Genomic DNA, 230,686 nt, shown 5'->3' with positions numbered 1-230,686 from the left:
ATATAGAAATATCCCGCTTATTTTAATGAATCCCCTTCATTATTTTGATCGGATTTTCAGGAAATAACACATATGATCCGTGCCAACCTTACTTTATCCGATTACATGTGTATCGAAGAATACATTCTGAAGAAAGGTTTTGATTTATTTTGGAATAAGAAGTATATTTGGTTAATCGACAAAATCGGTTTTGCTTTTTTGTCAAACTATAACCAATTCATTTACGTCAACTAGCAAAATAAATTTGATGTGTATATGGGGATGAGCATTAGAGATCGTTTCGGTCGTAAGAAATTATTGCTGACAGGAGCAGTTGGAATGGTTTTCTTTTTATTATTATCAGCTTATGGACTAAAGGGTGCCCACGCCGATTATCTCTTATTTTTCATTATCGGTTTTATTGCTGCCTTTGCGTTATCGCAGGGAGCGCTGGAGGAAAAAAATAGGCTTTATGAAGACATTTATTAGACTTTTTATTATTATCCAATCTGTTATTTTACAGGGATGCAGTACACAGCATGGAAAAAACTGGGTAATGGGTGGATTTGAACGGCCTACTGGCATTAACCCCGTTATTGCACCGGACAGTAGCACCAGCTTCTACGATCCTCTTAGCCAAACGACCATCCGCTGGGAGGATAATGACACGTTTAATCCGGCGGCCGCTGTCATTGGAGACAGTGTCTATGTCATTTATCGCGCTGAAGATAAAACAGGAGTAAAAATCGGACATAGAACCTCCCGTCTAGGACTTGCCGCGAGCGGGGATGGGCTGCATTTTGAACGAAGCAAAACACCAATATTCTTTCCGGATAAGGATAGTCAACAGGCCAACGAATGGCCGGGGGGAACTGAAGATCCACGGATTGCCCAGGCTCAAGACGGAACCTTTGTCATGTTCTACACACAATGGAATCGCAAGGTTCCCCGATTAGGTGTAGCCACCTCCAGCGATCTAAGAAACTGGACAAAGCATGGACCTATTTTCCAAAAATCCAACAAGTTGCCCAACCTTGTTAACATGGCGCATAAGTCCGCATCTATTCTCACAAAATTGGTAGGAGATAGGCAGGTTATCACTCAGGTAAATGGTAAGTACTGGTTATATTGGGGCGAATACGGGGTGTATGGAGCTACATCAGACAATCTGATCGACTGGGAACCTGTAGTGGATAAAGATGGAAGGTTGCAGGCATTTATTTCGCCACGCGAGGGCTATTTTGACAGCTCTCTCACCGAATGTGGTCCACCCGCGATTTTGACAGCGAAAGGAATTCTACTCCTCTATAACGGCAAAAACCATGCATATAAAGGGGATCCAAGATTCAATAAAAACACCTATTCAGCAGGGCAGGTGCTCTTTGACAGGAAAGATCCCACCAAAGTATTAGCTCGTCTGGATACACCATTTCTACGTCCAATGGAAGCTTTTGAAAAGAGCGGACAATATGTCGATGGGACTGTATTTATCGAGGGCTTGGTATATTTTAAACAAAAATGGTTTCTATATTACGGCTGTGCTGATTCACGCGTCGGTGTAGCAGTTTTTGACCCGCAAAAGCCAGCTGTGCTAGATCCTTTACCTGATTGATGAAAATAGCATTTTTTACTTGTATTAACATCAACAGACACAAGCCCTATGCATCCCGTTTCCACAAGTTTTGAAACTGATGGCCCATTTAGGGGATGCCACAGGCGGTTATAAAACAACGAATGGCCTGAAACGCAAAAAAGGCAAACCATTTTACTGATCTGCCTTTTGGGTAAGTAATCGGGCTCGAACCGACGACCCCTAGAACCACAATCTAGTGCTCTAACCAACTGAGCTATACCTACCGTGATTTTGATGATACAAAAGTACAATTAAACCCTATTCCCTCCAAATAATTAAATGAAAAAAAACAGCGATTAAAGGCAACTAGGTGAAGGTTAGTTTATTAAATTTTAACAAAAAAAGAATGCAATAGTCAGCGGATGGAGATTTGGTATTTTTACTCATGATAATGTCCGTTTTTTGCTGAATATTTGAATAAAAAAGCGATTACCCGAATAGAGTAATCGCTTTTTTCTATTTAGACTATAGTCTTATTAGATCATCTCAACACTTCTTTTTACGAAAGACGTCAAGTCTGCACCTGATAAAAGACCTCTTGACAAGAGTGCTAAATCAAAAGCCTGTTTCGCCAATTTCGCACCTTCTTCGTCAGAAGCGGATAAAATCCGTTTGATCAAAGGGTGATTGCCATTAACCGTTACCTTGTAATTGTCAGGCAGTGAACCATAGAAGTTCATACCACCACCAGTTTTGGCCATATCTTTCATACGACGCATAAACTCATCGATAGTGACGGATACTGGCAAGTCAGCTTCACGGAGCGCATCCACCTCAACCTTCATATCTTGACGAGAAATCGCTTTTTCAAAAACCTCCAATGCTTTTTTGGATTCCTCTTCGGACAACGAAAGTTCTATTTTTTCGTCTTTTTGAATAAGCTTGTCGATTACATCTGCGTCTACACGTTTAAGCTGTACTTTTTCGCCACCCTTTTGCTCTAAATAAGAAGTAAAGTGCGTGTCAAGCGGGCCGTCGAGCACCAATACATCATAACCTTTGTTTAACGCTGTTTGGATAAAGCCATCTTGCTGAGCAGCATCGTGTGTATAGAGGTAAATGATATTACCATCTTTGTCGACTTGAATGTCTTTTACCTTTTCGTAATATTCTTTGATCGTAAAGCTTGCATTGCCTGTATTTTTCAAAAGACAGAAATCACTAGCTTTTTCTGCAAACTTCTCATCACTTAACATACCGTACTTGATAAAAAGGCCGATATCGTTCCATTTTTCTTCAAAACCTTTGCGGTCAGTTTTGAATATTTCATTTAATTTATCAGCAACTTTTTTGGTGATGTAACTATTGATCTTTTTGACATTACTATCAGCCTGCAAGAATGAGCGGGAGACATTCAATGGGATATCAGGTGAATCAATTACACCGTGCAGTAACATTAGGAATTCTGGTACAATATCTTTCACTTCATCAGTGATGAATACTTGTCGCGAATAAAGCTTGATTTTGTTACGTTGGATTTCAAGCTCATTTTTCACCTTGGGGAAGTAAAGTATACCAGTCAAATTAAATGGATAGTCTACATTAAGGTGGATCCAAAACAATGGCTCGTCCATCGAATAAGGATATAGTTCGCGATAGAAAGCTAAATAATCCTCATCTTTTAATTCAGAAGGAGACTTTGTCCATGCTGGATTTGTATTGTTGATTATATTATCAACTTCTACAGATTTATATTTTGGCTTGCCTTCCTCATCTTCACCATCTGCCTCAGAACTTGTCTTGGTACCGAAACGGATTGGAATAGGAAGGAACTTCGCATATTTGTCCAAGATATCCTGCAGACGTGCTTGGCTCAAAAACTCGGTCGACTCGTCATTGATGTGCAAAATGACATCTGTACCACGTGTTGTTCTAGTCCCTGTTGAAATTTCGTAAGAGGTACTACCGTCACAGGTCCAGTGCGCCGGCTCAGCTCCATCTTGGTAGGATAATGATTGAATTTCTACTGTATCTGCCACCATAAATGCAGAATAGAATCCTAATCCAAAGCGACCAATAATCTCGTTTGCATCGTTCGCTTCTTTGAATTTCTCCATAAATTCCGTTGCTCCCGAAAACGCAATCTGATTAATATATTTTTTGATTTCTTCGGCTGTCATACCGATACCATTATCCGAAATCGTAATGGTCTTGGCCGCTTCATCAAACTTGACGTCTACGATTAACTCACCTGTTTCGCCATTGTATTGCCCCAAAGAAGCCAAACGTTTAATCTTTTGGGAAGCATCAACTGCATTAGATACCAGTTCTCGCAAGAAAATCTCATTATCTGAGTATAAGAATTTTTTGATTACGGGAAATATGTTCTCCGTGTGGATTGAAATACTACCTTTTTCTGGATTCATAATTTTGTATGTTGCTATTTAATGTTATGATTTTGGTGATCCATGCACAATCAATGTTCCAAATACTGATAGTAGGACAGGATGGCAGAAATTCATTCATTTTGTCATAACGTTCAATATGCCCTCGTAATCGAAATTAAAACCTATGTCAAGATAGCGTAGACAGAAGAATAGTTCAATTTAACTCTGGGCTCTGTGGAAAATTGGCAACATGCGCATATTTAGGACCTAACCCAATAATGGCGTCCTTCCAGAGCAACTCGCCGTTTCCTTCAAAAATAATTTGATGATGGTATTTATTTTGAACCGCCCAGCTATTCTCATTGATTTCCTTGTCCAATTGACCGGTCGACCAACCTGAATAGCCGATGAAAAATTTAATTTCATCAGTTTTAATCTCATGCTGTTGAATGGCGCTAATAAGCTTTTCTTCGTCACCGCCAAAGTAAAGATTGGGAGCAACTTCTTCACCGCTTAATAAAAGATCGAATCGGCTATGTACAAAAAACAAGCTTTCTTGTGCTACAGGCCCGCCAAGATAAATTGGAAAAGTACATGTCGATATCGGCTCCAATAATTGACCAATCTGAACATTTGTCTTATTATTCAAGACAAAGCCCAAACTTCCTTCGCTGTTATGGTCACAGAGTAGTATGACGGACCTTAAGAACCGGGGATCCAGCATAAACGGTTCTGAGATCAATAAACTTCCTTTTTGTGGGTCTAATTCATTAAACATAGGACGTAAGATTAAGTATATGTCGAAATATATCCATTTTTTATTTAACATATGCGAGATCTGTGCCAAAAAAACGTTTTTGGTAATTTCTACTAAGTTTATAGAGAAAAAGCAATGATTTTAGTAAGTTTGTAAGAATATAGAAATAGGTTTATATGTCCATTCAACATAAAGATATTGCAGCGATCAGACAAGATTACGTTTTAGGTAACCTATCTGAATCGGATGTGGATTATGATCCCGTCCTTCAGTTCAAAAAATGGTTTGATGAGGCCATTCATAGTGAAGTCATTGAGCCCAATGCAATGGTACTGTCTACTGTATCATCCCAACATTTACCCTCCTCAAGGATTGTGTTGTTAAAAGATATTGCAGATGGGGGTTTGGTATTCTTCACAAATTACGAAAGCCGAAAAGGGGAAGATATGAAAGCCAATCCGCATGCAGCGCTCTTATTTTTCTGGCCCGAACTACAACGACAAATTCGTGTTGAGGGTGTAATTGAATTTGCCAATGAATCCAATTCGGATGAGTATTTTCAATCGCGCCCCAAAGCAAGTCGTATAGGTGCTTTGGCATCGCCGCAGAGCCGCGAAATTCCAAATAGAGATTTTTTGGAAAGTAGAGTAGAAGAGCTTCAGAAGCAATATACCGACGATGTACCCGTACCTCGTCCGGCACATTGGGGCGGCTATATCTTAAAACCCATCTATTTTGAATTTTGGCAGGGGCGCGCAAGCCGTCTTCATGACCGTATTGTCTATAAAAAAGTATCAGATTCTTGGAAAATCACGCGTCTAGCCCCATAATATGACATTTGAAGAAATTAAATCAAAACTAGTTTCCGCATTGGGGGGCTCAATAATACTGAAAGAAGAGGTCACTGGATTACAACCAGCTTTGTTTATTGCCTCGGAAGATCTACTACCTGTCTGTTCTTTTCTTCGAGATACGGAAGGACTTTATTTTGACTTTTTGAGCAATATAACGGCGGTAGATTACGAAGAGCACTTTACCATTGTTTACCATCTTAATTCCCTGCCTTATCAACATACACTTGTTTTGAAAGTGGAATTGGAGGCGAACCGGTCTTTGGACGAACTACCGGAGATTGCATCAGTAACATCCGTTTGGCGTACAGCAGATTGGCATGAAAGAGAAGCATTTGATCTGATGGGAATTTATTTTTCAGAACATCCTGACCTGCGACGAATCCTTTTACCCGATGATTGGGAGGGACATCCATTACGCAAAGATTATCAGGACGCTGAAAAATATCATGGTATTAACATTAATTGATCCCTATGGCGAATCCAAAATATAGAGAAGCATTAGCGCGTTATGAAAAACATTTAACGGAGATCTCGACACAAGAAATGGTGTTGAATATGGGACCGCAACACCCGTCGACACACGGGGTATTACGCTTGCAACTGATTACCGACGGCGAAATTGTGAAAGAGGTCGTTCCACATTTGGGATATCTGCATCGATGTTTCGACAAACATGCTGAATCATTAAACTATGGTAAAACAATTCCTTTCACCGATCGCCTGGATTATCTTGCATCGATGAATAATAGTCATGCGTTCGTCATGGGTGTAGAACGTATGCTGGGTTTGGATAGTAAGATTCCCAAAAGGGTAGAATATATCCGTGTATTGGTATGTGAACTGAACCGCATTGCATCACACCTTATTGCTATCGGTACATACGGCATTGATATCGGTGCAACAACTCCTTTTCTATGGTGTTTTAGAGACCGTGAGCATATCATGAACATGTTGGAATGGGTATCCGGTTCCCGCATGTTATATAACTATATATGGGTTGGCGGGCTTTTCTACGATTTACCCGTTGGCTTTGAAGCACGTTGTTCCGAATTTATAAGTTATTTTAAACCAAAACTGGTTGAGCTTGATGAGATATTAACGCAGAATCAGATATTTATATCCCGAACAGCTAATATAGGAGTCTTACCCGCTGACGTTGCGATCAATTATGGTGTTTCTGGCCCTATGCTGCGAGCCTCGGGTATTAAATGGGATTTGAGACGGATTGATGGGTATTCCGTTTATCCGGAAATAGACTTTGAGATCCCGGTGGGACAAGGAGCCATGGGCAGTATCGGAGATTGCTGGGACCGCTATAAGGTTAGGGTAGATGAAGTACGTGAATCTGTACGTATCGTTGAACAATGCCTTGAACGGTTACAAAAAGATTTTAAGCGTACCGCAGATTTTGATCCGCGTGCTTTGGTTCCCAAAAAAGTAAATTTGAAAGCACAAGATTACTATGTGCGTGCGGAGAACCCGAAAGGAGAACTTGGTTTTTATTTTGTAACGAAAGAAAAATCCGATATTCCCTTAAGAGTGAAATCAAGAGGACCAAGTTTCAACAATCTTTCTGTCATTTCCGAATTGGGAAAAGGGGTTTTAATTGCCGACCTCATTGCAATACTAGGGTCAATTGATATTGTCCTGGGCGAAGTTGATCGATGAAATTGCAGTATTATGCGTATTATCAAATGTTTTTGACAAAAACTGAGATATTGTATTGAAAATGTTGCATAAAAACGCATTAAAATTTGCATATATAAGCAATATTCACCATATTTGCAGTCTCATAATTTAAGTTTATAATTGGTTAATGAAAGCTCGTTACTCCCATAGTAACGGGCTTTTCTTTTTATCACTCGGCTATTTCATCGGCCAAATACTTTTATTTGTTAAAAGCAGGCGACATCAAGCTACGTTCCTTCAAAATATCCTTTTTGTAAGGATTTCATCGAAATTCTTAGCAGAGAATTTAGCTTAAATTGTTACCTTTACTGGTCTTAAATAAAAGAAAGTGGCGGAGAGTTTAGTTATTATTCCAACATATAATGAAAAGGAAAATATTGAAAAAATCATTCGTAAAGTTTTTTCCTTATCACATGCATTTGATATTCTGATTGTTGATGACGGATCGCCTGATGGAACGGCAGATATCGTAAAGCGTTTACAATTAATTGAATTTCAGGACCGTTTATTTATAGAGGAACGGAAAGGTAAATTAGGTCTGGGAACTGCTTATATCCATGGATTTAAATGGGGGCTCGCAAGGGAACATTATCAGTACATCTTTGAAATGGATGCGGATTTTAGTCACAACCCTGAAGATTTAGTCCGATTGAGACAAGCCTGCGTGGATGGTGCCGATATGAGTATCGGCTCCCGCTATATTAAAGGCGTAAATGTTGTCAACTGGCCTATGAGCAGGGTATTGATGTCATATTTTGCATCAGTATATGTCCGTTTTATTACCGGAATTAAAGTTCAGGATGCTACAGCTGGTTTTGTCTGTTTCACGCGGGAGGTACTGAAGACTATTCCTTTGGACAAGATTAAATTTGTTGGCTATGCTTTCCAAATTGAGATGAAATTTACGGCCATTCAATATGGATTTAATGTTGTGGAGGTGCCTATCATATTTACCGATAGGACCGAGGGCACATCTAAAATGAGTACAAGTATCTTCAAGGAAGCTTTTTTTGGTGTGATCCAGCTTAAACTGGGAAGTATCGGAAAAAGTTATAAGAGAAATTAATATTATTGGTCAATGAATGAGAATTTAGATCCAAACCCCGAACGTTTGAGCAATACCGATCGCGATATCGAACGGGCATTGCGCCCCCAGGCTTTTGAAGATTTTACGGGACAGGCAAAAATATTGGAGAATCTAAATATTTTTGTGAAAGCTGCGCGACTGCGCGGAGAAGCGTTGGATCATGTATTGTTGCATGGGCCTCCGGGACTAGGTAAAACAACACTATCCCACATCATCGCAAATGAAATGGGTGTAGGTATAAAAATCACCTCCGGCCCAGTCTTGGATAAGCCCGGAGACCTTGCCGGGCTGTTGACAAATCTGGAGGAGGGGGATGTGCTCTTTATCGATGAAATCCATCGTTTAAGCCCCTTGGTTGAGGAGTATCTCTATTCGGCAATGGAGGATTTCAAAATTGACATCATGCTGGAGACGGGACCAAATGCCCGCTCTGTTCAGATTTCATTGAATCCTTTTACCCTAATTGGTGCAACAACCCGTTCAGGCCTCCTGACAGCTCCGCTACGCGCACGGTTTGGCATCAATTCACGGCTTCAATATTATGATGCAAAATTATTGACCACGATCGTACTCCGTTCTGCACACATTCTGAATACGCCGATCTCTGACGAAGGAGCGTACGAAATTGCACGCAGGAGTAGGGGAACCCCACGGATTGCAAATGCTTTGTTACGCCGGACACGAGATTTTGCCCAGATCAAAGGAAATGGAAGCATTGATCAGGAAATAGCGAAATATGCACTTCATGCGCTTAATGTCGATGAAAATGGTTTAGATGAAATGGACAATAAAATCTTGACCACAATTATTGATAAATTCAAAGGTGGTCCGGTTGGTCTCAAAACTGTTGCCACTGCAGTAGGAGAAGATGAAGGTACAATAGAAGAGGTATATGAACCTTTTCTGATCCAGGAAGGTTACATCATGCGCACCTCCAGAGGACGTGAATGTACCGAAGCTGCATATAAGCACCTCGGCCGCACACATAATCCAAAAGGAAACACATTATTTTAATTACTAAGCTTAAAAATATCCTTCCAATCAGCTACTTTGAAGGATTCGCTTCGTGCGGCTCAGCAATGCGGGGCTTGGTTTTATCTTCTGAAAATAACTGATCTGAGCAAAAAGCTCCTCTTTTATCCATGTATGTTTCTTGCTCAGATTATTTAAAATATCCAAACAATTGACCAGCACAGCTACGGGACATTGTTGGTCAATCAGCCATTGAAAAGCATATTCAATAAGCGCTTCTTCAGTCTTTTTATCAAGATAGTAGCTTTTATTCTTTTTTGATGTTAAGTACATCAATATTTTACTATAACTCCTAAGGCAACTCCAGTTTTTTTGTTTTTTCAGATTCTCAAAGAATTGTGGCAACAACCCTTGAAGCAGGGCCGTGTCCTTTAAAACAATTGTCTCAAACACCCAGGCAGCACGAAAAGACAGTGTTTTATCCTTCTCCAGCGAAATGTTGAGCAAATCCTGAAGGCTAATACCAGCAAGCATATCCAAAGAAAAATCCGTTACCTCAAACGATCTTAAGGTAACGGACAAAAACTTTATTTTTTCATGATAGGTCATAAACCTGTTATTTTAGCGGCTTCTCTCGATTCATTTCGGTCATATCAACTTCGTTCATCTTGGAATCTCCCAAAAGGTATTGACTAAAATAATCACCCATCTTCCAGAAGAAATACTCTGTCATATCGCCGAATCCATGCCTTTGTCCCGGTAAGAGCAAGAAGTCGAACCGTTTATTTGCTTTGATCAATGCATCGACCATCCGAATTGAGTTTGCAGGATGCACATTGTTGTCAATATCGCCAGTAGCGATCAAGAGTCTTCCTTTTAGGTTTTTGGCTATTTCCGTATTTTTATTGATCTGATATGAAAACGTTGTATCACCTTTTGCCGAAACCTTTTCTGTTACACCATGGTGGCGTTCGCTCCACCAGCGGTTGTAGATCTGATTTTCGTGGTTGCCCGCTCCCGATACGGCAACTTTAAAAAAGTCGGGATAAACAAGCATTGCCGCTGTCGACATAAATCCGCCTCCGGAGTGCCCTGTAATGCCTACACGATTGATGTCAATAAACTTATAACGGTCTGCGAGTTGCTCTGCCGTCGCCTTTTTATCTTCCAATCCATAATCCCGCAGATTGCCATAACCATAGGTATGGTACCATTGTGAACGGGATGGATGTCCGCCGCGATTTCCAACAGTAACCACAATAAAGCCAAATTGGGCTAATCGGTCTATCCGGTCCATGCTCCGTCCAAAAGATTTATTGACAGCTTCTGTCTGCGGCCCCGGATAGACATATTCTACAATAGGGTAGGTTCTTGTACTATCAAAGTCAAAGGGTTTGTACATGACACCATAGAGATCTGTGGTACCGTCGCCAGCCTTTACTTTAAACGGCTCAGGGAATTTATAACCTGCAGCAAATAACAGCGACAAATCTGCTTTTTCAAGCGTCATAATCTTCTGTCCGTTGCCATTTAATAATACAGATTCGGGTGTTGTATTTACTCTTGAAGAATTGTTTACAAAATATTTGGACGATTCACTCATCTCGATCTGATGATCAAAATTACCCGGATTCAGCAGTTTAATTCCATTTCCGTTTAGATTGACACTATAATGGTGAAGGTAATAGGGATCCTCATTTTTCTCACGACCAGATGCAGTAAAAAATAAGGTCTGGGTGGTCGGATCTAACCCCGTAATTTCCTCACAGTGAAAGCTTCCCTTAGTAATTTGGTTTATAAATTTACCATTGGTGTCATAGCGATAATAATGACCCCACCCGTCTCTTTCGGACCAATGAACCAATTGTTTTCCATTTTCGAGCAATAGAGGCTTTTGAACATCCAGATATACATTGGAACGTTCCTGAATAATGGGATTTACTGTTCCGTTCACATTTACCTTTAACAGATCTATTCTTTTTAAATCACGGCTGGAACGGGAAATATAGAATTCTTCGTTATTACCCAGCCAGTAATTAATGTAGTAATCTTCTTTGTATGAATTTCTGTCTGGTGTTTTGGTCCAGCTGGAAATGGTCTGATTTTTAAAAGCTGCGATATTTATTCTGCGCGGAACCTTTGTTGCTGCCTCAAAGATATAGAATTCAGTCTCGGTTGAGTCAACCTCACCCGGCATCTGGTATTTATATGTCTCCAGGGTAGGTCGAGAAGAACCCACATTATTGATCACCCACAAAGGTCGCAACGATCTATTGTCTTTTCTTGTCAGCGTAAAATAGCGACCATCAGGTGACCAGCTTATCCATACACGTTTGCGTTTCGTTTCATTATCTTTATCCTTTTCGTCACCCGTAGTGGTACTATATTCATCGCCGCCCCAAGCATAGTATTGTACTCCGTCTTTTGTAATCTGGTGTTCGACAATAGTGCTATCTTTCTCATTTTTGACTGCTTTGAGATAATTGGCTTTGTCCATCCAATACAGATTAAAGTCTTTGGCAAAATACACCGTATTGGTATCCGGGGAGAAACTTGCCCAGGACAGGGGAGTTTTTACTTTCGTAGAATCACTAATTTCAGATACTATCTTTGATGCGAAATCATATTCCAAATAGAAGAGTTTCTTTTTTGTCGAATCGGATTTATTTTTAAGTTTTTCGATCTCATCTTTGGACTTTACAGTATCTTTCGTGCTCTGAATCTGAAATCTGATTTTTTTTTCATCTTTCGTAAATCTTAAACCCTGTAATTCTAGATGTTGGGCATCAACAGGATTTTTGACAATTTTAGTAATTTGAGCAGCGAGATGCTCACTATCAAAAAGAGTCTCTTTCTTTTTGAGTGCTGGGTTTACGATATACCAATTTTTCCCTTGTGGGCTGGCATAGTCATACCAAAAACGATCCGAAAAATTGATCCAGTTTGGCTTAATGGTCGTAGAGAAAATCATTTTCTTTAATTTCTCCGGCGAAAATTTGGCAGCCAACTGATAATTCGGTTTTACCGGAGGCTTTTCAATCTGTTGTGCAGCACCAAAGTAAGGCAATAGACTAGCTGCAAAGATAAAATAGAACTTATGCATCAAATAAATATAGATAATTGTGTAATCTTGGTTTTGGTCGCTAAAATATTCATTATTACACAGTCAAAAGAATGATTCGTGTAATAATCCTATGATGGATAGAAGTTTTCATTAAAGTTTACCAAAAAAAGTTCCTGCGTAGCCCGGGTAACACCAGTATATAGCCAGCGAAGAAATTCAAGATCCAACATTTCATCATTGAGATATCCCTGATCAACGAAAACAATGGGCCATTGTCCCCCTTGTGCTTTGTGACAAGTGATTGCGAAAGCAAATTTGATCTGCAATGCATTGTAATAAGGATCTTTCTTAATAACTTCAAGTCGATCCTTTTTATCCAGGATATCCGCATAATCCATCCCGATCTCTTCGTATAGGTTTTTCTGGCTTTCATACGAAAGGTTAGGTCCTTCTGTATAGAGACTGTCTAAAATAACGCGACAGGTGATGGGTTCTATTTCATCAAAATCCATAAATTCCAGCGTAACATCAGCAAACCTGTAACCATGCTGTTCGTGGATATTACTCACTTTCCTGACTTTGGCCATATCGCCGTTTGCAATAAAACCATCGCCCATGTTGTTTTCCTGTAGCCAAAAGTAATTGTTCTTTACCACCATGATATAGTCGCCGCCGGTCAACTCCTCATCCCTAAAAAGGATTCTGTTGCGAATGTTCTGATTATATAGGTTTGCCGAACGGTTTGAACGGCATATGATCATGGTGTTCTCTACACCATATTTATCATATGCATAATTTATACCTTCAATCAATCGTTCACCAGTCATACGATAAAGGTCTTTAAATCCTTTTGTTATGAACTTAGGAAACGGGAAATCAAGCTGTCCTTCCTCAGCGGATATAATCTCATTACGTATTTTAGTCGCATTGTACAATATGCCCGAATCCTGGGACTGCCTAACCACGGTAGTCAGTTCATAAGGATAGACACAGAGGTGAAATTCATGTTCGAGATAGCCGGGATTTAATGCCGGACTGTCCAGTAGACCAACAGGCGGCAATTGGGCAGTATCTCCCACAAAAAGCAAGCTACAATTCTTGCCGGATTGCACATAACGAATCAGATCATCCAAAAGACTTTTTGAAAACATATTTACCGCTTCATTGGAGATCATTGAAGCTTCGTCAACAATAAAAAGAGTATCTTCATGTAAATTTTCTGCAAGCGTAAAGTCCATTTGAAAAGAAATGGCAGACTTTTTCCGGTAAATCTTCTTGTGGATGGTTAAAGCTTTTCGTCCCGAATAGTAACTCATCACTTTAGCGGCCCTACCTGTCGGAGCGAGGAGTACGGACCGTTTCTTCAATGCAGGAAGCACTTTGACCAATGCAGCAATTAGTGTTGTTTTACCAGTACCGGCATAACCTTTGAGAACAAAACAGGACTGCCTGTCAAAAGCGAGCAGAAACTCTTCCAATAACTCGAATGCTTCCAGCTGCTGTGCAGTTGGTTGCCAGGGAAATTGTTGTATTAGCAGATTTTTGATGAACACGCCCAAAGTTATTTAAAAGGTTTGTCTTATCCTCTAGAAAAAGCTATTTTTGCTTTAACAAGTTTTTATTTTTACAATTCAGCGAATGAATTATATTTCAAAACAATTTAACATTCATTACTTACCTGAGTATAACCTTTTGGTAAAAGCTGGCTTCCAAAAAGATGTGTTAGCGGTAGTCGATAAGAAGTCAGTAGCACCGATATTGATCGAGTATCCCTCAGAGGAGCCAATTTTAGATGCAACAAGAATAATGAGTCTGCCGTTTCGATTCGTTCGGATTGTGATCCCACACCAGAGTTTTACATTTATACCCAAAGAGGTTTTTCAGAAGGATAATATTGCACAATACCTGCAATTTTTGTGCACTTCAGATCTTGAGAATACATTTATTTACTATTTAGATAACCTTGGTTTAGTAGCTTTATATCAGTTCGATAAACTTCTTTTAAATCGTTGGCGCAGATTATTTCCTGACGCTGTGATTCTTCCTGAATTTGCCGTTGTATTGGACCGTGCTCAGGAACGTATATCCATCAGAGGAACTGCGTTGGGATTACATTTTGTAGCTGACAACATGGTTGACTTTTATCTATTCAAGAATGGGGGTTTTCAGCTTTATAACAGTTTTGAAATTCATAACCTTGATGATATCAGCTATTACGTCTTGAATATATTGACACAGTTCAGTCTGGGTGATTCCATCGATAAGATTCTTCTTTCCGGTGAAGTTCCAAATGATTCTTATTATAAACGGATTGCATCCTATGCGGGTGACATCGAAGTCTTGGAGCTAAAAACAAAAGTGGTCTTGGCGGATCAAGAGATCGAAAGCAGCTTAACACCTTACAACATACTATTTGATTCAATATTATGCGAATAATAGGAGGTAGAATAGGTGGTTTAAGGCTGAACCCGCCGACCAATTTACCGGTCAGGCCGACCACAGATATTGCTAAGGAAGCATTGTTTAATATTTTGCAGAATCGTCTGGAATTTGATGGGCTCCATTGCCTTGATCTTTTCGCGGGCACTGGAAATATTAGTTTTGAACTAGCCTCGCGCGAAGTGAAACAGGTAGATTCTATTGACCTGCATTTTAAATGTGTACAATATATTACCGAGACTGCAAAAAAAATGAAACTTGAACAGATCAAAGCAAAGAAAGCAGATGTCTTTAAGTTTATTAGCAGCTGTAAAAATACGTATGACCTAATTTTCGCAGATCCACCTTACGATATTCCGAAACTGCCCCAATTGCCAAAATTGATCTTCGATCACAATCTATTGAATCACAACGGGCTTCTTATTGTAGAACATCCTTCTACAAGGCAGATGGAGGAACACCCGAATTTTATAGAAACCAGAAAATACGGTTATTCATCTTTTTCATTTTACACAAATCCTCAATAGTATGAAAATTGCTGTTTTTCCGGGCTCGTTTGACCCCTTTACTTCAGCTCATCAAGATCTGGTTGAAAGAGCCCTGCCACTATTTGATAAAATCATTATTGCAGTAGGTTATAATGCGAACAAAAAAGGCATGTTGGACCATGAGGAGCGTGTCAATTGCATACAGCATCTTTTTAAGGGTGCTCAAGCGATAGAAGTGGTAAAGTATAGTGGTCTGACCGTAGATTTCTGCCAGAAAGTCGGTGCGAAATTTATATTACGCGGTTTACGAAACACGGGAGATTTCGAGTTTGAAAATGCGATAGCTCAAAACAACCTGTTACTAAACCCCACGATCGAAAGCTATTTTTTGATGAGCAGATCCGGGAAGGCCCACATATCGTCAACTATCGTACGGGATATCTGGTTTAACGGGGGAGATGTTAGCGCAATGGTACCAACAGAGGTCCTTAGCCTATTGAACGAGAAGAGACCGGCAAACCTCTGATTGTTCTATTTACAACAATAAAACATAGAAAATATCCTGACAAAATAATATTTTGTCAGGATATTTTTTGCATTGAATTACAGAGGTTTAATACCCTAAATATAAAGAATTAATTCATAAAAAATCCAGTTATCAAACCTTTTACGGCCAAACTGACCAAATAATATTCTGAATAGGGCTTAATTTTATTTTAAAAACCTATATACCAACAAATTAAAACCAAACACGCATTAATTTTCTTCCCATGTGCTAGCTATATTTAGCAGGGACATTTCTTCAGTGGACAACTTTATTTTGGTCGCTTTAGTTAGTTCCTCAAGTTGTTGTAGGGAAGTGGCACTGACAATAGGTGCAGCGACTGAAGGTCGATGAAGAATCCACGCGAGTGCGATTGTTGACATAGCGACCTGTTGATTGTGGGCTACCTGGGCTAAGGCGTCCAGAATACGAAGTCCACGGTTATCAAACCGGCCTTTTAAGGCATCCGATCGCTTCACATCTTTAATATCCGCCACCGACCTATATTTTCCAGAAAGAAATCCGCTTGCAAGGGAATAGTAGGTGATTACACCCAAGTGATTTTCAACCGCGAGTTGCTCATAATCTTTCTCATATTTTGAACGGTCGTATAAATTATATTCGGGCTGGATGGCAATATAGGCAGGGAGACCATTCTTCTCCGCGACAACCAATGACTCCTTTAGGCGCTCAGGACTTAAATTAGACGCTCCGATCCATTTTATCTTACCAGCATGCACCAGTTGCTGATAAGCCTCCAAGGTTTCATCTATGGCCGTTGAAAGGTCATCGTGATGCGACTGATAGAGATCTATTGTATCTACTTTCAATCGCATAAGTGATTCGTCAACAGATTTGATAATATGTTCTTTTTTCAAATTGGGCTTGTCATTACCGGCATGACGTCCGCCCACCTTCGTCGCAATCTGAATTTTATCCCGCACATCCCGTTTACTGATCCATTTACCTATAATGGACTCGGACTCTGATCCAGTGTGGCCTGGTACCCAATGAGAGTAGTTATTGGATGTATCTATAAAACTAAAGCCCATATCGACGAACGCGTCCAAAAGAGCAAACGACTGTTGCTCATCTACAGTCCAGCCAAATACATTCCCGCCGAAAACGATCGGTTTGAATTCAATTTCACTATTTCCTAACTTTACCTTTTCCATGATTTGCCTAATATTTCCAGCTTAAAATTAAGAAAAAAATGCTAGTTAAGCCTTTGAAGCGGTATTACAAATAGTTTTATAAAAAATTTCTAATTCATTTTCAGGCAGTTTAGGAAAAGAAGTAGCAGATCGTTTGGAAAAATAAAAACTTTCCTTACTTTTGCATCATCCCAAACGGATATGCCCGGATGGCGGAATTGGTAGACGCGCTGGTCTCAAACACCAGTGGGAAACCGTGCCGGTTCGACTCCGGCTCCGGGTACAAAAAGGGTCTTAGCATTACACATGATAAGGCCCTTTTTAAGTAAAATGCCCTTTTGGGAACATAGAACCACTCCTTGACATGGGTGATTTAGTAAACAAGCCGAAAAATTTGTAGACATTTTGTAGACAAGAATTTCGGTCATAGATAAACCTATATCATCACCCAGACACATGTTCAAAATTTAGGATGAGTTTCAAAACCTCTGGACTAAGCGAAACAGCAATAACTAAGAAGAATAGGCAACAAAAAAACACCATAAGAGAAACCTTACGGTGTTACATGAATATATAGTTTGATTAGTTTCTCGCTATTACCATTTCTGGTTCTTCCTTGCCGCCATGACAAGTTTTACAGGAAATTGCTTTGGCCGGTGAGTTATCCCAACTACGATTGAAATATTTTTTGTTGATCTTTTGTGTCATCTTGATCATTGCCCGACCAATTTCCTTTTTGTGATTTTCATCACTTGCAAAATCCATCTTTTTGGGATCCTCTTTTGAAGGCGCATGACAAAATCCACATTTTACACCCAACGCGACGTTAAACTCTTTCATTGTCGCGATCAATTCGTCATGTGAGATATTTTTCGGTAAAACTTTTAAATTTGTAGGCTTGGGCTCTTCCTGAGGTTTTTCCTGCTGGAAGCTAAATCCACTCAAGGCGATGACTATGGCAAATACAGAAGCAATTGCTCCAATTTTCTGGATATGTTTCATTTCTCTTTTCCTTATGCTTGGCTAAATATAGTGATAAGGAAATACATTCCCAACGAAAAATGAAGTTATTATGACAATTTAGATTGATTATTATTTACGAATCCCGTCATCCACAATCCAGCGTTGACTATTTAATTGGTAGTTTATTTTAAGAGATTTGCCCTCTATGGTCACCTTTTTTAGTCCTGTTGTATCATTCGAGATCCAGGTGCTGTCATTATCCTTATTAAAGCGAACTCCCGTGATATTTGGCACCCCTGTAAAGAATTCAATTTTAAACGATTGGTTGCCGCCGTCAGGTAGAATGCGGATCAATCTATTTGACCGATCAACAGACAATGAATTGTCCTGAAATTGAACCCTGCCAATAAAACTTCCAGAAATACCGGCAGCCGCACCAGCATCAGGTGTTTCATTTTTTTTACATGAAACAATGGTAATAAAGCATAAAACGAGCGCGACTAAGAGTTTGAACGACTTCATGTGTATAAATTTTGGACTAAAATACGGTTTTTAGCTTAAAAACTCAATTGATAAAACCGGAAATGATATTGATAGTCAATGCCACCACGAATGTATTCAGTGCAAAGGATAGCAGACCGTGAAACAGCGCAACCCGTCTGATTTTCTTTGATGAGATGCCTACGTCGGATACCTGAAATGTACAACCCATGACAAATGAAAAATAGGCAAAGTCCATATAATCCGGCTTATCATCGCCCGGAAATTCTAGGCCACTTCCATTAGAATCATTTTCATAATATAAACGCGCATAATGGAATGTATATATAGTATGGACCAAACACCACGATGCAAGCATAGCAAACATACATATAATGATAATAAATGAATTATCAAGCTGTTTTTCCTTAGTCGATATAATGATCATTAGCACAGAGATAAAGCAACTAAGCGTAACCACTATTATAAATAGGGATACAAAAAGTTGGCTACCGTCTTCCTGCTGCGCTTTCTTGGCAATTGTGGTCACCGGCATGGTATAAAACGTATACCAGGAGACCAATATATAGGAAATACAAAAGCCAAGCCAACACAGAACCAAGCTTAACAAGGTCAAAGTTTCAATCGGGGAGAAGAGATATACAAGTGTAAAAACGCAAATTGCAATCAAAGCCCGATGAATGGACTTCATTTGATGCAGAACTATTTTTATTTTTTCCACGATCGCAAATTAACAATCAAACTGTTCATCTGCCTCGAAAACCAATGGTTTTCCACCATTAGAAAGAAACAAAAGCAGCGCTTCTTCCTCATAGTTCCCCGGATTGGAAAAGATAAAATCCAATTGCCCGTCACGATCTATATCCCCAACAAACTGTGTGGACATAAATACATGTTCATATTGATCCTTTTGAAACAATGTCATTTCATGCGTTCCTCCAAAGACGACATTGAGCTTATAATGAGCTACTTCATGAAATATCTTTTCATGCCCTTTTTCGTCAGTTTGTACTTCGGTCGATTTAATATCTCCCAACCCTTTCAGGATAATATGCTGTTTTCTGAAATTATATTCTACGGATTCCTTGGGCCATATCTCCGAATGTTTTATCTGCATATTCTCCAAGGCCCCCGGCTTTAAGCCCTTTATATTCAGAAACAAAAGCGAGTTTCTTTTAGACTCGACACTTTTAGAAGGGACCTGAGCACATTCGTCGTAACCATCTTTAATTTCATAATCCACTTTCTCTAAATAATATTTTCCCTCGCGCTCATAGAGATCAAACCAATCCTTATTCAATACAGCGGTGGGATCCTCTTTTTCCCAGATGCGATAACTGCGCACCAAAAAAATCTGCCCTTTTGAGCTATCGGCCGACGCAGATCTCAACAAGTCCGTACTGTCTTTTGACAATAAAGTCGAACTATCTTTCGTGGCAACTGAATCAATCGAGGTATCCTCCCTTTTTGTCATGGGACTATGACAAGCTTGGATGAGTAATAGCCCAAACAGTATGGTAAAAGCAGAATAGCTGTTCATATATTGTGAATTTTTATTTAAATATATAAAAATTCACAATATATAATCCCTAGGCCGCCTTAAGCAAGTGCTTCCTTAAGCAAGGAAAATGATCGCAGGCATTTTTCGTCGTCAAAAATATAGGAAGTAGCCATAATTTCATCGACTTTATGATCTTTGACAAATTTTTCTATTTCTGGGGCGATCTTGTTTTTATCCCCCACAAAAGCACAGGAGGCCATGCTCTGTACAGCTTGTTCAATGGCTGGAATTCCTTTATAAATTACTTCGTCTGTCGGCGGAGATAAGGGTCTCCTTGTGTTCGTTACAATACCAGCGAATAAATTAAAGAAGCTGGTAGACAAAAACTCGGCTTCTTCGGTAGTTTCTGAAGCGATAACATTGACACAGGAAATAAAATAAGGTTTATCCAACACCTCCGATGGCACAAAATTCTGATGATAGATCATACTTGCCGAGGCAAATTGGGCCGGAGCAAAGTGTGTCGCAAAAGCGTAGGGGAGCCCTAAACTGGCCGCTAAATAAGCGCTATCCGTACTAGATCCCAGAATATAAAGAGGGATTTCCAGCCCCTCACCGGGAAATGCACGCACTTTTGCATCATAATTATCTATGCTGAAATAACGTTGAAGATCTTTGACCTCCTGCGGAAACTGAAATGCAGTATTTAAGTTATTTCTTCGCAAGGCCATTGCAGTCAATTGATCAGTACCCGGTGCCCGACCTAAACCAAGATCAATTCGCCCCGGAAATAACGTTTCCAATGTACCAAATTGTTCCGCGATCACTAGGGGAGCGTGATTAGGCAACATGATACCGCCCGAACCCACTCTGATCCGGTCAGTATTCGAAGCAATATGTTGTATAAGTAGTGAGGTTGCCGAGCTTGCGATATATTCCATATTATGGTGTTCGGCAACCCAGATTCTTTTAAAATCCAGTTTTTCGATATGCTGGGCAACCTTTACACTGCGAGCGATGGCACTGGCTGCATTTTCTCCCTTTTTGACAGGAGCTAAATCTAATGCTGATAATACGATTTTATCCATACATTAAAATTACGGAGAAGAAACAGGACAATTGTAATCAAATTGTCTATTCTAGAATTCGCTGCGTATGTATGACAATAAGCTGATCATTCAGCACTGTTGTGAAGAAGCTGAAGGTGTCACCGGCGTCTTTAATCTTAAACTTCTTTTTGATCGCCTCTGTTTTTAACGGAAAATTCTTAGCGATAATATCAGCTATCAGCGGACTTTTCTTTTTCTTAAATTCTGTAAAAGATTCCACCTGCTTAATTACAAATACTTTCCCGGGAAAATCAGAGATTTTCTGATCGGAGGTATACAAATGGGTGCTTTTGTGTAATTTTTTTAACCCAAAACGACTGGCAATTGTTTTAAACGCTCCAGCTTTGGTCAGGGCCACATCAGGTTCGTAGAGATAGGATAGGGGGCCACTATAATCCACAAGGGTTGCACGTTCTTCTGTATAGGTGAAAGAGACTATCTGCTGTTGCTCTCTCAGCAGTCGGACAGCATGAATGACCGGTTCGCCTTCATAGCCTTTCTCTTGAATAAAAACAAGCTCTTTACAATCATTTTGCAAGGACACCACATATACATCCTTTACATGAACTAACATACTCAATGCCGAAGAAATATCCAATAATGGCGCGAGCTTGCTGATAATAACATCAGATCGTTCAAAAAAATCGTTTTGCAGTGCAACCAAATTGGGCTCACATTCGTCCAATAAAAACACCTTTTTATTTTGAACCCTGCGCGAAGGATCCAGATAGATATAATCAAAATGCTCCTGCGAACGGTTAAGTATGTAATCTACACCATCCGCCGCTACAACGCTGATATTTGTTGCGGACAATATTTTTGCATTATACGAAGAGATTTGCGCAAGATCGGGATTGAGCTCACATGAAATCACCTGCTTTGCCCGCATTGAAAAATAAAAGCTGTCAACACCAAAACCACTGGTTGCATCAATTAAATTTGTACCTTCCTGAATAAGCGAACTTTTAAATAATGCCGTTTTTTCAGAAGAACACTGTTCTAGGTTTAATTTAGCAGGAAAATAGACACCTGGAGTCGCTGCCCATAACGGAATTTTAGTCCTTGCTCGTTGTATACCATCGAGCTGTGCAGCCAGTTCAGAAGACGATATTCCTTCAAAAGGAGATTTCTTTAAAGCTATTTTGACAGGAGATTCATCCAGGTTTTTTTCCAAAAACAGCTGCACCTCCTTTTGAAGAATCAATCTATTCATTTATATTTTCTTAACGAGAAGCTGGCAAGTATATCTATCCTTTAATTCACTGATCACTTCCTTATCGACCAAAACGCGGTCGATCGTTTCCTGGTTATAATAACGTATCGTAATTAATTCAAGACCAGACTCGTGGGTAACTTTAAATCGTTGCTCAAGATCGTTAATTAAATCCACCAGGTTTTTACCGGTATCATCCACTGCGACGGTGAAATTGATCGCCGTATTGTGCATCATATTGATTTTGATGCGATGTTCATGAAACAGGTTAAAGATATCCCTGAGGTTATCTTCCACGATGAAAGAAAAATCCCGTGGCGAAATGGAAATAAAAATCTGATTTACTTTAAATATAAACGAAGGAACCGGTAATGTCTGATTTGTACTTCGAATTATCGTTCCTGGAGACTCCGGATCAACAAAAGAACGCACATTTAAGGCGATTTTTTTATTCTGCAACGGTTTGATCGTCTTCGGATGAATGACAGTCGCACCGTAATAGGTAAGTTCGATCGCATCCGTATACGATAGTTCGGGGATCAATTCGGTTTTTTCAAACCATTTGGGATCAGCATTGAGCACCCCCGGAACGTCTTTCCAGATTGTTACATTTTCAGCATTTAAACAAGACGCAAATATAGCTGCTGAATAATCGGAACCTTCACGGCCTAAAGTTGTTGTGAAATTCTCCGAGGTGGATCCCAGAAAACCCTGCGTGATGACAATATATTCGTCTAATATGGATGGAAGTTCAGCACGGATTTTCTCTTCTGTTTTGCTCCAGTCTACGACAGCCTCACGGTAGGTATTATCGGTCAATATATAATCACGAGCATCTATCCATTTAACTTTCTCCCCAATAAAGGCAACATAGGCAGCGACAATTTTCGTCGAAATCAATTCGCCCATAGACACAATCTGGTCAAACAGGTAATCGTAGGAGTCCTGCGGATCCTCTTCCAAAACCCATTCGATTTCGACGAAACAGTTGGCAATTTCATCGAATATAGGATGTTCACCTCCAGGAAATAGGTCCTGAAGAATTTGAAAATGAAATGCTTTGGCTTCTTCAAGGGTCTGAAACTGCAAGCCCGTATTATTATAATATTCTCTGGTCAATTTCTCCAGAAGGTTTGTTGTCTTACCCATGGCAGAAATAACGACCAACAAAGCTTCACCTTTGTATTTCGAAATAATCTTTGCTGAATTTCTGACACTTTCCGCATCCTTTACTGATGCACCTCCAAATTTAAAAACCTGCATTTATTTTATTGAGTTTAGTTGATTGCTAATTGATACTATTGATATAATGTAGTCCTTTTTCTGACATCAGATCTTTAAAAGTTGTGTAGGGAATACGCAGCTCTGTACCGCCTTCTGCGTAAGATTTAATTTCGTAGATATTATAATAAAATAATAATTCGTTTTTTTCAAATGTAAAATTATCCGCAAGCGAAAACTTACCATCTTCAAAAAAATATTTTCCATTTAAGGAATCATCCTTATGCAGTCCCTCTTGTTTACGAAAACACTGTTCGGCGATTGTGATAAACTTATCTTTATCTTCTTTGCGAATAATATCGTCAATTGTAATGGGACTATTAGACTGCCTATCAAAGTTTGAATATAAGGTTACATGGTCGCCATGAGCTCCGCCGGTATATTCCTCCTGTTTTGTTCGTATGGCGAGATACATGGGCGTATTTGCAACTACATCTACCTGAAGATCCCGGTTCCAGGTCGCAGTAGATTTACCATTGTTATCATCCACATATTCATTATAAGCATTTATAAAACGATGGGCGGCTTCTTCCATGCTGGTATCTCCTTCAAGATGAACAATAGATGAGACAAGATCATTGATTTTTGCTTCATCGAACACCGGATAGCTCGCCCGGAAATAAGTAGTATCCAATTGATCTTCTCCTTTTAGAAAATAATTACTGTGCTCATCAACCATTTTTTTGTGATAGGAGAGTGTATCCCCAGTCTGAGCTAAGGAAGGTGCTACACTTTTGTTTTGACATGAGTACAACAAACAGCCTAAAAATAAAATTTTCAAAAAAAGATAAAACCGCATTGAATTGATTGTTTCCCCTCTAATTTAATAAGTGATCGATACATTGATCCACTCCGGATCAAAATCAGCTTTATACCGCTCGTAGAATTTGATGGCAGATTTGTTCCAATCCAAAACTTGCCATACCATGCCATGGTAACCACATTCTTTACCATAGGCAAGCGTCCTGTCAAAAAGTTGCTTACCCATTCCCAGTCCACGCATTTTTTCGGTAACGATTAAATCTTCCAGGTAAAGTCTTCTTCCTTTCCAGGTGGAGTATCTGACGTAATATAATGAAATTCCAACAATTTCTTCACCAACTTCCGCTACAAATGCACCCCAAATAGGATTATCGCCAAACCCCGCTTCTTCAAACTCCGCGAGGGAAACCGTTACTTCATCCGGAGCTTTCTCATAGATCGCCAACTCTTTGATTAACTCAAGCATTTGTGGGCAATCAGACTTAATTGCTGCGCGTATAATTGGTTTAGTCATTGTTTTTATAATGTTTAATTACTCTTTTACCAAAGATTGTGCTTCCGATACGAACCATAGTTGATCCCTCTTCAATCGCCAATTTATAGTCCGATGACATACCCATCGAAAGTATGTTAAAATAATCATCTTTCCGGTAGAAGCTAGCTTTAATCCCATCAAATAACATCTTTAATTCGTAAAACTCGGCTTTGATCACCTTTTCATTGTCGGTATTGGATGCAATTCCCATCAGGCCACAAATTCGGATATTCTGTAGTTCCAGGAATTCTTCATCACGAAGAAGCTCGATCAACTCCGCATGGTCCAGACCGAATTTGGTATCCTCATCAGCGATATAAACTTGCAATAAACAATCAATAACACGATTGGCTTTTAACGCATGTTTATTAATTTCTTTTAATAGCTTTAAGGAATCTACGGAAGCAATCAAGCTAACGAATGAGGCAATATATTTCACCTTATTCGTCTGTAGATGGCCGATCATATGCCACTGAATATCTTTGGGTAAAAGCTCAGCTTTCTCAATTAATTCTTGAACATGATTTTCGCCAAAAATACGTTGTCCAGCCTCATAGGCTTCCATGATTTCTGAATTGGACTTTGTCTTTGAAACCGCTACAAGTTGAACGCCTTTAGCCTCAGTTTCCAATCTTAAAGCTTCTAAATTACTCGCAATACTCATTTCCGATATAGTTTGATGATGTAAAAAGTGCCAAATGTCGGTCCTTTTTGTAAATTTGTACAAAACTACGAAATGCTACGATTAATACTGAATCTACTTGCGGTGATTTTTTTATTTGGTTCCTGTGTCAGACCAGAAGAGAAGGATATTATCTCACAAAGCAAATTTGTAAATGCTTTGACAGAAATCCAATTGACAGATTCGTATCTCAATATTTTGCCCATTGATAGTGCACGCAAAGTGATGGTGCCTTTGTATCAGGTAACTTTTGACAAATACGGACTGGACTCCGTATCTTTAAAAAAAAACCTGAACTATTATGGTAAAGATGCTGAGATCATGTCGGCCATTTACAAGAAAGTGGAAGAAAATTTGACTAAGCAGAATAAGTTTTATACGGATATCGAACGTAAAAAGCAAGACTCTATCCGCACGCGGGATTCGATTATCAATGCGCGGATTCAGGATAGCACGAGCCGTATCATGCGACAACAGCAACAGTATCAGGAAAATATCGATGCGCTTATCCACTACAAACCAAGTAAGGAAAAATTCAGCTTTAAAGAGGCATCTTCACTGTTTAACAAAAATTTCCAGCAGAAAACAGGCATTAGTTTGGACAGCTATTTGATGAACCAACTTTCTACAGTCAGTTCAAATATTCCAGCCGGTTCAACAACACCTGCATCCTCAGGAAATCCTGCGTCCCCAGCGACAACACCTGGCATTTCAGCTAAGGACACAGCAACGTTACCAAAAAAAATGGAGCAAAGGCTTGAGAAACCTATCCTTACTCCACCACAGGTGTTAAAACCTGTGTCAAAACTTTAACCATCAAAGAATATAATTTTATGGTATATCCATTAAATGCGATAGATAAACTCGGTTTTTACGAGATAAAAGATAAAATAAAACAAAAGTGCCTGAGCGAGTCAGGACGCGAACTGGTTGAGAAAATTCAGCCACAAACTCGCTTTGATCAGATAGATCGTTTTTTGAGGCAGACGAGCGAATTTAAAGATCTCCTTGTCAACGATGGGGCATTTCCCGTCGAGAATTTTTTTCCTTTAAAATCCATTGTTGAAAAGGCTAGGGTCGAAGGTGCTTTTCTACTTGAAGAAGAGTTTTTTCGTGTCTTGTTGTCGTTGAAAACTGTTTACGCCATCATTCGATATTTTAACGAAAGAGAGGGGCTATATCCAAATTTGGAAGTGCTATTTGAGCATTTACCGATAGAGAAGGGAATCATCCGTGATATTGAAACAGTCATCGACGAGCGTGGAAAACTCAAAAATAATGCTTCCCGCCTGCTACTAGAGATCACCCAGCAAATACAACGTGCGGAACAAGATGCGCTCAAACGCATAAATAGTATTTTCAAAAATGCCCAGGACAGCGGTTGGACTGCGGATGGCAATTTGACCGTACGCGATGGGCGTCTATGTATCCCCATCTTGGCGGAGAACAAAAGAAAGCTCAAAGGATTGATCCACGACGAATCAGCAACAGGACAAACAGCTTATATTGAACCAGAAGAGGTATTCCAGCTTAACAATAAGATTAGAGATCTTGAATTTGAGCGCAGGCGGGAGGTTATCCGAATTCTTGTGGAACTCAAAGATAAAGTACGTCCACATCTCCCATTATTGCTGTCTTATCATGGTTTATTGACCAAGGTAGATTTTGTTAGAGCCAAAGCATTGTTTGCCCTGGATATTGAGGCCGAGATGCCGGAACTATCCAAAGAAGCGGAGATCAATCTCATCAATGCGCGCCACCCTTTACTCATACTTAACGAACACCACAAAGGCACCGTCGTTCCATTGAATATACAGATCGACCAGTTGCAACGTGTAATTGTTGTCTCCGGACCAAATGCCGGTGGTAAGTCAGTCTGTATGAAGACGGTAGGTTTGCTACAGATCATGGTACAATCGGGTTTATTGATCCCAGCTGAGCCAACGACGAAAGTAGGCGTATTTAAGCAGATATTTGCTGATATCGGTGACGATCAATCTATTGAAAGTGATCTCAGTACATATAGTGCGCACTTGTCGAAAATGAAATATTTTACGGAATTTGCCAATGGACGCACCTTGGTACTCATTGATGAATTCGGTACCGGAACAGATCCTTTATTTGGTGGACCTATTGCCGAAGCCGTGTTGGAATCGTTGAATAAAAAGCAGATTAGAGGTGTGGTGACCACCCACTACTCAAACTTAAAGGTGTTTGCGAGCAATACGACGGGTCTGGAGAACGCCTCCATGTTGTTCGATAACCGCGAGATGCGCCCCATGTATATTCTCCAGATCGGTAAGCCCGGTAGTTCTTATGCCTTCGAAATAGCACAGAAAATAGGATTGGGAAAAGATATTCTGGAGGCTGCCAAAGGGAAAATTGGTGTACAACAGAAAAAAGTAGATACCTTATTGATCGACCTCGAACGGGAAAAGAAAGAGGTGTTTGATACGAAAGTTGCCATCAATAAAAGGGAAAAAGAACTTGAATCTCTTAAATCGGAGTACCTGGAATTACAAAGTTATCTCGAGGAAAATAAAAGGGTAATACTGAAAAAGGCCAAAGAAGAGGCTCAGGAAATCATCAAGAACTCCAATAAATTAATCGAAAATACGGTTGCACAGATCAAGTCGGCGAAAGCTGATAAGGAGAAAACCCGTGAACTGCGCAGCAATCTGGATCAGGCTTTGAAAGCCGTTTTGCCAAAAGAACAGGCGGCGAAGCAAGTCATCAAAGAGAAAATAACGGAATCTTCCGAACTGACCGTAGGTGACTGGGTACAGATTATTGACAATGGAGCTGAAGCACAGGTTGTTGAAATAGCTAAAAACAACTTGATCCTTGCCATGGGAGAATTGCGCACAGTACAAAAGCGGAAGAATGTCCTTAAGCTCGAAGGACGGGAAAATAAGAAATCCGCTAAAAGTTTATCTAAATCATTGTCAGCTGGAACTGTTGCGGATTTTAATCCGGAAATAGACCTGAGAGGAATGCGTACCGAAGATGCATTGAATGAATTGGAGAAGGTACTGGATAGGGCTGTTATGGTAGGCTATCCTTCACTAAAAATTATCCACGGTAAAGGAGACGGTATTCTGCGAAAATTCATTCGGGATTACTTACGTAAATATAGTCATGTCAGCCGATTTGAAGACGAGCATCAAGATCGTGGTGGAGACGGAATAACTTACGCTTATTTATAACAAGAATATGGAACTCCATTTTTTCCAATTGGAGTTCCTCCGATATCGTTAAACAGAATTTAAGATGGAAAGCATTATTGATTTTTTGAGTAGTGAGCCTTTGCTAAATGCCATAACTTCAATTTTTTGCGGCAGTTTAATCGGTTTTGAACGTGAATACAGAAATAAATCAGCTGGATTCCGTACGGTGGTGCTGATCTGCTTTGGCTCTGCCATGTTTACGATTGTATCCTGTCTATTTATTGGCGATAGTACAGATCGTGTAGCAGCCAATATCGTTACCGGTATTGGCTTTATTGGAGCAGGAGTAATATTTAAGGGTAAATTGTCTGTAAGTGGTCTGACTACCGCTGCCGTTATATGGGCAACAGCTGGTATAGGTATGTTTGCTGGGTTAGGGAAATTAGTTTATGCTATTTCTTTTGCGATTTTTATGGTTATGATCCTTGCGCTTTTCCAACGCATTGAAATTTTCTTGGCACGTTATTATCTTATCCGTTCGCTACATATCAAATTTAGCTCAAATGAATTTTACCATTTGCATGAGTTTGAGCAATTAGCATTAGATTACAAAATTAAAACCACGCGTCGTGTAATTGAGAAAATCAATGGAAAATTGGAAGTAATGTACGATATATCTGGAAAAATAGCTGATTTAGACCGTTTTAATCAACAACTTGCTAGCACGCTTGTAATTGATGAGTTTTATTATAACAAATAAAACCCATCAATTTTACTGCATAAATAGCTTTTAGATTGCTTGATCTTTGCCACCAAAGGTGATCATCACCATACCTACAATGATAACAAACATACCGACAACTTGCAGCCAGCTCAGTGGACTTTTAAAGTAAAATGCCATTGCCAACTGAACCGTCAGAAAAGTCCCTCCTGAACATAATGCTATAACTATAGGTTGAGAGACATTCTTAAATAATTGAATGAGAAACCAACTTGCTGAAAGCAAAATAATATTCCCAACAATCAACGCAGCCCATTTATACTTGGGGTGAATACCACCCAGTTTAAATAGGATAGAGGAGACAATTTGGCAAGCCCAAAATGCCGCAAAATAAAGGTAGTTTAACATATTGTCGCTATTCGTATCTACTGTAAGCACCGTTAAAAGATTGACGCATTAAAGAGAACTGATCTATTACACTTTTAAGAAATTCCTCATCAAGCAATTCAAAAACACCATTTACGCCGCCTATGATGTCAACCTCTGCAATTTTATAGGATTGCTCCAGATTTCCTTGTTCAAATTTGATGATGAATTTTTGATTCATTCCAAAGATGGAAATCTTGCAATCAGGATGGGGGAGTTCCGCTATTAATCTCATGTAAATCTCTTTGTTTTAAAAATTACCATAAAAGTATAAAAAAACGCCCAAATGAAATACATTTGAGCGTTCAGGATTATGATATGATTAGAAAAAGGCTGATTATACAACTCCCTGGGCTTTCATAGCATTGGCTACTTTAATAAAGCCGCCAATATTGGCACCTTTTAAGTAGTTAACAAAATCACTTTCTTTGCCGTATTTAAGACAAGTCTCGTGAATGCTTTCCATAATTGTTTTCAGACGGCTATCAACTTCCTCGGTACCCCATTGTGTACGGATCGAGTTTTGGGACATTTCCAAACCACTGACAGCAACTCCACCTGCATTTGCTGCTTTTCCCGGAGCAAAACTAATTTTGGCATCTAAGAAAACCTTAATTGCTTCGGCCGTGGAAGGCATATTAGCACCTTCAGCGACACAAATGCAGCCATTCGCCACAAGTGTTTTCGCGTCAGACTCATCCAGTTCATTTTGTGTTGCACAGGGTAATGCGATATCACATTTAAACTGCCAAGGTTTTTGTCCCGGCAAAAACTGTGCATTTGGATAACGGGTAGGGTATTGATCTAAATTTCGTCCCAAAGTTGCTCCAAAAGCCATCTTCTCAGTATCAAAGCCATCTGGATCATGCAATGTGCCGAGGCTATTAGAGACAGTAATTACTTTTGCACCTAATTGCATTGCTTTTTCAACTGCATAAAATGCAACGTTACCAGCACCTGAAACTGTTGCTACTTTACCTTTTAAGGATTGTCCTTTATGTTTAAATATGCAGTCAACAAAGTATAACAGTCCATATCCGGTAGCTTCCGGACGAATATAGGAACCACCCCATAATTCACCTTTACCCGTTAAAACACCTGTAAAGTTATTCTGAAGACGCTTAAATTGTCCGAATAAAAAGCCAATTTCGCGTCCACCAACACCGATATCCCCAGCAGGAACATCTGTATCCGCACCTATATGACGATATAATTCCGTCATAAAGCTCTGGCAAAAACGCATGATTTCATTATCTGATTTACCTTTAGGATCAAAATCAGAACCGCCTTTACCACCACCGATCGGTAGGCCCGTTAAACTGTTTTTGAAAACTTGTTCAAAAGCAAGGAATTTCAAGATGCTCTGATTCACAGAAGGAGCGAAGCGGAGACCTCCTTTATATGGACCTATAGAACTATTCATTTGTACACGGTATCCACGGTTTACCTGCACCTGATGATTGTCATCTAACCAAGTTACACGAAAAGAAATAATACGTTCAGGTTCGGTAAGACGTTCAAGAATTTTTTGGTCGAAAAACTCAGGATGATTGTTGGTGATATAAGGAAATAAATCCTCTGTAACTTCTTTTACTGCTTGTAAGAATTCTGGTTCATTTGGATTGCGTTTCTCAACGCTCGCAATGAACTCGTTAAAATTTTTTGACATGTTTTAATTAGTAAAATTTCCCTTTGGCTGGCACTAATTTATGTATTTTTTAACAGAAAACCAATTTTTGTTAATTTTTTACAAATTTTGAGCAATTATAATGAAATTTCGAATTCTACAATATATAGGCTTATTTAGGTTGATTATAGCGAATTGTAGCCAAAATCAAATCATCCCTGTATTTTATTCGACATTTTGAATAAAAAGAAGAATCATTTTCGTTTTTATAATAGAACGGGCTAAACGTAATGATTTACGTAATTCTAGTCTTTATAAATTTTGATATTTATAAGGCTGTCGTGGATTAAGATTGCGATAGCCTAATGAGAATAGCACTAAGCTATTATATCATACATATTGTTGTGCAGAGGGGTGGATTTATAAATTGTTATTTAACATAATATAAATTATAACAATTATATGAATGGATGAAAACAGCGGCTTTTAAAACAATTATTGTAAATAAAAAAGGAATCCGGGCGTAATGCCCGGATTCCTCAATAAATATTTAGGTTGAATATTTACAGATAAAATTATTAATCAACAGCTTGAATCATCAGCGCGCCAACTGTTAGATTAGTCCGTGGATCAATCACGATCGCTTGCGAATTCGCGGCATTTTCTGCCTGCAAATCGAATACAAGATTTTCAGCAGATTTGATCGCGATCCGGCCAATATCATTGAGCTTGATCGTTTCGTCAAAGACTTTTTCCTGTGTATTGATGTCAAATTTATAAAGCACATCAACAATTTTTATTTTTGTCAATTTACTATGGCTCTGTAGCAAATAGATCTGTTCGGTATCCAGAGGTTTATTGTCAAACCAACATACATTTGCCTGTATATTGCGCTCAAATTTTGGTTGTTTTTCAACATTAGCAATCGTGTCGCCGCGACTAATGTCCACATCGTCTGTTAAATGAAGAATAACTGACTGTCCATTTTCTGCCCGATCAAGCTGCAGACCATTAAATTCTATGGCCTTGACAGTGCTGTATGTTTCTGAGGGATAAATAATTACCTGATCACCTACCGTAAGCCCCTCTCCTAACACTCTGCCTGCATATCCCCTATAATCATGGAGATCATCCGTTTGTGGCCTGACAACCCATTGTACCGGGAACCTCCAGTTCGCTGCCTGATTTTCGTGAATTTCAACATTTTCCAGGTAGTCCAACAATGATTCTCCTGAATACCAGAGCATACGCTCAGATTTATGAACAATATTGTCACCTTTTAATGCGGATACAGGGATAAAATCAACGTCCTGAAGCCCTAGATTGGCAGCCAATTGCTGATAGTCATTTTTGATTTGTTCAAAAACAGCAGCGCTATAATCCACCATATCCATTTTATTGACACACACCAATACCTGCTTCATTGCCAGTAATTTAGCAATAAATGAATGCCTTTTCGTTTGTTCAATCACGCCCTTCCTTGCATCTACCAAGATAATAATCAGCTCAGAATTAGACGCGCCTGTAACCATGTTTCGCGTGTATTGGATATGGCCCGGAGCATCTGCGATAATATATTTTCGCCGATCGGTCTGAAAATATTTGTAAGCAACATCGATGGTTATTCCTTGTTCGCGTTCTGCTTTTAATCCATCCGTTAATATCGCTAAATCTACTGTTCCATCATCATTTTTTCGATTGGCACGTTGTATCGCTTCCAATTGATCGTCCAAAATAGAATTGGTATCGTATAGCAATCGACCTATTAACGTACTCTTACCATCATCTACCGAACCAGCTGTTATAAATTTCAATATATTCATTGTTGTCAATATCAAGTATTAGATTTGAGGAATTAAAAATACCCCTGTTTTTTGCGTTCTTCCATTGCTGCCTCGGATACTTTGTCATCCATCCGGGCCCCACGTTCACTGACTGTTGATGCTTTGATTTCCGCAATGATATCATCCAAAGCAATTGCTGTGGAATCTACTGCTGCCGTACAGGTCATGTCACCCACGGTTCTGAAACGAACGGATTTAGTTTCGATAACATCATCCGCATCCATATTTAAAAATGGTGCGGCTGCCATTAATTGTCCGTTACGCGTAATTACCTCCCGTTCATGGCTAAAATAAATGGATGGCAATGCAATTTGTTCGCGTTTGATATAATTCCAGACATCGAGCTCAGTCCAATTTGAAATCGGAAATACCCGTACGTTCTCGCCTTTGTTTATCTTACCGTTGAAAATACTCCACAGCTCAGGTCTTTGCCTTTTTGGGTCCCATTGTCCAAACTCATCCCGCACGGAGAAAATACGTTCTTTTGCCCGTGCCTTCTCCTCATCTCGGCGTGCCCCTCCGATACATGCATCGAAACCGTGTTTCGAGATTGTCTCGAGTAAGGTGACAGTCTGAAGTGCATTACGACTTGCATTCTTTCCTTTTTGCTCAACGACTTTGCCCTGATCTATACTATCTTGCACATAGCCTACAATCAGCTTTTCTCCGATCTCTTCAATAAGGCTGTCACGGAAAGCAATAGTTTCCGGGAAATTGTGTCCGGTATCAATATGAACCAGAGGAAAGGGAAATTTACCCGGCCTAAAAGCTTTTTTTGCCAGATGAACCAATGTGATGGAATCTTTTCCGCCCGAGAATAATAATGCCGGTTTTTCAAACTGTCCGGCGACTTCTCTTAATATATATATTGCTTCCGCTTCTAAATGATCTAAATAGTCCATTCTTTGAAATAATAAATTTGATTTAATGAATTCGGGTTTACACTTTTTTAGGATTAAGATTTAACAGCATGTAAACCACATTCTTTTTTACTCTGATCTTCCCACCACCATCTTCCGGCCCGAAAATCTTCTCCTTCCTGAATAGCCCTTGTACAAGGTTGGCAACCAATGCTCGGAAATCCTTTATCATGTAAGACATTATAAGGAATATACTGTTCCTTGCAATACACTTTTACCTGTTCAAAGGTCCAGTCAAACAGCGGATGGATTTTTATGATATCATTTACTTCGTCATACTCCACAAAATCCATATCATGTCTATTGACCGATTGTTCAGACCGGATGCCGGTAATCCAAATTTTTTTTCCTTTGATAGCGCGCTGCAATGGTTCAATCTTCCTGATCCGACAACATTCTTTACGATTTTCAACAGATTCATAGAAAGAATTAGGTCCCTTTTTGCTGATAAAATCTTCCAGCAATGCTGTATCCGGTGTATATGTCTTGATATTCAGCTGATAACGTTCCAATGTACGACTCCACAAAGAGTACGTCTCTTTAAACAATCGGCCGGTATCTAAAGTGAAAATCTCGATGCCGATATTATTTTTGCCGATCCATTCGGTGATAATCTGATCTTCTATCCCAAAAGAAGTCGAAAAAACAACTTCTGAAGGATATAGTGACGCAATTGTCTGCAGCATCTCCGCCCCCTTTTTATCGCCGATAATTTCTTTAATTTCCTTAACGCTCATGACGTAATATATTTTTGGTATGTTCGTTCAGCTTCTTTACTTTAAATTCAAAGTCCCCTTTCAACTGTTCACGATATTCGCTCATCAGCGAAAGCGTTTCGTCAATTTCGTCCGGTAAAAGATCGTTGAGCAATTCCTTCACTCTTTTTGCAATCGTTGGTGATTTGCCGTTTGTGGAAATCGCAACTTTTAGATCGCCCTTAGTAACAATAGATCCCAAATAAAAGTCGCATAGATCTGGCTTATCCGCTGCATTGAAAAGTATATTGTGAAGTGAAGTTAGCTCACGAAGTTCATCATTCAGTTCCACATTATTCGTTGCCGCAATTACGAGTTGCTTGTTTTCGATATCTTGTGTTTCAAAAGGACGTATATGAAGTCGAATATGAGGATAATTGACGAGCAATTGTTCGAATTCAGGAACAATTTCCCTTGCGACGACAGTTAGGTTCAATCTCTCATCATTTGTTATCAATGCCTGGAATTTTTCCAACGCAACTTTTCCACCGCCGACCAATAAGGTCTCGATCTGATCCAGTTTAACGAATATGGGAAATAACTTATTCATCCTTATAATGCAAGTGCTTTTTCTTTAATCTGTTGAAATGACCTGTGTTTCGCTACCACTTCACCTATGATGATAATAGCAGGTACCCCGACTCTCTTTTCAGTAGATTCATCCAGGATATTGTCTATTGTGCCCAACACAACCTTTTCATTAGGCAATGAACCATTTTGAATCAAAGCGATAGGTAAATGATGAAGGTTTTTCTGTTGATAGATGGACACGATCTCCGCTAATTTTCCATATCCCATCAGGACGACCACAGTCGCATTGGATTCCGCAGCTAAGTATAGATCACTAGATAAACTGCCGTCAGATTTTGATCCGGTTATCACCCAAAAACTCTCGCTGATCCCCCTATAAGTCAGAGGAATCTGCTGTAACCCTGTTAGGCCAATTGCGGAGGAAATACCCGGTATGACCGCTGTTTCAATACCATACTGTGCCACATGATCGATCTCCTCACCACCGCGTCCGAAGACAAATGGGTCCCCTCCTTTCAAGCGCACCACATGCCCATAATTCAAGGCATAGTCAACCAATAGGCGATTAATTTCATCTTGAGAGGTTGAAAGCTGTTCGGCACGTTTTCCGACGTAAATTTTTATACAATCTGCTTTCGCATAGTCCAACAATTCATCATTGACAAGCGCGTCATACAAAATAACATCCGCTTTCTGGATTGCTTTGATCCCTTTGAGGCTAATCAAGTCTGGGTCTCCCGGCCCAGCGCCTACTAAAGTTACTTTTGCTTCTATCGACATTCCGTTCCCTCCTAAGCCAATACAGGCGTTAAATTTTTACGTTGATAAACCTCATTGATAAATTTTGTGGCCTCTTGCAGATAGCCGGTTGCAAAGCCCTCAGTAGGTTCATTTTTACTGATTTGTAAGACAAGCTCCGGAAATGACTGATCAAAGTTATATTCCCCGGACTCCACAAAATGTGTCTGGAATTCGTTGATCACTGTATTTTGCGTGCTTGCACTGATACCTTTATCTAATAGCAAGGCTTTCGCCGCCTGAACAAAGGCATTGTATGCATGATAGATAGCGTCTGCGAATTTTGCTTCCCCGAATGTCTCATTTGCCCATTGTAGTTTTTCCTCCGCCTCATAAATCAATGTTGCCACTAAATCAATCACCACCCCGGCACACTCACCCACACCTATCGCTGTTTGGAAAGTCCCCTCATGTCCCCAATCCACAAACTCATCTTCCGCAAGCGTCGTCAGATCCGATAGTGGTTTTAATAGATTGTAAAAATAATTTTTACCCTGTCTGTCGTAATACGCATGGAAATTCTCGGTCTCTTCAGCATTCTTTTTATAATCGTTCAATACGAATTCAACCACATGCAATACCCTTTTGGTCGGTACTTTGATAATTCGCTCGGCTACACGGCCTTCACCGTCGCCGATGGTACCGCCACCAAGCATAACCTGAGCAGCGGGAACTACCTTGCCCTCTGCTTTAACCGAGCTGCCATGGAAGCCAATATGCGCCAGCCCATGTTGACCGCAGGAATTCATACAACCGGATATCTTGATTTTCAAGTCTCTGTTGAAAACAAAATCCTGGTGAAATTCGGCTATATACGATTCGATGACCCGCGCCATTTCGGTACTGTTTGAAATACCAAGATTACAGGTGTCCGTTCCGGGACATGTGGTCACATCTGCAGTACTGTCAAAACCTACCTGTGCAAGATCCAATGATTTGAGCAATTGATAAATATGAGCTAGCGTCTTTTCGGTTGCATACTTCAGCAACAAACTTTGGTTTTGCGTTATCCGGATATCATCCGCAACAAGATCTTTTAAGCCAGCGACCAAGGACCGCGCTTTATCGGTACCGATATCCCCTGTAGAAACACGTACATAGACACCGTAATAACCTGCCTGCTTTTGTTCAAATGTATTCGTATTCTTCCATACCTGATAGTTTAAGTCTGTATCCAGATCAAGTACGGTAATTTGGCTGTCGTCCGGTGGCAGCGGTTGCTCAATTTTGGTTCGATCAATAGCGAAAGTTTTTACTTTTGTAGCAATCTTTTCCGCTTCGATCAGATTTAACACCTCTTCCAGGCCAAGTTTTTGAATAAGATATTTAAAACGGGCTTTATTTCGGTTGTTACGCTCGCCATATCGGTCGAACACTCTTAAGGTAGCCTCTATGTAAGGAATAAGCTCATCTTCCGGAAGAAATTCATTTGTTAACGATGCTAAAAATGGTTGCGACCCCAGTCCGCCGCCTAGCAGCACTTTGAAACCACGTACTTCCACACCATCCACATACTTCAATTTTGGAATAAAACCCAAGTCATGAATATACGAAAAAGCGGTATCCTCTTCACTTGCAGAAAAAGACATCTTGAATTTTCTGCCCATCTCCGCACAGACCGGATTACGTAGAAAATATTCAAACGTTGCCTGTGCATACGGTGAGACATCGAAAGGTTCTTTCGGATCAATACCCGAAGTTGGTGAAGCCGTTACATTACGAACAGTATTACCACAGGCCTCCCTTAAGGTAATATCATCCTCTGCCAATTTTGACCAAAGTTCTGGCGTACGATCCAGACTAACGTAATGGACCTGAATGTCCTGACGCGTGGTCAGGTGCAGGTTACGACTTGCATATTCATCAGATATTGCCGCTATTTTGATTAACTGTTTAAAAGTAACTTTTCCAAATGGAAGTTTGATACGAACCATTTGAACCCCTGGTTGTCTCTGTCCATATACTCCCCTGGCTAGACGCAATGACCTAAATTTTTCATCAGCGATCTTACCTTCGTGAAATAATCGAATCTTTTTTTCAAGTTCAATAATCTCCTTTTCCACGACTGGATTTTCTAATTCTGTACGGAAGCTTTGCATAAAACAAATAAAATCTATTGATTTAGTATTCTTTTCTCGAGTCAAATGTAAAAATATTTTTTTAATATTCTATAATATCTACCAAATTAATATATATTTGCCGTATAAAATTTAATATACTAAACCTGTAGACTAATGGGTGTAACGATAAAAAGATATTTTATAATTCTGTTTTTTAGCTTTATAACCGTATTTAAGATCACGTCCTGCGCACCAAAAGTAAAGAATGGATATAGTAAAGAGCGTGGATTTGAAGGCAATATTTCACTTTCAGGGGCCTTTGCACTCTACCCTTTGGCCGTAATCTGGAGTGAAGACTTCAAAAAAATTCATCCACATGTCCGTTTTAATATCTCTGCAGGCGGTGCAGGCAAAGGGATTGCCGACGTGTTAACAGGTATGGTAGACATTGGGCTGGTATCGCGGGATCTGCATCCACAAGAAGTCAAAAAAGGCGCAGTCCCTATTATTGTGGCCAAAGATGCTGTGATATGCACATTGAATCCTGCTAACCCGAATTATAAAGCATTACTGAAACGCGGCTTAACCCGGGAGGAACTTGCGGAGATTTTTGCCAGTCGAAAATTTAAGACATGGAATCAAATTGATCCACAATTTACTGCAGATCCGATTAATGTTTATGTACGTTCGGATGCCGCCGGAGCAGCAGAAACCTGGGCCAAATTTTTTGGACGTAAACAGGAAGACCTGCAAGGTGTTGGAATCTTTGGTGATCCCGGTATTGCCCAAGCTATTAAAGATGATAAGTTTGGCATTGGCTTCAACAATATCAACTACGTATATAATTTAAAGACAAACAAAGTGTTTGACCATATCGATGTACTGCCATTGGATTTAAATAAAAATGGACAGATTGAAGCCGACGAGCAATTCTATGGATCGCTGTCAGACCTGACCGGAGCTGTTGCAGCAGGCAAATATCCCGCGCCTCCCTCCCGCGATCTGACATTTGTCACACGCAATAAGACAGAGTCCCTGCTCCTGAAGGAATTCATCTCTTTTGTGCTGCAGAAACAGGCGCAGTCACAGTTGCTTGAAAATGGTTATGTACCATTGAGTGAAACACTGATCAATGACGAACTAAATAAGTTATAGCATGCTAAATACACGTCTAGTTAAAGATACCTTAGTAAAACGGTCCACATTTTTGTTACTGCTGATTTCGCTATCAGTTGTCGTTATTATTGCGGTCGGTTTAACTGTAAAATCCATTCCGCTATTTGAATACAGCAACATATTTCAGCTATTGACAGATAAAGTATGGGCACCTATGAAGGGCTCGTTCGGATTTCTGCCTTTTATTGCCGGTACACTCGCTGTTACATTGATATCGCTTGCCATCGCAATACCCCTGTGTATATTGACGGCAGTTTATCTGACTGAATACGCTTCCGATGCGCTAAAAAACATGATGCTTCCTCTTGTCAATATCTTGGCGGCCATACCACCGGTGTTATACGGTGTTTGGGGTGTATTATTTATCGTCCCGCTGATCCAGCTTTATATTGCTCCGATTTTTGGTGTGGTGACATCCGGTTATTCAGTATTAGCCGGTGGAATTGTATTGGCGGTCATGATTTTTCCGATCATGATTTCCATTATGGTGGAAGTGCTTCAAACGATTCCGTATGAATTAAAAGCCGCTTCTTTGTCTTTGGGAGCAACAAAATGGGACACCATAAAACATGTTATTCTCAAAAAGGCAAAACCCGGCATTATCGCCGCCATTGTCTTATCGACCTCACGGGCATTTGGAGAAACGATTGCAGTACTAATGGTTTGCGGGAATGTACCGAAGGTGCCTACATCCATATTTGATGCCGGTTACCCCATCCCCGCTTTAATCGCCAACAATTTTGGTGAGATGATGTCCATCCCTCTTTATGAGTCTGCTTTGATGTTTTCAGCGCTATTGCTATTTGTCATCATATTTATTTTCAATTTAATATCACGTCTGATATTGAGACGACTTGAAGGAGGTTTAGATGGATAACACCAAAAGAAGATTAATAAGTGAAAAGATCGCGAAGGGTTTCATGCATCTATCCGGAATCACGGTAACCGCTTCCCTGTTTTTTATTGTAGGTACGATTCTCTATAAGGGACTTCCCTATCTCAATTGGGAAATGGTCAGTCAGTTGCCCAAAGGCGGATTTTACATCGGCAAAGAAGGTGGAATCTTAAACGCCATATTAGGTTCACTCTATCTAGCAGGGGTAGCGACTGCGCTATCTGCTTTTATTGGTATTCCGATATCACTTTACCTGAATATTTATTTGGGTACAAAATCCAAAGTAACACAGTTTTCGAAGTTGTTGTTTGATGTGCTTTACGGGGTACCATCGATTGTGTATGGTGCTGTCGGCTTTGGTATTATGGTCTATTTTGGCATTAGAGCATCACTACTGGGCGGCATACTAACAGTCACGTTATTGACAATCCCTATTGTGGTACGTACAGTAGACGAGCTGATCAAAACGATTCCTGAAGATCTGAAAAATGTCACCCTTTCCTTGGGTACCACACGCTGGGAGCTTGCGAAAGTCATGTTGCGGAGTATTCGTGCCGGGTTATTGACTGCCATTCTATTAGCATTCGGAAGAGCAATAGGTGATGTCGCCGGCGTATTGTTAACAACGGGGTTCAGTGACAATTTGCCTAAATATATTGACGAACCAGCAGCAACACTTCCCTTGGCTATATTTTTTCAGTTAAGCAGTCCAATTCCTGAGGTACAGGGACGAGCATATGCTTCGGCCCTGGTTTTAACTATCATCATTTTAATTATCGTAGTATGCACGCATATCCTTCAATCGAAACAAAAGAATCGTCGTTAAACAGTCCTTTGACTGATCCTCACATTCAGATCAAGGATCTCAATGTATATATCGATGGGAGACATATTTTAAAGAATATTAATCTTGCCTTGCCGAACAATAGCGTAACCTCCATTATCGGACCTTCAGGCTGTGGCAAGACCACATTGCTGAAAACCCTGAATCGCCTGGTCGACGACACAAAAGGTGTTGAAATAACGGGATCTGTGCTTGTAAACGGTGAGGACATTTATGGCAAAAATGCCGAAGTAACGCATATCCGTAAAAAAATGGGGCTTTTATCCCAAAAACCTTACCCATTGCCGATGTCCATCTACGACAACGTAGCTTATGGGCCGCGTATACATGGCACGAAAAATAAAAAAGAACTGGACAAGATTGTCGAGACACAATTGCGCAATGTAGCCCTATGGGATGAGGTTAAGGACCGTTTGGGGCATTCCGCCGCCGGCCTTTCGATTGGACAGCAACAACGGCTCTGCTTAGCGCGGGGACTTGCTGTCGAACCCGAAATTATACTTGGTGATGAATCAACTTCCGCATTGGACCCGCTATCCACAGCAAAAATTGAAGAATTACTCATCGAACTAAAGCAGGATTACACCATTGTTCTGGTGACACACATTCTACGACAAGCCCGAAGAGTGTCTGATTATATCATTTTTGTTTATGGTGGTGAAATCCTTGAATTTGGTCCCACTGAACAAGTGCTGTTAAATCCACAGCATGAAATCACAAAACAATATGTAAAAGGTTTTATCTCCTGATAGATTACCTGCCGTTTATAAAAAAGCCGAAGATTCTATGTCTCATAAAATCCTCGGCTTTTATCTTTTATTGCAACTTCGCTATCTTAGATCAAATAAATCATCAACGCCCAATATTTTTTTAGATGTAAATCCTTCAGCATACTTAGCCTGGATGTAACGGCCAAATTCCCTTGCTCTGGCGGCGGTAGATTCCATAAAATCCGGATTGGAAATATACGTTTGTGGCTCGTCAGGATTGATATTTTCGCCTGTATAGAACTGTGTTTTATAGGCCAGGATTGATTTTTCCTTCAAAGCATAGTAGTCCGTAATATCAATGACTACATCGGGTTTGATGTAATAATCCTGCACAAATTGCAGCACTAGACGTGGACGGAAGGCTTCCTGGATATGATTATTTTGGTCTCTGGTTTCCACCTTTCTTAACCCCGAAAGGAAGCAGGCTTCATTCACAAGCTGCCCTGCTCTGCCATGATCCGGATGACGGTCAGTAATCGCGTTGGTAATAACGATTTCAGGCTGGTATTTCCTTACGGCACTTATAATGGCCATTTTTTCCTCGATGGCATTTTCAAAAAAACCGTCTCTCAAACCGAGATTTTCACGCGCTGCCAGTCCGAGAATCGCAGCTGCATCTTTTGCCTCTTGTGCTCTGGTCTCCGCAGTACCTCGTGTACCGAGTTCACCCCGAGTTAAGTCTACAATTCCTACTTTTTTTCCTTCGGCAACATATTTTGCCATTACTCCGCCTGCACCCAATTCTGCGTCATCGGGATGCACGGCAATGACAAGTAAATCTAGTTTTAGCATATTTATATCTTCTTTTTCGTTTATGGCTTCCAATATCAGCAAAATCGGTAAAATCAGTATGTTACAATTCACCACTCCATATTGCCGGCTTATGTTGAAGACAGCCGGCACATACAGGTCTTACTGGTATGAAACCGAGGCCAAAGGTAGGAAGTTTGTAGGTTACTCCTCCAAAAGTCGTTCGATATTACGACAAATTTTACCTGACAATGGCGAAGTCGTAGGATAATAGAAATCCACAACTTCCCCCTGCCTGTTGATCAAGTATTTATGAAAATTCCAGGAGGGCTTGCTATTTATATGTCCGTTTTCCGCCTTATTTGACAGGAAACTATACAATGCCGTCGTGTAGGTGCCGATGACATGGCTACGTTTGAAAACCGGAAAACTGACCTGCTGGTTTATTCTACAGAATGTCTCCAATGTACTGCCGGTCAGTGGTTCTTGATTCCGAAAGTTATTGGACGGAAAGGCCAGTACCTCAAATCCCCTTTCTTTATACTTTTGGTAGAGCTTTTCGAGCGATTTAAACTGTCTTGTGAATAGACACTGACTCGCTGTATTGACGACCAACAAAACCTTTCCTTCAAAATCTCCCAGAGATTTCATGGTTCCATTGAATTGCAAAGCATCAAAGTCATATATCGTTTTCATATTGTCTTAATTTAGGTATTACATAACGAACCCGATCCTAGTTAAAGTATCTTCGTGACTTATATATACTAGTATATATGGGGTCCTACATCACCGGTTTGGGCCTCGACCGTTCAAATTCACGGATGATATTTTCGATTTCGAAGTCCTCTTTTGGATCGTATGCTGATTTCAAATTATGCCCAAAAATTTTGGCGACTCCCTGATAAAAAAATGCGGAGATCCCACCTTTCATTTCCTTCACCATTTCATAGCTCGTATGTCCGGTATAGCGATCGATCAGCTTTATTAGGATTTTACCCTGGGAAATGGTCATATTTTTAATTTCCCTATTAAACATTTGCTTCACATCGTTTTCACATCTTTCCACCAGCGCTTCATGTTCTTTTTTATTGGATGTCATAGCCAGATCCCGATCCAGTTGATCGTATCTTTTTTGAGCATATATGGCATAAGGGAGCACTTTCAGTACATTTCTTCTGAAACGTAAATATTCCCTGCGGGCTTCCTCACTTGACCAGACTCTTTTCCTGACAATAACCACTTCAGGAATGGGAAACCAAGGCAAAATCTCACCCGAAGGCAGCGTTGTTGTCATATAATCAGTCACTGTCTCCTGGGCCCCTTCACCGTATAAAGGAAGGACCAGAGACTGAGCCTTTGCCACGCCTGACAAAGTCCCAAGAAGAAAAAACAAAACACATACTGTTGTCTTCATCTGAACGACTATATAACTCTTTTAATTTGTCAATGCTATTATATTTTGGTAAATTTATTACAAAATAAGTTAGCTTGATAATTGTATTCAAAATACATTAACTAAATTAAACAAAAATACTCAAAAAAACATCATTTACCTGCAACGTTTATGAAAGATTATGTGATTGATATTGAAGCAGAAAACAAAGAGATAAGAAAACGTTACCGTGCATTATTGCGTGCCTGTAAGCCTACTTTGCAGCGCGGGGACAAACAAGAGATTCGTAAAGCTTTTGATTTGGCCCTGGATAGCCACAAGGAGATGCGCCGCAAATCAGGAGAACCCTATATTTATCATCCGATTGCGGTAGCGCAGATTGCCGCCGAGGAAATTGGTTTAGGGACGACCTCCATTGTATGCGCTTTGCTCCATGATGTTGTTGAGGACACTAATGTAACCTTGGACGAAATTGAGGAAATGTTTGGAAAAAAAGTTCGTCGTATTATCGACGGATTGACAAAAATTTCCGGAATATTTGACCCCAATAGTTCGATGCAGGCTGAGAACTTTCGTAAAATGTTGCTCACGCTTGCCGATGACGTACGCGTTATCCTTATCAAATTGGCGGATAGGCTGCATAATATGCGGACGATGGAATTCATGGCAAGAGATAAGCAGTTGAAGATCGCCTCAGAGACCAGTTATCTTTATGCCCCCTTGGCGCATCGTTTGGGTTTGTATGCGATCAAATCCGAATTGGAAGACTTGTCCATGAAATTTACTGATCCGGATACCTATAAATTTATTGCGCGAAAACTGAATGAAAAGAAGGCAGAGCGGGAAAAATTCATAGGTGATTTTATCGGTCCTATTAAAGAAATTTTAGAAGAGCAGGGAGTTAAAGCCGCCGTATTTGGAAGACCCAAGTCGATTCATTCGATTTGGAACAAAATGCGCAAAAAGTCAATTCCATTTGAAGAAGTATATGACCTATTTGCTATTCGTATCGTTATTGACGCGGTGGATGAAAAGGAAAAAACCGAATGTTGGAAAGTATATTCCATCGTAACGGATCTATATCGTCCCAACCCGGACCGTTTACGCGATTGGATCTCTTCACCCAAAGGAAATGGCTACGAATCCTTGCATACAACGGTAATGGGCCCCAAGGGGCAATGGGTGGAAGTACAGATTCGGACCAGACGGATGAATGAAATTGCGGAAAAAGGATTTGCGGCACACTGGAAATACAAAGAATCCAATTCCGATTCAGGATTGGATCAATGGATCAAAAAGGTACGTGATGTACTCAGCAGTCCTGATCAGAATGCCATGGATTTTGTGGATGATTTCAAGATGAATCTGTTCTCGGATGAAATTTTTATTTTCACACCCAAAGGCACCTTAATCCAATTACCCAACAATGCAACTGCATTGGATTTTGCTTTTGAGATCCACTCCGATATTGGCGCAAGTTGTATCGGGGCCAAAGTAAACCATAAATTGGTTCCACTTAGCCACGTTCTACAAAATGGTGATCAAGTCGAGATTATCACCTCCAGCAAACAGTCGCCAAAAGAAGACTGGCTCAATTTTGTGGTTACCGCAAAAGCGAAATCAAAAATCAGATCTTCCCTCAAAGAAGAAAAACGACGGGTCGCAGAGGATGGAAAAGAGATTCTCGAGCGTAAATTGAAGTCTTTGAAAGTCACCTATAATACCGATAATATCAACAAAATTGCTAATTATCTGAAGTATCCAAGTTCCCAGGATCTCTTTTATAATGTGGCCAAAGGTATCGTTGATATCAAGCAATTGCGGGAGTACGTGGCCCATGAAAAAGCGGTTGAAATCAATGCAGGATCTTCTTCGGGCAATCAGTTCAACAGTCATATTGGCGGGTTGGTTGAAAAAATCAATAAAAAGGAGTTTGACACCATCCTGATCGGTGATGATATGCAAAAAGTTGACTATACCCTAGCGCCTTGTTGCAATCCAATTCCCGGTGATGACATTTTCGGTTTTCTGACGGTCAATGATGGCATCAAGATTCATCGCACCAGCTGCCCCAATGCCTCCAAATTGATGGCGAATTACGGGTACCGTATTTTGAAGGCACGCTGGGCATCGACGAAAGACTCTGCGTTCCTGACCGGCCTGCATATTGTGGGTATCGATGACGTCGGATTGGTCAATAAGCTTACTACGGTTATTTCCCAAGAGTTTGCGGTCAACATACGCTCCCTATCCATATCGAGTAACGATGGTATTTTTGACGGGAATATTATGGTATATGTCAATGATACACAACAATTGGAGAGCTTGATGAAAAACCTTAAACAAGTCCGGGGAATAACAGGAGTAAATCGGTATGAGTCCGAAAATTAATCAAATGAATATCACAATTTAGAAATACTATCAAATGTCAATCTAAATTGGTAAATTTGTACAAGAATATTTTTACTATGAATCAAGCTGAAAATTTTGCAACTGTAAAAAAAATCTTTGAAGCATACTTAGAAAATAAAAATCTAAGAAAAACTCCGGAGCGTTATGCTATCTTGGAAGAGATTTATTCACGTACTGATCACTTTGATGTTGAGTCTTTGTATATCCATATGAAGAACAAAAAATACCGTGTCAGCCGTGCTACAGTTTATAATACCCTCGAACTTTTGGTTTCTTGTGACTTGGTTACCAAACACCAGTTTGGCCGCAATATGGCTCAATTTGAAAAATCCTATGGCTTCAAGCAGCACGACCACGTGATTTGTATTGAATGCAATAAGGTTGTAGAATTTTGCGACCCACGTATCAACCAGATCCAAAGCCTCATGGGGGATTTATTGAAGTTTGACATCAAGCACCATTCTTTAAATTTATACGGTGTATGTCAAGATTGTCAAGAAAAAAATAAAAAAGAAGAAACCGTAGCTCAGGAAGCTATTTCAAATTAATCTTATATTTTTGTTAAATATAATAGTACATTTGTTCAGGAATGTTCAGGAGAAAAATTCCTGAACATTTTTATTTTTTTAATGAGTCTATTTTTATTAATAACATTTTAATTACTATACTTTAAAAGCTATGCAAGTTGATGTGCTTTTGGGCTTACAATGGGGTGACGAGGGTAAAGGTAAAATCGTAGACGTATTTTGTCCAAAATACGATTTAATCGCTCGTTTCCAAGGCGGCCCTAACGCCGGACACACGTTGGAATTTGATAACAAAAAATTCGTGCTCAACACAATTCCATCTGGTATCTTCAATGAAGGTACACTAAATCTTATTGGTAATGGTGTCGTTATCGATCCGATTATCCTAAAAAGAGAATTAGACAACCTTAAGACAGCTGGTTTTGATCCGGTGGGTAAAGGCAATTTGGTATTAGCACGCAAAGCACACCTTATTTTGCCGACACACCAATTATTGGATGCTGCTTCGGAATCGAAAATGGGCGCCGGCAAGATCGGATCTACATTGAAGGGTATCGGTCCGACCTATATGGACAAAACTGGTAGAAATGGCTTACGTGTAGGTGATACGACCCTTCCCGACTTTCAGGAGCGTTACCAAAAGTTGAAAGAAAAGCACTTGAACATTCTTTCTCACTATGGTGAAATTCCTGATTTCAGTGAAAAAGAGCAAGCATTCCTGGCTGCGATTGAATTCATTAAAACCATTCCGCATGTCGATTCAGAGCATTTGGTCAATCAATATCTGAAAGAAGGCAAACGCGTATTGGCTGAAGGTGCCCAAGGTACTCTTTTGGATGTCGATTTCGGTTCTTACCCTTTTGTGACTTCATCCAACACGACAACTGCTGGAGCTTGTACAGGTCTTGGTATCGCACCGAACAAAATCGGTAAAGTATACGGCATTTTTAAAGCCTATGCAACACGTGTGGGTGGAGGCCCCTTCCCTACTGAACTTCATGATGAGACAGGAGAAAAACTACGTCAATTGGGTCATGAATTCGGTGCTACAACGGGACGTGCACGCCGTACAGGATGGATTGATATTCCGGCACTGAAATATGCAATCATGCTCAATGGTGTAACGGACCTTATCATGATGAAAGCTGATGTATTGGATACTTTTGACAAGATCTACGCATGTACACATTATAACTACAATGGTGAAGTGATTGATTATATGCCGTACGAGATTATCACACATCAGGCAGAGCCAATCTTGGAAGAAATCCAAGGGTGGAAACAAGATTTGACAGGTATCACATCTGAGGCTGAGATTCCTGAGGCATTAAGTAACTATATTTCTTATTTGGAGAAAGCGCTCGAAGTTCCGATCACGATTTTATCAGTAGGTCCGGATCGTAAACAAACATTGGCTTTATCAAAGTAAAATATGCGGATCGAAAGTTTTGATCTTCTCGATTCTAAAGATAAATTTCATCAGAAAGCCCTGCACTGGTCGGGGCAATTTGATGAAATTTCTTTCTTTAATAGCAATGGGTCGCCAGACCAATGGGGAAGATTTGAGAGCATGCTGGCGGTGAAGGCCTTACATTCTTTTTGTGCAGATGAAAATGTACTCGATCAATTACAGCAATTCTTATTGCAACATCCGTGCGATGTTATTCCGGGATTTCTATCCTATGACCTCAAGAATGAGATTGAAGAATTACAGACCAGCACAACGGATAAGCTTGGCTTTCCATCAGCCTATTTTTTTGTCCCGGCGATTACGATAAGCATCAGCGGTATGCAGGTGCGCATCCAAGCCGACGATCCAGTTGCCGTGTATCAATCCATCTGTGAGACGACAGCTCCGCAAGCTAAAGCTGCACTAGATCTGCACGTACGCTCACGGTGGACAAAAGGAGAATACTTTGATGCCTTTGATAAAGTGCAGCAACATATCCAACGTGGTGACATATACGAGGTAAATCTCTGTCAGGAGTTCTTCGCAGAAAATGCAGATATTTCTCCGATTGAGGTCTATCTAAAATTGAATGCAGTTTCACCTACCCCATTCAGTAATTTTTTTAAAGTTGGACCTCATTTTATTATGAGCGCTTCTCCAGAGCGTTTTTTGACCAAGAGAAAAGGCCGTTTAATCTCTCAACCCATCAAAGGCACAGCTAAAAGAGGCATCACTGAGCACGAAGACCGGGATATTATCAATCGTATGCTCCAGTCGCAGAAAGAGATCGCCGAAAATGTAATGATCGTAGATCTTGTTCGTAATGATTTAACACGGAGCGCGCTTCCCGGAACAGTTGAAGCCACACGTCTATTTGAAATCCAGTCTTTTAAACAAGTACATCAGATGATATCTACAATCAGCTGCATACAGGATCCCAACGTGTCCAATATGGACGTCTTTAGACATACATTTCCTGCTGGCTCGATGACGGGGGCACCCAAAATTGCTGCCATGCGCATTTGTGATCAGATTGAAGGCTCCAAAAGAGGGATTTACGCAGGTTCGGTAGGCTATTTTGATACTATTCGTGATGAATTTGATTTTAACGTCGTCATCCGTTCCCTCCTGTACAATCAACGCGAAAAATACCTGTCCTTTCATACCGGCGGAGCCCTTACCAACCAAGCATTGGCGGAGCAAGAATATCAGGAATGTCTTTTAAAGGCTTCCGCAATCTTGCAGGCACTCAACAGCAAGTTGGAGCAATAAAACTATACTAAATTTATAGAGAATATTTTTTGCTTCAACTATTTTTTCGACCTTTGTCCTTTGACAATGCAGGTTCCCTATATCGACATACATACACATCGGCTTGATATGATACAGGACGGTTTCAACCGATCTGTTATAAATATAGCATTGAACCATAATGAGACTATCATTGACGGAGACTGCTCTATCGGCTTACATCCATGGTACATCAACAGCAATACGGAAAAAGTGTTAGAATTGATGCAAACAATGATACAAAGAACGAATGTTGTGGCAATAGGCGAATGCGGTCTGGACAAAAATAGCGCTATTCCTTTCGAAAAACAGCAACAGGTTTTTGAGCAACAGATTCTCTTGGCCATTGCTTTTCAGAAGCCGCTGATTATTCACTGTGTTCGTGCCTTTCAGGAAGTTTTGGCATCTTTGGTAAAAGCTAAATTTCATTTACCGGTTATCTTCCATGGCTATCGCAAGAATTGGACTTTGGCCAAACAGCTTATGGATAAAGGGTATTACCTTTCGATCGGTGTCCATTGTTTGGATGGCAGCCAGGACGAAGTCGTAAGAAATATCCCCCTTACACATTTATTTTTAGAAACAGATACCTATACAGCAACAGAAGTTGCCACCCTATATCAATATGTCGCCCGAGTCCGATCTATTCCAGTAGAGATGTTAAAGCAGGCATTATATCATAATTATAAGATTGTATTAAAAAAATGAAAGATTTAAGTTGGCTGTCACGCACCGAGGCACTGGTCGGTAGGACAGCTTTGGAAAAATTAGCGAATTCACACGTGATGGTTCTGGGCCTGGGCGGTGTGGGTTCCTTTGCGGCTGAATTTATCTGCCGTGCGGGGGTCGGTAAAATGACCATAATAGATGGTGATACTGTAGACCCCTCCAACAGAAATAGGCAGCTACCGGCTCTTGCAACGAACCATGGTGAAGCGAAAGCTGAAATCATGAGACAGCGCCTTTTAGCCATTAATCCAGAATTGGAATTGACCGTGATCCAAGACTTTATTATCCCTGAAAAAATTCCGGCTTTATTGGAAATGGCGCCCGACTATTGTGTGGAAGCCATCGATAGTATTACACCGAAGTTATTCTTCATCAGGCTGGCACTGGATGCAAAAATGCCATTTGTAAGTTCAATGGGTGCAGGTGGCAAAGTTGACCCGACAAAAATTGAGATCGCAGATATTAGCAAGTCTTATAATTGCAAACTGGCTCAACATATTCGTAAGAAGTTGCGTAAACATGGTATCCGTGAAGGTGTTAAAGTTGCCTTTTCAACTGAGCTTCCGGATAAAAGCTCCTTGCTATATACCGATGGGAGTAATTTTAAAAAGTCAGCCTACGGAACAATGTCCTATCTACCCGCAGCATTTGGAGGTGCCATTGCCTCAGTCGCTATTCGGGATTTGATGGAAAATGTTTAAATTAGGGGTAAATAAACATATGCACAATAGTAAAAGCTACCCATCTGTTGATGCGTAGCTTTTATATTTCCATTGAAATGCGAAAACTAACGACTGGTAACTCCTTTCATATCAACACCTTTAGGCTTAATATGTTCCAATCTTTTCTTTAGGGAATCCATTCGTGTTTTTTCAATATTACCTGTTACAATAATAATTCCTTCCTTTACCTGTGCTGTAATGGTCGGAAAATCTTCCAGTACCCGATTGACATCTCTAGTGATCGTGGAATCGACCGCTCCCTCAACTATTTCATGATATTTTTCACGCGCATCTTCAGGTTCAGGAAGATTGACCATGATATTATTGTGGATGGATTTAACATCTTCACCTCCCGCGGCCTTTGTTTTCTCTTCAACCACTTGCTTTAATGAATCCGATCCTAATTGCCCGTTCAATGTAACATTACCCTCTTCTACATCCACTGCTATGCCCTGGTTATCTATTAAAGCTTCTTCAATTTTTGACTTTAGCTTATCATCGGATTCTGGTGACCGGCAAGAGTGAACAAAAGGTAAAACACCGAATGAAAATATCAAAAGTAATCTGTTTAATTTCATCGTATCGTTTTATTTTCGTTCATAGTGAAAACAATTATGAAGGCATATTGTTTAGCTTTCTTCTTTTTCGGCAATTAATAAAGCTCCAATATGGTCTGATTTAATCTGTTAAACAGAAAACTCTCTCCTATTTTTCTACCAAGGAGCAACTGCCCTATAGGCGATGCCGCTGAAATGACAAAAACATTATTATCGCCGATTTTTATTGCACCAATACTTGTGGCGATAAAATAAAGTCCCACATTTGTTTTGACAAGGCTTCCCAATTTAACAAAATCAGTTTTATCACCCACCGCTGACGTAATATTCGTGAGCTGTAATAAATCTTTATTCGCCTCAACAAGCTGCCCTTGATACCGATTGATGTCTTGCTGGATCATTTCCCTTGAGGTTTCATACTTATCTCCGGCGCTACTTTTCGTATCATCATTACTCGAATCCCTAGCTGTTTCCAATGCCGATTCGATCATTGCGATCCGGTCATTTGTTCGCTCGAGGGCAACTTCCAAAATATTCTTTTTTATGTTTAAATAAGTATTTGTCATACTGAAAAATAAGAAATATGTTTTATTCAAAAAAATATAAAAACAATGCGCTTATGATCAATAGCATAGGAAAAATCGTTCTTAAAAAAAGCTGCTTGGTATTGCAATAACGCAAAAAATTACTACATTTGTGCACTGAAACACGGAAAGGTGTCAGAGTGGTCGAATGAGCAGTCCTGGAAAGACTGTATACGGGATGACTGTATCGAGGGTTCGAATCCCTCCCTTTCCGCCGAACGAAGAGCAACTGTAAAAAGTTGCTCTTTTGCGTTTAAAGGCACTTTTCTCTTCTTCATATGATATAAATTTTGATTAAATATACGGCTTTTGGCAGAGTTTTGACAGAGTTTAATTTTATTTTTAAAACTAAATGTTAATGAATATCAATCAGTTAAATTTTTAATGTGTATTTATTTTAAACAATGGATGTAGTACGGGCACTGTAATACTTCATGACGTCGTTAATCTATGGTTATCTTTTATGATTCATATGTGTCCTGAGAATATTAATCGAGATTAACAAACTATTTGTATATTTATGGTATTGCCATCGTATAAAAATTAACTTATTAAGAATTAAAACAAACTTCAATACCATAATACAAATGAATATATTTATTTCTCATTCTTCTAAAAACTCAAAATATGGACAAGCTATCGTAGATTTGCTAGTCTCAATAGGTGTTAGTAGTGATCAAATAATTTTCACTAGCAATGATGCATTTGGAATACCCTCAGGACAAAATATATTCAATTGGCTAAAAACTAAAATCACGGAAAAACCACACGTGATTTACTTATTATCCCCTGAATACTATAAAAGCATAGCATGCTTAAATGAAATGGGTGCCGCATGGATAGTCGAAAATGAACATACTATAATTTTTACTCCTGGATTTTCTCCTTCAAGCTCTGAATTTCAAAGTGGCGCACTTGACCCTAGAGAAATAGGATTTATGATTAATAATCATGATAGAATAACAGGTTTTGTCGAATCTTTAAGATTAAATTTTCCTATATCAAAACAAGCCATTTTTGTTAGCCAAAAGATAAGAGAATTTGTGAAGGAAATTGATCTGATCTCTTCCAGTAATCCTGTATCTAAAGAGAGCAGTCCAAATGAATCAAGAAAAGTGCTTAATGCTGGGAATCAAAGCTCAATAACTTTGAATTTAAATTCCAATCAGATAGAAAATTTGTCAAACTCAAGTTCCAGCCATTTAGATAAATTTCTTAAAGATTTACAAGAAGGTCGGCTGAAGAATGAAGAGATTCTAATTTTGCGTTATGCAATTGATACAGCGAGGTTCAATCTTGGGGTAGGTTGGAAAACCACTGGGGAGATTGAAAATATAAAAACTTGGGAGGACGTTAATTCTCTTAACTCAACTCTATCTAATAAATATGATGATCTAATGCGTCGTTTAGGGTTTAAAAAATTGACGGAGGTATCTGAATTGACGAGCAGTAATAATCCTAGAGAAGTTGTGTTCATTCATCCATTAATAGACGTATTATTAGATCCACCGCCTTTCCTAATTGAACAAATCGATAAAGTTTTGAGTGAAAACATACGAAGTTTACCAGTCTGGGATACGCCTGAACAAGAAGATTTACCATTTTAAACAAACGCCAGTAAATGGCCTTACATTTTAAATGTTTAAATTTTATAACCTTAAGAATCTGATTGTAACTCTCGAATTTCTAAGAGAGGTTTATTTTCTCAAATTCTTGAGAATAATCTGATTCTTCATATCCTGTTTTTTCTGCTCTTTTACTTGATCTTTAGACTTAATAGGATTATTAAATAAACATTTATAAATGTCATTGATCTGTTTATTCTGGTTAATAATAATCTCTTGCATAGTGGACATCATATTTTTCAAATCAGAAATCTCATTCCGCAATGCAGAGAGTTCTGATGATTGATCGATATGTTTGTTGTCCGTTCTCATTATAATTATGATACAATGATACGGGTGTTAAAAACCGACAGCTATTACTATTAATTTTTTATATCGCTGGGATCAATCTATATTCGCTCGCCGTCTGCGAGTTGAGCGAAGGTCGCTGAAGAGAAATGCGTTAGCATGATTCAGCGATATATACGAAGTATACGGAAACTGTTGGCGGTATTTTTGACAGCGTGGGACTTAGCCAAAGGCCATTTAAAAAATAGTGCCAACATTGGAGCCTGAGCGATCAGCAGGCGAGCCAAACTCTAAAAGCGGTTGGATTTTGAATGTGCATGAAATGCTTATTCAAAAGACAAAGGAGTTTTTATGACGTGGAGGGATTACTAAGGCATCAAGTATGACGAACTGCAACGCATTAAAAACGAATTTGGATGCAGTCCGATTTCGTTTTTAACTTGGTTTGGCATATCTTTATGCTAGTGATTCCGAAACGGAATGCCATATTTCCAACCTTTATATTAATTATGACTCAAGAGGAAATTAATCAGTTTAGACAAAAGGAATTTGAAGAACTTCTAGCCCGTACAAAAAATATTGAGGGATGGGCGGAGATTTTTGCAGAATCTGGAGCTAGAGACAATAAAAATACTGACGATAGAGTTGCCAAAAATATTTATGTTGAACATTTTTTAATGTCTTCAATAATGGAAGCTTTCATGTTTAGAGAGTCTCTCAACTTAAAGGAATTATATAAGATAGTATTAAGCTCTAAAGTGCCTGAATCTTTTATATGGGATATACCAATTGAAAAACTTAATTTGACTATAATAGAAATGATTAAGCTTGGTTATATGGAAACGTATCAAAAGGAGAAGACAATCGTGCCAATTTTTCAAATAACTGATTTAGGCTTTAAAGTCTTACAAGATAGAACTCTGCAAAACTTGGCTCTCACAAGTTTTTATAGTTATCAATCTCAAAAATTAAATGAGCGAGCGATTGATCTAAGTAAGCGAGCTGTTAATTTGAGTTTGGTAGCAATTTATATATCTGTTCTCTCCGTTATTGTTACGATAATATTAGCAATTGTCTTTACGCCTTCATGAAAGAAAGACTGGAAGCATTATATAATTTCACAATAATAATTGAATACTACTTAAATTTAGACATATATTATGATAAAAGAATTGATCGAAGATCTAACATTCGATAAAATAACAGTAACTCAAGCTTTAACAAGAGCAAAAATTATAGCTTATAAAGTAAAAAATAATGATTTTAAAGATTGGATCTACCATGAAATAAATGGGTATACAGATGGAACTTTACCTTCTTATAGAGTGATTAAATGCGAGGTTTTTGCCGATGTATATCATCCCTTTCGTGGAACAACAACTGTTCCTTTTGATGTAACAAATTTAGATAAAGACCTCAACTCTGAAATGTCATTCTATAAAATGAGAATAACTCAGAGTGTAGGAACTCTAGAATCAAATCTAAATGCATCGCAAGATCAGAATTTTGGATTCGAGCTTTTGCCACAAGGTTTAGTGACAACATTATCCCAAATGAGTGGTGCGGAAAATGAAATTACCGCTGTAAAAAGAAGAATTCAATTTAGTGAATTACGGCATATTTTGGAGTTAACCAAACAGAAACTACTGGATACTCTTTTAGAATTAAATGATGCATTCCCTGATTTTGAAAACTCGTTCTCAAAAGAAGGAAAAGATAGTGAGCAACGGGTTCAAACTATCATAAACCAAAATATTTATGGTAATAATACAAACTCAAATATTGGTATTGGTGAGAATATTGAGCAGAATTTTAATAGCACTAATACGTTTGAAAAACTCTCGAAAGAATTAAAGAATATTGGTGTTGAAGAAACTGACATTGGCGATTTAAAGAAGCTTATAGAAAATGAGCCTAAAGAGAACTTAAGTAAGAAGATATTAGGGTGGGTTGGAAAAATAGCAACTAAAGCTATAGAAAAGGGTGTTGAGCTCCAAGTTCCTTTGTTAATAGAAGTCGTGAATAGGTACATTTAAGCTGTAGCTTACAGAGTTCTTATTATGTATAAGCTATTAAATTTATTGTTCACATACAAAGGTTAAATTCTAATGAGTAAAGGAAAGCAATATGAGCTGTTAGTTGAGAGGCTATTTAAACAGCTTGCACCAAATGCTGAAATCAAACAGGATGATTACATTCTTGGTAAAAATTCAAATACTAAGAGGCAGATTGATGTATCTATCAGATTTCAGAATATGGGCATATCATATTTAACAATTATTCAAGCTAAAGATTATTCACGACCAGCGGATATAAAAGTAGTAGATGAGTTTAAATCTGTTATTGAAGATACGCTAGCTAATAAAGGAATATTAATTTGCAATAAAGGGTTTACAAAGAAAGCCAAGGAATATGGGAAAAAAGTCGGTATAGAACTACTTTCAATACATGAAGCTTCTGATAAGAATTGGCAGACTTTAGTATATATCAGAATTAAAAAGACCATTTATAAAATAAAACTTGATGCAGAGCTAGGGGTCGGCTGGTACAATAATACAGGTAAGACAGCGACATTACAACCTGATCATCCTCCGATCTTTTCCATTAACATGAAAGATCTATTTAGCACACCAGAATTATTCAGGCAAGAAGTGTTAAATAAGAATTTATGGGCTGAAATAATTAAAGGAGTAGACATCACTATTGATTTAAAGAAAATAAGTGCATATGTATTTATGCATGATCGGTTTCTTGATCCAATAGTTGGAAAGCTCACCTATAAGTATCTGAGAACAGAATCTAAAAATCTATTGGTGGAACCAGACAATTACTTATATCAGGTAGACCACATTACAGGAGAAGGCAAGTTACATAATCTGATATTAACACCAACGAAGTTTGATGAAATAGTTAATCCACATTTCAAGTCTGAGGAATACTTTGACCAAACTGAGCCACACTTCGAGTTCATAACCATTGAAATCATTAATAATGGATACTTTAGCTTTTATTTAAGTAATGTTCAATTCGAAATTGATGGGCCAAATTTACCAGACGACAACCCAAATATGCAACGAATCAACAGGTATTCTGAAATAGGAAATATGATTAAACAAGGGGTACTACGGAGCAATACATAATATTTAATAAATAAATACATGATCAATTGTAACTAAATCCCACTCACGAAACCCTCCAAATTTTCAGTGAGTGGGATGTTTAGATAGATGTAGGATGTGATTCTATTCTTGAAGCGAGGTCATTTTAATAGCTGTTGCACTGTTTTTCCTATAGGGTCATAAAGCTCTCCGTCGGTGAACTCGTAGTTTCCAGAGAATTTGTCGAGTGTCAATGATGCTTGATACATTTTATCGCCTGGTACATAAGAGTACCCATTATATACTCTTTTCTTGACACGGAAAACATATTCAACTTTGCACCCTAAATTATCTGATAAATGCCTAGAAATTCGTTCTATTATGTGAAATTGGTTTCTATCCAAGAACTCTATAGCTTTAAGTTCAGCTAGTTCAATATTACAATTGTCATGTTGCTTTTCAATCTGCTCTAGACGCTCTTTTTCTTCTTGCATTTGTATTAATCTTCGCTCATTGTTTGCTTTAGCAATTAATTGATTCCGAGATCGCTGATACCTAAAGTAAAAAAGTATACTAAGGATTACTAATCCCAATATTAGGTGCTGCAATCCATTAGTTTTCTGTTCGAAAATCAACACAACAATACCTCCAAAAGTCCATAGAAAACCAATGCACAAGGCAATTATCCCGATCCAATGTAATTCTTTGAGATCGATGTTTGAAACAATCTCCGAAAAGCCTATATTTTCCATTACTGCTTTTTATTTATAAAAGTTATCTAAAGCTGGCCCCCACACAATCTTAGAATTTGGGGTATAAAATAGTTGACCACTTCTTAATTCATACACGGGTTGACTAACTTCTGTATTTTCGTGATAGGTTTTGCCGTTATAGTCGGAGATAGTGAACTTCACTTTAAATTCCTTTCTTTCTTTAGATGATGTAAACATCGGATTCATATTGTTCAAGTAAAAGGTGATAGCTACTGCATTTTTAGGTATGTCAAAATATTTAGATTCCCCTTGACCTAAACTAAAAGAGCTTTCTTTAAAATGATTTTGATTCTCGTCCATAAAGGAAAATTCTCCGAGCACTTTTATGTCAAGGTTTTCGACCTTAACTCTAAGCTGTTTTTTTTCCATAATTTGTTGCTCCTGTTCCTTTTTACAGGAAACGATCGAAAGGCTAAGTACAATGATTAATAATGGGGCTAACCAAATAAATTTTTTCATAAAATCTAATAGAGTCTTGGAACCGATCTGTCCCTATTCGGTTGGTTAATAATAAAAAAGCGTGGGACGTAACCTAGAGCTGAATTGCTGAGAGAGGTACCTAGGAGAACCCTGCACAAACAAAACAGATAGGCACGTCCCACGCTAATATATAGCGTAGAACGTCACCTTATCCGCTCTTGTTGTGCAATTGAAAATTTCCTAGGTTTTCTCTTTCACAAGAACATTAAGCTAACGCTTTATTTCTTCAATATGTCTTTGTGCAAATATATTCAATAAACCGTTATCAATCCAGTAAAAACGAAAAGAATCCTTCACATCAAGCGGAAACCGCCAGTAGTTTCAAGCGAAGATGTTATGGATTCTCCTGTCTATTACGATCGTTTCAATAGAGCGTTTATCGTCAGCACAATGAACCCAATTGTAAATACGGCCAACATAACAATAAAGATAAATGACAATACAGCACTGATTACTTTTATAACGATCTGCATAGCAACAGCAAATGCTGTGATCGCTAATGCCCATCCAATTATAGATATTACCAGCGATCCAAATGATCTTGTAGTTTTCATAATCATATATTTTAAATGGTTAGAAGTCTCCGTTATCTTTCATACTGAGGTATGAATGTGAAGTGAGGATAATATGATCGCAAACTTCAATGTCCAGAACTTTGCCTGCTTCCAAAGCCTTATTCGTAACCAGACGGTCAGCCGAGCTTGGAATAAGTTTGCCTGATGGATGATTATGTGCTAAGATAATTTTGCTTGCAGAAGCTGTTAGTGCAATAGAGAAGATAACACGCATATCCACCATAACTGCGCCTTTCCCTCCCATTGCAATATTAACTATACCCAAAACATGATTAGCGTTGTTCAGGAGTATGATTTTAAACTCTTCCAAAAATTGCATTATTCCTGTGTCCCATTGCGATAATAGCAATTTATAGGCATCTGATGATTTTGTAATAATTGGTCGTTCTGAGAGCTTAAAATCGGGTAAATATTGGATTTTAATCTCTGATACTTTAAAGATTTCAAATGGTTTTTCCATGACATAAAAAGTTTGTTAATAAAATGAATCTGCTCAGGATAGTTGGAGGGGGATCGTTGATGGATAGGCTGTACTTTCCTGAATATATAGACCTAGGCACTATCAGAAATTCATATTTTAAAAAATTATATAATTTATTAAAATCAAAAATTTTCGGACAGAAAAGTCATTGCAATGTCACCGAAGGGTTTAAATTGAACTTGTCGGAGATTAGTTTTGATGACATTTCTATTGGTTAAAGATATATTTCATTAAATCAGTAGGTTACCCCGTGTGTGGGCTAAATTGCACTATCTAGAAGTGCTCCGTAGGAGCACTATGATCAAATAGATAAAGATGCGCGAGGATCGGGGAAATTTTAGGCAGTTATGGTAGTTTTTATAAATGTCGGGATATTTGGAGTACATCAACATGCGCTGATATTTTCTTTAAATTTGCATTTGTACTTTACAAAACTTTTACCATTTAAAAGAACGTCTCAAAAGTTGTTAAAAGGGTAATTGGCTTCACCTATTATTTTAGATGGGTAAAATTTGGCAAAATTTCAGACAGGTTTCCGATACAATATATTATATACCGAAAATCTGTCTGAAACTATTTGGGTTAAAATAGCTTCTCAAGTAGTAGATGCCCTTTTACCGACTTCCCATTTAGCCTTCTTTCTGTACGTCTGCTCATTACGAACAGCTTTTGCAAAAACTTCTTGTATTGAACCGTCGAAAATTTTAAATCATATTTTGATATAAGATACTCTGCAACACTTTTTAAATGCCCCTCGGAATAAAAGGTATTTAATTCTAAACTCAATTCAGCTTCTTTGTGCAAGTCAAAATTTGAATAAAAACCTTTAGTCTGCCTATGAAGCAATATTTCTCTTGATATCTTCGATTTGCTCGTGCCTATTTTAATTAGCTTATCTTTTCCCAGCAATTCATATGCTTGAATTATATCGGGATATTCCCTTTGTAGCTCGGCTTCGATTTCCTCCTTAAAAATGGTTATTGTTGAACTTTCTGCTTTCTCAATCGCTTTAACGACATCTTTAACAATATCATTGAACTTCTTTTTAAAGCGTGATAAATATCCATTTTTCTCATCAGAATGGAATGTAACGACCTTTGGATTGAAATAGTGATGCAACATGTTTTCCTTCTTGAATGCTTCAACCCAATTATTTACATAAGCATAAATTGCAGTGAGTTTATTCTTGTAACGAAAATTGTCAATCATATAGTGGTTTTCGATGTCCTCAGTCCTCATAAATTTATCATATGGTAGCGTCTGTAGAACCTCCGTGATCACATCTTGATCGGTTTCAAATATTGAAATATCTTTTCTGTCTTTTATAACGTTATAGGCATACTTGTTGAATTTGAGATATTCGTTAACCTCACATTCCGTTCTGTAGAAATTTCTATTTGTATGATTTGAAATACAGGTCAACGTTTTGAGATCGATATTCCGAAATCTTCCTTTGATCTGAACCACGTCAGTACTGGGATTAACCATAGTATGTGGAAATCGTAAAACGTCTGACAAAATAATTATATGTGGGGACTTCTTGACTTCAATATCAATAGCCGTATAGAATCGGGATGTAAGAAAGTTAATTTTATTTAACTTGTTAAAGTCCATTTCCGTGAAGATATGTTCCAAATGGGAAGTTCCTTTTTTTATCTTACCCCGTGAGGTGGATGAGCAGAAAATTGAATACCCACTCTTCAACTTCAATTTTTCGATGGCTGTTAAAATCCCTCGGACAGAGTCAAAGAAAACAAATATTGGAGCATCATCTTTAAGCGCTTTAATTTCATTGTACTTTTTTTTAAATGCCTGTACAGGATTATTTGTTGCGATAAGTTCCACGTCAACTGAAAAATCAAACTTTGGATTGATAATAATGTGCTCAAAATTATGTTTCACAAATCGTGGATCACTGGGCTCGATTGCCGTCGCCGATATTATCGCCTTATTTTCAAACGAGAAGAAATGCCACATAGGATCACTTATGCTTTTCCTATAGTGAGAATCCACTATCATCTTGTCACATTCGTCTATAAGCAGAAAATAGTCTTTATACATGTCAATGTCTAACAATTCCATAACATCAACGATCACATGAAACGATTCGGGTGTCGTCATCAACTTTTTAACTTTGATCTCATCATTCGTTAAATAATTTATGATCGTTTCCTTTCGTACTCTATTTTTGACGGCCATGATGTCAACCACACCCTTATGCGCTTTTACTTTCCCTAATATGGCGGGGACATTTGGCACAACAATAATTGCATTCCGAAATGCGTTTAATAATTCCATGGTCGTTGCGCCAATACCCGTTAAACCTTTGTCGATCAATTTGTCGCTCGGAATTTGAGCAAACAGGTCTTTTAGCCACTGGCCTTTATGTAGGTCAATGTATTTTTTTCTTAACATTTGTTTGATTTGATTTAGGGAAGGGAGATGGCGCCTTTCTCTCTTCCCTTGGTTAAAAATTACTTGGATGTCTCTGTAGTTACCTCGGATTTCGCAGATACTTTTTTACGACGACTAGTCGTATTTGCCAATATTGTATTACAGTGACTGAGTAGATCTTTGATGTTAAGGTCTATCTTACTGTTTGTATCATAGTAAACCGATATAAGTTTTTTTACCAATCCGATTGCAGGCATTTGCTGTCTTGTAGGCTTGATCCCTTCTCTTTTATGATAGATGATAAAATCAAAGTATTCATATCCCTGATCGCTTTGTGACATGTATTGTGAGATTTTAAAAGATCTATTCCCGTCACTGATAATTTCACAGAGACCTAACAGCTTGTTTTGACATGATATTGGCAACTTAGTGTACTCACGCAGAAATTGGCGTTGCTCATCTTTGTTTTTAAAGATATTGAGATGGGTTATAAGTTCTGTAGCCTGATTAGCTGATGTTTTAGCGTTCATTTTACCATTAGTTTTAACTGCCCTTCTTAAATTTCTATTTCGATCTACTGTAGTCGACCCTTGATCAATTGCTTTCATTTTTGTTGGTTTTTTTAAATTTGCCATTGTTTTAAATTTAATGACAACGACCTCTGTTTTCTGCAGCAAACAAAAAGCCCCTGTCTGTTTTATCAAACAAGGGCATTAACGCTCGTGGTTAAATAACTTCCCTTGTTTGTTGAGACAAAGAAAGCCAAATTGTGCACCAGCACTTTTTGCTATTTTTTTATTGAATCACTGGGAACTGATTAAGAGTGAGTAAAATTTTTAAGCAGCCCCTCTTTAGAAATAAGATTCATCCTATTGGGCAGAATTGGGGTATCAGTCCATTCGGGAAGCGAGTCCATATATTTAATTCGGCTATCCCTGTCCTTATGGCTATTAACGAGATCGAGGGAAATAAATCCAAACCAGCTCAATAACATATAGGCGAGCAATTGGCTTTCCCGCTCGTCCAGTTCTTTTTCATTGAATGTTAATTTTTCATCCTTGACGTATTGTCTAACGAGCTTGCTGATCAAACCCTTAAAAACAGCTTTCTTACTCGGCTGTTTCCCCTTTGTTTCTTTTTCCACTGAAGGACGGATTTTTTCGAACTCTTGATTTACAAATCTATAACTGATGGATTCGGCAGTAAGCGTTGTAAACTTCAACGAGTCTATGTAGGCATTGGGTATATGTAAGATATCATCCAACAGCTCATCTATAAGTATATCCGATATCTTTCTCATTATAGAAGGATCTTGTATCTCCACTTGATTTTCCTTTACTAAATAGCTTTTCATTTTTCCTTGCCCAATATCACGCTGATCGGTTTTGTCGATCGTGATTTTGTTGTTGTCAAATCCTTCCTCTCTAAATAGTAAGAGGTTCTTCAGATCCTTTAATAGGTCGTAAGCCCTTTTAAGAAAAATTTCATCGTGATCATTTGCTCCTTTGTCCGACATATTTTCTCCTACGTGGCGTGCAAAGTAGTATTGGTAGTCATGGATACAATACTGATAGACGATACCGGCCAAAGTTTGAACTGCAATTCGCTCGGTGCTGTTTAGGTTGTCAAGATTAATAATTTCTAATACCTGTGTAGGATTATTATCGCTGTCAAATTTGACAAATTGGTTCGTGACGATGTCCCTAAGGATACTTATCTGTGCATCGTTATCCTCGCTTATCCGTTCGACTTCTTCCATAAAGGTTGGGTAACTGTCTGGAGGTTTCTGTGAATTAAGGGCTTCTGATATCTTGTGGTATTTGTAAAGGATATTTTCAATGTACCCTAAGTTCATTTTGAATTGAGCAGGTGCATATCCGTCCTGTTGTGTATTATCTTTCATAAATTATGCGAAAGGGTGAGATACAATCTTGCCTAAATTATTACAAATTGGCTCACCCTATATTTTAAATGGTTGGTATTGGCTTTTTGGTTATGTCAACAAACTCTAACAGATCTTTTAGATATTTTTCTGTCTGTTCAATTGAGGCATGTCTATTTGCTTTCATTATTTCGGCAACTGTCCATCCTGATAAAGATTTCTTCACATTACTAAAGTGCTTGAAACTATATAAGGTGTAACCTTTTTTGTGTAAATCGAGTTTCTTTAAAATCGACATTAACCTTTTATATGGCCTATTTGGATGATAAGGAATAGTGCCATACAGTTGATCATCATTACAGAAAAGATGGTATTCACCATCTATATCACGAAATTGTTCTAATAATTTCTTAAATTCATCTGCTATATGTACGAAGCCATCTTTTTTATTCTTACTTATATATGATGGTACGAGAATTTGATTTTTGTCTAAATCATAATGTTTACGCTTCAATTGCATCAGTTCCCCTGGACGGATACATGTGTAATAAATTGATCTAGTAAATAATGCAAGCATCTTATCCTTATTTACGGCTTCCATTATTAGTTTGAAGTCCTCATCTGTGAATACTCTATGACTTTCTGTCTTAGGGACAAATTTAGTTTTGATTGACGCAAAATGATTTTCGCTTACATACTTTTCTAATTTTAAAAATTCATACAGCCCATAATAGATACCTTTGGCATTGTTGAATGTTTTTGGAGCCCACTTGTTTGAATTAGAAACTTCGTTCATAAACTTAATTATGTCATTGTCCTGTATATCACATACTTTCTTTTCATTGAAGTAATTTGATATGAAAGCGAGCTTAGAGGAATAAGATTGAATCGTTTTTTTTCGACTTCCTTTAATTTTATGATATTCAACGAAAGCATCTACCGCTTCAATCATAGATATGTTTACCACACTCCTACGAAGCTTTTCATTTCCAACCTCATCAAAAGGATTCCATCCTCCCTCCAACAGCTCCCGATACGTTTCGCAAAGCAACTGAGCGGCCTCCTCTTTGTCATTGGGATCTTTAATTCTGTTGATATCACCAGTAATGCGTTTTCTTTCCATTGAATTTGACGATGGATTGAACGCTTGAAAGCTAATGTACCATGTTTGTTTAGCTTGTTCCTTTTTTTTAGTACTTCCTTTGGGTACTTCGGTGATTTGCTTACCTCTTTTAATCTCGGGATTAGTATATTTGAATTCCATTTTCTCAAATATACCATCATTTTTTGAAAGTGGCAGAGTTTTGTCAGAGTTTGTCTTGTTTCTGTTTTCAAGTGTCTGATTTACAGTTTCATTTTTGATATGGGTTGCGAATCCCTCCCTTTCCGCCAAGACATAAAAAACGCAGTTTGGAGTGCATAAACAAAGATTGTGGCAGAATCGTGGCAAAACGATTAAACAACAGTCGGAAAACAGTGCTAACAGGGTCAAAAACAAAATAAGTTCGAATCCCCTCCTCTCTGCTAAGAAGAAAGCATAAAGCTTTCAAAATCGTCAAAAAAGCTTTAAAGCCTGTAATTTTTAAGAATTACAGGCTTTTTTTGTGGGTTTTGGAATCGCAAAATTTTCAAAAACACTCCTAATTTTTGTGGCAGATTTGTGGCAGTTTTACAAGTCAAAAAAAACTGCCACAAAAAGTGATTTAAAGCACTGTAAATCACATTAACGACTTGACCAAAGAGCAACATATTTCGAACTTTAACTTAATAAAATTTGGATTATGCTTGAAAACAGTTTTGGTGTAATGTTCTTCTTGAAAACACCTGAAAAAAAAGAAAGTTTAAGAGTAGTGTATTTAAGGATTACCGTTGATGGTAATAAAACTTGTCGGAAGATTTATTCTTCCGACATTTTTATTTCATATCTTGAAAGATTGAACGGGAGTTCAAAATTAAAGACTTCTCTTACAGTTAAAGAAAGTGAAACGATGTCTCTGAGTTCCACATCATAGTATTATTCTTTATATCCCCAAGACGACAAACCGTCTAAATATTCTTTGTACTTAGAGGAGTTTCTATGCAACATAAGAATTCTTAATTTTTTTTCATTCTTAGTAACGTTATTTTCGTCAATAATAAAATAAGTTACTGTATTTGATTTGTTTTTCAAGACTTGAACTGTTTTTTCAATATGATCTGTTTCTGGCTCTCCATTTTCATTAATTGTTATAGGGTGTTCTGGAGTATTTATGGTTTTATTATAAAAACTAGGTTTTGAATTCAGTTTTTTTGTTATATCAGCAATAACTTTAGTATTATTAGCTTGATTAAATAGCTCAATATCACACAACCAAACTTTTTTACTCTCTTTGAAATAAAAAATTTTGGCATCAGATTTATTAAAGTCTATTATATTTCCAGCTATTAGAACATTTATTTTCTTGTTTTTCGGAAAAAAATATTCTTCATAATCCATGTTTGTAGACCACTCATTCACTATTGGTAATAAGCCCGTTCCAATTAAAAAATCTTCGATGTTTTTTCCAAATTGAAGATCGATTAAATCTAAATCTTTTTTAGTAATCAAAGAATTTTTATTTTCATGATTTGGATGTTGGCTGTTTGCTTTGTTTAAAACTTTACTGTTATTATCATTTTTGTTTTGACAACTAATTAAGGTGAAGTTTAATACAATTAGACTTAAAATTACTATTTTCATTTGATAAATTGTTATTTTCTTTTATTTCTACACGAAACAAATAATTCACTCCAGCTTTTAACTCAACAATGATATTAGAAGCCAGATAAAAGTTCATTTCTTTACCATCCTTAACTATATTATAATTTACTTCTGCCTTACCCTCAACCTAGCTTTACTTGTAAATGCACTTTTAGATGGGTGCGTTATTCTGTAAATGTAGCAAATTATCATAATTTCCATAACCTTTAAAAAAGAGAAGGTGAGCCAGTCATATTATCTTATTCAGCATTTGGCTCCAAACCTATCCCAACTTTACGAAAATTTAAAAACTTTGAAAGCATCGTATTTCTTAAGTAAAAATTCGATAACGAAGTGAAATTGCTCTCCAAATGTCATTTGCAAGTTCCTCATCCTTACCGTGATCAAAGCACCACTTATTATTTTTTTTGATCATTTTCTGCACAGAACCATCAAGCAGAACGCTAATTTCCGTTTGATTCTTTTTAAGATCTGTTTTTAATAAAACAACCTGGTAATCCTTCGATTTGAAAGTAATTCGAAAAGTTTGTTTATCAAAAGGACTTTCCGATTTCCTATTATGTCATCCATACCTGTTCTGGGCCCCTACTATTTTTACTCAATACCTCCACACAAAATAGAAATATTTTTGAAACTATTCAATCAATTTTTCAAAATATCAGTACGTCAGATTAAGATATAATAGGTAAAACTATTCACGTAATAACCCTAAAACAAAAAAATGGCGCTTCGCTCAATATCTATGCTGAAAATTCTCAGCTATGCAAGAAGATGATTTGAGAGGACTCGCAAAAATAATGGCCTTTATGAGAGCCGTGAGCATCCTTTTGGTTTTGATGAATTTCTATTGGTTCTGCTATTCTATTTTTTATGAACTGGGATGGACACTTGAAGTTTTGGAAAGGATTTTAAAGAATTTTCAGAGAACATCCGGTCTTTTTAGTAACTCTTTATACAGTAAGCTGTTTGCATTGATCTTATTGGCGTTAAGTTGTCTTGGTACAAAGGGTGTTAAGAACGAGAAAATCAAATGGAAAAACATTAATACCTGCCTTGTATCAGGTTCATTACTTTACTTTCTAAATTTCCCTATTCTTAAAATTTCCAATTTACTATACATACTCACAACTTCTGTAGGCTTTATCCTGCTTATGGTTGCCGGTTTATGGATGAGCAGACTGCTTAAGAACAGATTAATGGATGATCCTTTCAATAATGAAAACGAAAGTTTTATGCAGGAAACCAGGCTTATCGAAAATGAGTTTTCGGTCAACCTTCCAACAAAATTTTACTATGATGAAAAATGGATTGATGGCTGGATTTCGGTAGTGAATGTATTTCGTGCATCCATGCTTTTGGGGACTCCCGGAAGTGGTAAAAGCTACGCCATTGTCAACAATTATATCAAGCAGCACATTGAGAAAGGCTTCTCCATGTACATCTATGATTTCAAGTTCGATGATCTTTCGCAGATCGCTTATAATCACCTCCTGCGGCACAGTGACAATTACAAGATTAAACCTAAAATATTGGAACCACCAATTTAACGGCACATGACAAGGGTTTGGCGTAATGGCGGGTTGAAGTGCAAAAAACGCTTTTTACGAAACGTAATCGAAACCCAGCGAATTGTAAATCGTTTGCCATTGAAGCATAAAATACCTTAATTTTAAAACGGTAGCAAACGGCAGTAAATAAGTAAAAACGACAAAGTTGCGCCAATCTGCAAGTTGTGCGTCACTATACCGACACCGCTTAGACCAAAATAACTAATTAGAAATTATGAATATAACAGAACTTATAAACTTAATCAAGCAGGACGAGAACTGCGAGGTCAGACCAGCGAACAAGGAAATTGCTTTACCGACAAATATTCCTGACGACTTAAAAGAATTTTACGAATTGACAGACGGAATTAAATTGTTTGAAAGCAAACCATACGGAATAACGATTGTAGGAAGAGAGGAGTTTATTCCGACAAATAAATACTTATACCCAAAAGATGATGTTATTTGGGAAGAGCTTGAAGGCGAAGTTTGTAATGGAATGGTATTTGATAGCAAAAGTTGATGAAATGAGCCAATATATCAGCATCGACTTGACAAACGAACGAAATGGACAATGTTATGACAGCTTCTACGAAACTCATTCATTACAAGGCGACTCTGCAATTGTTGCGAAAAATTTCACTGAACTATTGAAAAATTTATACGCAAATAAAGGAAAGCATTGGTATTGGCTACCAGAAGACTTCGAAAAATTAGGAGATGCTTATGACGAACCAATTATATAAAACCAAATTTCGGTGGACAAAAAAGCGAACGGCTAACAAGGGTTTTGCAATAGTAGGGCGAAACCAAAGTTCAACGGCAGTTTTTCAATTAAACTTTATTAATAAATTCAGTTTTTGTGCTTCGACTACTCCACCATCGCAAAGCCCCGAAACGTTAGCGGTAATGCTTGACCGACCGCAACCTGACTAACAATAACACAAAATGAAAACAGAAATTTTAGAAAAAATAAGACAACTTGGAGGAAATATTGACAACGTTAAAGGAAACTCATTAGCGGAAGATATTCTTTCCATAACTTTTGACACTGTACTTTATCAAAAACCAGAAGACACGCCTTGGCAAACAGCCGAACAAGCAGAACCAATTTATGGAATTGGGGCATTTATCAATGAGAACGAAGAACTATTTAACAGAGACAAACAAGCACTTTATGACAAAATTATAGAAAAATATTTTTGTTTGACAAAAGAAGGCTACGGACAAATATTTTGGCAACCGAGACTTTTTACACCTTTTAAAGAAGGAACAGACGACTTTGAAGAATGGAATATTGATTTCACCGACGAAGAAGAAACTGATTTAAGTGAAATAATAAAAGTAACTAACGACAAAACACCAGACTTTATTGAACTATTTTATAGTTATGGTTTTCCAGACAATTATTACATCTGTTTAACAGACCCAAACCCAGAAAACCCAACTCTCTTTGGAACTGACCACGAAGTATTTTTTAGAGAAGTAACTAACGAAGGAAATCTGGAAGATTTTATAAATACATTTATGACAAAAGACGAACTTTTAGAAATTGTGAAAAAACGAATTGAAAAATAGCACTACCGCCAACAAGGGTGTTGCATCAGGCGGGCTGAAGTGCAAAAAACGCTTTTTTTACGAAACGTAATCGAAACCCAGCGTTTGCCATTGAAACATAAAATACCTTAATTTTAAAACGGTAGCAAACGACAGTGAATAAATAAAAACGACAAAGTTGCGCCAATCTGCAAGTTACCCGTAACTTTATTGACCAACAACATTGAGTAACCAATATGACAACAAAAAAATACGCAGAAGAATTTTATAAGAAAACTAAAAGTATTCGCAACATAATGGTTGAGAAAATGTTTAGTGACTATGTTTTATATAGAAATGGGAAAAGAATTGGAGTTCTTTTTGACAATAAACTATTATTAATTTCAACAGAAAATTTAAAAAAAATATTTCCAAATGCAATTGAAGAGAAAACTTTCGATTGGGGCTATTACAAACTAATACAAATTGAATATAATGACAATTTTGAATTGTTAGAGAAAGCCATTATTACTACTTATGATGACTTATACTTTCAAAAAGACTTTGTAACTGACATTTCTTATCTTTTTAAAGTTAATAGAAGTTATCAAGACAGCATTATAAAAATATATAATTTACACATCACGTTTTTACGGTTTTGTTATGACAAAGGACTTCTGAAAATAAACCCACTTGATAAACAAGACAGAATATTGCATATGAACTTTTTAAATAACGACCTGACAGAAAGTGGAACAAAAATATTCTACGAATTATACAATAAATGGCTTGTTTACACAGACAAAAATGATGATAAAACAGACGAACGGATTATTAATACAAAAATGCTTGAAAAATATTATTTGGGTTTAAATGACAAAATGAAAATCTAACTAATAACAAAAAGCTGCAGGTAACAAGGGTTTTGCAATAGTGGGGCGGAACTGCAAAGCGCCGAACCGTTAGCTGCCATTATTGACAGAGAGCCTTGCGTTAGATGGACTGATGTTTAAGCGTGAGTATCCTGCGGAGTCCCACCCTAACGCCAAGCCAGAAATACAATCAGTACATTAAGCACAAAACACTCAAAAATATAATGACAGCGTTTAAAGAAATAAAACAACTTTTTGATATCACTGAAAATAACGGTTTTTCGGAAGATGAAATTTCTGTATTTAAAAATATTTGTACCAGCATTCCCAAAATGCTGTTTGATTATTACCTACAATTGGGGAAAATAAGAGAACTTAATCAAACCCAAGACAGACTTATTGAACCCGAAAAATTAAGGTTTTCTAAAAATAATGATTATCTGATTTTTTACGTCGAAAACCAATGGGCTTGTGTTTGGGGAATTGACAAAAATGACTTGCATCTCGACAATCCGCCAGTTTATATGAGCTACGAAGAACAGGAATGGAGTAAGGAAACCAATTCTTTAACTGATTTTTTAAAAGCAATGGCAAATCTGCAAGCAGTTTTTGCGCTTCAATTTAGCTCAGAAGAATTTACAAACATAAATAACGAAGAGCTTAAAATTATAGAAGAGAATTTTAAGAAAAGAGAATTTTCATTCTCAAAATGGATTGGTATCGACTTTTTCGGAAATCTCGAAAACGATGTAATTGCAATTCAGAAAAATGACAATTATTACGACTTAATTTATGCTTCAAACAACGAAGAGCAATTTAAAGAAATGAACAATATATTGAGCAAGCTTGGAAGGTAAAAAGCCTTACGGCGGACAAGTATTTTACGTAAGGCGGGTGAAACTGCAAAATTCAACAATAACTTGAAAATGTTAGGATGTGATACTTGTTACAGACTAAGTTCTTTTTCTTGTTTGTTACTGATTAAAGTATTTTCGTTGCAACTTGCACTCTTTTGCCTTGGAAAAGAGTAAATATCCGCCGTAACCTAAGTTCATCAAGAATAATAAACCAATTGGAATAAGCATTCGAGGTTTCCATATATTGTAAACTTTTATGTAAATCGAAGATTGTGTTTCAACTACGCCACCATCGCAAAACGCCGAAAATTTAGCCGCCCCAAGTTTTATACTTGATCCATAAAATACTAATACTTTCTCGGCCTTCCATAAAGGTAACTTTTTTCCGTTTCCTAAAATTGCTAGCATCTGATAAAAATTCAATCCAATAAAAAAACCGTCCCAAATTTTAGTATTGAGACAGCTTCTTTTTAATATATAGAAATCTTGGAATTGCAACAAAAAACTGGAGATTATTATTGCATTTTTTTAATCTTTAGCTTTTTTTTTCACTTTTTTGTCGAAAAGCAAAATATATAATAATTACACTAATAAACATTAAAATGGATGCTAGAAAAAATGGTGCTCCTGAAAATTGAAATGGTGCTTTATCATGAGTGAAATAATAAAATAAGTTTGTCATAATTGGAGGCCCCAAAATAGAAGTAGCGCTCACCAAACTTGACAATGCTCCCTGCAGTTCACCCTGTTCATTGGCAGGAACATTTTTACTGATTATTGATTGAAGTGCGGGCCCGCAGATTCCACCTAAGGAATAGGGAACGAGAAAAACAAACATCATCCATCCTTGATTAGTAAACGCAAAGAGCATTAAACCTAATGCATAAAATAGCAACCCAAAATATACACTTTTATGTTCTCCTAATTTTGGAGTTGTCCATCTAATTAGAATTCCCTGTACTAAGCCAAGCAATAAACCAAGAATACCAAGCGATAGACCTACAGTTCTTTCCGTCCAATTAAATTTATACATAGTAAAAAAATGCCAATTGCTTTGTACAGCGTGGAGGGCAACATAGACCAAAATTAAAGCAATGACGAGATTCGATATTTTTGACTGTTTTATCAAAAAATTAATTGCTCCAATAGGGTTTGCACGTTTCCAGTTAAATGACCGACGTTTATCTTTTTCTAAACTTTCTGGTAGTATAAACAGGCCGTAAAGAAAATTCACCATGCATAATATAGCAGCGAAATAAAAGGGAACTCTTGCTCCATAATGTCCAAGTAAACCACCTACTACCGGACCTATAATAAACCCTAATCCAAAAGCTGCGCCGATTAAGCCAAAATTTCTAGTTCTATCTTCATCGGTAGATATGTCAGCTATATATGCACTAGCTGTTGAAATACTAGCCCCAGTAAGACCGGCAATAATTCTTCCAAAAAACAACCACCCAATAGAAGGCGCTAGTGCTAATAGTACATAATCAATAGCAAATCCAAAAAGAGAAATTAAAATAACTGGGCGTCTTCCATACTTATCACTAAGATTACCAACTATAGGTGCAAATATAAATTGCGTAATAGCATAAGTGAAGCCAAGCCAACCTCCATATTTTGCCGCTTCGCTAAGGTCACTATTAATAAGTTCTCCAATGAGTTTAGGAACCACGGGAAGTATAATTCCCCAACCTGTAATATCTATCAACAACGTGATAAATATAAATCCAATAGCTGCTTTTTTACCTGTTTTTTTCATGTTGTAAAATTAAACAGAGATAAAATGCAAGTATTGACAATTTAATGGTGTTTACGTACAATCTGAAAGCTAATAATGTTCAGCTATCCGTAAATAGTTTAGAAATAAAGAATACAAATTATTATTCGTTTCTATAGGTTTTTGGTGACACTCCCACTATTCTTTTAAAATATCTGCAAAAGACACTTGTTTCTTCGAAATGAAGCTCATTGCTAATTTCTTTAATTGATAAATTAGAAGATTTCAATAGAGTTTTAGCATTTAGAATTGTGATATGATCAATCCACTGTAATACAGATTTTCCAGTTTTCTGTTTCAGGAAAGTGGAAAGATATTGTGGTGTTAAATGTAGCTTTTTAGCATAAAACACAACGCTTCTTTGTTGGTTAGCATGCTTTGAAATTAGTAGATAAAAATCATCTATAATCTCATGTGTCCGGTTTTTCACCAAGCTTTTGCTATTCGGTAAAGAAGAATATACTTCAGAAATCATACTAATTAGAACCATAACAAGATGTCGAAGCATTTCCGTTTTATTATGGCTAGGTTTTTTATTGTAGAAGTTCTGTATAAGCGTCAATAATTCATTTTGCAACTTTATTTCTTCAGGCTGAAGTCTGATAATTGGCTGCCATCTGATTTGGTTGTTCATTATAAACTCACGTAAAATTGGAAATGCTGTAATAAAATCTAAGGAAAGACCAATCGTTACAATTTTGGCATCTTCACTCAATGATTTTGTGTCGATCATCAATTGCGGCTGTAAAATAGCAATATCACCTGCGTTTATTTCATATTCTAAAAAATGAATCTGTGCTTTCATGGATCCTTGTATCAAGAATCCAAGCAATAAACCATCAAATAGACGGCTATTAGTTGTATATTTCTTTTTTGGATCATTTTGTTGATTGAGAATAACTATTCCTTCCGTCTTTTTTGAAGAATCAAGATTGTACAATTTATAGACATTCTCTAAAGTTATAAATAGAGCCATATGCAAATATCTAAAAAATGAAATCATATAATAAGTTAATAAGATGCTAAATCAGGAGTATAAGGAAAATTACCTCATTATCAGCAACATAAATCCAAAATACTTTCTATATCAGTAAAAAAAAGAGTTTGAATAACATACTGTCAAATTCACTAGACGGAATCCGGCGATTTGATTCAACGTTAGAAAAAGACTAAAAGCTGATAGTTGGCAAAAATTTTAGACCTACCCATGGTTTGCCCAGCACATCGAAACATTAAAAAACAGTAGCTTTTCAACTGAAGATGAACTAATAAATATATATCCAGTAAAGAAATTCTTATTTTTATTGCATACAAGAAATTGATCTACAATGATTTCTATGGATAAAATGAAAAATAACGCTCTTAACAAGCTTACCGATGCGGGTGGTATAGTATTTCTTGTACTATTCCCCCACCTGGTCCCCCTGCCGCTTTATTCTTATTCTATTGTTTGTCTGCTGATGATCTGGTTTCTTCTTCGGAAAAAAGGCAGGACTTTTCGCGATATAGGTCTTGCCAAGAGATCTTTTACAAGAAAAGCAATTCTGATCGGTATAATTTCAGCTGTGGTATGGGTGGGTTTTATGCAGTTTGTTTACATTCCATTGATAAAAAATCTCTTCGTTGTTCCAGACTATACAGAATATAACTTTATAAGGGGCAGTATGCAAAGATTAATAATGTACATTAGCATGGCATGGCTTGTAGGCGGGTTTTACGAAGAGATTGTATTTCGTGGCTTTATCCAATCCATATTCGAAAAAACGTTTTTCAAAAATTCAAGTATAGCCCTCAGTATTACTGCAACCAGCCTATTATTTGGCCTTTACCATTGGCAACAGGATATTTATGGGATAGTAGCAGCGACATTAGGAGGATTTTTCTGGGGATTTCTATTTAAGAATTTTGACAATAACCTTTGGATAGTTATTTTATCGCATGCAGTATTCGATTCCATTACCTTAGTGCTTATATATACCGGAACTTTGGGGAACCTTCTGTAGGTGGAAAACAAGTCAAAAGAAAGCCGCAAGCTTTGATGTTGATAAGCATTCGAGGTTTCCATATATTGTATAAAATCCATTCTTTTTAAATTTGCGAGGTAGTTAAATCAAATTTTTCTTTGAACGAAGTATAAAAATGAGACAGGTTTTCAAAGCCTAAATCCAGATAAAAATCGGCCGGTTTTTGCTTTTTATGTTTGATTAAATAATGAGCTTCATCCAGACGTTTTGCCAGCAACCATTGTTTTGGTGTTGTGTTAAATGTTTTGGAGAAGTCTCGCTTAAAGCCCGAAAGACTTCTACCGGTGAGCTTAGCAAAGGATTCCACCGAAACATTGAACATATAATTTTGGTTCATGAATTCTTCCAAATCCATTTTGTATGGCTCAGAAAAATCGAATAATATTTGTTTAAAATCAGGGTTGCTCTGTAGTAACAATTCTATCGCTTCCCTGATTTTTAAATCTGCTAATCTTGGTGTTGCTTCTTTTGTCTTATTGATATAAGGTGCTAATGAAATGAAATAATTTTGTAGAAAATCATCCGGTTCAAAAAACAATTTCTGTTTACCTGAATATTTTTTATCTACCACAACCTTATTTTCCAGAGCATATTGTTGTAGCGTTTCCTTGTCCAAGGTAATCGATAAAAACTGATATTTCCCCGATTTTGCAGGATACTTAATTGTCCTTATTAATTGGTTTTTCCGAACCAATGCAATTGTATTTTCTGGAATTATCGTATTTCCATCAGCGTGGAAAGCATGCGTTTCTCCCGATAGTTGAAACCCTAAAAAATGCTCGGGAATAAATTCTTCATTTCCTCTGTGTTTTTCAAAAACACAGGAATAAACCAACTTATCAAAAATGATTTCACGCTTTGCTTCCATACTACAAATATCTTAAATTTTAATTGATAACAACTGCCCCTGCATTTGCAATTTCTTTGTCTTGTTGCGGCGAACCACCCGAGGATGCGATAGCTCCGATAATATTGCCTTCCCTATTTTTGATGACAACACCACCTGCAATGGTCAATAATCCGTCATTTGAATTCAGCATTCCGTATCCGTGAATGTCTGCACCGGAAACGATTGTTCCCATTATTTCGCTGTCGACGCCAAACATTACGGCTGTTCTTGCTTTTTTCACCGCAAAATCAATTACACCGTAAACACTATCTAATCTTGCAAAAGAAATCAAATGTCCGCCTGCATCAACCACGGCAATACTTACTGGAATGTTTAATGTTTTTGCTTTTTCTATCGCAACGTTCAATGCTTTTGTTGCTTCCTTATAAGTGATGTTCATTTTATTTCTGTCTAATGATTACTGTTCTTTTTATCGTCAAATAGAGTTGACGGCAACCCGATATTCACAACCCGACTTGAGCGGAGCTCTTTTGTGGAGCAAAGCACAGATCTTTCGTCCGTGCTTTCCGGAATTTCATTTAGCTTTTTGCTGTCCAGGCGTCTGCCTGCAGTTGTTTTACAAAATCTTCGGTTTCTTTTGGATGTACATTTCTGAAGTTAGAATTCTCATCCAAAGCCACATCTACGATGCATTCGGCCATTGATTGAGGATCTAACTGGTTTGCCAAAGCTTCGGCTGTCCCGTCAAAAGCTGATGGAGGTGTGAAATTGGTTGATGGATTGTACCAACGTGAAATAGTGTCCACGCCACGGTCGTTGAAACCAGTTCCAAAAATACCGGGATTACAAGTTGCAATTTTGATGTTGAATGGTGCTAATTCTGTTTTCAAACCTTCGGCGATGGAACCCATTGCGTGTTTCGAAGCACAATATGCGGCAACGTAAGGAACCGTCCATAATTCGCCCATTGACGTTGTGAAAACAATTTTGCCAGGCCTTTTTTCGTCAATGAATTTCTTGATGAAACCTTGCGCCAATTGCAATCCACCGAAAACATTGACGTCAAACATCGAACGGATCAAATCTATGGGTTGCTCTGCAATTGGTCCGCCTTCCATAATTCCGGCGTTGCTGATTAAAATATCGATGTCGTATTTTTGGCTGACGTAAGCGATGTCTGCTGCATTGGTTACATCTAATTTATCCACGGTCAATTCTATTCCTTGCTCCTTGGCTTCTCTTATCAGGTCGCTCATTTGCGGGTAAACCTGTGCTGTTGCTATTACTTTGTGTCCTTTTTTTGCTAAATCAAATGCAGCAATTTTTCCAAATCCACTTGCAGCTCCTGTAATTAAAATTCTTTTGCTCATATTTTTATATTTAAAAGTTATAGAGCAAAGTTGAGCTAATTAGCTATAAAATTAATTGGTGAAAGGTCCAAATTTATATTGGCAGGAAGTTCATTAAAATAAATACAGCGAACGGGCGTTTGTTTCTTTTTTAAGTAGTATAAATGCATAACATGAAAATATAATCAGGGTAGTAAATAGTCCCGCCTTATAACATTCTACTTATTATAGCCTTTTAACACGTTTAAAAATTCTTTGAACCTTTTGAGCATCCTGCGATTGAAGTCGTTTTCCATTTGCGTCCCAAAGAACCGGTGTAGCATGCAAATAAAGTTTTTCATTTATTATTTGTAATTCAATCTCATCATTTTCATTTTGTACCGCCGGAATGAGCAGGAGTTTTCCCTTTATATTAGCCTTAAGTGTTTTTGCGGGAGCCATACCTGAACCTATATCGGTAAAAAGTGCATAATCCGTTCCCGGTTCAAAATGTATCTTGACGGTATTGGTCTGATACTTCGTTTTATACTGCCAGACACCTGCAAAGGCTAACTTTACGGATTCAGGAATGCTTTGCGCAAAGGAAAGTTGAACGGCAAGCAATAGAAGGATGATCTTTATAAGTATTTTCATGTTTGGTCATTTTTTAAATATCCATTCTGCACAGCGCCTCCTTCAACCTTTTTATAGTTTCTGGCGTTTCCAGGCACTCTATGGGGCTCAGGCCATCAAGAGCAGGAACTCTGCGATATACCCAATCCAAACTTTCTTCTCCCAAAAGTGCATATAACACTTTTGCAATATCGGTATGGTTATTCAATTTTTGTTCCAAAAGTTTTTGACTTTCAGAATACGTCCAGGAGGTCTCCGTTGCCAATTTCACAAGAGTATCCCAGCCCCTGCTTGCGCTACTGTCAAAATATTGTTCAAGTCTGTTCATTTTCTTGTTCATAATCTTTTCCTTTATTTTACATCTGCTTACCATTCTGCTTCATGATACCAAGGGTAAACACGGCATATACGATAGATATCTATTCCATTAAATTCAATTTCTACACTCCCCCAGTCTATTTTCATGATTTTCATTAGCGTGTTTTTTGTTTTTTTACTTTGGTCAGGGCATGCTGTGGAACATCTATTCCTTATTAAATAAAAATTCATAGTCAATGATGTTTTGGATGTAAACTTTTTCTTATCCTTTCTTAAAACCGATGCTGTTTATTTTATTATCCTCCAATATTTTTTTGAGCTGCCCGGACACAACAATTTTATTATTTTCTGCCGAACGGACGATATGATATTGGTAGCTATATTCCTCCAACGGACCTGTTTTTAGAACTGTTTTGGAGAATTTATAAGAGCCATCAACAGGATGTTTGCTGTAAACAGATTGATCAAGGTCGTAACAATCTACTTTATTGAATACGTTGAGTGCAAAATAACTGGTGTTTTTCTGCTCCTTATAGATAAATGCTGTTTCAAAAAGTTGCACATCGGTTTTACAATGCGCTTCAATAAGTTTTTTAAAACGTTCGCTGATCAAAATGCCGCCGCCCACGGTAGTCAGCACATCTAGTGTGATCAGGCTTTCATATGCGACTTCACTGTTTTCAGCATCTTCATAAATGAGACTTGTCCCTTCTGCATCTGCGATAAATTTACCGACAGCTAAATAAGAGCCGTTGATCTGGTTCGTTAAACTGTACTTAAACGGTAAATTTGGCTTGCTCTTTACCTCTAAAAAATAATTCATTGGTTATATCTTTTTATTTACGTTGCCGCACCCACTTGTTCAAATTCCAACCCTTTTATACCATTTACTTCAATCAGGGTCTTGAAGCCCTCAGTACAATAATAGAAAGTGATGAGCTTCTTATCTCTGAAAATCTGTAATTCTCCTATATGTGCTTTGATAAATTTGATATTGTTGCTTTTCAACATTTCCATTGATTGTTGATAATCCAGATTTGAAAAATCTATTGCTTCTACGATATCCAGTACATTAAAAAAGGAAAAGCCGGGTTCTCCCGATTCTATTATAATCGGCAATAACTCTATATTCATTTGGTTAAAGAGACTATCAAATTCATTCTTTATAAAAAGCATGTTCCCGTAGCTTCGAGCATCAAAATCTCTTTTCTTTGTTTGCTCACTGTTTTTTTCACTTTTTACGTCCGTAACATCTTCTAGCAGTTGAAACTCTGGAACCTTCCACATTCCGGCCAGGGTCTGACCTTTGAAATCCTTAAATTGATTGATGGTCACTTCATCCTTTGCAGAAATATTCTTATACGAATAGTCAGTTTGGATTTTATAGATATTCATTTCAATTGGTTCTTCTTTATTTATTTTTTTGTTTCTGTTTTTCTATTTATTGGGCATATCTGTTTTTGTAGATATCAGCAATTACCATGGGTTCATTTTTTTTTATAGTTTGCCCGTCGTTTTGCGTAAATTCAATAGAAGTATTATCCGAGATATATTTATGATTTTCAAATTTTGCGGGAAAATCAAAATCTGTGATACAGTTTATATCCAAATCGTTTTTCTTGCTATCCATTAGTTCTTTGGTAATTTTTTTGAATTCCTGGACAAGGTAACATGCAAACATATCGTACACAATTCTGGCATAATCTACAGGCGAAATATTTTCGTTGAATAGGGTTGAATTACATGCTATCTGAGTATCCTTATATTCCTTCCTATTATATTTTGCTATCCTAAATTTTGAATTATCCGAATGATAAGGGTTTTCCTGGTGGAATTTGTGTATTTCAGGGTTATAAATACCAAAAGCCAAGCAAAAATGATGCTTTCCTTTTTGTAAAACCCGGTTCGGCTGCAGTATCTCGGTATCTATAAATTGAAAAACATATTCACTAACCCGGTAATCAATTCGAGGCCTTTTGAACAACAGCTCGATATCCGGTTCAATAGATAGCGGTTTGTTAAAATGCCAAAGCCTGGAAATTGTAATTTCTCTTGTGTTTGTCATTGATCTTGTATATGTTAATTATTAAAATAATTCCCCTACTATCTTCATTTCCATCGCATTTAATATGTGTACTCACTTTTTCAAACCCTTTTAAACTGCAATCGAACCATAAATCCTTGAGAACATTCGCTTAAGTCTACCTTATTTTTGGTTGAAGGACATTTCTGAAATTTATTTTTGAATGATTTAAGATATTTCAAATAAATTGATATCATCCGAAAGTAAGTCGCTTTTTCCAGCATTTTCTAATTGCTTTTTTATTATCGTATAACGTTTATCATGCCTGTCCATTAATCGCATTTGGGCTTTTTTTAGTGTTTTGATTTTCGTTAGAACTTCGGAAAAAATTTTTGCAGGCACTTTATCTGCGCTTAGCAAGACAAATAAATATTCGATATTTGAGGTAATAAGTGTTTCGATTTCGTTCAGTTTGTGCATTGCGTTGATTTGTAATACCCTTAATTTTTTATTTTTACTAAAATCAGGTAACGCCGTTAATGCGAATTCATCTAAATATAGTTTTTTTAATCCTGTCGCATTTGAAATAAAATCAATGTTTTGAACTTTTTTTATTCCAGAAAGTTGCAAATACTCCACACTGTTAGATAATAACACCGGAAAATTTTCGCCCGCCTGACAATCACTAACAACTAATGTTTTTAATGAAATGCCATGTAAGACCGAAAAATCAATTTGTTGAAAATCGGATATGCTCAGTCCTTTTAAATTTTTTAGCCCATATAATGAAACTATTTCGGTGAATTTGCCTTGCAAATGGAGGTAATTTATATTAGGAAACTTTTCCAATAAACGCAGATCAGATTTTACATCCACATAAACGTACAACTCTGTTACCAACTCAACCATAGAAAATTCGGTGAAACTTTGTTGAGCTGCAATGGAGACACCTAGTTTCCCCACATTTTTCAGTTGCGATAATGTTTCAAAATCTTGTTTGGTATATGCATGATATTTATTGGATTTCTCAGGGTCTTGAAAAGGTAAGATAATGAGCTTTATATCGGGGCGTTTTGCGAACAATATTTTGTCTAAACTTTGTAAAAGTTTATCGCTGTTATCATTTAATCGAAAATAAAAAATTCCGTCTTTGTCAATTGCGTTGCGGGCGTGTGTTTCTGAATAGGATTTGCATAATTTTTCCCATTCCGAATAATTAATTATAGAAAGATATTTAGTTGCTTCCATTCTTTTTTTGCATAAAAGTTCAATTGAAAAATTACCGTCCCAAATTTTGCAAATCATCTCGCCTGACACACCCAAGCCCTCACCGAAGGTATTCCCTGTTGGCGGTATTTTTTTTATCTTTTATAATTCGGTTCTTCAAGTAAAATCGGTATCGGGTTAAGGAGTACCCACTTTGTTGCAAGTTGGCATAAATAATTAAGTTCGTCCGTTTCTGCATCTCCAGTTTTGCGAATGTCTTGTACAAGTGAAGTTAGTTTTTCAAGTTCTTCAACTGACAAAGCGTTATTTGAGGCTAAATGCACGAGAAATGCGTCCAGCATCTTTTTAAAATAAAGATTCCAGTTCCCACCACCATTTCTGTATATTTCATCTCTTACTTTTCCTGCAATTCGCACAACTTCTCCTTGCACTGTTTTGGCAGATCCTTTGGATGGAATTAAAAGTTCCCACAATTCTTCAAATTGTTTTTGCCAAGTAGTTCCACTTATAACAATTGGCGATACACCATCGTGCATAATGCGTTTTTTTACTGGCGGAACATTATATATTTCGTAAAGTTTGCTTAGCGCTTCGTCAGTTTCTTGCAGATAATCTTTGTTAAAATTTTCACGATGAAATTCAAAATTTTCTCCGATACGGGTAATGTTATCTTGCATTTTTTGAGTTATCGCTGCGTTTTTCAATAGGATATTCGATATTTCTACCAAATTTACGATGTCGATATTACTTGCACGGTTCAGCGCTCTTTCAAGAGGTGTCTCCCTATTTGCATTCAAAGCATTTGTATCAGCTCCGTATTCAATCAATTTTTTTACCGAAGTAACATTAAAACTACTTCCTGCTGCAAAATGCAAAGGTGTATCTCCATATTTATCAACTGCATTGATATTTGCCCCAAGTTCTAAAAGTATCGTAATCTTGCCACTTCGGGTCATTGCGTGTTGATGTAGTGCCGTACGTTCATAATAATCTACAGCCTCAATGTCTGCTCCGTTTTCTACCAGCCAACGAACTAGCTCGTCAGGAACATTGAAGAAACTAAGGGCAGTTGCTTTTCCATAACCGCCTCGTGCATCTAATTCACAGGTATCAAATACCTTTTTGAGATTGTCTATATTATTTTCGTTAATTAAATCGTCAAAATTTTTCGGAAGTGTTTTTTTCTTTTTTGCCATTTTGTTTCTCTTGGTTTTGGGGTTCAGTAAAATTGCTTACAACGTTGCAGGGTTTCTGCTCCGGCTCAAAATCGAGGCACACAAGCTGATATTATTACTAAAGTTCAATAGAAAAACTACTGTCGAACGTTGAAGTTTCACCCCCTATTGCAAAACCTTCGTTATCAGCAGTAGATTTCTCACTTTTTTATAATGCTGTTAATAAGGGTAGTTCATTTAAAAGTTTTTCTTTATTTCCATTTTCCAAATATCTTGGTAGAATATACAGTTTTTGCAATTTTTTAAGTGAACATAAAGCTGTGATGTCGTAATTCTTCTTTTCTACATTAAGTATAAAAGCAAGATATTTCAGGTTGGTCAGTTTTGATATTGGCTCCATACTTTTGACAGCTTGTCCCGTTCCGCTCATTTTTCCGTGGTCTAAATAAAGTTCTTCTAAATTCACGAGAGAAGATAATGGTTCTAAATCAGACATATTATTTATCTCGTGGATATACAACGTTTTAAGGTTCGTTAAACCTCTAAGAAAATTGATATTATCTACTTTCTTGATACTGGAAAGAATTAACACCTCGAGATTTTTCAAAGGTGTTAAGTCTGGAATTTCATTTTGTTTGTTTATGCTTATATGAAGATATTTTAAATTTGGCAATGTTGAAAATACACCCACTCGCTCATCGTCAATTTCTCCTAATATTATTGCTTCAATATTTTTATTTCCGTTTAACGAAGAAAGGTTTGTATACGTCAATTTGAACTTTTTCAAAGGCGTTGACATTTCCAAAATCTTTGTGTCAGGAGGAATTGTAGATAAGTCAAAAATTCCACTTACAGCTCCTTTGAAAACGCCAAGATGTGCATAGTCGGCAACTGGGCTTTTCTTTTCTAATAAATAATTATTCCAATTCATATGTTTTAGCGGTTTTTCAAAGTTGCAGTTACTCAAAGATTGGGCAACTTAGTTGTTTTTAATTATTTACTGTTGCTTGTTACGTCTTAAAATTAAGATATTTTATGGTTCAATGGCAAATCATTTACAATTCACCGGGTTTCGTTTATGATTCGTAAAAAACGTATTTTGGACTTCAGCCCACCTAATTGCAGAATCCTATTGGCAGTAGTTTCTTATCTTTTATAATTCTGTTTTTCAGGCAACTTACCAGAACAGATGTACATCACATTTGTATTATTTTTTTGGCAGCTCATTTATTTTACTTTATTTCATAAAAAATAACCCACAATTGAACGATCAAAGACGGAAGATGAGAGTCGTTATCACAGTAGACAGGCTAAGCCTGGAAATGCCTTTCTGCATCGTAAGCTCTCTTCGTCAGGTGAAACCAAACGAGTAGTAAAAAAGGAAGTTTTGACAAACCTAACAGCAAATATGACCATTACATCGCATGATATGATTAGCGAGAACTACCTGCGGCTTAACATTAGCTCGGGCGGCCTCTCCAGAGGTTCTATTGATTTTATTTCGGAAAAGATCAATTTCAATATTAGTGGTCGATCTTTTTTCAAAGGGATGACGGCTATAAACCAACTCGAATTGGAATATAGCGATGGAAAATTGATTTTTATATTTAAGAACAAAAAGAATTTAGAGTTCAATTGCAGTTTAAAAGAATTTGAAAAAGTAAATGCACATATTCAGACCCATGGATATCGTAAAACATATTAGAAAACATATAGATTAACAATAATCTTTTCCCTAAAGATGCTCAAAAAAAAACAATTAATCTAACTGATCAATTAGTTTTTGATTATGTAGGAATGACCTAATAAAGTCCTCCAATGAATCCGATATTACCGAATCTGTGTAATAAATCTTATTCTTCCCATTCTCATCATCCTTGTCAATAGCTAAATAAACACCTTCGTTTACTTCGAAAAAAAGAAGTTTTTCACCATGATACAAATCGTCATAAACCTCTAAATCTGGATCTGCTTCGAATTCATTCCGTTTTAAATTTACCTGAAATAAGGAAGTTGTATCTAACAATCTATTAATATCCCCTTTAGATTTGTGGAAAAAGCCATAACCGATCTGCATATAAAAATCTTTTAATTCGGTCGGTAATTCATATCCAAATTCAGCCTCCGCTATTTTAACATCATCTTCTGATAATGGGTAGAATATACTATCCAAATCATTACTTCGGGTTTCATTTTGGACCCTATACTCATTTACAAAAAAGAAATTACTCATATTGTAATTTATAAAATCTAATCTTTAAATTAAGATAAAATTAGAAATCGTCCGATGAAGCAATAGATCATAATTCAGGGCTTCGTCCACCTTATCATCACCTTACTACGCTATTACAATGATATTCATACTGTTGATTTTAGGACAAAATGTTAATAAACACACATCCAGATGCACGATATCTAAAAAATGATCACTATTTCCAATGGCGACTACATAGATGTCACTGTCAATCTCCGCTGTCAATGGTTACAAACGCCATGTCAAATCCCTATTTCACCCAATCTTTCCCACCGCCTGTGCTATCAAAGAAATATGCACTTTTAAATTTACTTTATCTAAATTTTCAGGTTTTTCAGTTCCCCCTAATCCCAAGGGCGGAACATAACCAAATGATTCCTCAAAATTTAGATCGCCTAATCTTTTTTTAGCCGGTATAAAATTTTTTCCAAGCAGGTCCGAATCAACATAAGATGAATCCGTCAAATCTTCAAAAAGATACTTTAATCCCGATTCTAACACTTGTGATGTCCCGTGTCGATAATCCAGCAGAACAGTATGGTTATTTTCCCAAATAATCAAATCTGACAAACCCGTTGCAAACATCACAATTGGATTTTGATATACTGGACTATAAGATTCGCTTAAAATTGCAGAAAATTCATCTGGGTTTACTGCTTTTAAATAACCACCCATAAATGATCCAAAACCATATTCTTTCCAAAAGGCAATAAGTCCTTCAGGTAATTGACTTTGATACTTATCGATGATTTCATCCGCAGGTTTTTCCTGAATGTTGTAATCAGGATACTGGTTAAAAAATTCTTCAAACATAAATTTCTTAAAATAATGATTCTGTGAACATTAATTTTTCCCTTAAATAAGGTTTCCTATGTCTCCACGCATAATTATTAACATTGCTAAGCAAAGTCGATAATTTCACCTGCTGCTTGACCTATGACCTCAATATAAGCTTTTATAATTAATTCGGGAATTTGTTCCTCTAAAAATACGTTTGCTAAAGAGCTCCAGTCATAACCGTTTCCTTCAAAGCCTTCCTCTTCCCGTAGCTGGAAAATTTCAATTTTATATTCTCCTACATTCAAACATACCGAAACTCTGAATTGCATTCACTTATGAACGCCTAAAATAGATTTGCCCGTTTCCATCAAGATGTAAATATTTATGTAGATACATCTACATGCACATGTGTAAAGGTGAACTTCCTGCTTTGATGAAAGCAATGGGAATCGAAAAATTGACTATTTTTAGTGGAGGAAATTCAACACCTATGGTACTGAATGATCTTGAAAATTTTGATTCATGGTAATACGCCTATTTATCCATAACCAATTATTTTTGTATTAGATCAGAGATAGTAATGTAAAGTACTGACTAAACTTGGAACATAAATTTATAAGGACTTCTATAGCTGGATAGCTCATTGTTTATGTCCCCGAATGTTTTCGGCTAATTTTTGCTGTGCCTTAGAAATAGATATAAGTGATATCATAATAGTATTTATCAATCAATAATGCCTATTACTAACATTATAGTAGTAGAAATATAATAAAATATTATTGCATTACCTCAATAGCGGACAACAATGTAACACCAGTCATTCCCATCGTTTCAGGATCACCCATCGAAAAGGAACATCCTTTTAAAATGGGGTACCTTCGATTGGTATTACTATATCATAAACAAGAAAGGTTGAGAAGGCTGTGGAAAAGATGAAGAAGGCCTATCACGAGAAACGGCCACGGGTAAACGGAAAAAATAAGAAAAAGCACCCGAAGGTGCTCTTTCATTTACTTTTTCCGTCTGGCCCATCTTCCGAGCAACTGGCTTGTCGCAAAACTGACCAGCGTTCCCAGAGCAGCGGTCACCAAGGTCTGCAGGATATCACCCAAAGATATACTCGCCCATAGCGAACATAACGTCCCGCCTACCGCTCCTATACGGATATCATTGATCTTCATCCTTCACTCCCCCTTCCCTGTCGCTCTTCTCCTTCTCGATCTCCCCTTTCTCATCCATGACAGATTCGATAATCCCCACACCAATGGCGAGGTATTTGATAATATTCAGTGCCTTGCCCGGCAATTTGACAGGGGCCAGCAGGATCACCTGCAAAGCCCGTCCGATTTTATTGATTACCTTTCTCATTTCTATTTTTTTATGTCAGTCAGATCCTCAAAACCCGATTTCCAGCCAGACTTCTCCTTGTTCCAGCAGTGCCAATACTTTTTTATAGAGGGCACGATAGGCGGCTTTAGATTCAAAGATTTCATATTCACCGCTTGTTTTGACATAGCGTTTCTCAAAACCAACCAAAAGGCAGCCCGAAGTATCCCCAAAATTGTTGCCGATATGGATATAGACATACGAATAGTCCGGGATCTCCGTGATCTCCAGCATTCCCCGATGTAGCTTGGGAAAATGCTTTTTATAACGTGAATTCATGCCACCATAGGTATTCAGCCTTATGGGATAGGTACCAGCCGGTATCGCCGTGCGCCCTTTGATCTTCTGGTCGCGAACGGCATCCTCCAGGCCATAACAGAAAAATTCCCCATTAATATAGACTTTGGAAAGCATGCTGTTGCTGGCCGCTTTAATCCGTCTGACTTTTATTATTGCTTTCATATTTACAGAAACATTATCATGTGTTACTAAACCCAGTTTAAACGATATGAACAGTAGTGGGGATCAGGGGCCAATCCATGGCTCCCGATCCATCTGACCACTAGCGTACCATCAGCGATACAGCTTCACACCAATCTCCGATCCCCTTTCCGTTACGCGCCCGCACGCGGACATAAACTTTTATGCCCGGATCAGCTATGGGCAGGTAATTGAGCCTGCTGGTAGTGGTGCGCATCAGTTCGCCCCATTCCGGTAATCCTGCCGCATCCAGCGAAGTTGCTATCTGATATTCATATTCCCAGGCATTACGCATCACATTGAAGGAAAAGCGTGTCTCGCCGCTCACCCGGCCATCCGTAACCTGCAGACCGCCCACGATTCCCGGATACCCCACCGCCTTTGGTACCGGCATCAGCTCAAAACCCGAACTCGCCAGGATCTGTTGATCGCCATTGGCAACGGTATTGACATAAAAGGCCATCTGCTTCATCAGTTCGAGCAGAAGATCACGTGCATTGTTTTTGGCCGCTATCTCCAGGGCACTCCCCCGCCGGCTTGCGATTTCATGCTTTTCCCTAAAATCATTTACCGCAGCACCATATGCCGTAAGCTCAGGCGCGGGTGTAGGGAAATGTGTGTTTCCAGTAATGAAGGATAATGTCCTTCCTGCGAGCGTCGCCAGTGAGTAATCGTCCCAGCGCGCATAATTCTGATAAACTTTTGCTTGTCTCATTTTAATAAAATTTAAAATCCATGTATCCTATTGTTCAGGAGGGCCCTTCCTGTAGGATGACACAAATTTTAGCCAACAAAAGAGCAATAGCCAACTAACAGGCAAGGGCTGGCAACAAAGTCATTTTCCACGCAAATTACACGCAAAAAACAGGCATTATATGATATTTGACGGCAATAATCGCCCTAGTCCGTTCCCTCAATTGCTGGCGTGATACCGCAGCGGGAAAAGGCCACAATGTTGTTTTTAGTTGCCCTGTCCAAAAGCAGGAATGAGATGCTTATGCTCCGCCCCCTGCGATAGCGCCACAGTACGGGGAGAAAGTAGCAGCCGACAATGTTATGCCATATGGAGATAGACAGCTGACTGGAGCAAAAGAACGTGATCATTTATACGCATAAACCATGCACAGGTAGTACATGCATGGCACAGTCCCCCCATGAAAGAGAGCGGCTTGACCGTGTAGAGCCATCCCGGACCGAAACGGTATCACGGGCCACTGCTGTGCTCCGGTCCGACATAATCGAGCTGTGCCCGGCCACTGCTGTCACAGCTGTTCTTTCCGCTGTCGTCCAGCGGTATCCGGCCGATTTATATCAACAGGCGGCTACCGTCGCTCAAAAACCTTTGTGTATATGCAGTGGAAGTATAGTTATTCCAAACAAGACGTGCTGCAGAAAGCAGCACGTCTATTCATTGTGAAGATATTGGCAATTATTATTGCAAGGGTGATAGGCTGGGTCCAAGTATCCTTATGTAACCTCCCCTGTGCTTGTTGTCATATGACAATAAGCACTTTTGATCCTATTGTCTGATCAAAATATATGGAGCCATTATACTGTCGGGCATCCACGGCGCAACTTATTAAATACTGTGTCATGGAGCCTCCGGCGTTTCGGCAGATTGAAATACCGCCAGCAATTACCGGTACCTCGCCAACCTGATTTCTTTGACATTTCTTTGCCCTAGACAGTTGATTGCGGTAACCGGAGCGCGCACAAAATTTTATATTTTCCCCTTAGGTACACTATACCATTTAATGGCCGCTTCGATCTCCTGCCGTATCAGCCGTATCCGGCCATTTTTCTCCAGCGAAGTCAGCTCAGCCCTGCTGCGCATATCGTCCACTTTCCAACGCGAGATATGGAGCATATGTGCAGCCTCCTTAATTGTTACCAATTCATCCGGGCGGTAGGCCTCCGGATCAGACCCCTTAAATCCGGTCTGCTGCTGCCCGTCCGGCGGATCGGAAGTCAGATCCGCGGGATTCGCGGCGACCATACAGTCCCGTATGTCATTGACCAAGCCGATAAGCTGGCTATTTTGCTTCAATAAAGTATGGATATAATGTTGGTGCTGTTCCATCAATTCGTTTATTTTTTCCATGAGCTGTAACATGGCAATTTCTTTATACCGGACACCGAAACGCATATCGATGGTATGATTGCTACACCTATCAGATTACTGTCCAGCATGTTAAAAAATCCGTTCTTTGCCTACGGCTAAATGTTGAACCGTTCCAGCAATCGAGATTCATCCATTTTACGCAGGTTGTTATAGTCCCAAAAACCAATAAAATTATCTTTCAGCCGGCGCGTCGATATCAGCCAGCCATCCAATTTAGAGCAGGTATAAACTTCTTCCAAAGATGTACGGTAAGGCGGACGCAGCTGCAGCAGCTTATTACCCTGTCTATTAGGTATGCCAATGAGCTCTTTTTTACAAAAAAGCATATTGACAAGAACGTTTTGACTTGTATTGACAAACCATGGATTGGCCAGCACCTTTAATTGCCCCTCTCCATTCAATAACATTTTCATCCCATTGACCAGTATCACAAAGTAAACACCTTCGGATTTTTGTACCAAAACAATATGGTACATACAGAGATCGCCCTCCAAATCTGGGAGATACTGCAAATAAGCCTGTTGGAAATACGTAAAGAGCACATCCACCGAGCGCTCCTGTCGCCATAGCTGCAAGACCTCACTTTCTCTTGATTCCAGCACCGACAATCTGGCGGAAAGTACTTCCTTTGTTCTCAGCAGTTCATCCCTTTCATTTCTCATCCGACGTTTGGCGGCAGAAAGATCTTCACAAGTTGTAGTCAGGCTACCGATCTGCCTCCTGAGCACACGCTGCTCCTCTTCGAGCACCCGGCTATTTTTAAATGTAAAGAGCGCATTTAAGGGATAGAAATACAGATAGCTGCAATAACTAATCAGCGGGATGGCAAAAAACCAAAAATCCGCTGCGAAGTAAGCCGAAGAAAACAGCGATTTCGCCGAAACCGCCGTAAACGTAAAGTAAAGTACCAGCAGATGGCACAGCCAAATGGGCAATGCCGTACAGCTGACAAAGAAGACGAGGCCAGTTCCATCCCGTTGTTTGACAAATCTATTTCCCGATGATCGCAGCCTGTGGCTGATCAGGGCAATAAAATACAGGTATAATACGGTCAGTGGAATTGTCGCAGCTATGGTGCCCGCCATAATGGGATCCCTTTCCAGCCGTGACATGGGGTAAGGCCAGGCGCTGCCCAGATTAACCATAAGTGCAAAAATAAATATTCCGATAAAATAGTAACAGTTAAACAGGCTAATCAACTTCCCCATAAGCGTGTTAAGTTAAAAAATTAATGACAAAGCAGCCCTAAGTTAACAAAAAACAGCATATAACGGTATCTTAAAAAATAATAATAACGCATGTTTAGCTTAAAAATAAATTTAGAATAAACTATTTTACAAGTTATTTCATTTTTTACTGAAACAAAATGTACACAACCAGGTACATTACCTATTTTACCTCATATACAGCTTGATTTGCGATAAAAATCTGTTTTAAATTTGTACAGCCGATAAACTGTCGCAGCAGCAGTTTACATTATAATAAAATAAATATACTTCCCTTACGACCCGGGTACACGGGTTATGGGACATCATTTACACTCAAATAAACAAACATGAAAAGCACATTTGACAATGCCGGTGTAGGCCAGTTTCAGTACAAGTTTTTGCTGTTACCGTTAAGCGCACGCGCTACCCTCATTCATTCCGTCCGGAGCAACTTTCCGCTGTTTTTGCTGGATAATTTTGAATTCAGTCCGAGTCAGCAAATGGAGATCCAAAATATGTCCGCTGCTTTTGCGAGCGAGGTTTCGGAAGGCATCGCCAATACCTGGGAGTCAGGACAAAGCGTTATTTTCCAGAAGGATGCCAAACCCGGAGAAGGCGAACATGTCAAGGATCGCGTTTACCACAACCCGAATTCACCCACCCAACGTCAGGCAGGGACAGCCTGGCTACCCGTATCCATTTATATCAGGTATCATTTGCCGTAGGTACCCTTAGCGAAATATTGGACCGAACCCGATCCCTTTCACTAATATTCCCATATAACCAATATAACCTATTATGCAATTATATTTTGAGATTATGGATCTTTCTCCAGCACTGACCAGGCACGCAGGTCCGGTCAGTGCTGGATCTGTCAAGCTTTCCGGCGCTCATTCCAGCCATTGGAAGAGCGGCGATGACTGGCTACAGCAAGAGATTTTAACTACCCTGACGGGGACGGTCTATTGTATACAGGCGCACATCAGCAGCCCCCTGACGGTGCGCGTAAAAGTCAACCATCCCTTTATCCAACTTTTCTATATGATTAAGGCACAATCTAGTATGATTTTACAACAGCATGGACAGCAGCAACAATACTCCATGCAGCCTGAGCGCGCGGTCTACATGTATGCGCCCCCTGCCGACTATACAGTCCATCTTGAAAGTGGCAGTTACCTGGTCTATGGTTTTTGTTTCGAGCCCGAGATCCTGTTTGGCCAGCACGCCGATATCCATCCCTTTTTTCAGCCTGTGCTCAAGGCACGGCGGGCCGTGTATCAGCATCTGGTCACGAGCATAGATTTCCGTGCGGAGAAAAATACCCGCGACAAGATCCTGGAGCTTCAGCAGAAATTGTCACTCGGCAAAGAAAGCTCCGCGTTCAATATCCTTATGACCTTGAAAGATCTCTTTGCACTGAGCATCAGAAAAATACAGATCGAATACGAGCACCATCAGGCAAGCCGACTACTGGTCGATCTGGCACGCAGTAATATCGAACAACATTATAGGGACAGCGATACCGGTATCAGCATAGACAGCATAGCTGACGCGCTCTGCCTTTCCAAATCACGCCTCAACAAGCTACATCGCCTGCATTACGGCTGCACGATCAGCCACTATTGCAAACAATGCCGGCTTGCAAAAGCCAAAGCCCTTTTGCAGCTTGGAGAAAAAATAGTCGCCGTGGCACTACTATGTAGTTTTAGGGACGAGACTTCCTTTCACAAATATTTCCTGCGTGAGACGGGAATGACTCCTGATGCTTACAGAAAAAGCCTGCTCTGAGCATCGATATGCAAAAAATTCATTTTGGACAGTCTTTTGGATCAAAATGGACAGCTTTTTCGTTTGATCCAGTCCTTAACTTTGGTATAAGATGATACGACGGATTATCAGGGGTTTTATTTTATGTTAGCGTCAATCATCATATCAGCAAGGGGTGAATTAAAATAACTATAGTATGCACAAACAGCAGCAACAGACAAATGGCAAAGGACAGGGTAATGGCGGAGGCTCGATGATGCGTCCGATCGTTGTGGACAGCGATCCGAAGTGTGGCGATCCAGCAAAGCTGCAGGAGCCTGCCGCCTGCCCTGCGGGGGATCCGTGGATCCTGCCGGATAGCTGTTGCGGCACAGGTCTGACCGTACGGCGGTACAGGCGTAAGTTTGCCGTATTCCCGCGTTGGCGGTAAGAGGAAAAATGGTCTGGCAAAATAAGGAGTCCCACCGCCAACACCAAAGAGTCCGCTAAGCGCGGACTCGGGGCCAATGTGGTATCTGTTTTACCAAGGTAGATACCGGCATTGTGATCAGTTCATAAATCTAAATTAGGAAATTTAAATCATACAATTATGGCGTGGTTTTCATTAAATCCAAGCGGTAACCCTACGATTCCTAACGACTATACAATTCAGGGAAGCCAACCTTCCTGTGCTGGAACAGATCAAATCTGTGCTGTGCAAGCTACACCGGATAGCAACAACAAGCCACAGTTAACAGATGCGTTGAAAAACGAAATGATCGTTGCATTGCACAACAGGACAGCTTCTACGAATGTAAGTCTGAAGGATTAGGGGCTAACGTCAGAGTTTATGCTCAAACGGAAAAAGGGGCGTCAAAAGCGCCCCTTTCTGATTTAATTCCTCTCTCTAAACTCCAGTACATCGATAAGACATTCTTCTTCGACTATTTTCAGTCCATAATATCCTAAAATTTGGTTTAAATCATTAAGTGAGCCAAATTCAGGCAAAATAATCTTATCCTTAATCTTGACTTGATCAATTGCTACGGGATATTTATCGGCAAGATCAAGTATAAATGCCAAAACGCCAGTTCCTTCGAGACTCTGTCCTACCAATTTTTCTCTTGAAGGTTTATATTTTCCTTTTATCACCCAAGCCATTCTCTTGCGTTTTGTCCATTTCACATCAATATTTAATAAATTATTAAGATCGTTCAGCACAATTTTTGCCTGTATACTATCATTTCGCTGATTCCGATCAAATCGTTCATAAGAAATCCCGTTTTTGGATAACCATACCTGCCCTGTGCCCGGACCACCAAAGTTTTTATATCGGTTAGAGTCCGAAACTGTCCACAACAATCGTTCAGGCTTCAATAAAAATTCAGGTTTTCGGATCTTACTCCATATAGCTGTATATGCCGCAAATATGGGCTGATTTATAAATGAAGAACTGTAATACCCGGTCAGGCTATCCAATTGATATTTATAGCTACTAGCTGGCCTTCCATCCTGAAAATGAGAATAGCGGATTATTGTGTTGTAAATTCCCGCAGAATCCAAAGACCTCATATCTGGTTTTTCATCAACGAAGTCATTCTTCAATGGTAGTTTAATATCCCCTTGTTGGTACAGGGATTGGACATTTTCTGCTGTAATAAAATCTGAATGGGTGATAGCACGCACCTTTTCTTTAAAAATCCATACGGCATGAGGAATGGAACGATGGGGAAAATAGCTTTTAAGCAGGGTATCGGCATATAATATAGGCAGGTCAATACGATGTTCTTTGATAAATGCATTTGTCTGCCAGAACTTCGATATTGTTTTTTGATCCTGCCAAGTTACTAGAATAATCTGCGTTTTATCGCTCATTTCGTTCTGCAATTTTTTTAATTTGGGTAGCGACGCAATACACGCTGTACAGTAGGTATCAAAAAAATCCAGTAGCACTACTTTATCCATATTTTTGAGATCAACATTTTTACCCATAATATTTTCCGGATTTATTAAATTAAAAATAGGAATGGGATCCCCTACTTTTAATTGTTTGTTCGAGGTGGTCGAATATGACGATTGCGCTTTTGCGCCAATACTGCTTATGCAATAAAAAACAGTAATTGTGATCATTAGATATATTTTGTTCATTATCTTGGATTTTGGGACATTCCTGAATAGTCAATCACCTTTTTAGGTATCTTGACCGCATATTTCAATGAGTTTGGTTCCAACTTATATGTTAAGTTGCTGATCGTTCGCGTTAAAGGCGTTTTAAAACGTTGATCAAGATTCAGCCGCTTGAGGTCAGCCCAGCGAAGCCCTTTGAATAGCAACTCCTTTCGTCGCTCCAAAAGAATTATTTGCAGCAGATTGTCGACATTGTTTTCAGTGACCGGAGAAAATTCGCCCTGTGACCAACGATTTTCCAGCAATTTGTTTAGCGACGACAGTGCTTCAGCTGTCTTACCTATTCTCACGGCAGATTCGGCATGTATCAGTAAATTTTCTACGGTCGTCAGGCCAACAAAAATTCCACCATCGCTACCATCGTATGATCCTTTGAATAAATAGCTATTGTTATTTTCAGAGGCTGCCTGAAAAAAGACACCTTTCCTCAGATCACCGGGTAAATATTTTTTGACCAAAATGCTGTCTACCCGACAATTCGTCTGACTGAGGATGGAAGCAAATGCCGTAGTTGCGGAAAAAAGAACTTCCCTATTAAACCGAGCAATAGGCTGTGAACTAGCCGGATCGAGTTCATTAAAGTCCATGATCAGACTATTCAGTCTCAGTGCCGAGTCAGAATAAGCATATGCGCGCATATAATCCTGCATATCCAAATAAACCCTAGCCAGACCTGCATATGCCGCAGCTTTTGCCGGCCGCCCCAATTTTGTTTCACTTATAGGTAAAAGGGCTGCTGCCTCTTTGTAATCTGCCACGATCTGTCCGTAAGTTTCTTCAAGCGTTGCTCTAAAGGAAGCTTGATCAAGATCTGGGTCAAGCCGCAGCGGTATACCCAAGGATCTGGTTGCCCCCTCTTCTGTAAAAGTTGCAGCATGAACTACCGCCAACTGATGAAAAGCAAACGCTCTAAAAAAATAAGCGCCACCTTTAACGCGCGCATAGGCTGCATCCTTAAATCTGCTATTATCCAGATTCTTCAAAATTTGCAGTACCTGGTTGGCCTGATAGATAACCTTATAAGTATTTTGCCACTGCACCACTGAAATAATATCATCATTGGACCAGATATAGACTTGCTTTTCATCTGGATCAGAAAGTGACTGCCAATTATTGGCGTCCACATAATAGTCGTCAGATGCAATGCTTCCCCATACCGGATAGGACATATTCATTGTAGTATAGTCATTCAGCAGCAGATCTGCATGCTCTAAAGTCTTGGGGACTGCCATTTTCTGATTTGGCTTTTTGTCCAGAAACTTGTTGCATGATATACAAAGCAACAGTAACATAAAAAATAACAGTTGAATATTTTTCATTGCTATATCTATTATTAAAAAATTTTAAAAACCACAATTTATACCAATGGAATACATCCGCGGAATCGGCATGTTGGTACCAAAGTCTGGGTCTATACCCCATTTATTAGCCCGCCATATTGTACAAATATTTTGGACGTAAGCATAGATCCGTGCACTTTTAACTGGCATTTTTCCCCTTTTTGGCAATTGCCAGCTAAATTGGATATCTTTCCATTTAACTTGGCTAGCCGAGCTGACCAGGGCCGAAGAAGCACGATAAAAATCGGATGAGAACAAGGCATTTGGATAATTAAATGCGGGGACATCAGTTTTGAGCTCGTCACCGGGATTCTGCCAGCGTAACGTATAATCCGCATGGCCTATACCCTGATCAATAAAAAATTGATTGTCGAATGAACGTCTTAAAAATTTATGTCCCAGTTGAAAACCGATGTTAAAGGATAGCTCAAATCCTTTTAGGGCGAAGGTATTCCGTAATGCTCCAAAATACAGAGGCATCCGGCTACCATGGTTGTCGACATCATCGATCTTGGTGTCGTACACGATAGCCGAGTAGTCTTTTGATATCTCACCGTTCACATATCCCCGTGGAGCACCGTTATCCGGATCAAGCCCAGCCCAACGGTATGTCAAGAGGCTATAGAGATCCATTCCTTCGATCGGAGTCATTACGGAAGCGCCTATACCGGCAACATAGTTGCGCGCTACGTTGTTGGCGATGTAGGATTTACTTACTTTTGTCCGGTTGTACGAAAATACCAGATTGGTCATCCAGCTAAATTGCGTACTTTTTACAGGTGTGGTATTCACCGTGATATCTACGCCACGTCCATCCAGGTTACTGCTATTAACCGTTAATGAACCAAATCCCGACGTTGGATCCACTTCGCTGGCGGCGATCAGATCTTTGGGCTTCTTAATATAGTACTCCACCGAACCTGACAGTCGGTTATCCAGAAGATTAAAGTCCGCACCAAAATTCCATACCCCTACCCGTTCCCATCGCAATCTGGGATTAGGGGGAGATTGAATACTTCCATAGTTCTGGTTGGTCACATAGTTTGGCGAGGTGGACAGATAAATAATCGGATAGGCTGCCACATTGTTATTTACATTCCCGTTATAACCATAAGTTGCACGGACTTTCAATAGCTGAAAGACCGAATTCTTCAGGAAAGACTCATTTGATAAAAGCCAGGAAGCGCCGACTGACCAAAAAGGCTGCCCTTTGTCATTGGATTTTACGCCGAACATATTGGAAGCATCTTTTCTCAGGCTTGCGCTCAATGTATACTTATCCTGATAGGAATAAGCCGCATTCGAAAAATAGGAAACATAACGGTTTTGGTATTTTTCAATCTGGCTAAAATCAATCAGGGTGGTTGATCCTGCTATCCCGTTCAGGTAAGGTACGCGTTTGCCATACTCCACAGACTGAAAAGTAAGTGACTCTGGATCATAGCCGTAAAAGATGGATGAAATCATATCACTTGACACTGTTCTGATCTCAGCACCTGCTATCGCGTCAAGGCGGTGCCTTTCTTCCCACTTCCCGCTCCAGCTCAGCTGAACACGCCCCTGTTCGGCCTTATTTGTACGATGCAGTTTGTTCAGATAATCACCTACCGGATAATAAAAGGTCACGCCATTTTTATCCCATGAAGTATGATAATTTAACCACTCCCGTTGTTGTACCGCCCCGATCCCACGCCATGTTTCCGTAGGTTGGTAAGCCCTTTGATAGGCGTACAGGGCATTTAATTTCAGTGACGGGAGCAATTCGTAAGCTGCAGCGATATTTGCAAAAGTTTCCCGCACGGTGGTATTCTGATGCGTCTGGCTGATTTCATCTAATGGATAATAGTGCCAGTCCAGTAATCTCCTGCCTGCTACCGTATCTCTGAATATCGGATTTAAAGCAATTGCATCGACCTCCAGCGCATTACCTGCATCATCTGCCAAGCGCATGTAAGGGTAGTTTCTGGCCATCATATTGTATCCCATCGGAATCGCGCTCTGTTTATTATGAGATTCCGTATAGGTCAGACCTATATCAACTGTAAGTTTTTTTACGGGATTAAATTGGGTATTGTTTTTAAGGGTAAACCTATCGTAAGAAGCAGTTACCAAGTTTTCCAGGTTCTTATCGTAGCCAAGGGAAAACATAGTATTCAGGTTTTCGCCGCCGCCCCGCATCTGTAGGCTATATTGCTGGCTGGCAGATGGCCTGTACATGTATTTCGAATAATCATACCTTGAATCAAAGCCCCTTAGTCTGTCGAGCTCCTTTTCGAGGTCTTGTTCGGTAATGCTATTTTCTTTAAACTTCTTCAGCAGTTGGATGACAGGGCTCATATTACCATTGTAGCGCTTGATGCGTGATGTCCAATATCCCTTATCAAACAGGAGCCTTTCCAGGTCTATGTAATCAGAGCTGTTCATCTGTCTCATATAGAAGAGATCAGGCTTCTCCCCAATGGTCAGGTTGGCGTTAAAATCAAGTTGTATAGGTTGGTTATATTTACCACGCTTGGTCGTGATTACGATAACACCATTCCCTGATTGCGCACCCCATATGGATGACGCGGCTGCATCTTTCAATACAGTTACATTTTCGATATCATTGGGATTGATATTCATAAAATTCCCATTGAGCAGGTCAAAATTATTAGGATATGGGATGCCGTCTATAACGACCAAGGGCCAGCTTTCTGAATTAAGTGTACTCAGTCCCCTGATATTGATATTAAGCAATCTCCCTTTATTTTCGGAAAAGAATTTCAAACCTGAGATACTCGGCACCACATCCTCCAGACGGCTCACAAAATCCGTGGATACCTTCCGGTTGAATAGTTTATTGTCCACGAACTCAAAGCTTCCCGTTGCCCTTTCCTTGGGGATCTTCTGATAGCCCGTGGAAACGACCTCCACTTCTTCCAGTTGATTCTCCAATGGCATCAATTTTACTGATAATGATACACCAACAGAATATGGCATCGTTAAGGGCTTATAACCGACACAGCTAAACTCGACACTTCCTTTAGAAGCTAATACGGGTACTGAGAAAGAGCCATCACTTTTGGTGGATGCTCTCCCCTTTTCATCTTCGATTCGAACCGATACGCCCTGTATCGGTTTACCATCCAGTACCGAAACCACTGTACCAGATACCGTTAAAGACCCATTGGCCCCGCTGTCCTTGCGGGGCGTCTGAGCCGATAAACTAAACATAGAAAACATAAAGACCACAAATAATGAAGCCTTTATATTCTTTAATGCCTTTGAGAGGCAAATAAAATCATTTAAAATATTAAGAGCCTGTTTACTGACAGCTCCCAATAAATAGGCAATACGCTCCCCGTTGCAAAATTTTTGCATGTTAAAAATGTGTTGTGCAAAGGCCATAACTATGGCTAGTGCTGATCCAACAATAAAGAATTAGCTTATCCGAAAAGCGCCGTCAAAACGGTTACTAGGCATTGATTAGGAATAATTATGGCGCTTCCTACCGGAATAAAAGACAAACCGACCCATAGCATACTATTGTATTACAATAAAAAGTAATGGTAAAAAGTTTGGACTCAATGAAAATTTGCTTAATTTTAAGGTGCAAGTTCAAATCAAGCTGTATCATTGACCAATATTACCTTTTTGTGCAATCATTAAAATGTATAGGTCGGTGACAGACATATAAAGAGGGAAATTAAACTGAACTAGGTTCAGCCGCCTTTTCATTTGTAAGAGAAGTCAACACCTCCCCTTTCTATGCTCTTTACAGCCTGTTTTCGATAAGTGCGCTCTATTCGGGCGCACGAAATATGTTCTTTAAAAGTGATTTGCGGGAATACCACGTCATGCGATCTCTGATCGAATGCGGATGATGGATGGTGTTTGTTCGTTTCGTTCTCATAATTGTTTTGGTTTTATGTGAACGATGCTACTCCTAGGATATATGTATGGCCAATAATGAATAAGGTGGCCTCACAACTCCAGAGCCAAGGGGACCAACCCTCCTATAAATTACTTTATAGTTACCATCTGAAGTTAACGTGAGAACCACCCTATAACTTTATGTAAAGGTATAAAACTTTTTTAAGCATAGGGCGATTTCACGGTCTCCTCATTGGTAATTTGGTCTTTTTGGCACGAGAAAACATCGTCAATCAAGGCAATATAGCCATGAATTTCAATCGCTAAACAAAGATAAACAATTAAATAGAGTTTACAAAATATTATAGTCTATATTATGAATATTGAGGAGAAATATAAAATTGAATTTGGGAAACAGATAGCCAAGTACTTAAAAAAATCAGGTTTGGACATTAATGATTTTGCCCGATTAATTAAATCCAATAAAGATAATGTGAATGATATTTTAAACGGAAAAGTTGGTCTCACGATTGGCAAAATGATAGCTATTGCAAATCTTTTTGGACAAGTGTATTATGATTTTGCAAATCCAAACTATCCAATTTCAGATAAAGAAGTACTTGTAAAAAATATAGAAGAGGTATTAAAAAGGAGAAAATCCATAGGAAAAAAGACTATTGATAAAGATAGACTCTTGGCAAACGAACTAGATCGTCTTATCTTGGAAGGTTATTTAAATAAGCCAACTACAGCGAAGCATCTCCATGCACAAATGGATAAGAAACTCACGAAAAAGAAGTTTACCGAAATCACGAGTCTACTTAGCAAATCTCCTCGTAACAAAATAATTGTTTCGCTTTTCGAAAAAAGTTCGCCAAAGATTTTTGTACATAGAGATTATGCTTCTGAATATGAGAAAATGACGAAGGAAGAGATCCTGGAATTAATTCGAAATAGCGAATTGGAAGAAGAAAAGAAATAAAGTTGTAATTGTACAAAGCTCTAGAAACGGCTAGGTTTTAAATGAGTGAAATTTTTTTGGTTTTAGATGTCGCTAGCTAGGGGAAGATTACAATTTGTCGTGTACTATATAAAATAATATGAATTTGATTCATGGTAATACGCCTATTTATCCATAACCAATTATTTTTGTATTAGATCAGAGATTGTAATGATTTAGATTAGCTTAAAAGGTCATTTTACAATAGTTAGGGTGTCTTTTTTCCAATTTTTTATTGTAAACTTAACAAAATGAATGATAATATAGATTTGAACTATCAAAAAGCTAATGAAACCGATAGTTTCAAGGCACATAATGACTTTCTGAATCAGCTCCTTCTTGATACCAGTAATGGAGGTATTGAAAAGCATTATCAATTGTTCCAAGACGCCCCGAATAAAGATCTAAAAAGAATTCTCGGAAAAGGTTTCTTAAAAAGAGGTGAAGCTGGTTTGAACTTTTTAAGTGAAAAACTTAAAAGTGAAAACGATACAACAAAAAAATCAAATGTAATTCATCTTCTAGGATTATCCGGTGCTAAGAAATATCTCAGCGATATAATTCCATATCTGGACAGTAACAATTATGACCTAAGATATAAGGCTATTATCACAATTGGATGGTTGGGAGATACAGACATGATAAATGTTTTACAAAGTCATTTTTTAACGGAAAAAGACCTGGATCTTAGATGTTTTCTGATCACTGCACTACGTCAGATATACTTCAGAATTCCAGCTTCCAAAGACATGATATTACCTTTCCTTTATGAAAAGTTAAAGTCAGAATCAAATGAACAGCTAATTGCTGTAATCATTGTTGTAATCCAGGACCTGACAAAAATTAAATATGGTCTGAAAGAAGACCCTAATTCAGGAGAGATTTCAGGAAACGTGGTTGGTTCGAAAAATAAAATTATTAAAAAACTTAATTTATTATGATTAGGACATTCTATTATGATTCAGCCTCAGACGAAGGATGGCGGATATTCCCGATCCACAGAAACGGGGCTCATTCCATAAAGAATGTGATTATGATCAATGTGTAGAATTAATTAAATCTGCTATTGATAAACCGAATTGGCAAATTCCAGATGGCTTTCATTTCGTAAGCTGGTAGTACATAGACTAGATATGTTCCACTATATTCAATTAGCTTTCTACAACAGGGAATTTAGCCAATCATTGGATTGATTTATATACCGTTGTTGACTGCTATTTCCAACAAAAGGTTAAATTAGAAGAAAAATAGGGCAACAAATGCAAAATAAGCAGAACGAAGCAATAGCTGAATTAAAAGAATGGGTTCAAAATCCAATATCCATTGAAGATTATACAACATATGGAGTGGCTAAAATAGAAGAAAAATTAAATGAAGTAAAAGTTCCCAAAAGTATTCTGAATGGATTTGAGTCACTTGACAACTGGTATACCAATCATTTTGTATACGAAATGTTAGTTGATGGAAAATCAGAATATAGGGAGACCGCAGCAGCCAATGGCTATCACATTTTGTTTTTAACAAATAAATTTGCTGAATTATACCCGGGTAACCCACCATCTTTGTCTTTTGACAGAGCCACTTACTGGCTTGCAAACTGTCTACTGCAAAATTGGTATAATGAGACCGAAATTCTTATTCGCATGATCAATAATGCTTTTTCAACAGATGTGTTGGAAGGAGGATGGGAAATAAAGTCTGCATCCTGGTTTATTGTTGAAATGGTAAATAGAGGATTTAATATTGAGTCTGATCTTTCGGGCTTTAATTACCCTGAAGATATGGGAGATTATCAAGCAGCAATAGAAAATTGGAATACAAATGATCTTCAATTGGTCGACCATATTGTTACTAAATTATGTGACTTTCATTTGGAAAACGCTACTTATGAGGACGAGGAAACTTCACCCGAGATCCAATTCGGAGATTCTGCGTGGTTTGTTTATGCTTTTGAAATCTTAACATGGTTGGCAGTAAGAAAGAAAATAGGATTAGAAAATCCCAAAGAATTCACGCACCCACTGATGCGCTTGAATATAAATCAACTCCAGAAGCTAAAGTTTGAATTTCCTGAAAGTGACCTATTTACTAAAGTACTGACTAAACTTGGCTACCTGTTATCAACGAACTGGGAAAATGGATCTTCCAGGAAATAAAGAACACGCTCCCAAAAAGTCAGATCGGTAAAGCAATGACGTATGCATATGCCCGTTGGGATGCCCTGTCAGCATATTTGTATGATGGAAATCTGCTCATTGATAATAATCAAATCGAAAATGCCATCAGACCTTGTTGTTTGGGACGCAAAAATTGGCTGTTCGCAGGAAGTCATGAGGCAGCACAGCGATCCGCAATGATCTACTCATTCTTCGCTATATGCAAAAAACATGAAGTAAATCCTTTTCAATGGTTAAAATACGTCTTACAGAATATAGCAACCATAAATCATAAAAATAAAAAGGATCTGTATCCGCAGAACTTCAAAAAATCAGCTAACCTGTAGTTCGTAGGACGGATACCAACAAAAAGCAAAAATTCATCATTAATAACATGAAAAATATAGAATTTAAAAAACAAACCGAAGTAAATTCCAAGTCAGCAAGAATTGGAGGCAAGTCTTTCATATCTAGCAACTTATGGCCAAAAGACGAAACCGGTAAATTTATGACTTTAGTTTTTTGTTTACCATCTGAGCTTGTATCGAGGATATTAGGTATAACTTTAGAAAATAATACTTTTTTTTCAGTTTTCAGCACATACAGTCAGGATAAAAGCTCATATTTTTTAGATAAGGTTATTTATAATACGATAGATGATGAAGAATTAGACATAATTAAAAACAATACAACTGTTATTTATCATACGAAAGAAAATAACGGCATCAATCTTTCAGAATACGAAATACCTCCTTATGAAATTACTGAAAGTGGAAATGAAGATGAAGAAACCTTTTGGGGTGGGCAAGCTAATTTTTTACAGGAGGAAATGAAATTTGAGGAGTATGATTTTTTTATGCAATTTTATGCAGGTAACTTCCCGGATGATTACAAGAACATACTTTTCTTAGCTGATGCAATCGGATATATTTTTATTAAAAAAAATATAAACATTAATGAATGCGGTGGTTTATATTTCGGACAATCAACTTAGAGTATGAATGAGCTACAATAATGAAATTTTAAGATTAGGAGGAATGCGCGAGCTATTCCCTGAACATTCTACTAAATTAGAAAACGAAGACATATCTAAAATAGAAACTATTGTTAATGGTAAAATACCTCAGGAAGTAAAGGATTTTCTTTTGAAATATGGAATCTGTGATTTTGAGGATGAAGTTGAATTTAAACCATATTCACCCACGGCAGAATATGTGTACTCTCCTGAATCTGAGCAACCAAATTTTTCTTTTAATGGTTCAATGCTGGGTGCTTTTTTCGCTCGTGATTCTGGAAGAGGGAATGCTTATGATATTTTTGAAAATATCAATACTTACAAAGAAAGAATTCCTAATAAATTTGTTCCACTCGGTGATGATGGAATGGGTAATCTGATACTTATATCACTTAATGATAATGGTAAGATTTATTTTTGGGATCATGAAGCAGAATGGGATATTGCGGATTATGAATGAGATTCTCTCGTGCGGGGCAGACCGAGCCAATGTGGATCTATTCCGGTGGTGACCATTAAAGCTGAATTGTAGGGCATTGAATGTAAATTTTAAATATTGATTGGATCAACTATACACTAATTGAATATGGAAAAGAGCTATGGCTTTGAAGTATCCTTGAACGGGAACAAAGTAACAAGAGCAGGTATCTCAAAAAAGAACTATGTGGTCAATTGCATTATTGACTCAGTCCATCGGAAAGATGACAGTGGGGGGTTATATATGCAGGTTAGCGGACTTGATAGTGATCTGGGTGTGCATGTCAATTGGTTCGGTGGGCAACTCAAAGTTGGTGATAAGATCTTAGTGGAAGTTATCGATGACGGCTTTGATGGACCGAATTCAACATATAAGCCATTCTCCGAAGAAGAAATCAGAGAACAAAAAATGAAACATTACCTTCAGCTGAAAGAAGAGCTGAAAGATTTTTTACAAGAGTGATCCAAATCTTAAATTATGGACGGGTAAGTAAATTATATTGATTATCAATTGCACGAGCTGAAAGTTGCAGACACGCAAATGTTTATCAAATTTTATGACTTACTTCGTATGTTATAAATTTACATTATAGCCTAATAAAAAAATCGTTTATGTATAAATTACTTTTAATCACTTTTCTTACCGTCTGTTGTCTAAATAGTAGTTCAGCACATTATCCTACTAACGCTGTAGCTAAGATACAAAATAGTTATTCTTATGCGTATATACGAGTAGAAGGAAAATTCCTATCAAAAAAACTAAAGGTGAAAGTTGATCTAGGAGATTCGGATGAGCAGATCGCGGATGGCGAAAAGCTGTCCGAAATATTGACCAATAAAAAATCTTATGCCGCCGTATTGAATTATATGTCGAAGATTGGATTTGAATTAGTCAATACTTTCGATTTAACGGATAACTATAATGGCTCAGGCGGAACTTCTGGTATTATTTACGTTATGAAAAAAGCTGAGGAGAATTAACGATCACTCTTGACATGCAACTTAGCAAACTTATTATTGCCGCAATTATAACTATAGCAGCTGGGCTATATAGTTATTGCTAACACAAAAGAAAAATCTGACTATACAAAATCAGAAGGGACAATCGAATATTTGGCATTAGAGTACGACCGCCATCCGCATAACAACCATGGCAAATACAGATATCTCAAAATAGATACCTACCCTTATGTATTTGAAATATACGAACCGAATAGTATCCAAACGGAGCACACAATTGACGACCTAAAAGTTGGAGACAAAATAGACATCTACTATTATGAGATCGCCGATACACATGAAATTGAGCTAAATAGATTTACACAGTTTATCGACAGTAATGGTTTGCCTTATTTTATTCGCAATGGGTTTATGAAAAATGCGGGTTATGTTGTTTCTGTTTTGGGTGTAGGGTTAGCCATCTTGGGATTGATATTAAAGAAAAAAGGAATTATTAAAAATTAAGATTTCGTTTTACAGTTTATAGAAATTCAGTACCGTCCTAAATAAATTTTAAGGCCATAAAAATCCCTATCTACTGTTGTTTCCATGCAGATTTTGTTGATACTTTCGGATTTGACCCTCCCTTTGCGTTTCAGAATAGGTTAAACTGTCCATTTTGATCGGGTGGTTTACCCGAAATAAATGGGTCATCGGCCCATTTCCACAAATCAATCTTCACAAAGATATTCAGCCTTATGAAATTCACCAGATTGGATAGGTTCCAGCTATATTTCGCCCGTTTTTGAATGTACTTGAAGAGTAGTATCCCGATCAGCGCTGTCCAGATCTGGATGTAAACGGCATTCTCAGAGGTGCCTACAAAACTGGAGACCTTCAACCGCTGCTTGAGGTGTTTAAAGAACGTCTCGATCTCCCAGCGCTCTTTGTAAAGTGCAGCTACCGTGGCCGCCTTCCATTGAAAATGATTGGTCAGGAACTCGTATTCCACATTTTTGATACTGTCCCAAACCCGGACAAGACGCATCTTCTTATTTCCGTACCGAGCTGCTGAGAGGCTATCCAAGGCAACAACTTGATCTTCAATTACCCCAGCTTCTTTCAGTTCATCGCTTTGCCAAGACTTCAATACCGTATATTTCATATTGGATTTGCTCCTTGTTACGAAAAAGCAGCCCTTGCTGTCCAAAACGTTCATCCAGGCGTAATCGACATAGCCCCGATCGACCACCAACACACATCCTTTGGGAAAGGATAGGGCCTTTGCCACTGTGGATTCATGTGTCTTGCCATCGGTAATATGCACGAAGCTGGGCATACAGCCATCGTAATCCAGTATCGTATGTAGTTTAATCGCACCTTTGGCACTTCGGAACCTTGCCCAATCAAACACCGAAAGGCAAAGCGGGATCACTGTGGCATCCATCAACAGCACTTTGCGTTTCAACATGCGCAGTTCTGAGCGAAGATGCGTCTGCTTCTGCCAGAGGATGTCCAATAACCGTACATAAAGGTCACGAAACAACACATGCTTACGATGCGCATTCATGTAGGATAGATTGGACTTACTGGGTACCCTGCTGATACCCATATGCTGCATATTGCCCGTCGTGCTCCGCAAGCCGTTGCTGATGTCTCTAACCGAATCTGCAGACGATAAATGGCAGAAAAGCATACTTACCAAATGTGTCCAGCTATTGATCCCTTTGTGGTGTTTGTCTGAATCATGCTTACGTACCAAAAAATTGAAACCATCGCGGTCGATAAGCGAGAGAATCTGAGAAAATACGTTTATATTTACCATGGTGGTGATTTGTTTTAGCGAACTAAATATAGCATTCCATGCTATATCATTCACCACCACTTTTTAAATCACGTTTAGGACGGTACTGATAGAAATTGTATTTTTGAAAATTGTGCCTTTACAACAAACGTTTGGATGGAAAAAGGTTGGGCGACTCGTTTGGATGAAGAGCACGGAGCTTTTTGGGCTGGACATTTAGAAAATGAATTTGTTCTTGAAGTTCACAAAAACTTTGATTTGTTTTTTGTTTATGGAGAAAATCAAGACGAACAAAGACAAACCAAACTTGACAATTGGAAAGATGTAAAACACTTCTTCAAAATGTATTTTAATTGCCGGTTTGAAAAACTAAAAAAAGAAATTGAGTTGTGACCGTTTACGTACAAAAATTGACCAATGGGTAGTAACTATTTACCAAAAACAGAAATTGAACTTGAAAATTGGATGAGCGAAAATTGTTTCAATTTCAACAGTTATTCAATAAACGGAAACAGTATTTATGAAGGTTTTGGAATTGACAAATCAGGTGGACTTTTTATTTGGTATTACGCGGAACGTGGAAAAAGAGATAACTTAAAATACTTCAATTCAGAAAATGAAATAGTAGAGTACGCTTTTAATCTAATTAAGTCTGATAAATGGGCAAAGAAACATTGTATTGGCTTTTCAATCGACGTAAATAAAATTACAGAACTAAAAAGCGAACTACAAAAAATGAATATAGAATTTTTTGAAGATAAAATACCTTATTACGGAGTAGACAGACCTGCATACAGAGTATTTGTAGTAGGTTGTGACATTCAAAAAACAGAATATTTAAAAGAAAAATATTATACAGAAAAATAAAACTGCCATTAACAAGGGGTTTGCAATAGTAAGACGAAACTGGAAAATTCAACGGCATGCTCGTCCTTGAAGCGATTGAAAACAGAGATTGTGCCGGAATTTGGGTGCATATGATCCAGATTATGCATGAGATGCTTGATATTCTAATGTGTAATAGCCACTACTTGATCTGACAGTTGGTTGTTTTTAAAAATTGTCAGATTGCCTATTCGAATATAGTAATGTTTCCGCAAAATCTATAGATTCAACTTATTGCTTATTTTCTTGCACCGGATAAGTAACAAGTTGATCTTCTTTTAGTGTTGTTTGAGGACTTTTTGCTTTGGTTTTTGTGCGATCTATATCTTCGATGGCTAAATAGAGCTGATATTCATGCTGGTCTCTTACCCCGCAGTATTCCGTTCCTCGATCTGTCAATATCCTTAACAACATTAAGTCATGTTTCTCGAAAAATGGTACGACCTGATCATTTAGCATATCTGCAGCAACTAATGCATTCTTACGATCATACAGCTTTGTAAAAGCGACTTTGGAATAGGTATCAATGAAAGTTTGCTGATATATATGTCCAACTCCCTTAATATTCCCGACATAGTATGTATCCTGAGCACCTAGATATCCGGGATGATGAGTTTCTATCTCCCCGTGTGCCTTTTTCTCTTCTTTAGCTCTTTCCAGAGCTACAACTCTTTAAAACCGCAAACTTAGTATTGTTACAGTTGTCTATTAGCCAACTTTATCACTTCTAAATTTAAGAATAATACTGAGGTAAAACGCAATAATCAAAGGTTTCGAACCAAGCAGCATTGCCATAATTTACTATTTTCTATCAAATTAACAATCTCTTTTAATGACAGTTGCAATAAAAAAATAAATATCATTGAGTATTCATAAATTTTTTTAAATTTGTTATGAATGAACATTCAGTTATGAAAATTATGGAGGGAGAGAAAGTAGAAAAAAAAACTAAGATTGTAGAGACAGCATTACGGTTATTTTCCGAACAAGGTCTCCAGCAGACATCAATGGCACAACTTTCAAAAGAATCGGGAGTTGCCGTAGGAACAATGTATTTACATTTTAAAAGTAAGGATGAATTAGTTGAAGGGTTATTTCTGCATATTCAAGAATCATTCGGTAAAGCAATTGATCTTTCTGACGCAGAGATGAAAGCCTCTTACAAGGATCGTTTTTTTATCTTAGGCAGAAAAGTACATCATTATTATGTAAACAATCCTACTCATTTTTTTGTTGTGAATACACTTAATTATTCACCATATATATCAAAAGAAATTACAGAATTGGGAAGAACACATTATCAGCAGTCTGTAGATATTATGGCAGAGGGACTTGAGAACGGATCATTTAAACCTATTAATATTATATTGTTAATCCGGTTTATTTATAATGCTGTAATTGCATTGGTTCAGGTACAGCTCAAGGATAATATTGAGGTTACAGAACATATGATAGACCAAAATATTGAAAGAATATGGAAAGCTATTTCGTAAAAAAAATTTAATACAAAAACTGAATGAATATTCATTTAAAAGTGGATATCATTAATTAATAATGATTTAAAAAAAATTAAAATGACAGCACAAGAAGCTTTTAATCAGTTAGACCCTAAGAAATGGGCAGAAACTTCAGTAGTGGAAAAACTACATCTACTGGAAGAAGTACAGAGTAACCTGAAAAAGTATGCAGACGATTTGGGCGCCTCTGATCAGAAAATGAAAAACACCCTTATGGGTGAAGACATTTACACACATGCCGAATCAGTATTTGCAACGGCAGTTGCATTAGCAGGAAATGTTTCGGCCTGCATCCACCTTTACGAATCTATTGCAAAGGGTGAAATGCCAAGACCGTTGCATATTACCAAAGTGGATGATGACACCTATGATGTACATGTATTCCCAATGGATGCCAAGGATAAAGTGCTAAACGGAACACAAAGCGGACATTTGCGTGTAAAAGGCACTCCGAAGCAGGTAAATCCTTTAGAAAAGCCAGCTGGGGTAACTGCCATTTTGGGAGCCGGAAATTACAGTTCATCAGTTGAAATGGTAAAAGCTCTTTTCTATGATAACAAAGCTGCTATCCACAAGCCGCATCATCTTAACCAAGAAACCGATATGATCTGGGAAAAGATTTTCCAGCCTGTTATCGATTTTGGAGCCCTGCGTTTTGTTTCAGCAGACCAGGGAAAGGAGCTTACAACAATTGAGGGTCTAACGGCTATTTACTTCACAGGCGGAACAGGTACGGCAAAAGCAATTATGAGCAATACCCGTACTCCCATGGTAGCAGAGTGCGGCGGAAATAACCCCTGCATTATAGTTCCCGGTGACAGACTCTGGACAAAAAAAGAAATGGAACATCAGGCCAATCAGATTGCTACAGTTGCCAAACTTAATGGGGGTGCTGTATGCGGCCGTCCGCAGACACTGGTTACTTCCAGACACTGGGAACAGAGAAATGAATTTTTAAATGCACTGAGAAAGGCTATTTCTGAAGATACTCCAGCTGCCGGTGCCTATTATCCGGGCACAGATAAAGCAGAGGAAGGTTTCAAGAAAGCCTATCCGAATGCAGAAATCTTAAAACCTGAAAACGGAAGATTCAAGCATGCAGATTTTATGCTCATTACAGACTGTGAAGAAGACAGTTATGCTACACAAAATGAAGCATTTTGCCAGATTATGAATGAAGTACCGTTAGATGTCCCGGCTAATGCCAAAGACTTTTTACCGAGAGCTACAGCATTCTGTAATGATAAGCTGCTGGGCTCATTGGGATGCATGCTTCTCATAGATGAAGACACTAAAAAAGCCCATCAGAATGAATTAGACACGGCAGTAACCCATCTGAAATATGGAGGGATAGCAGTAAATACTATTCCTGTAATTGTATTTTTAAGCCCATATCTGACTTGGGGAGGAAATGAGCAGGGTAAGGAAATGGTATCCGGTTCCGGTAATTTCGGAAATCTGTTGGGATTTGAGAACATTGAAAAATCAATTGTTTACGACAAATTTGTATCTCCGGGACATATGCTCCGTACCAATCAAAAGGCTTTTGACCATCTTGCTAAAAACATGGCGAGCTACTCTATGGATCCCACTTGGACGAACTTGGCAAAAATGGCTGGAACAGCCGTAATTGATGGTTTAAGAAAAAAAGATTTTTAAATTTTTATTGATATAATTATGAGAAAGACAATATTTATCACTGGATGCAGCAGTGGCATTGGACGCATTACTGCCAAACATTTCCAACAAAAAGGGTGGAATGTGGCTGCCACTGTCCGCTCTAATCCGGAACAAGATACAGAGCTTAACAGCTTAGATAATGTACAGGTCATAGCACTGGATGTTACTAAAGAAGATACCATTCAATCTGCAGTACAACAAGCCGTTGAGCGGTTCGGAAAAATTGATGTGCTCCTCAACAATGCAGGATATGGTTCCTATGGTATCCTGGAGGCTACACCTGAACAGGCAATGCGGATGCAGTTTGATGTCAATGTGATCGGTACCTTACTTGTGACCAAAAACATAATCCCGATCATGAGAAAACAGCAGGAAGGAATTATTATAAATATTTCTTCCATGGGTGGTAAAATTACCTTGCCTCTTGGCACCTTGTACCATGGTTCAAAATTTGCCGTGGAAGGACTCAGTGAAGCGCTATCTTTTGAACTTGAACCTATTGGAATCAAGGTAAAATTAATTGAGCCAGGAATGATCAACACTAATTTTGAGGATACCGTGATGAAGAACCTCAATATAGATCCATCACAGACTGAATATGCTCCATTTCTGGAAAAAGTAATGATTGCAATACAGCAGGCAGGAAGTGGAGCTTCAGAGGCAATTGTTGTGGCTGAAAAAATCTATGAAGCCGCTACCGACAACAAAAAACAAATGCGCTACATCGCAGGGGCTGATGCCGAAGAAATTATCGCAGCCCGTAAACAGTTGGATGATGACAGTTACTTATCCCTTATCAAACAAAACTGGGGTTTATAATATGGAATTTTTGCAGGAACTTAGTATATGGACAAAAGGTGATGCGCTGCAAGGCAAAATAATGGTAGGCATAGGACTTATTTTAGTGCTGTGCCTGCTATTTGGATTCAAATATGAAAATCCTTTATTAAAGGGGATGTTCATTCCTATTTGCCTGCTAACAGCGGCTTCTCTGGGGTATGGAAGTTTTCTTACCTATTCCAGAGCAAAACACCTCAATACGGTGACAGAACAATACCGGCATAACCCAAAAGAAACAGTAAAAATGGCCTTAGGTAAAGCTCAATCCGACCATAAAATTTACATTATTCTAAAAATTGTTTGGAGTGCTTTGCTCATTCTTTCTGTACTTATTTTTTTATTTACTGTAAAAGAATATTACAAAGGGCTTATTCTCGGATTATTCTGTTTATTCGTTGGATTTTTATTGATAGAGACATTTTTACACAGCCGATTAACCCATTGTTTTGAAAATGTTTCACGACTTGATAAGGTGAATTGAGAACTCTGTTATTGGCAAATAGCGTATGATAACGATTTCAAAAAATTTTCCAAAAGAATTAAAAATTCTATTTAACGCAAGATATTAAAAAAATAGCACAAGATTTTTAGGGGAAACATTCGATACATCTTAACAAATATTTCGTCATTTTGGTATTTATTTGTCCCTAAAATTTTTGATACAAATTTTAAGGTACAGTTGAGAAGGTGAATTATTTATTTTTCTATTATAATTGGTTTGGTTTCAGAATATTTGTAACTTTATTATCGTTATTAATAGTTGGAAAAAATTAAAACCCTATTTACCCCTCGTGGTGAATTAAATTACTGACAGTCAAGATTATTCACTTTTTGTATCGAAGAATATTCTATTACAGAATAAGAATCAATCAGTTTAAAAATGCTACAATTAAAAGAAAAGTTTAGCAAGATCGGTAATACAAAACCAAATCCGATTTATTTGTTTTTGTCATAGTACAAAGGTAAATAAAACTTTTTATTAGCAGAAATATTATTGTTGATGAAAAGGTTGTTTTTTAGTAAAATTTTACTTCTTTACGAAAAAGTTTATAATTTGATATTTCTAATAATTGCCATTTAAGAAAGCAGAATTTTTCCAACCCATAATCCAGTTGTCCGCTACCAACTGAAAGAGTTCATCGTTAGTTTTAGCTTTTAATGTTTCTAAACCTTCAGCAACATCTTTTAGTAACCAACCCTTACTATTTAATGTGAGCCATGCTTCCTTCAATTGGTTGTTTAATATATAATTTTCAAACAATTGTTTTTTATCTGTCTCCTTAATTAACCATTTTGGTGTATTAACCCTACTCTTTATAGTTTCATATGCAGATGGTGAAATTTCAAACAAGCATGAGTTTATAACTTGAGATTCATTAAGATTGTCATATGAAGAGGGAAAATCCCCCTTATATGTTCTCATATCTTTAATTATATTTAGGGGCAAATTATTTTTGAAATAAACTAATTCATCAAAATAATCCGTATTATCTCCATATTTATTAGAAAAATCATCCAATTCCTGGTATTCATTAAAATTTATTTTGCCAGCAAATTCAATTATTTCATCGGTAAGACCTTCATCAGACATAATCATTGGTAAAATCAGGTATACGGAGAGTTGTTTAAAATTAAATGCAGTTTCAACTATAGAACCATATTCTAAATCTAATTCCACAAAAGTATTTTTTCTGTCAATAAAAAAATGATTAATGATCCCTTTATACGATGCGCCGTAGCCCAAAAATAAAGGAATCAGACAAGGAGGATGCTGATACCAATATTGATCAACAGAATTATAATCGTCATGATATGGTATGGCTACCCTTTTAAAAATTAAATCTTGGAGATTTATATCTATATTTAGTTTATCTACAATTTTCTTTAACAATTCCATCGAATTATTCTGTTTTAATTTTATGCAAAATTTGAAAACTAGCTTCCATTTTTAAGGAGTTTTTGGGCATGGCTGTGGTGCGTCACTAATTCTTCCTTCTACAATTCTTGTCTCAAACGCCCCCTCTACCGCAGATACATCATCCTGTTTTCTGATACTTGAACATCTTTCACAGTTCTCGGCATACAGCGAAATTATATTTTCTTTTGCATCAAGATTAAAATTTAACATTTCACCAAACGCCTTTCCTTTTTCTCTGGAATAATGCTTCTATGCCAACTCCAAATACTATTGATACTACTGGACGAGAAATTGTTGAACAAGTCAAAATGGAATGCCCTCAGGGACTCATGTTCAATCCCCAAATTACCGCATGTGACTTTCCTTTTGAAATTACTGATGACTGGGTCTCTCCATTTTTTTGGTATATTCTATATAATGATGGCAGCGACGAATATTTACCTTATGCAAATGAGCTTGAGGAAGTTGTCGTTTACCCCCCAGATAACGGCCCTCCCAATACAGTTGGTGGCGGAGGAGGACTTCCCGTTCGACCTGGTAGGTAGATCAAGAAACACCAAATTATCCTTTAAAAAGGAAAAGGCTGCTTTTCACTCCCCTTTACCCTCTATCTAGAGCTTCTCGATCTCTTCGGCGGTAAGTTTGGTACAGCGTATAATCAATTCTAATGCAGCTCCCTCCTTTTTCAATTCCCGAGCAACCTCAATAGATTTCTTACGCTCCCCTTCTGCCAATCCCTTCTCCAATCCTTTTTCCATGCCCTTCTCCAATCCTTTTTCCATGCCCATCTCCATGCCTTTCTCCATTCCTTTCTCCATTCCTTTCTCCATTCCTTTCTCCATTCCTTTCTCCATGCCTTCTGCCAACCCCTTCTCCATGCCCTCTGCAATTTTACGTTCTTGCTCCTCAATCTGCCATTGACGAACAACCTCTGCATCCCATTTGCGCTTTAAACTGATGTCATACATAGCCTGATCCTCCTTTGATAACTTTGCGTAGCGTGCCAGACGAAAAAAACGTTGGAAAATCGAACTGTCCATGATCTTCGGTAGTTTCTTCAGCGTCGACAGATTCTTTAACATATAAAATACCATGTCAAGATCAGTTGACAACTCCGCTTCGCTTTTCACAAAATTAATCAATTGCAGGTAAATAAAACCAAATCCTTCGTAAAATATTTTTCCATCACCCCTGTCACACAGGCAAATATCGTGAAAATAACAGCCATCGTCCACGCCCTGCATCTTAAAATTGTCCATAACAACAATGGTATAAACCTCCGGAATGTCATACCCCCATCCTGCTCGGTTGCCCCGTGGCGCTTTCTCAGAAACTACATTGCACCCATAGTACAGCATACGCTTTTTAAAGTTCCTATGATTGCTCGTCTGCATCTCGATAATCACTTCTTCGCCGGTGGTGGTCTCTACGATAAGATCAAATATGACCGTTCCAGCCTCTTCACCACGCCCTATTCGTTCCGTATTGCGGTAGGTAAGGTCAACGATTTCTTTTCTCCCCTGAAAAATGATGTTCAGAAAATTCAGCAGATTCCGCTTGTCCCCAAACAGAATCTTGAAGCCAATATCAACCGTAGGATCGATAAACACGGGCTTATCCTGAAAATCAGGATGATTACTAAAATCCAAATTATCCATAATATTATTTAGTCTACTGGTTATATATAAGCAAATATAACAATTAAAACCTATAAATACTAAAATAATTAGCTAAAAACTCCTTTACCTGACCATTAAAGATATATCAAAGAAATGGACTATGCCTATTCTAAATTGGGGTTTGACAACGCAACAATTACATATTAAATTCGCAGATAGAATTAAGGCTTTCGGTGATGTGACAGTTCGCTTTACACTCCCAGTTCAGCCAAAAAAGCAGAATTACTAATGAAAGCCCTCTCAAATTCGCATTCTTTGGTTACTGCTTGGGATGGTACTACATTAGTGGGGCTCGGAAATGCCATTTCCGATGGGTATCTGGTGGTATATTATCCGCACCTACTTGTGCTCCCCTCCTATCAGAATTTCTACAAAAATAATCTCTCCATTGAAGACTAGAAACACTTTAAAACAACAAAATCCAATCGGACAAAGATTGGGCTGTGCTGCTGATAATCTATAGGATCACACAAAACTCTTTAAAATCGTCACATATTTCTCCATGTTGGTTAATCTTTCCAATGAACCAAATCATAAGGATAATACTGCTGATCTTTCAAACTACTATCATCTAAACCTAGAACTTTTACCAGCACGCCGCTCTCAAAACTCCAATATCCGGTATGAATATTCCATTTAGATTTATGTGCATCATACCATCCGGTGTCCGAATGTCCTTTATACCAATCTTTTTGTAAATAAGTTATTAAATGTTTTAAAGCTTCATCTTTATCGCTTTTAGCCAAATCAATTACTTCCGTAAGTGCTTTGTATGGTTTAGAAAATTTAAAACTTTTATGAACTGACCAGTTTTCCACTCTACTACCTATTAAAAAGTCAACTAGATAATCGTTAAGGTTTTCATTTTTAACACATTCTACAAGTTTAAAGAAATCTTTTTGTTCAATATTTAGCATAATTCCGATTGAAAGCATCCAAACCATCTGAACATAGCTACTGGCTTGCTCCCAATAATGTGTAAAATATTCTAGTGTTCTGATATATTCTTCTTTGATCTTAGATATGGCCTCACCTGCGGAATATGTGGCGACCATATTATCCACTGAGTATTTGCTTAAATTTTTATATGTTTCAGAGATTTCTTCTGTATCCTCCGAGCCATATCCTGATAGGTCCTCTAACTCCTCTTCGATATACTCATTTTGTCTAGTGATAATCTCCATAAAATTTTCTCTGGAGTTTAATTTGCCTCTTGTATTCATAAAATTACTCCCTAACGTAGTTTTTGACAATCTTTAAATTAAAATGGACAGATTGACGCTCTCACCATTGGGTGGCATTAAATAGGCTGCATCACCGATAAGGGTCATCAAATTTCCTTGATTAACTAATTCGCACATTTTCGTGCATGCAACCTCGGGATGGTCTATTTCGCCTTGAATGATTGCTGCTCCGGAATAAATTTCCTATAGTAAACAAATTGTTTTTCATTCTCTGCTTTTTTTCCAATAGGTTGCTGTTAAATCGAATTTTTTCGTACCCGAGTTAAATTTGTAATTCATCGTATTTCCTTTCAGACAATTTTGATGTTCTCGTTCTTTCAAATAACTTGAGTTGCTGATTACTATATTTGTAGTTTGGCTAAAATCGTATTCAAACCCAATTAAGCTGTCTTCTAATAAACCCTCGCATTCATCTTTGTCATTTATCAATAAGTTGGAAAAAAAGTTGTTGTCAAACAAATTCACAAAGTTAATTTCGCTTAATTGTCCGTCTTTATATTCAAATGCGTGTAAATCATTTCCGTCTCCTACAATATCGTCTGTTATTGCGATATAATTATTGGTTTTTATCTTATAAATTGCTAACGTCCAATATCCGTCCACAACTTGTATTCCTATCGTATTTGCTCCAATTAAAGAAAATTTTGAAAAATAAGGAGATGAGCTCAATGCAAAATCATTTTTCTGTATGAATTTCACAAATTTAATCCGTTCGCTCTCACTCCATTTCCAGCTTTCCATTGTATGTGTAGGCAGCTTTGTCAAAATATCAAGAAGATTTTTATGTTCAGAATATTTGATTTTTAACTTGTCTTTATTTTCAACACTTGTATCAATATCCGTGCTGCTTTTTTCAGCAGCTTTTGTTATTTGACTTGGTGTCTCTGTTGCTTTCTTCACCGTTCCGCTTCCGCAGCATTGAAGAAAAAAGACGGTTGTGAAAAGGAGTATTGTTAATTTTCTTATAGTTATTGATGTTGAACAGCAAAGCGATTCTCCTGAAAATAGTATGATTGGTTTTTTCATTAGTTTTACCTTTATAAATTTTTGCCCAACTCTTTAGAGATATTATCTTTAAATGATGCCCCCCCTCATTGGTTCAAGCAATATAATTAAAAAAATCATTAAGGGCAGTTGAATGATGTAAATGGCACAAGGAAGTATACCATCTAGAACTAGGTTATATCAGATGGGAATATCTGAATTTTGGCTCGACATCCAAGAATTGTTTGAAGTGAAAGCGTATACTAGTCACTTTTCCTGACCTGCCAGTGCATTGCTTTTCGCATTAGTTGTGTAAATTGCTCGTCTTATCTCTGGTGGATACTCAAAATAAGTGGAAATTCACCCAATAACGTAACGAAGACTCGTATGGATCTGGTGTACAATATAGAACTGAATCTGTTTTTTAGGATAAACAGATTCAATAGCTTCTGGAAAGCCTTTTAGTCCGTAAACACAGGCGACAAGAATATCTTCCACACCACGCTGTCTGAGCTCGCCTTTTTACCTTCTCTATTAATGCCCAGGATATTATAAACCGCACGGCTCTGAACAGAGCTGTTCTCTTACTTTAAAGTGTATACAGTCAAGGAAAATAAAGGGATAAATAGGCTCAAGGGACGGTTGCGCCACTCGGTCACAGCAGGAATAACCCTATCGACATACTCAGTATTTTCAGCCTTTACACTCCCTCTATCTAGAGCTTCTCGATCTCTTCGGCGGTAAGTTTGGTACAGCGTATAATCAATTCTAATGCAGCTCCCTCCTTTTTCAATTCCCGAGCAACCTCAATAGATTTCTTACGCTCCCCTTCTGCCAATCCCTTCTCCAATCCTTTTTCCATGCCCATCTCCATTCCTTTCTCCATTCCTTCTGCCAACCCCTTCTCCATGCCTTCTGCAATTTTACGTTCTTGCTCCTCAATCTGCCATTGACGAACAACCTCTGCATCCCATTTGCGCTTTAAACTGATGTCATACATAGCCTGATCCTCCTTTGATAACTTTGCGTAGCGTGCCAGACGAAAAAAACGTTGGAAAATTGAACTGTCCATGATCTTCGGTAGTTTCTTCAGCGTCGACAGATGCTTTAACATATAAAATACCATGTCAAGATCAGTTGACAACTCCGCTTCGCTTTTCACAAAATTAATCAATTGCAAGTAAATAAAACCAAATCCTTCGTATCATAAAACACCAAATTATCCTATAAAAAGGAAAAGGCCGCTTGGATAGTATCCAAGTAGCCTTAAAACCCTATATTGTAATATGCTTTATTTTCCTTTAGTATCCTTCTCCTCTGCCTCGATTTGCTTTACAAACTCTACAGTGACGTTCGCCAGTTCGGCTATATCCGAAATCGAAAACTTATCCAAAGACAACAGGTTTTTTATTACTTTGGCTTTCCCCTCTGCAATTCCCTTAGCCTTTCCTATAGCTTCACCTTGAGCTTTCCCCTGAACAATACCCTCGGCTTTCCCCTCAGCCATTGCTTTTTCGCGCGCTTTTCTCTGTACTGAAAATATGATGCAAGATTTATTTCCATGATAATTATTCTTCTCGCCATTCAATTCCGGGATACATTTCTCCTGTTAATAAGTAAAATTGCAGTATTTCTAAACCATCTTTATTATCAACAAGCAATGCCGTAGGGTACTCATCCCTTTGTCCATTTGTCAATATAAAGTCTTTCATTTCAATAGTTGTCCCTTTCGAATTATGCGTAGTGCACCCAGCATCGCCGTTGAATCGGAAATATATTGCAAATGAATGAGTTGAATTTCTCAATAATATAATTGTAGTTTCATCATGTCCGCTAAGAGTATATTCAACAAATTCGGTTTCATGAAATTGTGCAACTACAGTTTTCAATTCTACCAACGTAGTGACGAAAAACTCCTTTCCATTGGCAACCAAACTTAGCGCTGTGGGTGGATTTGGTAAAACTTCAATTCCATTGAAGACACTTGAAACATTTTCCATTTGTAATACAAAATTTTGGATAGCAATTTTTTCGTCCTCATTGTCAGTGGTGCCACTTATTGAAATCGCGTGGTCTGCTGTAGCGGAAACACTCAGATTACAAATATGAAATGAGCCCGAAATCTTATCGCTGATTTCTCGTGCTTGAAGAAAAGCCTGTCTGGATTTTATAATTTTTTCCTTAAGTTCATCAGGTAAATGGTTGAATTCTGTTGTATCCATAGTGTCAATATTATTTTTTCGCAATTTCTTTTAAAAAGGTTAGGAAGTTGTCTGCATATAATTCAAATTCCCACTCACCACTCCCGTGTATACTTGTATAAATTGGTGCATCATTTTCTGTTATTTCATTAATATCTATGCAATACGGGTCAGCTCCTGCGTCAGCAATTACAACAAAATTCTTTGGCCAATCGGCAATTGATTCGTTGGTTACCGGATTAAATGAATAGCCTTCCTGTCTATTTATCAGGTCAGAAGCTCCATACAAATGCAAACCTTGAAAGTATTTTTTGTTGTCAATGAATACGTTTAAAGGCGAGTAGTTTTTGAGGAACAACAAATAATTTTCCGGTAATTTCCATTTTTTCTCTATGTTTAAAATGTCGGTTTCGTCTGCAATAACGAGCCAGTTTGTCGGGTTTGATAAGTCTCGGTTTTTAGCTCTTTGTGCTTCGAGTTTTTTGTTAAGTTTTGAAGCAATTTTTTCAAGTTCTGTTTTTGGGTTTTCTAGCGAAATATGCGTTTTCGGTTCTGGATAGCCTCCACCGTCTTGAAAACCATTTTTCTGCCAGATCTCTATTTCTTCAATTCTTAAATCTGCTTCTTTCCAATATCCTGGATCTTTAGGTAGTTCTCGGTCAAAAGGTTGTTTGCTAAATAATGAGATACTTTTAATTGCTTTTGCACGGATTGAAGTATTAAAACTTTGGTTTTTTATAATTTCAATTAGTGCCGGAAATGATTTTTTGCCGCTGGTTTTTAATAGCCCGTCAATGCCCCAATACGTTAATTCAGGCTGAGTGATGCACCATTCGAAAAAGTCAGCGTAGTTAGCTTCATCTTCGTTTACAAGTTCTATAATATCAGTCAGTAGAAAATTTCGCCAATGCAAAATTTGTCCACTCCTTGCGTAATCTGTTAAGATATTCAAAACATATTCTCTGTCAGTTGATGAATATTTTTTCAATAATTTTTCTATCAGTTTGGAAAATTTACCCCCATCTGTTTCATCAACTATTTGTTGTCTTAATTTTTGTAAACTTTTGTCTGTCATAAAATTACTATCAAAGTTTGGGAAGTTTTTTATAAGTTGTAAATTATATCCGTCTCGTCGTCTTTAAAAATAATTTGTATAGGATTTTTTATTCAATCAAGTATATACAAAATAAAAATGATAATGTTATTATATTTACAATCCGCTGGGTTTCTTTTCAGATCCGTGCGTATTCAAATATTAAGCGTTATCGAGAAAATACCATATTCAAGGTGTAACTTTTCACTCAGATTAATCTTGCCCCAATGCCGATCAACTCCCTTCACCATGTATAATATTTCAAGGATACCAACATGTCCGATATTGATGATTTCACAGTTGTGGTTTTGCCCAATCTAATAGATATAATCAAAGGAACTTTCAACAAAAAGCTCAGGTAAATTGATCAGATGATGTAAACATTTGTCTACCATTTCAATATGTTAATAACTTTATGCCCAATATTTAATCATTGTTTCACAATAAAAATAATTTTATACGTTATCTTTAATGGTATAATAAAGAATCACATTTATCACATAAAATTTATAATAGAAAAAAATGGGAAAATTTGTAGTGAAAACAAGAAAAGATGGTGAGTTTCAGTTTAATTTAAAAGCAGGAAATGGTCAGGTAATTCTGAGTAGTGAGGGCTATAAAACCAAGGCAAATTGCTTAAATGGCGTTGAATCGGTAAAAAGAAATGCTCAGGACGATGATAAATTTGACAGAAAGACTTCGACAAATGGTAAACATTACTTCAATCTGAAAGCGACCAATGGTCAAGTTATCGGAACAAGTGAAATGTACGAAAGTGCAAGTGGAATGGAAAACGGAATTGAATCCGTAAAATCAAATGCACCCAATGCTACCATCGAAGATCTTGATTAAGATGTAAAACTTGATTTGCATAAGCAAATAATAAAAAGCCCGAAATTTACGCTCGGGCTTTTTTGTTTTAATTGGCAATGCCCTAAGTTTATTGAAAAATCAATATTTTAACATGCATTTAACGTTGTGGGATAGTGTTGATTCAAATATAAAACGTACCTTCACATCAGCCAATCACTTTAGATTGCAAATTAAATACGAGAAATATCTCCACCGTCAGAAATCACATGTCCCAGTCTGTTAAATTCGACAATGTTAATACATTGTTCTCCAAAGCGTTAAAGCAAAAAATCAATCATTATTTTAATAACTCGTTAAAGCAAAAAACCGGCAACCGAAGGATATTTTTGAAAGCCGCTATTCTTTTGACCACTTTTATCCTTTTATATATTCTCTTGGTCTTCGTTCCGCTTCATTGGAGCATTGCTGTCGTGCTATGCCTTATTTTCGGGGCCAACTTGGCTGCGATTGGCTTCAATATCATGCACGATGCCGGACATAATTCGTTTTCGGATAACAAACGTCTGAATACAGTATTGTCCTATACACTCAATCTCTTGGGCGGCAATATCTATTTTTGGAAACTCAAACATAATATCGCCCACCATACGTATACCAATATCGATGGTGAGGACCACGATATTGAAATTAAATTTATGCGTATCCACCATGATCAGAAGCTGAAAAAACACCACCGTTATCAACGGTTTTACTTTCCGCTGTTATATGGTATCTCCTATTTGGCCTGGATTTTTTATCAGGATTATGAGAAATATTTCCGCGGCCGCATGGGAAATCAAACCGAGCGTTTTCATTTTCCGGTCAGGGAACGTGTCATTTTTTGGCTCAGTAAGATTGTGCATTTCACGCTATTTGTGGTTCTTCCCATTATCTTTGTCGGTTGGCTTCCTACCCTCTTTGGCTTGTTGATCGCTGGCGTTGTCTGCGGAATGAGTCTGGCGACGGTATTTCAACTGGCTCACGTTGTTTCCGGAACTGAATTTAAGACAATCGAAGGGGCGCGTGTGGAAGAAGAATGGATGATTCATCAGATCCAGTCCACGGCCAATTTCGCTACAAGGAGTAAGATATTGACCTGGCTGCTCGGTGGACTTAACTTTCAGGTAGAGCATCATCTGTTTCCCAAAATAAGCCATGTGCATTATCCCGCGCTCAACCGTATCGTAAAACAAACTTGCAAGGAATATAAATTGCAATACAACGAATTCAGGACTTTTTGGGCAGCGTTTAGGTCGCATATCGGGGTTATTCATGCAATGTCAAAATAAACTTAGTCGAGTGATCCAATATTGTCCTGCATAGCAAAATTAAAAACTCCTTCTTCTCCACTCGTAATTTGTATCGGAAGAAGGAGCTTTAATGCGATATAAAGGCAGTAAATGAATTTATTCTGAAAATAAATCACAAAATATACTATATACCAATAATTTATACCTATACTTGTATCATAATCAGGTTCCGCCTTTGCTTTTCTGAAATCGTCAAGTATCCCTTTCCGCTCAGTTTTTGCATTTCCAGAAGCTAATTTTGTTTTCAAAATAATAGTGAAGTACCTTTTTGAACTTGCATAAACCCCAAGCCCATTAAATACAAAACATCATTTCTTGCAAACAAATGGATTATTTCTCGTTGTTGGGGCAGCATCCTTTATACAGCGTGTGTAAACAGAATAATTTAATACTAATATATAATACAATGCAAGAAGGAACAGTAAAATTCTTTAACCAGACAAAAGGTTTCGGTTTTATTACACCAGCTGATGGTGGTGAAGACATTTTCGTACATGTTACCGGTCTGATCAATGAAGTACGCGAAAATGATAGCGTAACATTTGATTTGGAAAACGGAAAAAAAGGCATTAATGCCACAAACGTACGTATCGCTTAATTAAGTAGAATAGTCAATCTGGGAGTTGCATGGCGCATCTTCTAAGGACGTGTAGCAGATATCTGCTACACGTTTTTTTTTGTCCATCGATTGCCTCCTATCTACGCCAGGTGTTTCAGATTCAAGCAATTTTTCTAAATGACTATCGGATGTCAGATTTTAGCGTATATTTTTTATTAAATTGGCATTAGAAAACTGATGAGCACGGACCAAGAAACATATCAAAGCTATAGGATACCCGTTCCGGAGGAATTTGAAACGGTATTTTCCCATTTTTACTTTGCAGCGAATACATCAAAAAACACTATTACAAAAACACTGTTACCATCATTTCAGACTATGATGGTGTTTAATTTCGGGACACCGGCCTTACTTATCTCCAAAGAAAAGGCTAAAATCAGCATTGGTAACTGCATTGTACTCGGCCCAGTTAAACAGGCCTTTTCTTACACTTTACTCCCCGGGACACAGCTATTGATCGCCAATTTCAAAGCTGATGCTTTTTATCGTTTTTTTGGTAGACCACACCTTTCCGGGCATCAGACCATGGATCCTGACGAGCTCCTGTTGGACAATTGCTTTCACTATTTATGGCAGCAGCTAAATGAAATCGACGATGTGGCAGAAAAAGTAAAGTTTATCTTAAATTTTTGTAAGCCTTACTTGAGGTCGCAGGATGATGTTGCTGCTCTACTTTTCCATTTTCAATACGGACCACTGAATCCTGTTAAATCTGTTGCTGAGCAAATCGGACACAGCGAAAGAAATATCCAGCTTATCCATAAAAAACATTTTGGATTCAGCGCAAAAGAATTGAGTCGATATGAGCGTTTTATCAAGGCGATTGGATTCATCCAACAGCTAGCCTCGTCAACAGAAAAGGTAAATTGGTTTGAAATAATCGAGGAATGTGGCTATTATGATCAAAGCCAGTTGATTCACGACTTCAAACATTTTATCAATACTTCACCTAAAAAATTTTTAAAATTTCAGCGGGATGTCTGCAGGGCATCTGATGGATAGACCTTTTCGTTTTCTTACAATTTTCCCGATTGCATTCCTGATAGATTTGTTCCATTCAATCAATTAAAAATAAAAAAATGAAACATCTCATCATCTATGCGCACCCAATTGACGGTAGCTTAAACGATCACTTTAAGCAAATTGTTAAAGACACCTTGCTACAAAATGGACAGGAAGTCATCGTAAGAGATCTCTATCAATTAAATTTTAATCCGGTATTGTCTCATGATGATATCAACGGCCAGCGCCGGGGAATTGTGGATCTGGACGTAAAAAGAGAGCAGGACTATATTATCTGGGCCGATGCCATTACTTTTATATATCCCATCTGGTGGACAGGTATGCCTGCCATTATGAAAGGATATATAGACCGTGTATTCAGTTATGGATTTGCCTACAGATATGATGCCGGTGTTCAGAAAGGCCTGCTGACCGGAAAATCCGCATACATTATCAATTCTCACGGTAAATCAATGATGGAATACCAAGAAACCGGGATGGACAAAGCCCTACAATTGACCTCTGATAACGGTATATATAGTTATTGTGGTCTTGAAATCAAGCGGCACTTTTTCTTTGATCGGGCTGACCGTGCAGACGATCATACGGTCAACGCATGGGGATCACAGCTCAGACAGGTCTATTTAGAAAATGAACTAGCTGTTTAAAATAAAAATCTACTGTACTGACTAAATCCGGGAAACAGTGTTGTTTCCCGGATTTTCCGGATTCTTAAGCTTGCATTGCTACACGTCCTTTCGTTTTTCTGAATTCTGTCAGGCTCATTACGTGTGTCTTTTTAAAGAATTTATTCAGATGGCTCTCATCTGAAAAACCAAATTCGGACACAATTTCATTGATCCGCATATCACTAAAAAGAAGTCTATGCTCGATCAATCTCATTTTATAATTTAATATATAATGCTGGATGGTTTCACCACATTGCTTTTTAAAGTAGCTGCCAAGATAACTTTCAGAGAAGCCAAATTTATGAGCGATTGAAGATACTTTTAACAATGCCGGATCATGGATATTTCCCTGAATATAATTAATAATGTCTAACACCCGCTTATCTGTATTGGATGCCACATGGGCTACTCTCATCTTTGAAATGTTCCTTGCCGCAATGACAATCAATGCATTCACATAATGTAAGGTCAGTTCTTCCTGAAAGAGGTCCGGATGATTGATGCCATGGAGAAGCGAGGAAACAATCGAATCAACCAGAATAACATCGGGTTTATTCTGTAAAATGCACCCGGACAAATAGGAAGCCCCATATAATAGACATTCCATCGAATTTATGCTATTCCACTTATAGTCTTTTACGTATCGCTCGCTGAACTTAACGAGCAAAAGTTCTGTATGTTCGATTACTTCCAAGTTATGCTGATCATTTGGTGTAAGGAGGATGAGACTACCTTTGCTGTATGAAGCGGTATTGTTGTTAATCTTAAGAAACCCTTCCCCACAAATGACATATATAATTTGAAAAAAGGAAAACTGGTTATCTTTTAAAGGACAGCTTACCACCTGATGGTATTCCACTTTGACCAATTGATCTATATTCTCTCTTCTCATAACGCAAAAATACCTATTTATCATTAATAAATACTGATTTTTTACAATATTTCTGTTCAAATTTGCTACATCAAAACTTTAGATAGCAATGAAAAAATCAATCTACGTCCTGGCACTGGGTGCATTTGGCATAATTACAACTGAATTTGGAATAGTTGGAATCCTTCCGACAATTAGCCGCGAGTTCGGTGTATCATTAGATACTGCCGGATGGTTACTCAGCGCTTTTGCGATAACGGTGGCGGTTTCGTCACCTTTTATCACTTCCTTCACGACCAAAATAAATCGGAAACTTCTCCTATGTCTGGTTATGAGTATATTTGTCCTTTCAAACTTAATCTCCGCATTTTCTTCAAATTTCACTATGCTGATGGTGGCCCGCATCCTGCCAGCCATATTACATCCGCTATTTTGGAATATCTCTATCGCTATTGCTTTTAAAAATAGCGGAGCAAAGGGTGTTTCTACAGTCATGTTGGGTCTCAGCTTAGCGACTGTCCTTGGAATCCCGTTGACAACCTATGCGGTAGATCTATTTAATAATTGGCAGGCTTCATTTTTCCTTAGCAGCGCGATCAGTCTAATTGCTTTTATAGGTCTGTTGGTTTTTATACCTTCTATTCCTGCAGACAATACAAAATCCACGCAAAATCAGATCGCGGTACTGAAAAGTCCTCTTTTGTGGCTCAACCTGATTTCAACCATTTGTACACTGGCGGCGATGTTTTCCAGTTATACCTATCTTACCGCCTATCTTGAACAAATTACTAAGATGGATGGTGCGCAGATCAGCATTATGTTGCTGTTCTTCGGTGGCATGGGAACGCTAGGAAATTGGCTGATGGGCCTGGCGTTAAACAGAAACGTGCTATTAACAGCGAGATTCTTTTTGGCTTCTTTAATCGCGGTACAGGTACTCGCTTACTACTTAGGCGGAATATTTGCCCCAATGGTCATTATAGTCTCTATCTGGGGAATGATTCATACGGGTGGATTTCTGGTTTCAAATATCCGGACAACTCAGTCGATTCCCCATCACGCTCTTGAATTTGTGAATAGCTTACTTACCTCATCCTTTAATATCGGAATTTCCCTGGGTGCTTTTCTCGGTGGGATAATAAGCGTCTACTATGGTGTACATTATGTTTTATGGGTAAGTATCTTGCTATTAGCGGTAACATTTGCGATGAGTTTTGTCACTTTCCCAAAAACGCAAACGGATGATGAGGAAAATATAGCAACAAAGCTTGCTCCATCGGTCTGTAAACAAGCTTAGGAAATCAGCTCGCATAATAAGCTTAAATAAAAATATCCCTTTTGCTGGGAAGGGATATTTTTATTTAAGTACCACCAGCTTCTTGATGTATCACTTCAAAGTTATTCTGAGCAACCGGCAAAAAGTGGCTTTATATACTATACAGTATAAATTTCCTTTTCATAACAATTAAATATTCCTTTTCGGAAAGAGACCGTTCCGACAAATTTATATCCTTTTTTAAGATACACGGTATTAGCCTGATTATTTAACGAGAAAGCATCAAAACGTATTGATTTATATTGATTTTCCAAAGCATATTGTTCGGCGTAACGAATCATTTGGCTCGAAATCCCTTTCCCTTGCGCCGAAGGCTTTACGTATAAACGATGAATTACAAGAAAAGGAACCGGGGTTTCCCAGCTCAGATCATTATATTCTTCATCGTGGCGCTCATTAAGTGCCATATATGCGAGTATCTGACCTTGATCGACATAAACAAATCCTTCTTTTCGCTCGATGTCAGCCGCAAGTGTATCCTTATTTGGATACTCCTGATCCCACTGATCAATACCTTGACTAGACATATGTGTTTTTACTTCTTCAAGAACATTGTCCGCTTGGATCAAGTTCGCCGCAGCTGCTCTTACAATCATTTTTTTCTTTAAAAATACTATTTTTCAGCTATAATCCCAATCATGACATCCTTTGCCCGAGAATAAAGGGGCTACCAAAAAGTGAAACTTTAACGCTGTAAGTTTTGTTAATATTTAGTGTATTATAATCAAATTAATGTTATATTTATGTTAATTCTCAAAACAACAATAAATTATGGTTAAGTCTGCAAAAATTCAATCTCCTAAAAAAGAATTAAAAAATAAAGTCATCACTCATTTACAAGATACTATTTCTTACTTACGTGATCATTTCAGCGAAAAGGAATTTAGCAACAGAATTGAAAAGGCTGCCAAATTATTGATTGAGGGTCTTAAAAATAAGACTTTGGCTAAAAATAACAGTACTGCAGCTAAGACGCAGCCTAAAGCTACGCCAAAGAAAACAGCAGCGGCACCGGCTGCTAAAACAACTGTAGCTGAAAACACTGTGGTCAAAGCGGCTCCGGTAGCAGCCAAAGTTGCCAGCACGTCAGCTGAGCCGCAGCCTAAAGCTACGCCAAAGAAAACAACAGCGGCACCGGCTAAAACTACCGCAGCTAAATCAACCGTAGCTGAAAACACTATAGCCAAAGCGGCTCCGGCAGCAGCCAAAGATTCCAGCACGCCAGCTAAGGCGCAGTCTAAAGCTACGCCAAAGAAAACAGCAGCGGCACCGGCTAAAACAACCGCAGCTGAAAACACTGTAGCCAAAGCGGCTCCGGCAGCAGCCAAAGATACCAGCACGCCAGCTAAGGCGCAGCCTAAAGCTACGCCAAAGAAAACAGCAGCAGCAGCGGTTAAAACACCCGCAGCTAAATCAACCGCAAAAAAAGTATAGCAACCAAAGTTGCTCAGAAAAACAGCCGCAGTACGGACTTATAGAACAAGATATGGCGCATTAAGGCACAATTCTAAAAATCGGATACAGTAGGTGTGATTTTTCATAATAATTCGAATGCTTATATACCCAATCCAATTGGGCCTTTCCGTCAGCTGCAAATTTTGGATTACCTGCTTTTTCTTTATCAAAGGCAGATTTTAAATCCTTATTTTCTTTCAAAAGTTTGGCTGCCGTATCTTCAAAAACATAGGCAGAGTAATATTCTTTTTGTCCAAGGATCGCATCAAAAAAATTCCAGTTGAAATAGGAATCCATCGCTTCGGGTTCCAGTGTCTCCATAAGATACTTTACGCCATCCTGATCCAGCGGAACCAAAAAGTCTCCGGCCCTGAACCTCACTTCCTTCATTTCCCTCAACACATCGGTATCATAATGGAGATAATGCCCTTCATAAGGTATAGAAGTCGTCTTGAAATCGTTGATTCGGTATTGTTCCACAACAATGGTAGAATCTCGTTCAATTGCATTCATTCTGATCTGATTGAGCTTCAATAAGTCAATAACTTTCCATTCGGATTGCGGGATTACATAATACTTCGGAATAGTAACTTCCTTGGTTGGAAGGTAGGTATTGTATAGCTTAACCTGTTTTGAGAATTTGGAATTTCGGTCGTACCACAATCTTTTTCCGGAGGAAACATCACTTGGTTTATATTTTGCCTCAAACCCTTTAAAATCAATATTTTCATATTTCGTCGTATCGAGTTTCCATGCAATGGAATATTTGCTTCCGATACTATACTGTTTTAAATTGTCCGCTCTCTTCTGTTGAATAACCTTATGATTTCGCTCAATAAAATCGAGTGTATTTAGCATATAATCATACGTTGCCTTTACACGCTCTTTATAGGGCTTCAACATATGTGTTTCGACCACCGTTCCAATGACGTTGAAAAGACTCGTATAACCTGTGGCATATCTGGGTGAATCCATAAAAACTGGGAAACCAAGATCTGGAACATCATTGTGAATATTGACATAGGGAACAGAAATAAATCCATTTTTTTCAAGATCCTTTAACAGTGTTTTTTGCATTTCGTCATTAAAATAGTCCCCTAAAACTCTCCCCAAGCGTTCCTTGTTGGTCGAGATATAAGTAAACGTATATTGATAATCTGCGCCATTGCTGACATGGTTGTCAATAAAAACATCTGGTTTTATCCATTGAAAAATCTGCTGAAAACTCCGCGAATTTTTCGTGTCTGTTTTGATAAAATCTCTATTGAGATCATAATTTCTTGCGTTTCCACGAAAGCCATATTCTTCGGGTCCATTTTGATTTGCTCTAGAAAACCCGTTGCGATTTAGCATTCCGCTGACGTTATAGCTGGCTATCGCAGCTATAATAACATGCTTAGGTGTTTTTATTCTGCCTGTTGCCAGATCTCTCATAAGCATCATGGTTGCATCAATTCCGTCGGGCTCCCCGGGGTGAATACCATTGTTAATAAACAGTACCGATTTATTTTCTCTTGCTTCCTCCGGGCTTTGTTGCGATGGATTGAATATAACAACATCGATCGGGGCCCGGTTGTCATCTTCTCCCTTTGTTTCATAACTGATTGCGGGAAATTGATTCGCCAATCCCTGATAGAATTTGCGCATTTCCGCAAAAGTCGTCGACTGATTACCATTACCTTTCTCGTACGGTGAAAGGTTTTGAGAATAGCCCGCACTTGAAATCAATAAAAAGAATAGAATTGGAAGTTTTTTCATAAGATCAATTTAATGTTCTAATTTAAAAAAAACTTACTAAAGTCGGTTTCTTTCGATCAGTGCCTGTACCAAAACTTTCTATGATGCACTCCCAAATGGGGATATCCACATTTCTACCCTCGAAAATTTTATTGGAGCTTTCGAGGGTAGATGAAACAGGGCTCATTTTGCCAAGAACTGTTCACTTATAGGGTTTTAACAAGAGAGAGATCTACACCTAAACCCTTGAGCGAAGCAAATGTTAGCTTGTCCATCATTGCCCCGTCGAAACGAATTGTTTGGAGTGTTTTATAATATCTGTTTGTTAAGACAGAACTAGATCGAAATGAGACATTTCTAAATGTCGCTCCCTGAAAAGAAGCACCTGTCAGCGCGACACGATCAAACATTACATCAATAAAGGTCTGTCCATCTAGGTTGATACCGCTCATGTCGCAGGATTTAAATGTCGTACCTTTAAAGGAACAATTTTCAAACACTGCTTTTCTAAGATCAATGGACGTGATCTTAACATTGATCAATGAAGCATCCGTAAAATTTGATTTGGTTAGCTCGGATGCATAGAACTCTGTATCCGTAAGAATAGTCTTATCAAAGCTGGTGTTTGTGAGATTGTTTGCGGAAAACTTGCAGCCTCGCAGATCGGTTTCCTTGAAATGTGCGCCGGATAGATCACTTCCTTTAAAGGTACTACCGTTGAGATCGGCATTCGAAAAATCGGCATTCCGTAAATCACTTCCCAGGAATTTGCGTCTGGGGGCATGAACACCGACAAAATCAGTTCCTGCTAAAGCGCTGCCGCTGAAATCAGTCAGTAGCGGTCGTTCCGTCCCAGTGGCTGGCTCCGAGTCGCTGGTCATTCCTGCTAAGCTACCCTCACCGTTGTAATCCGTAAGTTTTGGAAGCTCCCGGCCCCTCTCCTCCTGGGTACCGTCAGAAAAATAGTCCAGTCCCACAGCAAAAATATCGGCTAGCTGATTGATTGTCATAAAATCAGGGATCGATTCTCCTCGCTCCCATTTTCCGACGGCCTGCGGACTAATAAATAAAAGTCCTGCGAGTTGAGCCTGAGACATGTTTTGTGCTTTTCGGGCATTGGCAATTCTATTGCCCAATATCTTTACGTCCATAATTGTAATTCTGTTTATGTTTGACTCTGCAAAGATACACGGAGCCACGGCCAAATAGGATAAAATAACGGCTACTTCTAGTTGTTATTGCACTACTTATAGTTGCAATTATCAACCCATAGTTGTAAAGCAGCATATACTGCATGGGTTAAAGACAAATCGCTACTACTTCCTGACCTTTTTATCGGTAAGCGCAAATTCTTCCCATAACTTGTTAATTGCTATTTTTGACAACCTTTTTTTGTTTGATGCAATGAGAATACGATACCGAAATGTTACTGAATTGCCCTTTTCCAGTCTAAAATTCAGGACTTCATTTCCCTGGCTAAAAACTTTTTGTCCAAGTGGATTGGCGGCAAATAAGCCATAGCCCCGTGCATGCCAATAAGTCGGATAGCCGACATTGTCCGGATCGTCCATAATCACTATACTAATGGTATCTTTTCCCTTTTGTCCATAAAGCATACACCATTTTCCACGGGAGCCCCAGGCATCGTCTCCTGTTTTATCCTCACTGGTTAGGTATTGACCTGTAACATTATGCTCAGAATTGCCCTTAACTGTCGTCGCTGAACCGTGGATATCTGTAAACTGCCGTTCTTCTTTGGAAGGCAATTCCAGTTCGTGTGCGACACGTAGACCCAATAGCCCATCCTTGACATCGGCAAAAGATACCGCCTCCATCGCAGTAAATGTTGTTGTCCGGTCGATGATGCGAAGATTCGTTGTTGCCGTAAAAGTGAATGCGGTATGTTCTTTCAACAGCACATGTTTTTTGATGTCGCACCAATCTGCCCTGTATTTTATGACACCGGATGTCCCACTTTTAATTTCGGAGATGGCCGTTGTTTTGATCCAGCCATAGTTGTTTTTCTTAATTTCTGGTATGGCAGACGAATTATTCCAAAAATCAAGGCCATTGACACTTTCATAGTTCATCCACAAGCCGATATGATGTGGGTGATCTGTGGGTTCACCCGGACGTGGAGCCAGTGGAAACCCTCGGGTAATAACCTCGCCATTGGCAGCAAAAATCGGATACAATGTCGGTTTTTCCAAATTATCCGGATAGATAAATGCGGTAAAAGGGCTATCATCTGCCGTAACAATAATTTCCTTACGCGCGCTGTCTTGCCGAACAGTTATAAACTGTTTTTTTTGAGCGGAAACCAGGGGTATAATGACCGCTAACAATAGAATAAGTAAGAGTAGTTTTTTCATTTGTCGGATTGATCTGAATTAAATCTGGTTAATATTTGAATGCTTTCCCACCTGCAATCACTTCTTGTCGTTTGTCATCAAAAATAACCTTTTCTCCTGTCCTGTAGGCTGCATTTGCCATAATAACCGCAATTGAATGGTTGTACCCTGCTTCAATTGGCGCATTGGGTTCTTTACGATTACGGACGCATTCCATCCAATTGCGTATATGTGCCATTGTGACAACATCCCCGCCGGTATTCGCCGCCGTACCGACCCGGATATTATTCAAGGTGATATCCGGCAATAAATTTGCCTTCATTCCCATTGCACTAGCGTACGCTTCAGTCAGACCGCCCGTAGCCGATATTTTATTGGTATCCAAATTGAGCGTTCCGCCGTTGCTGTAATAAATTTCCTTCACCTCCTCTCCGTTCAGGACGCCTGAATTTGTCTGTCTGGATTTAAACAATACTTGAAATCCTTTAGTCAGATCGTCTAATGGACCGTAATCAAATACAGCAGTAAAGGTATCCGCATTTTCCCTACCATCTTTCCAAAGGTAATTCCCTCCATTTACTGCTACACTACGGGGGTGCGGGAGACCTGTAAACCAATGCACTGTATCAATCTGATGGCATAACCATTGTCCGGGAATACCAGATGAATAAGGCCAGAACAGTCGATATTCCAGATAATGTCTGGCATTGAAAGGCTCTTCCGCGCGATTGAGCAAAAATCGCTTCCAGTCGGTATCTTCTTCTCTTAGTTTGCCCACTAGATCAGGTCTACGCCATCGTCCCGGCTGATTGACGTTCCAGGTGAGTTCCACCATGACGATATCTCCAAATTTTCCGCTTTTAATAAAATCATTTGCGGCAAAGTAATTTAAACCGCTCCGACGTTGTGAACCGATCTGCACAATCTGTTTGCTATCCTTCACCGCCTTTAATACCGCACGGGCATCTTCCATTGTTTCGGCCAGTGGCTTTTCGACATAAGCATCTTTACCGGCCTTTACCGCTTCTATCGCATGTAGCGCATGCTGAAAATCGGAGGTCGAAACAAATACCGCGTCGACATCCTTGATATCGTACAAGGCCTCATTATTCAGGCAGGGTTTAATGGCATGTCCCAGCTTTTGTTTCCAGAAATCCACGCCTTCCTCCCGACGCAGCTTCCAGATATCGCTTACAGCAATAATATCAAAATTCAGCTCTTTATAGGCCGCAAGAAATGAGGGAGCATGTGCTCCTTTATGTCGATCTGAAAATCCAACCACCCCAATATTAATTCGGTCATTCGCGCCAATAATTCGTCGATAACTTGAAGCACTGAAGGCATGTGTTCCTGTATAGATACCTGCAGTCAACAGCCCAGCTTTTTTTATAAAATCTCTACGTGAATTAATCATTTTTTAAGTTTATCTAAGTTTAGTTACTTACTAAAAGAATATTTTTGATATTTTGTTTTCTTTTGACTACTTATTATCGGTTCAGCAGCAAACAAAAAGCATTTTTTGCGGCTAAAGATCTTTCATTAACATTGCCTCCATACTTCCGGAAAATATTTGCCTACATACAAGTTAACATCTTCCCGATGACTACGATAGCTGCTTCTTTTTTATTTCGGGTTTCTAACGACGGATATCTTTACACCTAAAATATTCGGCAATTCAATTATTTTATGTTAATATAATTTTAGTATTTAACAATATCTGTTTATATTTAACTAGCAATCGCGACAGCAATTAATTAAATGCCAAATGAAAAAAATAATTCAAGAAGGGGAACTAATCACGGTTGGAAGGATGCAAAAAGATCCTTTTATTATGGCTATGGAAGAAAAAACAGCTTGGAAAAAAGAGCTAAAACAGAAAATCCGTAGTTACCTCTTTGCCCGACAGCGACCTTTGATTTACCGGAAAAATGGACAGATGGTTGCTGAATATCAAGATGGAACAATTCAAAGCATCTAAATATGGCAACTATATATATCATAGCCGGCCCACCTAACATCGGTAAAAGTACCTTCGGACCAGACTTTGTTCCTGAGGGCATAAAAATCCTTGATCCCGATCTTATCGTGCAGCGTTATCGCGAGCTCGGCATCAGGAGTGGGTACAAACGATTTGAAAAAATGTTACAGCATGAACTTTCCGCCAACCGGGACTTTGCAATAGAACTCAATTTAGGATTGAGAAAACATTTCGACATGTTGAGAATGGTCAAAGCTTTTCATTCCGATAATAGAATAGAAATATTATTCTTCTACACGGATCATATCGATATTTGTTTGGCCCGGGCACAGGCTCGAAAAGATAACCAGGCCCACCGTAGTATGGAAACTATTGAAGATTTATACATTCGGGCCCTCCCACTGCTCAAACGAAATCTGGATATCTTTGATACGCTAAAGGGTGTGGACGTAAGAGAAAACTCCATAGAGCCTGAAATCATTTTTCATTATCAACAGTCCTCAGCCACTATCGAAGTCTCTAAAGAGCTACCGCGATGGGCAGGTTAATAAAATTAAAAAAATAGTTGTGCTCCAACTGAAAATTATCCTACCTTTGCAATCATCAGATGATATGACTATATGAAAACGGAACACATTGTAAGAAGATCTTTGGCTGAGGAAGTCGCTGCCGCGATTGAAGAAAAAATTAAACTGGGCAATTTCCCGATTGATTCGAAACTCCCCACTGAGCCGGAATTAATGAAACAGTTTGCGGTAGGAAGATCAACAATTCGTGAGGCCGTTAAATATTTAAGTCAATCTGGTTATCTGCATGTACAACAGGGGCTGGGCACTTTTATCAAGAGTGTGACCGGAAATCACGCGCTTGACGCAAAAATTGAAAAGGGTAATTTTAACGATATTTTTGAGGTAAGACATGTCCTGGAACTGAAAATTATTGAAAAAGCAGCAGTAAATCGAACAGAAAAAGGCCTAAAAGATATGAGCCTTGCACTTAAAAATAGAACAAAATATGCGACCGAAGGAAATCTTATTGCTTGTGTGGAAGCAGATATCGCTTTTCATAGCGCTATTGCTGAATCTTGCGGCAATAATATTCTGACAGCCTTATATAATACCTTATCGGCTCACGTGAATAAATTTTTCATGGAAATTTATAAGGATACCTCCCCTTTTCTCGCTTCACAGAAGCAGCATGAGGATTTAATGCAAGCAATTAAAGATAAAAATATCCAGCAGGCTCTTGCGGTGGCAAATCAAATTATCCAACAAAAATAATTTTCTTAACCCTTTGTCCTTTACGATCCCGACAATCAAATAATAATAAATCACGAAACAAAACATCAGATGACCTGATGTATTAATTTATGAAAACAGAATCTTTAAAAGCGGATGGTTCTTGGAATAGTTCCCAGACCGTCTACCCTATCTTATTTGCAATTAGCATTTCCCATTTGTTGAATGATCTTATTCAGTCGGTTATTCCGGCTGTTTATCCGTTACTAAAGTCTAATTATGCACTTAGTTTCACCCAAATTGGTATTATTACCTTAGTGTTTCAGCTGACAGCTTCCATTCTGCAGCCTTTTGTTGGACTTTATACCGACAAAAATCCCACACCAAGATCACTGGCTATTGGCATGTTGTTTTCCTTGGCTGGTTTACTTTGTATTGCCTTCGCCTCCAGTTTTATTTATATCCTGCTTTCAGTGAGCCTGATCGGGATGGGGTCCTCAATTTTTCACCCCGAGGCCTCCCGTGTTGCCCATTTGGCTTCCGGCGGCAAAAAGGGATTGGCGCAGTCAATCTTTCAGGTGGGCGGCAATGCCGGTGGTGCGATCGGGCCGCTTCTTGCCGCATTGATTGTTATCCCCTTTGGTCAACAATATATCGGTGTTTTTGGTGTATTGGCAATTTTAGCCATCTTAATCCTTACCTATGTGGGAAATTGGTATCAATTGCACCTTAGACCGAAATCTACGGTGGCGACACATGGCACTGCACAGATAAAGTCGAACTTTTCCAGATCCAAAATTATCTTTGCGCTGATTATCTTGCTGATTCTCATATTTTCAAAGTATTTCTACATGGCATCCATGACCAGCTACTTTACATTTTATCTGATCGATAAGTTTGGCATTAGTGTACAGGAATCTCAAATTTATCTTTTTGTTTTTCTGGCATCGGTGGCGGTCGGAACAATACTCGGCGGCCCACTGGGCGATCGTTATGGGCGCAAACTGATTATTTGGATTTCAATACTTGGTGCCGCACCTTTTACGTTGCTTTTACCATATGTGGGGCTGACCTTGACCATGCTACTGTCTGTTCTGATCGGACTGATTATATCCTCCGCTTTTTCCGCTATCCTGGTATACGCAACGGAATTGATTCCGGGCAAAGTAGGTATGATCGCAGGGCTCTTCTTTGGACTTGCCTTTGGAATGGGTGGAATAGGCTCTGCCCTTCTGGGATGGCTGGCCGATAAGACCTCCATTGAACATGTGTTCAATATCTGTGCTTACCTTCCCTTAATCGGTATTGCGACCGGGTTATTACCCAACATCGAACGTCATAAAAAGGCATAATAAAAACATCTCTCCGAAAATTTTCGGAGAGATGTTTTGTTTAGCGTTTTAGTATCCAGGATTCTGGATGAGTTTGGTATTCCGATTTATCTCGTCACGATGTAAGGACGTAAAATACATCTTGTCATCCCAATTTCTATTCTCGATTCCGGGATCAATATTACTAACAACGTATTTGTACGTATAACTGCTTGGATCGTATTTATACAGCGTTACTTTCTTGTTGTCCTTCAGTGTGCCGGTGATATTGATGATATTGGCTTTACGCCCAATCGTTTCGGCAGCTATCATCCAGCGTCTTGCATCAAAAAAACGATGTTCTTCATAAGCCAGCTCTATCCTGCGTTCATTGCGATAGCGGTTTTTAAGCGCGGCTCCTGTTTCTTCAATTGCAGGCATTCCCGCTCTAAACCGAATTTTATTTAACCAGGCTTTTGCTTCCGCCTCTTCCCCCAATTCAATACAGGCCTCCACGTAGTTTAGTACAGCTTCAGTATAACGTAACATTGGCCAAGGAACACGCTGTCTTGTATTCTGATCTTCCTGAGCAGGATCGGGATCAACAAACTTACGCATATAATACCCCGTTCTTGAGCCATTCCAATCCTCAACGGGGCTTTTTCTGGTGTCTAAACCAAAATGGGTGACTTTAGCGCCTTCCGCATTAATAATTTCATATTGACCAGTCTGGATCTGATTGCTAGGATCTCTTTTGGTCACATCTGCTGTTCTTGGTTTCCAATCTGCGCCATCGTATAAAATTGTGGCTTTCAGTCTCGGGTCACGATTTTGATAGGGAGCCGAAGCCATGGCAGCGTTTGACCAGTCAAACTTTTTACCGTCATTCGTCTCGTAATCATCTACTAACAATTGTATCGGGGTATTACCCGCCCAGTTATGGTATCCGTTGGGTCCGTTGTCACGTCCTACCCAGCCACCACGTTCGTCTTTTTCGTCAACAAAATAACGACCTAGGATCATATCCCTCGCTGCTCCAGCATCTGCCATTTTGCTTCCACCGCCGAGGGATAGGGCCATATAGTTTGCCGTACCTTCTTCGGCAGAAACTGCGGAGGTCAAATCCAGTTTATAGGCAAAATCGGCCCGGTTCAAAACAGCTTTCGCCGCTTCCTTTGCTCTTGTCCAACGTTCAGTCTGGCTGCCACTGGTATACATCAAATATTCTGGTTTTGTGTAAGCTTTTAAGAGTGCAGATTTGGCACCCGCCTTATTAGCGTCGTGGAGGTCACTCGCGGCATATAATAGCACGCGCGATTTTAATGCCAGCGCGGCGGTTTCACTCGCGCGTCCTTTAGCAGCCTTTGAATCTTTCAAAAGCAGGCTTGCGCTGTCCAGATCATTGACGATGGCATCAACACACTCGGCATAGCTATTTCTCGGCACCATATAATCTTTATCATTCAAGGTATAGATCTTATTATCTATCGGTACAGCACCATAAAAACGCAAAAGCTGTTGATAATAATATCCACGCAAAAAATAAGCCTCACCTAATAATTTATTCGCTTTTGCCTGATCAAACTTGGCCTGTTTCAAATTTGAGATTGCAATATTCGTGGCGCGAATACGCACATACATGCGTCCATATTCGTAGGTATCCATGATGTAACCTTGGTCTGCCGGATTGGAGCGTGCTTCAGTTACGGTATTAATGCCGCGATTTGGATGCGTGAATAATGCCTCGTCTGTCATGGAAGCCATTTCTTGTTCGTAAAAACCACCGACACCAAAACCATTGTATATTTCGACTACGAAAGCTTCAGACAGTCCAGCATCAGACCATACCAATTCATTGGGAACCTCACTCAGTGGCTTTGTATTCACAAAATCGTCATTACAGGACTGGAAACCAGCCGACAACACAAGCAAGAGCAGGGATATATTTGCAATTTTTTTCATTTTATTATCTAATTTATATTTCTGAGAATAAGTTTTCATAGGCCTTTCGTTATTTTGGGAACCCGCATATACAGCAGGAATCCCCTGTAGCCCCTTGTTTATTTTCATCTTCTTTAGCATTTAAAAGGATAACAACACGCCTGCATTAATTAATCTTGCCTGCGGATAATACTGTCCTAATGCATTTACCGCTTCTGGATCGTACATCTTAATTTTGCTCCAGGTGACTAAATTCATACCATTTGCATAGACACGCAATGATCCGATACCGATTTTATCGCAGATTGTCGAAGGAAGGTTATAACCCAATTCCACATTTTTTAGACGTAGATAATCCGTACTCCGCATCCAATAGGTATTGTTATACGAGTAATATTGATTACTGCGATCCGTTAGTCGTGGATATACGCTGCTCGGATTAGTTATGCTCCAACGCTTATCGTAGAATTCCTCAAGAAAATTACCGATGGAGCCCGATTCATCTGTACCAACACGAATCTCTCCACCTGTGGCGCCTTGGAATAAAACGGATAAATCAAAATCCTTATAGCTCAAGCTGAAATTGAATCCACCCTGAAATGTTGGGTCACTATTTTTGTCTCTTCTGACCTTATCATCCGGTGTAATTTTCCCATCACCATCATAGTCTTGATATTTCATATCACCTGGACGTAAAGTCTTTGTGATAGCACTGTAATCAAGTTTATTGGCGGCGATATCCTCCATATCCCGAAATACACCATCATAGATATAATAGATGTCTGTTTTGATCGGTTTTCCCGTGCTTTGTTGCCATGCTGGAGCACCAGGTGCCTCATCCCAGAAAATAATTTTATTCTTCGCATAGCCACCATTAACGCTTACAGTGTATCCAAGCTCGCCCGCCTTACCTTTATACCCCAGATTAAATTCCCAGCCTTTATTATCTACTTTACCAATGTTCTCCGCTGGCAGTGTCATACCAGTACTTTGTGGAACAGAAGCATTTTTCCGCCATAGAATAGAGTTTCTACGATTTTTGAAGATATCAAACTCAAAGTTCAACTTACCCTGTAGAAATTGGAAGTCGAAACCTAAGTTATAATTATTGGCAACCTCCCAAGTGACCATTTCATTTGGTACCCGGCTTTCAAAGAGTGTTTTAGCCAGTTTATCGTCCACAATATAGGTTCCAAATGAATAGGTTGAAAAGTATTGGTATTCTTGTAATTTATCTTCCCAATAAATATTATCATTACCCATTTGACCATAGGACGCACGGATTTTGAAGTAGTTGATGACAGGAATGTTTTCTTTCCAGAAGTTCTCTTCAGATACAACCCAACCGGCCATTGCCCCCGGGAAAAAGCCAAAACGTTCACTCTCTGGGAACATATAAGAGCCGTCATAACGCCAGAGAAACTCTGCAATATATTTACTTTTGTAATTATAGCCAAAACGACCAAAATAATTCAACCTTGCCCGCTTCCAAGCTGCTCCATCATTATTTTTTTCTTGTTCTCCCCCCGCAAAAAGGTAATCGATACTGTTCGATAAAAAGTACCGTCGATAGGCACTAAACTTGTCGTTGTCAATGGTTTCTCGGTTTACACCAGCGATGGCATTTACTTGATGGTCGCCAAATTTTCGGTCAAAACTTAAAATACCGCCTAACAAAATGTTGAGTTGATCCTCGTTGCTTTGATTGAGATTTGGGTCTGCTGGACCACGCCGACCGGCTTGCAACAGGGGTGTCTTGCCATCAGCTTCATAGCCTCCCGGCCAGGAATATAAAGTCCAGGGCGTCACCCATGTTTTTTGATTTTTCACATATTTGTCTACAGAAGCATTTAATGTTAATTTCAGGCCTTCAATCCATGGATTCGTAATATCTACCTGTCCATTTGTTTGGAAATAATAACGTTTATCCCGGTCATATCCAGTCGCATTTGTCGTAATAACCACCGGATTTTCGCCATTCTCGATATCTGGTCCTGGTTTTCCATTAGGCCAAATGGCGGGCTGTGTCGGATTTCCACGCATCAGCATCCGAAAGATCGTACCTGCACTTTTGGTTGGGAAATTGCGGTTTTCCTGCCTACCCAATACACCAAATTGTGTTTTAATATACTGACTTATATTCGCATCCAGATTAATTCTTAGATCATACTGCTTGTAACCGGTTGCAGAATTTTTGTAATAAGCATCTTGATTTTGGTATCCTAATGACAAAAGGTATTTTACGTCTTCCGTACCCCCATTAATTTGAAGATTATGACGTTGTTGAGGTGACCAATCTTTCAATGTGGATTTATACCAATCAGTATTGGGGTGCCCCCAAGGATCAGAACCATCTTTAAACTTTTGGATATCCTCAGGTTTAAAAGGTGCTCCCAAGACAGTACCATCCTTCTTGGTATAAGATCCCTTCCCGTTTAGGTCAGTTAATGCTGCTGACCATTCATCTACCGGAAGATTGTAAATTTCAAGTTCGTTGCGAATTTCAGCAAACTGTGTCGCATCGGTCAATTTGGGAATTACTGTCGGTTGGGAATATCCTTGATTAAAGGTATAAGAAAACTGTGGCTTGCCTGTCTTTCCACGGCGTGTTGTTACAAGAATAACGCCATTTGCAGCTCTTGCACCATAGATTGCGGCCGAAGCATCTTTTAAGACAGAGATATTCTCGATATCCCGAGGATTAAGTCGCTCAATTCCACCTTCACGAGCTGGAACACCATCAATAACGACGAGTGGGCTGCTATTCCCCAACGTATTTGTACCCCGAATCTTGATTGTGGATCCGTCATTTCCAGGCTCCGCACTACCGTTAGTAGCGATTACACCAGGGATTCTTCCAGTCATCGCGTTGGAGACATTTAATGCTGGGGACTGTGCAAGATCACTTCCTTTAACTGTAGCCACCGCACCAGTTACTGTTTCTTTCCGCTGTTTGCCATAACCGACCACAATGACTTCATCGAGACTTGACTGGGAATTTAGCAGTGTTACATCTATGGCTCTTCGTCCATTGACCACTTCATCCATCGTCTGTTTACCAACCATCCTAAAATTGACTGTCCCGTTAGCAGGAACCTTATCCAATTTGTAACGGCCTTCATTGTCGGTTTTGGTAACTAAATTCGTCCCATTGACCGATACAGTAACGCCCGAAATAGGCGATCCCGCCTCATCCCGTACGACACCAGTGACACTTAATTCCTGTTGGAAGAGATTTCCATAATGTGCAAAGCTTGCGGCGTCTACAGATTGAGGGCTTAGCGCTACCAAAGAGCACAACGAGCCAGTCCAAAACGCTCTCTTCCATTGATTTGAGAAATAATGGCAATTAATCATAAAAACTGTTTAATGGTTTAAATTGTATGTTTATTAGTTATTTATTTGCTTCTACAAGACTCTTGGTTTAGAATCTTATCAAAGGCGGTTTATAATTGAATTTTTAATGATATGAAAATACAAAAATAAATAAACAAAGCAAGTGTTATTTTCACACTATTGACAAAAATAAATATAAACAATTGTTTTATAGGTGATTAACTAAACAAACATCTGAAACTATCACTTTTTACCCTTTCAATGTTATAATGCCAAGAAAGCCCCAAACATTAAGAAATCCGCTAAAAAGTTATATCTGGAAGTCTTTAACAAAATATCGTCTTAATACATGCTATGATAATATTTTACTCAAAATAGAACTGTTATATTCTGAAAAATAACGGACTCTTGATTTTAATTATTATGGTGTCAGAATTATATGGAAATACGTGATTTTACGATAAAGAGTTTTTTATTTCATAATTTTAATGGTAATAGTAGCAATAATATAGAAATATACGTTTCCAAAACAAAATATCATAACAATGAATATTCAAATCAGACAGGAAAGCAAAGCCGATTATCAGTCAGTTTTTGAGCTCATTCAAAAAGCGTTTGAACATGAAGAATATAGTGACCATCAAGAGGAATTTCTCGTCGAAAGATTACGTCAGTCGAGCGGATTCATTCCGGAGCTTGCCTTAGTCGCGGAAATCCATGGTAAAATCGTTGGTTATATCTTACTGACAAAAATCAAAATTCGCAATGAAGCAGAGAAACGGGAATATCCTTCTCTTGCTTTGGCACCGATTGCGGTGTTGCCGGAGTTTCAAGGAAGGGGAATTGGCGGTAGATTAATCACGGAAGCGCATCGAATCGCTGCAGAACTTGATTTTGGATCCATTATCCTATTGGGCCATGCCAGTTATTATCCAAAGTTTGGTTATGTGAAAATGGCCGAATATGGGATTAACATGCCCTTTGAGGTTCCAAATGAAAATTGTATGCTCATTGAACTCCGTCAACATGCATTAGCCGGAGTACAAGGAACAGTCGTGTATCCAAAAGAATTCGGAATAGCCTAAAAATGGCCGACAGAATGTGCTCGCAATAATCGGCCATTTTATTTTAATATTTAATTGGATAATCTTGCATAAATTCAAACTGATACCCATCTTTTTTAAGTGCATCTATCAGGGCTGACAACTCCTGCTGTCCCTTTTTTGTCTGGAACATATCATCATGCATTAAAAACACCACATTATTCGGAACCATCGAACTCTTATTGTTCATAAAGTTATGGATATGGGATAATGTCGCTTGCTGAGGTTGAACAGGAACTCCTGTAATACTGTTCAAACGCCATTCTACATCCCAACCAAAAATACGATAACCATTTTTGTGAAGCATATCAGCCGTTGTGGAGCCATTCTTCAAATCTATCTTTCGGATATCATCATACATCCAGATATTTCTGCCCGGGAGTCTAACAATTTTATGCTTAAGATTAAGATCCTTTTCATTCTTTTCAAAATCAGCAAATGCCTTTTCCGCATTGTTATAAAATCTTGAATATTGATTATTGGCATGTGTATAGCTGTGGTTATAACAAGCAATCAAGGGATTATTTTTATATTTTTCAAGATCCCGCTTTCTACCTTTGCTCATATTGGCATGTTTGCCAATTAAAAATACGCTTACTTTTATATTTTTCTCTTTTGCCAGCGAATCAATGGCCGCACTTCCGATCAAAGGACCATCATCAAATGTCAGATAGATATGTTTCGGATGTGCATCAAAAGCTCTCCGCAACGAATCCTTCAGGTTACGCTTTTGTTGCTTCACAGGGATCGGATGCAAACTATCAACTGTAAAATGTAGCTGATTTCTTTGGAGAGAATCCCATTTGTTCAACAGAACGGGCACTTTTTCCTTGTGGATCAACTTTTCATTTAATGTATCCCTATCGACTTCTTTGCCACTGCCCAATACTTTATTTGAGAAATCTTTACATGACACTGAACCTAAGGTCACACTACCCATGAACAATGCAATCAACAACCATCTACACTTCATATCTATCCTAATAACTTAAGTGATTTTTTACGTTTCAAAAATACCATAAAAACCCACTCTAAAAGTATAATATTTCATAAATCCCTATTTTCCGTGATAATCAGCTACAAAAACGACAAAATTATTTGTCTTAAGGGTTTATTAACCCTATGATGGCACCGTCGAAAGATCGATCAGCTTTGATTTGGCAAAACGTTACTTCTTCTTAAAGATTAAAGCCCGGTTATATTCGAAATTCATTCGGGCAATGTTTAGCACAGAAATCCCCTGTGGACACTCAACCTCGCAAGCTTCTGTATTGGAACAGTGGCCAAAAGATTCGGCATCCATTTGCCTGACCATATTCAATACACGCTGACTTCTCTCTTCCTTTCCCTGCGGGAGCAAGGCCATGTGCGTAATCTTTGCTGAGGTAAACAGGGCTGCACTCCCATTTTTGCAAGTAGCGACACATGCACCACATCCGATACATGCTGCTGAATCGAAAGCTTCTTCAGCCAGCTCATGTGTAATAGGAATAACCGTAGCATCGGGCGCCTGTCCCGTATTGATGGACACAAACCCACCAAGAGAAATAATTCGGTCAAAAGCGGATCGATCCACTTTCAGGTCTTTTTTTACCGGAAATGCCGAGGAGCGAAAAGGCTCAATCACAATGGTGTCATTATCCTTGAACGAACGTAGATGCAACTGACAAGTCGTCGTATGTTTTAGCGGACCGTGTGCGATACCGTTAATCATTACACCACATTGGCCGCAGATCCCTTCCCTGCAGTCATGGTCAAATTCGACAGGTTCCTCCCCATTGACAATGAGCTTCTCATTCAATGTGTCCAGCATTTCAAGAAAAGACATATGCGGGTTAAGCCCCTGTAGCTCATAGGCTACTAACTTCCCTGCTGACTGATTATCTTTCTGCCGCCAAATTTTAAGATGTAGATCCATAATTGTTCATTTTATTTGTAGCTTCTTACTGTAGGTTGTATTTCTTCAAAAGTCAATGGTTCTTTGATCAGTTCGGGCTCCTCCCCGTCTCCTTTCCATGCCCAGGCGGATATGAATTGAAAATCAGCATCATTCCGCAATGCTTCTCCATCTGCTGTTTGGTATTCCTCTCTGAAATGGGCACCACAGGATTCTTTACGGGTCAAGGCATCGTAACACATTAATTCACCTATTTCAAAATAGTCTGCAACACGTCCGGCTTTCTCCAATTCGGTATTTAATGAATCTGGCTGACCACTGACCATGACATTATCATAAAATTCCTGTTTAAGCTTCCTGATTTCTGCTATTGCGTATTTAAGACCCTGTTCATTCCGGGCCAGACCACAATAGTCGTACAGCAGTTTGCCCAGTATCTTATGAAAATGATCAACGGTCTTATTTCCTTTAATCTGCAACAATTCTTCAATTTGTCTTTTAACGGCGAGTTCAGCCTTTTCAAATTCTATATGATCTGTAGCAATCTCTCCGGTGTGAATTTCATTCGATAAATAATTGGCGATCGTATAAGGTGCAATAAAATAACCGTCCACCGAGGCCTGAAGCAACGAATTTGCCCCTAGACGATTGGCGCCATGATCAGCAAAATTAGCCTCCCCCAGCGCAAAAAGCCCCGGCAAAGTCGTCATCAGTTCATAATCGACCCAGAGTCCACCCATCGAAAAATGGGCCGAGGGCGATATCATCATCGGTTCGGAATACGCGTCATAACCTGTTATCTTATGATACATATCAAAGAGATTACCATATTTTTCCGCAATTTTATCTTTACCCTGTTCCTTGATTGCTTTAGCAAAGTCAAGGTAAACCGCATTCTTTAAAGGACCTATTCCAAAGCCTGCATCAATCCGCTCCTTGGCAGCTCTCGATGATATATCCCTGGGAGCGAGATTGCCAAATGCAGGGTATCTACGCTCCAGATAATAATCTCTATCTTCTTCGGGAATATCATTTGGTTCTCTTTTTTCATCCAGTTTTAACGGCACCCAAATGCGTCCATCATTACGTAAGGATTCTGACATCAGAGTCAACTTGGATTGATAATCTCCCGATTGTGGCAAAGAAGTGGGGTGAACCTGAATCCAGCTCGGGGATGCCATCAATGCGCCCTTTTTATGTGCCCGCCAAATTGCCGATCCATTGCAGCCCATTGCGAGTGTGGATAAATAATAGATTTTACCGTATCCACCTGTGGCGAGTATAACCGCATGGGCAGCATGTCGTTCAATCACTCCGGTATCTAAATCACGAACAATAATACCGCGCGCCTTTCCGTCGATAACAACAACATCCAGCATTTCGTGGCGGGAAAAGAGCTGAACAGTCTTTTTACCGACCTGCCGCATCAATGCCTGATAGGCTCCCAATAGCAGCTGCTGTCCTGTCTGCCCCCGCGCATAGAATGTGCGGCTCACTTGAACCCCGCCAAAAGAGCGGTTGTTCAGATAGCCGCCATATTCTCGTCCAAAGGGAACACCCTGTGCCACGGCCTGGTCTATAAGATTCAGGGAGCATTCTGCCATTCGATAGACATTAGCTTCACGGGCACGAAAATCCCCTCCTTTTAACGTGTCCACAAACATTCGATAGACACTGTCACCGTCATTCTTATAATTTTTTGCGGCGTTGACTCCGCCCTGGGCGGCTACGGAATGGGCTCTTCGGGGACTATCCTGAAAACAGAATGACTTGACCCGGTAGCCCATTTCACCAAGAGATGCAGCGATCGAACTTCCCGCTAATCCCGTTCCCACAACAATGACATCCAATTTTTTCCGATTCGCCGGGTTTACCAGCTTTGCGGTTTTTTTATAGCGTGTCCATTTTTCTTCCAAAGGTCCCGCTGGTATTTTTGAGTTTAAAGTCATGTCTTCGCCTTTAGTTAACAGTAAAAAATATATAAATTGGCATCAATGCAAAACCAATGCTGATAATAATGGAATAGGTAATGCCAATGGCTTTAAACCAACGAACAAATTTTGGATGATACAGGCCCAGGGTCCGCACAGCGCTATGAATCCCATGGATAAGATGATAACATAGGGCCACCATTGATAAAACGTAGATAAGTACGTACCACCATTGTTGAAACACCGCAATAACCAATATATAGAGATCCTTATTTCCTTTTGCATCCAATGGTGGAGCGCCAAACTTATATACATACCAGAAGTTCTGGAAATGGATCACCAAAAAAATAAGAATAAGCGTGCCCAGAATCCCCATGTTCCGTGAGTACCATTTGCTCGCTCGTCCACGACTGTCTGACTGGTACGCTCCGCCCGTTTTCCTATTCTTTATCGTGATGACCAATCCGTCAATAGCGTGCAGTATAATACTCAAATAAAGCACATAGGAAACTATTTTTATCAGGATATTTCCCGACAAAAAATGTGAATAGGCATTAAATTGTAAATGCGCCTGCTCCCGGGGTAAAAATAATTGCAGGTTTCCCAAAAAATGGATCAGCAAAAAGAAGGCGAGAAATAACCCCGTTAAACACATCAGCATCTTCTTTGATAAGGTCGATAGCATAAGCTTTTTTCTTTAATAATAACCAATGACTTTCATCCATAATCCGCCTACACCCATATAGATAATAAGTAGGACGATCCCGATTTCCAGTCCACGCAACCACCAGGACTTGAGATCAACATAACCGCTACCAAAAAATACCGGTGCGGGCCCATGCCCGTAATGTGTTAATACGCCGTATATGGACCCGAGGAATCCAAGCATCATGGCCAATAACATGGGCGGAATACCTAATGATACCCCGACGCCTAACAAAGCCGCATACATTGCAGCGACATGAGCTGTAGCACTCGCAAAGATGTAATGGCTAAAGAAGTACACCAAAATAATTACCGGAAAAGCAATTTGCCAGCTCAGCCCTCCAATCTGTATCTTGATCAAATCACTAAACCAGCCGATAAATCCAAGTTCATTCAGCGAACTGGCCATCATCACCAAAACGGCAAACCAGACAATTGTATCCCAGGCACCTTTCTCCGCCTTTACATCCTCCCAGGTCAATACAGAAGTCAGCAAGAGCAAGGTCAGGCCGATAAATGCGGTTGTGGTCGCGTCAATAGATAGTGATCCGCCGAAAATCCAAAGTGCCAGAAGAATAAAAAATGCCAATAACATCAACCATTCATTTCTGGATATTGGTCCCATTTCCTTTAATTTTTCTGCGGCCATTTTGGGTGCATCGCCCGTCTTTTTTAGTTCCGGAGGATAAAGTTTATAGAGTACCAGTGGAACAACAAAAAAGGCCACAATTCCGGGAATAAATCCAGCAACAGCCCAGGACATCCAGGTAATGTCAATTCCAAGATTGGCGGCAAACTTTTGACACATGGGGTTACTCGCCGTTCCGGTTAAAAACATGGAGGATGCAATCAAATTCATGTAGTAGCTGTTCAATGTCAGATAGGAACCTAATTTTCGGTGCGTCTCAGGTTTGTCAGGTATAGAATCGAAGCTGATGGCCATGGATTTCATAATCGGATAGATGATGCCCCCACCTCTGGCCGTGTTGCTGGGTATCGCAGGTGCCAAACATACATCTGCCAACCCCAAACCATAAGCCAGTCCAAGCGAACTTTTTCCAAATACACGAATAAAAAGAAATGCGATACGATTCCCCAAACCCGTTTTGATAAAACCTCGCGCGATGAAAAAAGAAATTCCGATCAGCCAGATAACTTTGTCTCCAAAACCGGTCAGTGCTTTGGTAATCGATTTACCGGCATCTCCCGGTGCGAGTACTTGCGTCAGTGCCGTGAAAGCGATTGCCATCATGCACATGGTACCCATCGGCGCTGCCTTCAGAATGATACCGAGTATCGTCGCAGCAAATATGGCAAACAGGTGCCAAGCTTCAGGACTAACGCCCTTCGGCACTGGAATAAACCACAAAATGAGCGCAACAATAAAGGTGACGGCAACATTTTTGATACTAATTTCTTTCATAAGAATTGCGATTTAAAAGATTAGAATCTACTTTGTACTTGAACAATAAATAAATTTCTATTGTATTCATTGGTATTCGGAGTCTGCTTTTTATAGCGATCGAGCTGCAGACCGAGCTGTATCCGGGCACCGTAATTTTTTAAAAACTCCAGACCAAACATGGGTGTAAACGTCTGCCTTGCATTTGCATTTAATTTATAGTTTGGGTCAATATACTCGTAACGACAGGAAAGCTCAAATGCACTGAGATTGTAATAGTTAACTTCATACCTTAAATTCGGAAGGAAGTAGATGCCCCGAACGAGATAATCACTTAGCTTTGATGTCCGCGCTTCTTCATTCAGCGCATAATATAAGTTATGATTTATGGCCTGTTTCGCTTCCAGTTGCATATCCAGGTTCCATCGCTTTCCAAAATCCACATTCCCGCTCAGATCTACTCCTAGTGCATGAACCTGCTTTTTCATGACCTCACCAATCCCGCCATTTAACCCAAGATTGACTCCATATTTTTTTGAAAGACCGAATACCAGACGTGTTGAATATTGTTTTCCGTTGTCATTATCAGCGACTTGATTTTTACCGTTTCCATTGACAACGGAAAGGGAATAACTGAATGGCATATCTCCTAAATTAACTTCCCCTGTTGCGGCCATCCCGATCTGAAAACTTGCCCAGCCCAACTTGCCAAATTCAAGATATTGATTTGACCAATCCAAGGATTTAATAATATCTATCGGATAAGTTTCTTCAATGCCAAACCAAGGACGGAATTGACCGACTGTAATGGCCAGCTTAGGGCTAAAAGTATATTTTAGATAAGCGTTTTCAAGTACCTTAGTTTTTGGGTCGCTTTTAAAATCAGCCAGGTTGGCAAGCACAGCCACTTCAGTGCGCCTGCTGATCTGCGCACGCATCTGCACCCGCATATACTTCACCATAAAATTATTGTCTGTCCCTGTGCCATCGCTGTGATGAAGCCCATTGACATCAACATCTTTCGTTGTGCTCACAAGATACCGTGCCTGAAAAAGGCCTTTGATCTGCAATTTAGGATAGGTTACCTCTCCTTTGCTTTGCGGTACAGAATCTTTTTTTGCTGGTTCTACCGGCCCCGGCTCCTGCCCATTGACAGTTGTATGGAGCAATAAACATAAGACAGAAATTGGAATATAAAGTTTCCTCATATCTAAAATAATTATCTATTCACTGGTAGCCCAGCGCACTTTTCAATGTCAATAATGTATTATTAATTATTCTTGCTCTATTAACAGATGAAAGATTTAATGGTTTTAAATTTCTAATAAAATTTATAACTCAAAGAAAATGATTGCGAATTATATTGGGAATGGAGTAAATTCCCCGTTTTTATGTATTTTCACGGTGGACGTAAAATGGATGCTAAATTCCAAACCACGGTCAATATAACCTTAAAGATCTTCGTGAATTGTGGGAATCCGGTTGAATACATTTTAGATAAATTTTAGAATCAATAAATCATATGAAAGAACAATTAATCAGAAAATGCCGTATCTGTTTATTACTAATTATCTGTGGATTTTTAGTTCCTGTTTCCAAAGCCGCGGAGCGCGAGAAACCGGCAATGTTTTGGACCTGGCTTGATTATAATCCAAGCACAAATTTTGACTCCATCTGTCGGGAGATGAATTATTTGGGCATAGATGGGGTTATGCTAAATGCAGCAAGTCCTGATGAATATCGCGTTGCAATTCCTATTGCAAAAAAATATGGCATACAGGTAATTGCATGGTTGTGGACAATGAACCTGGAACATGATCGCGATAAAATTCTAAAAGAACATCCGGATTGGTTCAGTGTCAACAGAAATGGAAAGAGCCTAGCTGATACCACTGCCTATGTAGGTTATTATAAATTTCTTTCGCCCGTGGTACCGGAAGTGAAAGATTACATTAAACAAAAAATTCAGTCTTATTGTGAAGTTGAAGGTTTAGCAGGGATATCCATAGACTATAACCGCTATGTGGATGTTGTACTGCCGACGACGCTGTGGCCAAAGTATAATATCGTCCAAGATCGCGAGTATGCCGCATGGGACTATGGCTACCATCCAATTGCGATAGAAAAATTCAAAACGCAATACGGTTATGATCCAAGAGCTCAAAAAGACCCTTCAAAAGACTTAAAATGGAGGCAGTTTCGTTGCGATCAGATCACTGAAATGGCTAATATGATTGCGGATGTTGTACATGCAAACGGAAAGACAATGGCCGCCTCCCCTTTTCCTACTCCCAAAATGGCTTCAAGAATGGTTCGACAAGATTGGGGGAAATGGAATCTGGATCTTGTATTTCCTATGGTCTATAGTAACTTTTACACCGAAGATCCAAGCTTCATAAAAGATTGTACCCTCGAAAATGTGCGGGATAAAGCAAACCATACCACCCTTTATTGTGGTTTAATGGCTAAAAACAATGATGAAATGTTTGTCGATATGGATGAGGCATTGAACAATGGTGCCCAGGGTATCTCTATCTTTACCATACATAGTCTTCAGGATCCAAAAATTAAGGAGCGTTTCAGAGCCTATACAGCAGCAGCGAAATTAAAAAAAGAAAAAAATAATGGTACTTTATCTCGAATTGCGGGTAATAAAGTTGAAAACGATCCTTTCAAAAAAATCGGTATCATGAAATTGATCACGCAAAAAATTCAGGACATGGTAAAAGCTGAAAATCCGGCAGCCAGTCCCGTAGCATTGTCAAAATACAAACAGGTTGACAGCTACGATGTAACAAAAAAATATCTTGTGAAGGATAAGGTCAGCAAAAAGAATTTCTATGTCACGTTCTTCTTCTATGGCGACATTCTTTCAGGTTGGAATGTTGATCCTGCACCGACGAATAGCTAAAATAGGCTTACTTTCCTAACTTTGGGATTTCATAAAAAGATTGAAGACATGAATAAAACTTTTGGTTTGATAACAGCGCTTTTTGTCCTGAGCTATACCGGTGCGGCAGGCCCGTGCCTTGCGCAACGGACGGCGACTGAATCAACAGTACGGGATACGACAGCCTTAGATCAAGCAACTTTAAATACCATTCTCGAAAAGAACCGTCAAGGTTATAAACAAGGAAAAGTAGCAGATTACATACCCGAACTGGGCAAAGCAAATGCGCAATCCCTTGCACTTTCGGTTGTCAATAGCAATGGTACCATCGTCAGCGCAGGGGATATCCGGCAGAAATTTACAATCCAGAGTATATCGAAGATCATCGCACTGATGATTGCGGTCCGGGAAAATGGAGAAGCAACTATTTTTGATAAAATGGGCTATTTTGGTACAGATAAGCCTTTCAATCATTTTGGCAATCTGGAAACGATGGGAAAACCGCTTAATCCAATGATGAACGCAGGCGCCATACTGACCACGGCACTTATTAAAGGAAAAGGTGAGGAACCATTTGTTAAAATCCTTAATATGATCCGTTTCATCACAAACAATGAACATATTGATTATAGCCATGCGGTGTATAACTCAGAACGGGAAACGGGGCATCGCAATCGAGGCATGTTTTATATTATGCGAAACAATGGCTTAATTGATGGCGAAGGAGAAGAAAAACTCAATAACTATTTTAAACAATGTTCGATCGAAATCACCGTCGAAGATCTGGCCAAAATAGGTTATTTTTTTGCCAATCATTGCGTCCGTTATGATGGGAACAGACAATATCGCGACCCTAATCTATCCCAGCTAATTCAGTCACAGATGTTAATTGCCGTCATGTACGAATTTAGTGGTGAATATGCACGTACGGTTGGATTGCCTAGTAAATCCGGTGTCGGTGGCGGAATCACGGTCAGTGTCCCCGGTAAAATGGGAATAGGTGCCTTTAGTCCCGCTTTAGACCAGCATGGCAATTCGCTTGCAGGTTACCGCATGGTCCTTGATCTGGTAAAAGCCAGACAACTCAGTCTTTTTGATTAAAAGATTAACAACTGTTAATTAACGCTTTATAAAACCGAATTCCTATTTCACTTGTTTATTCCTCGGCCGACATAGCTATATGAAGGCTAAGGAATTATTAAATACCAAAAATTAAACCAATGGTCAGAACAGAAACAATAATCGCTGTGGAAAGTGTTCCAGCAAGTTCATCATTTTATCAGAAACTACTGGGCTGCAACAGCGCACATGGTGGCGAGACTTTTGAGATACTAACAGTCGATAACCATGTCATTTTATGCCTTCACAAATGGGGTGAACACGCACATCCTACACTACTCCAACCCAAAAATGCCGGAAATGGTCTCATCTTATTCTTTCGGGTAGCCAATCTCCAGGAGGTATTTGAAAATGCCACCAAACTCGATGCTACTTTCGAAAAGGAAATTCATTACAATGAAAACTCCCTAAAAAATCAGTTTATTCTTCGGGATCCGGACAACTATTACCTGATGATATCTGAATAAGAAGATTTATCCGTGAATAATTCTTATCGACTAAGGTGCTAAATGCGGCTTTGACTGGCTTTCTTAAACCAGTTTAAGTTTATTATTCAATCTTTCCTTCAACTTTGTCGTATAAAAATATAACACAATGACAGCACGATTAAATATTGCAAAAGTAGACGCCACAGCGTACAAAGCAATGATGGGTTTAGAAACCTATCTTGCTGACACTTTTTTAACTCCTATCCAAAAAGAGCTTATTAAGATAAGGGCATCTCAAATTAATGGATGTGCGTTTTGCCTGGATATGCATACAAAGGACGCGTTAAAGTATGGTGAAACTCCACAAAGGATATTTTTACTGAATGCTTGGCGCGAAACCGAATTATTTAATGCCGAAGAACAGGTCTTATTGGAGATGACAGAGGAAATCACATTAATTCACCAACAGGGCTTAACGGAGCAAACCTATCAGAAAGCAAAGCATCTTTTTGATGAAAAACAAATTGCACAAATCATCATCGCAATTACTACGATCAATGCCTGGAACAGAATCGGAATAAGCACACATTTAGAATTATTGAAATAACAAGCAAAACATCAGAATATGTCCAGTGTCAACATATGACGCTTAGATAAATCGCCCTATCCCCGGAATTGAATGAAACTATTTATGAATATAAATAAAGATTTTGATCAGGGGCTAAAAAAATCTGAAAAACGTTTTAAAATAGTTTAGAAAACATTGGCACAAAAAAAAGTAATTAGCGCACATTCAAATATATGCTAATTACTTTTTTCACTTTCCCTGAAAACAAACCGAATTAACGGCGGCTCATCAGAATACGCAAGATATACCAAAACAGCAACATAATCGAAGAAAATAGCTGCAATGCTGCTCCGACATATTGCTCATTGCCATAGTTATATTTTAGATTTTGTGTCTGGTATAAGATGCTGCCGGAAGCGATCAAAACCATGAATACAGAAAACCACAGCCCCAATTGAAATCCAAATATTGCACCGGCGACAATTGCACCTAAGGCCAGGAAGCCACCTATAACAAGGATATTTTTCAGAAAAGAAAAATCCTTATTTGACATAAAGGCCACTGCCGTCAATGCTGTAAACAGGGCAACAGTCATGATACTTGCCTGATACAGCATACTTGCGCCATCGGTCATCGCCGCAGCGATGTAAATCATCGGTAGGAAAATAATCGCCTCCAACACGATGTAGAATGCCAGCCCCATATACTGAGTCTGTCGGCTCTGGGCTAAGGTCCATCTCGAAGAAAGCGATGCTCCTAACCAGAAGCAACCAAGAAGAAATAACCAGATAAACTTTCCGCTGACCATCCAGACGATAAAATCATAAGGCACTAATTTTATCAACAGACTTTCTAAAACAATAAATGCCAAAATCGAAAGGGCAACATGAAGATATGTTTTTTTGTAAAAAACTCCTCTTTCAGCCTCATCATTAATAAGTAAATATTCTTGTGATTCCATAAAACAGATAAATATGATATATTAATATAAATTAAAAATAAGCATTAATTCTATTTTTGCAAGAAATAATTTTAGTGGTGAGAGCAAAAAAGAACCCCGCCTAGCGGGGTCCATTCAAACAAACAACTTATTTCCAGCCTCCTCCCAAATCTTTGTAGACATTGACAACAGCATTCAGCTGTTGCTTCTTAGTTTCTATTAATTCAAGTTTTGAATCCAGTACATCACGTTGTGTCATCAGCACTTCCATATAGTCGGCACGTGCCGATTTAAATAGATCACCTGAAACGGTAACCGAATTATTGAGTACCTCAACTTCTTTGGTCTTAAAATCATAACTCTTGCCAAGATTCTCGATATTGGAGAGTTGTGTGGATACTTCGAGATAGGCATTTAGAATCGTCTTCTCGTAGTTATAAACCGCCTGTATCTGTTTTGCATTTGCGGTATTGAATTCTGCTTTCAACCCATTTTTGTTCAACAGGGGCGCTGCCAGCTCACCTATAATATTGTACAACATGGATTCGGGCATTTTAAATAGATAGGACGGTTTAAAAGCTTGCAAGCCAAGAGCAGCCGATATCTCCAAAGACGGATAAAACTCTTTTCTTGCAATCTGCACATCCAATTTAGCAGCCGCCAATTCATATTCCGCCTCACGAATATCAGGTCTATTGCTCAACAATTGGCTCGGTATACCTGTTTGTACCCTGGCCGGTACCATATCCACGAAACTGCTTTTATCACGCTTTATCTCCTGTGGGAAACGTCCTAAAAGAAAATTGATCCGGTTTTCCGTTTCTTTAATCTGTTGTCGCGTCTCGAATTCCATGCCCTTGGTTTTCAATACCTCGGCCTGAAATTTCTGAACCGCAAGTTCCGTTACACGTGCCGCTTGCTTCTGTAGTTTGATTACTTCCAGCGCATTGTCCTGCACCTCGATATTTTGTTTGATGATCGTCAGTTGGTTATCTAACGCCAACAGTTCATAATAAGAGCGTGCAACCTCTGCAATAAGGCTGCTCAGCACAAAGTTTTTACCTTCGACTGTCGCAAGATAACGGTTCAATGCTGCCTGTTCGGAATCTTTTAGCTTCTTCCAGACGTCAATTTCCCAGCTTGCATAAGCTCCTATCGTTAAATCACCCAGTGGATCGGGCATTTCCTTGCCGGGGGCTATCTCCGTGCTGGCATCACCTGCCCCTTGGCTGGTATACCGGCCGACTTTTTCCACACCTCCACCGGCACGCAAACCTACACTTGGTTTCAATGCTCCTTTTCGCAATAAGATATCGTTTTTGGCGATTGCCAATTCCTGCAAGGTCACATTTAACTCCTGATTATTTTTTAATGCGGTGTCAATTAAGTTGACTAAATTGGGATCGCTAAAAAAATCGCGCCATTTCACGCTAGCCGAATTCGTTGTATCCGGTGCCAATGCTTCGACAAATTGCTGTGGCACCTGCTTATTTTCTTGAATCTGCGTCGCTTTAGGGACTTTACAGCCGGTCACCGCCGCTGATAACAGAACTCCTATCATCCAGTATTTATATTTTTGACTAGCCATTGTTATCAATTTCTTCTGTTAATGGATTTTCATCTTCATGTTTGATGAGCTTGCGTTTGGAAGCAATTGTTCCAAAAATAAAGTAAAGACCCGGTATGATAAGGATACCAAACACAGTTCCGAATAGCATACCTCCTGCTGCTGCCGTACCGATCGTCCGGTTACCGATCGCTCCCGGTCCGGAGGCCAACACCAATGGAATCAAGCCTGCAATAAATGCAAACGATGTCATTAAAATAGGTCTAAACCTTACTTTGGCACCCTCCAGTGCCGCTTCGATAATACTTAGCCCCTGCGCATGCCGCTGTGTGGCAAATTCAACGATTAAGACGGCATTCTTACCGAGTAAACCAATAAGCATAACCAAGGCTACCTGAGCGTAAATATTATTTTCCAGTCCCAGGACCTTCAATAAGAAAAATGCACCGAAAATACCAATTGGCAAGGAAAGCAATACCGCAAACGGCATGATAAAGCTTTCATACTGTGCCGATAAAATAAGGTAGACAAAGCCCAGACAGATCAAAAAGATATAAATGGCCTGGTTACCGCGCCCCACCTGGTCTTTGGAAATACCGGCCCAATCTATGCCATAGCCCTGTGGTAGCGTTTTAGCGGCGACTTCGTTGATTACCTGAATCGCTTCACCACTGCTATAACCCGGAGCAGCAGAACCCGAAATCTCGGAGGCCATGTACATATTATGCCGTGTGATCTCAGACAGTCCATATACCTTTTCCATATGCATAAATGCGGAGAAAGGTACCATCTCATCCTTGTCATTTTTCACATATAACTTCAAGATATCTTCAGGAAGAGCTCTATACTGGGGCAATGCCTGCACCATGACCTTATATTGTCGGTCATACTTAATAAAGTTGGTTTCGTAGTTACTGCCCACCAAGGTCGAGAGTGTATTCAGCGCATTATCAATCGTAACGCCTTTTAATTGAGCCATATCATTGTCAATATGGAGCATATACTGTGGAAAGCTCGCACTATAAAAGGTAAAAACAGAGGATAGCTCAGGTCGTTTGTTCAATTCCCGGACAAAATCTTTACTCACGGTCTCCATTTTCTTGTAGTCACCAGAGCCGGCTTTATCCAAAAGCCGCAATTCAAATCCTCCGGCGGCACCATAGCCCGGTACTGCTGGTGGCTGAAAAAATTCAATGGAAGCACCAGGAATATTTTTTGCGGCGTTTTCCAGCTGTTCGATAATTTCCTGTGAGGATTCCTTACGCTCCTCCCAGCTTTTTAAATTGATCAGACAGGTTCCGGTGTTGGCCCCGGTTCCCTCCGTTAATATCTCATAACCTGCCAGCGAAGAAACGGATTGTACGCCATCAATATCCTCCGCTTCCTTCTGCAAGGTTTGAGCGGCCAGATTTGTACGCTCTAAAGTCGATCCCGGCGGCGTTTGGATAATGGCGTAAATCATTCCCTGGTCTTCATTTGGAATAAAACCTGCCGGTACGGCATTGTTTAAAAAATAAGCCCCGATACAGAATCCGATCAACACCACAAAAGTAAAGAGACGCTTGTCGACAATGCCTTTCAGCAAGAAAACATATTTGTTTGACATTTTATCGAACAAGCGATTGAAGGAATCCAAAAATTTGTCCACAACGGATTTTTTGCGTGCCTTTCCATGGTTGTTCTTTAACATAATGGCACAGAGCGCAGGTGTCAGCGTCAGGGCCACCACGCCCGATAAGATGATAGAAGTCGCCATTGTAATGGAAAACTGGCGATAAAATATACCGACAGGCCCCGACATAAAGGCTACAGGTATAAATACTGCTGCCATCAAGAAGGTTATCGCTATGATCGCCCCACTGATTTCGTGCATTGCTTTCTTCGTCGCCTGATAAGCGGAAATATGCAATTCCTCCATCTTGGCGTGCACCGCCTCGATAACCACAATGGCATCATCAACCACAACGCCAATGGCCAATACAAGGGCAAACAAGGTAATCAGGTTGATTGTGATACCAAAAAATTGCATAAAAAGAAACGATCCCACTAAGGAAACCGGCACCGCAATGGTCGGAATCAATGTGGAACGCCAATCCCCCAGGAATAGGAAGACAACGATCGCTACCAAAATAAAGGCTTCAACTAGGGTATGAATAACCTTTTCCATGGAGGCGTCCAAAAATTTAGAGACATCATAACTGATCTCATAATCCAGTCCTTTTGGAAATGAGCTTTTCAGTTCTTTCATTTTGTCTTTAACATCCTGGATAACCTGAGAAGCATTACTGCCATAGGATTGTTTCAGCACGATTGCGGCGGAGGGTTTTCCATTTAAGGTTGAATAGATATCATACATTGCCGAACCGAATTTAATGTCCGCAACGTCCCTCAGGCGTAACATTTCACCGTTTGCATTTGTGCGGAGCACGATATTGCCATAGCCTTCTGTCGTGGTAAAACGTCCGGGATATTTCAGCACATATTCAAAAGATTGTGAAGTAATACCGGATGATTCCCCGGCTTTACCCGGAGACGCTTCCAAACTTTGCTCTGAGAGGGCTTTCATTACCTCCTCCGCTGAAATTTTATACGCTGTCATGCGATCAGGCTTCAACCAGATCCGCATGGCCAATTCCCGTGTTCCTAGAATATTTGCCACACCAACGCCGTCTACACGCCGCAGTTCCGAAACAATATTCATATCGGCATAATTGTACATAAAATTTCCATCGAGATCTTTATCCTTACTAAAGAGGTTGATATACATCAACATATTGGATTCTTCTCGTGTAATCTTTACTCCTTCACGGACAACAATGGGCGGAAGCTTATTGACAACAGAAGCGACGCGGTTTTGCACGTTCAAGGAAGCTTGATTTGGATCCGTGCCCAGATTGAACACCACCTGTATGCTGGCCTCACCGTCGTTACCGGCGTCTGAAGCCATATATTTCATTCCGGGAACACCATTTATGGCGCGTTCAAGCGGAATAATCACTGATTTGATCATCAATTCACCATTCGCCCCCGGATATTCTGCGGTAATATTTACTTTAGGTGGCGATATGGACGGAAACTGAGTTACCGGAAGTTGTACCATCGAAAGAATCCCCAGAAACACAATGATCAGTGATATGACAATCGAAAGGACAGGTCTATTTATAAAACGACTAAACATAGTAATTTAAGAGTATGGGGATTTATTCTGTTTTTAACTTCAAATTAGAAATGGCCTCTTTTGGCTGAACGAAACTATAGTTGATCTTTTCATCCTCTTTCACTTTCTGTATGCCATCCAGTAAGAATTTGTCGTCTTTTTGAAGTCCACTTGCAACCACATAAAGATCAGGAAGGGAATTACCTATGGTGATGTGGCGGGCCTTTAGTTTGCCGTCTTTGTCCACAACATACACGTATTTACGATCCTGCAATTCATAGGTTGCTTTTTGCGGTATAATCAATGCCTGCTTCAATGGGAAATTCATCACGACCTTCCCGCTTTCACCGTGTTTTAGTAAACGGCTGGGATTCGGGAAGCGGGCTCTAAACGCAATATTTCCTGTTTCACTGTCAAATTCACTCTCGATGGTTTCTACCACGCCATGCGCCGGAAGCAATTCATTATTGGCAAGCAACAATCCGACGTGGGTATCCCCCCGTTTACTGACATTCGTCTGATAATTAAGGTACTCTGGTTCCGAAACATTGAAGTAGACAAGCATCTGGCTATTGTCAGAAAGGCTCGTCAACAACTCCCCTTCATCCACCAGGCTTCCTAACTTTAATGGAATTCGGTCAATTGTACCATCGAACGGTGCTCTGATCTCCGTAAAAGAAAGGTGTAATTTAGCGATAGCTGCAGCGGCTTTTGCCTGTTCCAATTTAGCTTTGGCCATGGCCAGTTCATTCGGGGACACCACATTTTTATCCGCCAGGCTCTTGGTATTCTGTACTTCGATCTCGGCAACATTCACTTCGGCCATGGATTTTCTAAACTCTGCTTCATACATTTTGGGCATAATGCGGAACAGCAGTTGTCCTTTGTGTACAAACTGTCCTTCGTCCACAAAAATTTGTTCCAGATATCCCTTTTCCTGTGCGCGTAATTCGATATTACGGAAAGACTTAATCTGGGATACAAAATCTTTACGGATGGTTGTATCCATTTGTACCGGAGAAGTCACATTGAATTTTTCTTTCTCTTCTTTTTCTTCCTTTTTGGAAGTACACCCAATTTGGCATAATACGATAGCCAAATTAACGAGCATAAATACTCTTTTCATTTGTAAGCGTCTAATTAAAAATAAGTTTGATTGTTTGTTTGATATGGGAATTGAAACAACCTATCCTGAGCTTGTTGTAAGATGCAAAAACGGTAAAATCATTAACGGAGAAATGAAAATCCGATTGATACAGAAATAAAAAGAATAAGGCTAAGCTGTTTCGAGGGATTGGCTATTAAATTCTCCAGTTTTGTTGGAAAATATACCTTTGGGGATATAAATAAGCAACAAAATTGCAAAAAGGGATTTTCTTTGCAAACCGAAACACAAAAATGAAAAATACGACTGCACAAAGCAATAATGCGACAAAATCAGAAGCTGTTTGAAGATCTTTGGTTAATTGGAAATTCTCACTGTTAAATTCTTCAATGACGGGATTTTCATCGTGTACATTTCCTGCAATAAGGGGATCAATGCGGGAGGTCAGCGAAGTAATCTTGTCCTTTAAATTTGCCTCATTATGCTGATACATGAAACTGATCGCAGGACGGTCAGACTCGTTTAGCACAGCATGGCTATTACCGCTCCTAATTAATAGGAAGACTATAAAACATAGAATTGTAATAACCGCTTTCATTTGTGAGCAAATATACTAGCGCAGAAATAATTTTAATAAGGTTTAACACAATTTAACAAAAGGATTACAATCCGGCGATCTTACTCAAAAAAGTGAAAGCTGTGTACCTGTTTCATCAACCTTTGGAGGCTTTGCGCGACCAAAGACTGTCCGGCCATTGTATTTCCAGGAATTTCTGCGTTCTTCCTCTATTATCTGCTGAATATCAAACTGTGGCGTAAAATTATGCTCCGTTTCTAGAACGATCTGATGGAGTTTATTCATTGACTTTAATTTGTCGCTATTGCCCAGCTTTGACTTTTCAATACCTTTTTGTAAGATCTGAATACTTTGATCATAAATATCCAGGGGAACAGGAAAGGGATGTCCATCCTTTCCGCCGTGCGCAAAAAAGAAGCGTGCGGGATCGTTAAATCGCGCAGGAGCTCCATGGATTACCTCGCTGACAAGGGCCAGCGATTGTAAGGTGCGGGGGCCCATGCCTTTTAATAACAAAAGATCCTCAAAATTTTTAGGTTGATTTTCCCGTGCAACATATAACATTGCTCCTAACCTTTTGAGATCAACATCCGAAGCCCTAACATCATGATGAGAAGGCATCAGCAATCTTTTAAAGTCTACTAAGACATCTGAAGAATCCTCGTTGACGAGTGTCATGATACCTGTCCTGTTCGGAGCTGCTCCAGATGCTGTTAAATTTAAAATTATTCCCTGCGGACAACCTTTGATACCTGTATGTGGTTCCTCAATGAACGAACGGACGTTCTCCGAATGCCAATGGTAACGACGGGCAGTTCCATCATGATCGTGCATCCCCTGTTGTACCACGGCCCAATGACCGTTCTTAGCGACAATAAAATTATGCAGATACAACTGATAACCGTCTTGTATCGCCGTATTATCTACTTTTGCGACCAACTTGCTTGTCCGAACCAAGCTATTGCCATCCAAACCTGTTTTGTCCGCGAGGTAAAGTAGCTCTTGTGGTGTGTCTTTGGAGAATTTACCTTTACCGCCGCATATATAGAGACCAAATGCGTCCGCACAGGGATTAATGGCGCGTTTTAATGCGCCCATAACCGACGTGGTAATACCTGATGAATGCCAGTCCATACCCAGTACCGCACCAAAACTCTGGAACCAAAACGGATCTGCTAATCGCCTGAGCACCTCATCCTGCCCATAGTCCATCAGGATCACCTCTACAATGGACTTGCCTAATGTGCTCATCCGCTCATAGAGCCAGGCGGGCACCTTTCCATAGTGCAGCGGCAAGTCTGCTGTCCCTGAATGCTTCATAAATAAAACTAAATTTATTAGCACAAAGATAACTCTTTTCGTTTAGCAAACGAGATTTTCAAAAAAAATAGTTTAAAAATTGGCAAACTTCTTTTGCGCTGTATCCAGTGGGAGCCGTTACTTAATACATATGACCAAAAAAGACTCACAACATGCAGAATAAATAGTAAAAAATGGCTGGATATTGCCAAATTATCCAGCCATTTTCTATTTCAATATTGAATGTGTAGCTCCTGTCCGAATACGGCTATTCTGCGTTAATCCCGTATTAACGATTTACTTTCCAGTGAAAGCTGATAATAATCCAGCACGGAAAGATGGATCTTTTTCGGAAAATTCAATACCATGCTTATACGTATCTATATTAAAAAACAACTCCGCCGGTTCTGCTTTTTTATTCTCTAAAAAGAGTTTAAAACTATATGCGGTTTTCTTTGATAAATCAACATTCATTTTATTGGATGAGAAGACATTGGGCAATACTACGTCCTTTGTAAAGGCATCGCTAGTTGGCATTTGAAACAATTCACCCAAGGCTTTGACTAGATTATTGGATTGCGTACCTAGACTAGTGATTTTAATTTTCCCTTTGGTAAATCCGACGTCGTCACTTGGTTGCCCATCAATAATACCTGCGGGTATGAAATCAATAATTTCAAATTTCGCACCGACAGTATCCTGATTGTAAAGTGATTTCGTTGTATAAATACGGCTCGAATCCGTCTTTACTTCATCGGTGATACGCAAAAAGAAATTCTTTTTTTCAGGTCCGGGAGTGCCGTTCGTAAATTTTTCGATGCGCACCCGCTCAATGGTGTTTGCCGTTGCGGTATCACTTCCATCGTTTTTCTTCTGATTAGAATTTCCACAAGCAGCCAACATCAGCGTAGCTGTTGCGAGAATGGCTATAGATTGAATTTTGTACATGGTGATTTGTTTATTATCAGTAATCATTGAAATATTGCTCTTATAATATTACTATTATTACTGATAACAAACAACCATTGGCAATGTTTTTATTTTATTTCAATAAAGCATCGTATAAAATTTCAACGGGATGGAAGGATTTTCTGCCAGCACCATCCTTGATCTGATGCCGGCATGAGGTACCCGCTGCTGCGATTAAAGTTGTGGTATCCGTTTTACGTACAGCGGGTAATAAAACCAATTCCGCCACTTTCATCGAAACATCATAATGTTCGGCCTCATAGCCAAAGGATCCCGCCATACCACAGCAGCCCGACGGAATGACTTCAACGGAGTAATTTAACGGGAAAGACAAGACTTGCTGGGTAACGCCCACCAAATGAAAAGCCTTTTGGTAGCAATGCCCGTGCAATTTAATTTTTCTCTCATCGGCAGTAAACTGCTCCCGGTAGATACGACCGGCTTCAATTTCCGCTAAAAGAAACTCGTCAATCATAAGTGCATTTTTTGCTACCCGAAGTGCATCACTACGCAGATTTTCATCAACCAAACTTAGGTATTCGTCCCTGAATGTAATTATTCCAGATGGTTCAATACCTAACAACGGCGTGTCATCTGTGATCAGATCCTTTAGAAAACTGATGTTCTGGTTAGCAATTTTTTTTGCTTCTTTGACAAATCCTTTGGAGAGAAAAGTCCGCCCACTTTGCACATGTTTTGGAATAACCACCTCGTAACCCAAGGCCGTTAACAGTTTATAGGCCGTGATACCGATCTCAGCATCATTGTATTCGGTGAACTCATCAGAGAACAGATAGACACGGCGTTTAGCCTGTGGCTCGATCTTTTGTTTCCTGACCCATTGGCTTAATGTCGTTCCATTCACTGTAGGAAGTGAACGCTTTGGAGCAAATCCGACCGTTTTTTTAACCAAACCAGACAGAAAATCGTTCTTCACCACAAAATTGTAAAGTGGAGCGACCAGCGAACCCAGTTTTTGAGAATCGGTAAAATTAGCAATCAATTTCGTTCGGAAGCCAGCGCCGTGTTCATCGTAATAGTGCTGTAAAAATTCTGCTTTCATTTTAGCGACGTCCACACTCGACGGGCATTCTGTTCTACAGCCTTTGCAGCTCAAACATAGATCCATAACTTCCTTGATTTCCTCATGATCAAAGCGGTTTTTCTTTGTGGAATTGGTCAAAAATTGACGTAGCATATTTGCTCTGGCACGTGTTGTATCCTTCTCATCACGGGTCGCCATAAAAGAAGGACACATGGTGCCACCGGTAATTTCCGTTTTTCGACAATCGCCCGATCCCGAGCATTTTTCCGCCAGCCGGAGAATGGATTCATCTTTGGAAAAATCGAAATATGTCTTTATAGCCGTTCTATTCTTGTCGTTATCGTAGCGTAGATGGGCATCCATTGGCGGCGTGTTGACAATTTTATTGGCATTAAAAATCCCCAGTGGATCAAAAATGACTTTGACTTCTTCCAAAAGCTTATAGACCTTTTGGCCAAGTACCTTGCCTATAAACTCACCTCTTAAGCGCCCATCGCCATGTTCTCCGCTTAATGATCCATTGTACTTTAAAACGAGGTCACTTGTTTTTTCCAGTATGGAGCGGAAAGTACGTTTACCTTCTTCTGTTTTCAGATTAACAAAGGGTTCAATATGCAATTCACCTGCTCCGGCATGCGCGTAGTAGGATGCATGTACACCTTCCTCAATCAATAATTTTTGAATATCACTGACATATTCGGGCAGATCTTCCGGAGAAACAGCACAGTCTTCGATTAAATTTACAGGCTGACTGTCCCCGGGGAGATTACGGATAAGACCGAGCCCCGCTTTTCTGACATCCCAGACTAGATTTGTCTGCTCAATTCCAGTAATATAAGGATAAGCATAACCCAAGCCCCTTTCCATCAGCTCGGCTTTTAAAGCCATGGCTTTAGCCTCGGTCTCAGCCTCCGTATCGCCTCTAAATTCAACGATTAACAATGCCTGCGGATCGCCTTCTATAAAAAAACGATTATATTTATAAGTAGGATGACCAACCGTAAAATCCAGAATATACTTATCTACCAGCTCCGAAGCCTCAGGTCTATGGTTTAATGCGATCACATTGCCACGCATACATTCGACCATATCGGAGAAATGAATACACAATAAACCTAATTCTTTAGGCGGCAAATCCATCAAGCGTAGCTTTGCCTCTGTGACAATCGCCAGGGTGCCCTCAGAGCCGGCCAGAAGATTACACATATTAAATGGCTGGCTCCGATCACTTAGCATATCCAGCGCATAACCTGTATTTCGACGGGTTATTGAACGCTTGGGATAACCCGCCTCAATATCTGCCAGATTTTGAGGATCGGTCAATAAGTCATTCATGTGACGATAGATATCCCCCTCACGGTCTGTCTGTAACAGTTTTTTAAAGTAACTTTTCTCGTCCAGTGAAGCAAAGCTTATCTCGGATTTATCATCTAAAAGTACATTTGCAGCAATCAGGTTATGGCGGGTATCACCCCAGACAATAGAATGAAGGCCAGAAGAATTATTACCGATCATTCCTCCGACCATGGCCCGGCTGGCGGTAGAGGTTTCGGGACCAAACATCAACCCAAATGGTTTAAGGTAGCTGTTCAGATCATCACGGATGACACCAGGCTCCACACGCACCCATTTCTCTTCTACATTCAATTCGAGGATGCGGTTAAAATGACGGGACATATCCATGATGATACCATTTCCAACGACTTGTCCTGCCAACGATGTGCCAGCGGTGCGCGGAATTAAGGTGGTCCGGTTTGTCCCCGCAAAATCAATCAGATTCTTTACATCATTTATATCAGAAGGAATAGCCACTGCCAACGGCTTTTCCTGATATACCGAAGCGTCCGTGGAATAGGCAAGCAACATGGTTTGGTGTGATGCTTCTTCTGTATAATACAACTCCCCTTTCAGTCGAGTTGCCAATAAGGCTAATTGATTCTGATCTTTCACTGAATTTGCTTTTTTTAAATATAGAAAACAAATTTAGTTAAATTTCTCCTTTGGAAAAAGGAACAATTGCAAGAAACACACAATTCTTTCGGGAAAAACGCATAAAAACGCACACACTAAATGCAACAAACCTGAATTTTATTTCGCGCCTTCATCATTTGCTCGTATTTTTGCAACAGCAACACGATTTAATGAATTAACTTCTCTTTGTTATATGCGTAGTCTTATCCTTCGATACACATTACATTCAGATTTTATTATATATACAATACGGGTACTGACCGGATTTTTACTGGGCTATATTCTATTTGTATCCTTTCCGGAATACTCTGTTTCCTGGACCCTTATTTCAATTATCCTGGTCATATCCCCGCAGGAAAATGAATCAAAAAAAATTGCTATCGATCGTGCTAAATCAAATTTTATAGGCTCAGCTATTGGACTTAGTCTGTATTTCGTTCCTATCCCACAACTCTATGCGATGATTATTGGCATCCTTGCTTCACTGGTTATTTGTAAGGCACTGAATATTATGGCAGTGGCGCGCACCTCCATGGTCGCGCTGATTATCGTCTATTTACATGAGCAAGAAAGCCGCTCCTATTTTGCTGCACTGGACCGCTTTGGCTGCGTTTGCGTAGGGTGTTTGATTGGATTGGGCGTCATCCTATCTACCCGAAATATAATTATTAAATTAAGAAATCGGTATAATTGTTGAATGTAGCGGGCCACAGCACCTTCGCAATTCCTTTTTACCCAATAAATTAGATTCAACTCCAGCAACCCACCTTAACACCATATCGAATAAAATTCACAATACAAACCGAAATTACAGAACATTATTCATAATTAACATTGATATTTTGAATATTATACTTTTTTACTTACCTTTGCAGTCGAAATGACAAAAGTAGAATATAATTTAGATCAAGTAGATTACAAAATCCTTCGTCTGATGCAGGATAACGGGCGTATCAATAATGCTGATATCGCCAGGGAATTGGGTATGGCTCCTTCGGCAATACTGGAGCGAGTTAAAAAGCTTGAACAAAAAGACGTGATCTTAAAATACAGCGCCAAAATCAATCCTGCCGCTGTCGATCAAAAACTTTTATCATTTATTTTCATCAAAGCAAATGACATTATCGGTGAACAGCGCGTTGGCTTAGCCCTCGCTGAAATCCCGGAAGTACAGGAAGTACACGACATTGCTGGAGATGATGGTTATCTTATCAAAGTAAGAACCGCTGATTCGACAGGTTTAGTGGATTTAATGCGGAATACGTTAAGTAAAGTAGAAGGAATAATTTCCACCCGTACCACAATCGTATTGCAGACGGTAAAAGAAGATCAACAGGTTGTTATACCTGAATAATAGAAAGGAGGTTTCATTATGTTACAAGGACACAAAAAAGCGGCAAGCCCACTCATGGTTGTTGTTGCTTATTTTATAATTTACGTGGTATGGGGATCAACCTTTTTCTTTATAGAAAAAGCGTTGCATAGCTTTCCACCGTTTATATTAGGATCATTTCGGTTTGTCACCGCAAGTGCGATCTTGATGAGTTATTGTGCCATAAAAGGTTATAAGCTTTTTAATAAACGATCCATATTAGAAGCTGCCTTCGTCGGATTTTTACTCCTGTTTGTCGATATGGCCGGAGTCATCTGGGCCGAGCAATATGTTTCGGGCGGGGTGGCAGCGATAATCGCAGCAGCAGCAGCAATCTGGTTTATTTTACTCGACAAGCCCAAATGGAAGGAGAATTTTAGCAGCATGACAACAGTCGCCGGGGTTGTGCTCGGATTCATTGGAGTCGTTATGCTATTCGCCGAACAGATCATGGCATCCAATGACAATGCAAATGGAAAATTGAAGATCATTGCTTTATGCATTTTGGTATTGGGCTCCATTGCCTGGACAGTAGGTTCTTTGGCATCTAAATATTTCAAAAAATCGGAAGCGCAAGAAAAAGAAGACTTACATGTGATGGTCAAAACGGCCTGGCAGATGGTCACGGCAGGTGTTCTTTTTAATATCACGGCACTTTTTACGGGCGAGTATGCATCATTTGAATTAAACAGCGTCGCTCCTGTAGACTGGTTCAACTTAGGCTATTTGATCACATTTGGTTCTATCCTCGCATTTAGCTCTTACATCTGGCTTTTACAGGTACGCCCGGCAATGGAAGTAAGTACTTATGCCTATGTAAATCCGATCATTGCGTTAATATTAAGTCATTTTTTTACATCACATGCCGTCACCTCCTTACAGATTGTAGGTTTGGCCGTGATTTTGTTCTCTGTTTTACTGATGAATTGGAAAGCTTACCGCACCAAATTATCAGCTAAAAATAAAAACAAAAAGATCCTTCAAGGAAACACATTGGATACATTGGCGAAAAATAATGACCGTCAAACTCCCATAGATGATCTTCCGGAGGCAGAATTGGTTCACTAGGTTGTTATTTTTCTAATTATATGATAAAGCTTAACGTAGATTTATGTTAAGCTTTTATTGTTTTTATGTTTTTGGCAAAATTAGCGCATGAGGAATAAGATTTCTTCGTATTTAATTGGCTAACTTTGCCTCAATATTTGGTTAAACTAACTATAATGAATATATCAAAGCAAATTGCCTTTATTGGTAGTCTTGGAGTCGCTTCGCTTTTGATGGTCACCGGTTGCTCAAAGCAACTCCACCCTACACAGAAGGATTTCCAGCAATATCATATTAATAAGGAGGTACAAGCAGATCCTACTGTCGTTTCCATCTATGAGCCGTTCAAGCAAAAGATGGAAGCTGAAATGAACCGCGTTATCGGACACGCCGACAAGGCCCTCACGAAAGAAAAAACTCCCGAAACCTTAATGGGTAATTTCTTCTGTGAAGCATTATTATGGATGAGCGCACATTATGCCCATAATCCCGCGGATCTGGCCTTTGCAACCAAAGGGGGAATCCGTAACGATCTCAAGGCAGGAGATATCACCGTGGGGCATATTTTTGAAGTAATGCCCTTTGAAAATACATTGACGATTATCGAACTAAAAGGCAGCCAAATACGTCAGCTTGCAGATTATATCGCCACCACACATGGCCAGCCCATTGCAGGTATGACCTTAACGATAACAGGCAACAAGGTGCAGGACATCAAAATTAAAGGACAGCCCATCGATGACAACAAATTATACAAACTGGTCACCTATGATTACCTGGCCAATGGTGGTGATAACCTCGTGTTATTAACGCAATCGGTCTCCAGAACCAACTACCCCCAACGGATGCGTGAAGGTTTGATAGAATATGTAAGTGAATTAACAAAAGCAGGTAAACAAGTAAATGCGGAATTAGATGGAAGAATTAAAATCAATTAATCGGAGAACGTTTATCAAGCAAGCCGGTGGATTTTCCGCGGCACTTGCTTTGGGTTCATTACCTTTTCAGGCGGCGGCAGAACGTAAAAAGATCAAATTGACCATTTTACATACAAACGACGTACATAGCCGCATTGAGCCCTTTCCAATGGACGGTGGTAAGTACCAGGGACTGGGCGGTGTGGCCCGCCGCAGCACATTGATCAATAAAATCCGCAAGGAAGAAAAGAACCTTCTTTTGCTGGATGCCGGCGACATGTTTCAAGGAACACCATATTTTAACCTTTTTGGAGGTAAACTGGAATTGGGCCTCATGACGAAATTAGGATATGATGCCGGGACTTTTGGTAATCACGAGTTTGACAATGGTCTGGACGGGCTCGTCAAATACCTGGATCACGCCAAATTCCCTTTTCTGACCGCCAACTACGATTTTAAAGGCACGGTGCTCGAAGGAAGGACACAGGATTATACCATTTTCCATAAAGGTGGCATTAAAATAGGTGTATTTGGACTTGGTGTTGATATCGAAGGTCTGGTAGATCCCAATAATTATAAGGGCATGCGCTATCTGGATCCGATCCAAATCGCGAACAAAATGGTTAAAATCCTAAAGGAAAAACATAAGTGCGATCTTATAATCTGTCTTTCACACCTTGGATATCAATATGAGAATGATAAGGTTTCAGATCTGGTACTTGCCTCCAAAACATCAGATATTGATCTGATCATCGGCGGTCATACACATACTTTTTTAAACGAACCGACCTTGGTCACAAATTTAAAAGGAACGCAGACAGTGATCAACCAAGTGGGATTTGCAGGCATTAACCTCGGCCGAATTGATTTCATTATGGAACCCGGTTCAGGTAAAAAACAGATGATTGCAAGTACCTATCAGGTTAACCCGTCAATCGAAGAGTCACTATTGGCATAAACGTTATCAATTTATAATAGATGCCAAATTGACCAATCAATTTGGCATTTTTTTATCAAAATGAGTTATAGCTTTTATAAGCCCGGGCTGCTCCTCCTATCGGAATGACAACAAAGCGCTTATAAAAATCAACACCATCTAAAAAGCAAATTATTTGCATGAAAAAAATTATATCCATATACCTGGATTCTTTTAAAGGCCTTTCGCAGGCAGCCTGGCTTTTGGCCATTGTTATGTTGATCAATAGAATGGGTAGCATGGTCATCCCCTTCCTGGGACTTTACATGACGCAGGTACTTCATTTTGATATTAAGCAAGTCGGAATTGTCCTGATGAGCTATGGTATAGGTTCCGTATGCGGTTCCTATATCGGCGGATGGCTGACAGATCGGATCGGCAGTTTTAAGGTGCAATTCGGAAGCTTGGTATTGGCTTCACCCTTATTTCTATTAATCCCCTATTTTAAAGAAGTTCAATCCCTATCGGTCATGATCTTTACGCTAAGTCTGATTTTCGATGCATTTAGACCGGCGAATTCTGTTTCCGTGGCCAGTTATGCAAAGCCCGAAAATATAACCCGTGCCTTTTCACTAAACAGACTGGCTATCAACCTGGGCTTTTCAATTGGCCCCGCCGTTGCCGGTTTCCTCGCCACAATTTCGTTTAACTGGATTTTCTATGGGAACTCCTTTGCCGTGCTGTGTGCAGCAGTAATTTTCTTTATCTTTTTTAACAAAAGGCAAAAAAGAACGGATGTTAAAGCAAAAAAAGACGCTTTGGCACACAGCGAGGTGGCAAACCAAAGCCGCAACCCCTATACGGATGTTCCCTTTGTGCTATTTAATATCTTCTGCTGTATTTTTTCATTTTGTTTTTTCCAGTTAATTACAACCTTGCCGATATTCTATCGCGAAGTGCATCACCTTGATGACCATCAGATCGGATTCCTATTGGGCTGGAGTGGTTTTGTGATTGTTTTACTGGAGATGTTTGTTGTTCATGTCGCTGAAAAGAGATTTTCACTGATCAGCACCCTGGTGTTTGGTACATTTCTATGCGCCAGTTCATATGCCATGCTGAATTATATGGGCGGACTTGGCTGGTTATATTTCACCTTCTTTATTTTTGGTCTCGGTGAGATGCTAACATTGCCATTTATGGCTACTGTATCCGTTAACCGCTCTACCCCAAAAACACAAGGCGCATATATGGGTTTCAATTCCCTGGCATTTTCTGCGGCAAATATTTTTTCGCCACTGCTCGGGACATCTATTGTTGACTCCTTTGGTTTCACCACACTATGGTGGGCAACAGCGCTGACACTTTCCTTCACGGGACTTGGTTTCTACCTTGTCCTAAAATGGATGCGATAAACAGCAAGGGGGCATTTCATTTGAAATGCCCCCTTGTTTTATCAATAAGATCCGGAGATTTTCCTACCAGATCTTAATACGCCTGTCCATCGGGACAAACATCTTGTCACCCTCTTTCGTTTCCCACGCTGCATGGAACGCATCTAAATTGATAATCGGCGCAAAAGCCCGATATTGCGCAGGAGAATGTGGATCTGTTTTTACCTGATTCACAACAAACTCATCAGTTGTTTTTGTTCTCCAAATAGTAGCCCAAGAAAGGAAAAAACGTTGGTTTTGTGTAAATCCATCGATCAGACCGGGATTTCCTTTATCTTTTAAATAAAGCTGCAATGCATCGAAGGCAACAGAAGAACCGCCCAAATCACCAATATTCTCACCTAAGGTAAAACGACCGTTCACAAAAACTCCCGGAACTGGCTCATAGGCTTCAAATTGTTTCACAAGGGCATCTGCCGCTGCCTCAAATTTAGCCTTGTCGCCATCCGTCCACCAGTTATTCAAATTTCCGTTTCCATCGTATTTTGCTCCCTGGTCATCAAAACCGTGCGATAGTTCATGCCCTATGACGGCACCGATACCTCCAAAATTAACGGCTGCATCCGCTTTGTAATCATAGAAAGGAGGCTGAAGAATTGCGGCCGGGAATACAATTTCATTAAACAACGGACTGTAATAGGCATTGACTGTCTGTGGTGTCATGCCCCATTCAGATTTATCAACTGGTTTGTCCTGTTTCGCAAGGTTCTCGTAAAAAGACCACTTGCTGGATGATAAGACATTCTCGTAAAGCGAAGTACTAACATCAAGTTTGCTATAATCTTTCCATTTATCCGGATAACCGATCTTCACTTTAAACTTCGACAGTTTTTCAAGCGCCTTCACTTTTGTATCTGCGGACATCCATGTTAAACCATTGATATGTTGCCCAAATGCTTTTACAAGGTAGCTTACCAGTTCTTCAGCGTCAGCTTTCGCCTGTGGCGGAAAATTCTCCTTCACATAAAGCTTTCCCAAAAGTTCTCCGGCAATAGAATTCACGAACTCTACCCCCCGTTTATCCAGCGCACGCTGCTCCTTCTGCCCTTTCAGCTTACGCCCCCAGAAATCAAAAGAAAGATCATTTAATTCCTGTGTCGTATACGAAGCAGCGGTATTTAATACATGAAATGTTAATATATCTTTAATGACCGGAAGATTCGCCGGGTTGAAGATCTTATCTAAATTTTGGTAGTATTTCAGTTCAGGTACAATAACGGTATCCGCTTTAAATCCAACCTCACCCAGATATTTAGCAATATCAACATTTTTTACCATCTTCTTCAGATCAGCGACTGCCACCGGATTGTAGCGGCCGTTTGCGTCCCGCGACTGTTCGACCGTTTTTAGGTTAGCAGCCAATTCTTTTTCAAAAGCGACAATTTTAGGCCCTTTAAGATCTCTCGTGCGTTGACCTGACTTGGCATAAAGTGCTGAAATATAATTTGAATAGTCCTTTAAGGTCTCTTCATTTTTTTGGTCTTTTACCTGGTAATAAGAACGGCCTAAACCCAAACTTCCCCCACCCAGGTAAACTGTATTGACATTCGAATTTTTGAGATGTCCATAGACATATCCACCAAAGAAAGGATTGCCTCCTATAGGTGCAACCTCTACCAGATATTTATAAAGGTCATCAAAATTCTTTATCGCATTGATTTTTGTCAAATAGGGCTGAACAGGCGCCAAGCCAACTTTGTCACGGGTTTTCATGTCTACAAAAGATCTATACAGATCCCCGATCTTCTGGTTATCAGTTCCTTTTGGAAACTGGCCAGATAACGACTCTTGCAACACTTTTAGCGTGGCAATATCTGTATTCTCACGTAACTCATCAAAAGATCCCCAACGCGCTTTATCGGATGGTATCTTAACAGTTTTCATCCACTGACCATTTACAAAATTGTAGAAATCATCCTGCGGACGAACGGTTTTATCCATGTAGTCTACATTGATCGCATTATTTTGGGCATAACCGGCCAAAGAACCGCATGCCAGCAAAGCAGCTAACAGTATACTTCTCTTCATATGATATTTTAGTTTGTTATCTATCCACACAAACTTAAGAAAAGTTTTGCTATTGTTCGTTATACAGAACATAGTTTTGCGGATAACTAAAATAATATACATTTCATTATGTCTGCGTCTTGTTTCTCGTCGATTTACGGAGAAGAAGGAGGAAGACAATCAGAAACAGCGCCACACCGCCCAGCCAAATCCATGGATTGGCATACCATAAGGTGCCGTTTGCCTCTCTGAGCTTTTGATTTTCCTCAATTGGTACGTCCGCATATAGCGACACACAGAAAGAGAGCAGACAAAATAGTACAGACATTCTTTTCATACGACCTACTTTATATAGATAGAATGCTACGTCGACCTATTTTGTTTGCTTAGGCTAAAATTTGTGTTCAGTCCTTCTGTCTGATCTCTCCCAGGTGAACGACATCTTTTAAATCAAAAGGTGTCTCCTGGTAAACAAAATAGTTAAGCCAATTATTGAATAATAAGTTTGCATGACTCGTCCATCGTACCAAAGGTTGATTGTCAGGATTGTCATCGCGATAATAGTTCGCCGGCATACGTATGGTTTGGCCTTTTTCTAAATCTCTTTTATATTCTTCATCCAATGTAAAAGGTGCGTACTCGGAATGACCGGTCAGATAAAACTCACGTCCGCCACGGGAAGATGCGATTGCAATGCCAGCCTCGGGAGATTCAGAAAGAATTTCTACGCCGTTTTTTGTTAGCAAATCTTCTTTCTCGATAGTTGTATGCCGGCTATGCGGGATAAAAAACTCATCGTCAAATCCACGGAATAATGGATGTCTTTTGTCGAGCGCCGTATGTTTGAATACACCAAAAAGCTTTTCTTCCAAAGGTTTCTTCTCAACCTCATAGAAGTGGTATAACGCAGCCTGTGAAGCCCAACAGATATATAAGCTCGACGTTACATGCGTCCTCGCCCAATCAAAGATTGTCTGGATCTCATTCCAATAAGTCACCTCTTCAAATCGAACCATTTCCACAGGTGCTCCCGTGATGATCATACCGTCGTAAAAGTTCTCTTTCACTTCACTCAGGCTTTTATAAAACATCTCCAGGTGTTCCTCAGGTGTATTTTTGGACACGTGGGTTTCCAGTCGAAGAAACTCCATCTCCACTTGTAAAGGGTTATTGGAAAGTAAACGAATAAAATCGGTCTCCGTTGTGATCTTAAGCGGCATCAGATTAAGGACCAAAACACGTAATGGTCTAATATCCTGCTCATTTGCTCTCAGGTCACTCATGACAAAGATATTCTCCTTTTTTAAAAGTTCTATCGCAGGAAGGTTATTAGGAAGTTTGACTGGCATATATAAATTCTCCTTATACAATTAGCATGCAAAATTAGCAAGAAAATGGCAGAATAATAAATGAATCCGCAAATTTAAGTTTGCACCGAATGAGCAGATTCAATTACCTTCCAACTTATTCTTCACTTAATTGTTTTAAGGCCTTTCTAAACTTCACTGATCCGAAGTTCATCCCGCCAACATGCTTGTTGACCAATTTGCCCGCTTTATCCAGGATAATGGTGGTCGGTATACTTGTCGTACTCCATTCTTTTGGCAATGCCGAATTCAGTTGATAGACCGGAAGACTATACTTCCGCTTTTTTAGAAACTTCGCTGAAGATTTCAGATTACCATCAACGTCCACGGACAAAAAAACGATTTTGCTATTCCCCTGAAAATCCTTATACAGTTTGTCCAGAGAAGGCATTTCCGCCAGACAGGGTGAACACCATGTCGCCCAAAGATTGATCAGGACAACCTTGTCTTTGAGCTGATTTAACGAAACAACATTTCCCTTGCTGTCTTTAAAGCTAACCTCCGCATTCTTGTTTAACAGGACTGTTTTTTCCTTTTGTTCTCCGGGATGCGCATAACTGGACGCTGTGTGGACAAACGGTATAGAAAGCAATAAGCTAGCGGCAATCAATCTGAATGTATTTTTTATTTTCATCTTGTTTTCTCCAATAAAAGGACATTAACTTAAACGTCTGATCTGGCAAATGATTGTACCTTTCGTACAAAACAAATTAATATCAGCGTTCTCCAACGCAACGCTGGCTCCGGCTGATCCGCCAATTTTATCGTTCCGCGGATACCAAACGGTTTAAAAACCGTCTGATTAAAAGAATTAAATCTTGAGACTATACAATATAATCAACTAATAAACAAACATTTAATCCGAATAAAATATAGATCCGAGTTTTCCTGATCCGAACGGCTGCTTTTGTACAGTTCAACAACTGAAAGAAATAATATGTCTAAAAGTTATTACAAACAAATTTACGGATATGGTTATTATATAGTATATAATAAGTAAATCAATATGAGCAAGGAAAAATCAACTCAGGAAATCGAAATCGATGGAAGAGTGTATCAGTATAGCTCCTTAAGGGATCTACCAGAAGGTAATATTGAGCACCTCCCATTCAGTATCCGAATTCTTCTGGAAAATGTATTACGTAATCATGATGGATTTAGTATAACGGATGAACATGTCAGCACGTTGATCGGCTGGTCTCCACAACCCGTTGATAAAGATATTCCATTTAAGCCGGCACGCATTCTGATGCAGGATTTTACGGGCGTTCCTGCTGTTGTGGACATGGCTTCCTTAAGGGCTGAATTTATTCGACATGGCAAGGATGGACAGAAGATCAATCCGGCAATTCCGGTTGATCTGGTGATTGACCATTCCGTGCAGGTGGATTATTTTGGAACAGAATACTCCTACGACAAAAATGTCGAATTGGAATATGAGCGCAACCGGGAGCGTTATGAGCTTTTAAAATGGGCGCAAAAAGGTTTAAAAAATTTCACTGTCGTGCCACCGGGAATGGGAATCTGTCATCAGGTAAACTTGGAATACCTTGCCAAGGGTGTTATTGCCCGTGATAATTGGCTATTTCCGGACACCTTGGTGGGTACCGATTCACATACGCCGATGGTGAATGGTATCGGTGTTCTGGGCTGGGGTGTGGGTGGCATTGAAGCTGAAGCCGCCATGCTGGGACAACCCATCTTCTTCACCTGTCCGGAAGTAATCGGACTCAAACTTACAGGTAAAATTCCAGATATCTGTACCGCAACTGATATGGTTCTTTCGATTACAAAAATCTTACGCGATAAGGGAGTTGTCGGAAAATTTGTTGAGGTCTTCGGAGAAGGATTGGATACACTATCAGTGACAGACCGCGCCACCATATCCAATATGTCGCCCGAATTTGGCTGTACAGTCACCTATTTCCCCATAGATGACCGTACGCTGGAATATATGCACAGTACCAATCGAACTGAACAGGAAATTAAAATTGTCGAAGAATACTGTAAGCGCAATTTGCTCTGGCGCACGGGAAAGGAACAGATCTCCTACTCTTCGGTAGTGGAATTTGACCTAAACACACTAGAACCGACAGTCTCAGGCCCCAAGCGCCCACAAGACAAAATTTTGGTCAAGGATCTAAACCATAAGTTTTCACAGCTTTTAGATAGCGAACACCATAGGCAATATGTTCCAATGCCACAGCGTTCGGAATCAGCCTGGCTTGCAGATGGTGGATCAGGGACCGAATTTACTTTTGGGAAAGTTCCGGTTGAACATGCTTCTCCCCATGAAGTTATTTCAGAGTCCATACATGCCGTACGCATCAAACACAATCACAAGGAATATATTGTCAGCGACGGCAGTATTGCTATTGCCGCCATAACCAGTTGTACCAATACCTCTAATCCGACTGTGATGATCGGTGCGGGTCTATTGGCCAGAAATGCGATCGAACGAGGTTTGCACACAAAATCCTGGGTGAAGACCTCACTGGCCCCGGGTTCAAAAGTAGTAACCCAATATCTGGAAAGATCAGGCCTGAATGCAGATCTTGATGCACTAAGATTTCACACCGTAGGTTATGGTTGCACTTCCTGTATTGGAAACTCAGGACCACTCCCACCCCAAATTGCTGAAGCAGTGGAGAAAGGGGAATTGATTGTTGCCTCGGTACTGTCAGGAAATAGAAACTTTGAAGCACGTGTACATCCGCAGGTAAAAATGAACTTTTTGATGTCTCCAATGTTGGTTGTTGCCTATGCCCTTGTGGGTCGAGTGGATATCAATCTAATGGAAGAACCATTGGACTATGATCCAAATGGCCAACCGGTTTATTTAAAAGATATCTGGCCAAGCCGCGAAGAAATCACCAAAACAGTTAACGAATGCGTCAAACAATCTGATTTTCAGGAAGTATATGACGTTATTTTTGACGGATCTACGGACTGGCAAGATCTGGAAGTAAACCTTGACCAGAATTATCAATGGGACAATAACTCAACCTACATCAAAGAATCTCCTTTTTTTGAAAACTTACAGGCAGTTCCACAGCCGATCGAGGACATCAAAAATGCCCGAGTATTGCTTTATTTAGGGGACTCTGTTACAACCGACCATATATCGCCGGCAGGTTCTTTTAAGGAAGATACCGCAGCCGGAAAATACCTAAAAGCCCATCAGGTGAATAGAGAAGATTTCAACTCTTATGGTTCTAGACGTGGTAATCATGAAGTGATGATGCGTGGAACCTTTGCCAACGTGCGCATTAAAAACAAAATTACCGATCAGGAAGGTGGTTTCAGCCGGTATTTCCCAACAAATGAAGTAAAAACAGTCTATGATACAGCAATGGAATATCGCAAAACCAATACGCCGCTGATCGTTTTGGCCGGAAAAGAATACGGTTCAGGATCTTCCCGGGATTGGGCAGCCAAAGGCACATTTCTCCTTGGTGTACGGGCGGTGATTGCCGAAAGCTTTGAACGTATACATCGAAGCAATCTGGTGGGTATGGGAGTAGCACCGCTTGTCTTTATCAATGGAGAGAATGCCGAAAAGCTGGGACTTGACGGCACTGAAACCTATACCATCACTGGCCTGGCGAATGAGCTAACACCGCATAAAGTTTTAGATGTAAAAGCTGTTCACGAAAATGGAAAAACAATCACGTTTCAGGTCAGAGCAAGACTGGATTCGGCTATCGAAATCGAATACTTTAAAAATGACGGTATTTTACAGTATGTATTAAGGCAATATTTAAAAAACAATTAATTTGGTGCCTTGTTGACCAACATCAAATTTGCAAATAAAATGGGGCACGATATATCGCGCCCCTTTCACAACCTATATAAAAACCTACCAGAGTTCTATTTAGACAACTATTTCTCGCCAACACAAAAGGAAGCTTGGCGACTTGCCAAAGTTACATCCCATAATAAGGGATTTTTCTCCCTGAAGTCAGCCATTTTTGGCCTCGGGGCAATGTAAGGGATTAAATCGGTTATACTTCCATTATCAATGATAAAAGTGTATTTTCGTCTGCGGTCAATCCCGATATTTACGTAGACAGACAAATCATGGAAGAACTGGTAGAGCAGACTATTTCGAATGTAAACTTCAACAAAGAATTACAGCAAATTACAGAATTTTATAAATGCACATTTGAGTATTGCGATTTCCAAAATGCCGCAATGGCTGATCTGATGTTCACAAATTGTGAATTTAAATCCTGTAATTTATCCAATATAAAATTAAAAGGAACACAATTGGATCATGTCATTTTTCAGGACTGCAAGATGTTAGGTATCCAGTTCAACGAATGTAGTTCATTCTCTTTTCATATTGAAATGAAGAATACCACACTGGATTATGCTTCTTTTTTTGAACGTAATATGAAGAGATTCAAATTTGAACAGTGCTCATTGCAACATGTTGATTTTGAAAAAGCCAACCTCCAACAGGCCATCTTCAAAGATTGCAACTTCCTGAACGCACGGTTTGAGCAATGCAATCTGGAAGGCTGTGACTTTCGGACTTCGGTCCATATCCAAATGGATCCCGAAGCCAATCGGATGAAAAAGAGTAAATTCGAACCGGAGCAACTACCGGGTTTATTGGCAAAATATCAATTGTTGATCGACTGAGCGGAATTTTTGATATTGCGCGCGGCAAATGTCCTTAATCAGCAATCGGCTAAATAACGGATTTCAGGGATAAAAGAGCTTATCTTAAATCATCATATTTGCCTATCAATTTTAGGTAGATGAACCTATCATGCGTTTACAATGGCAACTATACCTTGTGCATACAAGCTCATGACCGTTTCCTCACCGCTAAAAGCAAATTATTCTGATGAAAAAAACATTCTTATCATTAGCAGTTTTGATGGCTGCCAGCACAGTATCTCTCGCACAGATCAATAAAGCGTTTAAAATCGATTATGCCATTGTGGTTACAAACGCTAACAGCGGTACCGAGCAGGAAGCTCCGGTCTCTTTGTATGAGGCTTATGTCAGTAATGACAAGATAAAAGTGGTCTCCTCAGCGGATGGACAGGAATCTATTTTTCTGGCTAAAAAGAATGAAGATAAGTCGACCATACTCTATCCGTCCTTATCGAAATACATCGTACACGAAGATGAAGCAACTTCCTTCTCGATCAAATTGGTTCCGGGCCAAACTAAAAATATCGCCGGTTACCCTTGTAAGTTGGCACAGATCGAACTTCCCAATATAGAAGATATCGAGGGCAATAGCACCTTATCCATCTGGTATAGTGAGAAACTGCCTGTTATCTATTGGGAGGGTTTTGATATTTTCAAAAAGATTCCCGGTGGCGTTTTACAGGTAACCACGCCGCTGGGCGTAGATATTGTGGCACAAAGTGTAGCGAACAGCCAACTGAACGACAACGATTTTATCGTTCCAGAAGATTATGATCAGGTAGATTCCATCTACGGCGAAGAACAGGAGGGTGAAGAAAACAATCAGATGGCCGAAAACCTATACCTATTTGAGGATAGTACTTCCGGTCTTATGGGCTTACAGGATGATGCACAACAAATCGTCGTGCCAGCACAGTATCATTACATTACACCATTTGTCGGTGAGGTAAGTGTTGTCCAGTTTAAAAATGAGAAATATGGTGCAATCAATCTTACGGGGAAAACCGTGATCCCTTTTCAATACGATTATTTAAGCTATGACGATAATTCGGAACAGTTTCTATTTGGAACAAATGAAAAATATGGTATTCTGGACAAGGCAGGTAAAGTACTTATCTCGGCCAATTATGATATGATTTCATTTATCAATGGTGGTTACGCTGTTTTTCAGCAAAATGAAAAATACGGAATCCTAAATCAGGCCGGAAAAATCGTTGTACCGGCAAGCTATAGCTTCATCTCGGAGAATAATGGCACACATTTCATTCGTGTCGAAAATGACAAATACAGCCTGGTTGACATAAAAACAAATAAGGTCCTAACGCCAGCCTATGATTTTATTTCAATAACCGAAGAACCAAATCTTTTCCTTTCGAGTAAAGATGGTAAGTACGGTTATTTGAATGGCCAGGGGAAAATTGCCATTCCTTTTATCTACAGCGGCGCAACTTCCTTCAGCGATGGTTTAGCATCGGTCACAAAAGAGGGATCCGATGATGTTATCCTAATCAATACAAAGGGTGAACAGGTCGAATTGGACGCCGCAGCCGAAGCAGTCGCAGAAGAAATCTAATTCATATACACTTTTTTCAAAAAATAAAGAGGCTGACTTGTTTTGAGACAGCCTCATCTATTAGCTATATCATAGTATGGTCTAATAGGACCTCAAACATACCTCGCTCGTAATCAGTCTTTTTCAAAGAATACATTATTATACTTGGGTGAATAAAATACCAAATAGAATCCCCATGCATTTCGATATATGGTCGGATCTGAATCAAGGATATGATGCGTCGGAAAGTCCATGTAGAGTTTTAAACGTGCGGAACGATAAGGGGTGATGGTTTCAATCTTTCCGCGATAGATCTTGGAAACCTTATTGGCCCTTAGGACCTTGAAATAAATTGAATCGTTGCTTTTTATTTCAAAAGTATACGTATTGTACTGCCAATCTGTTTGCTCTCCGGGAAATAAGTTGCGTTTGACATGGTATGTACCATAATAGTCTTCTTTTTTCAGGATCTTCGGAGCTGTGACCCACTGGATAAATAGGGATAACAGGCTAAGGAAAATGGCTCCAGCAATCATCGAGACGATTGCCTTTCCAACGAAGCGATTTCCTGTGAGAATGAAGTATAATATCAAAATCGCCAAAACCGGGGCAAAGATATATACAAAGACTAAGTTAGCTCCAAATCCCATATTGAAAAAATGCTATCATAGCGAAAGAAATTTAAATAGCTTTATTCTTTATCTGCTGTTTGAATCCGCTTCAAAAACTGAGCATTAATTACAATAACCCCATATCTACTAAATCCAGTACTGTATGTCTTTTATTGGCCAATTTATTCTTTAAACAGACTTCAATTATTTTTTTAACGCCATTTGAATAAGAATCATGTCCGAGGACCTTGGTTTCAATCTTAATTTCATCATTTTTATCTTTGATGACAATCCGGTGGTAGGCGTGCTTTTCTAAGTGGGCAACAGGGATATTGATCTTATAGGCTTGTGTTTTTGCGTCACGGATAGAGATAACGTGCTCGTGAGGGACATGTAAAGAATTGGCAAAATGATAGGCGGTACCCGGCTCAGTCGTTTTGGAGGATTGATGTGACTCCGTAATGGATATTTCATAGTCCTTGAAATTATGGCCAAATTGTTGGAGCATAAAAAGTGTTTTTAACAATAGTATGGACGTATTTGGGCAAATAACGAGCGGAAAAGCTGTCTCAAGCTTCTCGGTCGCCAGCCCCGTCGACAGTTCGATTAACACTGAGCCTGTGCGCGCACAAAAATCAAGACAATCTTTCAGTTCACGGCCCGATCCAGCATGTATAACGATAGATGGCGATGTCGTTGTATTGGACGCTTGCCATGGAAGAAGTTCGACAGTGGGAATGGAAAAATCAGCTTTCAGTATAGCGTTTGCCAGTTTTCCTGATCCAACTACAAATGCTTTTTTTTTATTCATATTGTTTGTTTTGTCAAAAACATCTGGTATCCTTTTGACTATAAATCGATAAAATAATACCAGATGTATTTGTAATGCGTAAAGGTTGTTCTTAAACCTAAGCTGATATACTGAATATTACACACAATTGATTCGACTACGGTCATAACATTGCTTAGCATTTTCATGTTGGGCTCGACCATCTCCGTCCAAGTAGGTCTGTCTTGATAAGTAACGCAATAAATGTGAATGACCGTATTCAAGTTACCTCTTTTTTTGAGACAGTCGGTTTATTTTTATGAACTATTTTTTCAGCAATTACGTCGCGCTTGCGATCTTCTTTTTGCCAAAAATTTTCTTACCAATCGTGAAAAGTAGCACTGCAATAATGCCGCCCCCAAGTCCAAACAAAAGTTCTTTGACTATCCCCGGAAAATCAGGCAAGGCATGATGAAGGAAATCAATGTAATGGGTAAAAATACCGCCCGAAACCAAAATTAGGGCAATGGTACCTACCACGGCCAACAATTTGATAATAAAAGGAAGGGCTAACACCAGTAGTTTACCCAAGCTGGCCAATGGTCCTTTTTCGTTCGCGCTTTTGATCAACTTATATCCAGCATCATCCATCCGAACAATTAATGCAACGATACCATACACGCCTACCGTAGCAAGAAGAGCAACTACACAAACGGTAATAATCTGCAAAGTCAGACCTTTATCCAGCACTGTTCCCAAGGCGATGATAACGATCTCCACAGAAAGGATAAAATCTGTTGTGATTGCCGCCTTGATCTTCGACTTTTCAGCTTCCATATCATTCTCTGCAATAACTTCTTCGGTGTTTGTTTCACCTTCATGGTGCTTCCGATGAAACAAATATTCGATAATCTTTTCAACCCCTTCGAAAGCCAGATAAAATCCGCCCAAAATCAAAATGTATTTGATAGCGATCGGAAAAAAGACGTTCAACAACAAAGCTATAGGGACGATAATCAGTTTATTGATGAGTGACCCTTTGGTAATCGCCCATAGGACAGGTAATTCCCGAGATGCCAAAAAACCTGTTGCTTTTTCCGCATTCACGGCCAAATCATCACCCAAGATTCCTGCTGTTTTTTTTGTCGCTATCTTGCTAGCAACCGCAACATCATCCATTAAAGCTGCAATATCATCTAAGATTGCAAATATTCCTGAAGCCATATTTTATTTAAAATTTGAACGTAAAAATATAAATTTAATTCAATTCGTAAATAAGTAATTTAACGGGATTGCCATAATCGCCTATAAACAGATCTATTTAATTGTGTATTTTAGATACAAATTATACCAAATATGAAAAAATCACTTTCAGCGACGGAGCATACCACATTATTAAACGTACTTAAGACCAGATTTGAGCATAATATGAAAAGGCACCAGCAACTCGTTTGGGAACCGGTACAGCGAAAAATCGAAGCAAACCCAGCCAAGGCCTGGAGTTTACAGCAAATGGAACTGAGCGGTGGTGAACCTGATGTTATTGGTCTGGATCCAGTCAGCAATGCTTATCTATTTGTCGATTGCGCTACAGAAAGCCCAAAAGGAAGAAGAAGTCTGTGCTTTGATCAAGCCGCACTGGATTCCCGAAAAGAAAATAAACCTGCCGACAGCGCAGTAGAAACAGCCAAACAAATGGGTGTCGAACTACTGACGGAAGAACAATATCGACAGCTGCAAACTTTGGGAGAATTTGATCTAAAAACATCAAGCTGGATACAGACCCCTGCCAACATCCGCCAACTCGGAGGTGCCCTATTTTGTGACCGGCGCTATAATCATGTGTTCACCTACCACAATGGCGCGATCTCTTATTATGCCGCGCGTGGATTTAGGGCTATACTACACCTTTAAATATCACGAATAAACAACCCGTTTAACATAATTTAAGCTAGAAATGAAAAAATCAATAATCGTATGGCTTAGTGTTTTCTGCATCTTTTTGTCCAGGTCAGTATCCGCACAAAGCCCCTTTCCCACCTTTCTCCAAGGCACCTGGAAAGTAGTGAATAAAGACAGCTACGAACACTGGAACCAGGTCAGCGACAGCGAATTAAAGGGCATATCCTATGCGATAAAAAATGGTCAGAAAATAATCAGTGAGTACTTAAAAATTAGAAAACTGGGCAATAAAGTCATCTATTCGGCACTAGTGATCGGTCAAAACAACGGAAAAGAAATAGATTTCGAATTAAGCTATAAGGACAGCACCTATTCGTTTAGCAATGTTGCCCACGATTTCCCCAAGCACATACGTTATACCAGACTTGAAGGCGATCGTCTGCACATCTCAGTTGAAGGAAAATCAGGAGAAGGACACACTTTTGATGTCCATAAAGTAATAAATGAGTTACCTAGCGAAAACACAAATTATGACGGGAGCTTAGCAAACAAACTTGGCGCAGACGACTATGGCATGAAAAGCTATATCTTTGTTTTATTAAAAACCGGCCAGAATAATACTACGGATAAACAACTTATTAACGAAAGTTTTAAAGGGCATATGGAAAATATCGCCCGTTTGGTAAAGAATGGCCAGTTGATCGTGGCAGGCCCATTTGGCAAAAATGACAGCAGTCTTCGGGGGCTATTTATTCTGAATAATATCGCTACAATTGAACAGGCAAAGGAGCTTCTACAAACAGATCCCACGATCAAAAATGGACTTCTGGAACCAATGTACTATACTTGGTATGGATCAGCAGCGTTAGCTGAGTACCTCCCTTTTTCGGAAAAGATATGGAAAAAAGCACATTAATTTAAAGCACCGGATAAAGTTTCGGTTGTATTTGATCGCCAACAATAATTTTTTATTTCAGTGATTCCTGATGACAGACAGTTGTCAGTTGGCGGATCTATTTTTGGAGAAAAGATAAAACGCATGAAAAACAGATCTATTCCTTCTTTTAATATTATTGGAATTGCAATCAGGACAAGCAATCAGGACAGTCAGGCCGCCAAAGATATTCCTGATCTCTGGGCTCGATTTTTTGAAAATGATATCATGAACCGGATTCCAAACAAAGTCTCCAATGCACTATATTGTGTTTATACGGAGTATGAAAAAGATCACACGCTACCTTACACCACTTTGTTGGGCTGCAAGGTTGCCCACCTCGATGATGTCCCGGATGACATGGACGGCATACGTATTGAGGAGAATGTCTACCATCATGTCGAAGTTGAAGGAAATCTGGAAGCGGGCATTGTTTACGACGCATGGCTGAATATCTGGGAAGCCGATCTTCCGCGTGCATTTTCAGCAGATTTTGAAGTTTATGGAGAAAACGCACAAAATCCCGAACAAGCTAAAGTTGATATTTTCATTGGGCTCCAATAAGCAAAATCACTGAATAACACCCACCGGGACAATAACAGCTCAATTTGTTAAACCCTGACAACATGAACGGCTCCGCCAACCAATGTAACAATAGGTATGTCGGAGCCGCCTTGCTTTTATTTTCGCCAAAATATCTTTTACCTTTGTGCCGATTTAAAGCAAAATAATATGCAGGCCACCACCACACTTCGCAGGAAAATTGTTCGATATAGCTACCTTAAATTAATGGGAAGTTCGGTTTTTGTGAGCGTGATCTGTTGCTTATTGGCCTATAGCCTCAAACATATCACGGGCTATGTTCAGGAAAGAATAGCGGAAAGCGTTGTACAACTGGATCACCGACTATTTATCATCTTGCCCAGCATCGGCATCACAGCAATATATTTTCTCCGGAAATATGCTTTTCAAAATAGAAAAAATAAAGGGATCAAGGAGATTTACACGACACTTGAAACACGGAAAGATCATCTGCCTTTTTTTAAAATACCATCCCATTATATCAATGGCTTTTTGACCGTTATTTTCGGTGGATCAACAGGGATTGAAGTCTCGACGGTAGTAGCAACGGCAACTGTAGGAAATCAAGCCTATAAACGCCTTCATCCCGCCTGGGCCTATAAGACGGAACTGATCTGCGCCGGTGTTATCGCTGGAGTGACATTATTGTTTGGCAGCGCATTGGGCGGTCTGTTATTTGCCCTTGAAGTTATTTCCAGAAAATGCAGCAAAACACTAATGATAAGCGGTATCAGTTCGATGCTTGTCGCTTCTCTTTTTGTTTATTATATGGATGCAGCTCCCCTATTTCACTTCGCGGCAAAGCAATGGCGGTGGCAGGCAATCCCTTATATTATCATTCTGGCATTAATAGCCGGTTTATTGGCACTGTATTTCACTAAAATTGTAATCTATGCAAAATCGTTCTTTGCCGGAATAAAGAATAATTTTATTCGCGTCAATTTGGGAGCAATCACTGTGGGCCTACTGATTTTCTTTCTGCCGCTATTGTATGGTGACAGTTATCATGGTCTTGGGGAAATCCTGGAAAGTAGTTTACATGGATCGGTCAATTGGTTATACATTCTCCCATTGCTTTTGTTAGTGCTGTTAAAACCGTTGGCGGCAGCGCTTACCTTGGGCGCTGGCGGTGATGGTGGCGTCTTTGCACCAAGTATTGTAACAGGTGCATTGTTTGGTGTCTTTTTTGCACAATTCTGCAACCATTATCTCGGCACCCAGCTCATTATCATTAATTTCGCCTTGTTTGGCGCAGCTGCCATGCTTTCGGCAGCCATCCATGCTCCTTTTACAGCAATTTTTATTGTTGCGAGTATTGTTCCTTCAGGCTATATACTATTTGCGCCGTTGCTGCTGTCCAGTCTTGTCGCTAAACTCCTTGCCAAAAAGATCTACCCTTATAATGTGTACACCTACAAGGAAGTTGCCCATAGTTAATGGCCAATTCCCTTTTATAAGCAAATAATAAAAAAGCAGTTTCATTTATCAATGAAACTGCTTTTTCAACATAGTAATCCATGCTAGTCCTCACGGCTACCATCGTCTGCCATACGAACAATCTTTGGTGAGAACTTAGCCACGATATCCACCAATTCCTCTTGAGAGGCCATGACAGTATGAATGTCTTTGTATGCCATAGGCGCTTCATCCATCCCCGCCCCCAACAAAGTAATGCCCTGATCAGTCAGAATATTTTTCAGTTCAACGGACGAAAGCGTTTTGATCGCCTGCGTACGGCTCATCAAACGCCCCGCGCCGTGGGAAGCCGATTGGATCGCCGCCATCTCTCCCTTTCCGCGAACCAAAAACCCCGGCGTTGCCATGGAACCGGGAATAATCCCCATGACGCCTTTTGCCGCAGGAGTAGCACCTTTTCGGTGTACCACAACCTCTTGGTCATTCCAGCGTTCTTTCCATGCGAAATTATGATGGTTTTCAATTTTTGCCAGTAGCTCAGCGCCCAAAGCAGCTTTTATCTTTTCGTGGATAACTTCGTGACAGGCAGAAGCGTAATCACCGGCCAGATTCATTGCCAACCAATACTCCTGTCCTTCCATTGTATCTAAGTCCAGATAAGCCAGATGCTGGGCTTGATAAGGCAGTTTACACAAAGACTTGGCCAATTTGGTATAGTGAGCAGCCACGGTAGCCCCCAATCCTCGGGATCCGGAATGTGTCAGTAAGCCCAGGTAAACTCCTTTCTCAATATTCAGTACTTCATCCTTTTCATTGAATTCCACAATTCCAAATTCCACAAAGTGATTGCCGCCCCCCGAAGAACCTAACTGCGTCCATGCTTTATCTTTTAACGATGCAAGCAGATTATTCTCCGAAAACAAGGTGTTTTCCAACACTGCGTGCTCCACGCGTTCGTGCTTCAGATACCCATTACCGGCGCCAAATCGCGTATGTTTCAGGATAGTTTCCTTTAATGTATCGGTATGTGTGTCCAAAAGGGATGCCGGCAGATCAAATATGGACAGGGCCATTCGACAACCAATGTCAACCCCTACGCCATATGGGATCACCGCATTATTGGTGGCCAGTACACCGCCGATCGGCAGGCCATAACCTTGATGGGCATCCGGCATTAATGCACCGGCAACGGTAACAGGAAGCTTCATCGCGACTTTCATCTGCTCCTTGGCTCCCGCTTCAATTTCAGATTCTCCATAAATGGTATATCCCATGGGATTTTCATTTAGGGCAATCAGGGAGGCATCTACTGCATCCTGGCCTAATATGGCATGCGCAAGTACACTGAATATCGTATCCTCCACATATTCGGACGGATTTTCCAGCACAGCTTTAAATTTGTCCAGCATTTCCATTTTCGTCAAACCATGTCGCTTGCTGTTGATTTTCAAAGCAGCACCCAATGTATGATTTTCTTTATATCCCAATGCAATCAGGTCATTGCCGTTGATTCTTTTATTTTCCATTTTTTATCTTTTTGTTATTGAGGGGAATCAATCGAATTCCAAACAGGTGGCAATAACCTCTTTACAATTGCCACCTGCACCTCTTTTTTTCCACTTTATTTACTTTCTATGCCCGTTATTTAACAAACAATTGCTTTAACTGATCGACAATCTGTCCATTTCCTGAAACAGATATGCTATTGATCTTTTCCGCGATTTTTTCTACATATTCCATTTCTTTCAATTTAAACAACATGTTGTTTTCCTCCATAAGCTTCGCCGTGTTGAGCAAACTTCTTGTGGAGGCGGTTTCTTCACGCCGCATAATAATATTTGCCTGTGCCCGTTTTTCCGCGATCAGCACCTGATTCATAATATCACGGACATCTCCGGGAAGAATAATATCTTTGACACCGCAAGTCAATAAGCGTAGCCCTAATCCGGCGATATAAGCAGTGGTATTTTCTAAAATATAGCTGCTAATCTCGGTCTTCTTCTCCATCAGTTCGTCCAAAGTCATTTGCCCGATATAGGTACGCAGATTTAACTGCATCACCGCATACAATTGCTTCTCGTACTCTTTATGATCCAACAGCGATTTCACGATATCCACGATTTGATATTGTAACGTGAAATTGACCCGTATCTGTGCTTTGTCCCGCGATAGAATCTCTTGTCCAACCACATCCAAGGTCAACACACGCATATCCGCTTTTGAAACTGCGATTGTTTTTGCATTCTTCCACCAAAAATATGTTCCCGGATTCAAAATTTCCGTAAACACGCCATCAACAAAAAGTAAGCCCTTCTCGTTTGGCTCAACTTTATATTGGCGGATATAGTATGCCAAGGTTTGCTTTTCGAACAATTGACGGTTGACAGAAACCGGTATTTCGATTTCCGAAATATCCTCCAATTGAAATTTACGTGACTGCAGACCTTTCCAGAATATATGCCTACCTGCCGCCAATGTCTTCTCAAAATTATTGTTTAAGAAAACCAGTGCAATGGCGGTATCCTCCACTTCGACAATGTCAACCAGTTCACGAAAGCCCTCCAGCAGCAGGAGCACATCAATGTTGTGGTTGGACGGAAATGAATGCGCCCTATTGTATAGCTCCAGTTTTTCGCCGAAACCCAACCAGTATTTACCGGTTTCCAATACACGGATGACTTGGTTATTCTTAACCACCAATCCAATTTCATTGACATTGACTTGTACTCTTTTCATACTATCTTTTGTTTTATACTATTATCTAATGATAAAACCTGCTATTATTTGTCCATCGATGCAGGGCGGAATCAAAAAGAGCCCATACAGATCTTTACACTTAGAAACTTCAAGACGGCTAGCACCGCTAGCTGTTATCCGCTCTTCCTGTATCGGCTCTGTATGAGATGTTCCCGATCACAGGCCCATCATCAACTGTCCCGAAGAGAAACAAAGCACTCTCCGGAACCAGACAAATTATAGCAAGCTTTAATTAACTGACCTTTTTAAAGAAGGTTAACTTTCAAATCCAGAACCTAAATTCTGTGCAATACCCTTATGCTATTCCATCCGAAAATGGAAGTGGGATTCGAACCCACACGGTTGAGTTGTTGTTCTAACCAAGCTGAACTATCCTGATTGCTCAGGAGCAGGAGTCGAACCTGCGACCTACAACGACAATGCCATGCTCTACCCTTGAGCTACCCCTTTCGGGGGAAGGATTCGAACCTTCATCCCTGGCAATCTTCTCTCATGCTTTTCATCTTATCAGTATATTGAATCCCCATCGGATACAACACTATCCTGCTATACAGAAACAGGAGACCGGGATGCAAATCAAAACCTGAGAGTATTTTCGTGCTCCCTTCACAGAGAGGCACATATCTTAAAAGCATTTTGCTATTATTTTCATCAAAGAACATTTATCATCGCTGACATGACAAAGATCGCAGGGCGAATATGCAGGTAAACTGCGCAGTATAATTAAACATCAAAAAAATAATAAATAAAATCACAACCTACTGATAATGAGTTATAAAAAATTAAAACCAAGATCTCATCTAAGAGCCACCAAGTGGTAATGCGCAATTAGAATGCGTAGACAAGAAGAAGACAAATCGTAGTTGACGCACATGAACGATTCGAAAGCAAAAAATATCACTGAAATCCATGAGAACGACTTCCGATATAAATACTAATTTTACGTCTGCATAAACAACATGAATTCATCCTAAAATGAGTATAAAAATATTTTCGGCGATATTGGCTGTATTGCTTGTCACCGCAGGCTGTACGGGCTCAGACAATACAAATAACCCTGCTAGGGAAATGTATAGAAACGAAAAAAAAATCTTGTTATCGGACAGTACAAAAAACAATGATCGGGTCGCGTCAAAAACAGCTGCAGATCCGGCCAAAGAATGGCTGAAAACCATTTTTCGCTGCGAAGACGGAAAGTCCGGGAAGTATTGCTATTATTTAGACAAGGAAGAGATCATCTGTACGGCACGTTTCACGGAATTCCTACAGGATGCCAATGAAATTTATGGTCCTTCCAATCTGACAGATGCCGAATTACCCGAAGCGGAAGCGCGATATAAAGCCAAATGGAAAAACATTTATCCCCTCTATACACAGGAAATGTGGTTATTTGGCCGAGGCAATGATGATGCATTAAGAATCAATAGCGTCCTTATCAAAAAGTTAGACACAAATAAATACAGTATATTTATAGACTTTGGTGATAATATAAAGACACAAAATGAAGTACAGCTAGTTATTGAAGAGAATAACTATAAAATTGATTATTGCAAGACAAGCTATGCACAATAATGGCACTATAAAAAACAGTTGAGCTGATCTAAAAAAAGCCACTTTCTATTTTTGCATATAAAAAGTGGCTACATCATATTATAAATAAGTGTATTTAAGTCGATTGAATAGGCAGCGAATGATGCCATTTTACAATATTGCCCTTATGCAACAGTCCGTCTACAGCAGAGATCCTGGATACTGCCTCAGCGGAACAGCTCGCATCCAACAATAGGAAACTTGCCTCATCACCTACATTTGGCCATGTTCTATTGCCTTTATCATCTAAAGGTAATTTCCCATTTGTAGCATAACGCAAACAACGGGATAGATCATATTCCGTTTCATAGCCATACAATTGTGCAGCAAGATTCGCTTTTTGCAGCATATTTCCACTACCGAAAGTTCCCCAATGATCCTGTACATTATCATTTCCCGTCAGCACCTCTACTCCTGCCTTGCGTAATTGCGGTAATGGCATGAGCATATTCCGAAAAGGAACCGAACTGGCAATGCCGACTTTGGCTGCCGCCAAACGCTCGGCAGTGTATTGCAGATCCTTTGGAGACATATAGCCCAACGCAAAAGCATGACTGATAAATGTACGTCCCTGTAGCTCCGGATTCTCAAGTGCTTTATCTATTAAATAATGAATGGTTTTAACACCTGACTCTCCGCCCTCATGCAAGTGAATATCAATTCCCTTTTTGTTGTCCAAGGCTAACTGAACAGTAAAGTCCATCGGTTTTTCGATACTTCCGTCTATACTATAAGGATCTAAACCGCCTATAAAGTCAACTTTGTCCCAAGCGGCAATTTCACGCATCAGTCCAGTTGAATCGGTGTAATATAATCCATGTTGCGGGAAGGCAACCAATTCCGCACCAAAAGATGCTTTCACATGTTCCAGCGCCCTGAGCAGATGTCCCAGTGATTTAGTACCCGAAGTCGGGTCAACGTTAAAGTGTGTTCTTGCAAAATGAGTTCCATAGCCTTGTAACAGCATAATTAGTTTTTCCGCTCTTTCCACCGACGTCTTGAGGAGTTCGGGGATAATTTCCTGCTCACGTGCAATCATATCCTTCACCGTCCTGTTTTTAGGAAATACGGCTTTCCAAGGAAGACCGTATAACGTTTTATCCAGATGGATATGCATATCCCTAAAGGTGGGTAAAGCAAGTTTTCCATTGGCATTGAATGGTCCTGTTTCATCACCGGTTTGGGCCGGCCGAATTTCCTGTATTTTTCCATCCGTTATCGTTATGGAAAAAAGCGCGGTATCAGTTCCGATAATTTGTCCTTCCCGGTAAAGAAACCCTGTTTCCAACCGTACATTTTCCAGTGTATACTGCTCGCTGCGCTGAATTAATTCGTTCATGAAAATATCATTTTTTTCAAAACTAGGCTATTTAAGGCTTTCCGCTTTGTAGATATTATCACATCATTTGTAAATATTATGGCTGAGCCCTAAACTGGCTGGGTGTCATGTTCGTATGGCTCTTGAAAAACTTACTAAAACTGGCATTGTCATAAAAGCCCAGATCAAAAACAATATCCTTAACAGACTTATTCGATATTTTCAGCAACCTCTTGGCTTCCAGCAATATCCGATCCTGAATTAAAGCAGAAGCCGATACCTGAAAGATTCTGTTGCTCAGGACATTCAGATAATTGGCAGAAATATTTAATTTATCCGCATAAAATGCAACAGAGCGTTCAGCTTTATACCAACAATCGATCAATTGCACAAATTTCGCAATGATCGGGTTATCCTGATATTGGTCATAATCGTTAAAATTGTCCGAAACAAATTTACTAATCAGCAATGCGATTACTTTGACCCTGGCGTAGATGAGTTCCCATAGAATTTCTTTTTCTTTCAAGTCAGTGGAAACAGCCCGGAATTCCTGTTCCAATGCCTGATACCCCGGCTCGGATAAAGTAATCACCAAATGCCGCAAATAATAGGATACCGGAAAGCGCAATGCTGGTAAAAGGCTTTCAAACCACGACCTGCTGATCATCAATTGCAACCCTTGTGTAGGGTCTGTCATCGACCATTGATGTACCTGCCCCGGAAATACGAGATGTAATTGATGCGCTCCTAAACTAAATGTTTCAAAGTCCACAGTATGCGTGCCAGTTCCTTTTTCAAAGAGCAGTAAAATAAAAAAATCGTGCTTGTGAGGTTCATCAATCTCCCGCTTTCCGGTTAATTCATGAAAAAGTAAATCACGGTCGGACATTATTCCATCGTAGAATTTCTGCAGATTTAATATTGGGAAATGGTCAGTAGGATGATGCATAAACAGGTTCAAAGATAAATCATAAATCCTGGAAAACATAAAATCGCGTATCTGTTTTAAACATTGCATGAATTTTCTCCCAATTCATGGGTTTAACGCAAAAATATAGTTACTTTGATTTCAGTTTATAGAAAATCAAAGGTTGCACAGGAAAAAATCCTATTTAGAACGAAAAGCAACCAACCGGGTTTTCAAATAGCTTTAAAAAAGTTTTTAATATGCAGATTGAAATTGATCATAATTTTTATGAAATCGTCAGCTGGAACAAAGATTATATTCAGATCCAGGGAACATATTCTCCCTATCGTATCTATGCCCCGCCCTATTACGATATTGCCTCTTTGAAGCAATACATCAAGCTCAATCCTCCGGTACATCAGGAAGAAGATCAATCCTATTCCTATCTTGAAAATCCTTATTATCTGTTCAAAACTCCTTACCTTGTTAAAGTTTTTTCGACGGTATCTCCTGCTACCATTGAACTTAAATCAAGTAGCATCCGGGTTTATCAACGAAAGAATGTGAACACCTTAAAATTACTCAAAGCATGGAGTATGGATCTTTTATACAATGAATTAATCAAAATGGTATCCTATTGGGAAGAGCAACTGGATAACTATGCGATCACGGCTGTACGTTTAAGTAAACGATCGAACTCGAATTATAAAATCGAAGGCAACGAGATCTGTTTTTCCTCCCGATTGATTGATCTTGATAAAGAACAGCTGAATCTGATCGTTTTGGCAGCATTTTGTAAATTTTCTAAAAAAACCAAGAAAGAATCCGAAGCTATTTATAACTTGTACATCCCCAATTGGAGGGAGTTTAATGTATACTAAACATGGCAGAAACCGCAATACAATTGACAGTCGCAGTAGACGGTAATTTTGACTCACTGATTGATGATTCCGTACAGTTTTCGAAACTATTAGGTCCTGAGCAACGACTCCTGATTGACGATCATGTCGTTAATCAGCTGGAAGATAAAGATGGCGCTCCGGCCCTGAGCGATTTTAGCATCGGAAACATCACATTTGATCGCCTCTCCTCAAAAGGCTCCTTTCGCGTTCATTTTAAAATTTCCAGACAGTTCTGCTGTAGTGACATTACGTCCTGTCAGACAGATTATATGGACTTCAAGTTCACAAAAAGAGGGCAAAAAATTGATATAACGGGATCCTATGTATTGTGGACAATCCAATAGGTACCAGGTCTTGAACTGAGAACAGGAGAATTCAAGTCCTGTATATTTCTATCAAAAATGAAAATTCCCGATCGCTATAAAGTTAACACAACCTCTTTTCACTTTTACTGGACAAAGGGTATTGGTGCTAGTCTGCTAACTAAATTGCCAACCACTCCAGATCTGGCTCATGCAGCACAATTTATACCTTTGTTATACCAATATGACAAAGCCTGTGACCAACTGGTGGAACATTTGCATCTGAAAATTGGTTTCGCAAAGGGACAGCAACTGATTCGGGACTATTTGCGCGGTAAAGCTATTGAAGCCGATTACGTTGGACTGATTTCGGAATTCATGGCTACACTACCCCTCGAACCGGAGTGGCTCGACCGACAAAAAATAGAGCAGGGAATCGAACTCAGTCAACGCTCGGGACTAACCGGACTTATTGTATTACGGGATTACTGTCTTATGGGCGGCTACGAATCCAGTGCGATCAATAAACCCCTGATTTTTACAGGAGCACTGAAAAAAGGTGCGGTAAAGCGTTTAACGGAAACCGTTACATTTTGGGTTGATGTTACGGCCAATGATGCATTGAAAAAAGGCGGTATCGGTATAGAGGCCATTCTGTTAACCAGATGCATCCATTCATTTGCCCGATTGAATATATTGAAACATAATGATTGGAATTCTGATAAATGGGGCATTCCTTTAAATACCTGGGATATGCTGGCAACAAACTTAGGTTTTTCATTAGTTTATTTAATCGGACTCAAACAAATGAAATTCAATTTGTTAAACAATGAAATTAACGGCATATTTCATCTCTGGAAATATATCGGAACTTTATTGGGCATTCCATTGGATCTCCTTCCGGATTCGGAGGAGGAGGCCATAAAATCGCTGTACTATTGGACAATGACCCAAAAAGAAGGTGATAAGGATAGTGTCGCACTCGCTCAGGCTCTAATGCAAGAACCAGTAAACGCGGCATATCCAAGAAGCAAATTTGGTAGAAAACTCATGCGGGAAGTTCATTTGTATTATAACAACTATCTTTTAGGAGCTTATTCCTGCGCGTTGTTGGGACTGGAAAAAACGACTATCGGCAAAATTGCCTACTTCAACATCCTCAAAAACAAAAAAGCAAACAGTCAAATCCTAAACGATAAAGTAAGGCAGCAACAGATAAGAAAAGGCCGAAAAGTTCATGAGGGAGTCAAACAGATCTATTTGACGTACAACTAACCTACATTTCGTTCGTAGGGTACTCTCGTGGCAATCGATCTGCCCAATGTGAGCTCATCGACATATTCCAGCTCACCTCCAAATGCAATACCACGTGCGATTGTCGTAATCTTAATATCAAATTCACGCAACTTACGGTACAGATAAAAAATCGTTGTATCGCCCTCCATTGTTGCCGACAATGCCAGAATAACTTCCTCTACACCACCTCGTTGAATACGATTGAGTAAACCTTCAATTTTAAGATCAGCCGGACCGATACCATCCATGGGCGAAATCAGTCCGCCCAGCACATGATAAACGCCCTGATAGGAATTTGTATTTTCAATGGCCATGACATCACGTGTATCCTCCACGACACAAATTGTGCTTTTATCCCGCTTGAAAGAACTGCATATTTCACAAGTCGAATGGTCCGAAATATTAAAGCACTCCTGGCAATACTGAATATCTTCTTTCAATCGGTCAATAGCGGCAGTAAAACGGGCCACCTCAGGATCGGACTGCTTCAATAAATGCAAGACCAGCCTTAGCGCTGTCTTTTGTCCCACACCCGGCAATTTACCAAATTCCGCAACCGCGTTCTCAAGAAGTTTAGAAGAAAAATTCATAATGCAAATGTAAGAATAATCGCAAAAAGTAGCTAGTATTAAAAAAATAGCTATATTGTATTCCTTTTTGAAAAAAATGGGTTTTAGAAATTAAATGTATAACGTTATATATGGACATTACAAAAGAAGATAAAATTATCCGCGCTTTTGAGAACAAAACATGGCAGGAAATTAAGGTTAAAGATTCATGGCAGATTTTTAAAGTCATGTCAGAATTTGTGGACGGGTTTGAAAAATTGGCTAAAATTGGCCCCTGTGTATCCATATTTGGTTCGGCACGTACACCGCGTGAACACAAATATTATCAGATGGCGGTAGATATCGCTGCCCTACTCACTGAACGCGGTTATGGAATTATATCTGGAGGTGGACCGGGGATCATGGAAGCAGCGAATAAAGGTGCCTATGAGTCTGGCGGAAAATCCGTGGGCCTGAATATTGAATTGCCATTTGAACAGTTTCACAACAAATATATTGATCGGGATAAATTGCTTGAGTTCAAATACTTTTTTGTACGAAAAGTAATGTTTATGAAATACTCCCAAGGTTATATCGTTATGCCGGGGGGCTTTGGAACAATGGACGAACTCTTTGAAGCGATTACCTTGATTCAAACAGGTAAGATTGCGCGCTTCCCTATCGTATTGGTAGGTTCAGAGTATTGGAAAGGCTTAATAGACTGGGTGCAAAATACCATGCTGCAAAACAAATATATTAGTGAGGAAGATTTGAAACTTTTTCGCATTGTCGATACAGCGAAAGAAGCTGCCGACCATATTTTCCGTTTCTATGACAAGTATTTATTGAAACCAAACTTCTAAATAGTCAAAATATTATATCAAAATAAGGAGCACCCGAAAATCGGGTGCTCCTTTTTATTTTAATTTTCCTCTATTGTGAATCTAGTTTTGGTCGGTCCGTGTTGTCTCTCAAAAGAATGGCATCTATATCGAAATCTTGATACAAGATCTTAAGCGAAGGTAAATACCACGGATAATCTATTGTTGTAGATTATGAATAATAAGAGACAAAAAAAGGGCCTAGGCCCTTTTATATATAAAGATATGGATAAGATATACCGTAGCTACTTTTAGAAAACGCCCCATATTTGTTTGCTAATTCCGCCATTACAGTATGCTGAGGCTAAAATAGAACAAATTAACTCTATAGAGAAAAAAACAAGGGGGGACAAAGGGGGGGACAAATCACAAAAAACTGAAAAACAAACAATTACTATTATCCAACAAAACATTAAAAAAGTACTTTTTAACTTATCATCGGGTCCAGCCTAGAGCCACGGCCGCTGTATTCTGTATGAACAATAAAGAAAATTAGCTGCTAGACACAAAAAAGAAGACCTGAGGTTGGGAGCCCCAGGTCTTAACTAACCAATTATTAACCTAAATTATGAAAAGTCTTTTTATTATTCTATACAGGGAATATTTCAACTATCAGACCAAAAAAAAATGTCGGCTTCTATTTCACATTTTTTTAACAAATTACTGAGATTGTTATGACGAAGCGTGTTGCTAATGTTCAGTTTGGCAAATTATAGCATGCCATCCCGACTAATGGAAGAGCCTATCAGAAGTAATTTTGTCATAGTTACTGACAGGTTCCGCTGCGACAAGGCCCATAGGATTATTATTCATGAAATGTACCTTATTTGGATATCTTTCGGCCATCTGTCGTACCAATTCCAACATATAATGATTGCTAGGATACACCTTAACCTCTGCTCTGATATCATCAAGGCAAGCAAACTGACCATACTGATGGATATAACCCATGCCATAAAATCGTCCATTTTCAATAACAATACAGCTTTTTTCTTCGACATTTCGACCCTGATCTATAAATACATAAGAAGGCCTCCGCTTCGACCATTCATCTATACAACGTTCTATCCGCGTATTATGCAATTCACGATCAGGCAACTCACCCCGAATTGCGGATTTAATTGACAAACTGGCAGTGCCAAAATGACAAAACTGGGCATCAATTTCACCTTCTTTCATAAAGGATTGCAACAACTGAATAGCATCATATTCCCGCTGAAACAACTGAATACAGTCCTGGACGCGGTTCATTTTACCAATTGCCAAATGGAGGTAACCATTTTGGTCCTCATAAGAAAATAAGGCAAATTTTGGCTCATAACGTTTGAGTGCCCGATTATATTTAGGCCAAAGCCGTTTAATTTCAGCGCATTCCAGTAACAGGGACATAAGCTCCGTTCCACAGCGTTCATAACTGATGTGATAGATCTCTTTTAAAAAATTTTGCCGTTGTGCCTGAATATTGTTACCTGTAAAATGTGACGATACCCGCTTCTTGATGTTGACGGCTTTTCCCACATAGATTACTTTTCCATTTCTATCGTGAAAATAATATACTCCGGGAGCATCCGGGAGCTGCTCAAACTCCCTAAGATTTAAATGTGGTGGAAAACGCTGATCAATAGCCTTATGTTTGATCATTTCCTGAAGGACCTGAGCTGTATCCAACGCGCGGAGATACCCAAAAAGGATCGCTGTCGCATCCGCGTCACCGCCTGCACGATGCCGATTTTCAATCGGTATATCCAGATAATCACACAAACGGCCCAAACTATAAGATAATAGCCCGGGCTTGATCTTACGGGCATAACGCACTGTACATAATTTAATTGAAGACCATTCTATTCCTGCCTCCTGCAGTTGAAAACGAATAAAGGAGTAATCAAAATTGACATTGTGCGCAACGAAAACCCGATCTTTCAATAAAGCGTGAATATCTGAAGCAACATCCTCAAACATTGGCGCATCTTTAACCATGTCATTGTCGATGCCGGTCAACGCAAAAATAGAATTGGGAATTTCTATCCCCGGATTTACCAAAGTCTCCCAACGATGCAGTACCCGATTACCATCGTGTATAACGATCGCAATTTCAGTGATCCGACTGGATTTTGCATTCCCGCCCGTGGTCTCAATATCCACAATGGCAAATTCTTGTTTTTTGCTTCGATTCATAGTCATTCTCAAAACAAATATACTAACATTTTTAGTAGAAGCATACTTTTTCTAAAGTTTATTAACGAAGGGAGTCCCCAACCTATGATCGTTTGGTCAATTTTCGGCAATATTCAACAGAATCAACAGTACAGGAAGGTTGTTGATTTGAATTTGTTTATTTTGTAGCTACTTTTAGATAACACATTAAATCATAATCAATGGAAGTAATACATAAAAACGACGAAAAACATGGCAGTTTTGAGGTAGTAGATCAGGAAAAATCAGTCGCGCAAATGACATACACCTGGGCTGGTCCAACAAAGTTTATCATTGACCATACTGAAGTCAGCGAAAACTACACAGGTAAGGGATTAGGCAAGCAAATGTTAATGGCCGCAGTTGCTTTTGCCCGAAAAGAACATCTCAAAATTCTTCCCCTATGTCCTTATGCAAAATCTGTCTTTGACAAAGAGGCGGAATTAGCTGATGTGCTTTTTTAGTCCAAAGAGAAAACATAAAAAGCAGGTTAACCTATCATTGAAAGAGCTAATCTGCTTTTATTATTTAGACAGACTTTCACTGAAACCTTTCTGCGGATATAATAGCTTAAAACCGTTCTAAAAACTTAAAAATAAGATCTGCTCCTAATTTAGCCGTGCGGGCATCGATATCAAAATAAGGGTTTAATTCAGCAATATCCATCGACTTCAAATTGGGCAGTTCGATGATAGCACTGTACAAATCGAAAAATAATTCATCAGGAACGATACCATTGAAGGCTAGTGCACTTACACCCGGCGCATAGGGCGCTGCAAATGCATCCAGATCAATGGTCATGTATACATAGTCCACCTGACGGGCAAAGTCCCGTATCTGTCTCCGAAGCGCAGCCAGTCTGTCCGCGACTAAATCCTTACGTTCTATAATCTGCGTTTGCTTAGATTTTGCATAGGCAATAAGACCTTTCGTATTGCTGATTTGCTGTATACCAATGGCCAAGTAGTGAAATGATTGCCCCTGGTTGCTGAGGTCTCTTTCGATCTGAAAAAATCCAGTCCCTGAATTTCCTTGTCCTGCGGAAATTTCGCGCATATCCAGATGTGCATCAATGTTAATAATCCCGATCCGATATTTCCTGTCGTTCAAGAAGCGCTTGACTCCAAGATAATGACCGTAGGTTACCTCATGTCCCCCGCCCAAAACAAGAGGGAATCCCCCGCCTTTAAGAATGGACGATAGCGCATCTCCAAGAACAGATTGCGAAGATTCCAAATCGTTATCTATTAACAGAATATCACCAGCATCCTTAAGTTTAAGTTCAGATGAAAAATGAGCTGGTAAATTTGCAAGTACATTCCTTATTGCGCTTGGTCCATCCTTCGCACCTACCCGCCCTTGGTTCCTACCTACACCTTCATCACTACAAAATCCCAAAAAAACCAGCGATTGACTCATATTGGGGTCAGCGGACAAATCTATACAGTCCATCAACTGATGCCAACGCATCCAGTCTCTTTCTTCGCCGTCAACCCGCCCCTTCCATACGGTCTGGTCTCCACGGACATATAAGTCTTTGTGATTAAGTAAAGGATTCATCAGTCTTCATTAAACAATTCATCGATAATATCATCGTCTACGAGTTGCGCACGGGTAACCAACAGCATGCTATTGCTCGCCATTGCATTGTCCAAGGCTTGATTTGCCTCCTTATTACGGGCCCACGCACGCCTTGCAATACCATTATTTACATCAAAATATAACATTTTCTCCAATTTAACGTCAGCAGCAGCCGAACCGTCAAGCAGCATCCCAAACCCACCGTTGATAACTTCGCCCCATCCAACACCGCCACCATTATGGATAGACACCCAAGTTGCACCTCGAAAACTATCACCTATTACATTATGGATAGCCATATCAGCTGTAAACTGGCTACCGTCGTAGATGTTGCTTGTCTCCCGATAAGGGGAATCCGTCCCGCTGACGTCATGATGGTCACGTCCCAAAACGACCGGGCCTGCCAGGTGTCCTTTTCGGACAGCTTCGTTAAATGCTTTGGCAATCGCGATACGCCCGTTGGAATCCGCATACAGAATACGTGCCTGCGACCCAACAACCAATTTATTCTTGCCCGCCTCCTTGATCCATTGGATATTATCCAACATTTGTTGCTGGATCTCCCTTGGAGCAATGGCCTGAAGGGATGTCAATACATCCATCGCAAGCTGATCTGTCTTTTCCAGATCATTGGCCTCACCGGAGGTACAGACCCAACGAAATGGTCCAAAACCATAATCAAAGCACATCGGCCCCAAAATATCCTGAACATAAGAAGGATATCGGAACCCATCCCCTTCGGTGTCCAATATGGCAGCTCCGGCACGGCTACTTTCCAGCAGAAATGCATTGCCATAGTCAAAGAAATATGTTCCTTTAGCGACGTGCTTATTGATCGCATCCACATGGCGAACCAATGTTGCCTGTACAAATTGTTTGAATTTATCAGGATCAGCAGCCATCAGCGCATTGGATTCGGCAAAAGATAATCCCATCGGATAATATCCGCCGGACCAGGGATTGTGAAGCGAAGTCTGATCCGATCCGACAGTTACAAAGATATGCTCACGGTCAAACGCTTCCCAGACTTCCACGATATTACCGATGTAAGCAAAGGATATTGTCTGTTTTTGAATCATTGCTGCCCGAACCTGCTTCAGCAACTGGGCTATATTTTCAACCAGCACATCTACCCATCCCTGCTCGTGTCGTTTTTTAGCTGCCGCGGGGTTAACCTCCGCGCATACAGTTATACAACCTGCTATATTACCTGCTTTCGGTTGGGCACCACTCATTCCCCCCAACCCTGAGGTTAAAAATACCTTTCCTTGAATGGACTCTCCGGCAGGCAACTGCCGACGGAAAGCATTCATGACAGTAATCGTGGTCCCGTGAACAATTCCCTGTGGCCCAATATACATGTACGAACCAGCTGTCATCTGTCCATACTGTGTGACACCAAGCGCATTATAACGCTCCCAGTCATCCGGCTTGGAGTAATTGGGTATCATCATCCCATTACTGACCACAACGCGGGGAGCATGTTCGGATGATGGAAATAATCCCATAGGATGCCCGCTGTACATGTGTAGGGTCTGTTCATCGGTCATCTGAGACAGATAATGCATTGTAAGCCGATATTGTGCCCAGTTCTGAAAAACAGCGCCATTACCGCCATAGGTAATCAGTTCATGGGGATGTTGGGCAACCGCAGGATCCAAATTATTCTGAATCATCAGCATAATGGCCGCCGCCTGTTTACTTTTTGCCGGATACGCATCTATTGGCCGCGCATGCATCGCATAGTCTGGTCTAAAACGATACATATAGATCCTGCCGTACTCCTTTAATTCTGTCAAAAACTCCGATGCCAGTTCAGCATGCCATGATTTCGGAAAGTAACGAAGGGCATTCCTCAAGGCCAGTTTTTCTTCTTTTTTCGAAAGAATGTCCTTGCGCCGTGGTGCATGACTTACCATAGCGTCACGTTCTATTTTGGGTGGCAGCTGGGAGGGAATGCCCTCTGCAACTACTCGACTAAATGTATTGTCCATCATCGTTCAGTTGAAAATACTTCCTTACCATTTTTCCATACAGCCGAAGGTTCCATACTTCCCTGGTAATAAGTAATATTTTGATAATTATCGGTCTGAAATAAAGTAAAATCCGCACGCATGCCCTTCACTAGCTTACCACGGTCATGTAGATTCAGGGCCTGTGCGGCGCGAAAAGTCAACGCTGATAAAACCTCGGCATTGCTTAGTTTTTCCATTGTAGCTAATATGCAGGCGCTGGTCAGCAATTGGCCGATTGGTGCAGAACCCGGGTTCCAGTCGCTCGCAATCGCCAGACATGCGCCGGCATCCAGCAGTTTTCGTGCCGGAGTGAAAGCACAACCAATGCCAATTGATGCGGCTGGCAATGCTACAGCAACTGTATCAGATTGCGCCAAAAACTTGATTTCAACTGCTGTGGATGCTTCTAAATGATCAGCGGATCGCGCTCCCAGTTCCACAGCAACTTGACTACCGGACGTACTAAACTGATCCGCGTGAACCGTCAGATCAAAGCCCATTTCTTTGGCCCGTTGCAAATATGGCCTGATCGTTTCCGCATCAAATGCTGTCTTTTCGATAAAAGCATCCACGCGATTGGACAATTGTTGTGCTTTCAATTCCGGAAAGAGTGTTGCCTCCATGAGGTCAAGATAATCTTTTGCCGTCCCTTTATAGTCCCTGGGCAGCATATGCGCTGCCAGGCAGGTAGGAATCAAGTCTGCCGCAGCCACTTGATTTGCTTTTTTTATCGCACGCAATATCTTAAGTTCTTCTTCAATCTGAAGCCCATAACCACTTTTAACTTCAATAGTTGTAACCCCCTGTGCCAATAAAAATGCAGCACGGTCAGCAGTAAGCTCCGTCAAATCCTCCTCTGTGCAAGCCCTTGTATGGGTGACAGTGCTCCAAATTCCGCCACCAGCTTCCGCAATTTCAAGATACGAAGAACCGGCATTTCGAAGTGCGAAATCATTTGCCCGCTGTCCCGCATAACTGATATGAGTATGACAGTCAACAAAACCGGGCAGTGCAACCTGATCACCTTCAAGGCGAATAAGAACTGCTTTATCCTGCCATTTTTGGTACAGAAAATCAAAGTCACCGACCTCTTGAACAAGTTCACCTTCGATCAAAATTCCCGCCTGCTCAATAACCTGCAGTTTCGCATCCTTTACGGCGCCCTTCAACGGAATATTGTCCATTGTCAATAATTGCCTGAACGGACCTATCAATTTTAAATCTTTTTCCATTTTCATGTAAGGCTAAAATGTTTCAAAACGTTCTACCAGCTCCATCGTTATGGCTTTCTGTGGATTGCTTTGACGGCGTAAGCTAATCAGCTCGCCTGATTTGACCAATTCCAATGCACTGCTCAACAAAGCTTCCATTGGCTGGTCGGATTCAATATGTGGAATAAACTGGCGTATGCGTTCATGAACGGCTTCCAATGCCGGAGTGGACTGCAGCGGGTGATGATAATCCTTCGCCTGTGCAGCACATAATAGTTCGACGCTCAGGATTTTATCCACATTATCTATGACTTGAAGCAGCTTTCTACCGGAGATAGAGCCCATACTCACATGATCTTCCTGCCCCAGCGATGTCGGTATACTGTCTGCGCTAGCAGGAAAACATAAGCCTTTATTTTCACTTGCAATGGCAGCTGTACTGTACTGGAGAATCATAAAACCAGAATTGAGTCCTGTCGATTTCATCAACAATTTCGGAACCCCATTAGTTTGCCCTTCTAAGGATAAATAAACCCTGCGGTCTGATATATTGCCTATTTCAGAAACTGCCAGCGTGGCATAATCCAAAGGCAAGGCAATGGACTGTCCATGGAAACTACCGCCACTGATCGTCAATTCATCGTTTATAATAACAGGGTTGTCCGTTACTGAATTGATTTCTAATTCGATCGTATCCTTTAGATGAAGCCAGGCATTACGTGAAGCGCCATGCACCTGTGGGATACAACGTAAAGAATAGGGATCCTGAACGCGCGAACAATCTTTATGACTTTCTAAAATAGCCGACCCGTAAAGTAAGGCATGGATATTTGAAGCCACATAACGGTTCCCCGAATGTGGGCGAAGCTCATGCAATTCGGAAAAGAAGGGTTTTATCGAGCCATTTAAGCCTTCAATCATCAATGCAGCAATGATATCTGCATTTTGAAGTACCCTATTGAATTCACTTACGGCTTTGACGCCATGCGCAGCCATAAATTGTGTCCCATTGATCAATGCCAGCCCCTCTTTAGCCCCCAATTGAACTGGTGCAAGATTATGTTTCGCTAAAATTGCTTCCGTTGCATAAATCTCCCCATTGATGCTAACCTTGCCAAGGCCGATCAAAGGCAGAAAAAGATGGGACAACGGGGCCAGATCACCCGAGGCGCCGACGGAACCCTGCTTGGGAACAACAGGAACGACATCCTGTTCAATATGCCAGATAATACGTTCTATGGTACTGTACTGTACCCCGGAGAAACCCTTTGCCAATGCATGAACTTTCAATATCAACATCACTTTAGCCAGGTCATTAGCGATAGGTTCACCCATTCCAACAGCATGACTCTTCAGAATATTTTCTTGCAATAACTGCGTTTGATCCGCGTCAATTAAAGTCGTACAGAGCGGACCAAAACCTGTGTTAATGCCATATACAACTTGCCCACGTTCGACAATCTGCCGCACATAAGCGGCACTTCTATCGATATTTGCTTTCACTTCTGCCGAGATCTCTCCCTTAATATCCCCTTTTGCTATTGCTAAAGCAATGGAGCAAGTCAAATGTCCACTGCCGTATAAAAATTTTTCCATCGTTATTAAGCTTTTATCAAATTTAGCCGCTATATTTAATAATTAGAAATACCATTTTTATCATCAATTGATAACCATGAATTATCAGACAGAACTCAGACACCTTCTTTACTTCAAAGTATTAGCCGAAGAGCTGCATTTCAGAAAAGCTGCGGAAAGGCTATTTATCGCCCAGCCAGGGCTGAGCCGGCAGATCAAGCAGCTGGAGGAGAATTACCGTGTAACGCTATTGGAACGGAACAAACGACATGTATCACTGACCGAAGCAGGCAATTATCTCTTTGAAGAAGTGAAAGAATTGTTTAGGCATTTAGATCAGATTGAGACCCAGCTCCAGAGCTTGGCAAATGGCAGGATCAGCACACTAAAACTGGGGTTCATCGGCTCAGCAGTACAGACAATATTACCACAATTACTGATCAACCTCAAACAAAAACAACCGGATATTGAGCTATCCCTACATGAACTTGCCAATGAAACACAATTGGACCTGATTCAAAAGAAGGAACTTGATTTTGGCTTTGTCCGTCTTTCCGATACGCCCATAGGACTACATAGCCTTCCTATCTATACGGAACATTTTAGCCTTGTATTACCAAAAAACCATCCATTATTAATGCAGAAAAAACCAAATCTGTACGCGCTAAAGAATGAATCGTTTATCCTATTTTCGAAAAATTACAGCCATTCCTATTACGATCTGGTCATGAGTATTTTCCGGGATCATCAGTTTACACCGAAAGTTACCTTGCGTACCGTAAACGCATTAACAATATTTAACATGGTGGCTCAGGGACTGGGTGTCGCCATCGTTCCCGCTTCTTTAAAGAATGGTTATCAGGTTGACGTCTGTTTCCTGGAACTGGACAGCTTGCCCCAACGAACGACGCTTTCCCTGGTCTGGAATGCCGAAAACCGTAACCCCGGAATACCTTTCGTTTTGGATATTATCGCTTCCCAAAGCCCCGAAGCCATTATTGCTGAAACTTAGACTTTTTTTATCGTGGAAATATTTGATATATTTACTTGACTATATATTTAAAAAAACAAATTATGATTTTAGAAGTAGCCGTACTACAAATTATCGAGGGACAACAGTCTAATTTCGAACGTGATTATAAAACTGCCTGCCAGTATATCAGCGCAAGCAAAGGGTATATTACACATTCGCTCCGCAAATGCATAGAAAAGGATAATCAATACATTCTATTGGTTGAATGGGAAACATTAGAAGACCACACTGTCGGCTTCAGAGAGTCTGACTTATTTAAAGAATGGGAAAAACTATTGCATCACTATTATGATCCGTTCCCTACCGTAGAACATTATGAAGTGTTAAAATAGCTTTTTTATCCACCTTTTTTCAATAATATCTACTACCTTTGTAGAAATTTTAAATTCAACTTTTAACCCCTGTGAAGCCTACAGCTTTACAGTAATGCACAGAATAAGATGTATACAAAAGAAAAAGCAAAAGTAAATAGTTTCACGGTAGACCACACCAAGTTGAAACAAGGGATATATGCCAAGGCTTCCAATACCAATAACAGCAACATTGAAAGCTACACGACATACGATATCCGCATGATCAGACCGAATTCTCCGGAACGTATGTTGTCTCCGGAGGTGATGCACACTTTGGAGCACTGTTTTGCAACCGAAATTAGGACAATCTTAGGTGACGAAGTGATCTATGTTGGACCAATGGGCTGTTGTACGGGATTTTATGTAGTCTTAGCAGGCACAGACAGAAGCCCTCAAGCAGTTGCCGAATTGATGAAAGAAGTACTCGAAACGATTTTGACAGCGGGTTATGAGGTACCTTTTCAAAATCCGATCAGTTGCGGAAACTACACGTTTATGGATTTCGATTCCTCAAAACAAGCCTGCGTCAATTTCTTACATTTGATCAATGCAGGAGAACTCGCTTTCGAATACCCTTATATTGAAGAAAACTAAATGATCCTTAACAAAGAGATTGAAACAATCATTCTGGTAGCAAATAAAAATGAATTATCTTTTACTACCGACAATAAATCGACCATCATCTATGAAATAGGTGTTGGGAAAGTGAACGCACTCTTATCTGTGGCAACGCTATATGAGGAGATCAAGGCACTGGGTATTACCCCGGTTCTACTCAATGTCGGCACAGTCGGATGTACACGGCACCCAATCGGTCACGTACTGTATCCAAATTACTATGCCCAAGGCGACGCTTATACTGATGGATTCTTTTTGGAAAACACGCTTTTATTAAAGGGTCAGGGTTCAATAGAATCTGTTTCCGGGGCGGAGTTTAATTATGCGGACGCCCTATTGACATCAGATCGTTTTATCAATGTAAATACAGCATTCTATCAAGATATTAAGCACCTGAATCCTTTGGCTTTTGATATGGAAGCTTACGCACTTGCAAATTTTTGTTTTCTCAAAAATCTCTCTTTTCACAGTGTCAAAATTGTTTCTGACAACTGTGATGGTACCGTAAAAGACTGGGAAAGCATTCTTGGTGAAATTTCCGGTCGATTGGGAAAAATATTGGATGAGTTTGTGAATGACCGACTCCACAAAGAAAAAATAAGCATACCTAGTATTTCATAATAGTGAATACGCAGAAAAGACTTAAAGCGCTTGCTTTAGGTCTTTTTTTTTACTCTTCCACACCCTATTGAAAGATCAAAACAGGTCAAGATCTGCGCTGCATAAATTTCTCATTCCACATCAACGTATAAAATTAAAATCGCGATTATTTGAATTATTCTAAACTATTTCCGGCCATGGCTTGTTCATATAACTAGATTAGGTACCCATCGTTATATTTATTATAACTCTTCTACACTGCAAATAAATCGATCTAATACTTTTATGAAGAATAAAAAGAAAATAATAATTTCAAATAGGCTGCCGATACAAATAGAACGAAAAAAAGACAAACTCATCATCAAACCAAGTACTGGCGGTTTGGCCACCGGCTTGAATTCTGCATTTGATTCCAGCGAAATCCTCTGGGTAGGCTGGCCGGGAATAGTTCCCAAGGATGATGCTGAAAAGGAGAAAATCACCGAATTGCTCAAACCGATGAACCTGCTACCAGTTTTCCTTTCAAAAGAAGAAATCCGAAATTTTTATGAGGGTTACTCCAATGAGGTCCTCTGGCCGATCTGCCACTACCAGCCGAGTTATATACACTTTGATCGGGAATACTGGTCCACTTATGTAGCGGTCAATAAAAAATTTTGCGAAACGGCACTATCCATACCGCAATCTCCAGATTTTATTTGGGTACAGGATTACCAGCTTATGCTGCTCCCGCAACTTTTACGTCAGGAGAACAAGGAACTCAATATTGGCTATTTCCATCATATACCTTTTCCTTCAGAAGAGCTTTTTATGAATATCCCACAACGGAAGGAACTGATTGAGGGCCTCTTGGGAGCTGATCTCGTTGGCTTTCATACATTTGCAGATAGTCAAAACTTTCTGAACTCCTGCAAGAAAATATTAAATGTGCCCTGTGGTCACAATCAGCTCAAACACAAAGACAGGCATATATTCATCGAATCTTTTCCAATGGGGATTGACTACGATAAGTTTGTCCATGCCAGCTCCCTTCCGGAGGTAAATGCCATCGCGACGCAATTTCGCAGTCATTTTCCCGATCAGAAAATAATCATATCTGTAGATCGGCTGGATTATAGTAAGGGAATATTAGAAAGATTACGTGCTTTTCTCACTTTCCTGGAAAAATATCCGGAATCACATTCAAAAGTTGTATTGTATATGCTTATTGTTCCTTCCAGAGATAAAGTATCACAGTATAAGAAACTAAAAGATGAAATCAATCGAAAAGTAAGTGAGATAAACTCCATATATGGTAATCTAAGCTGGACTCCGGTACTTTATTTTTATAAATCTCTTCCATTTGAAGAACTTATAGGTCTATATCTGGCATCAGACATTTGTATGGTTACCTCGACGAGGGATGGCATGAATCTCGTGAGTAAGGAATATATTGCCAGCAACACCCGTAGCAACGGGGTATTGATCCTCAGTGAATTTGCGGGTGCTTCAAAGGAGTTGGTCGATGCACTCATCGTCAACCCTTATAATCGGACGGAAACTGCCGACAGCATCTATCAGGCACTTATAATGTCCCCCGAGGAGATTCACGAGCGCTCAGAAGCCAACCGTCAAATTATACAGAAATTTAATGTGCAGCACTGGGTCCGTTTGTTTATCAGCCGCTTGGCGGAAACAAAAGCGATACAACGTGATGAATGGGCACGACGAATTTCCGACAAGGTATTTAGCAGTATTGCCGAACGTTACCGAAAAAGCCACAACAGGCTGTTTTTTTTAGATTACGACGGTACGCTCGTCAAATTTCAAAATCATGCTCAGAAGGCAAGTCCTACCGTCCTCCTATACAATTTGCTGGATAGTATAATCGCTGATCCGCTCAATACGCTCGTCATCATCAGCGGTCGTGCACAGGAAAGTCTTTCCACTTGGTTCGATGGGCGTTCCTATTATTTGGTTGCGGAACATGGAATCTGGTCCAATTTTCCAAATTTCAACTGGGCTTATAAAAAAGGACTAGCCCTCCACTGGATGCCGGAAGTCAAAAAAATCATGGAGAAACTCGCCGATCAGACTCCAGGCGCCTATATAGAAGCCAAACCGTATTCCCTGGCATGGCATTATCGTAAAGTGGAACTTGGACTCGGAGAACTTAAAGCAGCAGAATTGAAAGAAATTTTAAATCCGATGTTGAATGACTATGGGCTGCAGCTTCTCGATGGAAATGCCGTTATTGAAGTAAAAAATACCGAGGTCAACAAAGGAAAGGCGGCATTAGAAATTGCCGGTCATATCAAAGCTGATTTCCTCTTGGCAATCGGAGACGATATCACCGATGAAGATCTTTTTAAGTATTTACCACAATCAACTATCAGTATCAAAGTGGGCAGTAATAAATCCGCAGCAAAATATTATTTAGATCAACAGGAAGATGTACTTCAATTTTTAAATCAACTTATTATAAAACAATGAAGGAAAATACAACAGTAGACAGACATATTTATCAAACCGGTATCATCGGCAATTGTTCCTATATTGCTCATGTAGGCATCGACAGTAACATATCTTGGTTATGTTGGCCGTCCTTCGAAGATAGTTTTATATTTGGCGGTCTATTGGATAAAAGTCAGGGAGGGCGTTTTATCATAAAGCCAGAAGAGGATATTGTTGAAACCAAACAATATTATATCAAAAACTCCAATATACTCTGCACGGAAGTCCATACCGAATCCTTTGCTTATCGCATTACGGATTTTGCGCCGCGGTTTGAACAATTCGGACGCTATTTTAAACCTTTGATGTTAATCCGCAAAATAGAACCGCTAAGAGGCGCCCCAAGCGTCAATATCCAATGCCAGCCGACTGGAAACTACGGTCGGAATACCTTAAAACCTACGCGGGGAAGCAATCATATTCTGTACAGTAGCGCTGAAATTGGCGAACGGATACGCTTGACGACAGACGTGCCCATCTCCCATTTTTTTCAGGATGACAATTGGACGATTATTAATGAAAACAAATATCTTATATTGACCTATGATGCGGCTTTCGAATCTGCCATTGCAGGTACCTGTGAGGATTTCCTTCAAAAAACATTGGGGTACTGGCAACGCTGGATAAAACATTGCAGTATTCCAAATATCTACCAAAAAGAAGTGATCCGTTCGGCATTGGTGCTCAAATTGCACCAATATGAAGATACGGGTGCAATTATCGCCGCTTCGACCACGAGTCTCCCCGAATTTCCAGGCTCCGGAAGAAATTGGGACTATCGCTACTGTTGGGTACGCGACAGCTATTATGTCTTGACCGCATTGACACATATTGGTCAATTTGAAGAAATGGAAAGCTTTGCGAATTATATCGCCGGCATTACGCATCATAACCCAGGAAGGCTGCAACCCTTATATGGTATACTCGGAAATTCGGAACTCACCGAACACATCCTTCCCTATTTAGATGGCTATCAAGACAGTGGTCCGGTCCGTATTGGCAATCAAGCGTTTGAACATATCCAAAACGATGTATATGGCCAAGCCATGATTGCCCTACTCCCCTTATTTACAGATCAACGCTTTAAAATCCACGAGAACAAAAATGTATTGGGTTGGGTAAATTTTATTCTGGAAAAAATTGAGGCAACCATAGATGAGAAAGACGCCGGAATATGGGAGTTCCGAAATTTTGCCAACCATCATTGTTATTCCAATCTTTTCCAATGGGTAGGCTGTAAAGCGGCGCTACTTATTGCCCGTCAAAACGGCTATCAGGATATGGAACAGCGCGCAACTGTACTCCTCGAAAAAGCGGCCGCATATATCGAGGCTTGTTATGACGAAGAAAGAAAGGTCTACCAAAATGCCTTGGATAGCAAAAATTTAGATGCCAGTACCCTGCAATTAATTGTCATGGACTACTTAAATCCTAAATCCACACGCGCACGGCAACATCTTGAAGCGCTGGAGAAAGAACTTAAAGGGGAAAATGGACTCTTTTACCGTTACAAACACCAAGATGATTTCGGTAAACCCAAGTCTACTTTTTTAGTTTGCGCATTTTGGTATGTAGAAGCGCTAGCTTGCGTGGGAAGAGTCGAAGAAGCAAAAGAAATTCTGGAAAAATTGCTTACTTATAGTAATCATCTGGGACTGTTTAGCGAAGATGTCACTGAAAATAATGGCAGCCAATGGGGTAATTTTCCACAGGCCTATAGTCATGTAGGCTTAATGAATGCGGTGTATCGACTCGCCATTAAATTAGACAAACCAATCTTCTCATTATAAAAAACAAAAATGCGGCCAATAACTAATTGACCGCATTTCTTCTCATATGTAAGTTTAAAACGTAAAACCAAACGCTTACATTTTATCTAACCAATCTTCCACTTCCTCTTTTGTCTTTCCGGTTTTCTGCTGCAACTTACCTAACAACTCATCTTCCTTGCCCTCTGCATATAACAAATCATCGTCGGTCAAATCAGCATATTGTTGCTTTACTTTACCTTTTAACTCGTTCCAACGTCCTTTCCATGTTAAATTACTCATAATACTCTTTTTTAGTTCAAAAATGAATTGATATATATTTATATTAAGTTTTCTTTATATTCATTGAAATGATCACAAATTTCATCCATCCCAATACTCTTTCCCATTAAATCAATAAAACGATTCTTATAGAGTGAAAATATATACAGACCTGTCGCAATATTCCCGATAACGAATATACCTTCAAGTTCATTGCTCCTGACAATCTTATCTTTTAGATGACACTCTTTTAGCAAAGGAATAGTATACGAAGACCATTTCCCCATTCGATCCTTAAGGACCAATCCGATATCTTTTGTTCTAGCCATTGTTTTTTATCCTTTCTGATCTGTATATAGAACAGTAGTCAGCGATTAAATGTTTCAAAGTTTGACTGGCTACTGGCAGAACAAGTGTTTTTATGCCGAAGACAGGTATTTATACTTACAAAAAAAGTTTCCACCCCAACTGGGGTGGAAACGTACTGTTAAGATTGCTAGTTCTATTGATTTTATCTTTTTCCCGGTAAATAGATCTGGAAGCCCACGCCTACCCCAAGACCGCTGGCACCACTGCCGGTATTGATACTGGCTTTGCTATAGTTATAGCCGAACGTTGCTTCCAAAGCCACCGTTCGTGTGATAAAATGGGCATACCCAACATTTGCTCCTACGGCCAAAGAAGCACTTTTGCCGATGGAACTTCCGGAAATACCAATATCACCTTGTCCGAAAAAACGGCCTGTAGACGATCCAGCGTTTGGAAAATAATAACGTACAAATGGCGCTATACCATAGGTCCATTCGTTATCTTCGTCCTTTTTTGTATGTAATCCTAGGTTTGCCTGAGCACCTATTGCCAGCCCGTCAGATACAAAATAACCAGCACGTGGCTGGAGTGCAGCATTAAATGATTTTCCTTCAAAACTATAGCCCAGACTTCCGATTGAACCACCTACCATCCAATTGCCCTGACGAATAGGCTCAATACCGACTTCTGATGCCATCTGCGGTGTGGTTTCAATCTTCTGTGCATTTGCCTGTAAACAAATGCCGCCTGTAACGAATAAAAGTAGTGCAAATTTTCTCATAGTATCTTTTTTAATAAATTACTTTAATTTAATAACAAGATGCATGATTGAAAAGTTTTGTATTTATTATTAATTTCATTTTTGATGTAGAAACAATCTTATCCATATAATAACAAACCTATTTCACATAAACACAACCATTCGAATCCGATAATTGTTCTTTTTAAAAAAGGAAATAGAAATATGAGAACAACAATTCATTTTCGTAGTGGTATGCCATTAAAGTTCGAAGATGCTTTCTTGCTTTTGAACGAGATAGACCCTATCGGTAATAATCCGGGCACAGATAAAGGCATACCAGTCCGTAGACCTCCTAGAGTTCCTGACCTGGAAGAGGTGACACCTGACAAATACTATCCGGAAAACGCGGAAGGCCCGGATCCCACAGAGGAAGAACAACGCGACAGAGATGATCTGGACCACATAGATCCGGACCACGAAAAACATCCAGAGAAGCCGGATCATAAAGAGGAGGATATCTATCCTCTCGATTCAGATCAGGAGGAGGACGTCGAGGAAAAAGGCTTATAATCAAAAACTAGAAGAAACGTTATGTCTAAAAATCATGGTAAACAGATCAAAGATGACGCGAAATATGAAGCTTTGCGCCGTGAAGGTTACAGTAAAGAAAAATCTGCCCGCATAGCCAATACGCCCGACTCGGGAAAAAAAGGCGGAAAAAGCACAGCGCTGGATGAAAGAAGTAAAACAGAATTACTTGCGGAAGCCAAGAAAATCGGAATAAAAGGCCGTCATAAAATGACTAAGGAGAGCCTGATCAAAGCGATTCGCGCCTAATAAAAAACTCCCTACGTAACGGGAGTTTTTTATTAGTGGGTTCTGTTGAGTCGCCGATGGCAAAACTTAATGTTTGACATGCATTGAACTATCCTTTTGAGCAGAGTCCAGTAAGGTTGTATCTTTCTGCATACTCATCTTCTGTTGCTCACTTAAGTTATACCTTGTTTCATCGGCATTATTTGGAGTTATATTATCTGATTGTTCACTTCCCTCCGTATTATCTCTCGGAGAATTTTTACAGGAAAACAATGTTGTGCTACATAGTAGCCCGATTCCAATAATAACCATTAATTTTTTTACCTCTTTCATATGTAATTTATTTTATGTGCTGATTCTTAATAAAGGAACCCCCTTCATTAAACTTTAGTTCAATAAAATTGAAAAACTGTCCGGGTTGCCCCAAAACCTGGACAGTATGGGGTATTAAATAACAGTGACCTATATCCGTAATTAAAACATTTATTAAGGAAATAAATACCCGTTTGAGGGGCCACAAAAAGAGCGTAAATCTATTTTATTGGTATACTATTTTTTGAATAAACCGTCTTTTTTTGTAGCTGATAAGCTACAATGTATAAAATTTCCGGTATACGTATTTTCCGCATTTAGCTGTTTAAACAAGGGTATACATTCCAATTTTGGCAAAAATTAGCACTCTAATTGCACCGATATGTTCGGAAATCAATCAATTTAAATAAACGATAGATATCATGAACAATTCCAATTTAAACTTGCTATTCGAAGAAAAAAGAAGTCTATTAAAACATTTCGCAGGAAAATTTACTACTGATCCTGACGAAAAGGAGGATTTGATTCAAGAAACACTTATTCGTGCATTGAAGTCGATCGATGACTTTATTAAGCATCCCAAATTAATGTCGTGGCTGTATGTTATTATGAAGAATGTCTATATTAACCAATATCGCAAAGCCAAAAGAACCAGTGATATCCATGAGACCTATATAGGTTTGGAAGCATACAATACGACAGAAGCGAATAAAGGTGAGAATAAATTCGTATCGGATGATATTGAGAAGGCCATGTGCGGTCTTTCCGAAGACAACTATCAGATCTTCCAGTTATTTTTGGAGGGTTACAAATATCATGAAATCGCGTCTTATTTTGGGATGCCGGAAGGAACCATAAAGACGAGAATTCATATGACTCGCAAGAAACTGCAAAAACAGTTAAAAGTATATCGAATCCAATAAAACCAAAAGTTCTTTTGAATGTTAACATAGTAGAGTTTTTCACATTAATTTGACAATACATTAAAAAACAGCTATATGAAATCTAAAAAAACGGCATTCAATCAGCAGTATTTACCGATTTTGCTGATTATTTGTGGCGGTCCTATAGGCAAAGGAAATAACAAAACGATCGTTCAACCAGAGGCGGCCAGCTCTATAAACAAAAAACAAACCAAGAGCAACCTGGAAGAGGAAAAGAAACCTTCCTACTCAGGTAAAACAAAATAAGATCTGCATCAGCTAAAAAGAGACCGCTTTATCTGAATAATGCGGTCTCTTTTTAGCTGAATGTTTCGATAAATCAACGAGTCATGACAAGCGGACTTCTATTCTCTTCTGTTTTGCCAGACAATTTTACCTTCGAGCAGCATTGCAGGGTGTATCTTTTTTTAAAGGCATCCTGGAAGTTACCAAAGGGTAAAAATACGCATACTGCTATTTTTTTCAACGGAACAGCTCCGGCATAAGTTCTTAGATTGAAATTAAATCAGATATCTTAAAACGCTAAAATAAATGGAAACGATAACAATAAATGATAGCACATTGATCAATGATCTCATACAGATCAACAATGATCGCATCGCCGGGTATAAGAAAGCAATTGAGATTGCCGACCGTCTTCATATCGACACCTTAAACCCTATTTTCGTTGATTATATGAATCAATCCGAACTATTTATTGAAGAGCTTAAGCCTTATCTGGAACAGCACGCCAAAGCAGCTACCGATGGTACAATGATCAGCGGTAAGCTTTTCAGAATATGGATGGACATTAAATCTGCCGTCTCTGGCAATGACCAAAAAAGTCTGCTTTCAAGTTGTGAACAGGGGGAAGATGCTTTTACAAAGACCTATAAAGATGTTGTTGACAATCAAGATTGGGAAATCACGCACGACCTCCTCCTGCTGATCGAAAAACAGCTGGCCATACAATTGGAAGCACACGAATACATCAAAACACTAAGGGATAAAGGATTATAATCACCTATCGTCCAAATTAACCATAAAGAGATCCTTACCTTATTTGTCGATAATGAGGATCTTTTTATTATTCAACGGCATATTATTATTCAACGGCATAAGTTCAATAATTGTTATCTCAATAAAGCGTCTATATGAAGATCAAAAATAAACAAGGCTATACAAGGCGAAAGATTAGAAAAACCTTTAAATATTTTGATAACTCAGGCCAAGAAATTACGGATCCAAAGATATTGGAAAGGATACATCATTTGGTCATTCCGCCAAATTGGAAAGATGTCTGGATTGCAAAGAGTGCAAGAAATGATCTCCAGGCCTATGGTTTTGACCAGAAGGACCGCAAACAATATATCTATCATCCAAAATTTGTCCATCAAAAACAAACCGATAAATTTAGACATGTGCTCTATATGGGTCAGTACCTTCAGGATCTTAGAAAAATAAGCTCCCGACATTTGAAACATAGGGACTGGACGATGGAAAAATTATGTGCAATTGCTTTTAAAATAATGGATAGTACGCTTATACGAATTGGCAATAAGCGTTATACACTGGAAAACAAGTCGTATGGTCTCAGCACCCTTGAAAAACGGCATGTCAAGATAACGGACAATACCATCACATTCGCTTACAAAGGAAAAAAAGGTGTTTTCCAGGAAAAGACCTGGCGAGACAAACTACAGGCAAAATTACTTGGCGAGCTGCTCCAGCTAAAAGGAAAAAACCTATTTCAGCTCGATAAAAAAATAGGCAAAAGCAATTTTTGCGGACGCACTTTTAATGCCTATCTGCGTAATCATTGTCCAGGACAGATCACCTGTAAAGATATCCGTATCTGGGGAGCCAGCAGAGAAGCGTTCGATCTATTATCCCGATCAAAACAGGGAGATGATCTAAACACGCGAAAAAAACAACTAAATGAGGTAATAAAGACGGTCGCCAAACAATTGGGCAATACCAAAACTGTATCACAAAATTATTATATCCATCCGGTTATACAACAGGTATATATGGAAGGAAAATTCCCTTTCATCAAAGAAAAATTGACAGGGAGTAAGCTCGAATATAAACTATTTCGCTTTCTGTTAAAATATAGCTAAACCCTTAGCGTCCAAACCTGAACCACTCGGACAGGGGATGTTTCTTATTTTCCAACCAATGGGCGACCATTTCCATTGCAGTGACCGAAAATGTAATTCCATTGCCCCCAAAGCCACAAACGAAATAGGTGTTTTTAAATAGCTTATGTTCACCGATATAGGGTAAACCGTCTTTGGTCACGCCAAAGGTTCCGGCCCAGCTAAAATCTGTGAAAAAAGGCCTATTGAAAATTTTGTGAAAAGATCTTTCCAACTTATCGGTCTTTTTAGCGATCAATGCATCACGCTTTTGCGGGTTACGAAATTCCTCATCTTCGCCACCGATCAAAAATCGACCATCATCGGTCGTCCGCATGTAAAGATAAGGATCGGAAGTATTCCAGATCAATAAGTCTTTATATCGCTGATAAAGAGACGGATTCACTTCAGATACGATGGCAAAAGTGCTGAGTAAGTCCACAAATTTTTCTGGGATTACCCCTACTGTCTCATAACCGATACAATAAATTATTTTTTTTGCGCGGATCGTTGCACCTGTAGATACCTCTGCCGTATGGCTGCGCAGATTGCTTTTTACAGAAATAAGCGCTGTCTTGTCAAAAACTTCCAATCCATGCCTGACATTGTGGGTCAGCAGTTCGTGCGCAAAACAAAAGGCATCTATACTAGCCCCTTGTTCGGAGAGTATTCCGCCGTAGGCTTTGTCGAGATGGTATCTGGTTTTGATTTCATCCTCGTCAAGCCATTTAACTTTAAACCCAGCAGCTTTCCGGGCATCAAATTCTTGTTTTAGCCAAGTAATATCCTTTTTGCGCGAAGCATAATATAATGAATCCTTTGTCCGAAAACCAGCTTTGGATCCGATCTTGCGTGAAAGCAATCCGATATTGTCTATTGCTTTACTACAAGCTTCATAACTGGCTATGGCACCTTCCTCGCCTATTAATTCCATTAATTGATAGAGCGGGGTGTCGATCTCGTATTGCAACATAGATGTTGTCGCCGCCGAACTCCCATTAACGATTTCCCGCTTGTCAATCAGCACGCATTTCTTTCCCATTGATATACACTGGTGAGCAATCAGCGCGCCGGTGATTCCGCCGCCAACAATTAAAACGTCGCAGACCTTGTCCTCACGCAAGGCGGGATAAGTTGCCAGGAGTCCATTTTTTATTAACCAGAAAGGTTCGTTTGATTTTAAATCCATATTGTGAGATAAGCAATGCCCATATAACCAATTTCAGAAAGAAAAGTTTGAATTACTTCGTCGGGCGTGGAAAGGGAAAAAACAAACGCACTATTTTTTTAGGATAGCCCAAACTATTTCAACTTAGTAGCGGTTATCTCTTGAGAATAATCGTAATTAAGCAATCTGGCTATCAGATAGCGATAAAAATAACATACTATGCGAGCCATTTGGACAGGAGCAATCGGATTTGGTTTGGTAAACATCCCGATAAAACTATATAGCGCAACAGAAAGCAGCAGCCTTGATCTCGATATGCTAGATCGGAAAGATTTAGCCAATATTAAATTCAAACGCATCAATGAACAAACGGGCAAAGAGGTGAAATGGGATAATATTGTCAAGGGATATTTTATGAAAGATCATTATGTGGTATTGGAAGATGCTGATTTTGAAGATGCCAGTCCGGAAAAATCAAAACTCGTCAATTTACATGCATTCGTCAAATTGGCAGATATCGACAGCATCTATTTTGAGACACCCTACTATCTTGAACCCCAAAAAGGTGGTGAAAAAGCGTATCAACTGTTATTAAAAGCTCTGGATAAAACAAAAACAGCCGGACTTGGCGCTTTTGTCATGCGTAATGTAGAGCACCTTGCCATCATAAAACCCTATCAAAATGTTTTGGTTTTGAACAAAATCCGTTATCAACAGGAAATAAGAAGCCTTGATGAACTGAAGCTGCCTGCTGAAGTCAAAATACAAAAAGTAGAAATGGATATGGCCACGCAACTTATTCAACAGCATAGTCAGGCTTTTGATCTAAGCAACTATAAAAATGAATATAGTGAGGAGCTGTTAAAGATTATCAAACAAAAAGATAAAGGTAAGCGGCCTACAATAAGAAAAATAAAGGTTGAAAATACAAAGGCCAATGACCTGATCGCCAAACTAAGAGCAAGTTTAGGTTAACTAAAAAATTTATTCAATGATACGTAAACTCAAATCAGGAAAATACCGAATTTACGCTAAGCATCCAGATAAAGAGACCAACAAGCGAAAAAACCTGGGCACTTTTGACAGTCTGGAAGCCGCTAAGAAACATGAACGGGAGATACAATATTTTAAACGTACTAAATAGTATTTTTGTTCAGTTTTGTCAGGTAAAAAATGTTTTGTCTGCAACAAATGGAACTGGAAAATATACATTCAGTAAAATTATTTTATTTTAGCATACCGGAGCTATTTCCACCAATTAATTGCTACACACATTGATATGATAGTTAACGAACAAGTTTCCATATTAGCTGTTCTTGATCACTCACCTCTTGCCACCGCGGTTTACAATAGCCCTTATCTTCATATTGCCTATGCAAACCAGGCCATGTTGGATATGTGGTGTACAGATCGCACGATTCTGGGCAAGACATTCTGCACCTGTTTTCCGGGTTTCAAGCAGGAAGGCTTTTCTTCGATTCTCAAAAAAGTATGGAATACAGGGATTACCTATCAGGCAACGGATACACCCGCAGATATTATCGATGGTAGTACAAAAACGACCCGTTACTTCGATTTTGAATATAAAGCACTTGTGGACGAAGCTGGGAATACTTATGCTATTTTGCATACGGCGCATGACGTCACCGCACGCAAGCTGGTCTATAATCAGATAAAAAAACAAGAGGAAGAAATCTCATTTAGCCACCAATTGGATTTACTGGCCAATACCTTATCACATGATCTAAAAAATCCCTTAGCCGTCCTGAAGATGGGCAATGATTTCTTGATGCGAAATCCGGATATAGACCCCGAGAGGAGCCAACAATGGAATAACAATATTGCAAATTCAATTCAAAATATTGAGGCCATTATAAATCAAACCCTACAGGTCAGTAAAGCACGTACAGATACGCATCTTGCAGAGCATATTGCCATGGATCGAACGATACATAATTGCCTGTCCGAAGTAAAACTACTCTATCCGCAATTGACCCTGTCATTTCGCTTAGGTCATCTCTATCCTTTACATGCCAATCGCACCATGGTCTATCAGATCTTTATGAATTTGATTGCAAATGCCGTAAAATATGCCAAGAAATCCTCACTTGATTACTTACACATTTACAGCGAACAGACAGATAAGGGGATCGTGTATTTTCTGGAGGACAATGGGATTGGTATCCCCGAAGATGAACTAAGCCGGGTATTTCTTGCCCATGAACGCGCGAGTAACAGCACGCATATGGCCGGCTCAGGCATTGGTTTATCTTTGGTAAAGCAATTGATCGAAAGATTGGGCGGTTCCATCAACCTTTCAAGCCAATTAAAGAAAGGCACCATTGTCCGTTTATTTTTTCCCTATCCTTAGCCTACCCATCAGTGATTCACTATTTTCATTCAAACCATAATAGACCGAACACTGTTCTTAATTAAAAAGGCATGAAAAATATTATTCCTGAACAGAAAGAAGGAAAGAAGCTTGATTGCTTTGAGTCAGTTGATTTTGAGAGTGCTGCAATGGCCGACTTGGCCTTTGAGACTGTATGCGCTTATCTCTTGGATGTCAATTACTGGTATGACCTTGCAAAAATCCCCGCCACGACTTTTCAGTTGACCGACAGCAACGGTTTTCCGATAGACCGTCCGCTGGCGCTACATGACTACATTAGACTGAATATTCCCGGCCCCGGCCTGCCTAGCAGTGAGGGCTATGACTGGGTAAATGTAGTCAATATTACCCAAGATGTAACGAGTGAATATAAGTTACTTGCTTTGACCCTAAAACCCTGTCCTGATCCAAAACATCCCGATAACAAAGATACCGCCCATTTTTTTGAAGGGATCTCCTCTTCTACCTTCCTTGTAGAACAACGACGCAACAGCATATTAATTCAATATGCTGGGCGTAATGAAATCATTAACGTGGAAAATCATAGCCTAGGTGACAATATCAGGAACTTAATTATTGGGTTCGCGGCGAAAATTGGGGCCTCTTATCCGCAATGGAAACTCCTCGTTAAAGGTCTTGCAGATCGAATACGTCCTGAATAGACTATAAATTGGAGCAACGATGAACAAGCAAACAAAATAATATAATTATTTTTTTAAGAAAATAAATTCAAATAAAGAAATTTAACAAATAAAAATATCCTATTAATCACCAATAGACAATCCACTTGTATCAATTTTTTTCGTATATTTAGGCATATATCTTAAGGAGTTTTTGGGTTACTATGAACACTGATTTTCAATCTAACAATCAAAATGCGATCAAACTTCAGCATTTTGGCAGTCTTGTTGTTTTGGATGAACAATATACTATTGTAGCTCTGAGCGAATTCGCAGCTGAAAAAGCCAATCTGCCTACTGACGTTCTATTACGCACGAATTTTTTCGAAAGTTTTGCCAAGGCTTTTGGTGATGCTATCCAAAAGATCGCAAATGTGCTGAGTGAATTGCGTGAAAATAGTCAGTCACGTCATATCCTGCCCATAAAGGTATTCCAGGAACGTATCTATTTCAAAATCAAACTATACCAAGGTCACTTTTATATTGAATGGGAACGACAACATAAAAAATATATTTCTGCAAAAAAAATAAACGAATTTAACTTTTTACTCGACACAATCCAACCTAATAACTGGGATAGGGTTTGCTTAGCAATCAATAGATTACTAAATTACGATCGTGTTTTTGTCCTTCAGATTCAGGAAACCGGATATAGTGAGGTGATCGCCGAACATACCGCTGAAGGTAAACCTTATTTCAAGGGAAAAGAGTTTTCCAGAGATTTCATGCCCCAAGAAGCGATGGAATATTACAGCAGCTATTCGTATCGTTATGTTCCCAACATCAAAAAAGTTGATCAGCATTTTGTGTATATGGAAGATAGCATAGACACACTCTCCAGCCTTTTGCGCCCGCTTCCTCAACTGCATCATCTTTTTCTCGAAAAGATCAACGTCCAGAGCGCATTGTTTTTCCGTATTTGTATAGATAATGAATTCTGGGGACTTGTGGTGGCTCAAGATGCCCATGAAAAAGAGGTGGATCTGCAACAACGGAAACTGTGTACTTTTGCCATCCAGGCTGCAACCAATAAGTATGAAAGCCACGTAAAACAAAATCTGCTCGAAAGAACAGAACTTCTTAATTCGGCAGAAAAAGAGCTTAAAAAAAGTCTGTCCGAGAACAAAATGGTTAACTGCGCATTAGTCCAGCACATAGATACGCTCACCCAACTGGTCAACGCAGATGGTCTTTCCATTTTTAATCAGGGCGATGTCTTCAACCACCGCCATACACCGCATAAATCACTGTTTTATGAAATCATTCAATTTCTCCAACAACATAGTGATAAAGCATTGTTTAAGGATTACAACTTTAGATTAAATCACCAGCATCATTTCAAAGAAAAATTAAATTTTGCAGGACTGATGTATCTCAAAGTTGGCCTCGAAAATGATTATTATCTTGTATGGTTCAGAAAAGCAAGTCAAAGTCGTGTGATGCAAATTGGACAGGTCGAAAAAGCTTCTAAAGAACCCGGGAAACTAAAAATTTGGGAAGATGTTCGTTATGATGTCGCCAAACCTTGGAACGATGCAGAAATCAATTTTGTCTTGCGTCTCAATCAGATTATTAAAGAATCCATATTTAGAAAACTTAAAGAAAGACAATTACTTAATGAAGAACTTCTAAGTCTGAACAATGAATTGGAAATGTTTACCTATACGCTATCCCATGACCTGAAAAATCCCTTGTCAATTCTAAAAATGGGTATTCAATTTCTACAACAGCATTCCGACAATATTGATCTTTCCAAAACCAACAAATGGTATCAGAATTTCAGCAGAAGTGTGGCCAATATTGAGGATATCATCAACAATATGGTACAATTAAGTCAACATCGGGCAAGCGTTCTGGACAAAGAGCCGCTTCCTATGGCTTACACACTACAACGTATCTTTCAGGAAAATAAAACATTGTATGATGCAGCAGACTGTAAGCCCCATTTTGGGCAATTGCTACCAATATGGGGAGAAAAAAGCGCTGTTTATCAGATATTTACCAACCTTATTGTAAACGCCATTAAATATTCTTCTCAGTCCGACAAACCTACGATCAACATTGAGAGTAGCACCAAGGATGATATGACCTATTATTGCATCAAGGATAACGGCATAGGCATCCCTGAAGAACATCTACCACATATCTATGAAATGTTTACCCGGGCAGATAATGTCGGTGGGATTCCCGGAACGGGGATCGGCTTATCACTTGTCAAGCGTGTCATGGAGCGTCTTGGAGGAAGCATTAAAGTCGAATCCAAGGTTGGTGTCGGGACAACAGTTCACCTTTATTTTCCTATTGTTGCACCTTTTCCGGATCATATGCTCAACGATTGACACAATACGGTCTTGACAATAGAAACACTATAGAAATACGGGTATAGATTAATTTTTCTTCACTAATTTTCGGTAGATAACGAGCGTCATAACAAAAATAAAGATAAGGATAAAGAGCCAAATACCCGGTTCTGTGTACCACTCGTTCGAATTTCCGGTATTTAATGCCTCCGTGCGTTCCGACTGTTGCGCTATCAGAGCAATGAATGCGATATTTAAAGCGTTTAATATGATCATGACAATTTTATCTCGAGTCCAACGTTAGAAGAACCATTTTCATCGGGAAGTAGTTTGAACCGAATTAGTTTAAACCAATTGCCCATTTTGATTGTTCTTTTATTAAATCAATAGGTATAGAAGTACACCTGCTCATTCAATCATTAAAAACAATGGAAAAGATTTTGCAACATTCGATAGTGAAACAAGGTTTGATTATTGCATATTATTTTAGTAATAGATGGTATCGCAAATGTTTGTTTAGTGAAAGCAGTATTCCTGTTTCAAACAATACCGATCCGATGGTAGTAACCGAACCGGATTTAGGTCATACGCACCGGCAAAAGAAAGCTGATTTAACTTGCGCTCCTACACCGGAGAACAACAGCAACGAAAAAATAAAGCAACCATGCAAAGAAAAATAACCAAGGATTCAGAGTAGCTTTCAACCTCATTCTGACTCGATTTGTAATTGATTATCTTTATTAAAGCGAATATCCCGGATAAAGACCATCCGCTTATCTCCTGTTTTTGTTGTCCGCCCGTGATAAACACAACGCAGTTTACCATTGCGATCTTTAAAAATACTATTGTGCCCCGTACCTGAAATAACTCCGCCGTGATCGGTATTTTTTTGTATAATCGGATTGGTTTCTGATTTGCTGTAACTTCCCAAAGGAGAGGTGGAGGTAGCATAACCGACGGCGTAATTTGCGCCCGCAAAATAATTAGCGGAGTACATGATATAATATTGGCCTTTTGCTTTTAATAAAAATGAACCTTCCGTCCATCTTCTGTTGATTTCACCTGAGGATACGGAACGACTTTCCCATTCGGACTGCTTATCATTCATCTTTAGCGGCGGTCGTATTAACAGTGCAGGACGCCCAATGACCTGCTGCATACTGCTGTCCAATTCAACGCCATAGACCCAACTTTCCTCAATATCTTTATATCCCCATTTAGATTTAGCCCAGTCGGCAATTTCAGAAGCCACGGGATGTTCATAGCAACAACGGGAGTAAAACAAATAATTTTTGCCGTCAGTATCCCTAAAAACATTGGCATCGATAATGGGATAACCGGGGTCAAATAACGGCTTGCCTGTCAGGTCTAAAAATGGTCCCACCGGATTATCCGCAACCGCCACACCAATGCGATAGTTCTCCAATTTATCCCCGGGGTTTTCCTTCCAGTGCGCACTATAATACATGTAGTATTTATCATTAACCAAGTACACCTCCGGCGCCCAAAAGTCTTTTGTCCCCCACCCTTTAGGCTGTCTTCCATCATACACCTTCCCTACTTCCTTCCACTGGATGAGATCTTTTGAACTGTACGCTATAAACCCATTTTCCGTCCCCCCTGTTCCATACAGATAATATTGATCACTGGGTTTATCATAGAGAATGAACGGATCGCCGAAAGCGACATCAATGGAGGAAGCAGATTTATCTACAATCTCAAGTAATCTAAATTTAGTACTGTCAAACTTAGGCGTTATCCTCCCACTCCCTTCCCCTGAGACAAGATCGACAGGTACTATCGCCGTACGTCGAGGAGCAACTTGCTGTTCAGAAAAATGCATATGACAGACATAGTACCACTGCTTCCCTTTTTGGAATAAATCGCCATGACCGGTACCCGAAAATCCACTGTTATTTTGGCTTAATAACGGATTTGTTTCTATTTTTTTCCAGGGGCCAAACACATTGTCAGCAACAGCTACACCTACCGCATAATCTTTATTTCTAAAATCATTGGCTGAATAAAACATGTAATAACGTTTACCCTGTCGTAAAACCGTAGGGCCCTCGCTGACCGGCCAAGAGGATCCAGCGGTATTCTCCCAAGGGAGTGCCGCATGTAGGCACTCTTTTAATGTTTCTTCCTTAATACCCGAGTAGTCATCTTTCAATTCAGCGACGAAGATGCGGTTTCCTTCCGTTAACCTGACATGGAACAAATATTTTTTACCATCGTTGTCCCTAAATACATAGGGATCGATCTGCTTTCCGCCCTCCATAAGAGTCTTAGGCACGTTTTGTTTAAAAGGACCTATAGGAGAATCGCTGACAGCAATCGCAATTTTCTCATCGGCAGTATATGCCATGTAAAACTTCCCCTGCTCATACCACACCTGTGGTGCCCAGAATCCCTTGCTTCCAAATACATCCTCTTGAATTAATGCGAATCCTGCTTTTGCGCCTATTGGCCCCTGCCAATGTTTTAAATCTGCTGACTTGTACACCTTAAACCCCAATTGTTGATCACCATCTCCATTCGTGCCATACAAATAGTAATAACCATCATGATGGAATATCGTGGGATCAGCCTGAAAAATTCCATTTTTGGGTGGCCGCGCCCCTCCTTCAGCATCATGCATAACGGAGACAATACTATCCTTACCCATCCCGTAGCCTAAGGGCAGTATGGCGTAAAGCATAAAAAGCAATGTAAT

226 protein-coding genes, 4 tRNA genes and 5 pseudogenes (1 of these 235 only partly in view) are annotated in these 230,686 nt (G+C 39.4%); 109 read left to right on the top strand and 126 right to left on the bottom strand.

Features of this window, described 5'->3' with window-relative positions:
• The first annotated feature begins 255 nt into the window (after positions 1–255).
• Both G6053_RS14040 and G6053_RS14035 read left to right on the top strand, forming a co-directional pair.
• Positions 256–468, top strand: a complete 213-nt coding sequence (locus tag G6053_RS14040) for an MFS transporter (RefSeq protein ID WP_165306830.1) — start codon at positions 256–258, stop codon at positions 466–468.
• Entirely contained in the window at positions 452–1,591 is a 1,140-nt protein-coding gene (locus tag G6053_RS14035; RefSeq protein WP_165306829.1) for a glycoside hydrolase family 130 protein, read from the top strand. The genes G6053_RS14040 and G6053_RS14035 overlap by 17 nt, the downstream gene beginning before the upstream one ends.
• 171 nt (positions 1,592–1,762) lie before the next feature.
• Here G6053_RS14035 and G6053_RS14030 read toward each other — a convergent pair.
• The 3 genes from G6053_RS14030 to G6053_RS14020 form a co-directional block, all read right to left on the bottom strand.
• A tRNA-His gene (locus tag G6053_RS14030) sits at positions 1,763–1,836 on the bottom strand.
• A gap of 252 nt (positions 1,837–2,088) precedes the next feature.
• The gene (gene htpG / locus G6053_RS14025; RefSeq protein WP_108634255.1) at positions 2,089–3,978 is read right to left on the bottom strand and encodes a molecular chaperone HtpG; all 1,890 of its coding nucleotides are present in this window, start codon (positions 3,976–3,978) and stop codon (positions 2,089–2,091) included.
• 175 nt (positions 3,979–4,153) lie between these two features.
• The gene (locus G6053_RS14020; RefSeq protein WP_108634256.1) at positions 4,154–4,717 is read right to left on the bottom strand and encodes a YqgE/AlgH family protein; all 564 of its coding nucleotides are present in this window, start codon (positions 4,715–4,717) and stop codon (positions 4,154–4,156) included.
• Between the two features lie 155 nt (positions 4,718–4,872).
• Here G6053_RS14020 and pdxH point away from each other — a divergent pair, with 155 nt between their 5' ends.
• From pdxH to ruvB, 5 genes are all read left to right on the top strand, one after another.
• Positions 4,873–5,526 (top strand): pyridoxamine 5'-phosphate oxidase, encoded by a 654-nt coding sequence (gene pdxH, locus G6053_RS14015; RefSeq protein WP_108634257.1) that lies wholly within the window; start codon positions 4,873–4,875, stop codon positions 5,524–5,526.
• A 1-nt stretch (position 5,527) separates the two neighbouring features.
• Positions 5,528–6,016: an NADH-quinone oxidoreductase subunit C gene (locus tag G6053_RS14010; RefSeq protein WP_165306828.1), complete on the top strand. Its 489-nt coding sequence runs from the start codon at positions 5,528–5,530 to the stop codon at positions 6,014–6,016.
• Positions 6,017–6,093: 77 nt separating this feature from the next.
• Positions 6,094–7,218 carry an NADH-quinone oxidoreductase subunit D gene (locus G6053_RS14005; RefSeq protein ID WP_241255014.1) on the top strand — a complete coding sequence of 375 codons (1,125 nt, stop codon included), beginning with the start codon at positions 6,094–6,096 and terminating at the stop codon, positions 7,216–7,218.
• 349 nt (positions 7,219–7,567) lie between these two features.
• A complete protein-coding gene (locus G6053_RS14000; protein WP_108634260.1) occupies positions 7,568–8,305 on the top strand; it encodes a polyprenol monophosphomannose synthase in 738 nt (245 codons plus the stop codon).
• Between the two features lie 12 nt (positions 8,306–8,317).
• Positions 8,318–9,340, top strand: coding sequence for a Holliday junction branch migration DNA helicase RuvB (ruvB, locus tag G6053_RS13995; protein WP_108634261.1), 1,023 nt, complete (start codon positions 8,318–8,320; stop codon positions 9,338–9,340).
• Positions 9,341–9,367: 27 nt separating this feature from the next.
• Here ruvB and G6053_RS13990 read toward each other — a convergent pair whose 3' ends face one another.
• The 3 genes from G6053_RS13990 to G6053_RS13980 all read right to left on the bottom strand — a co-directional run bounded on the left by G6053_RS13990 (position 9,368) and on the right by G6053_RS13980 (position 13,915).
• Positions 9,368–9,907, bottom strand: a complete 540-nt coding sequence (locus tag G6053_RS13990; RefSeq protein WP_165306826.1) for a hypothetical protein — start codon at positions 9,905–9,907, stop codon at positions 9,368–9,370.
• Between the two features lie 7 nt (positions 9,908–9,914).
• Positions 9,915–12,401: a DPP IV N-terminal domain-containing protein gene (locus G6053_RS13985; RefSeq protein ID WP_165306825.1), complete on the bottom strand. Its 2,487-nt coding sequence runs from the start codon at positions 12,399–12,401 to the stop codon at positions 9,915–9,917.
• Between the two features lie 89 nt (positions 12,402–12,490).
• Positions 12,491–13,915 carry an AAA family ATPase gene (locus G6053_RS13980; protein ID WP_165306824.1) on the bottom strand — a complete coding sequence of 475 codons (1,425 nt, stop codon included), beginning with the start codon at positions 13,913–13,915 and terminating at the stop codon, positions 12,491–12,493.
• Positions 13,916–14,000: 85 nt separating this feature from the next.
• Between G6053_RS13980 and G6053_RS13975 the strand changes: the two genes are divergently transcribed.
• The 3 genes from G6053_RS13975 to coaD are packed head-to-tail and all read left to right on the top strand — an operon-like array spanning position 14,001 to position 15,815.
• A complete protein-coding gene (locus G6053_RS13975) occupies positions 14,001–14,798 on the top strand; it encodes a DUF3822 family protein (RefSeq protein WP_165306823.1) in 798 nt (265 codons plus the stop codon).
• On the top strand, positions 14,789–15,328 hold the full coding sequence (rsmD, locus tag G6053_RS13970) for a 16S rRNA (guanine(966)-N(2))-methyltransferase RsmD (RefSeq protein ID WP_165306822.1): 540 nt from the start codon (positions 14,789–14,791) through the stop codon (positions 15,326–15,328). The genes G6053_RS13975 and rsmD overlap by 10 nt, the downstream gene beginning before the upstream one ends.
• 1 nt (position 15,329) lies before the next feature.
• Positions 15,330–15,815, top strand: coding sequence for a pantetheine-phosphate adenylyltransferase (coaD, locus tag G6053_RS13965; RefSeq protein WP_108634266.1), 486 nt, complete (start codon positions 15,330–15,332; stop codon positions 15,813–15,815).
• 230 nt (positions 15,816–16,045) lie between these two features.
• On the opposite strand, the gene G6053_RS13960 is transcribed toward coaD, so the two are convergent.
• A complete protein-coding gene (locus tag G6053_RS13960) occupies positions 16,046–17,008 on the bottom strand; it encodes an aldo/keto reductase (RefSeq protein ID WP_165306821.1) in 963 nt (320 codons plus the stop codon).
• A gap of 182 nt (positions 17,009–17,190) precedes the next feature.
• Between G6053_RS13960 and G6053_RS13955 the strand changes: the two genes are divergently transcribed.
• Positions 17,191–17,270: transfer RNA gene (locus G6053_RS13955), tRNA-Leu, on the top strand.
• Positions 17,271–17,569: 299 nt separating this feature from the next.
• Here the strand turns inward: G6053_RS13955 and G6053_RS13950 are convergent.
• From G6053_RS13950 to G6053_RS13905, 10 genes are all read right to left on the bottom strand, one after another.
• The gene (locus tag G6053_RS13950; protein WP_165306820.1) at positions 17,570–17,989 is read right to left on the bottom strand and encodes a c-type cytochrome; all 420 of its coding nucleotides are present in this window, start codon (positions 17,987–17,989) and stop codon (positions 17,570–17,572) included.
• Between the two features lie 90 nt (positions 17,990–18,079).
• Positions 18,080–18,472, bottom strand: coding sequence for a hypothetical protein (locus G6053_RS13945; protein ID WP_165306819.1), 393 nt, complete (start codon positions 18,470–18,472; stop codon positions 18,080–18,082).
• A gap of 43 nt (positions 18,473–18,515) precedes the next feature.
• Positions 18,516–19,142 (bottom strand): DUF1345 domain-containing protein, encoded by a 627-nt coding sequence (locus tag G6053_RS13940; RefSeq protein ID WP_165306818.1) that lies wholly within the window; start codon positions 19,140–19,142, stop codon positions 18,516–18,518.
• A 39-nt stretch (positions 19,143–19,181) separates the two neighbouring features.
• Complete coding sequence (locus G6053_RS13935; protein ID WP_165306817.1) at positions 19,182–19,991, bottom strand: hypothetical protein; 810 nt, start codon at positions 19,989–19,991, stop codon at positions 19,182–19,184.
• Between the two features lie 59 nt (positions 19,992–20,050).
• Positions 20,051–21,040: an LLM class flavin-dependent oxidoreductase gene (locus tag G6053_RS13930; RefSeq protein WP_165306816.1), complete on the bottom strand. Its 990-nt coding sequence runs from the start codon at positions 21,038–21,040 to the stop codon at positions 20,051–20,053.
• A gap of 46 nt (positions 21,041–21,086) precedes the next feature.
• Positions 21,087–22,274 carry a hypothetical protein gene (locus G6053_RS13925; RefSeq protein ID WP_165306815.1) on the bottom strand — a complete coding sequence of 396 codons (1,188 nt, stop codon included), beginning with the start codon at positions 22,272–22,274 and terminating at the stop codon, positions 21,087–21,089.
• Entirely contained in the window at positions 22,275–23,537 is a 1,263-nt protein-coding gene (locus tag G6053_RS13920) for an aspartate kinase (protein ID WP_165306814.1), read from the bottom strand.
• A gap of 25 nt (positions 23,538–23,562) precedes the next feature.
• Positions 23,563–24,234: a DUF3298 and DUF4163 domain-containing protein gene (locus tag G6053_RS13915; RefSeq protein ID WP_165306813.1), complete on the bottom strand. Its 672-nt coding sequence runs from the start codon at positions 24,232–24,234 to the stop codon at positions 23,563–23,565.
• A gap of 144 nt (positions 24,235–24,378) precedes the next feature.
• Entirely contained in the window at positions 24,379–24,831 is a 453-nt protein-coding gene (locus G6053_RS13910) for a GNAT family N-acetyltransferase (protein WP_165306812.1), read from the bottom strand.
• Positions 24,824–25,516: a YggS family pyridoxal phosphate-dependent enzyme gene (locus G6053_RS13905; RefSeq protein ID WP_108634277.1), complete on the bottom strand. Its 693-nt coding sequence runs from the start codon at positions 25,514–25,516 to the stop codon at positions 24,824–24,826. Before G6053_RS13905 ends, G6053_RS13910 begins: the two co-directional genes overlap by 8 nt.
• Before the next feature lie 72 nt (positions 25,517–25,588).
• Between G6053_RS13905 and G6053_RS13900 the strand changes: the two genes are divergently transcribed.
• The 3 genes from G6053_RS13900 to G6053_RS13890 all read left to right on the top strand — a co-directional run bounded on the left by G6053_RS13900 (position 25,589) and on the right by G6053_RS13890 (position 29,461).
• A complete protein-coding gene (locus G6053_RS13900) occupies positions 25,589–26,347 on the top strand; it encodes a DUF4296 domain-containing protein (RefSeq protein ID WP_165306811.1) in 759 nt (252 codons plus the stop codon).
• A gap of 20 nt (positions 26,348–26,367) precedes the next feature.
• On the top strand, positions 26,368–28,740 hold the full coding sequence (locus G6053_RS13895) for an endonuclease MutS2 (RefSeq protein WP_165306810.1): 2,373 nt from the start codon (positions 26,368–26,370) through the stop codon (positions 28,738–28,740).
• Between the two features lie 64 nt (positions 28,741–28,804).
• Positions 28,805–29,461 (top strand): MgtC/SapB family protein, encoded by a 657-nt coding sequence (locus G6053_RS13890; RefSeq protein WP_165306809.1) that lies wholly within the window; start codon positions 28,805–28,807, stop codon positions 29,459–29,461.
• A 30-nt stretch (positions 29,462–29,491) separates the two neighbouring features.
• On the opposite strand, the gene G6053_RS13885 is transcribed toward G6053_RS13890, so the two are convergent.
• The 9 genes from G6053_RS13885 to G6053_RS13845 form a co-directional block, all read right to left on the bottom strand.
• Positions 29,492–29,830: a hypothetical protein gene (locus G6053_RS13885; RefSeq protein ID WP_108634280.1), complete on the bottom strand. Its 339-nt coding sequence runs from the start codon at positions 29,828–29,830 to the stop codon at positions 29,492–29,494.
• 7 nt (positions 29,831–29,837) lie between these two features.
• On the bottom strand, positions 29,838–30,083 hold the full coding sequence (locus tag G6053_RS13880) for a hypothetical protein (protein WP_108634281.1): 246 nt from the start codon (positions 30,081–30,083) through the stop codon (positions 29,838–29,840).
• 102 nt (positions 30,084–30,185) lie between these two features.
• Positions 30,186–31,517, bottom strand: coding sequence for an NADP-specific glutamate dehydrogenase (gene gdhA / locus G6053_RS13875; protein WP_165306808.1), 1,332 nt, complete (start codon positions 31,515–31,517; stop codon positions 30,186–30,188).
• 536 nt (positions 31,518–32,053) lie between these two features.
• Positions 32,054–33,298, bottom strand: coding sequence for a GTP-binding protein (locus G6053_RS13870; RefSeq protein ID WP_108634283.1), 1,245 nt, complete (start codon positions 33,296–33,298; stop codon positions 32,054–32,056).
• 32 nt (positions 33,299–33,330) lie between these two features.
• Positions 33,331–34,221: a sulfate adenylyltransferase subunit CysD gene (cysD, locus tag G6053_RS13865; protein ID WP_108634284.1), complete on the bottom strand. Its 891-nt coding sequence runs from the start codon at positions 34,219–34,221 to the stop codon at positions 33,331–33,333.
• 53 nt (positions 34,222–34,274) lie between these two features.
• Entirely contained in the window at positions 34,275–34,976 is a 702-nt protein-coding gene (locus G6053_RS13860; RefSeq protein ID WP_108634285.1) for a phosphoadenylyl-sulfate reductase, read from the bottom strand.
• Entirely contained in the window at positions 34,966–35,544 is a 579-nt protein-coding gene (locus tag G6053_RS13855) for a bifunctional precorrin-2 dehydrogenase/sirohydrochlorin ferrochelatase (protein WP_165306807.1), read from the bottom strand. The genes G6053_RS13860 and G6053_RS13855 overlap by 11 nt, the downstream gene beginning before the upstream one ends.
• Positions 35,545–35,546: 2 nt before the next feature.
• Positions 35,547–36,305: a uroporphyrinogen-III C-methyltransferase gene (gene cobA / locus G6053_RS13850; RefSeq protein WP_165306806.1), complete on the bottom strand. Its 759-nt coding sequence runs from the start codon at positions 36,303–36,305 to the stop codon at positions 35,547–35,549.
• Positions 36,306–36,316: 11 nt separating this feature from the next.
• A complete protein-coding gene (locus G6053_RS13845; RefSeq protein WP_165306805.1) occupies positions 36,317–38,422 on the bottom strand; it encodes a HEPN domain-containing protein in 2,106 nt (701 codons plus the stop codon).
• A gap of 135 nt (positions 38,423–38,557) precedes the next feature.
• Between G6053_RS13845 and G6053_RS13840 the strand changes: the two genes are divergently transcribed.
• Genes G6053_RS13840 through G6053_RS13825 form a run of 4 tightly spaced genes read left to right on the top strand, consistent with a single transcriptional unit; the run spans position 38,558 to position 42,047 of the window.
• On the top strand, positions 38,558–39,538 hold the full coding sequence (locus tag G6053_RS13840; protein ID WP_108634289.1) for a PstS family phosphate ABC transporter substrate-binding protein: 981 nt from the start codon (positions 38,558–38,560) through the stop codon (positions 39,536–39,538).
• A gap of 1 nt (position 39,539) precedes the next feature.
• Positions 39,540–40,436, top strand: coding sequence for a phosphate ABC transporter permease subunit PstC (gene pstC, locus G6053_RS13835; protein WP_108634290.1), 897 nt, complete (start codon positions 39,540–39,542; stop codon positions 40,434–40,436).
• A complete protein-coding gene (locus G6053_RS13830) occupies positions 40,429–41,280 on the top strand; it encodes an ABC transporter permease subunit (protein WP_108634291.1) in 852 nt (283 codons plus the stop codon). Before pstC ends, G6053_RS13830 begins: the two co-directional genes overlap by 8 nt.
• Positions 41,238–42,047 (top strand): phosphate ABC transporter ATP-binding protein, encoded by an 810-nt coding sequence (locus tag G6053_RS13825; RefSeq protein ID WP_108634292.1) that lies wholly within the window; start codon positions 41,238–41,240, stop codon positions 42,045–42,047. Before G6053_RS13830 ends, G6053_RS13825 begins: the two co-directional genes overlap by 43 nt.
• 81 nt (positions 42,048–42,128) lie before the next feature.
• On the opposite strand, the gene bshB1 is transcribed toward G6053_RS13825, so the two are convergent.
• From bshB1 to G6053_RS13810, 3 genes are all read right to left on the bottom strand, one after another.
• Positions 42,129–42,860, bottom strand: coding sequence for a bacillithiol biosynthesis deacetylase BshB1 (bshB1, locus tag G6053_RS13820; RefSeq protein ID WP_108634552.1), 732 nt, complete (start codon positions 42,858–42,860; stop codon positions 42,129–42,131).
• A gap of 162 nt (positions 42,861–43,022) precedes the next feature.
• The gene (locus G6053_RS13815; protein WP_108634293.1) at positions 43,023–43,514 is read right to left on the bottom strand and encodes a redoxin domain-containing protein; all 492 of its coding nucleotides are present in this window, start codon (positions 43,512–43,514) and stop codon (positions 43,023–43,025) included.
• Positions 43,515–43,599: 85 nt separating this feature from the next.
• Positions 43,600–44,232, bottom strand: coding sequence for a DUF4294 domain-containing protein (locus G6053_RS13810; protein ID WP_108634294.1), 633 nt, complete (start codon positions 44,230–44,232; stop codon positions 43,600–43,602).
• Between the two features lie 150 nt (positions 44,233–44,382).
• On the opposite strand from G6053_RS13810, the gene G6053_RS13805 reads away from it, so the two are divergent.
• The 6 genes from G6053_RS13805 to G6053_RS13780 all read left to right on the top strand — a co-directional run bounded on the left by G6053_RS13805 (position 44,383) and on the right by G6053_RS13780 (position 51,320).
• Positions 44,383–46,602, top strand: coding sequence for a bifunctional (p)ppGpp synthetase/guanosine-3',5'-bis(diphosphate) 3'-pyrophosphohydrolase (locus tag G6053_RS13805; RefSeq protein ID WP_165306804.1), 2,220 nt, complete (start codon positions 44,383–44,385; stop codon positions 46,600–46,602).
• Positions 46,603–46,679: 77 nt separating this feature from the next.
• The gene (locus G6053_RS13800; protein WP_104381932.1) at positions 46,680–47,171 is read left to right on the top strand and encodes a transcriptional repressor; all 492 of its coding nucleotides are present in this window, start codon (positions 46,680–46,682) and stop codon (positions 47,169–47,171) included.
• A gap of 130 nt (positions 47,172–47,301) precedes the next feature.
• Complete coding sequence (locus G6053_RS13795; RefSeq protein ID WP_104381933.1) at positions 47,302–48,579, top strand: adenylosuccinate synthase; 1,278 nt, start codon at positions 47,302–47,304, stop codon at positions 48,577–48,579.
• 3 nt (positions 48,580–48,582) lie between these two features.
• Positions 48,583–49,872, top strand: a complete 1,290-nt coding sequence (locus G6053_RS13790; protein WP_165306803.1) for an anthranilate synthase component I family protein — start codon at positions 48,583–48,585, stop codon at positions 49,870–49,872.
• A 66-nt stretch (positions 49,873–49,938) separates the two neighbouring features.
• Entirely contained in the window at positions 49,939–50,598 is a 660-nt protein-coding gene (locus tag G6053_RS13785) for a TatD family hydrolase (RefSeq protein WP_206531941.1), read from the top strand.
• Positions 50,595–51,320 carry a tRNA threonylcarbamoyladenosine dehydratase gene (locus G6053_RS13780; RefSeq protein WP_108634298.1) on the top strand — a complete coding sequence of 242 codons (726 nt, stop codon included), beginning with the start codon at positions 50,595–50,597 and terminating at the stop codon, positions 51,318–51,320. The genes G6053_RS13785 and G6053_RS13780 overlap by 4 nt, the downstream gene beginning before the upstream one ends.
• Positions 51,321–51,406: 86 nt before the next feature.
• Here G6053_RS13780 and G6053_RS13775 read toward each other — a convergent pair whose 3' ends face one another.
• Both G6053_RS13775 and G6053_RS13770 read right to left on the bottom strand, forming a co-directional pair.
• On the bottom strand, positions 51,407–51,919 hold the full coding sequence (locus tag G6053_RS13775) for a BON domain-containing protein (protein ID WP_165306801.1): 513 nt from the start codon (positions 51,917–51,919) through the stop codon (positions 51,407–51,409).
• A gap of 74 nt (positions 51,920–51,993) precedes the next feature.
• The gene (locus G6053_RS13770) at positions 51,994–52,464 is read right to left on the bottom strand and encodes a hypothetical protein (protein WP_108634300.1); all 471 of its coding nucleotides are present in this window, start codon (positions 52,462–52,464) and stop codon (positions 51,994–51,996) included.
• Positions 52,465–52,608: 144 nt separating this feature from the next.
• Between G6053_RS13770 and G6053_RS13765 the strand changes: the two genes are divergently transcribed.
• Together G6053_RS13765 and G6053_RS13760 are read left to right on the top strand one after the other, a co-directional pair.
• A tRNA-Ser gene (locus tag G6053_RS13765) sits at positions 52,609–52,696 on the top strand.
• A gap of 373 nt (positions 52,697–53,069) precedes the next feature.
• Positions 53,070–54,089 (top strand): toll/interleukin-1 receptor domain-containing protein, encoded by a 1,020-nt coding sequence (locus G6053_RS13760; RefSeq protein ID WP_165306800.1) that lies wholly within the window; start codon positions 53,070–53,072, stop codon positions 54,087–54,089.
• Between the two features lie 90 nt (positions 54,090–54,179).
• Here the strand turns inward: G6053_RS13760 and G6053_RS13755 are convergent, their stop codons facing one another.
• Entirely contained in the window at positions 54,180–54,419 is a 240-nt protein-coding gene (locus G6053_RS13755; protein ID WP_108634460.1) for a hypothetical protein, read from the bottom strand.
• Positions 54,420–54,904: 485 nt separating this feature from the next.
• Here G6053_RS13755 and G6053_RS13750 point away from each other — a divergent pair, with 485 nt between their 5' ends.
• The 3 genes from G6053_RS13750 to G6053_RS13740 all read left to right on the top strand — a co-directional run bounded on the left by G6053_RS13750 (position 54,905) and on the right by G6053_RS13740 (position 57,535).
• Positions 54,905–55,486, top strand: coding sequence for a hypothetical protein (locus G6053_RS13750; RefSeq protein ID WP_165306799.1), 582 nt, complete (start codon positions 54,905–54,907; stop codon positions 55,484–55,486).
• A gap of 69 nt (positions 55,487–55,555) precedes the next feature.
• Positions 55,556–56,431: a hypothetical protein gene (locus G6053_RS13745; RefSeq protein WP_165306798.1), complete on the top strand. Its 876-nt coding sequence runs from the start codon at positions 55,556–55,558 to the stop codon at positions 56,429–56,431.
• Positions 56,432–56,503: 72 nt separating this feature from the next.
• Complete coding sequence (locus tag G6053_RS13740) at positions 56,504–57,535, top strand: restriction endonuclease (RefSeq protein WP_165306797.1); 1,032 nt, start codon at positions 56,504–56,506, stop codon at positions 57,533–57,535.
• Between the two features lie 119 nt (positions 57,536–57,654).
• Here the strand turns inward: G6053_RS13740 and G6053_RS13735 are convergent, their stop codons facing one another.
• The 9 genes from G6053_RS13735 to G6053_RS13695 all read right to left on the bottom strand — a co-directional run bounded on the left by G6053_RS13735 (position 57,655) and on the right by G6053_RS13695 (position 66,797).
• Complete coding sequence (locus tag G6053_RS13735; RefSeq protein ID WP_165306796.1) at positions 57,655–58,245, bottom strand: hypothetical protein; 591 nt, start codon at positions 58,243–58,245, stop codon at positions 57,655–57,657.
• Positions 58,246–58,254: 9 nt separating this feature from the next.
• Positions 58,255–58,725: a hypothetical protein gene (locus G6053_RS13730; protein ID WP_165306795.1), complete on the bottom strand. Its 471-nt coding sequence runs from the start codon at positions 58,723–58,725 to the stop codon at positions 58,255–58,257.
• Between the two features lie 374 nt (positions 58,726–59,099).
• Positions 59,100–59,300 (bottom strand): hypothetical protein, encoded by a 201-nt coding sequence (locus tag G6053_RS13725; RefSeq protein WP_165306794.1) that lies wholly within the window; start codon positions 59,298–59,300, stop codon positions 59,100–59,102.
• A gap of 19 nt (positions 59,301–59,319) precedes the next feature.
• Complete coding sequence (locus G6053_RS13720; protein WP_165306793.1) at positions 59,320–59,781, bottom strand: JAB domain-containing protein; 462 nt, start codon at positions 59,779–59,781, stop codon at positions 59,320–59,322.
• Between the two features lie 603 nt (positions 59,782–60,384).
• Positions 60,385–62,217, bottom strand: a complete 1,833-nt coding sequence (locus G6053_RS13715) for a hypothetical protein (RefSeq protein ID WP_165306792.1) — start codon at positions 62,215–62,217, stop codon at positions 60,385–60,387.
• A gap of 59 nt (positions 62,218–62,276) precedes the next feature.
• Entirely contained in the window at positions 62,277–62,831 is a 555-nt protein-coding gene (locus tag G6053_RS13710) for a hypothetical protein (protein ID WP_165306791.1), read from the bottom strand.
• Positions 62,832–63,013: 182 nt separating this feature from the next.
• A complete protein-coding gene (locus G6053_RS13705; RefSeq protein WP_165306790.1) occupies positions 63,014–64,099 on the bottom strand; it encodes a hypothetical protein in 1,086 nt (361 codons plus the stop codon).
• Positions 64,100–64,163: 64 nt separating this feature from the next.
• Positions 64,164–65,471, bottom strand: a complete 1,308-nt coding sequence (locus tag G6053_RS13700) for a site-specific integrase (protein ID WP_165306789.1) — start codon at positions 65,469–65,471, stop codon at positions 64,164–64,166.
• A 621-nt stretch (positions 65,472–66,092) separates the two neighbouring features.
• Positions 66,093–66,797 carry a hypothetical protein gene (locus G6053_RS13695; protein WP_165306788.1) on the bottom strand — a complete coding sequence of 235 codons (705 nt, stop codon included), beginning with the start codon at positions 66,795–66,797 and terminating at the stop codon, positions 66,093–66,095.
• 782 nt (positions 66,798–67,579) lie between these two features.
• Between G6053_RS13695 and G6053_RS13690 the strand changes: the two are divergent.
• The 6 genes and pseudogenes from G6053_RS13690 to G6053_RS13665 form a co-directional block, all read left to right on the top strand.
• A pseudogene (locus G6053_RS13690) lies at positions 67,580–68,344 on the top strand (YWFCY domain-containing protein); the annotation flags it as partial.
• 256 nt (positions 68,345–68,600) lie between these two features.
• The gene (locus G6053_RS13685) at positions 68,601–68,888 is read left to right on the top strand and encodes a hypothetical protein (RefSeq protein WP_165306787.1); all 288 of its coding nucleotides are present in this window, start codon (positions 68,601–68,603) and stop codon (positions 68,886–68,888) included.
• Positions 68,889–68,892: 4 nt separating this feature from the next.
• Positions 68,893–69,111, top strand: a complete 219-nt coding sequence (locus tag G6053_RS13680) for a hypothetical protein (RefSeq protein WP_165306786.1) — start codon at positions 68,893–68,895, stop codon at positions 69,109–69,111.
• 202 nt (positions 69,112–69,313) lie between these two features.
• Positions 69,314–69,943: a hypothetical protein gene (locus G6053_RS13675; RefSeq protein WP_108634472.1), complete on the top strand. Its 630-nt coding sequence runs from the start codon at positions 69,314–69,316 to the stop codon at positions 69,941–69,943.
• Between the two features lie 215 nt (positions 69,944–70,158).
• Positions 70,159–70,794, top strand: a complete 636-nt coding sequence (locus G6053_RS13670; RefSeq protein ID WP_165306785.1) for a hypothetical protein — start codon at positions 70,159–70,161, stop codon at positions 70,792–70,794.
• Positions 70,795–70,997: 203 nt separating this feature from the next.
• Positions 70,998–71,630, top strand: coding sequence for a hypothetical protein (locus G6053_RS13665; protein WP_165306784.1), 633 nt, complete (start codon positions 70,998–71,000; stop codon positions 71,628–71,630).
• A 117-nt stretch (positions 71,631–71,747) separates the two neighbouring features.
• On the opposite strand, the gene G6053_RS13660 is transcribed toward G6053_RS13665, so the two are convergent.
• The 3 genes from G6053_RS13660 to G6053_RS13650 form a co-directional block, all read right to left on the bottom strand.
• Positions 71,748–72,038, bottom strand: coding sequence for a hypothetical protein (locus G6053_RS13660; protein WP_165306783.1), 291 nt, complete (start codon positions 72,036–72,038; stop codon positions 71,748–71,750).
• A gap of 127 nt (positions 72,039–72,165) precedes the next feature.
• Complete coding sequence (locus tag G6053_RS13655; protein ID WP_165306782.1) at positions 72,166–73,392, bottom strand: TCR/Tet family MFS transporter; 1,227 nt, start codon at positions 73,390–73,392, stop codon at positions 72,166–72,168.
• 121 nt (positions 73,393–73,513) lie between these two features.
• Positions 73,514–74,386 carry an AraC family transcriptional regulator gene (locus G6053_RS13650; protein ID WP_165306781.1) on the bottom strand — a complete coding sequence of 291 codons (873 nt, stop codon included), beginning with the start codon at positions 74,384–74,386 and terminating at the stop codon, positions 73,514–73,516.
• Between the two features lie 361 nt (positions 74,387–74,747).
• Between G6053_RS13650 and G6053_RS13645 the strand changes: the two genes are divergently transcribed.
• On the top strand, positions 74,748–75,413 hold the full coding sequence (locus G6053_RS13645) for a CPBP family intramembrane glutamic endopeptidase (protein WP_165306780.1): 666 nt from the start codon (positions 74,748–74,750) through the stop codon (positions 75,411–75,413).
• Positions 75,414–75,498: 85 nt separating this feature from the next.
• Here the strand turns inward: G6053_RS13645 and G6053_RS13640 are convergent, their stop codons facing one another.
• From G6053_RS13640 to G6053_RS13590, 11 genes are all read right to left on the bottom strand, one after another.
• Positions 75,499–76,302, bottom strand: coding sequence for an AraC family transcriptional regulator (locus tag G6053_RS13640; RefSeq protein WP_165306779.1), 804 nt, complete (start codon positions 76,300–76,302; stop codon positions 75,499–75,501).
• Positions 76,303–76,321: 19 nt separating this feature from the next.
• Positions 76,322–76,723, bottom strand: coding sequence for a heme-binding protein (locus tag G6053_RS13635; RefSeq protein ID WP_108634479.1), 402 nt, complete (start codon positions 76,721–76,723; stop codon positions 76,322–76,324).
• 139 nt (positions 76,724–76,862) lie between these two features.
• Positions 76,863–77,654, bottom strand: coding sequence for an SDR family oxidoreductase (locus G6053_RS13630; RefSeq protein ID WP_108634480.1), 792 nt, complete (start codon positions 77,652–77,654; stop codon positions 76,863–76,865).
• 204 nt (positions 77,655–77,858) lie between these two features.
• Complete coding sequence (locus tag G6053_RS13625; protein ID WP_108634481.1) at positions 77,859–78,266, bottom strand: hypothetical protein; 408 nt, start codon at positions 78,264–78,266, stop codon at positions 77,859–77,861.
• Positions 78,267–78,279: 13 nt separating this feature from the next.
• On the bottom strand, positions 78,280–78,585 hold the full coding sequence (locus G6053_RS13620) for a DUF2384 domain-containing protein (RefSeq protein ID WP_165306778.1): 306 nt from the start codon (positions 78,583–78,585) through the stop codon (positions 78,280–78,282).
• Between the two features lie 240 nt (positions 78,586–78,825).
• Entirely contained in the window at positions 78,826–79,386 is a 561-nt protein-coding gene (locus G6053_RS13615; RefSeq protein WP_165306777.1) for a DUF1629 domain-containing protein, read from the bottom strand.
• A gap of 17 nt (positions 79,387–79,403) precedes the next feature.
• On the bottom strand, positions 79,404–79,958 hold the full coding sequence (locus G6053_RS13610; RefSeq protein WP_165306776.1) for a hypothetical protein: 555 nt from the start codon (positions 79,956–79,958) through the stop codon (positions 79,404–79,406).
• 46 nt (positions 79,959–80,004) lie between these two features.
• A complete protein-coding gene (locus G6053_RS13605; protein WP_165306775.1) occupies positions 80,005–80,433 on the bottom strand; it encodes a hypothetical protein in 429 nt (142 codons plus the stop codon).
• 381 nt (positions 80,434–80,814) lie between these two features.
• Complete coding sequence (locus G6053_RS13600) at positions 80,815–81,834, bottom strand: hypothetical protein (protein WP_165306774.1); 1,020 nt, start codon at positions 81,832–81,834, stop codon at positions 80,815–80,817.
• 113 nt (positions 81,835–81,947) lie between these two features.
• Complete coding sequence (locus G6053_RS13595; RefSeq protein WP_165306773.1) at positions 81,948–83,009, bottom strand: ankyrin repeat domain-containing protein; 1,062 nt, start codon at positions 83,007–83,009, stop codon at positions 81,948–81,950.
• A 187-nt stretch (positions 83,010–83,196) separates the two neighbouring features.
• On the bottom strand, positions 83,197–83,919 hold the full coding sequence (locus G6053_RS13590; protein ID WP_165306772.1) for a leucine-rich repeat domain-containing protein: 723 nt from the start codon (positions 83,917–83,919) through the stop codon (positions 83,197–83,199).
• Between the two features lie 456 nt (positions 83,920–84,375).
• Here G6053_RS13590 and G6053_RS13585 point away from each other — a divergent pair, with 456 nt between their 5' ends.
• Positions 84,376–84,693 carry a hypothetical protein gene (locus G6053_RS13585; RefSeq protein WP_241254997.1) on the top strand — a complete coding sequence of 106 codons (318 nt, stop codon included), beginning with the start codon at positions 84,376–84,378 and terminating at the stop codon, positions 84,691–84,693.
• 54 nt (positions 84,694–84,747) lie between these two features.
• On the opposite strand, the gene G6053_RS13580 is transcribed toward G6053_RS13585, so the two are convergent.
• The 9 genes from G6053_RS13580 to G6053_RS13540 form a co-directional block, all read right to left on the bottom strand.
• Positions 84,748–85,221, bottom strand: a complete 474-nt coding sequence (locus tag G6053_RS13580) for an SMI1/KNR4 family protein (RefSeq protein WP_165306771.1) — start codon at positions 85,219–85,221, stop codon at positions 84,748–84,750.
• A gap of 276 nt (positions 85,222–85,497) precedes the next feature.
• Positions 85,498–86,055, bottom strand: a complete 558-nt coding sequence (locus tag G6053_RS13575) for a T6SS immunity protein Tdi1 domain-containing protein (RefSeq protein WP_108634492.1) — start codon at positions 86,053–86,055, stop codon at positions 85,498–85,500.
• Between the two features lie 86 nt (positions 86,056–86,141).
• Positions 86,142–86,351 carry an Imm51 family immunity protein gene (locus G6053_RS13570; protein ID WP_165306770.1) on the bottom strand — a complete coding sequence of 70 codons (210 nt, stop codon included), beginning with the start codon at positions 86,349–86,351 and terminating at the stop codon, positions 86,142–86,144.
• 681 nt (positions 86,352–87,032) lie between these two features.
• A complete protein-coding gene (locus tag G6053_RS13565) occupies positions 87,033–87,203 on the bottom strand; it encodes a hypothetical protein (protein WP_165306769.1) in 171 nt (56 codons plus the stop codon).
• Positions 87,190–87,390, bottom strand: coding sequence for a hypothetical protein (locus tag G6053_RS13560; protein ID WP_108634494.1), 201 nt, complete (start codon positions 87,388–87,390; stop codon positions 87,190–87,192). Before G6053_RS13560 ends, G6053_RS13565 begins: the two co-directional genes overlap by 14 nt.
• A 27-nt stretch (positions 87,391–87,417) precedes the next feature.
• Positions 87,418–87,870 carry a DUF5675 family protein gene (locus G6053_RS13555; protein WP_165306768.1) on the bottom strand — a complete coding sequence of 151 codons (453 nt, stop codon included), beginning with the start codon at positions 87,868–87,870 and terminating at the stop codon, positions 87,418–87,420.
• A 100-nt stretch (positions 87,871–87,970) separates the two neighbouring features.
• Positions 87,971–88,603: a hypothetical protein gene (locus G6053_RS13550; RefSeq protein WP_108634496.1), complete on the bottom strand. Its 633-nt coding sequence runs from the start codon at positions 88,601–88,603 to the stop codon at positions 87,971–87,973.
• Positions 88,604–89,608: 1,005 nt separating this feature from the next.
• On the bottom strand, positions 89,609–90,001 hold the full coding sequence (locus G6053_RS13545; RefSeq protein ID WP_165306767.1) for a helix-turn-helix domain-containing protein: 393 nt from the start codon (positions 89,999–90,001) through the stop codon (positions 89,609–89,611).
• Between the two features lie 104 nt (positions 90,002–90,105).
• Positions 90,106–91,218, bottom strand: a complete 1,113-nt coding sequence (locus G6053_RS13540) for a hypothetical protein (RefSeq protein WP_165306766.1) — start codon at positions 91,216–91,218, stop codon at positions 90,106–90,108.
• Positions 91,219–91,565: 347 nt separating this feature from the next.
• On the opposite strand from G6053_RS13540, the gene G6053_RS13535 reads away from it, so the two are divergent.
• Entirely contained in the window at positions 91,566–91,943 is a 378-nt protein-coding gene (locus G6053_RS13535; protein WP_108634499.1) for a hypothetical protein, read from the top strand.
• 73 nt (positions 91,944–92,016) lie between these two features.
• On the top strand, positions 92,017–93,006 hold the full coding sequence (locus tag G6053_RS13530) for an AraC family transcriptional regulator (RefSeq protein ID WP_165306765.1): 990 nt from the start codon (positions 92,017–92,019) through the stop codon (positions 93,004–93,006).
• A 168-nt stretch (positions 93,007–93,174) separates the two neighbouring features.
• Here G6053_RS13530 and G6053_RS13525 read toward each other — a convergent pair whose 3' ends face one another.
• Positions 93,175–93,492 (bottom strand): hypothetical protein, encoded by a 318-nt coding sequence (locus G6053_RS13525; RefSeq protein WP_165306764.1) that lies wholly within the window; start codon positions 93,490–93,492, stop codon positions 93,175–93,177.
• A gap of 82 nt (positions 93,493–93,574) precedes the next feature.
• Here G6053_RS13525 and G6053_RS13520 point away from each other — a divergent pair, with 82 nt between their 5' ends.
• Positions 93,575–93,796 carry a hypothetical protein gene (locus tag G6053_RS13520; RefSeq protein WP_165306763.1) on the top strand — a complete coding sequence of 74 codons (222 nt, stop codon included), beginning with the start codon at positions 93,575–93,577 and terminating at the stop codon, positions 93,794–93,796.
• A gap of 62 nt (positions 93,797–93,858) precedes the next feature.
• Here G6053_RS13520 and G6053_RS13515 read toward each other — a convergent pair whose 3' ends face one another.
• From G6053_RS13515 to G6053_RS13505, 3 genes are read right to left on the bottom strand one after another with little or no spacing between them, the layout of a single operon-like run.
• Positions 93,859–95,094 carry a TlpA disulfide reductase family protein gene (locus tag G6053_RS13515; protein ID WP_165306762.1) on the bottom strand — a complete coding sequence of 412 codons (1,236 nt, stop codon included), beginning with the start codon at positions 95,092–95,094 and terminating at the stop codon, positions 93,859–93,861.
• 17 nt (positions 95,095–95,111) lie between these two features.
• Entirely contained in the window at positions 95,112–96,470 is a 1,359-nt protein-coding gene (locus G6053_RS13510; RefSeq protein ID WP_165306761.1) for a RagB/SusD family nutrient uptake outer membrane protein, read from the bottom strand.
• 24 nt (positions 96,471–96,494) lie between these two features.
• On the bottom strand, positions 96,495–99,851 hold the full coding sequence (locus G6053_RS13505) for a SusC/RagA family TonB-linked outer membrane protein (protein WP_165306760.1): 3,357 nt from the start codon (positions 99,849–99,851) through the stop codon (positions 96,495–96,497).
• Positions 99,852–100,719: 868 nt separating this feature from the next.
• Here G6053_RS13505 and G6053_RS13500 point away from each other — a divergent pair.
• The 8 genes and pseudogenes from G6053_RS13500 (at position 100,720) to G6053_RS13460 (ending at position 106,455) form a co-directional block, all read left to right on the top strand.
• Positions 100,720–101,325, top strand: coding sequence for a helix-turn-helix transcriptional regulator (locus G6053_RS13500; RefSeq protein WP_165306759.1), 606 nt, complete (start codon positions 100,720–100,722; stop codon positions 101,323–101,325).
• 269 nt (positions 101,326–101,594) lie between these two features.
• Entirely contained in the window at positions 101,595–102,284 is a 690-nt protein-coding gene (locus G6053_RS13495; RefSeq protein WP_165306758.1) for a HEAT repeat domain-containing protein, read from the top strand.
• 1,095 nt (positions 102,285–103,379) lie between these two features.
• Positions 103,380–103,846, top strand: a pseudogene (locus G6053_RS13485) (transposase); the annotation flags it as partial.
• A 47-nt stretch (positions 103,847–103,893) separates the two neighbouring features.
• Positions 103,894–104,493, top strand: a complete 600-nt coding sequence (locus G6053_RS13480; protein ID WP_165306756.1) for a hypothetical protein — start codon at positions 103,894–103,896, stop codon at positions 104,491–104,493.
• Positions 104,494–104,500: 7 nt separating this feature from the next.
• Complete coding sequence (locus G6053_RS13475; RefSeq protein ID WP_165306755.1) at positions 104,501–104,974, top strand: SMI1/KNR4 family protein; 474 nt, start codon at positions 104,501–104,503, stop codon at positions 104,972–104,974.
• 126 nt (positions 104,975–105,100) lie between these two features.
• Positions 105,101–105,454 (top strand): hypothetical protein, encoded by a 354-nt coding sequence (locus G6053_RS13470; RefSeq protein ID WP_165306754.1) that lies wholly within the window; start codon positions 105,101–105,103, stop codon positions 105,452–105,454.
• A gap of 149 nt (positions 105,455–105,603) precedes the next feature.
• Complete coding sequence (locus G6053_RS13465) at positions 105,604–105,972, top strand: hypothetical protein (RefSeq protein ID WP_165306753.1); 369 nt, start codon at positions 105,604–105,606, stop codon at positions 105,970–105,972.
• Positions 105,973–106,104: 132 nt separating this feature from the next.
• Complete coding sequence (locus G6053_RS13460) at positions 106,105–106,455, top strand: hypothetical protein (RefSeq protein ID WP_165306752.1); 351 nt, start codon at positions 106,105–106,107, stop codon at positions 106,453–106,455.
• A gap of 130 nt (positions 106,456–106,585) precedes the next feature.
• Here G6053_RS13460 and G6053_RS13455 read toward each other — a convergent pair whose 3' ends face one another.
• Entirely contained in the window at positions 106,586–107,755 is a 1,170-nt protein-coding gene (locus G6053_RS13455) for an IS4 family transposase (RefSeq protein WP_165305913.1), read from the bottom strand.
• Between the two features lie 135 nt (positions 107,756–107,890).
• Here G6053_RS13455 and G6053_RS13450 point away from each other — a divergent pair, with 135 nt between their 5' ends.
• Positions 107,891–108,127 carry a hypothetical protein gene (locus tag G6053_RS13450; RefSeq protein ID WP_165306751.1) on the top strand — a complete coding sequence of 79 codons (237 nt, stop codon included), beginning with the start codon at positions 107,891–107,893 and terminating at the stop codon, positions 108,125–108,127.
• A gap of 24 nt (positions 108,128–108,151) precedes the next feature.
• Positions 108,152–108,601 (top strand): hypothetical protein, encoded by a 450-nt coding sequence (locus tag G6053_RS13445; RefSeq protein ID WP_165306750.1) that lies wholly within the window; start codon positions 108,152–108,154, stop codon positions 108,599–108,601.
• A 303-nt stretch (positions 108,602–108,904) separates the two neighbouring features.
• Here G6053_RS13445 and G6053_RS13440 read toward each other — a convergent pair.
• Positions 108,905–109,291: pseudogene (locus G6053_RS13440) on the bottom strand (IS481 family transposase); the annotation flags it as partial.
• Positions 109,292–109,530: 239 nt separating this feature from the next.
• On the opposite strand from G6053_RS13440, the gene G6053_RS13435 reads away from it, so the two are divergent.
• The 4 genes from G6053_RS13435 to G6053_RS13420 all read left to right on the top strand — a co-directional run bounded on the left by G6053_RS13435 (position 109,531) and on the right by G6053_RS13420 (position 113,137).
• On the top strand, positions 109,531–110,112 hold the full coding sequence (locus tag G6053_RS13435; protein WP_165306749.1) for a TetR/AcrR family transcriptional regulator: 582 nt from the start codon (positions 109,531–109,533) through the stop codon (positions 110,110–110,112).
• Positions 110,113–110,193: 81 nt separating this feature from the next.
• On the top strand, positions 110,194–111,795 hold the full coding sequence (locus G6053_RS13430) for an aldehyde dehydrogenase family protein (RefSeq protein WP_165306748.1): 1,602 nt from the start codon (positions 110,194–110,196) through the stop codon (positions 111,793–111,795).
• A gap of 18 nt (positions 111,796–111,813) precedes the next feature.
• Positions 111,814–112,635 carry an SDR family oxidoreductase gene (locus G6053_RS13425; RefSeq protein WP_206531939.1) on the top strand — a complete coding sequence of 274 codons (822 nt, stop codon included), beginning with the start codon at positions 111,814–111,816 and terminating at the stop codon, positions 112,633–112,635.
• A gap of 1 nt (position 112,636) precedes the next feature.
• Positions 112,637–113,137: a hypothetical protein gene (locus G6053_RS13420; protein WP_165306747.1), complete on the top strand. Its 501-nt coding sequence runs from the start codon at positions 112,637–112,639 to the stop codon at positions 113,135–113,137.
• A gap of 582 nt (positions 113,138–113,719) precedes the next feature.
• Here the strand turns inward: G6053_RS13420 and G6053_RS13415 are convergent.
• Complete coding sequence (locus G6053_RS13415; protein ID WP_165306746.1) at positions 113,720–114,553, bottom strand: hypothetical protein; 834 nt, start codon at positions 114,551–114,553, stop codon at positions 113,720–113,722.
• 329 nt (positions 114,554–114,882) lie between these two features.
• Here G6053_RS13415 and G6053_RS13410 point away from each other — a divergent pair, with 329 nt between their 5' ends.
• A complete protein-coding gene (locus tag G6053_RS13410) occupies positions 114,883–115,119 on the top strand; it encodes a hypothetical protein (protein ID WP_165306745.1) in 237 nt (78 codons plus the stop codon).
• A 66-nt stretch (positions 115,120–115,185) separates the two neighbouring features.
• Here the strand turns inward: G6053_RS13410 and G6053_RS13405 are convergent, their stop codons facing one another.
• Entirely contained in the window at positions 115,186–116,232 is a 1,047-nt protein-coding gene (locus G6053_RS13405) for an Rpn family recombination-promoting nuclease/putative transposase (RefSeq protein WP_165306744.1), read from the bottom strand.
• Between the two features lie 249 nt (positions 116,233–116,481).
• Here G6053_RS13405 and G6053_RS13400 point away from each other — a divergent pair, with 249 nt between their 5' ends.
• Positions 116,482–116,652, top strand: a complete 171-nt coding sequence (locus G6053_RS13400) for a hypothetical protein (RefSeq protein ID WP_206531938.1) — start codon at positions 116,482–116,484, stop codon at positions 116,650–116,652.
• 110 nt (positions 116,653–116,762) lie between these two features.
• On the opposite strand, the gene G6053_RS13395 is transcribed toward G6053_RS13400, so the two are convergent.
• The 7 genes and pseudogenes from G6053_RS13395 to G6053_RS13365 all read right to left on the bottom strand — a co-directional run bounded on the left by G6053_RS13395 (position 116,763) and on the right by G6053_RS13365 (position 121,757).
• Positions 116,763–117,476 carry a PoNi-like cognate immunity protein gene (locus G6053_RS13395; protein ID WP_165306743.1) on the bottom strand — a complete coding sequence of 238 codons (714 nt, stop codon included), beginning with the start codon at positions 117,474–117,476 and terminating at the stop codon, positions 116,763–116,765.
• A 225-nt stretch (positions 117,477–117,701) separates the two neighbouring features.
• Positions 117,702–118,523 (bottom strand): hypothetical protein, encoded by an 822-nt coding sequence (locus G6053_RS13390; RefSeq protein ID WP_165306742.1) that lies wholly within the window; start codon positions 118,521–118,523, stop codon positions 117,702–117,704.
• A 258-nt stretch (positions 118,524–118,781) separates the two neighbouring features.
• Positions 118,782–119,131, bottom strand: a pseudogene (locus G6053_RS30760) (transposase); the annotation flags it as partial.
• A gap of 65 nt (positions 119,132–119,196) precedes the next feature.
• Positions 119,197–119,670 (bottom strand): annotated as a pseudogene (locus tag G6053_RS13380) (PD-(D/E)XK nuclease family transposase); the annotation flags it as partial.
• Between the two features lie 102 nt (positions 119,671–119,772).
• Positions 119,773–119,988 (bottom strand): hypothetical protein, encoded by a 216-nt coding sequence (locus G6053_RS13375; protein WP_165306739.1) that lies wholly within the window; start codon positions 119,986–119,988, stop codon positions 119,773–119,775.
• 61 nt (positions 119,989–120,049) lie between these two features.
• Complete coding sequence (locus G6053_RS13370; RefSeq protein WP_165306738.1) at positions 120,050–120,703, bottom strand: hypothetical protein; 654 nt, start codon at positions 120,701–120,703, stop codon at positions 120,050–120,052.
• 10 nt (positions 120,704–120,713) lie between these two features.
• Complete coding sequence (locus tag G6053_RS13365; protein WP_165306737.1) at positions 120,714–121,757, bottom strand: SMI1/KNR4 family protein; 1,044 nt, start codon at positions 121,755–121,757, stop codon at positions 120,714–120,716.
• Between the two features lie 540 nt (positions 121,758–122,297).
• Between G6053_RS13365 and G6053_RS13360 the strand changes: the two genes are divergently transcribed.
• The 5 genes from G6053_RS13360 to G6053_RS13335 all read left to right on the top strand — a co-directional run bounded on the left by G6053_RS13360 (position 122,298) and on the right by G6053_RS13335 (position 126,226).
• Positions 122,298–122,627, top strand: a complete 330-nt coding sequence (locus G6053_RS13360; RefSeq protein ID WP_108631756.1) for a YegP family protein — start codon at positions 122,298–122,300, stop codon at positions 122,625–122,627.
• A 227-nt stretch (positions 122,628–122,854) separates the two neighbouring features.
• Positions 122,855–123,916 (top strand): acyl-CoA desaturase, encoded by a 1,062-nt coding sequence (locus G6053_RS13355; protein WP_108631757.1) that lies wholly within the window; start codon positions 122,855–122,857, stop codon positions 123,914–123,916.
• Positions 123,917–124,343: 427 nt separating this feature from the next.
• Positions 124,344–124,535: a cold shock domain-containing protein gene (locus tag G6053_RS13345; RefSeq protein ID WP_104381945.1), complete on the top strand. Its 192-nt coding sequence runs from the start codon at positions 124,344–124,346 to the stop codon at positions 124,533–124,535.
• Between the two features lie 198 nt (positions 124,536–124,733).
• Positions 124,734–125,558 (top strand): helix-turn-helix domain-containing protein, encoded by an 825-nt coding sequence (locus G6053_RS13340; RefSeq protein WP_165306735.1) that lies wholly within the window; start codon positions 124,734–124,736, stop codon positions 125,556–125,558.
• Positions 125,559–125,635: 77 nt separating this feature from the next.
• Positions 125,636–126,226, top strand: coding sequence for an NAD(P)H-dependent oxidoreductase (locus tag G6053_RS13335; protein WP_165306734.1), 591 nt, complete (start codon positions 125,636–125,638; stop codon positions 126,224–126,226).
• Positions 126,227–126,290: 64 nt separating this feature from the next.
• On the opposite strand, the gene G6053_RS13330 is transcribed toward G6053_RS13335, so the two are convergent.
• The gene (locus G6053_RS13330; RefSeq protein WP_108631761.1) at positions 126,291–127,139 is read right to left on the bottom strand and encodes an AraC family transcriptional regulator; all 849 of its coding nucleotides are present in this window, start codon (positions 127,137–127,139) and stop codon (positions 126,291–126,293) included.
• Between the two features lie 88 nt (positions 127,140–127,227).
• Here G6053_RS13330 and G6053_RS13325 point away from each other — a divergent pair, with 88 nt between their 5' ends.
• Positions 127,228–128,415 (top strand): MFS transporter, encoded by a 1,188-nt coding sequence (locus G6053_RS13325; protein ID WP_165306733.1) that lies wholly within the window; start codon positions 127,228–127,230, stop codon positions 128,413–128,415.
• A gap of 137 nt (positions 128,416–128,552) precedes the next feature.
• Here G6053_RS13325 and G6053_RS13320 read toward each other — a convergent pair whose 3' ends face one another.
• Entirely contained in the window at positions 128,553–129,050 is a 498-nt protein-coding gene (locus G6053_RS13320) for a GNAT family N-acetyltransferase (RefSeq protein WP_108631763.1), read from the bottom strand.
• Positions 129,051–129,225: 175 nt separating this feature from the next.
• Here G6053_RS13320 and G6053_RS13315 point away from each other — a divergent pair, with 175 nt between their 5' ends.
• Positions 129,226–129,888: a histone H1 gene (locus G6053_RS13315; RefSeq protein ID WP_165306732.1), complete on the top strand. Its 663-nt coding sequence runs from the start codon at positions 129,226–129,228 to the stop codon at positions 129,886–129,888.
• A 60-nt stretch (positions 129,889–129,948) separates the two neighbouring features.
• On the opposite strand, the gene G6053_RS13310 is transcribed toward G6053_RS13315, so the two are convergent.
• The 4 genes from G6053_RS13310 to G6053_RS13295 form a co-directional block, all read right to left on the bottom strand.
• Positions 129,949–131,667, bottom strand: a complete 1,719-nt coding sequence (locus tag G6053_RS13310) for a M14 family zinc carboxypeptidase (protein WP_165306731.1) — start codon at positions 131,665–131,667, stop codon at positions 129,949–129,951.
• Between the two features lie 185 nt (positions 131,668–131,852).
• Entirely contained in the window at positions 131,853–132,797 is a 945-nt protein-coding gene (locus G6053_RS13305; protein WP_165306730.1) for a pentapeptide repeat-containing protein, read from the bottom strand.
• Positions 132,798–132,962: 165 nt separating this feature from the next.
• Positions 132,963–134,018, bottom strand: coding sequence for a PmoA family protein (locus tag G6053_RS13300; RefSeq protein WP_165306729.1), 1,056 nt, complete (start codon positions 134,016–134,018; stop codon positions 132,963–132,965).
• Positions 134,019–134,046: 28 nt separating this feature from the next.
• A complete protein-coding gene (locus G6053_RS13295; protein ID WP_165306728.1) occupies positions 134,047–135,411 on the bottom strand; it encodes a Gfo/Idh/MocA family oxidoreductase in 1,365 nt (454 codons plus the stop codon).
• A gap of 351 nt (positions 135,412–135,762) precedes the next feature.
• On the opposite strand from G6053_RS13295, the gene G6053_RS13290 reads away from it, so the two are divergent.
• The 4 genes from G6053_RS13290 (at position 135,763) to G6053_RS13275 (ending at position 138,565) form a co-directional block, all read left to right on the top strand.
• Complete coding sequence (locus G6053_RS13290; RefSeq protein WP_165306727.1) at positions 135,763–135,975, top strand: hypothetical protein; 213 nt, start codon at positions 135,763–135,765, stop codon at positions 135,973–135,975.
• A gap of 2 nt (positions 135,976–135,977) precedes the next feature.
• The gene (locus tag G6053_RS13285; RefSeq protein WP_165306726.1) at positions 135,978–136,523 is read left to right on the top strand and encodes a hypothetical protein; all 546 of its coding nucleotides are present in this window, start codon (positions 135,978–135,980) and stop codon (positions 136,521–136,523) included.
• Positions 136,524–136,595: 72 nt separating this feature from the next.
• Entirely contained in the window at positions 136,596–137,255 is a 660-nt protein-coding gene (locus G6053_RS13280) for an FCD domain-containing protein (RefSeq protein ID WP_108631771.1), read from the top strand.
• Positions 137,256–137,344: 89 nt separating this feature from the next.
• Positions 137,345–138,565: an MFS transporter gene (locus G6053_RS13275; RefSeq protein WP_165306725.1), complete on the top strand. Its 1,221-nt coding sequence runs from the start codon at positions 137,345–137,347 to the stop codon at positions 138,563–138,565.
• Between the two features lie 48 nt (positions 138,566–138,613).
• On the opposite strand, the gene G6053_RS13270 is transcribed toward G6053_RS13275, so the two are convergent.
• Entirely contained in the window at positions 138,614–140,593 is a 1,980-nt protein-coding gene (locus G6053_RS13270; RefSeq protein ID WP_241254996.1) for a RagB/SusD family nutrient uptake outer membrane protein, read from the bottom strand.
• Positions 140,594–140,605: 12 nt separating this feature from the next.
• The gene (locus G6053_RS13265) at positions 140,606–143,821 is read right to left on the bottom strand and encodes a TonB-dependent receptor (protein ID WP_165306724.1); all 3,216 of its coding nucleotides are present in this window, start codon (positions 143,819–143,821) and stop codon (positions 140,606–140,608) included.
• 524 nt (positions 143,822–144,345) lie between these two features.
• On the opposite strand from G6053_RS13265, the gene G6053_RS13260 reads away from it, so the two are divergent.
• Positions 144,346–144,885, top strand: a complete 540-nt coding sequence (locus G6053_RS13260) for an N-acetyltransferase (protein ID WP_206531937.1) — start codon at positions 144,346–144,348, stop codon at positions 144,883–144,885.
• Between the two features lie 43 nt (positions 144,886–144,928).
• Here the strand turns inward: G6053_RS13260 and G6053_RS13255 are convergent, their stop codons facing one another.
• The 6 genes from G6053_RS13255 to G6053_RS13230 form a co-directional block, all read right to left on the bottom strand.
• Positions 144,929–145,876, bottom strand: a complete 948-nt coding sequence (locus tag G6053_RS13255) for a polysaccharide deacetylase family protein (RefSeq protein ID WP_241254995.1) — start codon at positions 145,874–145,876, stop codon at positions 144,929–144,931.
• Positions 145,877–146,071: 195 nt separating this feature from the next.
• Positions 146,072–146,821, bottom strand: a complete 750-nt coding sequence (locus G6053_RS13250) for a succinate dehydrogenase/fumarate reductase iron-sulfur subunit (RefSeq protein ID WP_108631775.1) — start codon at positions 146,819–146,821, stop codon at positions 146,072–146,074.
• An 11-nt stretch (positions 146,822–146,832) separates the two neighbouring features.
• Positions 146,833–148,749, bottom strand: a complete 1,917-nt coding sequence (locus G6053_RS13245) for a fumarate reductase/succinate dehydrogenase flavoprotein subunit (RefSeq protein ID WP_165306723.1) — start codon at positions 148,747–148,749, stop codon at positions 146,833–146,835.
• Between the two features lie 10 nt (positions 148,750–148,759).
• Positions 148,760–149,416, bottom strand: coding sequence for a succinate dehydrogenase cytochrome b subunit (locus tag G6053_RS13240; protein ID WP_108631777.1), 657 nt, complete (start codon positions 149,414–149,416; stop codon positions 148,760–148,762).
• Positions 149,417–149,428: 12 nt separating this feature from the next.
• Positions 149,429–150,859, bottom strand: coding sequence for an anion permease (locus G6053_RS13235; RefSeq protein WP_165306722.1), 1,431 nt, complete (start codon positions 150,857–150,859; stop codon positions 149,429–149,431).
• 20 nt (positions 150,860–150,879) lie between these two features.
• Positions 150,880–152,046 carry a porin gene (locus G6053_RS13230; RefSeq protein ID WP_108631779.1) on the bottom strand — a complete coding sequence of 389 codons (1,167 nt, stop codon included), beginning with the start codon at positions 152,044–152,046 and terminating at the stop codon, positions 150,880–150,882.
• Positions 152,047–152,360: 314 nt separating this feature from the next.
• Here G6053_RS13230 and G6053_RS13225 point away from each other — a divergent pair, with 314 nt between their 5' ends.
• The 4 genes from G6053_RS13225 (at position 152,361) to G6053_RS13210 (ending at position 155,882) form a co-directional block, all read left to right on the top strand.
• Positions 152,361–153,749, top strand: coding sequence for a family 10 glycosylhydrolase (locus G6053_RS13225; protein WP_165306721.1), 1,389 nt, complete (start codon positions 152,361–152,363; stop codon positions 153,747–153,749).
• A gap of 48 nt (positions 153,750–153,797) precedes the next feature.
• Positions 153,798–154,829 carry a glutaminase A gene (gene glsA / locus G6053_RS13220; RefSeq protein ID WP_165306720.1) on the top strand — a complete coding sequence of 344 codons (1,032 nt, stop codon included), beginning with the start codon at positions 153,798–153,800 and terminating at the stop codon, positions 154,827–154,829.
• A 119-nt stretch (positions 154,830–154,948) separates the two neighbouring features.
• Complete coding sequence (locus G6053_RS13215; protein ID WP_108631782.1) at positions 154,949–155,314, top strand: VOC family protein; 366 nt, start codon at positions 154,949–154,951, stop codon at positions 155,312–155,314.
• 127 nt (positions 155,315–155,441) lie between these two features.
• Positions 155,442–155,882, top strand: coding sequence for a carboxymuconolactone decarboxylase family protein (locus tag G6053_RS13210; protein ID WP_108631783.1), 441 nt, complete (start codon positions 155,442–155,444; stop codon positions 155,880–155,882).
• A 235-nt stretch (positions 155,883–156,117) separates the two neighbouring features.
• On the opposite strand, the gene G6053_RS13205 is transcribed toward G6053_RS13210, so the two are convergent.
• From G6053_RS13205 to G6053_RS13170, 8 genes are all read right to left on the bottom strand, one after another.
• Positions 156,118–156,804, bottom strand: coding sequence for a Bax inhibitor-1 family protein (locus G6053_RS13205; RefSeq protein WP_108631784.1), 687 nt, complete (start codon positions 156,802–156,804; stop codon positions 156,118–156,120).
• Between the two features lie 127 nt (positions 156,805–156,931).
• Positions 156,932–158,371: a TolC family protein gene (locus G6053_RS13200; RefSeq protein ID WP_165306719.1), complete on the bottom strand. Its 1,440-nt coding sequence runs from the start codon at positions 158,369–158,371 to the stop codon at positions 156,932–156,934.
• Positions 158,364–161,528, bottom strand: a complete 3,165-nt coding sequence (locus tag G6053_RS13195) for an efflux RND transporter permease subunit (protein WP_108631786.1) — start codon at positions 161,526–161,528, stop codon at positions 158,364–158,366. Before G6053_RS13195 ends, G6053_RS13200 begins: the two co-directional genes overlap by 8 nt.
• A gap of 22 nt (positions 161,529–161,550) precedes the next feature.
• Complete coding sequence (locus tag G6053_RS13190) at positions 161,551–162,633, bottom strand: efflux RND transporter periplasmic adaptor subunit (RefSeq protein ID WP_165306718.1); 1,083 nt, start codon at positions 162,631–162,633, stop codon at positions 161,551–161,553.
• 175 nt (positions 162,634–162,808) lie between these two features.
• Entirely contained in the window at positions 162,809–163,210 is a 402-nt protein-coding gene (locus G6053_RS13185) for a hypothetical protein (protein ID WP_165306717.1), read from the bottom strand.
• Positions 163,211–163,294: 84 nt separating this feature from the next.
• A complete protein-coding gene (locus G6053_RS13180; protein WP_165306716.1) occupies positions 163,295–164,509 on the bottom strand; it encodes a DUF763 domain-containing protein in 1,215 nt (404 codons plus the stop codon).
• 276 nt (positions 164,510–164,785) lie between these two features.
• On the bottom strand, positions 164,786–165,436 hold the full coding sequence (locus G6053_RS13175) for a hypothetical protein (protein ID WP_165306715.1): 651 nt from the start codon (positions 165,434–165,436) through the stop codon (positions 164,786–164,788).
• A 94-nt stretch (positions 165,437–165,530) separates the two neighbouring features.
• Positions 165,531–168,452: an FAD-binding and (Fe-S)-binding domain-containing protein gene (locus tag G6053_RS13170; protein WP_241254994.1), complete on the bottom strand. Its 2,922-nt coding sequence runs from the start codon at positions 168,450–168,452 to the stop codon at positions 165,531–165,533.
• A gap of 214 nt (positions 168,453–168,666) precedes the next feature.
• Here G6053_RS13170 and G6053_RS13165 point away from each other — a divergent pair, with 214 nt between their 5' ends.
• The 6 genes from G6053_RS13165 to G6053_RS13140 all read left to right on the top strand — a co-directional run bounded on the left by G6053_RS13165 (position 168,667) and on the right by G6053_RS13140 (position 174,140).
• The gene (locus G6053_RS13165; RefSeq protein ID WP_165306714.1) at positions 168,667–169,170 is read left to right on the top strand and encodes an FUSC family protein; all 504 of its coding nucleotides are present in this window, start codon (positions 168,667–168,669) and stop codon (positions 169,168–169,170) included.
• 183 nt (positions 169,171–169,353) lie between these two features.
• Entirely contained in the window at positions 169,354–169,827 is a 474-nt protein-coding gene (locus tag G6053_RS13160) for an Lrp/AsnC family transcriptional regulator (RefSeq protein WP_104381980.1), read from the top strand.
• A gap of 18 nt (positions 169,828–169,845) precedes the next feature.
• On the top strand, positions 169,846–170,913 hold the full coding sequence (locus tag G6053_RS13155) for an EamA family transporter (protein WP_165306713.1): 1,068 nt from the start codon (positions 169,846–169,848) through the stop codon (positions 170,911–170,913).
• A gap of 155 nt (positions 170,914–171,068) precedes the next feature.
• A complete protein-coding gene (locus G6053_RS13150; protein ID WP_241254993.1) occupies positions 171,069–171,830 on the top strand; it encodes a 5'-nucleotidase in 762 nt (253 codons plus the stop codon).
• Complete coding sequence (locus G6053_RS13145) at positions 171,808–172,767, top strand: metallophosphatase (protein ID WP_165306712.1); 960 nt, start codon at positions 171,808–171,810, stop codon at positions 172,765–172,767. The genes G6053_RS13150 and G6053_RS13145 overlap by 23 nt, the downstream gene beginning before the upstream one ends.
• Before the next feature lie 158 nt (positions 172,768–172,925).
• Positions 172,926–174,140 carry an MFS transporter gene (locus G6053_RS13140; protein ID WP_165306711.1) on the top strand — a complete coding sequence of 405 codons (1,215 nt, stop codon included), beginning with the start codon at positions 172,926–172,928 and terminating at the stop codon, positions 174,138–174,140.
• Between the two features lie 63 nt (positions 174,141–174,203).
• On the opposite strand, the gene G6053_RS13135 is transcribed toward G6053_RS13140, so the two are convergent.
• The 4 genes from G6053_RS13135 to G6053_RS13120 all read right to left on the bottom strand — a co-directional run bounded on the left by G6053_RS13135 (position 174,204) and on the right by G6053_RS13120 (position 178,187).
• Positions 174,204–176,207, bottom strand: coding sequence for a M13 family metallopeptidase (locus tag G6053_RS13135; RefSeq protein ID WP_165306710.1), 2,004 nt, complete (start codon positions 176,205–176,207; stop codon positions 174,204–174,206).
• Between the two features lie 106 nt (positions 176,208–176,313).
• Positions 176,314–176,523: a hypothetical protein gene (locus G6053_RS13130; RefSeq protein WP_165306709.1), complete on the bottom strand. Its 210-nt coding sequence runs from the start codon at positions 176,521–176,523 to the stop codon at positions 176,314–176,316.
• 67 nt (positions 176,524–176,590) lie between these two features.
• Positions 176,591–177,535, bottom strand: coding sequence for a homoserine O-succinyltransferase (gene metA / locus G6053_RS13125; protein WP_108631796.1), 945 nt, complete (start codon positions 177,533–177,535; stop codon positions 176,591–176,593).
• A 115-nt stretch (positions 177,536–177,650) separates the two neighbouring features.
• On the bottom strand, positions 177,651–178,187 hold the full coding sequence (locus G6053_RS13120) for a TlpA disulfide reductase family protein (RefSeq protein WP_108631797.1): 537 nt from the start codon (positions 178,185–178,187) through the stop codon (positions 177,651–177,653).
• Between the two features lie 372 nt (positions 178,188–178,559).
• Between G6053_RS13120 and acnA the strand changes: the two genes are divergently transcribed.
• The 3 genes from acnA (at position 178,560) to G6053_RS13105 (ending at position 183,794) form a co-directional block, all read left to right on the top strand.
• Positions 178,560–181,328 (top strand): aconitate hydratase AcnA, encoded by a 2,769-nt coding sequence (gene acnA / locus G6053_RS13115; protein ID WP_165306708.1) that lies wholly within the window; start codon positions 178,560–178,562, stop codon positions 181,326–181,328.
• 305 nt (positions 181,329–181,633) lie between these two features.
• Positions 181,634–182,200 (top strand): pentapeptide repeat-containing protein, encoded by a 567-nt coding sequence (locus G6053_RS13110; RefSeq protein ID WP_165306707.1) that lies wholly within the window; start codon positions 181,634–181,636, stop codon positions 182,198–182,200.
• A gap of 208 nt (positions 182,201–182,408) precedes the next feature.
• Positions 182,409–183,794 (top strand): WG repeat-containing protein, encoded by a 1,386-nt coding sequence (locus tag G6053_RS13105; protein WP_165306706.1) that lies wholly within the window; start codon positions 182,409–182,411, stop codon positions 183,792–183,794.
• A gap of 113 nt (positions 183,795–183,907) precedes the next feature.
• Here the strand turns inward: G6053_RS13105 and G6053_RS13100 are convergent, their stop codons facing one another.
• From G6053_RS13100 to G6053_RS13090, 3 genes are all read right to left on the bottom strand, one after another.
• Positions 183,908–184,423 (bottom strand): hypothetical protein, encoded by a 516-nt coding sequence (locus G6053_RS13100; protein WP_165306705.1) that lies wholly within the window; start codon positions 184,421–184,423, stop codon positions 183,908–183,910.
• An 88-nt stretch (positions 184,424–184,511) separates the two neighbouring features.
• On the bottom strand, positions 184,512–185,195 hold the full coding sequence (locus G6053_RS13095) for a dihydrodipicolinate reductase C-terminal domain-containing protein (RefSeq protein WP_165306704.1): 684 nt from the start codon (positions 185,193–185,195) through the stop codon (positions 184,512–184,514).
• 297 nt (positions 185,196–185,492) lie between these two features.
• Positions 185,493–186,377 carry a DUF808 domain-containing protein gene (locus tag G6053_RS13090; RefSeq protein ID WP_108631803.1) on the bottom strand — a complete coding sequence of 295 codons (885 nt, stop codon included), beginning with the start codon at positions 186,375–186,377 and terminating at the stop codon, positions 185,493–185,495.
• A 132-nt stretch (positions 186,378–186,509) separates the two neighbouring features.
• On the opposite strand from G6053_RS13090, the gene G6053_RS13085 reads away from it, so the two are divergent.
• The 4 genes from G6053_RS13085 to G6053_RS13070 all read left to right on the top strand — a co-directional run bounded on the left by G6053_RS13085 (position 186,510) and on the right by G6053_RS13070 (position 190,008).
• Positions 186,510–187,067, top strand: a complete 558-nt coding sequence (locus tag G6053_RS13085; protein ID WP_206531936.1) for a DUF4256 domain-containing protein — start codon at positions 186,510–186,512, stop codon at positions 187,065–187,067.
• Between the two features lie 43 nt (positions 187,068–187,110).
• The gene (locus G6053_RS13080; protein WP_165306703.1) at positions 187,111–187,971 is read left to right on the top strand and encodes a DUF6265 family protein; all 861 of its coding nucleotides are present in this window, start codon (positions 187,111–187,113) and stop codon (positions 187,969–187,971) included.
• A 123-nt stretch (positions 187,972–188,094) separates the two neighbouring features.
• Positions 188,095–188,553 carry an effector binding domain-containing protein gene (locus G6053_RS13075; protein WP_108632879.1) on the top strand — a complete coding sequence of 153 codons (459 nt, stop codon included), beginning with the start codon at positions 188,095–188,097 and terminating at the stop codon, positions 188,551–188,553.
• A gap of 168 nt (positions 188,554–188,721) precedes the next feature.
• Positions 188,722–190,008 (top strand): chloride channel protein, encoded by a 1,287-nt coding sequence (locus tag G6053_RS13070; RefSeq protein ID WP_206531935.1) that lies wholly within the window; start codon positions 188,722–188,724, stop codon positions 190,006–190,008.
• Between the two features lie 83 nt (positions 190,009–190,091).
• On the opposite strand, the gene G6053_RS13065 is transcribed toward G6053_RS13070, so the two are convergent.
• The 3 genes from G6053_RS13065 to G6053_RS13055 form a co-directional block, all read right to left on the bottom strand.
• Positions 190,092–191,513, bottom strand: a complete 1,422-nt coding sequence (locus G6053_RS13065; RefSeq protein ID WP_165306702.1) for an RtcB family protein — start codon at positions 191,511–191,513, stop codon at positions 190,092–190,094.
• Positions 191,514–191,628: 115 nt separating this feature from the next.
• On the bottom strand, positions 191,629–192,723 hold the full coding sequence (locus G6053_RS13060; protein WP_165306701.1) for a slipin family protein: 1,095 nt from the start codon (positions 192,721–192,723) through the stop codon (positions 191,629–191,631).
• A gap of 403 nt (positions 192,724–193,126) precedes the next feature.
• Positions 193,127–193,189: transfer RNA gene (locus G6053_RS13055), tRNA-Asp, on the bottom strand.
• Positions 193,190–193,719: 530 nt separating this feature from the next.
• On the opposite strand from G6053_RS13055, the gene G6053_RS13050 reads away from it, so the two are divergent.
• Complete coding sequence (locus G6053_RS13050) at positions 193,720–194,316, top strand: hypothetical protein (RefSeq protein WP_165306700.1); 597 nt, start codon at positions 193,720–193,722, stop codon at positions 194,314–194,316.
• Between the two features lie 94 nt (positions 194,317–194,410).
• Here G6053_RS13050 and G6053_RS13045 read toward each other — a convergent pair whose 3' ends face one another.
• Both G6053_RS13045 and G6053_RS13040 read right to left on the bottom strand, forming a co-directional pair.
• Positions 194,411–195,673: an amidohydrolase gene (locus G6053_RS13045; protein WP_165306699.1), complete on the bottom strand. Its 1,263-nt coding sequence runs from the start codon at positions 195,671–195,673 to the stop codon at positions 194,411–194,413.
• Between the two features lie 76 nt (positions 195,674–195,749).
• Positions 195,750–196,640: a helix-turn-helix transcriptional regulator gene (locus G6053_RS13040; protein WP_206531934.1), complete on the bottom strand. Its 891-nt coding sequence runs from the start codon at positions 196,638–196,640 to the stop codon at positions 195,750–195,752.
• A 179-nt stretch (positions 196,641–196,819) separates the two neighbouring features.
• Here G6053_RS13040 and G6053_RS13035 point away from each other — a divergent pair, with 179 nt between their 5' ends.
• The 3 genes from G6053_RS13035 to G6053_RS13025 are packed head-to-tail and all read left to right on the top strand — an operon-like array spanning position 196,820 to position 199,038.
• Entirely contained in the window at positions 196,820–197,440 is a 621-nt protein-coding gene (locus G6053_RS13035; protein WP_165306698.1) for a hypothetical protein, read from the top strand.
• A 2-nt stretch (positions 197,441–197,442) separates the two neighbouring features.
• Positions 197,443–197,805 carry a hypothetical protein gene (locus G6053_RS13030; RefSeq protein ID WP_165306697.1) on the top strand — a complete coding sequence of 121 codons (363 nt, stop codon included), beginning with the start codon at positions 197,443–197,445 and terminating at the stop codon, positions 197,803–197,805.
• A 57-nt stretch (positions 197,806–197,862) separates the two neighbouring features.
• Complete coding sequence (locus G6053_RS13025) at positions 197,863–199,038, top strand: oxygenase MpaB family protein (RefSeq protein ID WP_165306696.1); 1,176 nt, start codon at positions 197,863–197,865, stop codon at positions 199,036–199,038.
• On the opposite strand, the gene recR is transcribed toward G6053_RS13025, so the two are convergent.
• A complete protein-coding gene (gene recR / locus G6053_RS13020) occupies positions 199,035–199,649 on the bottom strand; it encodes a recombination mediator RecR (protein WP_108631813.1) in 615 nt (204 codons plus the stop codon). The two genes, G6053_RS13025 and recR, sit on opposite strands and share 4 nt — an antisense overlap.
• Positions 199,650–199,765: 116 nt before the next feature.
• On the opposite strand from recR, the gene G6053_RS13015 reads away from it, so the two are divergent.
• On the top strand, positions 199,766–200,470 hold the full coding sequence (locus tag G6053_RS13015; RefSeq protein WP_165309629.1) for a TIGR00730 family Rossman fold protein: 705 nt from the start codon (positions 199,766–199,768) through the stop codon (positions 200,468–200,470).
• 747 nt (positions 200,471–201,217) lie between these two features.
• Here G6053_RS13015 and G6053_RS13010 read toward each other — a convergent pair.
• Positions 201,218–202,663 carry an exonuclease domain-containing protein gene (locus G6053_RS13010; protein ID WP_165306695.1) on the bottom strand — a complete coding sequence of 482 codons (1,446 nt, stop codon included), beginning with the start codon at positions 202,661–202,663 and terminating at the stop codon, positions 201,218–201,220.
• Positions 202,664–202,863: 200 nt separating this feature from the next.
• Between G6053_RS13010 and G6053_RS13005 the strand changes: the two genes are divergently transcribed.
• Positions 202,864–203,145, top strand: a complete 282-nt coding sequence (locus G6053_RS13005; RefSeq protein ID WP_121124667.1) for a GNAT family N-acetyltransferase — start codon at positions 202,864–202,866, stop codon at positions 203,143–203,145.
• A gap of 106 nt (positions 203,146–203,251) precedes the next feature.
• Here G6053_RS13005 and hutG read toward each other — a convergent pair whose 3' ends face one another.
• Genes hutG through hutH form a run of 4 tightly spaced genes read right to left on the bottom strand, consistent with a single transcriptional unit; the run spans position 203,252 to position 209,084 of the window.
• Complete coding sequence (gene hutG / locus G6053_RS13000) at positions 203,252–204,241, bottom strand: formimidoylglutamase (RefSeq protein WP_165306694.1); 990 nt, start codon at positions 204,239–204,241, stop codon at positions 203,252–203,254.
• Entirely contained in the window at positions 204,241–206,259 is a 2,019-nt protein-coding gene (locus G6053_RS12995; protein WP_165306693.1) for a urocanate hydratase, read from the bottom strand. The genes hutG and G6053_RS12995 overlap by 1 nt, the downstream gene beginning before the upstream one ends.
• Entirely contained in the window at positions 206,256–207,509 is a 1,254-nt protein-coding gene (gene hutI, locus G6053_RS12990) for an imidazolonepropionase (RefSeq protein WP_241254992.1), read from the bottom strand. Before hutI ends, G6053_RS12995 begins: the two co-directional genes overlap by 4 nt.
• A 12-nt stretch (positions 207,510–207,521) precedes the next feature.
• Positions 207,522–209,084 (bottom strand): histidine ammonia-lyase, encoded by a 1,563-nt coding sequence (gene hutH / locus G6053_RS12985; RefSeq protein WP_108631820.1) that lies wholly within the window; start codon positions 209,082–209,084, stop codon positions 207,522–207,524.
• 76 nt (positions 209,085–209,160) lie between these two features.
• Between hutH and G6053_RS12980 the strand changes: the two genes are divergently transcribed.
• The 6 genes from G6053_RS12980 (at position 209,161) to G6053_RS12955 (ending at position 215,950) form a co-directional block, all read left to right on the top strand.
• Entirely contained in the window at positions 209,161–210,075 is a 915-nt protein-coding gene (locus G6053_RS12980; RefSeq protein WP_108631821.1) for a LysR family transcriptional regulator, read from the top strand.
• Between the two features lie 62 nt (positions 210,076–210,137).
• Positions 210,138–210,428: an antibiotic biosynthesis monooxygenase gene (locus G6053_RS12975; protein ID WP_104382017.1), complete on the top strand. Its 291-nt coding sequence runs from the start codon at positions 210,138–210,140 to the stop codon at positions 210,426–210,428.
• A gap of 108 nt (positions 210,429–210,536) precedes the next feature.
• Positions 210,537–211,043 carry an S-ribosylhomocysteine lyase gene (locus G6053_RS12970; protein WP_108631822.1) on the top strand — a complete coding sequence of 169 codons (507 nt, stop codon included), beginning with the start codon at positions 210,537–210,539 and terminating at the stop codon, positions 211,041–211,043.
• A complete protein-coding gene (locus tag G6053_RS12965; protein ID WP_108631823.1) occupies positions 211,044–211,688 on the top strand; it encodes a hypothetical protein in 645 nt (214 codons plus the stop codon).
• A gap of 264 nt (positions 211,689–211,952) precedes the next feature.
• Positions 211,953–214,139 carry a bifunctional alpha,alpha-trehalose-phosphate synthase (UDP-forming)/trehalose-phosphatase gene (locus G6053_RS12960; protein WP_165306691.1) on the top strand — a complete coding sequence of 729 codons (2,187 nt, stop codon included), beginning with the start codon at positions 211,953–211,955 and terminating at the stop codon, positions 214,137–214,139.
• Positions 214,136–215,950 (top strand): glycoside hydrolase family 15 protein, encoded by a 1,815-nt coding sequence (locus G6053_RS12955; protein WP_108631825.1) that lies wholly within the window; start codon positions 214,136–214,138, stop codon positions 215,948–215,950. The genes G6053_RS12960 and G6053_RS12955 overlap by 4 nt, the downstream gene beginning before the upstream one ends.
• 75 nt (positions 215,951–216,025) lie before the next feature.
• Here the strand turns inward: G6053_RS12955 and G6053_RS12950 are convergent, their stop codons facing one another.
• From G6053_RS12950 to G6053_RS12940, 3 genes are all read right to left on the bottom strand, one after another.
• Positions 216,026–216,211 carry a CsbD family protein gene (locus tag G6053_RS12950; RefSeq protein WP_104382022.1) on the bottom strand — a complete coding sequence of 62 codons (186 nt, stop codon included), beginning with the start codon at positions 216,209–216,211 and terminating at the stop codon, positions 216,026–216,028.
• 38 nt (positions 216,212–216,249) lie between these two features.
• Positions 216,250–216,519: a hypothetical protein gene (locus G6053_RS12945; RefSeq protein ID WP_165306690.1), complete on the bottom strand. Its 270-nt coding sequence runs from the start codon at positions 216,517–216,519 to the stop codon at positions 216,250–216,252.
• A 182-nt stretch (positions 216,520–216,701) separates the two neighbouring features.
• Positions 216,702–217,280, bottom strand: coding sequence for a hypothetical protein (locus G6053_RS12940; protein ID WP_108631827.1), 579 nt, complete (start codon positions 217,278–217,280; stop codon positions 216,702–216,704).
• Between the two features lie 183 nt (positions 217,281–217,463).
• Here G6053_RS12940 and G6053_RS12935 point away from each other — a divergent pair, with 183 nt between their 5' ends.
• On the top strand, positions 217,464–217,811 hold the full coding sequence (locus tag G6053_RS12935; protein ID WP_165306689.1) for a hypothetical protein: 348 nt from the start codon (positions 217,464–217,466) through the stop codon (positions 217,809–217,811).
• 21 nt (positions 217,812–217,832) lie between these two features.
• Complete coding sequence (locus G6053_RS12930; protein ID WP_165306688.1) at positions 217,833–218,078, top strand: Rho termination factor; 246 nt, start codon at positions 217,833–217,835, stop codon at positions 218,076–218,078.
• Between the two features lie 66 nt (positions 218,079–218,144).
• Here G6053_RS12930 and G6053_RS12925 read toward each other — a convergent pair whose 3' ends face one another.
• On the bottom strand, positions 218,145–218,390 hold the full coding sequence (locus G6053_RS12925; RefSeq protein WP_165306687.1) for a hypothetical protein: 246 nt from the start codon (positions 218,388–218,390) through the stop codon (positions 218,145–218,147).
• A 401-nt stretch (positions 218,391–218,791) separates the two neighbouring features.
• On the opposite strand from G6053_RS12925, the gene G6053_RS12920 reads away from it, so the two are divergent.
• From G6053_RS12920 to G6053_RS12905, 4 genes are all read left to right on the top strand, one after another.
• On the top strand, positions 218,792–219,292 hold the full coding sequence (locus G6053_RS12920) for an RNA polymerase sigma factor (RefSeq protein ID WP_108631831.1): 501 nt from the start codon (positions 218,792–218,794) through the stop codon (positions 219,290–219,292).
• Positions 219,293–219,367: 75 nt separating this feature from the next.
• Positions 219,368–219,559, top strand: a complete 192-nt coding sequence (locus tag G6053_RS12915; RefSeq protein ID WP_108631832.1) for a hypothetical protein — start codon at positions 219,368–219,370, stop codon at positions 219,557–219,559.
• 285 nt (positions 219,560–219,844) lie between these two features.
• Positions 219,845–220,312 carry a PA2169 family four-helix-bundle protein gene (locus tag G6053_RS12910; RefSeq protein ID WP_108631833.1) on the top strand — a complete coding sequence of 156 codons (468 nt, stop codon included), beginning with the start codon at positions 219,845–219,847 and terminating at the stop codon, positions 220,310–220,312.
• Positions 220,313–220,446: 134 nt separating this feature from the next.
• On the top strand, positions 220,447–221,412 hold the full coding sequence (locus tag G6053_RS12905) for a DNA topoisomerase IB (protein ID WP_108631834.1): 966 nt from the start codon (positions 220,447–220,449) through the stop codon (positions 221,410–221,412).
• Positions 221,413–221,416: 4 nt separating this feature from the next.
• Here the strand turns inward: G6053_RS12905 and G6053_RS12900 are convergent, their stop codons facing one another.
• The gene (locus G6053_RS12900; protein ID WP_165306686.1) at positions 221,417–222,619 is read right to left on the bottom strand and encodes an FAD-binding oxidoreductase; all 1,203 of its coding nucleotides are present in this window, start codon (positions 222,617–222,619) and stop codon (positions 221,417–221,419) included.
• Positions 222,620–222,817: 198 nt separating this feature from the next.
• Here G6053_RS12900 and G6053_RS12895 point away from each other — a divergent pair, with 198 nt between their 5' ends.
• From G6053_RS12895 to G6053_RS12875, 5 genes are all read left to right on the top strand, one after another.
• Entirely contained in the window at positions 222,818–223,573 is a 756-nt protein-coding gene (locus tag G6053_RS12895; RefSeq protein WP_108631836.1) for a Ku protein, read from the top strand.
• Positions 223,574–223,589: 16 nt separating this feature from the next.
• Positions 223,590–223,742 (top strand): hypothetical protein, encoded by a 153-nt coding sequence (locus G6053_RS12890; protein ID WP_165306685.1) that lies wholly within the window; start codon positions 223,590–223,592, stop codon positions 223,740–223,742.
• Between the two features lie 135 nt (positions 223,743–223,877).
• Complete coding sequence (locus tag G6053_RS12885; protein ID WP_165306684.1) at positions 223,878–224,969, top strand: PAS domain-containing sensor histidine kinase; 1,092 nt, start codon at positions 223,878–223,880, stop codon at positions 224,967–224,969.
• 71 nt (positions 224,970–225,040) lie between these two features.
• Positions 225,041–225,652 carry a hypothetical protein gene (locus tag G6053_RS12880; RefSeq protein ID WP_165306683.1) on the top strand — a complete coding sequence of 204 codons (612 nt, stop codon included), beginning with the start codon at positions 225,041–225,043 and terminating at the stop codon, positions 225,650–225,652.
• 182 nt (positions 225,653–225,834) lie between these two features.
• Positions 225,835–228,009, top strand: a complete 2,175-nt coding sequence (locus tag G6053_RS12875; RefSeq protein ID WP_165306682.1) for an ATP-binding protein — start codon at positions 225,835–225,837, stop codon at positions 228,007–228,009.
• A 48-nt stretch (positions 228,010–228,057) separates the two neighbouring features.
• Here the strand turns inward: G6053_RS12875 and G6053_RS12870 are convergent, their stop codons facing one another.
• The gene (locus G6053_RS12870) at positions 228,058–228,246 is read right to left on the bottom strand and encodes a hypothetical protein (protein ID WP_108631840.1); all 189 of its coding nucleotides are present in this window, start codon (positions 228,244–228,246) and stop codon (positions 228,058–228,060) included.
• A 152-nt stretch (positions 228,247–228,398) separates the two neighbouring features.
• Here G6053_RS12870 and G6053_RS12865 point away from each other — a divergent pair, with 152 nt between their 5' ends.
• Positions 228,399–228,650, top strand: a complete 252-nt coding sequence (locus tag G6053_RS12865; RefSeq protein WP_108631841.1) for a hypothetical protein — start codon at positions 228,399–228,401, stop codon at positions 228,648–228,650.
• Positions 228,651–228,676: 26 nt separating this feature from the next.
• Here G6053_RS12865 and G6053_RS30755 read toward each other — a convergent pair whose 3' ends face one another.
• Positions 228,677–230,686, bottom strand: the 3' portion of a protein-coding gene (locus tag G6053_RS30755; RefSeq protein WP_241254991.1) for a glycoside hydrolase family 43 protein. Its footprint extends 9 nt past the window's final position; only the last 2,010 of its 2,019 coding nucleotides appear in the window; the start codon falls outside the window, past its right edge; the stop codon is at positions 228,677–228,679.

This window comes from Sphingobacterium sp. DR205 (assembly GCF_011064245.1).
GTDB classification, from domain to species: Bacteria; Bacteroidota; Bacteroidia; order Sphingobacteriales; family Sphingobacteriaceae; genus Sphingobacterium; species Sphingobacterium athyrii.
This window is presented reverse-complemented; position numbering and strand designations above follow the sequence as displayed.

What these genes read in the sequence shown, in the direction of transcription:
- G6053_RS14040 (WP_165306830.1), top strand. Translation starts at nt 256, where the DNA reads ATGGGGATGAGCATTAGAGATCGTTTCGGTCGTAAGAAATTATTGCTG.
- G6053_RS14035 (WP_165306829.1), top strand. Translation starts at nt 452, where the DNA reads ATGAAGACATTTATTAGACTTTTTATTATTATCCAATCTGTTATTTTA.
- htpG (WP_108634255.1), bottom strand. Translation starts at nt 3,978, where the DNA reads ATGAATCCAGAAAAAGGTAGTATTTCAATCCACACGGAGAACATATTT.
- G6053_RS14020 (WP_108634256.1), bottom strand. Translation starts at nt 4,717, where the DNA reads ATGTTTAATGAATTAGACCCACAAAAAGGAAGTTTATTGATCTCAGAA.
- pdxH (WP_108634257.1), top strand. Translation starts at nt 4,873, where the DNA reads ATGTCCATTCAACATAAAGATATTGCAGCGATCAGACAAGATTACGTT.
- G6053_RS14010 (WP_165306828.1), top strand. Translation starts at nt 5,528, where the DNA reads ATGACATTTGAAGAAATTAAATCAAAACTAGTTTCCGCATTGGGGGGC.
- G6053_RS14005 (WP_241255014.1), top strand. Translation starts at nt 6,094, where the DNA reads ATGGTGTTGAATATGGGACCGCAACACCCGTCGACACACGGGGTATTA.
- ruvB (WP_108634261.1), top strand. Translation starts at nt 8,318, where the DNA reads ATGAATGAGAATTTAGATCCAAACCCCGAACGTTTGAGCAATACCGAT.
- G6053_RS13990 (WP_165306826.1), bottom strand. Translation starts at nt 9,907, where the DNA reads ATGACCTATCATGAAAAAATAAAGTTTTTGTCCGTTACCTTAAGATCG.
- G6053_RS13985 (WP_165306825.1), bottom strand. Translation starts at nt 12,401, where the DNA reads ATGCATAAGTTCTATTTTATCTTTGCAGCTAGTCTATTGCCTTACTTT.
- G6053_RS13975 (WP_165306823.1), top strand. Translation starts at nt 14,001, where the DNA reads ATGAATTATATTTCAAAACAATTTAACATTCATTACTTACCTGAGTAT.
- rsmD (WP_165306822.1), top strand. Translation starts at nt 14,789, where the DNA reads ATGCGAATAATAGGAGGTAGAATAGGTGGTTTAAGGCTGAACCCGCCG.
- coaD (WP_108634266.1), top strand. Translation starts at nt 15,330, where the DNA reads ATGAAAATTGCTGTTTTTCCGGGCTCGTTTGACCCCTTTACTTCAGCT.
- G6053_RS13960 (WP_165306821.1), bottom strand. Translation starts at nt 17,008, where the DNA reads ATGGAAAAGGTAAAGTTAGGAAATAGTGAAATTGAATTCAAACCGATC.
- G6053_RS13950 (WP_165306820.1), bottom strand. Translation starts at nt 17,989, where the DNA reads ATGAAACATATCCAGAAAATTGGAGCAATTGCTTCTGTATTTGCCATA.
- G6053_RS13945 (WP_165306819.1), bottom strand. Translation starts at nt 18,472, where the DNA reads ATGAAGTCGTTCAAACTCTTAGTCGCGCTCGTTTTATGCTTTATTACC.
- G6053_RS13940 (WP_165306818.1), bottom strand. Translation starts at nt 19,142, where the DNA reads ATGAAGTCCATTCATCGGGCTTTGATTGCAATTTGCGTTTTTACACTT.
- G6053_RS13935 (WP_165306817.1), bottom strand. Translation starts at nt 19,991, where the DNA reads ATGAACAGCTATTCTGCTTTTACCATACTGTTTGGGCTATTACTCATC.
- G6053_RS13930 (WP_165306816.1), bottom strand. Translation starts at nt 21,040, where the DNA reads ATGGATAAAATCGTATTATCAGCATTAGATTTAGCTCCTGTCAAAAAG.
- G6053_RS13925 (WP_165306815.1), bottom strand. Translation starts at nt 22,274, where the DNA reads ATGAATAGATTGATTCTTCAAAAGGAGGTGCAGCTGTTTTTGGAAAAA.
- G6053_RS13920 (WP_165306814.1), bottom strand. Translation starts at nt 23,537, where the DNA reads ATGCAGGTTTTTAAATTTGGAGGTGCATCAGTAAAGGATGCGGAAAGT.
- G6053_RS13915 (WP_165306813.1), bottom strand. Translation starts at nt 24,234, where the DNA reads ATGGTTGATGAGCACAGTAATTATTTTCTAAAAGGAGAAGATCAATTG.
- G6053_RS13910 (WP_165306812.1), bottom strand. Translation starts at nt 24,831, where the DNA reads ATGACTAAACCAATTATACGCGCAGCAATTAAGTCTGATTGCCCACAA.
- G6053_RS13905 (WP_108634277.1), bottom strand. Translation starts at nt 25,516, where the DNA reads ATGAGTATTGCGAGTAATTTAGAAGCTTTAAGATTGGAAACTGAGGCT.
- G6053_RS13900 (WP_165306811.1), top strand. Translation starts at nt 25,589, where the DNA reads ATGCTACGATTAATACTGAATCTACTTGCGGTGATTTTTTTATTTGGT.
- G6053_RS13895 (WP_165306810.1), top strand. Translation starts at nt 26,368, where the DNA reads ATGGTATATCCATTAAATGCGATAGATAAACTCGGTTTTTACGAGATA.
- G6053_RS13890 (WP_165306809.1), top strand. Translation starts at nt 28,805, where the DNA reads ATGGAAAGCATTATTGATTTTTTGAGTAGTGAGCCTTTGCTAAATGCC.
- G6053_RS13885 (WP_108634280.1), bottom strand. Translation starts at nt 29,830, where the DNA reads ATGTTAAACTACCTTTATTTTGCGGCATTTTGGGCTTGCCAAATTGTC.
- G6053_RS13880 (WP_108634281.1), bottom strand. Translation starts at nt 30,083, where the DNA reads ATGAGATTAATAGCGGAACTCCCCCATCCTGATTGCAAGATTTCCATC.
- gdhA (WP_165306808.1), bottom strand. Translation starts at nt 31,517, where the DNA reads ATGTCAAAAAATTTTAACGAGTTCATTGCGAGCGTTGAGAAACGCAAT.
- G6053_RS13870 (WP_108634283.1), bottom strand. Translation starts at nt 33,298, where the DNA reads ATGAATATATTGAAATTTATAACAGCTGGTTCGGTAGATGATGGTAAG.
- cysD (WP_108634284.1), bottom strand. Translation starts at nt 34,221, where the DNA reads ATGGACTATTTAGATCATTTAGAAGCGGAAGCAATATATATATTAAGA.
- G6053_RS13860 (WP_108634285.1), bottom strand. Translation starts at nt 34,976, where the DNA reads ATGAGCGTTAAGGAAATTAAAGAAATTATCGGCGATAAAAAGGGGGCG.
- G6053_RS13855 (WP_165306807.1), bottom strand. Translation starts at nt 35,544, where the DNA reads ATGAATAAGTTATTTCCCATATTCGTTAAACTGGATCAGATCGAGACC.
- cobA (WP_165306806.1), bottom strand. Translation starts at nt 36,305, where the DNA reads ATGTCGATAGAAGCAAAAGTAACTTTAGTAGGCGCTGGGCCGGGAGAC.
- G6053_RS13845 (WP_165306805.1), bottom strand. Translation starts at nt 38,422, where the DNA reads ATGCAAAGCTTCCGTACAGAATTAGAAAATCCAGTCGTGGAAAAGGAG.
- G6053_RS13840 (WP_108634289.1), top strand. Translation starts at nt 38,558, where the DNA reads ATGGGTGTAACGATAAAAAGATATTTTATAATTCTGTTTTTTAGCTTT.
- pstC (WP_108634290.1), top strand. Translation starts at nt 39,540, where the DNA reads ATGCTAAATACACGTCTAGTTAAAGATACCTTAGTAAAACGGTCCACA.
- G6053_RS13830 (WP_108634291.1), top strand. Translation starts at nt 40,429, where the DNA reads ATGGATAACACCAAAAGAAGATTAATAAGTGAAAAGATCGCGAAGGGT.
- G6053_RS13825 (WP_108634292.1), top strand. Translation starts at nt 41,238, where the DNA reads ATGCACGCATATCCTTCAATCGAAACAAAAGAATCGTCGTTAAACAGT.
- bshB1 (WP_108634552.1), bottom strand. Translation starts at nt 42,860, where the DNA reads ATGCTAAAACTAGATTTACTTGTCATTGCCGTGCATCCCGATGACGCA.
- G6053_RS13815 (WP_108634293.1), bottom strand. Translation starts at nt 43,514, where the DNA reads ATGAAAACGATATATGACTTTGATGCTTTGCAATTCAATGGAACCATG.
- G6053_RS13810 (WP_108634294.1), bottom strand. Translation starts at nt 44,232, where the DNA reads ATGAAGACAACAGTATGTGTTTTGTTTTTTCTTCTTGGGACTTTGTCA.
- G6053_RS13805 (WP_165306804.1), top strand. Translation starts at nt 44,383, where the DNA reads ATGAAAGATTATGTGATTGATATTGAAGCAGAAAACAAAGAGATAAGA.
- G6053_RS13800 (WP_104381932.1), top strand. Translation starts at nt 46,680, where the DNA reads ATGAATCAAGCTGAAAATTTTGCAACTGTAAAAAAAATCTTTGAAGCA.
- G6053_RS13795 (WP_104381933.1), top strand. Translation starts at nt 47,302, where the DNA reads ATGCAAGTTGATGTGCTTTTGGGCTTACAATGGGGTGACGAGGGTAAA.
- G6053_RS13790 (WP_165306803.1), top strand. Translation starts at nt 48,583, where the DNA reads ATGCGGATCGAAAGTTTTGATCTTCTCGATTCTAAAGATAAATTTCAT.
- G6053_RS13785 (WP_206531941.1), top strand. Translation starts at nt 49,939, where the DNA reads ATGCAGGTTCCCTATATCGACATACATACACATCGGCTTGATATGATA.
- G6053_RS13780 (WP_108634298.1), top strand. Translation starts at nt 50,595, where the DNA reads ATGAAAGATTTAAGTTGGCTGTCACGCACCGAGGCACTGGTCGGTAGG.
- G6053_RS13775 (WP_165306801.1), bottom strand. Translation starts at nt 51,919, where the DNA reads ATGAAATTAAACAGATTACTTTTGATATTTTCATTCGGTGTTTTACCT.
- G6053_RS13770 (WP_108634300.1), bottom strand. Translation starts at nt 52,464, where the DNA reads ATGACAAATACTTATTTAAACATAAAAAAGAATATTTTGGAAGTTGCC.
- G6053_RS13760 (WP_165306800.1), top strand. Translation starts at nt 53,070, where the DNA reads ATGAATATATTTATTTCTCATTCTTCTAAAAACTCAAAATATGGACAA.
- G6053_RS13755 (WP_108634460.1), bottom strand. Translation starts at nt 54,419, where the DNA reads ATGAGAACGGACAACAAACATATCGATCAATCATCAGAACTCTCTGCA.
- G6053_RS13750 (WP_165306799.1), top strand. Translation starts at nt 54,905, where the DNA reads ATGACTCAAGAGGAAATTAATCAGTTTAGACAAAAGGAATTTGAAGAA.
- G6053_RS13745 (WP_165306798.1), top strand. Translation starts at nt 55,556, where the DNA reads ATGATAAAAGAATTGATCGAAGATCTAACATTCGATAAAATAACAGTA.
- G6053_RS13740 (WP_165306797.1), top strand. Translation starts at nt 56,504, where the DNA reads ATGAGTAAAGGAAAGCAATATGAGCTGTTAGTTGAGAGGCTATTTAAA.
- G6053_RS13735 (WP_165306796.1), bottom strand. Translation starts at nt 58,245, where the DNA reads ATGGAAAATATAGGCTTTTCGGAGATTGTTTCAAACATCGATCTCAAA.
- G6053_RS13730 (WP_165306795.1), bottom strand. Translation starts at nt 58,725, where the DNA reads ATGAAAAAATTTATTTGGTTAGCCCCATTATTAATCATTGTACTTAGC.
- G6053_RS13725 (WP_165306794.1), bottom strand. Translation starts at nt 59,300, where the DNA reads ATGAAAACTACAAGATCATTTGGATCGCTGGTAATATCTATAATTGGA.
- G6053_RS13720 (WP_165306793.1), bottom strand. Translation starts at nt 59,781, where the DNA reads ATGGAAAAACCATTTGAAATCTTTAAAGTATCAGAGATTAAAATCCAA.
- G6053_RS13715 (WP_165306792.1), bottom strand. Translation starts at nt 62,217, where the DNA reads ATGTTAAGAAAAAAATACATTGACCTACATAAAGGCCAGTGGCTAAAA.
- G6053_RS13710 (WP_165306791.1), bottom strand. Translation starts at nt 62,831, where the DNA reads ATGGCAAATTTAAAAAAACCAACAAAAATGAAAGCAATTGATCAAGGG.
- G6053_RS13705 (WP_165306790.1), bottom strand. Translation starts at nt 64,099, where the DNA reads ATGAAAGATAATACACAACAGGACGGATATGCACCTGCTCAATTCAAA.
- G6053_RS13695 (WP_165306788.1), bottom strand. Translation starts at nt 66,797, where the DNA reads ATGAAAATAGTAATTTTAAGTCTAATTGTATTAAACTTCACCTTAATT.
- G6053_RS13685 (WP_165306787.1), top strand. Translation starts at nt 68,601, where the DNA reads ATGAATATAACAGAACTTATAAACTTAATCAAGCAGGACGAGAACTGC.
- G6053_RS13680 (WP_165306786.1), top strand. Translation starts at nt 68,893, where the DNA reads ATGAGCCAATATATCAGCATCGACTTGACAAACGAACGAAATGGACAA.
- G6053_RS13675 (WP_108634472.1), top strand. Translation starts at nt 69,314, where the DNA reads ATGAAAACAGAAATTTTAGAAAAAATAAGACAACTTGGAGGAAATATT.
- G6053_RS13670 (WP_165306785.1), top strand. Translation starts at nt 70,159, where the DNA reads ATGACAACAAAAAAATACGCAGAAGAATTTTATAAGAAAACTAAAAGT.
- G6053_RS13665 (WP_165306784.1), top strand. Translation starts at nt 70,998, where the DNA reads ATGACAGCGTTTAAAGAAATAAAACAACTTTTTGATATCACTGAAAAT.
- G6053_RS13660 (WP_165306783.1), bottom strand. Translation starts at nt 72,038, where the DNA reads ATGCTAGCAATTTTAGGAAACGGAAAAAAGTTACCTTTATGGAAGGCC.
- G6053_RS13655 (WP_165306782.1), bottom strand. Translation starts at nt 73,392, where the DNA reads ATGAAAAAAACAGGTAAAAAAGCAGCTATTGGATTTATATTTATCACG.
- G6053_RS13650 (WP_165306781.1), bottom strand. Translation starts at nt 74,386, where the DNA reads ATGGCTCTATTTATAACTTTAGAGAATGTCTATAAATTGTACAATCTT.
- G6053_RS13645 (WP_165306780.1), top strand. Translation starts at nt 74,748, where the DNA reads ATGGATAAAATGAAAAATAACGCTCTTAACAAGCTTACCGATGCGGGT.
- G6053_RS13640 (WP_165306779.1), bottom strand. Translation starts at nt 76,302, where the DNA reads ATGGAAGCAAAGCGTGAAATCATTTTTGATAAGTTGGTTTATTCCTGT.
- G6053_RS13635 (WP_108634479.1), bottom strand. Translation starts at nt 76,723, where the DNA reads ATGAACATCACTTATAAGGAAGCAACAAAAGCATTGAACGTTGCGATA.
- G6053_RS13630 (WP_108634480.1), bottom strand. Translation starts at nt 77,654, where the DNA reads ATGAGCAAAAGAATTTTAATTACAGGAGCTGCAAGTGGATTTGGAAAA.
- G6053_RS13625 (WP_108634481.1), bottom strand. Translation starts at nt 78,266, where the DNA reads ATGAAAATACTTATAAAGATCATCCTTCTATTGCTTGCCGTTCAACTT.
- G6053_RS13620 (WP_165306778.1), bottom strand. Translation starts at nt 78,585, where the DNA reads ATGAACAAGAAAATGAACAGACTTGAACAATATTTTGACAGTAGCGCA.
- G6053_RS13615 (WP_165306777.1), bottom strand. Translation starts at nt 79,386, where the DNA reads ATGAATTATTTTTTAGAGGTAAAGAGCAAGCCAAATTTACCGTTTAAG.
- G6053_RS13610 (WP_165306776.1), bottom strand. Translation starts at nt 79,958, where the DNA reads ATGAATATCTATAAAATCCAAACTGACTATTCGTATAAGAATATTTCT.
- G6053_RS13600 (WP_165306774.1), bottom strand. Translation starts at nt 81,834, where the DNA reads ATGGAAGCAACTAAATATCTTTCTATAATTAATTATTCGGAATGGGAA.
- G6053_RS13595 (WP_165306773.1), bottom strand. Translation starts at nt 83,009, where the DNA reads ATGGCAAAAAAGAAAAAAACACTTCCGAAAAATTTTGACGATTTAATT.
- G6053_RS13590 (WP_165306772.1), bottom strand. Translation starts at nt 83,919, where the DNA reads ATGAATTGGAATAATTATTTATTAGAAAAGAAAAGCCCAGTTGCCGAC.
- G6053_RS13580 (WP_165306771.1), bottom strand. Translation starts at nt 85,221, where the DNA reads ATGAGTAATTTCTTTTTTGTAAATGAGTATAGGGTCCAAAATGAAACC.
- G6053_RS13575 (WP_108634492.1), bottom strand. Translation starts at nt 86,055, where the DNA reads ATGTTTGAAGAATTTTTTAACCAGTATCCTGATTACAACATTCAGGAA.
- G6053_RS13570 (WP_165306770.1), bottom strand. Translation starts at nt 86,351, where the DNA reads ATGCAATTCAGAGTTTCGGTATGTTTGAATGTAGGAGAATATAAAATT.
- G6053_RS13565 (WP_165306769.1), bottom strand. Translation starts at nt 87,203, where the DNA reads ATGAAGATCAATGATATCCGTATAGGAGCGGTAGGCGGGACGTTATGT.
- G6053_RS13560 (WP_108634494.1), bottom strand. Translation starts at nt 87,390, where the DNA reads ATGAGAAAGGTAATCAATAAAATCGGACGGGCTTTGCAGGTGATCCTG.
- G6053_RS13555 (WP_165306768.1), bottom strand. Translation starts at nt 87,870, where the DNA reads ATGAAAGCAATAATAAAAGTCAGACGGATTAAAGCGGCCAGCAACAGC.
- G6053_RS13550 (WP_108634496.1), bottom strand. Translation starts at nt 88,603, where the DNA reads ATGAGACAAGCAAAAGTTTATCAGAATTATGCGCGCTGGGACGATTAC.
- G6053_RS13545 (WP_165306767.1), bottom strand. Translation starts at nt 90,001, where the DNA reads ATGTTACAGCTCATGGAAAAAATAAACGAATTGATGGAACAGCACCAA.
- G6053_RS13540 (WP_165306766.1), bottom strand. Translation starts at nt 91,218, where the DNA reads ATGGGGAAGTTGATTAGCCTGTTTAACTGTTACTATTTTATCGGAATA.
- G6053_RS13535 (WP_108634499.1), top strand. Translation starts at nt 91,566, where the DNA reads ATGAAAAGCACATTTGACAATGCCGGTGTAGGCCAGTTTCAGTACAAG.
- G6053_RS13530 (WP_165306765.1), top strand. Translation starts at nt 92,017, where the DNA reads ATGCAATTATATTTTGAGATTATGGATCTTTCTCCAGCACTGACCAGG.
- G6053_RS13520 (WP_165306763.1), top strand. Translation starts at nt 93,575, where the DNA reads ATGGCGTGGTTTTCATTAAATCCAAGCGGTAACCCTACGATTCCTAAC.
- G6053_RS13515 (WP_165306762.1), bottom strand. Translation starts at nt 95,094, where the DNA reads ATGATCACAATTACTGTTTTTTATTGCATAAGCAGTATTGGCGCAAAA.
- G6053_RS13510 (WP_165306761.1), bottom strand. Translation starts at nt 96,470, where the DNA reads ATGAAAAATATTCAACTGTTATTTTTTATGTTACTGTTGCTTTGTATA.
- G6053_RS13505 (WP_165306760.1), bottom strand. Translation starts at nt 99,851, where the DNA reads ATGCAAAAATTTTGCAACGGGGAGCGTATTGCCTATTTATTGGGAGCT.
- G6053_RS13500 (WP_165306759.1), top strand. Translation starts at nt 100,720, where the DNA reads ATGAATATTGAGGAGAAATATAAAATTGAATTTGGGAAACAGATAGCC.
- G6053_RS13495 (WP_165306758.1), top strand. Translation starts at nt 101,595, where the DNA reads ATGAATGATAATATAGATTTGAACTATCAAAAAGCTAATGAAACCGAT.
- G6053_RS13480 (WP_165306756.1), top strand. Translation starts at nt 103,894, where the DNA reads ATGAAAAATATAGAATTTAAAAAACAAACCGAAGTAAATTCCAAGTCA.
- G6053_RS13475 (WP_165306755.1), top strand. Translation starts at nt 104,501, where the DNA reads ATGAGCTACAATAATGAAATTTTAAGATTAGGAGGAATGCGCGAGCTA.
- G6053_RS13470 (WP_165306754.1), top strand. Translation starts at nt 105,101, where the DNA reads ATGGAAAAGAGCTATGGCTTTGAAGTATCCTTGAACGGGAACAAAGTA.
- G6053_RS13465 (WP_165306753.1), top strand. Translation starts at nt 105,604, where the DNA reads ATGTATAAATTACTTTTAATCACTTTTCTTACCGTCTGTTGTCTAAAT.
- G6053_RS13455 (WP_165305913.1), bottom strand. Translation starts at nt 107,755, where the DNA reads ATGGTAAATATAAACGTATTTTCTCAGATTCTCTCGCTTATCGACCGC.
- G6053_RS13450 (WP_165306751.1), top strand. Translation starts at nt 107,891, where the DNA reads ATGGAAAAAGGTTGGGCGACTCGTTTGGATGAAGAGCACGGAGCTTTT.
- G6053_RS13445 (WP_165306750.1), top strand. Translation starts at nt 108,152, where the DNA reads ATGGGTAGTAACTATTTACCAAAAACAGAAATTGAACTTGAAAATTGG.
- G6053_RS13435 (WP_165306749.1), top strand. Translation starts at nt 109,531, where the DNA reads ATGAAAATTATGGAGGGAGAGAAAGTAGAAAAAAAAACTAAGATTGTA.
- G6053_RS13430 (WP_165306748.1), top strand. Translation starts at nt 110,194, where the DNA reads ATGACAGCACAAGAAGCTTTTAATCAGTTAGACCCTAAGAAATGGGCA.
- G6053_RS13425 (WP_206531939.1), top strand. Translation starts at nt 111,814, where the DNA reads ATGAGAAAGACAATATTTATCACTGGATGCAGCAGTGGCATTGGACGC.
- G6053_RS13420 (WP_165306747.1), top strand. Translation starts at nt 112,637, where the DNA reads ATGGAATTTTTGCAGGAACTTAGTATATGGACAAAAGGTGATGCGCTG.
- G6053_RS13415 (WP_165306746.1), bottom strand. Translation starts at nt 114,553, where the DNA reads ATGGAATTGTTAAAGAAAATTGTAGATAAACTAAATATAGATATAAAT.
- G6053_RS13410 (WP_165306745.1), top strand. Translation starts at nt 114,883, where the DNA reads ATGGAATGCCCTCAGGGACTCATGTTCAATCCCCAAATTACCGCATGT.
- G6053_RS13405 (WP_165306744.1), bottom strand. Translation starts at nt 116,232, where the DNA reads ATGGATAATTTGGATTTTAGTAATCATCCTGATTTTCAGGATAAGCCC.
- G6053_RS13400 (WP_206531938.1), top strand. Translation starts at nt 116,482, where the DNA reads ATGAAAGCCCTCTCAAATTCGCATTCTTTGGTTACTGCTTGGGATGGT.
- G6053_RS13395 (WP_165306743.1), bottom strand. Translation starts at nt 117,476, where the DNA reads ATGAATACAAGAGGCAAATTAAACTCCAGAGAAAATTTTATGGAGATT.
- G6053_RS13390 (WP_165306742.1), bottom strand. Translation starts at nt 118,523, where the DNA reads ATGAAAAAACCAATCATACTATTTTCAGGAGAATCGCTTTGCTGTTCA.
- G6053_RS13375 (WP_165306739.1), bottom strand. Translation starts at nt 119,988, where the DNA reads ATGGCTGAGGGGAAAGCCGAGGGTATTGTTCAGGGGAAAGCTCAAGGT.
- G6053_RS13370 (WP_165306738.1), bottom strand. Translation starts at nt 120,703, where the DNA reads ATGGATACAACAGAATTCAACCATTTACCTGATGAACTTAAGGAAAAA.
- G6053_RS13365 (WP_165306737.1), bottom strand. Translation starts at nt 121,757, where the DNA reads ATGACAGACAAAAGTTTACAAAAATTAAGACAACAAATAGTTGATGAA.
- G6053_RS13360 (WP_108631756.1), top strand. Translation starts at nt 122,298, where the DNA reads ATGGGAAAATTTGTAGTGAAAACAAGAAAAGATGGTGAGTTTCAGTTT.
- G6053_RS13355 (WP_108631757.1), top strand. Translation starts at nt 122,855, where the DNA reads ATGTCCCAGTCTGTTAAATTCGACAATGTTAATACATTGTTCTCCAAA.
- G6053_RS13345 (WP_104381945.1), top strand. Translation starts at nt 124,344, where the DNA reads ATGCAAGAAGGAACAGTAAAATTCTTTAACCAGACAAAAGGTTTCGGT.
- G6053_RS13340 (WP_165306735.1), top strand. Translation starts at nt 124,734, where the DNA reads ATGAGCACGGACCAAGAAACATATCAAAGCTATAGGATACCCGTTCCG.
- G6053_RS13335 (WP_165306734.1), top strand. Translation starts at nt 125,636, where the DNA reads ATGAAACATCTCATCATCTATGCGCACCCAATTGACGGTAGCTTAAAC.
- G6053_RS13330 (WP_108631761.1), bottom strand. Translation starts at nt 127,139, where the DNA reads ATGAGAAGAGAGAATATAGATCAATTGGTCAAAGTGGAATACCATCAG.
- G6053_RS13325 (WP_165306733.1), top strand. Translation starts at nt 127,228, where the DNA reads ATGAAAAAATCAATCTACGTCCTGGCACTGGGTGCATTTGGCATAATT.
- G6053_RS13320 (WP_108631763.1), bottom strand. Translation starts at nt 129,050, where the DNA reads ATGATTGTAAGAGCAGCTGCGGCGAACTTGATCCAAGCGGACAATGTT.
- G6053_RS13315 (WP_165306732.1), top strand. Translation starts at nt 129,226, where the DNA reads ATGGTTAAGTCTGCAAAAATTCAATCTCCTAAAAAAGAATTAAAAAAT.
- G6053_RS13310 (WP_165306731.1), bottom strand. Translation starts at nt 131,667, where the DNA reads ATGAAAAAACTTCCAATTCTATTCTTTTTATTGATTTCAAGTGCGGGC.
- G6053_RS13305 (WP_165306730.1), bottom strand. Translation starts at nt 132,797, where the DNA reads ATGGACGTAAAGATATTGGGCAATAGAATTGCCAATGCCCGAAAAGCA.
- G6053_RS13300 (WP_165306729.1), bottom strand. Translation starts at nt 134,018, where the DNA reads ATGAAAAAACTACTCTTACTTATTCTATTGTTAGCGGTCATTATACCC.
- G6053_RS13295 (WP_165306728.1), bottom strand. Translation starts at nt 135,411, where the DNA reads ATGATTAATTCACGTAGAGATTTTATAAAAAAAGCTGGGCTGTTGACT.
- G6053_RS13290 (WP_165306727.1), top strand. Translation starts at nt 135,763, where the DNA reads ATGAAAAAAATAATTCAAGAAGGGGAACTAATCACGGTTGGAAGGATG.
- G6053_RS13285 (WP_165306726.1), top strand. Translation starts at nt 135,978, where the DNA reads ATGGCAACTATATATATCATAGCCGGCCCACCTAACATCGGTAAAAGT.
- G6053_RS13280 (WP_108631771.1), top strand. Translation starts at nt 136,596, where the DNA reads ATGAAAACGGAACACATTGTAAGAAGATCTTTGGCTGAGGAAGTCGCT.
- G6053_RS13275 (WP_165306725.1), top strand. Translation starts at nt 137,345, where the DNA reads ATGAAAACAGAATCTTTAAAAGCGGATGGTTCTTGGAATAGTTCCCAG.
- G6053_RS13270 (WP_241254996.1), bottom strand. Translation starts at nt 140,593, where the DNA reads ATGAAAATAAACAAGGGGCTACAGGGGATTCCTGCTGTATATGCGGGT.
- G6053_RS13265 (WP_165306724.1), bottom strand. Translation starts at nt 143,821, where the DNA reads ATGATTAATTGCCATTATTTCTCAAATCAATGGAAGAGAGCGTTTTGG.
- G6053_RS13260 (WP_206531937.1), top strand. Translation starts at nt 144,346, where the DNA reads ATGAATATTCAAATCAGACAGGAAAGCAAAGCCGATTATCAGTCAGTT.
- G6053_RS13255 (WP_241254995.1), bottom strand. Translation starts at nt 145,876, where the DNA reads ATGAAGTGTAGATGGTTGTTGATTGCATTGTTCATGGGTAGTGTGACC.
- G6053_RS13250 (WP_108631775.1), bottom strand. Translation starts at nt 146,821, where the DNA reads ATGGATCTACATCTTAAAATTTGGCGGCAGAAAGATAATCAGTCAGCA.
- G6053_RS13245 (WP_165306723.1), bottom strand. Translation starts at nt 148,749, where the DNA reads ATGACTTTAAACTCAAAAATACCAGCGGGACCTTTGGAAGAAAAATGG.
- G6053_RS13240 (WP_108631777.1), bottom strand. Translation starts at nt 149,416, where the DNA reads ATGCTATCGACCTTATCAAAGAAGATGCTGATGTGTTTAACGGGGTTA.
- G6053_RS13235 (WP_165306722.1), bottom strand. Translation starts at nt 150,859, where the DNA reads ATGAAAGAAATTAGTATCAAAAATGTTGCCGTCACCTTTATTGTTGCG.
- G6053_RS13230 (WP_108631779.1), bottom strand. Translation starts at nt 152,046, where the DNA reads ATGAGGAAACTTTATATTCCAATTTCTGTCTTATGTTTATTGCTCCAT.
- G6053_RS13225 (WP_165306721.1), top strand. Translation starts at nt 152,361, where the DNA reads ATGAAAGAACAATTAATCAGAAAATGCCGTATCTGTTTATTACTAATT.
- glsA (WP_165306720.1), top strand. Translation starts at nt 153,798, where the DNA reads ATGAATAAAACTTTTGGTTTGATAACAGCGCTTTTTGTCCTGAGCTAT.
- G6053_RS13215 (WP_108631782.1), top strand. Translation starts at nt 154,949, where the DNA reads ATGGTCAGAACAGAAACAATAATCGCTGTGGAAAGTGTTCCAGCAAGT.
- G6053_RS13210 (WP_108631783.1), top strand. Translation starts at nt 155,442, where the DNA reads ATGACAGCACGATTAAATATTGCAAAAGTAGACGCCACAGCGTACAAA.
- G6053_RS13205 (WP_108631784.1), bottom strand. Translation starts at nt 156,804, where the DNA reads ATGGAATCACAAGAATATTTACTTATTAATGATGAGGCTGAAAGAGGA.
- G6053_RS13200 (WP_165306719.1), bottom strand. Translation starts at nt 158,371, where the DNA reads ATGGCTAGTCAAAAATATAAATACTGGATGATAGGAGTTCTGTTATCA.
- G6053_RS13195 (WP_108631786.1), bottom strand. Translation starts at nt 161,528, where the DNA reads ATGTTTAGTCGTTTTATAAATAGACCTGTCCTTTCGATTGTCATATCA.
- G6053_RS13190 (WP_165306718.1), bottom strand. Translation starts at nt 162,633, where the DNA reads ATGAAAAGAGTATTTATGCTCGTTAATTTGGCTATCGTATTATGCCAA.
- G6053_RS13185 (WP_165306717.1), bottom strand. Translation starts at nt 163,210, where the DNA reads ATGAAAGCGGTTATTACAATTCTATGTTTTATAGTCTTCCTATTAATT.
- G6053_RS13180 (WP_165306716.1), bottom strand. Translation starts at nt 164,509, where the DNA reads ATGAAGCATTCAGGGACAGCAGACTTGCCGCTGCACTATGGAAAGGTG.
- G6053_RS13175 (WP_165306715.1), bottom strand. Translation starts at nt 165,436, where the DNA reads ATGTACAAAATTCAATCTATAGCCATTCTCGCAACAGCTACGCTGATG.
- G6053_RS13165 (WP_165306714.1), top strand. Translation starts at nt 168,667, where the DNA reads ATGCGTAGTCTTATCCTTCGATACACATTACATTCAGATTTTATTATA.
- G6053_RS13160 (WP_104381980.1), top strand. Translation starts at nt 169,354, where the DNA reads ATGACAAAAGTAGAATATAATTTAGATCAAGTAGATTACAAAATCCTT.
- G6053_RS13155 (WP_165306713.1), top strand. Translation starts at nt 169,846, where the DNA reads ATGTTACAAGGACACAAAAAAGCGGCAAGCCCACTCATGGTTGTTGTT.
- G6053_RS13150 (WP_241254993.1), top strand. Translation starts at nt 171,069, where the DNA reads ATGAATATATCAAAGCAAATTGCCTTTATTGGTAGTCTTGGAGTCGCT.
- G6053_RS13145 (WP_165306712.1), top strand. Translation starts at nt 171,808, where the DNA reads ATGGAAGAATTAAAATCAATTAATCGGAGAACGTTTATCAAGCAAGCC.
- G6053_RS13140 (WP_165306711.1), top strand. Translation starts at nt 172,926, where the DNA reads ATGAAAAAAATTATATCCATATACCTGGATTCTTTTAAAGGCCTTTCG.
- G6053_RS13135 (WP_165306710.1), bottom strand. Translation starts at nt 176,207, where the DNA reads ATGAAGAGAAGTATACTGTTAGCTGCTTTGCTGGCATGCGGTTCTTTG.
- G6053_RS13130 (WP_165306709.1), bottom strand. Translation starts at nt 176,523, where the DNA reads ATGAAAAGAATGTCTGTACTATTTTGTCTGCTCTCTTTCTGTGTGTCG.
- metA (WP_108631796.1), bottom strand. Translation starts at nt 177,535, where the DNA reads ATGCCAGTCAAACTTCCTAATAACCTTCCTGCGATAGAACTTTTAAAA.
- G6053_RS13120 (WP_108631797.1), bottom strand. Translation starts at nt 178,187, where the DNA reads ATGAAAATAAAAAATACATTCAGATTGATTGCCGCTAGCTTATTGCTT.
- acnA (WP_165306708.1), top strand. Translation starts at nt 178,560, where the DNA reads ATGAGCAAGGAAAAATCAACTCAGGAAATCGAAATCGATGGAAGAGTG.
- G6053_RS13110 (WP_165306707.1), top strand. Translation starts at nt 181,634, where the DNA reads ATGGAAGAACTGGTAGAGCAGACTATTTCGAATGTAAACTTCAACAAA.
- G6053_RS13105 (WP_165306706.1), top strand. Translation starts at nt 182,409, where the DNA reads ATGAAAAAAACATTCTTATCATTAGCAGTTTTGATGGCTGCCAGCACA.
- G6053_RS13100 (WP_165306705.1), bottom strand. Translation starts at nt 184,423, where the DNA reads ATGGGATTTGGAGCTAACTTAGTCTTTGTATATATCTTTGCCCCGGTT.
- G6053_RS13095 (WP_165306704.1), bottom strand. Translation starts at nt 185,195, where the DNA reads ATGAATAAAAAAAAAGCATTTGTAGTTGGATCAGGAAAACTGGCAAAC.
- G6053_RS13090 (WP_108631803.1), bottom strand. Translation starts at nt 186,377, where the DNA reads ATGGCTTCAGGAATATTTGCAATCTTAGATGATATTGCAGCTTTAATG.
- G6053_RS13085 (WP_206531936.1), top strand. Translation starts at nt 186,510, where the DNA reads ATGAAAAAATCACTTTCAGCGACGGAGCATACCACATTATTAAACGTA.
- G6053_RS13080 (WP_165306703.1), top strand. Translation starts at nt 187,111, where the DNA reads ATGAAAAAATCAATAATCGTATGGCTTAGTGTTTTCTGCATCTTTTTG.
- G6053_RS13075 (WP_108632879.1), top strand. Translation starts at nt 188,095, where the DNA reads ATGAAAAACAGATCTATTCCTTCTTTTAATATTATTGGAATTGCAATC.
- G6053_RS13070 (WP_206531935.1), top strand. Translation starts at nt 188,722, where the DNA reads ATGCAGGCCACCACCACACTTCGCAGGAAAATTGTTCGATATAGCTAC.
- G6053_RS13065 (WP_165306702.1), bottom strand. Translation starts at nt 191,513, where the DNA reads ATGGAAAATAAAAGAATCAACGGCAATGACCTGATTGCATTGGGATAT.
- G6053_RS13060 (WP_165306701.1), bottom strand. Translation starts at nt 192,723, where the DNA reads ATGAAAAGAGTACAAGTCAATGTCAATGAAATTGGATTGGTGGTTAAG.
- G6053_RS13050 (WP_165306700.1), top strand. Translation starts at nt 193,720, where the DNA reads ATGAGTATAAAAATATTTTCGGCGATATTGGCTGTATTGCTTGTCACC.
- G6053_RS13045 (WP_165306699.1), bottom strand. Translation starts at nt 195,673, where the DNA reads ATGAACGAATTAATTCAGCGCAGCGAGCAGTATACACTGGAAAATGTA.
- G6053_RS13040 (WP_206531934.1), bottom strand. Translation starts at nt 196,640, where the DNA reads ATGTTTTCCAGGATTTATGATTTATCTTTGAACCTGTTTATGCATCAT.
- G6053_RS13035 (WP_165306698.1), top strand. Translation starts at nt 196,820, where the DNA reads ATGCAGATTGAAATTGATCATAATTTTTATGAAATCGTCAGCTGGAAC.
- G6053_RS13030 (WP_165306697.1), top strand. Translation starts at nt 197,443, where the DNA reads ATGGCAGAAACCGCAATACAATTGACAGTCGCAGTAGACGGTAATTTT.
- G6053_RS13025 (WP_165306696.1), top strand. Translation starts at nt 197,863, where the DNA reads ATGAAAATTCCCGATCGCTATAAAGTTAACACAACCTCTTTTCACTTT.
- recR (WP_108631813.1), bottom strand. Translation starts at nt 199,649, where the DNA reads ATGAATTTTTCTTCTAAACTTCTTGAGAACGCGGTTGCGGAATTTGGT.
- G6053_RS13010 (WP_165306695.1), bottom strand. Translation starts at nt 202,663, where the DNA reads ATGAATCGAAGCAAAAAACAAGAATTTGCCATTGTGGATATTGAGACC.
- G6053_RS13005 (WP_121124667.1), top strand. Translation starts at nt 202,864, where the DNA reads ATGGAAGTAATACATAAAAACGACGAAAAACATGGCAGTTTTGAGGTA.
- hutG (WP_165306694.1), bottom strand. Translation starts at nt 204,241, where the DNA reads ATGAATCCTTTACTTAATCACAAAGACTTATATGTCCGTGGAGACCAG.
- G6053_RS12995 (WP_165306693.1), bottom strand. Translation starts at nt 206,259, where the DNA reads ATGATGGACAATACATTTAGTCGAGTAGTTGCAGAGGGCATTCCCTCC.
- hutI (WP_241254992.1), bottom strand. Translation starts at nt 207,509, where the DNA reads ATGGAAAAAGATTTAAAATTGATAGGTCCGTTCAGGCAATTATTGACA.
- hutH (WP_108631820.1), bottom strand. Translation starts at nt 209,084, where the DNA reads ATGGAAAAATTTTTATACGGCAGTGGACATTTGACTTGCTCCATTGCT.
- G6053_RS12980 (WP_108631821.1), top strand. Translation starts at nt 209,161, where the DNA reads ATGAATTATCAGACAGAACTCAGACACCTTCTTTACTTCAAAGTATTA.
- G6053_RS12975 (WP_104382017.1), top strand. Translation starts at nt 210,138, where the DNA reads ATGATTTTAGAAGTAGCCGTACTACAAATTATCGAGGGACAACAGTCT.
- G6053_RS12970 (WP_108631822.1), top strand. Translation starts at nt 210,537, where the DNA reads ATGTATACAAAAGAAAAAGCAAAAGTAAATAGTTTCACGGTAGACCAC.
- G6053_RS12965 (WP_108631823.1), top strand. Translation starts at nt 211,044, where the DNA reads ATGATCCTTAACAAAGAGATTGAAACAATCATTCTGGTAGCAAATAAA.
- G6053_RS12960 (WP_165306691.1), top strand. Translation starts at nt 211,953, where the DNA reads ATGAAGAATAAAAAGAAAATAATAATTTCAAATAGGCTGCCGATACAA.
- G6053_RS12955 (WP_108631825.1), top strand. Translation starts at nt 214,136, where the DNA reads ATGAAGGAAAATACAACAGTAGACAGACATATTTATCAAACCGGTATC.
- G6053_RS12950 (WP_104382022.1), bottom strand. Translation starts at nt 216,211, where the DNA reads ATGAGTAATTTAACATGGAAAGGACGTTGGAACGAGTTAAAAGGTAAA.
- G6053_RS12945 (WP_165306690.1), bottom strand. Translation starts at nt 216,519, where the DNA reads ATGGCTAGAACAAAAGATATCGGATTGGTCCTTAAGGATCGAATGGGG.
- G6053_RS12940 (WP_108631827.1), bottom strand. Translation starts at nt 217,280, where the DNA reads ATGAGAAAATTTGCACTACTTTTATTCGTTACAGGCGGCATTTGTTTA.
- G6053_RS12935 (WP_165306689.1), top strand. Translation starts at nt 217,464, where the DNA reads ATGAGAACAACAATTCATTTTCGTAGTGGTATGCCATTAAAGTTCGAA.
- G6053_RS12930 (WP_165306688.1), top strand. Translation starts at nt 217,833, where the DNA reads ATGTCTAAAAATCATGGTAAACAGATCAAAGATGACGCGAAATATGAA.
- G6053_RS12925 (WP_165306687.1), bottom strand. Translation starts at nt 218,390, where the DNA reads ATGAAAGAGGTAAAAAAATTAATGGTTATTATTGGAATCGGGCTACTA.
- G6053_RS12920 (WP_108631831.1), top strand. Translation starts at nt 218,792, where the DNA reads ATGAACAATTCCAATTTAAACTTGCTATTCGAAGAAAAAAGAAGTCTA.
- G6053_RS12915 (WP_108631832.1), top strand. Translation starts at nt 219,368, where the DNA reads ATGAAATCTAAAAAAACGGCATTCAATCAGCAGTATTTACCGATTTTG.
- G6053_RS12910 (WP_108631833.1), top strand. Translation starts at nt 219,845, where the DNA reads ATGGAAACGATAACAATAAATGATAGCACATTGATCAATGATCTCATA.
- G6053_RS12905 (WP_108631834.1), top strand. Translation starts at nt 220,447, where the DNA reads ATGAAGATCAAAAATAAACAAGGCTATACAAGGCGAAAGATTAGAAAA.
- G6053_RS12900 (WP_165306686.1), bottom strand. Translation starts at nt 222,619, where the DNA reads ATGGATTTAAAATCAAACGAACCTTTCTGGTTAATAAAAAATGGACTC.
- G6053_RS12895 (WP_108631836.1), top strand. Translation starts at nt 222,818, where the DNA reads ATGCGAGCCATTTGGACAGGAGCAATCGGATTTGGTTTGGTAAACATC.
- G6053_RS12890 (WP_165306685.1), top strand. Translation starts at nt 223,590, where the DNA reads ATGATACGTAAACTCAAATCAGGAAAATACCGAATTTACGCTAAGCAT.
- G6053_RS12885 (WP_165306684.1), top strand. Translation starts at nt 223,878, where the DNA reads ATGATAGTTAACGAACAAGTTTCCATATTAGCTGTTCTTGATCACTCA.
- G6053_RS12880 (WP_165306683.1), top strand. Translation starts at nt 225,041, where the DNA reads ATGAAAAATATTATTCCTGAACAGAAAGAAGGAAAGAAGCTTGATTGC.
- G6053_RS12875 (WP_165306682.1), top strand. Translation starts at nt 225,835, where the DNA reads ATGAACACTGATTTTCAATCTAACAATCAAAATGCGATCAAACTTCAG.
- G6053_RS12870 (WP_108631840.1), bottom strand. Translation starts at nt 228,246, where the DNA reads ATGATCATATTAAACGCTTTAAATATCGCATTCATTGCTCTGATAGCG.
- G6053_RS12865 (WP_108631841.1), top strand. Translation starts at nt 228,399, where the DNA reads ATGGAAAAGATTTTGCAACATTCGATAGTGAAACAAGGTTTGATTATT.